147 protein-coding genes, 1 tRNA gene and 3 pseudogenes (2 of these 151 running past the window's edge) are annotated in these 230,686 nt (G+C 61.0%); 90 read left to right on the forward strand and 61 right to left on the reverse strand.

What is annotated here, in order from left to right:
* Positions 1–517, forward strand: partial view of a selenocysteine-specific translation elongation factor gene (gene selB, locus BLS41_RS17585; protein WP_074767073.1) — the end only. The gene continues 1,397 nt to the left of window position 1, outside the view; only the last 517 of its 1,914 coding nucleotides appear in the window; its start codon lies beyond the left edge, outside the window; its stop codon occupies positions 515–517.
* Between the two features lie 29 nt (positions 518–546).
* Positions 547–642, forward strand: a tRNA-Sec gene (locus BLS41_RS17590).
* A 556-nt stretch (positions 643–1,198) separates the two neighbouring features.
* Here BLS41_RS17590 and BLS41_RS17595 read toward each other — a convergent pair.
* The 3 genes from BLS41_RS17595 to BLS41_RS17605 form a co-directional block, all read right to left on the reverse strand.
* Positions 1,199–2,677, reverse strand: coding sequence for a YncE family protein (locus BLS41_RS17595; RefSeq protein WP_074767075.1), 1,479 nt, complete (start codon positions 2,675–2,677; stop codon positions 1,199–1,201).
* Positions 2,678–2,705: 28 nt separating this feature from the next.
* Entirely contained in the window at positions 2,706–3,191 is a 486-nt protein-coding gene (locus BLS41_RS17600) for a DUF305 domain-containing protein (protein WP_074767077.1), read from the reverse strand.
* Between the two features lie 261 nt (positions 3,192–3,452).
* On the reverse strand, positions 3,453–3,794 hold the full coding sequence (locus BLS41_RS17605) for a DUF4148 domain-containing protein (RefSeq protein ID WP_074767079.1): 342 nt from the start codon (positions 3,792–3,794) through the stop codon (positions 3,453–3,455).
* A gap of 913 nt (positions 3,795–4,707) precedes the next feature.
* Here BLS41_RS17605 and BLS41_RS17610 point away from each other — a divergent pair.
* Both BLS41_RS17610 and BLS41_RS17615 read left to right on the forward strand, forming a co-directional pair.
* Positions 4,708–6,297: a serine hydrolase gene (locus BLS41_RS17610; RefSeq protein WP_074767081.1), complete on the forward strand. Its 1,590-nt coding sequence runs from the start codon at positions 4,708–4,710 to the stop codon at positions 6,295–6,297.
* Positions 6,260–7,192 carry a thiosulfate dehydrogenase gene (locus tag BLS41_RS17615; protein ID WP_143026305.1) on the forward strand — a complete coding sequence of 311 codons (933 nt, stop codon included), beginning with the start codon at positions 6,260–6,262 and terminating at the stop codon, positions 7,190–7,192. The genes BLS41_RS17610 and BLS41_RS17615 overlap by 38 nt, the downstream gene beginning before the upstream one ends.
* A 132-nt stretch (positions 7,193–7,324) precedes the next feature.
* Here BLS41_RS17615 and BLS41_RS17620 read toward each other — a convergent pair whose 3' ends face one another.
* Positions 7,325–7,972 (reverse strand): response regulator transcription factor, encoded by a 648-nt coding sequence (locus BLS41_RS17620; protein ID WP_253189696.1) that lies wholly within the window; start codon positions 7,970–7,972, stop codon positions 7,325–7,327.
* A 504-nt stretch (positions 7,973–8,476) separates the two neighbouring features.
* On the opposite strand from BLS41_RS17620, the gene BLS41_RS17625 reads away from it, so the two are divergent.
* Together BLS41_RS17625 and BLS41_RS17635 are read left to right on the forward strand one after the other, a co-directional pair.
* Entirely contained in the window at positions 8,477–8,854 is a 378-nt protein-coding gene (locus BLS41_RS17625) for a response regulator transcription factor (protein ID WP_074767087.1), read from the forward strand.
* Between the two features lie 414 nt (positions 8,855–9,268).
* A complete protein-coding gene (locus BLS41_RS17635) occupies positions 9,269–10,255 on the forward strand; it encodes a zinc-dependent alcohol dehydrogenase family protein (protein ID WP_074767091.1) in 987 nt (328 codons plus the stop codon).
* 189 nt (positions 10,256–10,444) lie between these two features.
* Here BLS41_RS17635 and BLS41_RS17640 read toward each other — a convergent pair whose 3' ends face one another.
* The gene (locus BLS41_RS17640; RefSeq protein WP_074767092.1) at positions 10,445–15,571 is read right to left on the reverse strand and encodes an AAA family ATPase; all 5,127 of its coding nucleotides are present in this window, start codon (positions 15,569–15,571) and stop codon (positions 10,445–10,447) included.
* Between the two features lie 66 nt (positions 15,572–15,637).
* On the reverse strand, positions 15,638–16,543 hold the full coding sequence (locus tag BLS41_RS17645) for a LysR family transcriptional regulator (protein WP_074767094.1): 906 nt from the start codon (positions 16,541–16,543) through the stop codon (positions 15,638–15,640).
* 115 nt (positions 16,544–16,658) lie between these two features.
* Between BLS41_RS17645 and BLS41_RS17650 the strand changes: the two genes are divergently transcribed.
* The 5 genes and pseudogenes from BLS41_RS17650 to BLS41_RS40295 form a co-directional block, all read left to right on the forward strand.
* Entirely contained in the window at positions 16,659–17,171 is a 513-nt protein-coding gene (locus tag BLS41_RS17650; RefSeq protein WP_171910261.1) for a cupin domain-containing protein, read from the forward strand.
* A 279-nt stretch (positions 17,172–17,450) separates the two neighbouring features.
* Positions 17,451–18,260 carry an alpha/beta fold hydrolase gene (locus tag BLS41_RS17655; RefSeq protein WP_083380004.1) on the forward strand — a complete coding sequence of 270 codons (810 nt, stop codon included), beginning with the start codon at positions 17,451–17,453 and terminating at the stop codon, positions 18,258–18,260.
* Between the two features lie 394 nt (positions 18,261–18,654).
* Positions 18,655–19,392 carry an SDR family NAD(P)-dependent oxidoreductase gene (locus BLS41_RS17660; RefSeq protein ID WP_074767098.1) on the forward strand — a complete coding sequence of 246 codons (738 nt, stop codon included), beginning with the start codon at positions 18,655–18,657 and terminating at the stop codon, positions 19,390–19,392.
* A 4-nt stretch (positions 19,393–19,396) separates the two neighbouring features.
* On the forward strand, positions 19,397–20,503 hold the full coding sequence (locus tag BLS41_RS17665) for an NAD(P)H-dependent flavin oxidoreductase (protein WP_074767100.1): 1,107 nt from the start codon (positions 19,397–19,399) through the stop codon (positions 20,501–20,503).
* Between the two features lie 75 nt (positions 20,504–20,578).
* Positions 20,579–20,647, forward strand: a pseudogene (locus tag BLS41_RS40295) (IS6 family transposase); the annotation flags it as partial.
* A gap of 87 nt (positions 20,648–20,734) precedes the next feature.
* Here BLS41_RS40295 and BLS41_RS39625 read toward each other — a convergent pair.
* The 4 genes from BLS41_RS39625 to BLS41_RS38435 all read right to left on the reverse strand — a co-directional run bounded on the left by BLS41_RS39625 (position 20,735) and on the right by BLS41_RS38435 (position 28,182).
* Positions 20,735–20,932 carry a hypothetical protein gene (locus BLS41_RS39625; RefSeq protein WP_074767102.1) on the reverse strand — a complete coding sequence of 66 codons (198 nt, stop codon included), beginning with the start codon at positions 20,930–20,932 and terminating at the stop codon, positions 20,735–20,737.
* Between the two features lie 100 nt (positions 20,933–21,032).
* On the reverse strand, positions 21,033–21,206 hold the full coding sequence (locus BLS41_RS39630) for a hypothetical protein (protein ID WP_253189697.1): 174 nt from the start codon (positions 21,204–21,206) through the stop codon (positions 21,033–21,035).
* A gap of 437 nt (positions 21,207–21,643) precedes the next feature.
* Positions 21,644–22,321, reverse strand: a complete 678-nt coding sequence (locus BLS41_RS17675; RefSeq protein ID WP_074771014.1) for a response regulator — start codon at positions 22,319–22,321, stop codon at positions 21,644–21,646.
* A 1,694-nt stretch (positions 22,322–24,015) separates the two neighbouring features.
* On the reverse strand, positions 24,016–28,182 hold the full coding sequence (locus BLS41_RS38435; RefSeq protein ID WP_143026306.1) for a YadA-like family protein: 4,167 nt from the start codon (positions 28,180–28,182) through the stop codon (positions 24,016–24,018).
* 1,313 nt (positions 28,183–29,495) lie between these two features.
* Here BLS41_RS38435 and BLS41_RS40095 point away from each other — a divergent pair.
* The 6 genes and pseudogenes from BLS41_RS40095 to BLS41_RS17785 all read left to right on the forward strand — a co-directional run.
* A pseudogene (locus BLS41_RS40095) lies at positions 29,496–29,786 on the forward strand (ESPR domain-containing protein); the annotation flags it as partial.
* Positions 29,787–29,870: 84 nt separating this feature from the next.
* Positions 29,871–35,714 carry a YadA-like family protein gene (locus tag BLS41_RS38440; RefSeq protein ID WP_253189698.1) on the forward strand — a complete coding sequence of 1,948 codons (5,844 nt, stop codon included), beginning with the start codon at positions 29,871–29,873 and terminating at the stop codon, positions 35,712–35,714.
* 110 nt (positions 35,715–35,824) lie between these two features.
* Positions 35,825–36,985 (forward strand): DUF2827 domain-containing protein, encoded by a 1,161-nt coding sequence (locus BLS41_RS17770; RefSeq protein WP_074767106.1) that lies wholly within the window; start codon positions 35,825–35,827, stop codon positions 36,983–36,985.
* Positions 36,982–38,136 carry a DUF2827 domain-containing protein gene (locus tag BLS41_RS17775; protein WP_074767107.1) on the forward strand — a complete coding sequence of 385 codons (1,155 nt, stop codon included), beginning with the start codon at positions 36,982–36,984 and terminating at the stop codon, positions 38,134–38,136. The genes BLS41_RS17770 and BLS41_RS17775 overlap by 4 nt, the downstream gene beginning before the upstream one ends.
* A 133-nt stretch (positions 38,137–38,269) precedes the next feature.
* Positions 38,270–38,800 (forward strand): hypothetical protein, encoded by a 531-nt coding sequence (locus BLS41_RS17780; RefSeq protein ID WP_253189699.1) that lies wholly within the window; start codon positions 38,270–38,272, stop codon positions 38,798–38,800.
* 152 nt (positions 38,801–38,952) lie between these two features.
* Positions 38,953–40,080 (forward strand): DUF2827 domain-containing protein, encoded by a 1,128-nt coding sequence (locus tag BLS41_RS17785; protein WP_074767111.1) that lies wholly within the window; start codon positions 38,953–38,955, stop codon positions 40,078–40,080.
* A gap of 396 nt (positions 40,081–40,476) precedes the next feature.
* Here the strand turns inward: BLS41_RS17785 and BLS41_RS17790 are convergent, their stop codons facing one another.
* Positions 40,477–41,160: a response regulator gene (locus BLS41_RS17790; RefSeq protein WP_083380005.1), complete on the reverse strand. Its 684-nt coding sequence runs from the start codon at positions 41,158–41,160 to the stop codon at positions 40,477–40,479.
* 296 nt (positions 41,161–41,456) lie between these two features.
* Here BLS41_RS17790 and BLS41_RS17795 point away from each other — a divergent pair, with 296 nt between their 5' ends.
* Both BLS41_RS17795 and BLS41_RS17800 read left to right on the forward strand, forming a co-directional pair.
* The gene (locus tag BLS41_RS17795) at positions 41,457–44,801 is read left to right on the forward strand and encodes an ATP-binding protein (RefSeq protein ID WP_074767113.1); all 3,345 of its coding nucleotides are present in this window, start codon (positions 41,457–41,459) and stop codon (positions 44,799–44,801) included.
* Positions 44,802–45,045: 244 nt separating this feature from the next.
* Positions 45,046–48,447, forward strand: coding sequence for a hybrid sensor histidine kinase/response regulator (locus BLS41_RS17800; protein WP_171910262.1), 3,402 nt, complete (start codon positions 45,046–45,048; stop codon positions 48,445–48,447).
* Positions 48,448–48,650: 203 nt separating this feature from the next.
* Here BLS41_RS17800 and BLS41_RS17805 read toward each other — a convergent pair whose 3' ends face one another.
* Positions 48,651–49,370, reverse strand: a complete 720-nt coding sequence (locus BLS41_RS17805) for a FadR/GntR family transcriptional regulator (RefSeq protein WP_074771017.1) — start codon at positions 49,368–49,370, stop codon at positions 48,651–48,653.
* A 286-nt stretch (positions 49,371–49,656) separates the two neighbouring features.
* Here BLS41_RS17805 and BLS41_RS17810 point away from each other — a divergent pair, with 286 nt between their 5' ends.
* The 5 genes from BLS41_RS17810 to BLS41_RS17830 all read left to right on the forward strand — a co-directional run bounded on the left by BLS41_RS17810 (position 49,657) and on the right by BLS41_RS17830 (position 56,061).
* Complete coding sequence (locus BLS41_RS17810) at positions 49,657–50,679, forward strand: zinc-binding alcohol dehydrogenase family protein (protein WP_074767117.1); 1,023 nt, start codon at positions 49,657–49,659, stop codon at positions 50,677–50,679.
* A gap of 17 nt (positions 50,680–50,696) precedes the next feature.
* Complete coding sequence (locus tag BLS41_RS17815; RefSeq protein ID WP_074767120.1) at positions 50,697–51,818, forward strand: mannitol dehydrogenase family protein; 1,122 nt, start codon at positions 50,697–50,699, stop codon at positions 51,816–51,818.
* Positions 51,819–51,908: 90 nt separating this feature from the next.
* Positions 51,909–53,195 (forward strand): MFS transporter, encoded by a 1,287-nt coding sequence (locus tag BLS41_RS17820; RefSeq protein WP_074767123.1) that lies wholly within the window; start codon positions 51,909–51,911, stop codon positions 53,193–53,195.
* Positions 53,196–53,232: 37 nt separating this feature from the next.
* Complete coding sequence (locus tag BLS41_RS17825; protein WP_074767125.1) at positions 53,233–54,780, forward strand: UxaA family hydrolase; 1,548 nt, start codon at positions 53,233–53,235, stop codon at positions 54,778–54,780.
* A 45-nt stretch (positions 54,781–54,825) separates the two neighbouring features.
* Positions 54,826–56,061 (forward strand): alpha-hydroxy acid oxidase, encoded by a 1,236-nt coding sequence (locus BLS41_RS17830; RefSeq protein ID WP_074767127.1) that lies wholly within the window; start codon positions 54,826–54,828, stop codon positions 56,059–56,061.
* 123 nt (positions 56,062–56,184) lie between these two features.
* Here the strand turns inward: BLS41_RS17830 and BLS41_RS17835 are convergent, their stop codons facing one another.
* Positions 56,185–57,312: an aminotransferase class V-fold PLP-dependent enzyme gene (locus BLS41_RS17835; protein WP_074767129.1), complete on the reverse strand. Its 1,128-nt coding sequence runs from the start codon at positions 57,310–57,312 to the stop codon at positions 56,185–56,187.
* A gap of 350 nt (positions 57,313–57,662) precedes the next feature.
* On the opposite strand from BLS41_RS17835, the gene BLS41_RS17840 reads away from it, so the two are divergent.
* Entirely contained in the window at positions 57,663–58,385 is a 723-nt protein-coding gene (locus BLS41_RS17840; protein ID WP_074767131.1) for a helix-turn-helix transcriptional regulator, read from the forward strand.
* A gap of 32 nt (positions 58,386–58,417) precedes the next feature.
* Positions 58,418–58,792 carry a VOC family protein gene (locus BLS41_RS17845; protein ID WP_074767133.1) on the forward strand — a complete coding sequence of 125 codons (375 nt, stop codon included), beginning with the start codon at positions 58,418–58,420 and terminating at the stop codon, positions 58,790–58,792.
* Between the two features lie 21 nt (positions 58,793–58,813).
* Here the strand turns inward: BLS41_RS17845 and BLS41_RS17850 are convergent, their stop codons facing one another.
* The gene (locus BLS41_RS17850; protein WP_074767135.1) at positions 58,814–59,710 is read right to left on the reverse strand and encodes a LysR family transcriptional regulator; all 897 of its coding nucleotides are present in this window, start codon (positions 59,708–59,710) and stop codon (positions 58,814–58,816) included.
* A gap of 167 nt (positions 59,711–59,877) precedes the next feature.
* Here BLS41_RS17850 and BLS41_RS17855 point away from each other — a divergent pair, with 167 nt between their 5' ends.
* The 3 genes from BLS41_RS17855 to BLS41_RS17865 all read left to right on the forward strand — a co-directional run bounded on the left by BLS41_RS17855 (position 59,878) and on the right by BLS41_RS17865 (position 62,439).
* On the forward strand, positions 59,878–60,693 hold the full coding sequence (locus tag BLS41_RS17855; RefSeq protein WP_074771018.1) for an enoyl-CoA hydratase/isomerase family protein: 816 nt from the start codon (positions 59,878–59,880) through the stop codon (positions 60,691–60,693).
* Between the two features lie 16 nt (positions 60,694–60,709).
* On the forward strand, positions 60,710–61,606 hold the full coding sequence (locus BLS41_RS17860; protein WP_074767137.1) for an alpha/beta hydrolase: 897 nt from the start codon (positions 60,710–60,712) through the stop codon (positions 61,604–61,606).
* Between the two features lie 65 nt (positions 61,607–61,671).
* Complete coding sequence (locus BLS41_RS17865) at positions 61,672–62,439, forward strand: alpha/beta hydrolase (protein WP_074767139.1); 768 nt, start codon at positions 61,672–61,674, stop codon at positions 62,437–62,439.
* Between the two features lie 151 nt (positions 62,440–62,590).
* Here BLS41_RS17865 and BLS41_RS17870 read toward each other — a convergent pair whose 3' ends face one another.
* A complete protein-coding gene (locus BLS41_RS17870; RefSeq protein WP_074767141.1) occupies positions 62,591–63,412 on the reverse strand; it encodes a LytR/AlgR family response regulator transcription factor in 822 nt (273 codons plus the stop codon).
* Positions 63,409–64,500 carry a sensor histidine kinase gene (locus BLS41_RS17875; RefSeq protein ID WP_143026308.1) on the reverse strand — a complete coding sequence of 364 codons (1,092 nt, stop codon included), beginning with the start codon at positions 64,498–64,500 and terminating at the stop codon, positions 63,409–63,411. Before BLS41_RS17875 ends, BLS41_RS17870 begins: the two co-directional genes overlap by 4 nt.
* A 267-nt stretch (positions 64,501–64,767) precedes the next feature.
* Here BLS41_RS17875 and BLS41_RS38445 point away from each other — a divergent pair, with 267 nt between their 5' ends.
* The 4 genes from BLS41_RS38445 to BLS41_RS17890 all read left to right on the forward strand — a co-directional run bounded on the left by BLS41_RS38445 (position 64,768) and on the right by BLS41_RS17890 (position 67,534).
* Positions 64,768–64,959 (forward strand): hypothetical protein, encoded by a 192-nt coding sequence (locus BLS41_RS38445; RefSeq protein ID WP_143026309.1) that lies wholly within the window; start codon positions 64,768–64,770, stop codon positions 64,957–64,959.
* 415 nt (positions 64,960–65,374) lie between these two features.
* The gene (locus tag BLS41_RS17880) at positions 65,375–65,725 is read left to right on the forward strand and encodes a DUF4148 domain-containing protein (RefSeq protein ID WP_074767144.1); all 351 of its coding nucleotides are present in this window, start codon (positions 65,375–65,377) and stop codon (positions 65,723–65,725) included.
* 149 nt (positions 65,726–65,874) lie between these two features.
* On the forward strand, positions 65,875–66,669 hold the full coding sequence (locus BLS41_RS17885) for an alpha/beta hydrolase (protein WP_074771019.1): 795 nt from the start codon (positions 65,875–65,877) through the stop codon (positions 66,667–66,669).
* A gap of 112 nt (positions 66,670–66,781) precedes the next feature.
* Positions 66,782–67,534: an alpha/beta fold hydrolase gene (locus BLS41_RS17890; RefSeq protein ID WP_366486451.1), complete on the forward strand. Its 753-nt coding sequence runs from the start codon at positions 66,782–66,784 to the stop codon at positions 67,532–67,534.
* Positions 67,535–67,600: 66 nt separating this feature from the next.
* Here the strand turns inward: BLS41_RS17890 and BLS41_RS17895 are convergent, their stop codons facing one another.
* On the reverse strand, positions 67,601–69,403 hold the full coding sequence (locus tag BLS41_RS17895; RefSeq protein ID WP_074767148.1) for an ABC transporter ATP-binding protein: 1,803 nt from the start codon (positions 69,401–69,403) through the stop codon (positions 67,601–67,603).
* 524 nt (positions 69,404–69,927) lie between these two features.
* Here BLS41_RS17895 and BLS41_RS17900 point away from each other — a divergent pair.
* Complete coding sequence (locus BLS41_RS17900) at positions 69,928–72,339, forward strand: sensor domain-containing protein (protein WP_074767150.1); 2,412 nt, start codon at positions 69,928–69,930, stop codon at positions 72,337–72,339.
* Between the two features lie 85 nt (positions 72,340–72,424).
* Here BLS41_RS17900 and BLS41_RS38450 read toward each other — a convergent pair whose 3' ends face one another.
* The 10 genes and pseudogenes from BLS41_RS38450 to BLS41_RS17945 all read right to left on the reverse strand — a co-directional run bounded on the left by BLS41_RS38450 (position 72,425) and on the right by BLS41_RS17945 (position 81,644).
* Positions 72,425–72,703, reverse strand: coding sequence for a hypothetical protein (locus tag BLS41_RS38450; protein ID WP_143026310.1), 279 nt, complete (start codon positions 72,701–72,703; stop codon positions 72,425–72,427).
* Between the two features lie 205 nt (positions 72,704–72,908).
* Positions 72,909–74,312 carry an NAD-dependent succinate-semialdehyde dehydrogenase gene (locus tag BLS41_RS17905; RefSeq protein ID WP_074767152.1) on the reverse strand — a complete coding sequence of 468 codons (1,404 nt, stop codon included), beginning with the start codon at positions 74,310–74,312 and terminating at the stop codon, positions 72,909–72,911.
* A 93-nt stretch (positions 74,313–74,405) separates the two neighbouring features.
* Positions 74,406–75,284, reverse strand: coding sequence for a helix-turn-helix transcriptional regulator (locus BLS41_RS17910; RefSeq protein ID WP_253189700.1), 879 nt, complete (start codon positions 75,282–75,284; stop codon positions 74,406–74,408).
* A 304-nt stretch (positions 75,285–75,588) separates the two neighbouring features.
* Positions 75,589–76,329 (reverse strand): SDR family oxidoreductase, encoded by a 741-nt coding sequence (locus BLS41_RS17915; RefSeq protein ID WP_074767158.1) that lies wholly within the window; start codon positions 76,327–76,329, stop codon positions 75,589–75,591.
* Positions 76,326–77,489 carry an alkene reductase gene (locus BLS41_RS17920; protein WP_074767159.1) on the reverse strand — a complete coding sequence of 388 codons (1,164 nt, stop codon included), beginning with the start codon at positions 77,487–77,489 and terminating at the stop codon, positions 76,326–76,328. Before BLS41_RS17920 ends, BLS41_RS17915 begins: the two co-directional genes overlap by 4 nt.
* Before the next feature lie 174 nt (positions 77,490–77,663).
* Positions 77,664–78,352 (reverse strand): annotated as a pseudogene (locus tag BLS41_RS17925) (type 1 glutamine amidotransferase domain-containing protein).
* 118 nt (positions 78,353–78,470) lie between these two features.
* Complete coding sequence (locus tag BLS41_RS17930; RefSeq protein ID WP_074767164.1) at positions 78,471–79,076, reverse strand: TetR/AcrR family transcriptional regulator; 606 nt, start codon at positions 79,074–79,076, stop codon at positions 78,471–78,473.
* A 238-nt stretch (positions 79,077–79,314) separates the two neighbouring features.
* Positions 79,315–80,031: an SDR family oxidoreductase gene (locus tag BLS41_RS17935; protein ID WP_074767171.1), complete on the reverse strand. Its 717-nt coding sequence runs from the start codon at positions 80,029–80,031 to the stop codon at positions 79,315–79,317.
* 41 nt (positions 80,032–80,072) lie between these two features.
* Positions 80,073–80,954 carry an NAD(P)H-binding protein gene (locus tag BLS41_RS17940; RefSeq protein ID WP_074767174.1) on the reverse strand — a complete coding sequence of 294 codons (882 nt, stop codon included), beginning with the start codon at positions 80,952–80,954 and terminating at the stop codon, positions 80,073–80,075.
* 117 nt (positions 80,955–81,071) lie between these two features.
* A complete protein-coding gene (locus BLS41_RS17945; protein ID WP_074767177.1) occupies positions 81,072–81,644 on the reverse strand; it encodes a TetR/AcrR family transcriptional regulator in 573 nt (190 codons plus the stop codon).
* 285 nt (positions 81,645–81,929) lie between these two features.
* Between BLS41_RS17945 and BLS41_RS17950 the strand changes: the two genes are divergently transcribed.
* Positions 81,930–84,458, forward strand: a complete 2,529-nt coding sequence (locus BLS41_RS17950) for an ATP-binding protein (protein ID WP_074767179.1) — start codon at positions 81,930–81,932, stop codon at positions 84,456–84,458.
* 412 nt (positions 84,459–84,870) lie between these two features.
* Here the strand turns inward: BLS41_RS17950 and BLS41_RS17955 are convergent, their stop codons facing one another.
* From BLS41_RS17955 to BLS41_RS17965, 3 genes are all read right to left on the reverse strand, one after another.
* Positions 84,871–85,473 carry a helix-turn-helix transcriptional regulator gene (locus BLS41_RS17955; protein WP_074767182.1) on the reverse strand — a complete coding sequence of 201 codons (603 nt, stop codon included), beginning with the start codon at positions 85,471–85,473 and terminating at the stop codon, positions 84,871–84,873.
* Positions 85,474–85,690: 217 nt separating this feature from the next.
* Positions 85,691–86,260, reverse strand: a complete 570-nt coding sequence (locus BLS41_RS17960) for a response regulator (RefSeq protein ID WP_171910263.1) — start codon at positions 86,258–86,260, stop codon at positions 85,691–85,693.
* Between the two features lie 180 nt (positions 86,261–86,440).
* Positions 86,441–87,703, reverse strand: a complete 1,263-nt coding sequence (locus tag BLS41_RS17965) for an MFS transporter (protein WP_083380009.1) — start codon at positions 87,701–87,703, stop codon at positions 86,441–86,443.
* A gap of 316 nt (positions 87,704–88,019) precedes the next feature.
* Between BLS41_RS17965 and BLS41_RS17970 the strand changes: the two genes are divergently transcribed.
* Entirely contained in the window at positions 88,020–88,580 is a 561-nt protein-coding gene (locus BLS41_RS17970; protein ID WP_074767185.1) for a flavin reductase family protein, read from the forward strand.
* Between the two features lie 159 nt (positions 88,581–88,739).
* Here BLS41_RS17970 and BLS41_RS39965 read toward each other — a convergent pair whose 3' ends face one another.
* Both BLS41_RS39965 and BLS41_RS39375 read right to left on the reverse strand, forming a co-directional pair.
* Positions 88,740–88,874, reverse strand: a complete 135-nt coding sequence (locus tag BLS41_RS39965; RefSeq protein WP_290439523.1) for a hypothetical protein — start codon at positions 88,872–88,874, stop codon at positions 88,740–88,742.
* Between the two features lie 177 nt (positions 88,875–89,051).
* Positions 89,052–89,816 carry a hypothetical protein gene (locus tag BLS41_RS39375; protein ID WP_074767188.1) on the reverse strand — a complete coding sequence of 255 codons (765 nt, stop codon included), beginning with the start codon at positions 89,814–89,816 and terminating at the stop codon, positions 89,052–89,054.
* Positions 89,817–90,363: 547 nt separating this feature from the next.
* Between BLS41_RS39375 and BLS41_RS17980 the strand changes: the two genes are divergently transcribed.
* From BLS41_RS17980 to BLS41_RS18015, 8 genes are all read left to right on the forward strand, one after another.
* The gene (locus BLS41_RS17980; RefSeq protein WP_083380010.1) at positions 90,364–90,918 is read left to right on the forward strand and encodes a GNAT family N-acetyltransferase; all 555 of its coding nucleotides are present in this window, start codon (positions 90,364–90,366) and stop codon (positions 90,916–90,918) included.
* A gap of 199 nt (positions 90,919–91,117) precedes the next feature.
* Entirely contained in the window at positions 91,118–91,465 is a 348-nt protein-coding gene (locus tag BLS41_RS17985) for a DUF6916 family protein (protein WP_074767191.1), read from the forward strand.
* Between the two features lie 64 nt (positions 91,466–91,529).
* A complete protein-coding gene (locus tag BLS41_RS17990; protein ID WP_074767194.1) occupies positions 91,530–92,138 on the forward strand; it encodes a phage tail protein in 609 nt (202 codons plus the stop codon).
* Between the two features lie 171 nt (positions 92,139–92,309).
* Positions 92,310–99,737 carry a DUF4347 domain-containing protein gene (locus BLS41_RS17995; protein WP_074767196.1) on the forward strand — a complete coding sequence of 2,476 codons (7,428 nt, stop codon included), beginning with the start codon at positions 92,310–92,312 and terminating at the stop codon, positions 99,735–99,737.
* Positions 99,734–101,407, forward strand: coding sequence for a TolC family protein (locus tag BLS41_RS18000; protein ID WP_083380011.1), 1,674 nt, complete (start codon positions 99,734–99,736; stop codon positions 101,405–101,407). Before BLS41_RS17995 ends, BLS41_RS18000 begins: the two co-directional genes overlap by 4 nt.
* Positions 101,404–102,255, forward strand: a complete 852-nt coding sequence (locus BLS41_RS18005; RefSeq protein ID WP_429252569.1) for an efflux RND transporter periplasmic adaptor subunit — start codon at positions 101,404–101,406, stop codon at positions 102,253–102,255. The genes BLS41_RS18000 and BLS41_RS18005 overlap by 4 nt, the downstream gene beginning before the upstream one ends.
* 5 nt (positions 102,256–102,260) lie before the next feature.
* Positions 102,261–103,685 (forward strand): efflux RND transporter periplasmic adaptor subunit, encoded by a 1,425-nt coding sequence (locus BLS41_RS18010; RefSeq protein ID WP_083380012.1) that lies wholly within the window; start codon positions 102,261–102,263, stop codon positions 103,683–103,685.
* Between the two features lie 16 nt (positions 103,686–103,701).
* Positions 103,702–105,816 carry a site-2 protease family protein gene (locus BLS41_RS18015; protein WP_074767199.1) on the forward strand — a complete coding sequence of 705 codons (2,115 nt, stop codon included), beginning with the start codon at positions 103,702–103,704 and terminating at the stop codon, positions 105,814–105,816.
* Between the two features lie 48 nt (positions 105,817–105,864).
* Here the strand turns inward: BLS41_RS18015 and BLS41_RS18020 are convergent, their stop codons facing one another.
* Positions 105,865–107,331, reverse strand: a complete 1,467-nt coding sequence (locus BLS41_RS18020) for a metal-dependent hydrolase family protein (protein WP_253189702.1) — start codon at positions 107,329–107,331, stop codon at positions 105,865–105,867.
* A gap of 203 nt (positions 107,332–107,534) precedes the next feature.
* Entirely contained in the window at positions 107,535–108,245 is a 711-nt protein-coding gene (locus BLS41_RS18025; protein ID WP_074767201.1) for an autoinducer binding domain-containing protein, read from the reverse strand.
* 81 nt (positions 108,246–108,326) lie between these two features.
* On the opposite strand from BLS41_RS18025, the gene BLS41_RS18030 reads away from it, so the two are divergent.
* Both BLS41_RS18030 and BLS41_RS18035 read left to right on the forward strand, forming a co-directional pair.
* Complete coding sequence (locus BLS41_RS18030) at positions 108,327–108,791, forward strand: DUF4902 domain-containing protein (RefSeq protein ID WP_074767203.1); 465 nt, start codon at positions 108,327–108,329, stop codon at positions 108,789–108,791.
* A gap of 200 nt (positions 108,792–108,991) precedes the next feature.
* Positions 108,992–109,600, forward strand: a complete 609-nt coding sequence (locus tag BLS41_RS18035; protein WP_074767205.1) for an acyl-homoserine-lactone synthase — start codon at positions 108,992–108,994, stop codon at positions 109,598–109,600.
* A 64-nt stretch (positions 109,601–109,664) separates the two neighbouring features.
* Here the strand turns inward: BLS41_RS18035 and BLS41_RS18040 are convergent, their stop codons facing one another.
* Positions 109,665–110,225, reverse strand: coding sequence for an inclusion body family protein (locus BLS41_RS18040; RefSeq protein ID WP_074767208.1), 561 nt, complete (start codon positions 110,223–110,225; stop codon positions 109,665–109,667).
* Positions 110,226–110,342: 117 nt separating this feature from the next.
* Positions 110,343–110,900, reverse strand: coding sequence for an AidA/PixA family protein (locus tag BLS41_RS18045; RefSeq protein ID WP_074767211.1), 558 nt, complete (start codon positions 110,898–110,900; stop codon positions 110,343–110,345).
* Positions 110,901–111,320: 420 nt separating this feature from the next.
* On the opposite strand from BLS41_RS18045, the gene BLS41_RS18050 reads away from it, so the two are divergent.
* The 6 genes from BLS41_RS18050 to BLS41_RS18070 all read left to right on the forward strand — a co-directional run bounded on the left by BLS41_RS18050 (position 111,321) and on the right by BLS41_RS18070 (position 115,676).
* The gene (locus BLS41_RS18050; protein WP_074767214.1) at positions 111,321–112,358 is read left to right on the forward strand and encodes an alpha/beta fold hydrolase; all 1,038 of its coding nucleotides are present in this window, start codon (positions 111,321–111,323) and stop codon (positions 112,356–112,358) included.
* A gap of 74 nt (positions 112,359–112,432) precedes the next feature.
* Positions 112,433–112,915 carry a cytochrome P460 family protein gene (locus tag BLS41_RS18055; RefSeq protein ID WP_429252624.1) on the forward strand — a complete coding sequence of 161 codons (483 nt, stop codon included), beginning with the start codon at positions 112,433–112,435 and terminating at the stop codon, positions 112,913–112,915.
* Positions 112,916–113,121: 206 nt separating this feature from the next.
* Positions 113,122–113,493 (forward strand): GFA family protein, encoded by a 372-nt coding sequence (locus BLS41_RS18060; RefSeq protein ID WP_074767220.1) that lies wholly within the window; start codon positions 113,122–113,124, stop codon positions 113,491–113,493.
* Positions 113,490–113,612 (forward strand): hypothetical protein, encoded by a 123-nt coding sequence (locus tag BLS41_RS39970; RefSeq protein ID WP_290439524.1) that lies wholly within the window; start codon positions 113,490–113,492, stop codon positions 113,610–113,612. The genes BLS41_RS18060 and BLS41_RS39970 overlap by 4 nt, the downstream gene beginning before the upstream one ends.
* 7 nt (positions 113,613–113,619) lie before the next feature.
* Positions 113,620–114,360 carry a response regulator gene (locus BLS41_RS18065; RefSeq protein WP_074767222.1) on the forward strand — a complete coding sequence of 247 codons (741 nt, stop codon included), beginning with the start codon at positions 113,620–113,622 and terminating at the stop codon, positions 114,358–114,360.
* On the forward strand, positions 114,357–115,676 hold the full coding sequence (locus BLS41_RS18070; protein ID WP_074767225.1) for an ATP-binding protein: 1,320 nt from the start codon (positions 114,357–114,359) through the stop codon (positions 115,674–115,676). The genes BLS41_RS18065 and BLS41_RS18070 overlap by 4 nt, the downstream gene beginning before the upstream one ends.
* 157 nt (positions 115,677–115,833) lie before the next feature.
* Here the strand turns inward: BLS41_RS18070 and BLS41_RS18075 are convergent, their stop codons facing one another.
* From BLS41_RS18075 to BLS41_RS18105, 7 genes are all read right to left on the reverse strand, one after another.
* Entirely contained in the window at positions 115,834–116,658 is an 825-nt protein-coding gene (locus tag BLS41_RS18075; RefSeq protein ID WP_074767227.1) for a 4'-phosphopantetheinyl transferase family protein, read from the reverse strand.
* A gap of 29 nt (positions 116,659–116,687) precedes the next feature.
* The gene (locus BLS41_RS18080) at positions 116,688–119,195 is read right to left on the reverse strand and encodes a penicillin acylase family protein (protein ID WP_083380013.1); all 2,508 of its coding nucleotides are present in this window, start codon (positions 119,193–119,195) and stop codon (positions 116,688–116,690) included.
* 65 nt (positions 119,196–119,260) lie between these two features.
* A complete protein-coding gene (locus tag BLS41_RS18085; RefSeq protein WP_074767230.1) occupies positions 119,261–120,973 on the reverse strand; it encodes a cyclic peptide export ABC transporter in 1,713 nt (570 codons plus the stop codon).
* A 54-nt stretch (positions 120,974–121,027) separates the two neighbouring features.
* A complete protein-coding gene (gene fhuB, locus BLS41_RS18090) occupies positions 121,028–123,073 on the reverse strand; it encodes a Fe(3+)-hydroxamate ABC transporter permease FhuB (RefSeq protein WP_083380014.1) in 2,046 nt (681 codons plus the stop codon).
* A complete protein-coding gene (locus BLS41_RS18095; RefSeq protein WP_083380015.1) occupies positions 123,070–124,104 on the reverse strand; it encodes an ABC transporter substrate-binding protein in 1,035 nt (344 codons plus the stop codon). The genes fhuB and BLS41_RS18095 overlap by 4 nt, the downstream gene beginning before the upstream one ends.
* A gap of 2 nt (positions 124,105–124,106) precedes the next feature.
* Entirely contained in the window at positions 124,107–124,961 is an 855-nt protein-coding gene (locus BLS41_RS18100; protein ID WP_253189793.1) for an ATP-binding cassette domain-containing protein, read from the reverse strand.
* A 36-nt stretch (positions 124,962–124,997) separates the two neighbouring features.
* Positions 124,998–127,196 carry a TonB-dependent siderophore receptor gene (locus BLS41_RS18105; RefSeq protein ID WP_074767233.1) on the reverse strand — a complete coding sequence of 733 codons (2,199 nt, stop codon included), beginning with the start codon at positions 127,194–127,196 and terminating at the stop codon, positions 124,998–125,000.
* A gap of 258 nt (positions 127,197–127,454) precedes the next feature.
* On the opposite strand from BLS41_RS18105, the gene BLS41_RS18110 reads away from it, so the two are divergent.
* Positions 127,455–128,255 (forward strand): AraC family transcriptional regulator, encoded by an 801-nt coding sequence (locus BLS41_RS18110; RefSeq protein WP_074767236.1) that lies wholly within the window; start codon positions 127,455–127,457, stop codon positions 128,253–128,255.
* Between the two features lie 76 nt (positions 128,256–128,331).
* On the opposite strand, the gene BLS41_RS18115 is transcribed toward BLS41_RS18110, so the two are convergent.
* The 6 genes from BLS41_RS18115 to BLS41_RS18140 all read right to left on the reverse strand — a co-directional run bounded on the left by BLS41_RS18115 (position 128,332) and on the right by BLS41_RS18140 (position 165,172).
* Positions 128,332–133,926 carry a non-ribosomal peptide synthetase gene (locus BLS41_RS18115; protein ID WP_074767240.1) on the reverse strand — a complete coding sequence of 1,865 codons (5,595 nt, stop codon included), beginning with the start codon at positions 133,924–133,926 and terminating at the stop codon, positions 128,332–128,334.
* Between the two features lie 8 nt (positions 133,927–133,934).
* Positions 133,935–145,190 (reverse strand): non-ribosomal peptide synthetase, encoded by an 11,256-nt coding sequence (locus BLS41_RS18120; protein WP_171910264.1) that lies wholly within the window; start codon positions 145,188–145,190, stop codon positions 133,935–133,937.
* 37 nt (positions 145,191–145,227) lie between these two features.
* Positions 145,228–162,459 (reverse strand): non-ribosomal peptide synthetase, encoded by a 17,232-nt coding sequence (locus tag BLS41_RS18125; RefSeq protein ID WP_074767245.1) that lies wholly within the window; start codon positions 162,457–162,459, stop codon positions 145,228–145,230.
* Positions 162,460–162,615: 156 nt separating this feature from the next.
* Positions 162,616–164,073: a cupin domain-containing protein gene (locus tag BLS41_RS18130; protein ID WP_074767248.1), complete on the reverse strand. Its 1,458-nt coding sequence runs from the start codon at positions 164,071–164,073 to the stop codon at positions 162,616–162,618.
* Between the two features lie 75 nt (positions 164,074–164,148).
* A complete protein-coding gene (locus BLS41_RS18135; RefSeq protein ID WP_074767251.1) occupies positions 164,149–164,913 on the reverse strand; it encodes a thioesterase II family protein in 765 nt (254 codons plus the stop codon).
* A gap of 10 nt (positions 164,914–164,923) precedes the next feature.
* On the reverse strand, positions 164,924–165,172 hold the full coding sequence (locus tag BLS41_RS18140; protein WP_074767254.1) for an MbtH family protein: 249 nt from the start codon (positions 165,170–165,172) through the stop codon (positions 164,924–164,926).
* 594 nt (positions 165,173–165,766) lie between these two features.
* Between BLS41_RS18140 and BLS41_RS18145 the strand changes: the two genes are divergently transcribed.
* Positions 165,767–167,500: an IlvD/Edd family dehydratase gene (locus BLS41_RS18145; protein ID WP_074767257.1), complete on the forward strand. Its 1,734-nt coding sequence runs from the start codon at positions 165,767–165,769 to the stop codon at positions 167,498–167,500.
* A gap of 194 nt (positions 167,501–167,694) precedes the next feature.
* Here BLS41_RS18145 and BLS41_RS18150 read toward each other — a convergent pair whose 3' ends face one another.
* The gene (locus BLS41_RS18150) at positions 167,695–168,495 is read right to left on the reverse strand and encodes an AraC family transcriptional regulator (protein WP_253189703.1); all 801 of its coding nucleotides are present in this window, start codon (positions 168,493–168,495) and stop codon (positions 167,695–167,697) included.
* 260 nt (positions 168,496–168,755) lie between these two features.
* Here BLS41_RS18150 and BLS41_RS18155 point away from each other — a divergent pair, with 260 nt between their 5' ends.
* From BLS41_RS18155 to BLS41_RS18205, 11 genes are all read left to right on the forward strand, one after another.
* Positions 168,756–170,174: an MFS transporter gene (locus BLS41_RS18155; RefSeq protein ID WP_074767259.1), complete on the forward strand. Its 1,419-nt coding sequence runs from the start codon at positions 168,756–168,758 to the stop codon at positions 170,172–170,174.
* 43 nt (positions 170,175–170,217) lie between these two features.
* Complete coding sequence (locus BLS41_RS18160) at positions 170,218–172,218, forward strand: glycoside hydrolase family 127 protein (RefSeq protein ID WP_074767262.1); 2,001 nt, start codon at positions 170,218–170,220, stop codon at positions 172,216–172,218.
* Between the two features lie 323 nt (positions 172,219–172,541).
* Positions 172,542–173,624, forward strand: a complete 1,083-nt coding sequence (locus BLS41_RS18165) for an ABC transporter ATP-binding protein (RefSeq protein ID WP_074767265.1) — start codon at positions 172,542–172,544, stop codon at positions 173,622–173,624.
* Positions 173,614–174,540 (forward strand): carbohydrate ABC transporter permease, encoded by a 927-nt coding sequence (locus tag BLS41_RS18170; protein WP_074767269.1) that lies wholly within the window; start codon positions 173,614–173,616, stop codon positions 174,538–174,540. The genes BLS41_RS18165 and BLS41_RS18170 overlap by 11 nt, the downstream gene beginning before the upstream one ends.
* On the forward strand, positions 174,537–175,424 hold the full coding sequence (locus BLS41_RS18175) for a carbohydrate ABC transporter permease (protein WP_074767271.1): 888 nt from the start codon (positions 174,537–174,539) through the stop codon (positions 175,422–175,424). The genes BLS41_RS18170 and BLS41_RS18175 overlap by 4 nt, the downstream gene beginning before the upstream one ends.
* A 223-nt stretch (positions 175,425–175,647) precedes the next feature.
* Positions 175,648–176,982, forward strand: a complete 1,335-nt coding sequence (locus BLS41_RS18180) for an extracellular solute-binding protein (RefSeq protein ID WP_074767274.1) — start codon at positions 175,648–175,650, stop codon at positions 176,980–176,982.
* Positions 176,983–177,100: 118 nt separating this feature from the next.
* Complete coding sequence (locus BLS41_RS18185) at positions 177,101–178,621, forward strand: arabinosylfuranosidase ArfA (protein ID WP_074767276.1); 1,521 nt, start codon at positions 177,101–177,103, stop codon at positions 178,619–178,621.
* A 40-nt stretch (positions 178,622–178,661) separates the two neighbouring features.
* Positions 178,662–179,432 (forward strand): FadR/GntR family transcriptional regulator, encoded by a 771-nt coding sequence (locus tag BLS41_RS18190; protein ID WP_074767280.1) that lies wholly within the window; start codon positions 178,662–178,664, stop codon positions 179,430–179,432.
* 259 nt (positions 179,433–179,691) lie between these two features.
* Entirely contained in the window at positions 179,692–180,978 is a 1,287-nt protein-coding gene (locus BLS41_RS18195; RefSeq protein WP_074767282.1) for an MFS transporter, read from the forward strand.
* Positions 180,979–181,085: 107 nt separating this feature from the next.
* Complete coding sequence (locus tag BLS41_RS18200; RefSeq protein WP_074767285.1) at positions 181,086–181,946, forward strand: class I SAM-dependent methyltransferase; 861 nt, start codon at positions 181,086–181,088, stop codon at positions 181,944–181,946.
* A gap of 227 nt (positions 181,947–182,173) precedes the next feature.
* Complete coding sequence (locus BLS41_RS18205) at positions 182,174–183,403, forward strand: SGNH/GDSL hydrolase family protein (RefSeq protein WP_074767287.1); 1,230 nt, start codon at positions 182,174–182,176, stop codon at positions 183,401–183,403.
* A 67-nt stretch (positions 183,404–183,470) separates the two neighbouring features.
* On the opposite strand, the gene BLS41_RS18210 is transcribed toward BLS41_RS18205, so the two are convergent.
* Positions 183,471–183,971, reverse strand: a complete 501-nt coding sequence (locus BLS41_RS18210; RefSeq protein WP_074771031.1) for a MarR family winged helix-turn-helix transcriptional regulator — start codon at positions 183,969–183,971, stop codon at positions 183,471–183,473.
* A gap of 278 nt (positions 183,972–184,249) precedes the next feature.
* Between BLS41_RS18210 and BLS41_RS18215 the strand changes: the two genes are divergently transcribed.
* The 4 genes from BLS41_RS18215 (at position 184,250) to cqsA (ending at position 189,012) form a co-directional block, all read left to right on the forward strand.
* Positions 184,250–185,347, forward strand: coding sequence for an aromatic ring-hydroxylating oxygenase subunit alpha (locus BLS41_RS18215; RefSeq protein ID WP_074767290.1), 1,098 nt, complete (start codon positions 184,250–184,252; stop codon positions 185,345–185,347).
* The gene (locus tag BLS41_RS18220) at positions 185,344–186,303 is read left to right on the forward strand and encodes a PDR/VanB family oxidoreductase (RefSeq protein WP_074767293.1); all 960 of its coding nucleotides are present in this window, start codon (positions 185,344–185,346) and stop codon (positions 186,301–186,303) included. Before BLS41_RS18215 ends, BLS41_RS18220 begins: the two co-directional genes overlap by 4 nt.
* Positions 186,304–186,377: 74 nt before the next feature.
* Complete coding sequence (locus tag BLS41_RS18225; RefSeq protein ID WP_074767295.1) at positions 186,378–187,436, forward strand: aromatic ring-hydroxylating oxygenase subunit alpha; 1,059 nt, start codon at positions 186,378–186,380, stop codon at positions 187,434–187,436.
* Between the two features lie 286 nt (positions 187,437–187,722).
* Entirely contained in the window at positions 187,723–189,012 is a 1,290-nt protein-coding gene (gene cqsA, locus BLS41_RS18230) for an alpha-hydroxyketone-type quorum-sensing autoinducer synthase (protein ID WP_074767298.1), read from the forward strand.
* Between the two features lie 67 nt (positions 189,013–189,079).
* Here cqsA and BLS41_RS18235 read toward each other — a convergent pair whose 3' ends face one another.
* Both BLS41_RS18235 and BLS41_RS18240 read right to left on the reverse strand, forming a co-directional pair.
* A complete protein-coding gene (locus BLS41_RS18235; RefSeq protein WP_074767301.1) occupies positions 189,080–190,087 on the reverse strand; it encodes a response regulator in 1,008 nt (335 codons plus the stop codon).
* A complete protein-coding gene (locus tag BLS41_RS18240) occupies positions 190,084–191,325 on the reverse strand; it encodes a sensor histidine kinase (protein ID WP_253189704.1) in 1,242 nt (413 codons plus the stop codon). The genes BLS41_RS18235 and BLS41_RS18240 overlap by 4 nt, the downstream gene beginning before the upstream one ends.
* Before the next feature lie 818 nt (positions 191,326–192,143).
* On the opposite strand from BLS41_RS18240, the gene BLS41_RS18245 reads away from it, so the two are divergent.
* Positions 192,144–192,791, forward strand: coding sequence for a DsbA family oxidoreductase (locus BLS41_RS18245; protein ID WP_074767307.1), 648 nt, complete (start codon positions 192,144–192,146; stop codon positions 192,789–192,791).
* A 341-nt stretch (positions 192,792–193,132) separates the two neighbouring features.
* Positions 193,133–193,951 (forward strand): hypothetical protein, encoded by an 819-nt coding sequence (locus BLS41_RS18250; RefSeq protein ID WP_074767310.1) that lies wholly within the window; start codon positions 193,133–193,135, stop codon positions 193,949–193,951.
* A 251-nt stretch (positions 193,952–194,202) separates the two neighbouring features.
* Here BLS41_RS18250 and BLS41_RS18255 read toward each other — a convergent pair whose 3' ends face one another.
* Both BLS41_RS18255 and BLS41_RS18260 read right to left on the reverse strand, forming a co-directional pair.
* Positions 194,203–194,517: a DUF4148 domain-containing protein gene (locus tag BLS41_RS18255; RefSeq protein ID WP_253189705.1), complete on the reverse strand. Its 315-nt coding sequence runs from the start codon at positions 194,515–194,517 to the stop codon at positions 194,203–194,205.
* 132 nt (positions 194,518–194,649) lie between these two features.
* Positions 194,650–195,744 (reverse strand): porin, encoded by a 1,095-nt coding sequence (locus tag BLS41_RS18260; protein ID WP_074767312.1) that lies wholly within the window; start codon positions 195,742–195,744, stop codon positions 194,650–194,652.
* 911 nt (positions 195,745–196,655) lie between these two features.
* Between BLS41_RS18260 and BLS41_RS18265 the strand changes: the two genes are divergently transcribed.
* Positions 196,656–197,957, forward strand: coding sequence for a gallate dioxygenase (locus BLS41_RS18265; RefSeq protein ID WP_074767315.1), 1,302 nt, complete (start codon positions 196,656–196,658; stop codon positions 197,955–197,957).
* Positions 197,958–198,072: 115 nt separating this feature from the next.
* On the opposite strand, the gene BLS41_RS18270 is transcribed toward BLS41_RS18265, so the two are convergent.
* Positions 198,073–199,851, reverse strand: a complete 1,779-nt coding sequence (locus BLS41_RS18270; RefSeq protein WP_074767317.1) for a tannase/feruloyl esterase family alpha/beta hydrolase — start codon at positions 199,849–199,851, stop codon at positions 198,073–198,075.
* Between the two features lie 1,271 nt (positions 199,852–201,122).
* On the opposite strand from BLS41_RS18270, the gene BLS41_RS18275 reads away from it, so the two are divergent.
* From BLS41_RS18275 to BLS41_RS18300, 6 genes are all read left to right on the forward strand, one after another.
* Positions 201,123–202,484, forward strand: coding sequence for an MFS transporter (locus BLS41_RS18275; RefSeq protein WP_074767320.1), 1,362 nt, complete (start codon positions 201,123–201,125; stop codon positions 202,482–202,484).
* A 69-nt stretch (positions 202,485–202,553) separates the two neighbouring features.
* Positions 202,554–203,579 carry an amidohydrolase family protein gene (locus BLS41_RS18280; protein WP_074767322.1) on the forward strand — a complete coding sequence of 342 codons (1,026 nt, stop codon included), beginning with the start codon at positions 202,554–202,556 and terminating at the stop codon, positions 203,577–203,579.
* Positions 203,580–203,581: 2 nt separating this feature from the next.
* Positions 203,582–204,265, forward strand: coding sequence for a 4-carboxy-4-hydroxy-2-oxoadipate aldolase/oxaloacetate decarboxylase (gene ligK, locus BLS41_RS18285; protein ID WP_074767325.1), 684 nt, complete (start codon positions 203,582–203,584; stop codon positions 204,263–204,265).
* Between the two features lie 14 nt (positions 204,266–204,279).
* Positions 204,280–204,987, forward strand: coding sequence for a substrate-binding domain-containing protein (locus tag BLS41_RS18290; RefSeq protein ID WP_171910328.1), 708 nt, complete (start codon positions 204,280–204,282; stop codon positions 204,985–204,987).
* A gap of 434 nt (positions 204,988–205,421) precedes the next feature.
* Positions 205,422–206,987 carry an FUSC family protein gene (locus BLS41_RS18295; protein WP_171910265.1) on the forward strand — a complete coding sequence of 522 codons (1,566 nt, stop codon included), beginning with the start codon at positions 205,422–205,424 and terminating at the stop codon, positions 206,985–206,987.
* A 1,198-nt stretch (positions 206,988–208,185) separates the two neighbouring features.
* The gene (locus BLS41_RS18300) at positions 208,186–209,745 is read left to right on the forward strand and encodes a hypothetical protein (RefSeq protein ID WP_074767333.1); all 1,560 of its coding nucleotides are present in this window, start codon (positions 208,186–208,188) and stop codon (positions 209,743–209,745) included.
* 181 nt (positions 209,746–209,926) lie between these two features.
* On the opposite strand, the gene BLS41_RS18305 is transcribed toward BLS41_RS18300, so the two are convergent.
* Both BLS41_RS18305 and BLS41_RS18310 read right to left on the reverse strand, forming a co-directional pair.
* On the reverse strand, positions 209,927–210,934 hold the full coding sequence (locus BLS41_RS18305) for an ATP-grasp fold amidoligase family protein (protein WP_083380018.1): 1,008 nt from the start codon (positions 210,932–210,934) through the stop codon (positions 209,927–209,929).
* 50 nt (positions 210,935–210,984) lie between these two features.
* Positions 210,985–211,908, reverse strand: coding sequence for a helix-turn-helix domain-containing protein (locus tag BLS41_RS18310; RefSeq protein ID WP_171910329.1), 924 nt, complete (start codon positions 211,906–211,908; stop codon positions 210,985–210,987).
* A gap of 1,431 nt (positions 211,909–213,339) precedes the next feature.
* Between BLS41_RS18310 and BLS41_RS18315 the strand changes: the two genes are divergently transcribed.
* The 6 genes from BLS41_RS18315 to BLS41_RS18340 all read left to right on the forward strand — a co-directional run bounded on the left by BLS41_RS18315 (position 213,340) and on the right by BLS41_RS18340 (position 222,058).
* Complete coding sequence (locus tag BLS41_RS18315; RefSeq protein ID WP_171910266.1) at positions 213,340–215,700, forward strand: polysaccharide biosynthesis tyrosine autokinase; 2,361 nt, start codon at positions 213,340–213,342, stop codon at positions 215,698–215,700.
* A 60-nt stretch (positions 215,701–215,760) separates the two neighbouring features.
* Positions 215,761–216,876, forward strand: coding sequence for a glycosyltransferase family 4 protein (locus tag BLS41_RS18320; protein WP_074767335.1), 1,116 nt, complete (start codon positions 215,761–215,763; stop codon positions 216,874–216,876).
* Between the two features lie 3 nt (positions 216,877–216,879).
* Positions 216,880–218,340 carry a hypothetical protein gene (locus tag BLS41_RS18325; RefSeq protein WP_436972005.1) on the forward strand — a complete coding sequence of 487 codons (1,461 nt, stop codon included), beginning with the start codon at positions 216,880–216,882 and terminating at the stop codon, positions 218,338–218,340.
* Positions 218,341–218,459: 119 nt separating this feature from the next.
* Entirely contained in the window at positions 218,460–219,470 is a 1,011-nt protein-coding gene (locus BLS41_RS18330) for a glycosyltransferase family A protein (protein WP_074767341.1), read from the forward strand.
* 28 nt (positions 219,471–219,498) lie between these two features.
* The gene (locus BLS41_RS18335; protein ID WP_083380019.1) at positions 219,499–220,815 is read left to right on the forward strand and encodes a lipopolysaccharide biosynthesis protein; all 1,317 of its coding nucleotides are present in this window, start codon (positions 219,499–219,501) and stop codon (positions 220,813–220,815) included.
* A gap of 52 nt (positions 220,816–220,867) precedes the next feature.
* A complete protein-coding gene (locus BLS41_RS18340; RefSeq protein ID WP_074767347.1) occupies positions 220,868–222,058 on the forward strand; it encodes a glycosyltransferase family 4 protein in 1,191 nt (396 codons plus the stop codon).
* Here the strand turns inward: BLS41_RS18340 and BLS41_RS18345 are convergent.
* Positions 222,034–222,669: a phosphatase PAP2 family protein gene (locus tag BLS41_RS18345; RefSeq protein ID WP_074767350.1), complete on the reverse strand. Its 636-nt coding sequence runs from the start codon at positions 222,667–222,669 to the stop codon at positions 222,034–222,036. The two genes, BLS41_RS18340 and BLS41_RS18345, sit on opposite strands and share 25 nt — an antisense overlap.
* A 96-nt stretch (positions 222,670–222,765) precedes the next feature.
* The gene (locus BLS41_RS18350) at positions 222,766–224,013 is read right to left on the reverse strand and encodes an O-antigen ligase family protein (RefSeq protein ID WP_074767353.1); all 1,248 of its coding nucleotides are present in this window, start codon (positions 224,011–224,013) and stop codon (positions 222,766–222,768) included.
* A gap of 665 nt (positions 224,014–224,678) precedes the next feature.
* On the opposite strand from BLS41_RS18350, the gene BLS41_RS18355 reads away from it, so the two are divergent.
* From BLS41_RS18355 to BLS41_RS18375, 5 genes are all read left to right on the forward strand, one after another.
* Positions 224,679–226,193 carry a mannose-1-phosphate guanylyltransferase/mannose-6-phosphate isomerase gene (locus BLS41_RS18355; protein ID WP_074767356.1) on the forward strand — a complete coding sequence of 505 codons (1,515 nt, stop codon included), beginning with the start codon at positions 224,679–224,681 and terminating at the stop codon, positions 226,191–226,193.
* Between the two features lie 40 nt (positions 226,194–226,233).
* A complete protein-coding gene (locus tag BLS41_RS18360) occupies positions 226,234–227,616 on the forward strand; it encodes an undecaprenyl-phosphate glucose phosphotransferase (RefSeq protein ID WP_074767358.1) in 1,383 nt (460 codons plus the stop codon).
* A 117-nt stretch (positions 227,617–227,733) separates the two neighbouring features.
* Positions 227,734–228,756: a sugar-transfer associated ATP-grasp domain-containing protein gene (locus tag BLS41_RS18365; RefSeq protein WP_074771036.1), complete on the forward strand. Its 1,023-nt coding sequence runs from the start codon at positions 227,734–227,736 to the stop codon at positions 228,754–228,756.
* 117 nt (positions 228,757–228,873) lie between these two features.
* Positions 228,874–229,197, forward strand: a complete 324-nt coding sequence (locus BLS41_RS18370) for a hypothetical protein (RefSeq protein WP_074767361.1) — start codon at positions 228,874–228,876, stop codon at positions 229,195–229,197.
* A 140-nt stretch (positions 229,198–229,337) separates the two neighbouring features.
* On the forward strand, positions 229,338–229,547 hold the full coding sequence (locus BLS41_RS18375) for a hypothetical protein (protein WP_074767364.1): 210 nt from the start codon (positions 229,338–229,340) through the stop codon (positions 229,545–229,547).
* Positions 229,548–229,571: 24 nt separating this feature from the next.
* On the opposite strand, the gene BLS41_RS18380 is transcribed toward BLS41_RS18375, so the two are convergent.
* Complete coding sequence (locus BLS41_RS18380) at positions 229,572–230,153, reverse strand: TetR/AcrR family transcriptional regulator (RefSeq protein WP_074767367.1); 582 nt, start codon at positions 230,151–230,153, stop codon at positions 229,572–229,574.
* 197 nt (positions 230,154–230,350) lie between these two features.
* Between BLS41_RS18380 and BLS41_RS18385 the strand changes: the two genes are divergently transcribed.
* Positions 230,351–230,686, forward strand: the beginning of a protein-coding gene (locus BLS41_RS18385; protein ID WP_074767370.1) for an SDR family NAD(P)-dependent oxidoreductase. It continues 441 nt past the right edge of the window; the window shows 336 of its 777 coding nt (coding positions 1–336); it begins with the start codon at positions 230,351–230,353; the stop codon falls past the right edge of the window.

Raw genomic sequence — 230,686 nt, forward strand, 5'->3', positions numbered from 1 at the left:
TGCTGCGCCTCTGGCCGACGACGCACTCTGGCGCGCGCTGATCGATGATGCGGCTGCGCGCGGTGAGCTGGTCAGGCGTGGACCGTGGCTGCATTTGCCCGGTCATGCCGTGACGCTCGACGCCGCCGATCAGGCGCTCGCGGCGGCGCTTCTGCCGGCGGTGAAGGCGGGGCGTTTCGATCCGCCGTGGGTGCGCGATCTGGCGAGTGCGCAGGGCGTGTCCGAAGATCGCATGCGCCAGTTGATGCGCAAACTCGCGCGTCAGGGCGAGCTTTTTCAGGTCGTCCACGATCTTTTTTATCATCAGGACGTGATCCGCGAACTCGCTTCGATCGCGGCGGCCGAAGCGGCCAAGAACGCGGGGACGGTAGCTGCCGCACCGTTTCGCGATGTCACCGGATTGGGACGAAAACGCGCGATCCAGCTTTTGGAGTTCTTCGACCGCGTTGGGTATACTCGCTTCCACCGTGGCCTGCATCTGATGCGCACGGATAGTCGCTGGCTCGATCTGCTTTGATCTTTAGTTCACGTAGTTCAATCACCGTAGGAAGGCATTCGTATCCGGTGGTACGGCTGGGCTTCAAACCCAGTTGAGGGCGTCAGACGTTCTCAGGTCGGTTCGACTCCGGCTGCCTTCCGCCAGAAAGGTATCGGCGGTTGTGGGAGTGGAGGAGGAATTGTGGAGTTCATCAATTAATGTCGTTTACGACACGAATTGATTGGTTCCGCGTCGACCCTTATCTATTCTTTCGCTATTCGCGATAGCAACGCCAATATGGGTCACATTGAAATTACAATGTCCGCCATGTTCGAGCTGGCGAATTTGGTTGCATAAATCTACGAGCTTCGTGCAACCCAAGTTTATTTTTTTGATGAGGTAGATGGGCTCCGTTGCCCTATACATAGGGGAACAGCCCCTTGGATTTGCGTCCAGGCGCAAGGAACATCGTATCGCCATCGCGCGATATTTCCATGATCGTATTGCAGTCAGATTTCGTCTTGGCATTGACGATTGCGACCTCCAGCCCGTCTCGCAGATAGGGAGGAGGCGCTTGAAAATCTTCCAATGATCGACGCCCCATCATTGCAGCGTACAACACGCCAAACCAGCCATTGACGACTTTACTTCGTTCTTGGTGACAACTTCACTTCACTCTACGTCAGCGCGGCCACCTTGATGCGGCGTATCGGTCGTCCATCACAGCGACTGGACCTGCACGGCATTTCCCGTTTTGCCTTCGACCGTCGGGGCAATGACGAGGTAGCGTCGCGTGACTCCTTCCGGAGAGATTTCCGTGGGTCCCGGCGCGACCACTTGCCGGATCTGCCCTATCGCGTCGACGATTGCCGAGCCAGCCGGGTTGGTCATGAAACGCGCAAGCGGCTCTACCGGTCCGCTTCCATCCGCAGAACCACTGAGTCCCAGCACGTAGGGTTGCTTCGGTTGCAGGCCCGTGACGGATGCCTGCAGGACCTGCACCACGCCCTGCTCGTATAGCACGACACTGGTTGGCGCGGCCGCCGCATCAGCATGGTCGACGCCCACCATCGATAGATGTGCAGCCTGGCCGGCTACACCGAGTGGTTGCATGTTCTGGGTGCCATCGCCTTCCGGAACGGCATTCGACACATACGCGATGGCCTGCGGCGCCTGACCGATCGGGACAACCGCGATGACCTTGTTGGTGCGCGTGTCGATTGCCGTCATCGTGTCGGAGTTTTCGAGTCCGACGTAGATGCGCGAGCCATCGCCGGATGGCCAGACGCCGTGTGGCATGTTGCCGACCGGAATCGTTGCGACCTGCGCGAAGGTGTCCGTGCGGAACACCTTGACCGCATTGAGTCCGCCCACCGTGATGTAGGCGAACGATCCCTTTGAATTGACGGCGAAGTTGACGTGGTTGGTGATCGGCCCCGTGTCGAGAGTCTTGATCAGCGAGAACGGTGGATGAGCATCGAACACCTGCGTTTTACCGATGTCCTTCAGCGTAAACCACACCTGTTTGCCGTCCGGGGTCGCCGCGATATTCGGGCAGAATGGACTGTCCTGCGTGACTTTCGCGACGATCTGATGGTCGGCCACCGTGATCACATCGACTTCCGGATTGAACGACGAACATACATAGCCATATTTTCCGTCGGTAGAAAAAATCGTCATGCCGGGTCCCGCTGGCGTGACGATACGGGTTTTTTCGGCATAGGTCCCGGCGTCGAGCACGTCGATGTAATTTTCGCCGCGCACGGTCACCCAGACTTCGCGGCCGTCCGGCGTGTAAAACGCTTCGTGCGGTGAGCGGCCCACGTAGGTCGTGTGTTTGATCGCGTTCGTTGTTGTGTCGATGAACGTCACCGAATTGGAGCCGATCGCCACGATGGCTAGCGTGCGGTGATCGGGTGAGTAACCCATGCCGTGCACGAGCACCTGGCCTTTATAAAGCGGGCTGAAGTTGCCGGGCGACGGATCGCCGAGACGGATCACCCCGATCAGATGGTTGTCCACCGGATCGATGATCGACACCGTGTTCGAGAATTGCTCGGACGCATAGACACGGTCGTGATGACTGATCGGCACGTTGGGATCGCTCGACGCGCCCGGAGCCTGGCCTGCGCAGGCTGCGGGCAAGTGTGCGAAAGCGGTGGCCACCAGTGTGACTAGCAGAATGCAGATTTGCTTCATTTGGTATCTCCGGGGAATGTGAGGGCACTCATCGCAGGACTTGGCGAGCGTTAGCGGGCATCGGCATCTGCATGCCCGTTTGATGAGGCGCGGTCTGGGGCGAAAGAACCGGTTGCATCTGCGTCGGGACGGGCGCGGGCGGCGGTGGCGCGCGGTTTAGCGCGATGTTCATCGCAACAATCTCCTGCTGCTGATCGACGATGATTTCCTGCGCGATGCGTCGCAACTGTTCGTTGTGGCCGTAGCGCAGTTCGACTTCCGCCATGTCGATCGCGCCCTGATGATGCGGCTGCATCATGGCAACGAAGTCGTCGTCGATATCACCGCTTGGCGCGGCCGCCATACCGGTCATCATCCGGTTCATCGCCTCATTGTTTTCAGCGAGAAACGGCTTTTCCATGGGGTCGGGGGCAGCCCGATGCTGGGCAAGTGTCGATAGCGGGAAAGTCGTTAGCAGACCGGTCAGTACGATCAACGGCAGCCAGGCTGGTCGCCAGTTTTTCAGGTTTTCCATGGGGCCTCCATTCCATAGTCAGATGTCTTTGACATCGCCGCGTGACAACATGACGCCGATTTCATATCGGATAACTTAATATGCACAGACTGATGGCACGCCACCATTCTGAAATGAGCTGTGCGACCCATACCAACGTATATCTGGTAAGTCTTGTCGACATGGCGTCATGGCATGCCTACGGCAAAAATGAGGCGGTTCGCCGTGTTCCGGCCGAACAACGGGCCGATTGGGCGAACCGCGCGAGTTGTTTGCCGTTTGTCAGCTTCCGAAATAAGGCGTGCAGTAACTCGCCGGACCCACGCAGTTGTCGTTCATTGCATGGTTGTGACGCCGCCCGGACTCAGTGCGATTCGTCGAACCGCCTACGCTGCTTGTCGCGGCAGCCGTGCCCTCGGTGCTTAATTTAGCTTCGGCAGCCTCGATATCGGCGGGATACGTCTGGTGATCACCGGTTGCCGGCGAATATCCCGCCTTTTCTATCTGAACCAGCTCTGCGCGCACTTCGGCGCGGGTGAGCGAGGCGTTGGTTTGCTGGGCGAATCCGCACAGGGGGACAATGAAAAAGCTCGTGGCAACGATGAGGGAAGCGAAGGATTTCATGGCAACTCCTTTGAACGCCGGGTGGCGAGTGATTGCGGAAAAGATCGACGAGGTCGGGGTGTGCCGACTGGGTTGTCGGCCAAACAACGCACGAATGTCGAGCCGGGTGAATACAAACGCTGCGTACGGGGGTCGCTCCAGCGATCCGTTTTGTCCGTGTTCGTATTCGACCGTGCTGTAAGAAGATTAGAGGGGGCGACGTGTCCACACCATTCTGCGAACGTGTAGCTGCGCATGGTCCTTCGACGGGGTTACCCATACCAACGTGGAGGTCGTCCCTTGTCGGCCCTTCAGCATGGGCGAACAGTGTGATGATCGTCGTGTGAGCTAGCGACAGGACAAGATCACGCGGTCTCAGCCTGTAGCACAGGTACTAGTACATGCACAGAATGAACAAGTCGCGCTTGGAGTGACGGCCGAAAAACCGTTCGCCCATACTTTTAAGCTTGCTCATTGTCGGATGATGAGTGGCGGCGCAATACTCCAATCGACTCTCCGCCTATTTGCACGATCCCTTCGTAGCAGACACGGACCGCAACTCTGCGTCGCGTCGCCGACGACGACGGCGCCCAATTTGCACGGGATAACTGAATAGATGTGCATCGAGATCTGCGCCGATTGTCAGAAGTGTCGACGCTCTCGCCGGCCAGCTTGCCGACTGCGGAAAGCCCGAACCAATTCGCGCGTGCCGCCCAAAAAACGGGCGAATCCAATACTAATGGATACCCTGAAGTACTGATAAGACTACCCTTCGGACGCCGAAGGTACGATGGTCGTCAACCTCCGCCAAATCTAAGCTGGTCACATCCGGATACAGATGAATCCGGCTTCCGGTTGGGACCGAGCGCATTAGCGACAACGTTGAAAAGCGCATCCCACGAATAAACAACGTTCTATTTGCGGAGCACATCAAATGAAAACATCTAGCCTCAGCCTGGCCGCCGCAGTCTTGTCCGTCGGCATGGCATTGTCGTTCGCATCGCCCTCAACCTATGCAGAGCGAGGCGACGCGCGCCTGGAATATTACGGACAAAGCATCGACACGATGATTGCCGATTTCATGCAGGAAAAGCACATTTCCGGCTTGACCATGGCCATTGTCGAAGCTCCCTATATTCCGCGCGTCGCAGGATATGGTGAAAGCGACACCACGAAGAAACTGCTGGCATCTCAGGGAACGCTCTGGAATATCGGACCGATCACGCAGGGCTATACGGCAGTCGCGGTGATGCAGCTGGTCGAAGCCGGCAAGATGGATCTGCACGCACCGGTCGCGACATATGTTCAAGGCTTGCCGTCGGCCTGGTCGAAGCTGACTGTGATGCAATTGCTGCAACACGCAACGGGTCTCGCCGACTATCGACAGGCGCCCGGCTATGACGCGACCCGCGAGTATCAGCCGCAGCAGCTTGTCGATCTGGTGAAAGACAGCAAACTGGCATTCAAGCCAGGGACCGCCGTGGCGCAAAGTGCGACGAATTTTCTGCTGCTCGGCATGGCGATCGAATCGGCTAGCGGCATGAGCTACCACGACTTCATCTGGAACGGTCAGATCAAGCCGTTGAATCTGACTCACACCATGTTCATCGAAGACTTTCCGGAGCATGCCGCTATCGACCCGGTCGAGAAGACCGGCATGCGCCACCACCTGTTCACCGGCGACGGCCACTATATCAATCCCGTTGAACCTTCCGCCGGCTACCGGCTGGTCAATGGACAACTGACCGATGCGCGGCCCGCGACTTCGTCGAGCGCGTTTGCCTTCGGCTCGCTATGGGCTTCGGCCGAAGATGTCAGCACCTGGGATATTGCACTGGCCGGCAACGAGGTGATCAAAGAGGCGGCGCACCGTGATCTGGTCTATAAGCCGACCCGGCTCGACAACGGCATGGTCGTGCCGGCCATGGCCGGATGGCAGTTCACGAAGCATAAGGGCTTCATGGATATCAAAGGCAACGCGCCGGGCTATAGCGCTTACTTGAGCCGCTTCACCAATCCCGACGAACTGGTTTGCGTGACACTGCTCGCCAATACCGAAGGCGTCGATCTGACGGATCTCGCGCGACGCATCGCCTCGGCCTACGATGCCCGTTTGGGCTCGGGTAACGATCCCGCGCAAACGTCCACCTATGAAAGTGTATTCGGCGTGAAGGAAACGGTGGCACGCCTTGAAAAGAACATCAAAGCGGCGAATGGCCAGATCTTTGCGCACTTCGATCATCAGATGAACGCCGAGCAGGCGGGACTCAGCATGCGGCCGACCGAAGTACTCGTGTTCGGCAATCCGGCAGCCGGCACCATGCTGATGCAGGAACAACCGGGCATCGCGAGCGAATTGCCGTTGCGTGTCGCGGTCTGGGAAGACGAGCGTGGCAGAACGTGGGTGAGCTACACCAACTTCGACCGGATCGCAGAGCGCTACGGCATTCACGACGCCAAGACGATCGCGGCCATGAAGGCCGGCGTTGCTGAACTCGTACGCAAGTCGAGCAGTGCTTATTGAATCGAGCTGTGGGGCTGGCGTGCGCACGGCGCGTCCAGACCCACATCGCCTGAGAGACACCCATATACCAATCATGAGGTTTGATATGTCGACTACTCTGCAAGGTTCAAAACGCCGGGACGTTCTTCGAACGATGGGTTTCGCCGCGCTGTCCGTCGCCGCGCTTCTGCCGCAACGGCGTGCAGAAGCGAAGGAAGCACATGACGTCGCGATGTTAGCGGGGCTGGATGGTGCAACGACGCTCACGCAACTCGGCAAACGGCTCGCTGCGGCGCCCCGTCGTCGTAATTTCGAGTCTGTGCCGTTCATGCTGACGGATCGCCAGTATTGGGATTTCGATGCCGCCGAGCAGCTGTTGCAGTATCAGTCCAAAGCCCGTCAGGTCTGGGAAAACACGGATCTCGCGGGACCATGGCCCGGACTGATGCGCGAAGCAATGAACGGGCAGGTCTTTGCCAACAGGAATGCGGATTTTCTGGCCGTTTCCGCGACCCACGGTCTTGCTCACCTGGCGTTGTTCGCGCAACCGATGTGGGACACGTATAACCTCGCCGCGCTCGCGGGACCGAAGTTCGCAACGAACACGCTGATCGTCGAAAAAGCAGGTGTGTCGCGATCGGACAGCATTGAAAACGTGGCCGGTTTTTACGGCCCGGCGAATAACAACGTGACTTCGCTACAGCGCCGCGGAGCGGTCTTTATCGCCTGTCACGATTCCATTCACGCTATCTCGCGTGCGCTTCAGAGTTCGGCCGGGCGGCCTGCGGCATCGGCCGACAGGATTGCGGCTGATCTGACTAATAACCTGATTCCGGATGTCGTGCTGGTCCCGAGCGTGGTGTCGTTTATGGTCGACCTCCAGAGCAGGGGGTTCACCTATTCGAAAGGAGGTTGAGCGTTCTGGCAGGCGCTGGATCGAAACGATGGAGCGCCGCACGCTCCATCGCATGTTTCGTCATACAGAGCGGTTCGCACGCGGCAGGTCAGCCGCAAGGGGCCCGGGTCCGCGTGCTGGACGCGGCCTTTATCAAGCCGGGCTACGGCGAAGCGTGTCGCTTTTGACTCCAGGTTCGACGCCCAACGTTTGCACTTTGCGGACCAGGTCGGCCACCGAGCGGGCCGCCATCTTCCGCATCGCCTGTCCGCGGTGCATCTTCACCGTGACTTCACTGACATTCATTTCCGAAGCGATCTGTTTATTGAGCAGCCCGGCAAGCACGAAACTCACCACTTCGCGCTCGCGCGGCGTGAGCGAGTCATAAGACGCGCGCAACGACAGCACCGATTGCTCGGCCAGCATTCTTTCGCGGTCTTTTGCCAACGCGTTCGATACGGCGTCGAGCATGTCCTGGTCACGAAATGGTTTCGCGAGGAAATCCTGCGCGCCGGCTTTCATTGCTTTGACCGTCATGGCAATGTCGCCGTAGCCGGTCACGAAGACGACCGGCATGCGCAGATTGCGGCTTGCCATTGCGTCCTGAAACTGCAGTCCGTTCTCGCCACGTAAGCGGACGTCGAGAATCAGGCAACTGGGTGCGTCCTGTTTCGAATGGTCGAGAAATTCCTGTGACGACGCAAACGTCTCGACCGAAAGCCCCACTGACCGCAGCAGGCCAACCAGCGCGCGCCGCACGGATTCGTCGTCGTCGACGACATAGACCATCGATGTTTCCATATTTGGGCTCGATTTGTTTGCGGCGGGTTGTCGCTGTGGAATCATCTGGGGTGCTCCTTGGTCCATCGGTGCAACGCACCTGCTTGACCGGACAGAGGGTCGGCGCGCGCCTCGCTGATTTGTTATTAGTCCTGGCTGACTCGGCCGATTCTCAGGGTGCGTGGCGGGCCGAATCAGTGGGGTATTGCGCTGAGCCGATTCATTTTAGGCCAGCTTGACCATGCCGCGCCAGCGTCTCGCAATGCTTTCGGAACGTAAGTATTGCGAGGCTGCCGACAGTCGCAGCGTTCGCCGCACAAACAGCGCGTGCCACTATCCCTTGGTCTGGGAGCATTTCTAACGCGGTCTCAGTGTCGAGCGGCGTTGCTCGCAGCCGTGGGCAGAAAACTGTTCGGGTCCCATACTTTAGTATGCTTTTCGTCGGACGACGCAGTCGATAGGCTGAGCTTAAAGTCCCGTTTAATGCCGTCCCGGCCTCTGCAGGCATTCACTATCGAGCACCGATTGCGTACCGAACCTATCAAGATTGTCGCCGTCGTGGATGATGACGAGGCCATCAGGAACGCCACGGCCGGTCTCGTGCGCTCGCTCGGATGGAGCGTGCGCCTGTTCGACTCGGCCGGCGCATTTCTGCAATCGCCCGGTATCGCGGAAACGGATTGTCTGGTTTCGGACGTGCGGATGCCGAATATGTCCGGCATCGAAATGCACACCCGGCTCGTGCAGGCCGGCTACACGCTGACCACCATTTTCATCACGGCGTTCTCTACTCCGGCGCTCAACGCAAAGCTTCAGGAGCCGGGTGTGGTCGCCATTCTGGAAAAGCCTATCGATGCCGCCGCGCTGGCCGATTGCCTCACGCGTGCGTTAGGGTTGCCTTGACTGTCGGGGCGCGCGCCGCGCCAGTCGTTTGAGACGAATGAGCGGGTTTTCGAATCGTTCGCGCCTTCGCGATGGAACCGCCCGTCTAAACTATTTTCCCGATCTGCAAATCGTCGAACCCGATCGTCTGCAACGGCACCAGCGCAATAACCTGCGCGACGTGCATTCGCTCACAACACGCACCCATGCATGTACCGCTGCCGTTCGTGGCGCCTGGCGATCCGAGCTCGCGTGATATCGACCAAGGTATGGGACTGCACTACCTATGAGCACTTGTCCGCTCAATAGGGAGCCCGTAATGTGGAATCGTTGGCGCGTCGCCGATTGCTCATGAAACGACGCGCCGCTACGTTAGGCCGCCATCGCGCCTTCTCTCACCTTTCATGACCAACTGGTCGCTCAAAGGCCCCCATCATGTCCATGCAAGCTGTTGTACTCAGCCGCTATAACGGTCCCCTCGAACTCACCAGTCTTGTGCGCCCCGAACCTGCTCGAGGCGAAGTGCTGGTTCGCGTCGCGGCGAGCGGACTGAACCCGCTCGACACGAAAATCCGTGCGGGTAGCGCTGGCCACGCGAAGCATCCACTGCCGCTGGTGCTCGGCATCGACATGGCGGGCGTGGTGGAATCGGTGGGTCCTGGCGTGAGCGCTTTCAAGCCAGGTGACGAGGTCTATGGCATGACCGGCGGCGTAGGCGGCATTCAAGGGTCGCTCGCCCAGTACGCCGCGGTCGACGCCGATCTGCTGGCGCGCAAGCCATCCAGTCTGTCGATGCGCGAGGCCGCCGCGCTGCCCCTGGCTTTCATTACGTCTTACTCGGGCATTGTCGATCGTGCCAATCTGCAAGTCGGCCAAACGGTGCTGGTACAAGGGGGGGCGGGCGGCGTGGGTCATGTCTCGGTCCAGCTTGCGCGGGCGCTCGGCGCGAAGGTGTTCGCCACGGCAAGCGGCGGCAACCAGGACGTGCTCGTCCAGTTCGGCGCGACGCCCATCGATTACGCGACCCAGACCGTCGAACAATACGTCGGGTCGTGTACGGATGGGGAGGGGTTCGATCTCGTGGTCGACACCGTCGGCGGCACGACGCTCGATGCGTCGTTTGCGGCTGTTAAACACTTTGGCCATGTGGTAAGCGCGCTCGGTTGGGGCACCCATGCGCTCGCACCGCTATCGTTTCGCGAAGCGACGTACTCAGGCGTTTTCACACTGCATGCGCTACTGAGCGGCAAGGGCCGCGCACATCACGGCGAGATGATGCGCAAAGCCACTCTGCTTGCACAGGCCGGCAAACTGGCGCCGCGGGTCGATCCTCGCCGCTTCGATCTGGCTTCCGTCGAACAGGCTTACGAGGCACTGAGCGACGGTACAGCGCAAGGCAAGATCGTGGTGGATATCGCCTGATACTCCGCGCACCAGGTCCAGTGCCCGGCGCAGTCCCGCTATCCCTGGGATTACTACAGCATTAAAGCGGTGATACCCGCAGACCAGGCATTCCGGCCTCTGGCCGAAAGCACCTGTCCACTCGTCAGGAAGCCGTAACGAAAGTAGGCGGGCGGCCGATGAGCTTGTTGGCCGCACGCAGGCAAAAACTCATTGCTGCGCCGTGTCGTCCTGCTCCACCGCCGCACCGGCAGGCAGGTTCAGGCTGAACACCGCCCCATGGGGTTCGCCCGGCGCGACGGTCAGTTCGCCTCCATGGGCTTCCGCGATGGACCGGCATATCGACAGTCCCATGCCCATACCGGATTGCTTGGTGGTGACGAACGGCTCGAAAAGCCGCCCGGCCACCTCGGGGGCGAGCCCCGGACCCGTGTCCTCGACCCGCACGAGTGCGCGTTGTCCATGCAGCGCTTCGCATGCCACGGTCAGCACGCGAGGGCGTTCGTCCAAGGTACTCATGGCTTCGGTCGCGTTCATGATCAGGTTCAGCACGACTTGCTGTACCTGAATACGATCGCCATTCACCAGTACCGGATCGGGCGGCCGATGGATCACTTCGACATGATGGTCCTGTATCTGGCCACGCAACATCGTCAGCACTTCGAAGACCGCTTCGCCGAGATCGAACAGGCTGAAGGTTGGCTCCGACTGCTTCGCCATTGCCCGCAGGCTTTTGATAACCTGGGATGCCCGCAAACTGTCTTCGGCGACATTGGTGAGCATGATCCTCGCCTCGGCGACCTCGGGTATCGGCCGGTCGAGCCAGCGCAAGGCGGCGCCGATCGACGTCTGAATAGCCATCAGCGGCTGGCTGACCTCGTGGACGATCGACACCACCAGTTCGCCCATGGTCGTCACCCGCGTCATTCGCGCAAGGTTGGCCAGCGCGCTGCTCAGCGCCTGCTCGGCTTTCGAGCGCGCCCGATTCTGTTCGATCAGGTCTTCGTAGAGTCGCGCGTTGTCGACGGCAATCGCAGCCTGGCTGCCCAGTACGGACAGCAGGGCAGTCTTGTCACCCGTGAAGGTGCCGACGGCCAGCTCGTTTTCCACGTAAAGCACGCCGATCAGCTTCGCCTGTTTGAGGAGCGGCGTGCAGACAATCGAACGGGAGCGGCTGCGCTGCACGTACTCGTCGCGAACGAATGCGCCGCTCTCGCAGGCATTGTCCAGCACCACGTGCTTGCCGGTGCGAACGACCGCGTGCACTACCGAGGTCGCCACATCGGCAGATGAGATAGGCAAGCTGGCGACGCTAACGTCGATGCGTTCGTGCCATACCCGCGCCTGCGCCTCGATCCGCATCTCCGTGCTATGCGCCAGTGCCAGCACGCAGCGCCTGCCACCCGCGTGTTGTAGCGCGGTCGTGACCAGTGTTTCGATCAGGCGGGGGAGTACGATTTCGCTGGCGAGCGCGTTAGACACCTTGATGACGGCGGCGATATCCAGTTGCTGAAAAGCCGGATCTTCCGGGCGTGGTGCCACGAGTGCGGAATCCGTGTCGCGCAACCACCCGTAGCGACGATCCAGTTCAGCGGCTTTGGCGTTAGCACCCCATTGCGCGTAAGCACGACGCGCGTCACGCAGATAGGTGCGTGCTTTCTCCTCGAGTCCGCGCGCCAGGTAAAACGAAGCCGCGAGTTCATTGGCCACTGCCTCGATTTGCAGGAACCGGTTCGCTTTTGAATGACGGATCGCTTCGTCGTAGAGGTGTTCCGCGCGAGCCGACGAGTGTTCCAGTCCGTCCAGTTGGGCAATTCGCGCGGCGACGAGCGTACTGCGGCCAGCAAAGTTGACCGGACAGGTTTGCGCCCAGGCAGCTAGCGGCGCGGAATGCATCGCGAGCGCGGCCCATTGAATGCGTCGGGCGTTCTCGTCGACGGCCGACGCGTAAGCGTCGGCCCGTGTGAGCGCGCCGTAGAAGTGATAGTCGATCACTTCGAGAATGGTTGTCGAGGCGCTGAGCGACGGCTGGGCCATCTGTTCGGCCTCCAGCGCGGCGTCGATCTGTCCGAACATGAAGCGGGCCTGCAAGCGGTATGTCCACTCGGAAAACGCCACGCTCGTCGTCATGTCTTGCGCAGCTTCGTCGCTGTGGGTGTGGCGCTCGATGCCCGATTCACGCAGCGCTTTCACGAGTTCGATCTGGCCGCCCAATACCCCGAGGTACAAAGCAAATCGTGAAGCGCTCGCGATCGAGAAGCCTCTTTCTGCCTCGCGCAAGACTTCGTCGAGAGGGGCGCCGGCGAGAAGCAGAAGACTCGCCACGTTTCTTGCGCTGGAGACATCGAACACCAGATTGCCGATTTCAGACGAGATCCGGTAAGCCTGTTCGACGAACGGCATGCACTCGTCGAGCGGCCGGGTCCAGGGAATCACGAGACTGCCGAAGCGCATGTAGACCCGCGACTTGTAACGTGACTGGCCGCAACGGTCGATCACCTGAATGGCCAATTTTCCAAATTCATAGCCACTTGAATAGTCGCCATAGCGCGCGCCGTACACAAAGTTCAGGAAGACGAATCCAAAGCTGGACGCATCGCATAAGCCGTGCTCGACGCTCAGGTTGGCGACATGCAACAGGATGATGTCGAGGAGGTTGACATCGATGAACAGCGCCGGTGGGATCATGTCCGCCAACGCCTCGATGGCGCTGTGCCAGAGTGGATCGCTGATCGTGGGCAAGTGCGCGAGGTCTGCCACTGTGCGGTTGCCGATACGACGCTGCAGATCGGCAAATGCCTCATCGACCTGTACGTCCGTCGGCCTTGCTTCGATATGAAGGCCAAGGCGACGCAGATAGTCGAGGCCTGCTTCCATGCCCAGATCGGCGCGACTCTGTGCGGTGTACAGACCCGTTATCAGCCGCGTCAATTCGGCTCGCAACGCCATGCTGATTTCGCGCGCGCCCAGCCGCAACAACCGTTCCTCTGCCGACCCGAGCATGCCGAGCAGACATTCGCAATCGGCGAGGTAGAACTCCACCCAATGCGTGCTCTCGTCTTCGGGTTCCGTGCTCAACAGCGCCGCCGCCGCGACGAAATAGGTCAATGCCGACGCGTACGCCGTCGCCGCTTTGGCACGCCTGCCGGCCATGACGTTCAGTTGGGCGAAGCGCCGCCGCTCGTCGCCCGGTGCAACGTCGCCGATGCCGAAATTGATCTGGCTGACGATGTCGAACACGTCCTCCACGGACTGCTCGTCGGCGATGCGCGCGATCATGCGCCGACCGATCTCGAGGTGCAGGGCGATACGCGCGTGTTCCGTCATCGAAGCATAAGCGGCTTCGCGAAAGCGGTCGTGTCGGAAGTGATAGCCGTCTGCAGCTCGATACACCAGATCGCTGCGCAAGGCGTCGGCCATCGCCTCTTGCAGCGCGGCCTCAGAACAGTCCATGGCGCTCGCGATCGTTGCGACCGGTGCAAAGCTGCCAAGACAGGAAAGGTGTCGCAGCGCCGCTTGGGTCGCGGCGCCCAGCCGGTCCAGACGTCGCAGCATCAGATCGACGACGTTATCCGTATAGGCCTTGGCGCGAATGCGGTCGAGGTCGCGAACATGCAAGCTGGACTGATGTTCGAATTCGATCAGGCCTTCCTGAGCCAGTTCGATTGCAAACTGGGTGGCAAAAAATGGATTGCCGCCGGTCTTTTCGTCGACGAGGTCAACTACCGGGTTGACCTGTTCGAGCGAACATTGCAGGGTGCTCGCGATTAACCTTGCAGTGTCGTCACGATCGAGCGGCGCCAGTTCGAGATGTTGCAGATTGGCGCTCGCCGACGCCATGAGTTGCCGGAGCGGATGATCCGGTCCAACCTCGTTGCAGCGATAAGCGCCGATCAGAAGAAGATAGGGGCCGCACGACTTTTCGCTCAGATGCCCGAGCGCGCTCATCGTGCCTTCGTCGGACCACTGAAGATCGTCGAAGAAAAGAATCAGCGGACGTTCAGGTTTGCAGAACACCTTGATCAGATCGGCAGCGGCCGTCAGAAACCGTTCCCGATCGACGGGCACATTCGCGCCATCATCTTCGAACTTGTCACCCAGGATCAGTTTCAGGTCGGGGATGACGGTCCACAACATGCGCGCCTTGGCCCCGAGCGCGTCGAGCAGACGGCGTTGCGACACCAGAAACGTCTGCTGGTCTTCGCCGAGAATGGGCCGGACCAGTTGCTCGATGATCTGAATCAGCGCCACGTAAGGCGTTGAGCTATTGACCTGCTCGCAGGTACCGGCCGCGAACAGATGCGACGACCCACCCATCTGCTTGATCCACTGGCTCACGAGGGAGGTTTTGCCGGCGCCCGAATAGCCGTTCACCAGAATGAGTTGCGACGGTTCGCCGGCGGCAGTTCGCTCGTACGCGTTTCGCAGCACGCTGGTTTCGCCTTCGCGTCCGAACAGTTGTTGCGAGAGGTGCTGGCGTCCGGACAAGGCGGGTATGTCCAGTGGAAAGAGAGAGATCCACTCGCCGGCTTGCCACATCGTCTCGCAGCGTTCAAGGTCGGCGGTCAGACTCGCAGCCGACTGATACCGCTCCTCGGGATCTTTTGCGAGGAGTTTCATGATGATCATCTCGATCTGTCGGGGTAGCCCCGCGACCAGTTCCGATGGCAGCGCGGGACGCCGCGCAAGGTGCGCATGAACGAGCGCCAGCCGGTCGTCGCCAGCTACCGGTAAGGTGCCCGTCAACATTTCGTAGAACGTGCAGCCAAGCGAGTACAAATCAGCACGTGCATCGATACGACGATTCATCTGCGCGCACACTTCCGGCGCCATGTATTCCACGATGCCCTGATTCGCATACCGCAAGTCGCTTTCCCGATGGTTCTGGTCGTCGCGAAACGCGCAGCCGAATCCTGTCAGACACGCGCCGGCGTCCTGAGTTACGAGAATGTTATCGGGGCTCAGGTCGCAGTGAACGAGGCCTTGCCCATGCGCGCCGCTCAACGCGGAACTGATGGCGCTTGCCAGTCGCAGGAAAACATCGACAGGCAACGGCGCTTTGCACCTTTCACGGAGCAGGTCGCCGCCGGGATCGTCCAGCATCAGTACGAGCTTGTTGTCCTGATGCAGCAATCCGGTTGGCCGGGCGGCCCATGGTGAGCGTAGCTCTGCGCGCAAATCGTATTCGTGATGCAGTCGGTGCGAAGTGTCGCGTTCAGAGTGTGGGTTTTCGATGGACACGAACAGGGCGCGTGCCGCCGTTGAACTGATCCCTCGTTGCAGCACCAAAGGGGTAGCGCGAAGCAACGTGAGCGAGTACTCGGTCAAATCCGTCATGGGCGCCGTTGTAAAAAAGAAATCGTCACGATCTGCTTAGCCGCAAGAAGACCACGTATATCCGCGCTAACCTCGCCCCGGCCTGGCTCGATGTGCATCCGTCAGCGCGTCCACCAGCGCACGGACACGCGCGGCGCGCACTCGCGATCCTGGCAACACCAGATTGACCGCCAGCGGCGTCGGCCGACATCGCGGCAGCAGTTCAACAAGGGCGCCTTCGGCAAGGTGCTGTTGTGCAAGGAACTGGGGCATCTGCGCAATTCCGATGCCGAGCACTGCCGCTTCCGCGAGCGCCTCGCCGTGGCTGATGCGAAACGACGTGTTGGGTGTGAGCGTCACCGGTCTGCCTTTCTCGATAAATTCGAGCGGCCTGTCGCGGCCGTGGGTCGGCAGACGGAACACGATGACGGTGTGATGGGCCAGATCGTGAATTGAACGTATGGGATGGTGCATAGAGAGGTACGCCGGACTGGCGCACAACACCAGTTGCTGTTCGTCGATCTTGTGCGCGATCAGCGTTGAATCTTCGAGTTGACCGATGCGGACAACCGCGTCGAACCCTTCGTCAAGCACAGCGACACGCCCATCGGACAGCCGAAGATCGAATTCGAGCGCCGGATGAAGCTCGCGTAGCCGTGCCAGCAGAGGCAGCACGATGCGCACGCCGTAACCGATCGGCGCACCAATCCGCAGCATGCCTGAGGGCTCGTCCGATTCGCCGAGCGACATCAGATCGAGCGCGTCGATTTGCGCGGCGAGTGACTCGCACTTCGCGAAAAGGGTGCGGCCTTCTTCGGTGAGCGTTAGCGCGCGCGTGGTGCGATGAAAGAGCCGAGCGCCCAGGTCCTTCTCGAGACGCGCCACACTTTTGGCCACAGACGATGGCGCAAGCCCCAGTTCTCTCGCAGCTTGCGCGAAGCTCCGATGTCGCGCGACGGCCGAGAAATTGAGGAACTGGCTGAGATTTTTCATTGATGGATTCGCGACATCGTGTCGTCAGAGTCGCGGCATGGCGGCGACCCCGCGTGAGTCGAAGCGTCGTTATAGTCTTATCACGTCGACGCAAACGCAAGTTGGAGCCGGCGTCATGCAATCCTATCCTTTGGAGAAAACAATGACTGCACGTGACACAGACATCTTAACCGAAACCATCGGGTACGACTTCGGTGGCTCCCATACACGCATTCTTGTGTCCGGCGCCCAGACGGCGGACGCATATTGTGTGCTCGAAATGGCTTCGCCTGCTGGTCGCGCAACCCCGATGCATCATCACGACAACGAAGACGAGACGCTGATCATGCTCGAAGGCGAGTTACAGACCATCGGCGATGAAAAAACCCAAACATTGCGCGCTGGGGCTTCTTTCACTTTCGGGCGTGGCGAGCGGCATCGGCTGATCAACACGGGCACTCAAACCGCGCGATACCTGGTGATCTGCGCACCGGCTGGCTTTGACCGCTTCGTGCAAGCCTGCGCGGAACCGCTGGCAGCGCTGGAAGAAACGCGGGAACCCGATGACGCCTTCAAGACGCGCATGCGAGAAGCCGCGGTGCGCTTCGGCATTACGCTGCATGCGCCAACTGCGGTTCTTCCGCAGTAACGGGATCAACTGGAATCGGACGAACCGCAACGCACGATGACGATGATGGAAAAGACGACGACGCGACGCAAGACGCTGTCCATTGGCATTGGCAATGTGCTGAAGCGACTGCACTAGTCGCAGGAGGGTGGCAATGTCACAACTTCCGCGGCGTGCAATCGCTCACGGTCGCGACCGGCTCACTCCGATGAAGCTTTATCCCGACGCGCACTTTCTCAGGAAATTAAGCAATCCGGACGGCGAGTCACTCGACCATCCGCATACTGAACTGGACTCGAGATGGTATTGGAAAGCGGAAATCACGAATCAGCCGAAATGGCGCCTGCAACCTTCGTACTTTTGCACGGGGCCTGGCATGGCGGCTGGTGTTATCGCGACACCGCACGCGTGTTACGCGAGGCCGGTCACACTGTCTACACACCTACCCTGACCGGCCTTGGTGAGAGGGCGCATCTGAATAGCCACGCCATCACGCTGGAAACCCACATCCGTGATGTATGCGGCGTTCTGGAGGCTGAAGAACTCCACAACGTTATTCTCGTGGGCCACTCTTATGGCGGCATGGTTATTACGGGCGTGGCCGATCGCATGAGTGATCGCATCCAGTCGTTGGTCTATCTGGACGCCTTCGTACCCGAGCATGGGCAATCGTTCAACGACTGCATTCGCCTGGCGTTTTCCGAAGAGAACGCTGCTGCTTACCTATCCGCTTTTCGAGCCGACGCGATGACCGGCAACGGTGGCCTGACGCTGCCAGTCCCTGCGGCCGCCTTCAACGTCGAGCCAAAAAACCGCGCATGGATCGACCGCCGTTGCTCGCCTCAGGCATTTGCCACATTCGAGACTCAGGTTCTTCTCACGGGCCGCGGAGCGGCAATCAAGGACAGACTTTATATCCTTGCGGAAGGGTGGGGACCGAGTCCCTTTCCATACTACGCGAAGCAAGTCACCGGAAAAGCGGGGTGGCGTGTCTCCAGACTGCCGTGCAGTCACGATGTGATGATTGACATGCCGGTCGAACTCGCCAATCTACTGATGACGTTGACACCGATCACGCGTGACACGACGGCCGCTGAGAGTCTCCGTTGAATCGAAAAGCAGCATGGCAGAGTCATGGCCGAACGCCGACTGAGGCCGATTACCGGACTCGTCATATCGGCAGCGGGGTGGCCGCGTGCAAAGCCGAAGCCGTTGCATCGACGCTGATGTAATGACTCTGCTTCGCCGATCGGCGAAGCAGAGTTGTCAATGCTCGAATAAACCGCGTAACACGCCGGACGTATGTTGATGGACTCCCAAACAACGTGCCATGTGAAGAAAACTCGCTCCCAGTCGAGGAGGGTCCGTTGTTGTCCGCAAAGTTGAGACGTGCAAGCTATTTCTTGAGTTTGTTGAGAATTCCCGGAGGCCGGCGAGTTAACTAAGCTTGTACCTCGCTACCGTCGTTCTTTCCACAAGACTTCTTACGGACTTTAACCCGCTAATGAATACTGACACTCAAACTGCCATTGTCACTGGCGCCTCCAGCGGCATTGGGTTTGCCATTACCAAGGCCTTTCTCGCTCTCGGTTTTAACGTCGTCGGAAATGCGCGAACGGATCAACGGCTGAAGGCAGCCGCAGCACAACTGGGTGACACTTCGCGGTTTCTGCATGTGGCGGGTGACATCGCCGACCCGGCAGTTGCCGGCGCGTTGTTTGATACGGCGATTACGCATTTTGGTTTCGTCGACATCCTGGTGAATTGCGCGGGCGCGTTTATCGCCAAGCCTGTGGGTGACTACACAGAAGAAGATCTCGACCTGCTGATCAGTACCAACCTGAAAGGATTCTTCTACCCGGCGCAACTCGCGGCACGGCATATGGCGGCCAACGGGGCGGGGCACATCATCAATATCACAGCCAGCATTGCAATGCAGCCGAATGTCCGCGTGCCTTCCGTCATTCCCGCGTTGGTCAAAGGCGGCATCAACGCTGCAACGCGCGCGCTGGCGCTTGAACTCGCGGCACACAATGTCAAAGTGAATGCGATCGCACCGGGCGTCATTGACACACCGTTACATGAGCCAGGCGCTATTGAGCACTATCGCGCACTTGCGCCGTCGGGCACGGTGGGAACCACGAGCGACGTGGTCGACGCGGTGCTTTATCTGGTTCGCTCCAGTTTTGTTACGGGCGTTGTCGTGCCCGTCGATGGCGGTTCGACCGCAGGCGTCTGGTGATGTGATGAAGACATGGCCTGATGAACGGATTCTCTCGCTGTTCGGCATTGACCTGCCGATCATTCAGGCGCCCATGGCGGGCGTCGGTAATCTGCAACTGGCTGTCGCGGTTGCGCGTGCTGGAGGGCTGGGCTCGTTGCCGTGTGCGTTGCTCAGCGCCGAGCAGGTACGCAGCGCTGTGACGTCGATACGGACGCAGACGTCGGCCGCGTTGAATCTGAACTTCTTTTGCCATGCGCCCCCGGTGTTCGAACCGCATCGGCTATCCGGCTGGCAACAGCGGGTCGAGCCTTATGCGCACGCATGTGGCTTGCCGCGCGCAGTGCCGCCAATCTCCCTGCCCACCGGTGCCGGTGTCCATGCGTTCGACGAATCGTTCTGTGAAGTCGTCGAGCTACTCAGGCCGCAAGTGGTCAGTTTTCATTTTGGGCTGCCCGAGGCATCGCTTGTCGCGAGGGTCCGCGAAACGGGTGCCAGAATCATTTCGTCGGCCACAACCGTGAACGAAGCGCGGTGGTTGGCCGAGCATGGCTGTGACGCAATCATCGCAATGGGTACCGAGGCGGGCGGCCACCGCGGCACATTTCTACCCGGCGACCTTTACAGGCAGGCGGGTACGCTGGCGCTGGTTCCACAGATCGTCGACGCCGTCAACGTACCGGTGATCGCGGCGGGCGGTATTGCCGACGGTCGCGGCCTGGCGGCAGCATTCATGCTGGGCGCGTCCGCCGTGCAGATGGGCACGGCGTATCTGCTAGCCGAAGAACTCGCGCTGCCGCCTGTTTATCGGAGGGCAATCGAACAGTCCGGCGACGACTCCACTGCGCTCACCAACATATTCACGGGACGACCGGCGCGAGCCATCGTCAATCGCGCGGTGCGGGAGCTCGGTCCGCTTTCCCCCGACACTCCACCGTTTCCACTTGCGGGCCTTGCGCTTGGGCCCCTGCGCGCCCATTTTGAGCAAGATGGCGCCGATGACTTCTCGCCACTGTGGAGCGGTCAGGCGGCAAGTCTGGCCAAGGCGCTGCCTGCTGCCGAAATCACGCGCGGCATCGCCGCAGAAGCACTGCGTTTACTAGGTGTTCAATCGGTCGTTGAGCGCAGTTGAATTGAGACGTCGGGAGAATCTGTTGCAGTAGGGGACACTGTCAGGTTGCTGGAGAGGCGCCGGTACAAAGAAGCGATGAAGAAGACGCAATCGCTTTATCACGGCCACCGCTATGCAGCTGTCGTCATCAGCTGCGCCGTTCGCTCGCAACCGGGTCTCTTGCCAAGACCTTCCGCCCGCTTTCCGTTGTCTGGATCCAAGGAGTCGTATTTAACTCAACGGAAACTCGCGCTACGCGGGTGCCGCCACCATCGTGTTGCTGATATAGCCGCGATCGAGCAGCCGCAGATCGGTGCGCGGTTGCAGCACATCCAGCGCCTCGAACAGCATCTGGCGCTCCGCGCCATCGGCGGGATGAAGCGCGGCGCGCAGCGTCAGTTCGGGACCGGGCAGAACAGCGCAAACGCGTATGATTGGCGCGCAATTCATGGCACGCGATGCGTGCCCATGCGCAGTCGGCTGCCGTCAGCGGCGACTAATCTCAGGCCGTGCCACCGCATCGAATCGATATGGGGTTGGGCCAGTGCGATCAGATGAGCGCGGGCCAGTTCGAACAGTTCGGCCGACAGCCCGCGACGGGCTTTGCGGACGACCTGCGCACGGACGGCGCGGCGACGCCGCCGCGCCCTTCAAGCGCACCGAACAGCGCGTCGAGTTCGGCCTGCAAGCTGGCGCACATGCCCGACATCATTAGCGCGGCCATGCGCGGCAAGGTCAGTGGGCGACTGCGGGTGAGGGCGCCAGGAGAGCGACGCGCGCGATCGGCGAGCGCCGGATCGAACAGGAAATCGGAGAACTCAGCCAGAAGTCGTGAGGACGCTGGTATTCGAGTTCATATCGTTGATTTGTCAGTGAGTTATGCGATGAAGTTTGCAGGGGCAATGCCTCGTCTACACGTGCGATGAGGGCTTAAGTTGAGAGCATTGATGTGCGCCCCTGATCGCGCGAGGTCGCTGATTTTGCTGGCGAGGTCAACCGATAGTTAAGTTTTTCTGGATTGAAGCAGTCAAATATTTTTTGAACCAACTAATGCTTTTTATTCGTTACGATTTCTCGGGGCATTGATAGGTTGCCACTCCGAGGTTCAATTTAAATAATAGTTCGATGGCATGTGTGCATAACAGCGCAATTGCGAAGATATTAATGATCGATCTCCAGGTCTGGCCGGGTTGTCGGCATAGCCATACCGCTTTCGAACGCAAATTTGAATAAATCTGCGTCTCGTTCTACTCCCAGCTTACGCATCGCAGTTCTTTTCTGTGCGCTAACTGTCTGTTTCGTCCGATTCAGCTGGGCGGCTATTTCGCTTACCGTGACACCAGATAGATAAAGACGCACGACTTCCGCTTCTCGTATTGAGAGATGGGGTATGCGTGTGCTGAGCACCTGCGCTGGGCCACCAGACCCGGTTGGCTCTTCCAGAGTAGGTGAGTAATAAGTTGCACCCGCATGGACAGCGTGAATAGCGGTAATCAGATGGCCAATATCCTTTGATTTGTTCAGTACTGAATGGATGCCGATTTTCCTCATCTCAATAGCAATCGCGAAATTGTCGATCGTGGTGAACACGACAATTTTCACGTCAGGATAACGGCGCCTCAAAAATGACAGCATGGCCATACCATCGCTGTATTCTCCGCCCGGCATCGCAAAATCCGTGATGAGAACGTCGCACGATACCCTGGATAATAAATCGACTATTTCCGTCGAATTAAACGCCGTCCCTGATACTTTAAGAGTGTGGATTTTCGAAAGCTCGTGTTGGATGCCATGGATTATTACCGGGTGGTCATCTGCAAGTATCAGGTTAATCTTCATCGCGCTCTCGATCGTCATGAAAAGATTGGGACAGTAGTAATGTAGCGGCAATAAACTGGCATGAATTTCGTACTGGGCAGCTTTGGAGCGAGATGTCATCTGATTTGTCAGAAATGCTAGGCAAAACTTCTCTGAAGTACGCTGATGCTCTCTCTCTGATTCGGGGGGCGGGGCGCCCATGTTCAGGAGTTTGTTTAGCTCGCAATGGGCGGCACGATTATTCTTTCGGACCGTATTTCCCAATTTATAGTGGAAACTTTCGGTCGTTACACTGCCGTTTTGATCGCATGCAGAATCGTGAAATGAATTCCATCCGGCGCACAGTGGATAGACTCGAACGCGAATGGTTACTCTGGAAAACTTGAATGATTGCTGGGTGGCCGGATTTTGGCGGTGCCTCTCCGGGCCCGGCGCACAGGTTCGGCTTCGAGCGTATTCGCCACTCAATGCGTCAGCAATGGCAACTTGCGAGGTCCAGCGCCGCAGTCAAATAAAGCGAAGCCGTGCGGCACGGAGTAGCGTCGGGTCGAGCGCCCAAACTACGCGGCGGTTGATCTTTCGATTTTGCAGCGGATACCGCGCAGATCTTGTGCGCTAAGGAAAGCGACTCATGACTGGCGGTGCGATACAACACCTCAACGCTCGTATGCTTCATCAGCGTGCCGCCATTTGGCACGCGTCACTAGATCACGTAGCTAATGTCCAGATTGGTGCGAAATACGCGCCTTACGCCCGTCCCTGAAAACGTCCTTTTTGATTTGCTCAACGATTTCCCGTCGTCTTCTTGGAGAGGCGAGAAGCAGGAGGTTCATTGTCGTGATGAACTCGCGTTCCTCGCTCTTGCAAAGTTCGACGAACGCGAGCAGTGCCCGAGCCGTTGCGGATTGTTGGTTATTTGACATTCTCCATCTCCCTTGAGTTGCAAATTACATTTCCAAAATCAATGATTACAGATAGGCAATTATCTTCTAGAAAGCAGAGTTTAAATTTCGCGCTTTAAGTTATTTGTAAATAATTTAGCAAGAAAGATCTTTCTTTTGAGCTAGTTTTTGCATGATGGGGATTTGTACGACGCAGCCACGTAGCGAAAAATTCAAGATGTGTTTGCTGTTCCGTCCGGACGCGGGCTAATGCATTGAATTGGATGGGACTCTGCGAGCACACTGGGCGCTGCCAACGCAGGCTTGCCAGTATCAGCGTGTTTCGAAGCATACGAATTCGCATCATTTTTTGTCAAAAGTCCTTTCGGACCTGGAGAAGACTGCATTTAGATTCGGGAAGCATTTCTCCCCAACTTAAGTTGGGGAGCGAGATTGGCAGGTGCTTGAGTATCGGGTTGAAAAACACTGAGTGACAATTCGCCGACTTGCACCTGGCCCGAATAAAGGCCTTGATGAAAATAACAAAACTGATTTGTCTGGCGCCGCTCCATGAAATTACTCTTCTGAAAATTCGAATCCGATTCCGTCGCTTGTGGGTATTCTTCATTCTGCATCTTAACTAAATTGTTACTTTTCTAAAGATTAATTAAAATGCGACTTGTTGCAAATCGATTTTCTTATTTATAAGACCGGTCTGAGTGCGCCGGCCTTATCTGGACGCATGTGAGTTCCCATGCTGCGGAAGAGAAAACCAGAAGATAGGGGAAATGTGCGGGCACGCGGGCGGGGCGCGAACCCCGTTACCTACTACTCTTACCACTGATACGAAGCACCCACTCCGACCGCCGTGCCGCCGCTGGACATGCCGACACCCGCTTTCATTTTGATGTTTTGCGTGATGCGAGCCGTCCCGCCCATGGCAATAGCCTGGTAGCCCTTATAGGTCGAAGCCGCAACCCCGAATGACAGCCTCCTGCCCAGGTCGACTTCGGGAATCATCGTCAACGCCGTAGCGGCCGCAATACCCGAGTAGGCGTTCTTCGCCACATCGTTGATCTCACTCTGTACCTGGGTGACCCGCTGGTCCGTGTAGTCCTTCGCAGTCGTGTTGGGCGGCAGATTTCCCACCGCAGCAGAAATCTGGCTGTTCAACTGACCGACGTTGACCGCGTCAGTGTCGGCCGTTCCGGCCGCGACGTTAGTCATCTGACGCTCGGAACCTGACGCGCCAACCGATACCGTGTCGGCACGATCAGCCACCGAACCTTGGCCCAGCGCAACCGAGTTGGACGCAATTGCCTGCGTGCCCCGGCCGAACGCAGCCGAGCCGGATGTCGCCGCGGCGCCGGTTCCCATGGCGACCGCGTTGTCCGCCGCGCTGGAGTTCGACCCAACGGCAGTTCCGTTGTTGCCCACGGTCGTCGGACCGTAATCCGATGAAGTGGTGACATCGCCCGCGCCGGGTATTGCAGCGTTGGTCACTGCGCCGGTTGCCGAAGACGTGCCAGTGACATTCACTTCGGCACTGCTTCCCGAACCACCGGTCGGCTCGACTTTCGTTACCCGCGTGTCGAGGTTGGTCACCTGGTTTTGCAACGCATACAACTGGCTGCCGTTCACAGCGTCCGCGCTCGATGCGGACAATGCTCCATCGGCCACACCCGTCACTACGCGGTTGCCCGCCATGCCTGCCATGTTCACCAGCTTGCCTCCCGTGCTCGCGGCGACGGTGATGATACCCGTCGAATCCTGCTGGACCAGACCGATCGTCCCGTTGTTGATCTGGCTCTGCATGCTCGAGATATCAGCCGTAATTCGCGCGATATTCGTGGTGTTCGCCATGACACGGCCGTCGAGGTTTGCGACTGCATCGCCCACGTTGTGAACGGTCGCGCCGCCCACGCTATAGCTCGGTTCGCTGATCGTGCCGTCGGCGTTGACGGTCGCGCCGCCACCGAGACCTGCCGCTGCGCTGGAGGCCGTTGCGTAGAGCTGGCCGCCGTTGACAGCGTCCACGCTCGCCGGGTTGATTGCACCCGCAGCCACGCCTGTTACGGTGCGGTTGCCTGCCGTGCCTGCCATGTTCACCGACGTGCCGTCCGTGTCCTTACCCATCGTGATCACCCGAGTTGAGGGGTCCTGCTGCACCAGACCGGCCGTCCCGTTCGCAATCTGGTTACCAAGGTCTGCCACCCGGCCGTCCAGTTTCGTCACGTTCTGGTTCGTCGTGTTCAGTTGCGAACCATTCACCGCATCGGTACTCGTCGGCGACAGGTCACCAGCGGTCACATTCGTGATCTTCGTACCGTTGGGTCCGCCCATGGTGAGTACGCCCTTCGACGCATCGTCGTACGTCACCACACTTGCCACCCGGCCGTTACCGCCGATCAAACCCGCGTCCTTCAGCTGCGATACGTTCACCGCGTCCGTGCCGTCAACGCCTGCTGCCACGTTTTTCAGCGTCACGGGGGCTGCTGCGTTGGGTCCGCCGAGCGTCATGCTAGTGTGCTCGGCGTTGTCGTACTGAACCGAATTGTCGAAACCATTCGACAGCGAACTGATGCTCGTCGACAAGCTACCCATCGTAGCGTTGGTCGTGTTCAGACTGTTTGACAGCGAACCGACTTCCGTTGACAGCGAGCTCAGACCCGCCGAGGTCGAGGTCGACAGCGACGCCACATTGCTGTTGGTCGTATTCAGATCCGTGGACAACGAACCCACTCCTGTGGACAGCGAACTCAGGCCTGTTGCGGTTGAGATCGACAGCGAAGCCACGTTGCTGTTGGCCGTGCTCAGACCCGTGGACAGCGACCCCACTCCTGTGGACAGCGAGCTCAGGCCTGTTGCGGTTGAGGTCGACAGCGAAGCCACGTTGTTGTTGGCCGTGCTCAGCCCCGTGGACAGGGAACCCACTCCTGTGGACAGCGAGCTCAGGCCCGTTGCGGTTGAGGTCGACAGCGACGTCAGATTGCTGCTGGTCGTGCTCAACCCCGTCGAGAGGGAGCTGATTCCCGCTACCCGTGAAACCGCTTCCGACTGCAACTGGCTTACGTTCACCGCATCGGTCGCGGCCGAACCCGCCGCCACGTTCGTCACGCGGCGCTCCGCATTGGTCGAACCCACCGACACTTCACCATTGGCCGCCGACGCAGTACCCGAAAGCGCCGTCGAACCCGGGTTGTAACCCGCTGCTGCCAGGCTGGCCGTCGTCGTCGAACCAGCGCCCAGCGCGACCGAGTTCGCTGCGCTTGCAGTCGCGCCTGTGCCAAGCGCGATCGCACCCAATGCGCCCGTCGAAGCGGAGTTACCGAATGCGATCTGGCCATTTGCACCGTTGATGTTCGCCGTCGAAGCGTTCCGGCCGATGGCAACACTGTCACCACCACCCGCGAATGCGCTTTCGCCCAACGCGAGGTTGCCAGCATAGGTCGCCGTTGCATTCTTGCCGATGGCAACGCTCGTCACCCCCCAGTTGTTTACTGCAGACGCGCCCGCGCCGATTGCGATCGCCTGGCCCTGCGCCTTTGCGTCGTCGGTGCCATCGTTCAGACCACCTGCCTGGAAGTAACGTGTTCCAGCATTATTCAGCGACTGCAGCTGGCTCACGTTCACCGCATCGGTCGCGGCCGAACCCGCCGCCACGTTCGTCAGACGACGCTGCTGGCTCGACGAGCCTACCGACACTTCGCCAGCCGCCGTGGTACCGCCGAGCGTCATCGAACCCGGGTTGTATGCACTGGCGCCAAGGTTGGTGGTCGTGACAGAGCCTGCGCCCAGCGCGACCGAGTTGGCCGCCGTCGCGCTCGCACCCGCACCGATCGCGCTGGCGTTGAGCGCGCTCGCCTGGGCGGCGCGGCCGAGCGCAACAGACTTACCCGCCGTCGCCGTCGCCGAGTCACCCAGCACGATCGCGCCGTCGCCGGTCGACCATGAATTCGTGCCAATTGCAATCGCGCTATAAGCGCCCGATGCAGTAGTCGAATCAGCGGTCGCATAGCGGCCCAATGCAATGCTATTGCCGTTGACGGTCTGCGAGAGCTGGCCGATCGCCACCGAGCCGGCTGAAGCCGACGTCGCGGAACTACCCAGCGCTACAGCATTCGCCCCCGTCGCGGATGCCGCAGTGCCAATTGCGATCGTGCTCGAGGCCGACGAAAGACCGCCCGTGCCGATGGCAACGGAGTCCGTACCCGAAGCCCGGGTATTGTTCGTCGTGTTCTGCATGGCGTCCGTAGTGCTGTTCGGGTCGAAAGTGACCGTCGCAGCCGAGCCCAGCGCGATGGAGCGAGCACCACTCGCGGCCGCGGAAGTACCAATCGCATTGGCGTCAGCGCCGGTGGCGGCCGAAAGCGTCCCGATCGCACTCGCGCGGTCATTGTTAGCGACGGAGAATGCGCCAATGGCTTGAGATTGGACACCGCTGGAATAGGCGGCGGCACCCATAGCAAGGCTCATCCGTCCCAACGCCTGGCCGAAGACACCGAATACAACCGAGCCAATGCCCGAGGCTGTCGAATAGCTGCCCACCGCAGTTCCCCCATAAGCGGTGGCGTACGAATTGTTGCCCAACGCAGTCCCGCTACCGTTCTGCGTAATACTGGTCACATTGGTGCCTAAACCATCGGTACGGCGATTACCCCCGAGATTAATGGACCATAGAACGTCGTTGGATACGGAAGCGCCAGAGCCCACAGCTGTAGCTCCCGTCACAGGAGCTACAGCGCCCGCCCCCACTGCGACCGCATCGGTCCCGGACGCGACTGGGGCAGCCGTCTGCGTGCCTGTCGACGCGACAGCCGGCGTCGATAGCGCTGCTGCGGAAACCCCTGCCGGCGAACTCATGGCGATCACGAACAGCGCGCCCGTTGCGCCAACGACCACCCGTGCCTTGCTACGCTTGCCCCGCGCCGACGTATTCTCGGATGCGGCCACCCACGTCCCAAGAGCTTCACTCCAGATACTGATATAAGACTTGTTCATGATTTCACTTCCGATAAGTTAAATAATTAATCAGTTATACGAATAATGTGGGCGTCATGTTCCTGTACACGCTCTGATGAGTCTTCGCTGCAAATGGGACGGTTGGTTCATTGACGCGCTGCCTGGTGCACGCCAGCATCGAGTTAGCTCAATTTCCTGCCACTCTTCCTGGCAATCAGTGCTTTCCTTGCCCTTGACCAAATTCTAGATTTTTGAGATTTCGAGGCGAGTTGACTGGTTATGAATCGCCAAAAATTGCATCTGACTAGTCCGAATGGTGGCTGAAAGGGTGGGTTCGTCGGACGAAAGAAGCCGACGTCCATACCAGGCGTTTTAATCGGGCATCGAATGACCGTGCTTTGCCTTTGCCGGCATGTTCGACATTCGTCGAACTGGCGCTATCGCAACACCGGCGGCGATTCCACGTGAGCCAGGATGAAGTTTTCGGATGCCTTCGACGATCGCGGTTCGTTGCCGCAGCGAATGGCCAACGAGCCATGGTTGAATCGAGGGGCGAGGGTGTGCGGATGTTCCACACCGAAACGACGTGGACGGCTATTTAGGATTTACACGGTGAGCCGTTTTGAAACGCACCATCGCCGTTGCGAGAGCGTGAGAATTTGTCATCGCGCTGCGGAGTGAGTCAGTGAAATGGCTCTCACGATCGACGCCGATTCGTTCGGTTTTCTGGAATACGACTGCTCCGGAAACATGCTTGACTGCTTGCATCGGGAACTCGGTCCCGCCGTGATTGTTACTTCATTAGATGCGCCAGGTCGGCCGAGGCAGCAATCGCAAATGTGGCTCGTTGGAAAGCTAACCTTGTGGCTGGTAGTAAAGGGCCACTTTCGCGATTGGTTTGCGTTTTCAGGCCGCGATTGCTCGTAGCACGGTGGGGATGAGATGGCAGGTGCCTCTCGGCAAAAATGTCGGGCTGCGTGATCTGTCTTCGCCGTGGCATGTCGACATGCCGGTGTCAACCTGTTAGCCAACGTGCGGTATCGCTTGCACTATCTTCCGTATTTTCTGCATTCCTACAAGACAACATCTAATTTCAGACGTGTCTGAACATATTTTTAAGAATTCAAAATTTGTCTTATTTTTCGCAATGCCTGGAACATTGAAAATGTAGTCAAGGCGTGGAGTGAAAGTGGGTCTTCAGACGAATGGCGGTGAATCGAATTTCCCCGCTGCCGGCGCGCTCTGCCAAGCACTCACCGTACCGATTCTAGCGAAGATTCGACCAGTCATTCATATAGAGCTGGCGTCTATATCATTCGTATACCGAAGTATTAATTGTTTTGAGCATTGGAATGAATAAGTCTTATATCAGTATCTGGAGTGAAGCTCTTGGGACGTGGGTGGCTGCATCCGAGAATACGTCGGCGCGGGGCAAGCGTAGCAAGGCACGAGTGGTCGTTGGCGCAACGGGCGCGCTGTTCGTGATCGCCATGAGTTCGCCGGCAGGGGTTTCCGCAGCAGCGCTATCGACGCCGGCTGTCGCGTCGACAGGCACGCAGACGGCTGCCCCAGTCGCGTCCGGGACCGATGCGGTCGCAGTGGGGGCGGGCGCTGTAGCTCCTGTGACGGGAGCTACAGCTGTGGGCTCTGGCGCTTCCGTATCCAACGACGTTCTATGGTCCATTAATCTCGGGGGTAATCGCCGTACCGATGGTTTAGGCACCAATGTGACCAGTATTACGCAGAACGGTAGCGGGACTGCGTTGGGCAACAATTCGTACGCCACCGCTTATGGGGGAACTGCGGTGGGCAGCTATTCGACAGCCTCGGGCATTGGCTCGGTTGTATTCGGTGTCTTCGGCCAGGCGTTGGGACGGATGAGCCTTGCTATGGGTGCCGCCGCCTATTCCAGCGGTGTCCAATCTCAAGCCATTGGCGCATTCTCCGTCGCTAACAATGACCGCGCGAGTGCGATCGGGACGCTTTCGGCCGCCACCGGCGCTGACGCCAATGCGATTGGTACTTCCGCGGCCGCGAGTGGTGCTCGCTCCATCGCGCTGGGCTCGGCTGCGACGGTCACTTTCGACCCGAACAGCACTACGGACGCCATGCAGAACACGACGAACAATACCCGGGCTTCGGGTACGGACTCCGTTGCCATCGGCACGGGCGGTCTTTCGTCGGCCTCGAGCACGATCGCAATTGGCACTGCGGCATCCGCGACGGGGGCGAATGCTGTAGCGCTGGGTAGTTCCGCGACGTCGGCTTCAGCCGGCTCGGTGGCGATCGGCCAGCTCTCGCAGACCGTCAACGGCAATAGCATTGCATTGGGCCGCTATGCGACCGCTGATTCGACTACTGCATCGGGCGCTTATAGCGCGATTGCAATTGGCACGAATTCATGGTCGACCGGCGACGGCGCGATCGTGCTGGGTGACTCGGCGACGGCGACGGCGGGTAAGTCTGTTGCGCTCGGCCGCGCCGCCCAGGCGAGCGCGCTCAACGCCAGCGCGATCGGTGCGGGTGCGAGCGCGACGGCGGCCAACTCGGTCGCGCTGGGCGCAGGCTCTGTCACGACCACCAACCTTGGCGCCAGTGCATACAACCCGGGTTCGATGACGCTCGGCGGTACCACGGCGGCTGGCGAAGTGTCGGTAGGCTCGTCGAGCCAGCAGCGTCGTCTGACGAACGTGGCGGCGGGTTCGGCCGCGACCGATGCGGTGAACGTGAGCCAGCTGCAGTCGCTGAATAATGCTGGAACACGTTACTTCCAGGCAGGTGGTCTGGCTGACGGCACCGACGACGCAAAGGCGCAGGGCCAGGCGATCGCGATCGGCGCGGGCGCGTCTGCGGCACAGACTGTGACCACAACGAGCATTGCCATCGGCAAGGGCGCGACGAGTGCCTATGGCGGCAACCTCGCGTTGGGCGAAAGCGCATACGCGGGCGGTGGTGACAGTGCTGCCATTGGCCGGAACGCGTCGACGGCGAACATCAACGGCGCAAATGGCCAGATCGCATTCGGTAACTCCGCTTCGACGGGCGCATTGGGTGCGATTGCGCTTGGCACAGGCGCCAATGCGTCAGTCAAGAATGCGCTGGCGCTTGGCGCAGGTTCGTCTGCCGGCGCAGCGAACTCGGTCGCGCTGGGCGCTGGTTCGACGACGACGGCCAGCCTGGCAGCAGCGGGTTACAACCCGGGTTCGACGACGCTTTCGGGTACTGCGTCGGCGGCCAATGGTGAAGTGTCGGTGGGTTCGACCAATGCGGAGCGCCGTGTGACGAATGTGGCGGCGGGTGCGGCACCGACGGATGCGGTGAACGTGAGCCAGTTGCAGTCGGAAGCGGCTTCACGGGTAGCGGGAGTCAGCTCCCTCTCGACGGGTCTGAGCACGGCCAACAGCAATGTGGCTTCGCTGTCGACGTCGGCATCGACGGGCGTCAGTTCGCTGTCCACGGGAGTGGGTTCACTGTCGACGGGTCTGAGCACGGCCAACAGCAAGGTGACCAGCTTGTCGACGTCGACGTCGACCGGCCTGAGTTCGCTGTCCACGGGCGTCAGTTCCCTCTCGACGGGGCTGAGCACGAGCAACAGTAGCGTGACTAGCCTGTCGACTTCGGCGTCGACGGGCGTCAGCTCGCTGTCGACGGGTCTCAACACGACCAACAGCAGTATTGCGTTGCTGTCGACCACGACCTCGACGGGTCTCGCTTCGCTGTCGACGCGCGTCGACACGACCGATAACAACGTTGCGTCGCTGTCGACCACTCTCAACACGACGAGCAGCGCTTTAGCGTCACTGTCGACAGGGGTTGGCAACGGCGTGATGTACGACAATGCAGGCCGCACGAGCATAACGCTTGGAGGTGCTACGTCACAGCCCGTTACACTGACCAACGTCGCCAACGGCGTAAGCCAATACGATGCGGTGAACTTCGGTCAGTTAAGCTCGCTGTCGACCACAACCTCGACCGGCTTGGGCTCGCTGTCCACGGGCCTTGACACGACCAACAGCAACGTTGCATCGCTGTCGACCGGTCTGGACGACACCAACAACAATATCACGTCGCTGTCGACTTCGACCGCCACGAGCCTGAGTTCGCTGTCTACGGGAGTAGGTTCGCTGTCCACAGGAGTGGGTTCGCTGTCGACTGGTCTGAGCACGGCCAGCAGCAATGTGGCATCGCTGTCGACGGGTCTGGATGACACGAACAACAACGTCACGTCGCTGTCCACGGGTCTGGATGACACCAACAACAATGTCACGTCGCTGTCGACCTCGACCGCCGCGGGCCTGAGCTCGCTGTCTACGGGAGTAGGTTCGCTGTCCACAGGAGTGGGTTCCCTGTCGACCGGTCTGAGCACGGCCAGCAGCAATGTGGCGTCGCTGTCGACGGGTCTGGATGACACCAACAACAATGTCACCTCGCTGTCGACCTCGACCGCAACAGGCCTGAGCTCGCTGTCGACCGGTCTGAGCACGGCCAGCAGCAATGTGGCGTCGCTGTCCACGGGTCTCGATGACACGAACAACAACGTCACGTCGCTGTCGACCTCGACCGCCACGGGCCTGAGCTCGCTGTCTACGGGAGTAGGTTCACTGTCAACCGGTCTGAGCACGGCCAGCAGCAATGTGGCGTCGCTGTCGACGGGTCTGGATGACACGAACAACAACGTCACGTCGCTGTCGACTTCGACCGCCACGAGCCTGAGTTCGCTGTCTACGGGAGTAGGTTCGCTGTCCACAGGAGTGGGTTCGCTGTCGACTGGTCTGAGCACGGCTAACAGCAATGTGGCATCGCTGTCCACGGGTCTGGATGACACGAACAACAATGTCACGTCGCTGTCGACTTCGACCGCCACGGGCCTGAGCTCGCTGTCCACGGGAGTAGGTTCCCTGTCGACGGGCCTGAGCACGACCAGCAGCAATGTGGCGTCGCTGTCCACGGGTCTGGATGACACGAACAACAATGTCACGTCGCTGTCGACTTCGACCGCCACGGGCCTGAGCTCGCTGTCCACGGGAGTAGGTTCCCTGTCGACGGGCCTGAGCACGGCCAGCAGCAATGTGGCGTCGCTGTCCACGGGTCTCGATGACACCAACAACAATGTCACGTCGCTGTCGACCTCGACCGCCACGGGCCTGAGCTCGCTGTCCACGGGAGTAGGTTCGCTGTCGACCGGTCTGAGCACGGCTAATAGCAATGTGGCGTCGCTGTCCACGGGTCTCGATGACACGAACAACAACGTCACGTCGCTGTCGACCTCGACCGCCACGGGCCTGAGCTCGCTGTCTACGGGAGTAGGTTCACTGTCAACCGGTCTGAGCACGGCCAGCAGCAATGTGGCGTCGCTGTCGACGGGTCTGGACGACACGAACAACAATGTCACGTCGCTGTCGACCTCGACCGCAACGGGCCTGAGCTCGCTGTCCACAGGAGTGGGTTCCCTGTCGACCGGTCTGAGCACGGCTAGCAGCAATGTGGCATCGTTGTCGACGGGTCTGGACGACACGAACAACAATGTCACGTCGCTGTCGACCTCGACCGCAACGGGCCTGAGCTCGCTGTCCACAGGAGTGGGTTCCCTGTCGACCGGTCTGAGCACGGCTAGCAGCAATGTGGCATCGTTGTCGACGGGTCTGGACGACACCAACAACAATGTCACGTCGCTGTCGACCTCGACCGAAACGGGTCTGAGCTCGCTGTCCACAGGAGTGGGTTCACTGTCGACCGGTCTGAGCACGGCCAGCAGCAATGTGGCGTCGCTGTCCACGGGTCTGGACGACACGAACAACAATGTCACGTCGCTGTCGACCTCGACCGCAACAGGCCTGAGCTCGCTGTCTACAGGAGTGGGTTCCCTGTCGACGGGCCTGAGCACGACCAGCGGCAATGTGGCGTCCCTGTCGACGGGTCTGGACGACACGAACAACAATGTCACGTCGCTGTCGACCTCGACCGCAACAGGCCTGAGCTCGCTGTCCACAGGAGTGGGTTCCCTGTCGACCGGTCTGAGCACGACCAGCAGCAATGTGGCATCGCTGTCGACCTCGACCGCAACGGGCCTGGTCTCGCTGTCAACAGGTCTCAACACGACCGCCAGCAACATCGCATCGCTGTCCACCATAACGTCAACGAGCCTGAACTCGCTGTCGACCACGCTCAGCACAACCAGTAGCACTATGGCGTCACTGTCGACAGGCGCGAGCAACGGCTTGATGTACGACGATGCAGACCGCACCAGCATTACGCTTGGAGGTACCGGGTCGAACCCAGTCACGCTGACCAACGTCGCGAATGGCGTAAACCAGTACGACGCGGTGAACTTTGGTCAGTTGAGCTCGTTGTCGACCACGACCATGGCGGGCATCTCGTCGCTGCAGTCGGGTCTGAGCACGACCAACAACAATGTCGCGTCGCTGTCGACTGGCCTTAACACGACGGACAGCAACGTCGCCTCGTTGTCGACTAGCCTGACCAACGCCAGCGGCAACGTGACGGCACTGGCGAGCGGAATCGCCAACGGCTCGATCGGCCTTGTGCAACAGGTCGGCGGAGTACCGGGCAACGGCACGATCACGGTCGGTGCCAATACCGGCGGCACGACGGTCGACTTCACTGGCACGTCGGGCGCACGCCTGCTCACCGGCATCGCCGCAGGCGTCGCGGCGACTGATGCGGTGAACGTCAGCCAGTTGCAGTCGGTCGCTTCGCTGGCGAGCAACGCGGTGCAGTACGACAACGCCGCGCGTACGAGCGTCACGTTCGGTGGCACGGGCGCTGCCGCGGTGACGCTCACCAACGTCGCCTCAGGGGCGGTGACGGCAAGCAGCACCGATGCGGTCAACGGCAGCCAACTGTTCGCGATCGAGTCCAGGGTGGGTTCGATCGACCAGCAGTTCCAGCAATTCTTGCAGACACCTGTGAACAACGTGATGTCGCCGTCGTTCGATTCGACAAATTCGACCGGCAGCGGAGCTAAAGCGTCCGGCAGCGAATCGGTTGCAATGGGCGGCAATTCGCAGGCAAGCGGCGCCAATACAATCGCGATCGGCTCTGCCGCGCAGGCATCGGGGACGAACTCGACGGCGATCGGTGTCAACGCAGTCGTGTCCGCCGCGGACTCAACGGCGTTGGGCGCTAATACGGTGGTGTCGGGTGCGAACTCGGTGGCGCTGGGAGCAGGTTCTGTTGCGAGCGATCCGAACACGGTTTCGGTCGGCTCGCCAGGCAACGAGAGAACTATCTCCAACGTTGCGCCGGGCGTGAATCCGACCGATGCGGTGAACGTTTCACAATTGCAGGGTCTGCAGCAAAACGTGAACAACGTTGCACGCTACGCCTACTCGGGTGTCGCGATGGCCGGTGCACTGGCCGCGCTGCCGCAGGTCGAGCCGGGCAAGACGGTCCAGCTCAGCGCCGGCGTCGGTAACTACGCAGGGTATTCCGCACTTGCGATTGGCGGCAGTGCCAGAGTCGCCCAGAACACGATCGTCAAGTTGGGCGTCAGCGCCACAAGCGGTGCCAATCGTGTGCTGGTCAACGCTGGTGTGGGCTATTCTTGGTAATACGCCGTCACGCGTCATAGCAGGAGTGTGCTAGGGCCGCCCGTCAGGGGCGGCTCACAAACGAACCCTCGTGATAAGCGAGGGTTCGTTTGCTTATCTGGTGGACAAACATGCGTATCGGAATTTCCGTTGTGACCCACGAGGGCCAGAGCATCTGGCAGAACGGCTTGGGACAGAACGTCATTTTTCTTGCCGAGCTATTTCAGCGGTTGCCGTTCGTGCAGTCTGTCTCGTTGATTGACGTCGGCGACCAGCTCGCCATGCCGTCACAGGTCGACATGAGCTCGCGGAATCTGCACATTATGAGGATTCCCGACGCAACCGACGAAGTCGACGTGATCGTCGAAATGGGCGGTGCGCTCGACATCCAGTGGCTCGACCTGATGCGTGCGCGCGGCAGGAAGGTGGTGTACTACTGCTGCGGCCAGCCGTTCGCCGGGCTTGCCGAGCCGGCCCTGTTCAACAGGTCCAACGTTTGCGCACGCCCTGACAGTTTCGATGAAATCTGGGTGCTGCCGGAGTATCAGGACTTCGTTAGTTTTCAGCGAGTGATGTATCGCTGTCCGGTGCATGTGATTCCGTATTTATGGCATCCGCAATTTATCGAGCAGCGTGTGCAGGAAGTAGCCGGCGTGCTGGGGGTTCGATACGGTTACATACCCCGCGCCGCAGTTGATGCCGGCGAGCGGGCCGGCCTGCGTATTGCGATTTTCGAGCCGAACATTTCCGTTGCGAAGACCTCGATCATCCCGATGCTGGTCTGCGATGAGGCTTACCGGGCCGATCCCGCCACGGTAGCGGCCATGCACGTGCTCAACACGTTACACGTGAAAGATCATCCAACCATGCTCCATTTCGCCAACTCGCTCGATCTGGTGCGTGAGCACAAGGCGACCTTTCATGGACGGCACGATATTGTCGGCTTCATGACACAGTATGCGGACGCAGTGGTGTCGCATCAGTGGCAGAACAATCAGAACTACAGTTATATGGACGCGCTTTATGGCGACTACCCGTTGATCCACAATTCTCCGTGGCTTGGGGAGGCGGGCTACTACTATCCCGAGTTCGACGCGCAGCAGGGTGCGGCGCAACTACGCCGCGCGGCGGCCGAACACGACAGCAATCTCGACGATTACCGCGCCCGCGCGCGCCGCGTGTTCGATGCCGTCAATCCATTCGGCCAGCACAATCTCGACTCGTACGCCGCCAGGTTGTTGCACTTGTGCCGCGACGCGAAATTTACCGATCATGCTGTGAGCCGCCCATGAGCATCGAAAAAAACGTGGCGTCCCGCCCCCGCAAACTGCGCGTCGGCGTGTCGATTTATGTTCGCAAGGGCGAGCAGTCGGTGTGGGAAAACGGCATCTACCAGAACTGTATTTTTCTCGTGATGCTGCTTATGCGCTCGCCGCTTGTCGAGGCGACTTTCCTGGTGGCAGGCGGTGGTGACGGCGACCCCGCGGATGCGAAGAATTTTCTCGCCGATTCCCCTGTGCCGCTCATCGACATGAACGAAGCCGCCGCGACGCTCGACGTGATGATCGAGATGAGCGCGCAACTCGGACGCGAGTGGGTGGTGGCGTTTCGCGAACGTGGCGGCAAGATCGTGTCGATGCGGGTCGGCAATGACTATGTGATCGATATTGAGCGCATGGTGTTCGACAAGTCGCACGGACTGCTGATTACGAGTGCGCCCTATCACGAGGTATGGACGCTGGCGGAGTATGAGAACACCTGCGTGCCCTATTTCCGGAGCACATTCCGCTGTCCGGTGCGGATGATGCCTCATTTGTGGAGTCCGCTCGTGTTGTTGCGCGAAGCGGCGCGTCTGCCGGATGGCGTCAGCTTCGGCTATCGCCCCGGACGCAGGCGCTGGCGCGCGGGCATCTTCGAGCCGAACATCTGTATGGTGAAGACGAGTTTCATCCCGCTGCTTGCCTGCGAGGCCGCACATCGCGCCAATCCCGACATGCTCGAACATGTATGGGCTTACAACACCTTCCATATGAAGGAGCACGTGGGCTTCAACGACTTCGCCCGCAAGCTGGATATCGTGAAGCATGGCCTGGCTTCGTTCGAGGGGCGCTTTCCGTTCTGCCGGGTCGTGGCCGCCGACGTCGACGTGGTGGTCAGCCATCATTGGGAAAACGCGCAGAACTATGTCTACTATGAAGCGCTGTACGGCGGCTATCCGCTTGTCCACAACTCGCACCTGATCGATAACTGCGGATATCGTTACCACGGATTCGATTGCGAAGAAGGGGGGCGCGCGTTGCAACAGGCGTATGCTGCGCACGACGCAAACTTCGACGCTTACAGGAAGAACGCGCAGACGTTCCTTGCGAAGCTTGATCCCGAGAGCGACGCCAATGTGCGGATTTACACCGATGCGATTGCAGCGCTGTATGAAAACGCCTGAACGCATGCGGGTTTTACTGGCCGACTTCGAAGCTGCCGGTAGCGCGCACCTTATCGATGACGTATCACCATTGGGCGCGAGTGCCGCGATGAACCCCTTTCGTACATCAATACGCATGGCGTGCCAACTCGTTATGACGGGCCTGGTTGTGCTGACATCCAGTGCTTATGCGCAAGGCGTGCTGGCTCCGCAGGCGCAGACTGGCTCAAGCAATTCGCTGGCGCTCGCTGCGACGGCAGCCGGGGTCAGGCAGTGTCTGCCGGCGCTGACCGCGCTCTCCGCGCTCGGCGTGCAGGGGGCGAGCCAAAACGATGTCCTGTTCGACTGGGACCGCACTCGAACGGGTAACAGCGTGGTTTTCTCGTTGATCGGTCTGGGGTTGCCGACCGGTAATGCCGCGCTGTCGATAACCGGCGTGCCGGAGGCGGACGGTTCCTGTTCGGTATCGGCGGAACGTATTTCGGTTGCGCCGATGGGCTGTCCGGCGGTCGCGAAAAAGGAACTGGCCGGCTATCAGTCGACCCGACTGCTGCCCCATATGACGGTCTACACCGACGCGAAACAGCCGGGCTCGTCGGTATCGCTTATCGATTCGCCGGCAAGCTGCCTGGTGATTCGCCGCTACGTGAAGTTTTCGGCGGGCAGTTCGGCGCCGGTGAGATAACTGGTTAGCCATGCCTGCCTGCGCAGGCTCCTCCGGTCCCGATGGACCTGACGGAATTCTCTGGAGACGATCACCCAAATGCCCCAAATGATTCCCCAACTGGCGACGCACTGCCCGCTTGCGGCCACCTCCATGATCCAGATCGGCTAACCATGAACGGACTACGCATCGGCATCACGATAGGGCTCCATCAGGAAGCCGAAACGTTGTGGAACAACGGGATCAAACAGAATGCCGCATTTCTCGCCGAGGCCTTGCGGCATTGTCCGCAAGTGGCTGGAGTCGTGCTGGTCAACACGACGCAGGTGCCGATTACGGCGGCGTTGCCGTGGGATCAGGCGCGCTTTCCGACGTTGTCCTTCGATGCAGCCAAAGACGCCATCGACGTACTGATCGAACTCGGCGGCCAGATTGACCCGATGCAGACTGCGTACCTCAAACTGCGTGGCGTGCGGCTCGTGTCGTATTGCTGTGGCGTCGAGTATGTTAATGCGATGGAGTCGGTGCTGTTCCGCAAGCCGATGTGGGGCGAGCATCTGTTCGTCAACCAGCGCTATGACGATATCTGGATCATTCCGCAGGTCGCGAATATCAGCCGCTCGTACTTCGAGGTCTTGCGACGGATAACGGGGCGGGTTGTGCCATTTGTCTGGAGTCCGATGTTTCTCGAAGAGCGCGTCAAGGACATGCCCGATGACGGCGAGTACCGGCCGCGAGAAGGCGCAAAGCGCCTGAGCGTGATGGAGCCGAACATCAACGTCGTGAAGTTTTGCCTGTACCCGGCGCTCATCGCGGAGCTGGCATATCGTCAGCGGCCGGACAGCATCGCCATTCTGCAGGTGACCAACGCCGATCAGATCGCGCGTGACAGCCTCGACTTCGTCGCGCTGATGAACCAGCTAGATATCGTGCGCGCGCATAAAGCGGTTTTTTTGAGCCGTCATGAAACACCGCTTTTTTTGGCGCAAAACACGGATATTGTTATCTCGCATCAACTGGAAAACCCGCTCAACTATTTCTATCTCGAGGTGTGCTGGCAGGGTTACGCTCTCGTGCACAACGCGCATCTTTGCGCGGATCTCGGCTACTACTACGCGGACAACGACGCGCAAGATGGCGCGCGCCGCGTGATTGAAGTGATCGACACGCACGACGCGCAGGCGTCGTGGTATCGCGAGCGGCAACGCATGGAGATTGCGCGGTATCTTCCGGACAACCGGCAACTGGTGGCCGCTTACGCCGCGCTGCTCGACGATTTGATGGCGAGGTCTGTTCGCTAGAAGAGGCGCGCTGGTGCAATGCCTCTGTTCTGGCCGTCAACCCGTTGCGCGCCTTTCGGGCGACCGGGCTTTTTTCGAACAAAATCCGTGTTTGCGGGGTGGGCTTCGATTATTTGCGGCGCCGGATTTTGGCCATTTTCATGACCTTCCTGACTGTGACAAGCGGCTTGCGTTACTAGTGGAACTGAAACGCGAAGCATTTTCATTCGACGATACTACCAGGTGTACCAGCTCGTCCCCTGATGCTGGGCAAGCTTGCTGCGCATGCGGGAAAACTCCATGACGACCTGCCCGGTTCGGAAAGCTTCGTCGCGCGGCATCGAGATCCGGATGCGAATCAAATTGCCACGCGAGCGCGACCGAGCCGCGCAGGCACAAACGTGACGACTAGTCCAATCAGCCTTCCGGCTGCGACCCATCGGTTGTTACCCCGAGTCCCACTTCGAATGCAAAACGAAATAGATCGGCGTCCCGATCGATGCCGAGTTTTCGCATGGCGCGAGTCTTTTGGGCACTGATTGTCTGTTTGGTGCGATGCAGTCGCTCGGCTATTTCATTTATTGACAACCCTGACACAAAAAGTCGAATGACTTCTGTCTCACGTGTGCTAAGGGTTTGTACGCGAACGTTTCTTGAAAGCGGGGCTGCGGGAACAGCGTCTTCGGCTCCGCGCGATGCCGCACGAAAGTACGTGGCGCCCGCGTAGACCGCATGAATCGCGGAGATCAAGTGGCTTGTGTCATGCGCTTTGCTCAACACCGAATGCACCCCAAGTTTCGACATTTCGCGGGCGATAGCGGGGTTCTCGATGGTCGTGAAGACCACGATTTTGAGTGCCGGATAGGTTCGCCTGAGATAGGAAAGAAGCGTCAAGCCATCTCCAAACTCGCCACCGGGCATCGCGTAATCGGTAATGAGGACATCACAAGGAACGCTCCTGAGCAGCTTGACAAGTTCACCGGAGTCCCCTGCTGTGCCCATGACTTCCAGCGTAGGCACTATGGAAAGATCATGCTTGATGCCTGAAATCAATGCGGGGTGGTCGTCGGCGAGCACGAGGCGAATTTTCAATTTGCTCATGCAAACCTCCGCGAAAATTAGATGACTCGGGGCGCGACGGCGAGCTGGATGTGTCCTGAATTTACCTGAAACTGGCTCAACTGAAAATACGGTCGCCAACCAGGACACAACTTCGAAGAAATGGTTGAATTTTTGACTGGTCCGATAGCCGCTGAATTTTTGTCGTATGCGTCCGATTCGTAGCGCTTATTTGCGTGAGGCCGCGTTCTCGCCGTGATAATGAGCTTTATCCAGTGCGCCGTGCCCGCGGCATATCTAGCGCGCTGCCAATTCACGGAAATGAACCTGGTGTCTCCATGTTGTCCAGCTCGCAACAAGATGTCTTGAGTCAGTTGCACCGCTACAAGAGACTCCTTGTGTTCGGCGGCGGAGTGGCCTCCACGCTCATGATGCTTTTGGCGTTTGCACTTGCATCGTTGTCGACGGTGCGCGAGTACCTTGCTCTGGAGCGGCAGACTTTCATCGTCGGCCGAACCCAGGTCATGGACGAAATCAACGCTAGCGAAGAATTGTTCCGCTCCGCGCTGGTCGGCGCGGAACAGACGTGGCTGGAGGGAGAGCGGGCTGCACCCGGACTCGTAGAGCGCTATCGCAAGCAGGGATATGAACTGACGTATCCGCTGACACTTTCCCATACGCCGCAGCATCGCTTGCTGTTCGGCATGCCTAACAATTCACCGTCGACCGACGAGTTGCGTCAATATTTCGGGCTTGCCGCACAACTCGGGCGTGTCAGCGCAGTAAATTCGCTGGTGCGCGGACGGCAGGCCACCCGCTATTTCTATGGCGCGCAGCGCAATATCGCCGGAATTCTGACTTTGCCCTCGTCTCACCAGGCGTTGACTCCCGGGACGCCCGCCGAGCGTGAGCTTCTGCTCGCGGCCTTGGGCGACGGGCTCGATATTTTGAGTGCGATTCATGCGGGCAGGCAACTCGATCAACCGCGATTGGTGTCCTGGATGCCGCCTGCCGTCAGTCCGCTGACAGGGGCGATGGCGATCCGTATCGCCGCGCCAGCGTTTCACGCCGGGGCGCCGTTTGCGATGCTGGTGACGGAGTATGGCCCGGAGATCCTGACTTCGCCTCTGGGCGAAGGTGGCTTTGACGGTACCTATATGGTCGTGTCGGACGCGGGCGAAGTCGTAGCGAGCACAGCCGGGCCTAAGGTGAATCCCGCACTGATTGAACGCATGCGGACGTTGGGCATTGAGCAGACGGGCGAGAAGGCGCGGCGCGAAATCTGGCGCGACGGCGTATTCACGATCTCCGATCGTTTGGGCGATACGGGCTGGGTGCTGGTCTACGCAGTCACATGGCGCGACGTCTTCGCGGGAATTGGCGCGCAGATTGGTATCAGTGCGCTGATCATCATGACGATAGTCGTGGTGATATGGACACTTTTAATCTATTTCAATCGCCACATATTCCGGCCGGTTCTTGAGCGCTCGCGTCGGGTCTTCGAGAGCGAGCACCTGAGTCGTACGCTGGTGGAGACCGCGCCGGTCGGGCTGGGTTTGATCGCGGTGCAGAACGGCGAACCGCTGCTGCGCAGTTCGGCGATGATCAAGGCGACCGAACAGATAGCCGTGCCGGCCCGAACCCTGTCGGAGGAGCTGGTCCGGCGTTACGGACCGCGCAGCGGGGCATCCGCGGAGCAAGGCGTGACCCGGGAGGAAGTGACTCTGCCCACGCGCGAAGGCGGGACGGTGGACCTCTCGGTAAGCGTGGTGCCGGCGCGCTATCAGGGCCACGACGTGCTGGTGACCGCATTCACGGATGTGACCGCGGAACGGCGTCTGGAGCGGCAGTGGCGGGAGGCGAAATGGGCGGCCGACAAGGCTAACGCGGCGAAATCGGCGTTCCTGGCGGCGATGAGCCATGAGATCCGCACGCCAATGAACGCGTTGATGGGAAATCTGGAGTTGCTGTCGCACACGCCGCTTGATGCGTTGCAGCAGGACCGGCTCAAGACCATCCGGAGTTCGTCGGACGGTCTGCTTGCGATCGTCAGCGACGTACTGGATTTTTCGAAGATCGAGGCCGGAGAGATGACGCTGGAGCGGCTCGTGTTCGACGCGCAGGCGGTGGCCGCGCGGGTGCTGAGGATGTTCGAGCCGGTGGCGCGGGCGAAGGGGTTGAGGCTGTGGGGGGAGTTCGGCACGTCGACGACGCAGCCGATGCATGGTGACCCGACCCGGCTTGGCCAGGTAATGAACAACCTGCTGTCGAATGCGATCAAGTTTACGGAGCGCGGCGAGGTGACGCTGCGGCTGTCGGTGCCGGCAGGTCAGGGCGCTCAGGGCAGCGAGCTGGTGATCGAGGTGGAAGACAGCGGGATCGGGATGTCTGCCGGGCAGCAGGCCTTGCTGTTCCAGGCGTTCAGCCAGGCCGACGCAACGATCAGCCGGCGCTTTGGGGGGACCGGTCTGGGGCTGGCGTTGTGCGCGCGGCTGACGGAGGCGATGGGCGGCACGATCGCGGTGCGCAGTGAGCCAGGCGAGGGCAGTGTCTTCACGGTGCGGGTGCCGCAGGGGGAGTGCGCAGGCGAGCCGGGCGTGCCCGGGGCGCGATTCGCGGGGGAGCGGGTGCTGTTCGTGGCGGCATCACCGGCATGGCACGCGTATGCGGTGGCGGCGCTGGACGGCTGGGGGCTGCAGGTGCAGGCGTACCGGCATCCGGCGCAACTCGATCAGGCGATGCTGGAGGAGGCGGACACGCTGATCCTGTGTGGCGAGCGCAATACCTGGCATGCTGATGATGAGGCGCGTCTGGTGGAAGAGTCGTCGTGGGTGATCGACTGCAGTCCGGAGGGCCCGGCGACTCCTGTGGCGACGGGCCGGGTGGTGAGGGTCTCTGGCTACGGGCTGAAGGGGCTGGAGGCGGCGCTGCGCTACACATTGCAGGCCGAGCCGCTGGAGGTGGGCCATGAGGCGCAGGGGGTGTTGTCGCGCCGGTTGAAAGTGCTGGTGGCGGAAGACAACGAGGTGAACCGGCAGCTGTTCGAGGAGCAGTTGAAGCTGCTGGATTGCGAGGTGCGGTCGGCGCAGGACGGGCAGGAAGCGCTGGCGTGTCTGTCGCAGGAGCGCTTCGACGTGCTGGTGACGGATCTGGCGATGCCGGTGCTGGATGGTTACGGGCTGGCGCGCGAGGCGCGGGCGCGCTGGCCGGAGATGCCGATCGTGGCGGCGACGGCGAGCGCGACGCTGGAGGAGCGCTCGCGGTGCGAGGCGGCGGGGATCACGCGGGTGGTGACCAAGCCGCTGCAACTGGATGATCTGCTGACGACGCTGTCGGAGGTGAGCGGGGTGCCGCGCATGGCGGTGGAAGCGGCGGGTCCCGAAGGTCCGCGTGATGGCGTCCTTGGCGGGCGCGAGGTGCCGGAGCATGTGCGAGCGGCGTTTCTGCACTCGTGCGAGAGGTCGCTGGGGGTGCTCCATGCGGCGTCACGCGATGCCGATGGAGCGGCACGGGTACTGGCGGAACTGCATTCGCTACGGGGGGCGCTGGCTGTGTTCGGCTATCAAGCGCTCGCGGATCGGTATGCTGATCTGGAAGCGCGAATCAGACAACACGGTCCGGCCTCGATAGGACAACTGGATTTTGAGTTGAATATTCAGGACTTCGAGCCTACCGGAACGTGAGGAAGCAACGCTCGCGCAGTCGTTCGCTGGCCGACTGGCGCGGGCAGAATCCTTTCGTTGTTCTCCAATGCAGCGGATAATCAGCTGGTTATCTGCCGTGTGAGCCGCCCCGATGATTGGGCGTCCAGCGAAAGCGTCAACGCTTCCGAAAGCTATGCCACGATCCGCGCAAGACAATGTGCTAGAACGTTTTCGTCGCTATCAACGCTTGTTGATGTTCGGGGGTGGGGCAGTGATAACGGCAGTGCTGCTTGCCGCGCTCGTCATTAACGTAGTGTCCGTTGTGCGAACCTATTTCGCGCTTCAGCATCAGGAAGTATCGCTTAACGCAAATCGACTCACAGAGTTGGACACGCGCAATATCGCGAATCTGTACAGCAACATAAGAATCATCGAAGTCGCCTGGAGAACCGGCGAGCGGGCCAGGCCAGCGCTTGTTGAACAGTATTACGACCACGGTCAGATGCTTGTTCTCCAGGATTCACCGGATCGGTTGCCTGTGTTGGTAGTCAGTTCAATTTCCAGGATTCCGTCCGATCGGACTGTTAGCCGCTATCTCCGGCTTGCTGAACAGATGAGTTATGCGTTGACGGCTGCCGCAGAGCGAAACCGGGGCGTATTGACGTCATGGTTGTTCAGTTCCGATTTTTCGCTACTTGCCATGGTCGCATCGCCGTGGCCCAGCGGTCTAACGCAGACGGTGCTTGCTGATCGTGCTGCAATATTCGCCGCGCTGACCGGCCCCAACAGCAATCTTGTTATTCCAGAGCACGTGGCGTTGCGCGACCCCCGAACCGGGGAGCGTGCTTTTTTCTGGCTACCCTTCTACGACAGTCCGTTGAGCGGCAGACGTTCGCTTCGAATTGTCGCGCCTGTGTTCGATGAACAGCAGAAGCCGTTCGGCTTCGTTGTCTACGAAATACCAGTCGACGCTGTCACCGCCGCTATGGGAGCGATCGGTTTTGACGGCTCGCTGTTGCTGCTGGCACCGGATGGAAGGGTGATCACGTCATACTCCAGACGTTCGGTGGACCCTAAGGCGTTGAGTGTGGCGAGCTCTTTGACAACCGCACGCATTGCCGAGCCAACGGGCGTCATCGTGCATAACGGCTACACGGTGTCTGGCTGGCCGATCGGACGGGGCGGCACAACGCTCGTGTTTGTGCAGTCGTGGCGCGCGATCGTCAACGCGCTGAGTGGTCCGATTGGAATGTCGGCAGCGACGACGGCGGTGGTCATATTGTTGGTGTGGACGCTAATACTGCTGTTCGATCGACGCATATTCCGGCCGGTTCTTGAGCGCTCGCGGCGGGTGTTCGAGAGCGAGCACCTGAGTCGTACGCTGGTGGAAACCGCGCCGGTGGGACTGGGTTTGATCGCGGTGCAGAACGGTGAACCGCTGCTGCGCAGTTCGGCGATGATCAAGGCGACCGAACAGATAGCCGTGCCGGCCCGAACCCTGTCGGAGGAACTGGTCCGGCGTTACGGACCGCGCAGCGGGGCATCCGCGGAGCAAGGCGTGACCCGGGAGGAAGTGACTCTGCCCACGCGCGAAGGCGGGACGGTGGACCTTTCGGTGAGCGTGGTGCCGGCGCGCTATCAGGGCCACGACGTGCTGGTGACGGCATTCACGGATGTGACCGCGGAAAGGCGTCTGGAGCGGCAGTGGCGGGAGGCGAAATGGGCGGCCGACAAGGCTAACGCGGCGAAATCGGCGTTCCTGGCGGCGATGAGCCATGAGATCCGCACGCCGATGAACGCGCTGATGGGAAATCTGGAGTTGCTGTCGCACACGCCGCTTGATGCGTTGCAGCAGGACCGGCTCAAGACCATCCGGAGTTCGTCGGACGGTCTGCTTGCGATCGTCAGCGACGTACTGGATTTTTCGAAGATCGAGGCCGGGGAGATGACGCTGGAGCGGCTCGTGTTCGACGCGCAGGCGGTGGCCGCGCGGGTGCTGAGGATGTTCGAGCCGGTGGCGCGGGCGAAGGGGTTGAGGCTGTGGGGGGAGTTCGGCACGTCGACGACGCAGCCGATGCAGGGCGACCCGACCCGGCTCGGCCAGGTGATGAACAACCTGCTGTCGAATGCGATCAAGTTTACGGAGCGCGGCGAGGTGACGCTGCGGCTGTCGGTGCGGGCGGGGCAGGGCGCTCAGGGCAGCGAGCTGGTGATCGAGGTGGAAGACAGCGGGATCGGGATGTCTGCCGGGCAGCAGGCGTTGCTGTTCCAGGCGTTCAGCCAGGCCGACGCAACGATCAGCCGGCGCTTTGGCGGGACCGGTCTGGGGCTGGCGTTGTGCGCGCGGCTGACGGAGGCGATGGGCGGCACGATCGCGGTGCGCAGTGAGCCAGGCGAGGGCAGTGTCTTCACGGTGCGGGTGCCGCAGGGGGAGTGCGCAGGCGAGCCGGGCGCGCCCGGGGCGCAATTCGCGGGGGAACGGGTGCTGTTCGTGGCGGCATCACCGGCATGGCACGCGTATGCGGTGGCGGCGCTGGAGGGCTGGGGGCTGCAGGTGCAGGCGTACCGGCATCCGGCGCAACTCGATCAGGCGATGCTGGAGGAGGCGGACACGCTGATCCTGTGTGGCGAGCGCAATACCTGGCATGCTGATGATGAGGCGCGTCTGGTGGAAGAGTCGTCGTGGGTGATCGACTGCAGTCCGGAAGGCCCGGCGACACCTGTGGCGACGGGCCGGGTGGTGAGGGTCTCCGGCTACGGGCTGAAGGGGCTGGAGGCAGCGCTGCGCTACACGTTGCAGGCCGAGCCGCTGGAGGTGGGCCATGAGGCACAGGGGGTGTTGTCGCGCCGGTTGAAAGTGCTGGTGGCGGAAGACAACGAGGTGAACCGGCAGCTGTTCGAGGAGCAGTTGAAGCTGCTGGATTGCGAGGTGCGGTCGGCGCAGGACGGGCAGGACGCGCTGGCATGTCTGTCGCAGGAGCGTTTCGACGTGCTGGTGACGGATCTGGCGATGCCGGTGCTGGATGGCTACGGACTGGCGCGCGAGGCGCGGGCGCGCTGGCCGGAGATGCCGATCGTGGCGGCGACGGCGAGCGCGACGCTGGAGGAGCGCACGCGGTGCGAGGCGGCGGGGATCACGCGGGTGGTGACCAAGCCGCTGCAACTGGATGATCTGCTGACGACGCTGTCGGAGGTGAGCGGGGTGCCGCGCATGGCGGTGGAGGCGGCGGGTCCCGAAGGCCCGCGTGATGGCGTCCTTGGCGGGCGGGACGTGCCGGAGCATGTGCGAGCGGCGTTTCTGCACTCGTGCGAGAGGTCGCTGGGGGTGCTCCATGCGGCGTCACGCGATGCCGATGGAGCGGCACAGGTACTGGCGGAACTGCATTCGCTACGGGGGGCGCTGGCTGTGTTCGGCTATCAAGCGCTCGCGGATAGGTGCGCTCAAATGCAGGTCGCGATATCGACGAATGGTGTCCAGAGAGCACAGCACATGATTGATGCGTTCGACATCCATCTGCGCGCAGAAGTCTTGGCCGACACGACTAGTTTGCGTGAAATCCTCGCGCGAATTGTCGAGCTTGCGGAGCGCGCAGACGTACTCCCGGAAATCGTCCGTCTCGTGCGCATGAGGTTGCCGCTGGCCGATCTACGCGACGCGGAAGACGCGGCGAGTACCGGTGCGTGAGTGCGACGGCAACATGTCAAGCATAGGACAACCGATTGACTGTTCAGCGCGGGGCTGCGTGATTCGCTTGAACTCAAGACAATTGATGAACATCGACAAGCAGATGTGCACAGAAGATAAATCGTGCGTAGCTTTCACGCGTCTGAAAGACGAAGGCATCATGACGCGCTGGCATCCGGCACAGGCGTGCATTCGCCGTATCGTCAGCGCGGCTGTGCGCCGCGCAGGCCGCCCGCGATGACCCGTTCCAGCGACATCTTCAGATGGCGCTGCATGCTCGCCTGAGCCTGGATAGGGTCATGCGCCTCGAGCGCTTCGAGGATCACCAGATGCTCATCCGGGACCGCGCCCCATGTGCTCTCGTTCTCGAAATGTCCGCGCAGCTTTTCCGACAGCGGACTGTGCCGCGCGTCGAAAAGCGTACTGACGGTACGCACCAGCACCTCGTTGCCGCTCATCTGCGCGATCGCGAGATGGAAGGCGCGGTCGGCAGCGACCGGGATTTTCCCCGCGGCGACTTCGCGCTGCATCTCGTTGAACAACTCACGCAGTAGCTTCAGGTCCTTCGCTTTGCAAAAAGGCGCGACGCTCGCGGCGATCGAACCTTCGATCACGCAGCGCGCGCCCATGATGTCGAGCAGGCTGTCGCCGAGTTCGGCGTGCGACAGCGATGCCTCGCCGTGAGTCTGCGGCGTTGCGCACACGTAGACGCCCGAGCCCATGCGAATTTCAACCAGCCCCTCCAGTTCGAGCGCGACCAGCGCCTCGCGGACCGACGGCCGCGACACCGCGAGCGTCGCCGCGAGCGCGCGCTCCGAAGGCAAGCGGCCGTTCGGTGCGAAATCCGGTTGCGCGATCAGACCGCGCAGCTTTTCCGCGATCTGCAGATACAGGCGGCGAGGGTCCGCGGGTTTGTCGTTCACAAGCGTTCCTGGCGAGATGGCGCGGTCAGGCGCAATGGTTGCGAGCGCCGATTGTAGATCGAAGCAGGCCGCCCGCAAACAGCACGGCTCGGCGCAATAGCGCGCCTTCGATGCCTTCCGCGCGTCCCGGGGATTTCCCGAATATACCTAAAATTGGCTTGACCAATATCGACTGGCATTTTAATTTGGCGAACTGGTAAGGCCAGATGGTAAGGCCAGACAAATGCGGCGCACGGCTGTGTCCGTCGCGTCGACCGCTTCCACCCCACGTCCCCAACCACAATCGATGAAGACCGTCATTTGCGAACAACCCGGCCGGCTGGCCGTTGCCGAGCGCGCGATGCCGAGCGCCGGTCCCGACGACGTGCTGATCCGCATCAAGCGGGTCGGCGTTTGCGGCACCGATCTGCACATCTTCACAGGCAATCAGCCGTACCTCGCTTATCCGCGCGTGATGGGCCATGAACTGGCCGGCATCGTCGAAGCCGCGCCGGAGGGCGCGCGCGTGAAGGCGGGCGACCAGGTGTATGTGATGCCGTATCTGTCGTGCGGGCACTGCATTGCCTGCCGCAAGGGCAAGAGCAACTGCTGCATGAACATTCGCGTGCTGGGCGTCCATACCGACGGCGGGATGGCCGAATATCTGGCGGTGCCGCAAGACTTCGTCTTCAGCGCCGCAGGCGTCACGCTCGACGAGGCCGCGATGATCGAGTTCCTCGCGATCGGCGCGCACGCGGTTCGCCGCGCGGACGTGCAGTCCGGTGAGCGCGTGCTGGTCGTCGGCGCCGGGCCGATCGGGATGGCCGCGATCATCTTCGCGAAGCTGCGCGGCGCGGAGGTCAGCGTGCTCGATGGCCGGTCCGACCGGCTCGCGGTATGCGCGAACGCGTTGCACGCGGATCACACGGTGCTGCTCGACACCACCGCCGCAGGAACCGATGCGGCGCAACTCGCAAGCCTGACCAACAACGAGTTTTTCGACGCGGTGTTCGACGCAACGGGCAACGTCAAGGCGATGGAGCGCGGTCTGCAGTTCGTCGCGCACGGCGGCAAGTACATCCTGATCTCGATCGTCAGTGACCGCATTTCATTCGCCGACCCCGAATTTCACAAGCGCGAAACGACCTTGCTGGCGAGTCGCAATGCGACGGTCGCCGATTTCGAAACCGTGCTGGATGCGATGCGCGCGGGCAAGATCCCGACCGCCGCGCTGAACACGCACGTACTCGAACTCGGCAATCTGCCGGCCGAATTCCCACGTCTTCTCGATCCGGAAGCGGGCGTCATCAAGGCGCTCGTCGCGTGCTGAGCGAGGAGAAAAGAGCGATGACGACGGGCAACCCGATTCTCCAGTTCGGCACGAGCCGCTTTCTGCAGGCGCACGCCGACCTGTTCGTCTCCGAAGCGCTCGCGGCCGGCCGCGCACTCGGACACGTGACGGTCGTGCAGACCACGGCCAACCCGGAAAGCGTCGCGCGTATCGCGGCTCTGCGCGAGTCGAGCCATTACGACGTGCGGATTCGCGGCGTGCGCCGCAAAGAGGTGATCGACACGACGACGCAATGTCATGCGATCAGCGAGGCGCTGAACGCCGACAGCGACTGGCCGATGGTCGTCGAACGCTTTGCACGCCACGCGCGCACGGTGATCTCGAACACTGGCGACCGCGGCTACGAGTGTTTCGCCGACGACACCGCCGAGTTGCTGCAAGACGCAGCGCGGGTGCCGCGCGGCTTCGCGGCGAAGCTCGTGGTGCTACTGCACGCACGCTTCGACGCCGGAGCCGCGCCGCTGACACTCATGCCATGCGAACTCGTATCGCGTAACGGCGATACGTTGCGCGCGCTCGTGGCTCAACTTGCGCGTGACTGGCGAACCAGTCCCGCGTTTGTCGGCTATATCGAGCACACGTGCGTCTGGGTGAATTCGCTGGTGGATCGCATCGTGTCCGAGCCGATTCAACCGATTGGCGCTCACGCCGAGCCTTACGCGTTGTGGGCGATCGAGCGGCGCGCGGGCATGGTGTTGCCGTGCGAGCACGAAGCGATGATCGTCACCGACGACCTGCCGCGCTACGAGCGCCTGAAGCTGCTTCTGCTGAATCTCGGCCACACCTGGCTCGCCGAGCGCTGGCAGGCCGATGCCCGCGCGGCGGACGAAAACGTAGTGCATGCGATGCGCGATCCGGTGCTGCGCGACGGTCTCGAAACGCTTTGGCGCGACGAGGTACTGCCGGTCTTCGATGCGCTCGGCCACGGCAACGAAGCACGCGCATATCTCGACGACGTACGCGAGCGCTTCGAAAACCCGTTCCTCGATCATCGACTCGCCGATATCGCCCGCAATCATGAGCAGAAGAAAGAGCGGCGCTTCAGGCCGGTGATCGAGCTGGCGCGAGAACTGGGGCTGGCCATCGCGCAGCCGCGGCTCAAGGCGGCGCTCGGCTGACACGAAGCGGTGCCACGGAGTCCGCCTGCCAGGCATCGGGCTGGACCGATACATCAATACGACAGATGCCGGAAACGGAGGAGACGAGTGATGCGCAAGATGCGTTGGGTGGTGATCTTTCTGTGCTTTCTGGCTATCGCGGTGAATTACATCGATCGTGCGAATCTCGCGGTCGCCGCGCCGCAGATCGAAAAAGCGCTGGGCATCGGGCCAGCCGAAATGGGCTTCATCCTGAGCGGCTTTTTCTGGACCTACGCGTTGATGCAGATGCCGTTCGGCTGGTTCGTCGATCGCGTCGGCGCGCGTATCGCGTTGCCGCTAGCGGTCGGCTGGTGGTCCGTGTTCACCGCGATGACCGCGGTGACCAGCAGCGTCGCCGGGATGTTCGGCTGCCGGCTGCTGCTGGGCGTCGGCGAGGCGGGCGCGTATCCGTCTTGCACGAAGCTTGTGAGTCAGTGGTTCCCTGTCAAGGAGCGCGCGATTGCGACCAGCATTTTCGATAGCGGTTCGCGCGTCGGCTCCGCCCTGTCGATTCCAGTCGTCGCGCTGATCATCAGCTCGGTCGGGTGGAAAGCGGCGTTCGTCGTGACCGGCCTGCTTGGCCTCGTGTGGATTCTCGGCTGGTTCGTGATTTACCGGAACCCGCAGCCCGTCGAGCCGAATAGCGCGACAGCCGCCGCAGCCGCGTCACGCGCGAAAGAAGAACGCAATCGCGTGACATGGGGCTCGCTGTTTCGTCACCGCACACTGTGGGGCATGATGCTCGGCTTCTTTTGCCTGAACTTCGTGATCTATTTCTTCATCACGTGGTTCCCGAGCTATCTCGTGCAGACGCGCGGCTTCTCGCTGAAATCGCTCGGCACGCTCGGGATGATCCCGGCACTGATTTCGATACCGGGCGGCTGGCTCGGCGGCTATGTATCGGACGCACTGTTCCGGCGCGGCTGGAGTCTGACGGCTGCCCGCAAGACCTGCATGGTCGGCGGCATGCTGTTGTCGTCGGTGATTACATTGTCGGCATTCACGTCGGACATCTACCTGATGCTCGCTTTCTTCGGCATCGCCTACGGCAGTCTCGCGTTCGCTGCGGCCAGCATCTGGTCGCTGCCGGCCGATGTCGCGCCGACGCCGGACCATGTCGCGTCGATCGGCGGCATTCAGAACTTTGCGTCGAACCTCGCCGGCATCGTCATCACGACTTTCACCGGTGTGATGGTCGCGATGAGCAAAGGCTCGTTCACGATTCCGCTCGTCGTCGCCGGCGGCTTCTGCTTTCTCGGCGCGTTCAGCTATCTCGTGATCGTGGGCCGCATCGAGCCGCTGCCGATCGCACCCGATACGGGCAAAGTGCCGGCGCGCGCCGGCTCGGCGATCTGATGCATCGCCACTCATTCCGACCTTCGAGGCATTTTTCATGTTGACTCAAACTGGCAGCGCGCCCACGGTGATTCGCCTGCATCCGAACGACGATGTGATCATCGCGACCCGGCAGTTGATGCCGGGCACGCGTATCGACGCGGAACAACTGGTGGTGACCGGCCTCGTTCCGCCCGGCCACAAGGTCGCGACCCGCGACATCGCGAAGGGCGAGGCGGTCAAACGTTATAACCAGATCATCGGCGTCGCGCGCGAAGCGATCACGCGTGGGCAGCATGTGCACGTTCACAATCTCGGCATGTCCGAGTTCGCGCGGGAACATGCGTTTGGCGTCGATACCCATCCGACCGACTACGTAGACGAGCCCGCGCATTTCATGGGCATTCGCCGCGATGACGGGCGTGTAGCCACGCGTAATTACATCGGCATCCTGACCAGTGTGAACTGCTCCGCGACAGTCGCGCGTGCAATCGCCGATCACTTCAGACGCGACGTGCGTCCCGAAGCGCTGGCCGACTTTCCGAACGTGGACGGCGTCGTCGCACTGACTCACGGGCTCGGCTGCGGGATCGACACGCTGGGTGAGGGCATCGCCGTGTTGCGTCGCACGCTGGCGGGCTACGCGGTGCATCCGAACTTTGCATCGGTGTTGTTCGTCGGTCTCGGTTGCGAGACGAACCAGATCGACGGCGTGCTAGACGCTGCCGGCCCGGCCGGCAGCAAGTTGAAACTGCGCAGTTTTACGATTCAGGACAGCGGCGGCACCCGCAAGACGATCGAGCGCGGCATCGAGATGGTGAAAGAGATGCTCGCCGATGCAAACGGCGTCCAACGCGAGCCGGTGCCCGCGTCGCATCTGTGCGTCGGCTTGCAGTGCGGCGGCTCTGACGGCTATTCGGGGATTTCCGCGAATCCCGCGCTCGGCGCTGCGGTGGACCGGCTGGTGCGGCACGGAGGCACCGCGATTCTTTCGGAAACGCCCGAAATCTACGGTGCCGAGCACTTGCTGACGCGCCGTGCGGCGAGCCAGGCCGTCGGCGACAAGCTGCTCGCACGAATCCAGTGGTGGCAGGACTATTGCACGCGCAACGGCGGCGCGCTCGACAACAACCCGTCGGCCGGCAACAAGGCGGGCGGCTTGACGACGATCCTCGAAAAATCGCTCGGCGCGGTGGCGAAGGGCGGCACGACGAACCTCGTCGAAGTGTATGAATACGCGCAGCCGATCAATGCCAAAGGCTTCGTGTTCATGGATTCGCCGGGCTACGACCCGGTGTCCGCGACCGGTCAGGTCGCTTCGGGCGCCAATCTGATCTGCTTCACGACAGGACGAGGCTCCGCCTACGGTTGCGCGCCGTCGCCGTCGCTGAAGCTCGCGACCAACACCGCGCTGTGGGAACGTCAGGAGGACGATATCGACCTCAACTGCGGCGGCGTTGTCGACGGGACCGCGAGCATCGACGAGCTAGGCGAAGCGATCTTCCGGATGATGCTCGACTGCGCGTCCGGCACGCGCTCGAAGAGCGAACTGCATGGCTATGGACAAAGCGAATTCGTGCCCTGGCAGGTCGGCGTCGTGACCTGAGAACGGCATGTGCAATAAACGGACAGATAGAACAGGAGAATTGCATTGAAACGCCGCCTTTATTCCGGCCGTGACGTGAACCGCGCGCACAGCATCGACGATCTACGCGCGATGGCGCGCAGGCGGCTGCCCAATTTCTGTTTCGAGTACGTCGAAGGCGGCGCGGAGGACGAGGCGACGCTGGGCCGCAATCGCAACGTATTCAATGAAATCGCGTTCCTGCCGCGCACGCTCGTCAATGTCGAACATCGCAACCAGAGCCGGATGCTGTTCGGTCAGCGCATTGCGTCGCCGTTCATGATCGGCCCGACCGGCTACAGCGGACTGATGTTTCGCGAGGGCGATGTGAAGCTCGCGAGCGCGGCGGCCGCGGCCGGTGTTCCGTTCGTGCTGAGCAACGTGTCGACGGTTGCGCTGGAGGATGTCGTGCGCCGCGCGGGCGGTCGCGTGTGGATGCAGGTCTACATGTATCGCACGCGTGAGTTCCTCGCGAAACTCGCGCAACGCTCGCAGGCGGCGGGTATCGAGGCGCTGGTCGTCACGACGGACAGCGCGGTGTTCGGCAAGCGCGAATGGGATCTGCGCAACTACATCAAGCCGCTGATGCTCGACTGGCGCAATAAATTCGACGTGCTGCGCCATCCGCGCTGGATGAGCAACGTGCTGTGGCCCAGCGGAATGCCGCGCTTCGCGAATCTCGGCGACCTGTTGCCGCCGGGGCAGAACAGCGTGAAGGGCGCGTCGATCACGTTGGGCCAGCAGCTGGACCCCTCGCTGTCGTGGGACGACATCCGCTGGTTGCGCGATTTGTGGCCGAACCGGTTGATCGTCAAGGGCGTGCTCGGCGCGCAGGATGCTGTGCGGGCGGTCGAGGCGGGCGTCGACGGGATCGTGCTGTCGAACCACGGCGGGCGGCAACTGGACGGCGCGGTGTCCGCGATGGACGTGCTGCCGGACGTCGTCGACCAGGTGCGCGGCAGGCTCAGTGTGATGCTCGATGGCGGATTTCGACGCGGCACGGACATCCTGAAGGCCGTGGCGTTAGGTGCCGATGCGGTGCTGCTCGGCCGGGCGACGACTTACGGTTTAAGTGCTGGTGGCCAGCCCGGCGCGGCGCGTGCGCTGCAGATTTTGCAAACCGAGGTCGATCGCGCGTTGGGCCTGCTCGGTTGCAGCGACATTGCCGCGCTCGACCGCAGTTATCTGCGCTGGCCGACGCTGAGTCCGGCGTTTGCGCGCTCGCACGCAGAAGGCGAGCACGACGCCGTATCGCTCGTTTAGTCACGACGAGTCCTTCGATGCAGCAAGGCGCTGCGGGAAGGACGCGCCGCGCACAGCGTGTCCGTCAGATGCCGGGTTGCGCGATGACGAGCGGCACGCGCTTCCGCAAACAGAAATAACGCTTCAGACGATACTGTCCAGTGCTTTCGCGAGCCTGGCCACCGCACCTTCAACGTCATGCAGTTTGTCCAGGCCGAATAACCCGATGCGGAAGGTCCTGAAATCGTCAGGCTCGTCGCACTGAAGCGGAACGCCAGCCGCGATCTGCAAACCGGCGTCAGCGAACTTCTTGCCGGATCGAATTCCGTCATCGTCCGTGTAGCTGACGACGACACCCGGCGCCTCGAAACCTTCGGCCGCCACGCTTCTGATGCCGTGTTCCACGAGAAGTGAGCGAACCCGCTTGCCGAGTTCAAGCTGCTCCGCTCTCACTTTATCGAAGCCATATGCTTCGGTTTCCTTGATGACGTCGCGCAACGTCGCTAGACCGTCCGTTGGCATCGTTGCATGGTAGGCGAAGCCGCCGTTCTCGTAGGCTTCCATGATCTGCAGCCACTTGCGAAGATCGCAGGCAAAACTGGTGCTGGTGGTATCGTCGATTTTTTTGCGGGCAAGCGGGCTGAGCATGACCAACCCACAGCACGGTGACGCGCTCCATCCTTTTTGCGGCGCGCTGATCAGGACGTCAACGCCGCTCGCTTGCATGTCGACCCAGACCGTGCCCGAGGCTACGCAATCCAGTACAAACATGCCGCCGACGGCGTGCACGGCGTCGGCCACTGCGCGCAAATAGGCGTCGGGGAGCATGATTCCCGATGCGGTTTCGACATGCGGAGCGAAGACCAAATCCGGTTTGCTTTCCGTGATCGCGGCGACCACCTCTTCGATCGGCGGCGGTGCATAGGCGGCCTGTCTCCCTGGTTCGACGGGGCGGGCTTTCAGCACGATCGATTCGGACGGAATGCCGCCCATGTCGAAAATCTGCGACCAGCGAAAGCTGAACCATCCATTGCGGATCACAAGACACTTCCTGTTCGTTGCGAACTGCCGGGCGACGGCTTCCATGCCGAACGTCCCGCTGCCGGGGACGACAATGGCCGAGTTCGCGTTGTAGACCTTTTTCAGCGAAGCGGAAATATCGCGCATGACGCCCTGGAAGCGCTGCGACATGTGATTGATTGATCGGTCGGTGTAGACGACTGAATATTCGAGAAGTCCATCGGGGTCGACATCGGGAAGTAAGCCTGGCATGTTTGTCTCCGGTTATGGATCCATTTAAGGATTGGAGACATTCTAACGAAACCACCTGGGGCCGATGCAGGACATCAAGGGCTACTGCTGCGAGCCGCAGCATTCCGGTAACGCGGCTTGAACGAAACACCGATGTAAATTGTTCGATCACATGCCGTCACGGCGCTAGCGTGAGCCTCACACATCTTCGCCTCAGGCACCTCGCTCGTCACCGTGTGCGCGAGAGGCTGCTGCCGTCAGCAGCGAGCGAATCATCAATACAATGTCCGACTAACCACCATCCCCTCACCCGGATCGGAATAACCGACAGCCTCGTCGATTCAATCCGGTGTCGATATCAGGATTCACGTATGTCCCGCTCCGAACGTCTCCTTCATCTGCTGCAAGTGCTACGCCGTTATCGCCGTCCCGTAAGCGGTCAAGCTTTGGCCGACGAACTCGGTGTGAGTATCCGCACGCTGTATCGGGACATTGCCAGTTTGCAGGCGCAAGGGGCAATGATCGAGGGGGAGCCGGGCATTGGCTACGTGATGAAACCGGGTTTCATGCTGCCGCCAATGATGTTCCGCTCAGAAGAACTCGACGCTCTGGTTCTCGGTATGCGCTGGGTGGCTGATCGCTGCGACAGGACGCTATCGGCCGGTGCGCTGAGCACGCTTGCGAAGATCGCCGCCGTCCTGCCCGCTGAACTGCGTCGCGAGCTGGAGGAGTCGTCGCTGCTGGTTGGCGCGCCGTTGAAGAGACCTGTCCACACAGTCTCGCCGGACCTTCTACGTGCTGCAGTCCGGGCAGAGCAAAAGCTGAATATTAGTTACGTGGACGGCAGCGGTATCCACACGCAACGTGTAGTTTGGCCCTTTGCGTTGGTGTATTTCGACCAGGCCAGGGTGCTGATGTGCTGGTGCGAGCATCGGGCGGCGTTTCGAAATTTCCGTTCGGACCGGATCTCGGATGTCGAGCAGCTGGATCAGCGTTACCCCAAAAGACGCTCGACCCTGCTTCGTGAATGGCGTGCCCTCAATGGTGTAGCCAGTCGCACCATACTGCCAGAAACTGACAGTATCGATCATTAGACTGAGCTTCTTTTTACTGGCGAGGAGCTCAAATGAAGTTTGCATCGGTTCGTATTGTTACGCGGGATCTCGACAGGCTCATCGAGTTCTATCAGAGGCTTTCCGGCATCGAGGCTGCACGTCCGGCCGACGGCTTTGCCGAATTGCGATTCGAAGGCGCAACGCTGGCGATCTCGTCCGAGCGTCTTGTCGAGCTTTTCAATGCCGGTGCTGCCACCGCAGCCGCAAATCACTCTGCGATTCTGGAGCTGGAGGTGGAGGACGTCGACGCAATTTTCGAACGGATGAATGCGTTCGGGACGAACATCGCAATGGCCCCGACATTGATGCCGTGGGGTAATCGTTCGCTGTTGCTGCGCGATCCCGATGGGAATCTGGTCAACCTGTTTTCGCGACCCAGGCGCTGAGGAAAACCGCCGTCACGCCGGCTATCCCGCGAGTCGCGCCTTCAACCTCGGGGCCGCAAAGTCCAGAAAGACCCGCAACTTGAGCGGCACCTGACGTTGCCCCGGATAGATCAAGGTCACCGGCGAGGTGCCCAGTTCATATTCATCGAGCAGCGTCACCAGCGAGCCCGTCTTCACCTGCTGATCGATCTGGTACGACAGCACCCGCGCGATACCGGCGCCTTGTTCGGCAGCCACGACGGCGCCCTCGATGGAATTGACCATCATCCGCCAGGCCACCGCAATGCTGTGCAACGCGCCGTCACGACGGAAGTCCCACTTCGTGCCGATAGCCACTCCCTCATATCCCACGCAGTGATGGGACGCGAGGTCAGCAGGCGTGGCGGGGGTGCCCCGGGCAGCCAGATAGTCGGGGCTCGCGCAGAGCACCTGGCGCACCTGTCCGACTCGCACCGCAATCATGCTGCTGTCCGGCAACTCGCCGGTGCGCAGCGTCACGTCGACATGCTCGTCGAGCAGGCTCACGTTCCTGTCGGTCAGTTGAACCCGCGCGCGGATGTCCGGGTACGCGCGCAAAAACTCCGCAATCACCGGCAGCCCGTGAATCCGTCCCATCACCAGCGGCAGGCCAATCACCAGTTCGCCCTGAGGCGCGTGATATTCGCCCGTGGCCGTGCGCTCGACATCGGCGAGGTCTTCGATGATGCGACGGCATGAATCTGCATAGGCGCGGCCCGCGTCGGTCAGCGCGAGCCCGCGGCTACTGCGTAGCAGCAGCCGGATTTTCAGATGCGCCTCCAGCTCGGCCACGCGCCGGCTGACGGTAGCCAGCGGAATCCCCAGTTGGCGGCTCGCCGCGGAAAGGCTGCCGTGGTCCACGGCGGCCAGCAGGATGGTCATTGCTTCGAGTCGGTCCAAGCCTCTCTCCTATGGAAGGACGCCTCTCGAATTTAACGTCTATTCGTCGAATTCGGAAGGGAATAAATTCTGTCCCAAGCCGGGCTGATGTTGTTCGAACGGCCCGGAGCGCGGCGATCGACGCCGCGCCTAATCCTTTCACTTTCCTGCAGAGGCGTTCCATGGATATGAAAACCCTCACGGTTCAGCGCGAAGGCGCCGTGCTGTTCGCAACCATCATGGCCCCGCCCATGAACCTTCTCGGACCGGAACTCGTTCGCGATCTGGTGTCGTTTGTCTCCGAAGCAGAGGCCGACGAGGCGATCCGCGTGATCGTCTTCAAGAGTGCCGACCCCGACTTTTTCATCCCTCACGTCGACGTTGGGCAGATCAAGGCGTATCGGGACGAAGCCGCGAAATTGACCGGCGAGGCGTCCATCGCGGTGCTGTTTCGCTACCTCAGCGAAAGCCGCCTGGTGAGCATTGCGCAGGTCGAAGGCCGCGTGCGCGGCGCCGGCAGCGAATTCGTCATGGGATGCGACATGTGTTTCGCGGCCACAGAGACGGCGATCTTCGCGCAGATGGAGGCCGCCTTCGGCGTCGTTCCCGGCGGCGGCGGTGCGCAGCACCTGGTGCGACTGATGGGCCGCTCGCGCGCTCTCGAAGTCATGTTGAGCGCCGACGACTACAGCGCCGAGCTGGCCGAACGCTACGGCTGGATCAACCGCGCGTTGCCGGCGGCCGCGCTGGATGACTTCGTCCGGTCGCTGGCCCATCGGATCGCGCAGTTTCCGGGCAGCGGCCACGTCGCCGTGAAGCGCCGTGTCAATGCAATCGCGCTCGCCCCGATCGAGGACTTTCGCCGCGACTCGGATCTCTTCGGCGAAGGCGTTCGTGAACCGGGCGTGCAGAAGCGGATTCAGGACGCTATCAAGCGCGGCTTTCAGACCCGCGACGCCGAAATGGATCTCGCCCGCCTGCTGGGCCAACTGACTAACGACTGAATCGAACGAGGACATCATGACATTTAGCAAACAGGACATTCGCTTCCCCGTCGAGGGTGGTATCGAACTGGCTGCATGGCTGTTCGTACCGGAGCAGCGTAGTGCACCGCTGCCCGCCATCACCATGGCTCACGGCTACGGCGGCACGCGCTATCACGGCATCGAAAAGATGGCCACGTTCTTCGCCGAAGCAGGATTCGTGGTGCTGTTGCACGATCACCGCGGATTCGGCGATAGCGGCGGCCAACCGCGGCAGGACATCAACCCGTGGCAGCAGATCACCGACTGGCGTCGCGCGATTTCGTACTTGCAGACCCGGCCCGAAGTGGACGAAGCACGCATCGGACTGTGGGGAACCAGTTACGCCGGTGGCCACGCGATCGTGCTCGGCGCCACCGACAGGCGGCTCAAGGCGATCGTGTCGCAGGTGCCGACGATCGACGGCCATGCGGCGAGTTTGCGGCGCATCACGCCCGATGCCGTTGCGGCCCTGGAGGCCCGCTTTGATGCGGACGAACGTGCGCAACTTCGCGGCGAAGCACCGGCGACCCAGCAGATCGTGAGCGAAGACGCGAGCCGTCCTTCGACCTATCAGGCAGCGGATGTCGTGAGCTTTTACCTGCAACCCGTACCCGAAGGCGTGTGGGAAAACCGCGTCACGCTGCGTTCGACCCGATGGGCCCGGATGTACTCGCCGGGGGAATTCATCCGGCGCGTATCGCCGACGCCGCTGCTGATGGTGGTCGCTGAACACGATCACACGGCAGCGACCGATCTCGCGCTCCAGGCCTACGAAAACGCGTTGCAGCCGAAGCAGTTGCTCATGATCAAGGGAGGGCATTTCGACCCCTACCTGAGCGAGTTCGACAACGCATCACGCTCCGCAGCCGACTGGTTCAAAGCGCATCTTTGATTGACACGCAAACGACAGCGGTCACGCCGTGGCCGCACTCAAACTGGAATAACGGGAGATTAATTATGAAAACCGCTTCGAAACTCGGCCGCGTGGCCGCCGCACTTGCCCTCTCCGCTGCCGTGTTCGGCTCTGCTGCAGCAGTAGCAGCGCCTGTGAAGAACGTCGTTCTCGTGCACGGCTATTTCGCCGATGGCTCGGGATGGCAGAAAGTCGCGAAAATCCTGACGCACGACGGCTACAACGTGTCAGTTGTGCAGGAACCCGAAACCTCTTTCGCCGACGATGTTAAGGCGACCACCCGCGTCGTCGATTCCCAGAACGGGCCATCGATTCTCGTGGGTCATAGTTACGGTGGCGCTGTGATCACGGAGGCGGGCAACGATGCCAAGGTCGCAGGACTGGTTTATGTTGCTGCGTTCCAGCCGGATTCAGGCGAAAGCCCGATGGATCTGGCCAAAAAGATCCCGTCGGCGTCCACGGCGATCAAGGCGACCGCCGACGGCTTCCTTTATCTCGACGCGGCACACTTCCATGCCGATTTCGCGGCCGATTTGCCGGCTGCCGAGGCCGCGTTCATGTCCACGGCCCAGGTCATGCCCGCTGCGGCATCCTTCGGCACCCCGGTTTCTACAGCCGCATGGAGAACCAAACCGAGCTGGGCCGTCGTTGCGACCGCCGATCGTGCAATCAATCCCGATCTCGAACGGTACATGACGAAACGCGCCGGCAGCACCACCATCGAACTCGATTCGAGCCACGTCGCGTACATGTCGCATCCTCGCGAAGTTGCAAAACTGATCGAGCAGGCGGCGGAGAAGTCGGCCCAATAAAGGTGCGGCTGCCTGGGCTGGGAGTCGCGAGGCGTGGTTGCTTATGCCCCTTCCCAGGCGTGAACGGAAATTGTCAATATGGATTGTTCGGCACGCGCAGTCGATCGTGCTGAACCGACCGGTCGATTGAGCAAAGCCAACCGTCACTGCGTCACATTCCCCTGAACAGTTCAGCGTACACCCGGCTCACGACCAGTCGCGCGGGATTGCCGCGCAGGGTCAGCGTGAGCTTTCCGGCTTCGTCGCGCTCGGCGGTATCGATGGCGTCGCATCGCACGATCGTGCCGCGATGAATCTGCCAGAAGCGTTGCGAATCGAGTTGTTGTAGCAGGTCGCGCAACGACATCCGTATCAGGTGCTCACGGTTCGCCGTGACGACCCGAACATATTTGTCGGCAGCTTCGAAGTAGCAGACCTCGTCGACCGGGACCATCGTGATGGTGTTGCCGGCGCTAGCCTGAATCACGCGTAACGGCGTGCTGATAACCGGCGGGGGCGTCGTGTCGGGGCGTCCGGCAGCCAGTAGTTCGCGCATCTGATCGACCACCTTGCCGAGCGACGCCTCGTCCGGTGGCGGCGCGTTGTCGTCCGCGAGACGCGCCTTGAGTCGCGCGCACGTCTTTGCAAGCCGCTCGGGTTGCACCGGTTTCAGAACATAGTCGAACGCGGCCCGTTCGAAGGCCTGAAGGGCGTACTCGTCGTAAGCGGTCACGAACACGATCAACGGAAAGTGCCGGCCGTGCGCGGGCCAGTCTTCCGCAAGTGCCTGAGCGCACTCCAGACCCGTCATGCCGGGCATCCGGATGTCGAGGAACATCACGTCGGGCTGTACGCCCAACGCGGATTCGACCGCGGTTTCGCCATCGCCGACGCTCGCGACAATGTGCAATTCAGGCCACAACTTCAATAACTCGGCTTGCAGGTTAGCCGCGAGTAGCGGTTCGTCTTCGGCAATCAATGCGGTGATTTTCATGGCGTGGAAGATCGGGAATAGGGCAGGGTGACGGTGGCTAGCGTGCCGCCTTCGTCGTCGGCGGCGGGCGAAAGGTCGAGGTGGCCGGCCGCGCCGTACAGCGTCGCGAGCCGCTCGCGAACCTGCTGCAAGCCGAAGCGCGCGCCATGTTCGGGCCGTGCGTCGAGGCCGACGCCGGTGTCGCGCACGCTTAGCGTCAGCGTGCCGGGACCGCGTGTCGCGGCGACATGCACGCGGCCGCCGCGCACTTTCGGTTCGAGCCCGTGCTTGATCGCGTTTTCGACCAGCGGCTGCAGCAGTAGCGGTGGCAGGGGGGCATCGGCGAGACTCGCGGGTAGGTCCAGTTGAATATGCAGACGGCTGCCCATGCGGATCTGCATCAACTGGAGATAGTCGGAAATGCGTTCGAATTCCGACGCCAGCGGGTGCGAGCCCGAGCGCGACGCCGCGAGCGTGGCGCGCAGATAAGCGATCAGATGATCGAGCATGCCTTGCGCGCGCAACGGGTCGCTGCCGATCAGCACGCGCAGATTCGCGAGCGTATTGAACAGCATGTGCGGCTCGAGTTGCGCCTCCAGCAGCTTGAGCTGATTCTCGGCGGCACTGCGCAACGCCGCCTGCGTGCGCGTTTCCATCGACGCCATCCTGCTGCGCGCATAGAAAAAGTAGGTGATGCAGATTGCGGGCACAACGGCGACCGTCACGCTCAGAAGCAGCATGCGCAGATTCGGTTCGATGACGATCGGCGTGTGCGGTGTCTGGGTCAGCAGGTCAACGAGCGTCACGCCCGCAAGGTAGCCGATGACCACCGAGACGATCACCCACGGCGCCATCAGGCCCCAGCCTGGCCAGTTGCGCCGGGCATCGAGATTGTCGGGATAACGCCTGCGCAACCAGAACGCCAGGCCGTGACGACCGGCGGCGATCAGCGTCTGCGTCAGGCAGACGACGACCAGCGCATAGACGAGATCTTTGGCGAACGACTCACGGTAGATCGTGCTGTAGAGCCACGCACAACCGATGGTCGTCAATACGGTGACTCTGAGAGGGCGCCAGAGCCGTCGGGCGAGTATCTGAATGGAAGGCATGGGCGGCATCGTCGGTCGGAATCCAGGGTGAGGGCGAAGTGAACTGCCATGCCGCTATCTTCAGCGCGGGCGCGACCGGTCGCCAGTGCGTTGCGACGAAATGGCGGCGATCTTCGCGAATTGACGCTGGGAAGGCGCGAACCGTATGTGTCCCCAGGTTCCTCGCGCGCCATCACAGAAAGCTTCCAATTCAATTACGAAATGGCTCTCCCTGCGGGTTCTCCGTAAACATCGCCGGCTGCGTGCATCGTACCTCGGAGTGTCGCCATGACCGATTTGATTCTTTTTCCCTATTTTCCCTTTTGGGAGCGGCTCGCATCAAAGGGTGCTAGAGCATTTTCGACGCTCCAGGCCTCTACGGAACACAGTTTCGCCATTCTGAATGGCGCACAGCCGGATTCTGCAGGATGTGCCGCATGGAGCGGCGACGCAGCCCGGCGCATTTCGCGACCGGTCTGATGCGTTTCACGCCGCGTGGAGTCGATTGGTCGCAAACCGCTGGAGACGCAGACCCAACCGCGCGAATATTTGCCTGTCGCAAGAAATTGATGCCGGTCCCGCTCAGTCAGGCATGACCGGGATGCGAACAAAACTTTTCGGGCAATTTGAATGGAGCCTGGAATAAACACCGAAGTCCGGTGTTCGCCTTCATGTAGACAGAAGAAGAGATATTGAGCCGCTGCCGGATACGAGAGTAACGAGATTGATCTCACATCCAGTCGCGACAATGAAATGTTGTTAAGTTAGGAATCCAATTAAATTAAAGCAGTGTTCGGCGATAACGAATCGTCGTGATCTGCTGATTGGTTTTCATCCCGCACCGCTAGCCGCTCGTGTGGCCTGGCACCCTGAATGTACTTATGGAGTTTTAATCATGTCGAAGATTCTTGCTGGTCTCGCTCTCGCCGTTGTCACCCTTGGTGCTCCGGTTCTCAGTTTCGCCCAGTCGAATGCTCCGTTGACGCGCGCAGAAGTGCGGGCCGATCTGGTTCGTGTCGAACACGCAGGGTACAACCCGGCACGCGGCGGCGACGTCGACTATCCGGCTGATATCCAGGCGGCCGAAGCAAAGGTCGCGGCACAGAACGATCAGCCGCTGGCCACGCAAGCTTTTGGTGGTGTCGCACAGAACGGTACTTCTGCATCGGGTGCGCCAGCGCATATGGCGATGTCCTCGAACTGCGTTGGGCCGGTTAGCTTCTGCAACCTTTACTTCGGTAGCTAGATGACGCATGGCGGATTCCGCGCGCGTTACGCCGATGTGCGGAATCCCATTCAATTCGATTCGCAGAAGTAGGCGGCTTGATCGACGAGTGCATCGCACATCAAGCCAGCTATCTCTCATACCCCTATTCTTATCAAGTGAGTTTCATCATGAAAGTTTTGCCCTTCGCTGCATCGGTTCTCGCCTTGTCGGCTTCAGTGTTCGTCTCCACGAACGTCATGGCGCAAGATGCCCAACCTGCCACGACGCCGATCAAAAATATTGTTCTGGTTCATGGCGCATGGGTTGACGGATCGGGCTGGAAGCCGGTCTACGACATCCTCACTAAAGACGGCTATCACGTCACGATGGTGCAGGAGCCGCTGACCTCGCTCGACGATGACGTCGCCGCGGCAAAGCGCACAATCGATCTGCAGGACGGCCCCGCCATTCTCGTGGCGCACAGCTACGGTGGCTCCGTAATTACGGAAGCAGGCGTCGATCCGAAGGTGGCAGGTCTCGTGTACGTCGCGGCACATGCACCGGCTGTCGGCGAAGACGAGAGCGATCTGGGCAAGAAAATGCCCAGCTATACGTCGCAGCAGGCGGGTGCCATCAAGAAAACGGATGACGGCTATACCTACCTGAATCCTGCGGATTTTCCGAAAGATTTTGCGGCCGACCTGCCGCTGAAGCAGGCGCAATTCGAAGCCCGCTCACAGATCCTCACGGCGGCGAAAGTCTTTTCCGCACCGATGACGGTCGCGGCCTGGACCACCAAGCCGAGTTGGGGCATCGTGGCAGCGGACGACAAGATCATCAACCCGGATCTCGAGCGCTTCTATTACCAACGTGCGCATAGCCATACCACGGTATTGGCGGGCGCGAGCCATTCGGTTTATGAGTCGCGTCCGAAAGAAGTTGCGGCGGTGATCGAAGATGCGGCGAAGCACGCACAGCAATAACGCGTGTGGGAGCGGCAGCGCTGGCGCGTTTTGTCACGTTCGCCGTGCAGCAATGCCGGCGGCGACTTAGAATTGGCTACCGTTCTCCGTCTCAACTCTCACCAATTTCAGAATGCGCGTTGTCCCCTTAACTACAGGTCGATCGGATTCACCGACACTGGTGTGTCTACCCGGCGCAATGTGCAGCCCGCTCGTCTACGCGAGAACTGCCTCGGAAGCTGGCCTCAATGCATTTGCTTTGGCGTGGATGGAAGACGAGGGTCCGTTCGACCTGCATTCGATTGCAAACCGTATCGTCGACGCCATCGCCGGCGAAGGCAACGTTATCCTCGTCGGACACTCTCTCGGCACTCCGCTGTCGGTCATCGCGACTCTTGCGGCGAACCGCCAACCGGATCTGCGCATCAGCGGCCTTGTTCTGGCTAATAGTGGAGCAAACACGAAAGGCCATGGCGATGCTTCGGCCATCGTCAGGCGCATCGAGGAGGATTGGGGAGATTCGATGTGGCGTGCGTTTGCCGCACGTTGCTTTTACACGCAGCCGTCGGGCGCGCTGCTTGACGAGGTACTCGGATATCCCGGTGGCATTCGAAGCAGCGCTGTCGCGGCGGCAATCCGCAGTCAGATGGAAACCGACCTGCTCCCGCTGCTGGGACAATTGCCGGCCATCCCCGTCGCCGTCGTGCACGGGAAGCACGACGTGGCCCGAACCCTGGCGCATGCGGAAGAACTGGCCGGCGCCATATCGGGAGCGACATTGCATGTTCTTGATACGGGCCACACGAGTTGTGCCGAAGACCCCGTCGCATTCGCCGCGATACTGCGCGCCGTCGCTGAGCGCAAAACTGGTGAACAGGAGCGGTGAAGGGGTTACACGTACGATTGCGGAGTATCTGCGCCGCTCCAGCAGCATCGCGTCGCAGACTCCGACTTACTTATAGCCTTGTGCCTGCAAATCAAAAAGATGCGCGTAGCGCCCATTTTGTTGCAGCAATTGCTCATGACTGCCGCGCTCGAGAATCCGCCCCTGGTCCAGCACGATGATGTGGTTTGCGCCGCGCACACTGGAAAACCGATGCGATATCAGGATCGACATGCGCGAGCCTGCATGGGCCTGGAACTGCTCGAATACACCTGCTTCAGCCTCGGGGTCCAATGCGGCCGTGGGCTCATCGAGAATGAGAATGTCGGCGTTCTGCCGCATATAGGCTCTCGATAACGCAATCTTCTGCCACTGCCCGCCCGATAGATCCTGGCCACCCGCGAACCATCGTCCAAGCTGGGTTTCATAGCCGTTTTCCATCCGCTCGATGAAAGCAGCCGCCATCCCTTTTGTCGCTGCTTCAGTCCAGCGGTTCCTGTCCGAAAACGCTTCGATGTCGCCCACGCCGAGGTTCTCGCCGGCCTTGAACTGATACCGGATAAAGTCCTGGAAGATGACGCCAATGCGGCGTCGTAGAGCGTACTCGTCCCATTCCTGAAGGTCCGAGCCATCAAGCAGGATGCGGCCCGATGACGGGGTATATAGACGCGTCAGAAGTTTGATAAGCGTAGTCTTGCCCGAGCCGTTCTCGCCTACCAGCGCCAACGTTTGCCCGTGCATCAGATGGAAGCTGACATCGGATAAAGCAGGCCGTCTCGCGCCGGGATAAGAAAATGAAACGAGTTCGAAACGGAGTCCGTCCCCGGGCTGCGTACCGGTTGTCAGGTGTCCCGTACTCGTTGTTTCAGGCTGCGCCAGATAGTCGAAAAGATCGCTCAGATACAGGCCATCTTCGTAAAGTCCGCCTATCGACGACAGGCTGCTGCTCACCGCGCTTTGTCCCTGCTTGAAAAGTACAAGGTACATGGTCATCTGGCCGAGAGAGATAGTGCCGCTGACGGTCTCCAGCACGATCCACGCATAGGCCGCATAGAACGCAACTGTGCCAACCACGCCCAGCAGAAAGCCCCAACCGTCACGTCGCAATGTCAGTGCGCGATCTTCTGCATAGAGCTTTTCAAACGTGTCGCGATAGCGTTGCAGAAGAAGCGGCGCAAAGCCGAACAGCTTGACTTCCTTGATGTGCGCTTCATGCGAAAGGAGCGATTCGATGTAGTTCTGCTGGCGACTTTCCGGCGTCCTTTTTCCGAATAGACGGAATGCACTGCCGGAAAAACGCGCTTCTGAAATAAAACTTGGAATAGCTCCCACGACGAGAATCACAAGCGCCCACGGCGAAAACCGCACGAGCAGTACGGCAAAGGTTGTCACGGAAATGAGGTTCTGAATAAGCCCGAGTGACTTCATCACCAGCGACAGCGGTCGCGATGATGCGTCACGCCTTACTCGTACGAGGCGGTCATAAAACTCCGAGTCCTCGAACTGCAACAGACTCAGCTTCTGGGCCTTCTCCAGAATCAGCAGATTGACCTTCTGTCCAAGACGCGCGCGCAGCAAAGTTTGCAGCAACAACAGCGCCCGCTGGCAGGCGGCCAGCGCAATGAGAACCAGGGCCTCGAGCAGAAGATATCGTGCAACTGACCAATGCAAACCGTCTGCGGGGTGACGAGCCGCAACCACGACGGTATCGACGATGCGTTGACCGATGAACGCGGCGACCGCCGGAAGGACGCCGGCAATAACGGTTGCCGCCAGAAGGCCGATAAGAAACAGGGGAGACGTGCCCCAGACGAGCCCGAGAGCGCGGGCAGCTCGTCCGAAGAATTCGCGGCACTGACGCAGTATTTCCATGACGATGGCGTTTGGGGGAGTGAGGTGTTTCGTTGTCGATACTTGTCGTGCATACAGCAGACAAATAAAGTGAAGAGCGCAAAGTATACATGCGCGACATCGTGCACAACTTGTGCTGAAACCGGCCGGTAAGGTGGAACGCGTTGCTTCATCGACTCGACTCTACAACGGAGACTTAACGGTCACGGGCTCCGCGCAACGCGACACATCAAACAACAGAACGGTATTCACTTTATTCGTTGCGCCTCGACTCGCAATCGTTAGCGTCCCGGTAAGAATCGGGAATGCTGGAGAGCATTGGACGCCTGTAGGGTTTCTGGACCCGAAATGGATTTGTATTGGGCACATAAAACCGAACCGTTTCTCGCCGCTACGTCACTCGTTACTCTTTCCTCATATCAGCTCGCCGTCCGGCCATGGTCGGGTTTTCGCGCATTAAAGATTCGTGAATCCAGACCGTAATAACAAAGATGTAGTGACAGACAGCGGTCGAGAGGTCACTCAACAGGGAGTCGGAGAGCAGCGTGAGATTCAAGGCCATATGGCACCCTAAAAAATTCAATCCGAATCGATCTGAGAGCGATCCGGACACCGACGGCGGCGTACGACCAGCCAGGAACCAGCGGTTCCTTTCCTATTTCCTTTCCAGATATGGTCAGCGAAAGGCCTTGCCTATTGCCGCCCTGTCGATTGCCATGGCGGCCGGGCTCGGCGTAGCTGCTCTGGTGCATTACGCGACCAGCGAAGCGGTGATGACCTTACGGCTCGCACTGTCCATTGCGGCAGGCGCGGCCGGTTTCGCAGCGGTTCGTCAAAAGCTTCGCTCTGATCACGCCCGGCAATGCGCCGCCATCGCGCTGGCAAGTGGGCTTCTGAATTCGAATCGCGACTGTCTCAAGGTGCTCTCTGCCGATGGAAAAATACTCCGGGTGTCGGAGTACGGCGCTGAGTTGATGGAAGCGAGATCTCCGGAGCAACTCGCCGGCGCGGACTGGCTGAGTTTCTGGACCGGAGACGCCGGTGCCGCAGCCGAAAACGCATTGACGGGCGCTCTTGAAGGCGCGAGCACATCGTTCACCGGAAGCTGCGCCACGACGAAGGGGCACAACAAATGGTGGAATTCCACGCTCACTCCGGTGACAGGAGAAAGCGGCGCAGTGGTCGCGCTTCTTTGCGCTTCCGAGGACGTCACCCAGCAATGTGAGTTATTGAAGACCCTACGCGATCGCGACGAGCTGATGCACGAGATGGAATCACACGTACATCTCGTGTTCTATTCATATAGCTCGGATTTCGAGCGTATTCATCACGTAAGCGCAGGGGTCGAGCGCGTGTTCGGCATTACGCCGCAGGTGCTTGCGAGAGAGCCTTCAGCATGGCTCGAACTGGTGGTCCCTGAAGACGCGGAGCCTTTGCGCGCCGAGATGCGTCGCATCGTGTCGGAATCGGCCGAGGGTCGCTTCGAATATCGCATCCGGCGCGCCGATGGTTCGCTGCGCTGGATTCGCAGCACCGCCTACCCGGTGCGCGACGAGTCCGGAAACGTGGTACGTATCGTTGGCGTCAGCGAGGACATTACGCTGGAACAGGAGCGCCTCGCAGCGCTCGACCGTTTAGCTCACACAGATGGACTGACGGGTCTGGCCAACCGCAGCGCGGTCGTTCGGCGCATGAAGTCGCTTTGCAGCCATAACGTCCCGTTCGGTCTGATGTTTATCGACCTGGACCGGTTCAAGGTACTCAACGATACGCTGGGCCATACGGCTGCCGACCGGCTGTTGAAGGGCATCGCGGAAGCGATCCGGGAAGCCCTTCCTTCCGATGCCTGCGTGGCCCGCCTTGGTGGAGACGAGTTCGCGGTAATCATCAGCGATGAGACCGACAAGCACGTGTTGGCGACGTTGGCGCAATCTCTGCTCGACGTGTTTTCGAGCGACGTCAGGAGAGATCACAGCGAGCCATTCGTCACGGCGTCTATCGGCATATCCATGTGTCCCGAGCACGGGCGGGACCACGAGACGCTACTCACGAGCGCCGACATCGCGATGTATGAGGCCAAACGGGGAGGCCGCAACGGTTTCCGTTTCGCCGACAAGGCATCCAGCGATGTACTCGGCGATTTCGAACTCGAACGCAGTCTGCCCATGGCGCTGGCGTCGGGGCAATTCGTGCTTCATTTCCAGGGGATTCACGAGCCGGCTTCGCTCGCGATGAAAGGCGTTGAAGCGCTCATGCGGTGGAATCATCCGACGCGAGGCATGGTGGGACCCGGCAGTTTCATCCCGATCCTGGAAGAAAGCGGGTTCATCGTCGAAGTCGGCGCGTGGGTGGTGGATGCGGCCCTCGCGCAACTGGCGAGCTGGCGGACAGCGGGAAAAACGGGGCTTTGCGTGTCGGTGAACGTGTCGGCGCGTCAGCTCAGGGACGACACCATCGTCGCCGTCGTCGACCAGGCATTGCGCAAGCATAAGCTGCCGCCACGCTGCCTTGAAATCGAACTCACTGAAAGCGCGCTGATGGATAACCCGTCGCTTGCGCAGGAAACGCTGATGGCGCTCAAGCGGCTAGGCGTACGCATTGCCATCGACGATTTCGGAACCGGCTATTCGAGTCTGCGCTATCTGGCCGATTTTTCGCCGGACATCGTAAAGATAGACCGTTCGTTCACGGCGAAACTCGGTCGCGATGCGGCAACGGCGTCGATAGTGCGGGGCATCATTCAGATGTCGCACGAACTCGGGATGAAGGTGACCGCCGAAGGTGTCGAGACCGAGCAGCAATTACATACCTTGCGCGATGCAAGCTGCGATTATGTTCAAGGGTATTTTCTGACAAAGCCCACTGAAGCAGGGAAGCTCATGGACGCGAGCCGCTCTGTTCTGATGCAGCACGACCAGGGTTCTCTGTCACTGCTGGCGACGGATGCTCCCGATTAATTGGTGCAACCGGTTCGGGTGTGAGAGACAACATTAGCGTGGGTCAACCGGCGAGGACGCGAGGTCCGCTGAAGCGGCGGACTCGCTAGCCTCCACGGAACTGCGGAGAAATACTGTCGCGTTCACGCCCGTGATCGATTTGCGGCTGTGATTTTGACGGGTGTCCTGGTACGGGATTGTTCAGTTTCACAATCCCGCTTCCGCGCTGCGAAGATGACGGCGATTTGCCGATTGCGGGCTTTGTCGCCGCCGTTTTTTGCGCGCAGAACGTGCCCGCTTTTTTGCAGGACGCCGCCTCGCCAGATGAACTTAACATGGCCGCGCCGACGACCAGCAGGCCAATAGCCACATTCCTCGCGCTCATGATGACCTCCGCGTTCCCGTTGGGTTGACGTCGCGAGCGGGAGGCGTGTCGTGTTTGCTGTCCCGGTCGTGCTGACGTGATGACGAACATCAGAAAGACGGGGCAGGCTGTTCATTTTGAATTCGATTCAGACGCGACGTGATGCGCGGCGTTAGCTGCTATGAAAGCCAGCTAACGTTCGTTGCGTGAAAGGTAAACCGGCAGATCAATCGACCGTCTTCGCCCATACGGCCTGTGCATTGGTGAACTCGCGCAGACCGAAATGCGACAGCTCACGTCCGTAGCCGCTCTTCTTCACGCCGCCGACCGGAATACGCGGGTTCGAAGCCGGGAATCCGTTGATGAACACACCGCCCGTTTCGAGACGGCGTGCGACTCGCTGGGCACGCGCAACGTCGCTGGTCCAGAGGCTGCCGCCGAGGCCGTAGTCGCTGGTATTGGCGAGTTCGATCGCGTGTTCGGCGTTATCGGCAACGGTGATTGCCGCGACCGGACCGAAGGTTTCTTCGTCGAACGCGGCCATGCCGGGGGCGACATCGGCGAGTACGGTCGGCTCGTAATAGTTGCCGACACCCTCGACCTTGTTGCCGCCGAGCAGCAGCGTCGCGCCGGCCTCTATCGTGCGTTGCACCTGGTTGTGCAGTTCGTCGCGCAAGTCGGGACGCGCCATCGGTCCGATCGTGCTGACCGGATCGAGCGGATCGCCTGCCTTGATCTGCGCGGCAGCGGCGACGAACTTGCGCGTGAACTCTTCCGCAATGGGGCGTTCGAGGATGAAGCGCTTCGCCGCCAGGCAAACCTGACCCGCGTTCTGGAAACGCGCCTCGATGGCCGCCTTGACGGCGAGGTCGACATTCGCGTCGGCCAGCACGATGAACGCGTCGGCGCCGCCGAGTTCCAGCAGGGTCTTCTTCAGCGCCTTGCCCGCCGTCGCCGCCACAGCCGACCCTGCACGCATGCTGCCCGTCAGCGTGACCGCCGCGACCCGGGGATCTTCGATCACGTGCGCCACGGTTTCGTTGTCCGCGTTCAGATTCGTGAACAGGCCGGCCGGAAAGCCTGCGGTTTCGTACACGTCCTGCAACGCATACGCCGATCCCATCACGTTGGTCGCGTGCTTGAGGATGAATCCGTTGCCCGACAGCATGATCGGGCCCGACGCGCGAATCACCTGCCACAGCGGGAAATTCCACGGCATCACCGCGAGGATCGAGCCGATCGGCAGGTAGGAAACGTGAACTTCGTCATCGCCATCGACGGGGGCGGCTTCATCGGCGAGGAACGCGGGGCCGTGCTCGGCGATCCATTCGACCGTGGCCGCGCACTTTTCGACTTCGGCACGCGCGGCGGCGAGCGTCTTGCCCATCTCGGCGGTGATTAGCGAGGCCAGTTCTTCGGAGCGTTCGCGCAACACGGCGGCGAGGCGGCGGTAGGTCGCGACGCGCTCCGTCATCGGCGTGGCGCGCCACAGGCGGAAGGCTGCGGCGTTGTTCTCGAGCATGCGTTCCACTTCGTCGGCGGTCTGGAACGGATAGTGGGCGATCAGCTCGCCGGTGGCAGGATTACGCGACGTTGCGCCGACGGTGAAGGGAGTGTTCAGGTTCGACATGATTGCCTCGGTGACGTGAAAGACAGTGGGAAAGTTGCTGCACTGGGGTCACTTTAGGCAAATCGAACCAGGTGAAGAAGGCGTGTTGTGATCCTATGAGTGGGAGTCACTGGCAGACATTCGCGGAATATATGTCACGAGCGACAGGTCCGGCCGGCCCGTGGGCGTCAGCGCCACGTAGGTGAACTCGATGTGGCCGCCCTCGGGGTGGCGCAGCCGCTTGTCGCCCTCGTCGAAGCCTTTGACGTCGGTGTCCTGCCACCACGCCCGGAACTCGGGGCTCAGCTCAGTGAGTTCGTCGACGAGGCTGTCGAACGGCGCTTTGTCCTGCGCCTGCGCACGTGCGGCGCGAAACGCGGAAATCATGCCCCGTGTCATCTGTTCCCAATCGAGAATTCGCGTGCGGTAGGGCTTGTAGAGAAACAGCAGGCGCAGCGTGTTGCGCTCGTGCGGCTCCAGCGATCCGTAATCGACGAACAGGTCGGCAATCGCGTCGTTCCACGCGAGGATGTCGAGCCGCGTGTTGCGCACGTAAGCGGGCACGTTGATCGACCGGACGAGCAGTTCGAGCCCTTCGCTGACACCGCTGCCGGTCGCGACCTGCGAAAGCTCGCGCGACGACAGCGCGAACAGGTGTGCCGACTCCACGGTGTCGAGCTTGAGCACGCCTGCGATTCTGCGCAGCGCATCGGCGGACGGTTGAATGTCGCGTCCCTGTTCGAGCCACGTATACCAGCTGACGCTGACGCCCGCGAGCACGGCGACTTCTTCCCGCCGCAAGCCAGGGGTTCGGCGTGCGCCTTCTGGCAGGCCGAAATCGGCGGGCTGCAAACGGGCGCGGCGGCTGGAAAGAAACTTGCCCAGCTCGCGTCTTTGTTCAGGAGAGGGTCTTCTCGACATAGGGTCTTGGGTAACGAAAAAATCGACGGGCTGGCCGACAAAATGGGCATCGCCGGAAGTCGTGAAGATCACGACCGATGCAAAGGAAGATAGCGCCGAGTTGGCTCAACCGTGAATCCGAACGCTATCACGGCGAGAATTTCGATGCTGGGTGGGGCGAGTATCGCCTGATGGAAACGAAGGCGTTATTGCGATGCGGGCGGTCGATACAGCCGCCACGCCGCACCGGGTGCAATGCCTGGGTTGGCGCTAGCGGATCGCAGCATGGCGACCGCGAGCATGTCGGGTCGCTGAAAGAATCGTGAGGCAAAGCAGGACGAGATAGGGCGACGCGGGGCGACTGGATCCGGTCACACGATTCCAGCCGCCCGATCTTTCAGAATTCCTGACTGGTCGGACGCAGCACGATCTCGTTGATGTCCACATCGTCGGGTTGCTCGATCGCAAACGCGATGGCTCGCGCCACCGAGGCCGCCGGAATGGCTTGCCGGTAGAAGTCGAGCACGGTCTCTTTCGCGGTGCCGGACGTGCTGAACTTGAGGTCGCTGTCCACGGCGCCCGGCTCAATGGACGTCACGCGAATCTTCTCGCCGACCTCCTGCCGCAGCCCTTCCGAAATCGCCCTGACCGCGAACTTGGTGCCCGAATAAACCGTGCCGCCCGGCGCGAACACCTTCACGCCGGCAACCGAGCTGAGATTGATGATGTGGCCGCTCCCTTGCGCAATGAAGCGTGGCAGCGCGGCGGCGATGCCGTACAGCGTGCCCTTCAGGTTGACGTCGATCATCGCGTCCCACTCATCGGTATTGACCTCGGACATCGGCCGGATCGGCATCAGCCCCGCGTTGTTGATCAGCACGTCGATCCTGCCGAAATCGGCGACCACCGCCGCGGCCACCGACTCCATCTGTTTCTTGTCCGTGACGTCCAGCGTGTATGCGCTAGCGATGCCGCCCGCAGCCTCGATACCGGCGACGACCTCGGCAAGCTTGTCCTTGCGACGCGCGGCGACCGCCACTTTTGCGCCACGGGCCGCGAGGTGGCGCGCCACTTCTGCGCCGATGCCCGTGCTGGCTCCCGTGATCAAAACGACCTTGTTCTCGATACCTTTGCTCATGACAACACCTCGCTGGATGGATTGGAAACCGTTTCTGCTCCTGCGTACATGGGATAGTCCGTCAGTCCTTCTGCTCCGCCGCCGTACACGGTGGCGGGATTCACTGCATTGAGCGGCCAGCCGTTGGCAATGCGCTCCGGCAAGTCCGGATTGGCAATGTAGGGGCGGCCGAACGCGATCAGGTCCGCGAGATCAGCTTCGATCAGTCGTGCGCCGCGTTCCGCCGTATAACGTCCCGCATAGATGATGCGTCCGCTAAACGTGCGCCGCACTTCGCGGCGAAACGACTCGGGCAGATCGGGAGCGTTGTCCCAGTCTGCTTCCGCGATCGATACATAGGCGGCACCCGCTTCCTCGAGTACCTTGATCGCCTCGATATAGGTTTCATGCGGATCGTCTTCGACCAGGCCGATATACACGCGGTCCTGATCGGTGCCGGTGAACAACGGAGTGAAACGGACCCCGAGCCGGTCCGGGCCGACCGCTTCGCTGACCGCGTCGACGATTTCACGCAGGAAACGCAGGCGGTTCTGCAGCGAGCCGCCGTATTCATCAGAGCGCGTGTTCGCATGCGCCGAGATGAACTGGTTCACCAGGTATCCATTGGCCGCGTGAATCTCGACGCCGTCGAAGCCCGCACGCAGCGCATTTTTCGCTGCCTGTGCATAGAGGTCGACGAGTTCTGCGATCTCGGCAACGCTCAGTTCGCGCGGCACGGAAGGGTCGACCAGGGTGCCGGTGCCCGGCCCGGTCTGAATGAACGCCTTGACCTTCTGCGCCTGAATCGCCGATGGCGCGACCGGTGCTGAGCCACCCGGCTGCAACGCGGTATGCGACACGCGGCCAACATGCCACAGCTGCGCGAAGATCACGCCACCTTCGGCATGCACCGCATCGGTCACGTGGCGCCAGCCATCGATCTGCTCGTCGCTGTAGATGCCGGGTGTCCACGCGTAGCCTTGCCCACGCGGTTCGATCTGCGTGCCCTCGGTGACCATGAAGCCTGCGCCGGCGCGCTGCTGGTAGTAGAGCGCGCTGAGTGCGGTGGAGACATCGCCGGGCTGCGCGCTTCTCTGGCGCGTCAGTGGCGGCAGCACGATACGGTTTCGCAGCGTGTGCCGGCCGAGTTGGAGCGGGGTGAAGAGATAAGGGTGGTGCATGTTCAGTCTGCTCCCTGGAGCCAGCCGGTTTGTTCGATGCAGCTGCCGGCGAGAAAAAATGGTGGACGGTTTTCGCGTGTGTGCGTGCGCTGAGCTACTTCTCTGGGATTGGCTACCCGATGCGTGTGCGGTCCGGCTGCCGCGCGGCTTTCCGCGCCGGCAGCCCGGGGTACGTTATTGCCCGGCGAGTGCGGGGTGCTTCATCAAAATGGCCGCTGCCGAGGACGACGAAGCCGGGTTCTGGCCGGTAATCAGCAGGCCGTCGGTGACGACGTACGGTGCCCAGTCTTCGGTCTTCGAGTAGATGCCGCCCTTGGCCTTGAGTTCGTCTTCGACGAGGAAGGGCACGATGTCGGTCAGACCCACCGCGGCTTCCTCGGAATTCGTGAAGCCCGTGACCTTCTTGCCTTCCACCAGCGGCTTGCCGTCCGGCGTGGTGACGTGACGCAGCACGCCCGGTGCATGGCACACCAGCGCCATCGCTTGCCGGCGCCGATGAACGATTGAATCAGCGCGATGGAATGCGGGTCTTCCGCGAGATCCCACAGGGGGCCGTGGCCGCCGGGATAGAACACCGTGTCGAACTCGGCCTGCGAGACGCTGTCCAGCCGTACCGTGGCCGCGAGTTGCGCGGTCGCGGCCGCATCGTTCTCGAAGCGGCGCGTCTGGTCGGTCTGATTGGCCGGCTCGTTGCTCTTCGGATCGAGCGGCGGCTGGCCGCCTTGCGGGGAGGCCAGCACGATATCCGCACCGGCATCCTTGAACGTGTAGTAGGGAGCAGCGAGTTCTTCGAGCCAGAATCCGGTCTTGCGGCCCGTGTTGCCCAATTGATCGTGCGAAGTCAGAACCATCAGAACTTTCATGCTGTTTCTCCTTGAGTGGACGTCTAAGCTAAAAGTAGACCAGTCGTCTAGTAAAGCTGCCAAAAAAAGCACTTCGTCAGAAGTGCTGCTTGCTGCCTGCTCGCGTACTGCTTGCGTGTCAGGGTACGAGATGAAGCATTTGCCGCGTTGTCGTCATGGCGGTCTCGAACGGTTGTGGATTGCGCACGATCTTGACCATGATGCTCGCGCCTAGCCAGAGCTGATACAGGCTCTGTGCGACCACGGAGGCGTCTTCGCTGACCGAAAGCGAACCGTCTTCCACGCCGGCCCCGATAGCGCGCGCCAGTCGCTCGATGATGCCGGACGTACCGCGCTTCAGCGCTGCACGCATGGCTTCCGAAATGTCCGCGACTTCCGCGCCCAGCTTGACGGCGAGGCACTTGCCCTGGCAGTCGAAGAACGACTGGGTGTCCTGCCAGATCTGCCAGTATTTCATGAGGCGTTGCGCGGCGGTCAGATCAGGCTGGGCCAATGTGCTGTCCATATCGCCCAGGTATTCGGCGAAGTAGCTTTCGAGCAATTCCACACCGAACGCGTCTTTCGAACCGAAGTAATGGTAGAACGACCCCTTCGGCACGCCTGCGGCCGACAGAATCTCGTTCAACCCTACGGCTGAGAAGCCCTTGGCGCCGATGATTCGTTGCCCGACAGCAATGATGCTTTCTCGAATATCGACCGGTTCGGATGTATTTGCGGTAACCATGGCGAGACTTTAATCGAAAAGTAGACCAGTCGTCTAGTGCTAATCTGGATTTTTTTGAAGTGCGGCCAAAACCTGCCGCAGTTCAGTGTTTTGCCGGAGCCTGTTGGATCGATGAATGCGACCGCATATCGTGAGAAAACTGACGCTGGCCAACGCGGTAGCGCAACCGGACAAAATGCAGCGGGCCGGGCCGGTTCCATCCGCGATGGCAAACCGGCCAGCCAACCGCGCGCTATTTCTACGCTTCAAGCACTTCGGGGGCTATATAACCCGAGCGGGCAGACGAGAGCGTCTGCTTCAACTCGCGACTGCCGGCGTCTGCCAGAACTTCGCTTTCACCTGCCTCGAGCGCGTCGTAAGTCTGGCGGACGACGTCGAGCGGATCGGCTTTCGGAACATCGAAGCCTTGGGTGAGGTCGGTATCGACGAAGCCCACGTGCACACCGACCACGCCGATATTCCGATTCCTGAGATGAGCGCGGACGTTGTTGGTATAACTCCATGCCGCCGCCTTCGACGCCGAATAGGGCGTCAGGATCGGAACGACTCGCCAGGTGACGTCGGAGAGAACGTTGATCACTCCGCCGTTTCCATCGCTGGGAAGCAAGGGCTGGAAAGCGCTGGTTGTCCGCATCACGCCGTAATAGTTGGTTTCGAAAATGCGGCGGGCCTGTTCTTCGACGTTGTCCGCAAACGGCGACTCGCTGACTTCAGCAATGCCTGCGTTGTTGACGAGCAAAGTCACATCGGACGCGATTTTCGCCGCCGCCTTGACCGATTCGGAATCCGTAACATCGAGCTTAACCGGAATGATGCCGGGCTCGTTAAAGTTCTCCGGGCGACGCACGCCTGCGTAGACTTTCGCGGCTCCGCGAGCGAGCGCCTCACGTGCAAAGGCCAGTCCGAGGCCACGGCTTGCTCCCGTCACGAAAACGATGGAATTCCTGATCTTCATTTTGCAACTCCTCAATGGATACAACACAGTGAATGATCGAATCAGGCCTGAAAAAGCCTGCGATTTGCGCGTACGAATTCCCCGACGGTTTGCGGTGCCTTTCCGGTGATCTTCTCGATCACGCTGTCGGTGCCTGCAAATACGCCGTTTTGATAATCGATGGCGACTTCAATGAAATGCTGGATCATGAATTCCGGCAGCCCGTACTTCTTCAGATGTTCGCGGTATTCGTCGAGCGTCGCCGGGCTGTAGACGATCTTGCGATCGATAACCTCGCTGATTTCGTCCGCGATACCGTGATGATCGAGTTCGCGCGGACCACAAAGCTCATAAGTCTTGCCGATGTGCCCGGACGGCTGCATGAGAACACTGGCGATAAAACGCGCCTGGTCTTCCGCGGCAATCGGCGCGTGGCGTCCCGCGCCGTAGGGCAGCGTGATCTTGCTTTCCTTGACGATGGTGTCGAGCACCCACGGAAAAATCAGCCATTCGGAGAAGAACGTGGGGCGGATGTGAACAGTCGGCACACCTGACCAGTCGAGAACGCGTTCGGCGATCCAATGATCCCGTGCCGCGTGGCTTTTCGAATCTTCGCGCGCTGAAATCTGCGACATCTCGACGACGACATCAAGGCCCGCGCGGCGCGCGGCATCCGCGAAATAAGCGGTTCCCTGGATGAACCCCGGCCGCACCGGATAGCACAGATACGCGCCCGACATTCCCGCCGCGGCACGAATCAGGTCGTCGTGATCGAGCAGATCGCCAACCACGACTTCCGCCCCGGCGGCGCGCAGCGCTGCGCTGCGTTCGTCCTCCTTGTGAACCATCGCGCGCACGGCGTGACCGGCTTCAAGAAGATAGTTCACCGTATAAACACCGGTCTTGCCCGTGGCACCGGTGATCAGGAATTTACGCTGTTGCATGATGAATCCTCCAACTCGTGAATGGGCGCACTCGTACCGAATGCTGCAAACCGCTCATTGTGTGTATATGCACAATTCAGGGTGAAAAAGACGGCGAGATCTGATCGCCGATACCGCTTACATCGCTTCGATGTGTTGCCTGACGTCGTCCAGCAGAGAGGCGGACGTGACGGGGTCTGCAATGACGCGCGACAGGGTGAGCGCGCCGACCATTGCCGCCAACGCAAAGGTAGCGCGTGAGCGATCCGCTGCGCCGTCCTCGTCGGTGATGCGACTCGCCAGCATGTCGACCAGCGCGTCGAATCCTCGAGACGCTACCGCTCGAGTATTGTCGTCGGCGCGTGCCAACTCGCTGCCCATGCCGGCAAACGGGCAGCCGCGCTCCGGCGCATCGCGATGGCCGGTGGACAGGTAGGCGTCGACGATGGCCGTGAAGCCGTCCTCGTCGTTGCATCCGTTGGCGGAGGCTTCCAGCGCTTCGATGATTCCAGTCAGACCCGCGTCGCAGGCTTCGGCAACGAGCTGGTCTTTCGACTCGAAATGGCGATAAAAGCCGCCGTGCGACAGTCCGGCGGCGGCCATCAAATCGGCGAGGCCGGTCGCATGAATGCCGTTGGCCCGAAATTCCCCGGCGGCGACTTCGACGATACGCCGGCGTGTCTCGGTAGTTTCGACCCTTGATTTCCGCATGATCTGTGCTGCTCCGCGATTCGATGATTTAGATGTTAGTCATCATCTAAATGGAAATCAAGCGGTGTCTGGATTATTTTTGCTTCCAGCGATTGTCGCGGGTCGAGGCTTTCAATCTTTTTGCAGAAGGCAATCATCAGGAAAAAGCCTGCCCATTTCATCAACCGTTTTCGTCCGCACAATCAGCGGGCGCACCCTGTGTTATGTTTTATCCGCGCCCTCAGCGCAGCACTGACAACCGCCGCCGCGCGGCGGCAGATCGAACAATGAACAAGAATCAGCCGGATGAACAAGCCCCTGGATTTCGAAAGCCGCCGCCTGTCCGCTCTCGCCGGATTTGACGTGCTGGACACCCCCCGAGAACGAGCCTTCGACGAAATCGCGAGCCTGGCGGCGGCGCTGTGCCGCGCGCCCATCGCGGTGGTGAATTTCATCGGCGATCAACGGCAATTTTTCAAGGCGGAGGTCGGACTCGGCGTCCGCGAAACGCCGTTTGAAAGCTCGTTTTGTGCGAAGGCGTTGCTGGAGGAAGAATTTCTCCATGTGCCCGACGCGACCACCGACCCGCGTTTCAACGGCAATCCGCTCGTCACCGGTGAGCCGCATCTGCGCTTTTACGCCGGTGCGTTGCTGAAAACGGATGAAGGCTTGCCGATCGGCACACTCTGCGTGCTCGACTACGAGACGCGCAGTCTCGACGCCGTGCAGGAGCAGGCGCTGCGCGTTCTCGCGCGGCAAACCATGGCCGCGCTCGAATTGCGCCGCGTGGCGAAGTCGGCGGAGGCCGAGCGGGCACGTTATCGCGCGCTCTTCAATGCGATCGACGACGGCTTTTGCATCATCGAATTTTTCGACGGCCCGCATGGTCCGCTCAGCGACTACGTTCATGTCGAAGCGAATCCCGGATATGAGCGGCATACCGGCATTTCGAACATCGTGGGCAAGACCTTGCGGGAGCTCGATCCGACCGAGGCGGACCGCTGGATCGAGCTTTACGGCGGCGTGCTGCGCACCGGAGAGCCCGCGCGTTTCGAGCGATATTTTCTGACTGCCGGCCGTCACATCGAAGTGTCGGCGGCGCGTGTCGAACCGCCGGACCTGCGACGGGTATCGGTGCTGTTCCGCGATATTTCGGCGCGAAAAAAAGCCGACGAAGCACTGCGGGCGAGCGAAGCGCTCGCCCGCGAAAACAGCCAGCGCGTGCAGCTTGCGCTCGCGGCCGGGGCGATTATCGGCACCTGGTTCTGGGACTTGCCGAACGACCGTTTCACCGTCGACGAAGCCTTCGCGCACGTGTTCGGCCTCGATCCCGCGCAAGGCCGCGACGGCCTGAGCCTCGCGCAGGTGATCGCGAACGTCCACCCCGACGACCGCGACGGCCTCACGGCGGCGATCAGCGAGGTGATCGAACGTGGCGGGAACTACGCGCATCAATACCGCGTGCGTCGCGCGGACGGGCGCTATTACTGGATCGAAGCGAACGGCCGCGTCGATCATGCGCCGGACGGCACTCCGCTGAGTTTTCCGGGCGTGCTGCTCGATGTCGAAAAACGCCGGGTCGTCGAAGAAGAGCGGGATCGCGCCGCCGCGTCGCTGCGCGCGCTCAACGACACGCTGGAGCAGCGCGTGATCGAACGCACCGGCGAATTGATGCGCGCCGAAGAGCAATTGCGCCAGGCGCAGAAGATGGAAGCCGTCGGCCAGTTGACCGGCGGCCTCGCGCACGACTTCAATAATCTTCTCGCGGGCGTGTCGGGCTCGCTGCAATTGCTGAGTATCCGGCTGAGCCAGGGTCGCGTTGCGGAGGTCGACAAATACGTCGTGGCCGCGCAAGGCGCGGTGCGTCGTGCGGCGGCGTTGACTCACCGGCTGCTCGCGTTTTCCCGCCGACAAACCCTCGACCCGCGGCCGACCGATGTCAACGCGCTGGTCAACGGTATGACCGATCTCATTCAACGTACTGTCGGGCCTGGAATCAGGCTCGAGGCGGTCGGCGTGGCCGGGCTGTGGCCCGCTCTGGTCGACTCGGGACAGCTTGAAAACGCGTTGCTGAACCTGTGCATCAACGCCCGCGACGCGATGCCCAACGGCGGCCGCATCACGATCGAAACGGCCAACAAGTGGATCGACGGCAGCGCGGCCCGCAGCCACGACATGCCCGAAGGCCAGTATCTGTCGTTGTGCGTCACGGATACAGGAACCGGCATGACGGCAGACGTGATCGGCAAGGCGTTCGATCCGTTCTTCACCACCAAGCCGATCGGCATGGGCACGGGCCTGGGGCTGTCGATGATCTACGGTTTCGCCAAACAGTCCGGCGGCCAGGTGCGGATCTATTCGGAAGTCGGGCAGGGCACGACGGTGTGCATCTACCTGCCGCGTTTTTATGGCGATGTCGGCGGCGAGGGCGTGGATCATTTTGCGTCGCCGGTCCCGGGCACCGAAGCGGGCGAGACAGTGGTCGTCGTCGACGATGAGCCGAGCGTGCGCATGCTGATCACCGACGTGCTGGAAGAACTCGGCTACACGGTGATCGAAGCAGCCGACAGCGTGGCCGGCCTGAAGCTGCTGCAGTCGAATATCCGGGTCGATCTGCTGGTCAGCGACGTGGGCCTGCCGGGCGGAATGAACGGACGTCAGATGGCGGACGCCGCGCGGCAGACGCGGCCTGATCTGAAAGTGCTTTTCATCACCGGCTATGCGGAGAATTCGGTGATCAGTAACGGACATCTCGAACCCGGCATGCAGGTCATGACCAAGCCGTTCGCTCTCGAAACGTTTGCGGCAAGAGTCCGGCAAATGGTCGACGGGTGATGCAGGCGAGGGCGGAGCAACGCGTGACATTTGCTGCAGGAGCCACGCGTTTCCCGTTGAATCCGCCGACCACCCCTCTGATTAGCAGGGTATGGCCGATATGTCATTTCGCGTAACATCCGCCGCTGCATGCGGACTTGACTGTGCCCAAAACGATTGAAGCTAGCGCCTGAGAGACCTAAAAACGAGCCGGACAATCGCATGCGAAAACAGTGGACTTCACTTCGGTGAGGCCTTCCACAATGCCCGCTCCATGAGAAGCGGGTGCAGTCGTGTTTGAGAGGCGCGTGGGCGAGTTTGTTGACTCACGTAAGGAGGTCTGAATGCGTCTGCCCGTCTGGAACATTCAGCCTCCTGCCCGTCTATCGCTCACTGACGCCATTTTGCGACGCACGCGTGACAGCTAACGTGTCTATTTATTGCCTGTCTGCGCAATCCCGTTAGAGAAATGCTTGAGCCACAGGCTCATCAAACCGGCACGCCCCCGCACGCCATATTTGCGAAAAATTCCGGTGATATAGGAATGCGTGGTGGAGGCGGCCAACCCGAGTCTTTCCGCGATCTGCTTTTCAGTCGCTTCGGTCAGCAGCAGTTCGAGAACCTTGCGCTCGTACGGCGCAAGCATGGACAGCAGCGCCGCAGGCACGGGGTCCCGCCGGCGCAGTTCCGTCACGTCGCGCGCGACACCCACACGCAATTGCTCGTTCTCCAGCCAGCGGGCCGCCCATGTGATGTAGACGTCGCTGCCATTCTTGTGCCGGTAACGGTTCTCGAAACCAACCCGCTTGCGACCGGCCAGCACCTCTTTCGCTTCCTTGCGCGTGGCGTCCTGATCGGCCGGCACGACAAAATCGATGATGAACTGATCGACGAAATCGCCCGGCAGATAACCGAAAATGTCTTCGCACGCAGCGCTGACGTGGCGGATCCGCCCCTGCTCATTCACGAGGAAGATGGCGTCCGGCGAGAGGTCCGTGGAAACGGTGACGAGGTCTTCGATGAGTTCGCTTTTCATTGCTGTGCACTAAGTTTCGCGCGTCCAGAACGCGCTGGCGATGCCGCGTTGCGTTGGGTCCTTGGAGACCGGAAGCAACTGGAGTTTGGGGCCGGAGAGCGTAACGCGGTCCCATTGACGGTCAATTTCGCCGGCAGCCGATGAGCCGGTCTGTCGGTAAGGTGCGAGCAACCAGGCGTTCGCTCATTAACCCGCACCGCGCAGTTCAGCACTTCAGCTAACGACTGGATAAATGACTGTATTCCAGGAACGTGACAAGAACGTCGATCACCCGCCACGTTTCGCACGGGCGTCTGAAGTGACCGTCGAAACCCGCGCGCCGGAGATCTTCGATCGGCTCGCTAGGAGCGAAATTGCTCATGGCAACGAGCAGCAGATCGTCGCAGGACGTTTCGGCGCGCAACCGCCGCGTCAATTCATAGCCGGGGCCTTCGTCCAGCCGTGTGTCCAGCAGGATCACCGCCGGGACCTCGGACTGGATCAGCTGATCGATGCGCTCGCGGTCGTTGGCAAACGTGGCCTTTAGTCCTTTCAGGCGAAGCAGCATCGAAATCGATTCGCCCACTGCCCTGTCCTTGTGTGCCACGAGCACGCGCCGATTGGCGCGCGGGCCGTGACCACGGTTAAACGTCCAGAGCGCAAACTGTGTCTCATCCTCACTCGGCAATCGGCGGGTCATGATGCTCCTGATTGATAGCGCTTTTGTTGTTGTAGTTTTGTCGTCGAAGCGAAAACGCTTGTGCTGCAAGCGCATGAAAAATGCTTCCGCCGGATGACCGGGGTTCACGCGCATATCCTGCGTTCTGCGGACTGTCGACTTCCGCTGAAAGCTTTCAATATGCCGACCCTTGGCTCAGCTAGTACAACGGCCTTTCGCGCGGAAAGTTAAGATCGATTTACGCATAACCGTACTTTTGGCGTAAGCCGGACGGCGTGTCGTCGAGCGAAAAACAGATCAGCGATGCGATCAGTCGGGATGCCGCAGCGCGACTTCGCGCGTCGCCGACGGCACTCCCGTTTGCGTTTCGGCGCGGCACGCGTGCCTCACCGAGCGGCTGAAAATCAGCCACAGTGCGAGCGATCCCAGCGAAACCGCGCCGAGTGCGACGAAGGCGGTCGCGTAGCCGAATCGCTGCGCCAGCACGCCGCCCAACGCGGGGCTGAGCGCCGCGCCGATCCCCGTGACCGTCATCACGGCACCCAGGCCGACGTTCACCCGGCCGGTGCCCTGCAACAGCCGCACGACCAGCGCCGGCACGGCGACGCTTTGCAGTCCCGCCGCGATGCCGTCGAGAATCTGCACCGGCCACACGCCCCACGCGCTCATCAGTGCAGCCGCGACCATCCCGCGAATCGGCATCGCCAGATAGGTGATGAAGATCGTCGTCCAGTAACCGCGCCATTGAATCAGGCGGGGCGCCAGCCACGCCGCGCCGATCATCACCAGTTGCGCAATCACGATCGTTTCGGCGGTGAACGCGCTCGGGTCGCCCTGATGAGCGGTGACGACAGCCATGCCGTAGAGCGGCAGCATCGCCGCGTTGCCGAGATGGAACAGCGCCAGCGACGCGGCCAGCAGCAACAACGGCCGGTTCCCGAGCACGATGCGCAGGCCACCGGGTCGTTGAGCGTCTGCAGCATTGTCAGCGGATGGCGGCGCGAGTCCGCGAGCGCTGTCGTGGTCGATCGCGCGGGCCGGGATCATCAGGACCGTGAGCACGGTCAGCGCGCCGAAAAGCGCGGCGAGCGCGAACACCGCGCCGAATCCGAAGCGCCAGCCGAGCCAGCCGGAAAGCGCCGCGCCCGTGACGTTGCCGGCGTGATTGGCCATCTGATTGCGGCCGAACTGCCGGTCGAAACCTCGCTGACGCACTATCCCCAGCGTGATCCCGGCCACCGCAGGACCGAGCGCCGCGCCGGTGACCGCGCCCGCAACCTGCGACGCGGCGATCATCCAGTAGCCGTGCGAGACCCACAGCGCGAGCGACGCGAACGTGGTCATCAACCCGGCTGCGACGACGACGGCCCGCTTATGCCTGGTGGCATCGACCAGCGCGCCGGACGGGGCCGTCGCGATCATGCCCGCGATTCCGCCGAGCATCATGACGGAGCCGATGGCGTCGGCGGCCCATCCGCGAGATAGAAGGAATACGCCAATGAACGGTCCGAGACCCGCCTGGACGTCGGCCATGAAGAAGTTGAGCGCCTCGAGCGCGCGAGTGGATTTCACGGCGGGGAGCCTGTCGCGGGGTCAGGGAAATTGTCCACGCGGATCGGGCGCCGGGCGGTTGCGCGAATCATGCAATCTGGTTTCTGGATGCGACGCTATACCGATTTCGAGCCGGTGCATGGTGCAAATCCTCCCGTCAACGCAACGTGCAAAACGACGTTGCGGCCGCGCTGAGTGCCGTAGCAGTTCTCAGCAAGCGGTGTGCCTTGCGTGGACGTGGTTCAGCATCAGGTTGCGGGTCCGGGAGTTGCATGGAAAGGTGCCGATGCGAAGCGGGTTCCATCGTTCTTATTGCCCATCACGTGAGCTTTCAACCATGCCCCAGACCTCGACCAAACAGAACCTTCCCGTCGAACGCGTACGCCGCTATCTCGAACCTGGCCCGATCGTGCTTGTGTCGTCCCGCTGGCGCGACAGCACCAACATCATGACGATGGGCTGGCATCTGGTGATGGAGTTTTCGCCGTCGCTCGTAGGCTGTGTGATCGCCGCAGGCAACCATAGCTTCGAGATGATTCGTCAAAGCCGCGAATGCGTCATCAATCTGCCGACCACGCATCTGACCGATACCGTCGTGAAGATCGGCAATACATCGGGGGCGGAGATCGACAAATTCGCGGAATTCGGGCTGACGGCGCTCGACGCCGACGGTGTGAGTGCGCCGCTGATCGCCGAGTGTCACGGCAATTTCGCGTGCCGCCTTTACGACGATGCGTTGATCGACAAATACAATTTCTTCGTTTTCGAAGTCGTGAGCGCGCAGGTCGCCATGCGGCCGGATCTCCCGGAAACGATCCACTACACCGGGGACGGCGTCTTTACGGTGTCCGGCAAAACCATCAGCCGCCGACACCTGTTTCGCCCCGGCATGCTGTGAAAGCGCGGCGATTCGACGATGGGGCAACGAGCGAGGGGGGATTGTCGGCGCGAGTCGAAACCGTGAAGGGCAGAGCCTTCAGGTGATTCACGCGTTGGTGCAGGGTAAAACAAATACGGCGGCTGCATTGCGCAACCGCCGATCAGCCAGCGACGATACTCAGAACAGATCGCGGCGCGACTCGGCGACCATTTCGCAGGTACGCAGGTGCAATTGCCACGCGTGAGCGCATTGAGCGCGGAAACGTGCAAACCAGTTCGATTGGGTCAGAAGTGCGGCGACGGCGCTGCTCATGGTGGTATCTCTCGGGTAATTGCCTAGGTATTAACCCGGATTATACATTCGCCATGCTGCGACGCAACGAAAACAAAAATACCGGATCGATCAGGAGCGGTCGCAGCGTGACGCAAAAACAACGGGCGGCAGGCGTGCGCGATGGCACCGGGCGACAACAGCCACGGCGAAGGTGCGTCAGACTTGGGACACGTCGTTGTCGTCCGGATGATGCGAGGAACCGTGCGCCAGCGAACCTGCGCCTCCCATGCCACCGCCACCGCCACCGCCACCTCCCATGCCTCCACCCCCGCCGCCCGTTTTTCCACCTTCGCCGCCTCCACCCCCGCCGTCTTTCCCTTTCGCGCCGCCGGAAGGTCGCGCGGGACCCTGAGCCGGAATCGGCATGCCACGCGGAACCGGATCGAGATCGAGCACTTTGCGGATGAAATTTCGCAACGACACCACCAGCTCCGCCGTATGAATCGTTCGCCCCTGCGTCATCTCGACGGCGGCTTGCGTGGCGAGTCGCACCTGCTCCTCGGTGCCGAGGAGAATGACATCCGCGAGGGCCGCTTCGACGGCGTCGCGGATGCGCCGCGACCGGTCCGAGCCTCCCGGATCGCTTGCCTCCGACGACGGCTCGCTATGCAGCGCCGCGGTGTCGGCGGCGGCATCGAGGGCGGCTTGCGCGGGTGCGGGCACCGCCATCGACGCTCGCCGCAGGTCGCGCAGATGAGTGGGATCGACGGCAAGGTTGCCGGTGAACGAACCGCCGAGCGTTTTATAGGCGGCGATCAGCGTGCGCAGCCGTTCGTTGATCTGCCGGTTTTCGCGCTCGCGCCGTTGTTGCACGGTTTGCATCAACAGCAGGCGGACGCCGACGCCGATCAGCGTGATCACAGCGAGGCCGAGGAGCGTGGAGAGCAGGGCTTGCCAGGAACTGAAATCGAGATTGCGCATGGACGTTGTTCTTGAGTGGCGATTTGTCGGAAGACTGTAGCAATCAACGCACACCGGTTATCCGACCGTGCGCGACAGACGCGGCCATGTCATTCGCAAACGCCAGACCCGCCCGGAACGAAGCATCTGGCTAAACGGGGAATTGTCGAGTTAGCCATTACCGATGGACTCTTATTCGATTTGCATTTATAGGTGCGGAGTTTTTGGTTCAGTCACTCGGCATATTAAACCGGTCGTGCTTCTTTAATTGCGTCGTATTGGACGGTGTATTAATCGTGCATGACGCGGCAAATATGCGTTTTTACATAAAAGAAACGGCTTTTTAAAAAATTTGTGGTGCGCGCAACCTGCCCAATCAAGATAAATCTTTCTATATGCTTTCGGTCATTATTTCGTCATTCGAGTATTTTTCTCTGCGCGACTTCAATAATTATCGATTCGCCAGGGTAATCCCTCGCGCAAAAGCTTTAATTAGTGATTGCGTCGATAAAGCCAACCCGTTACGATCGGCTCGACATTTATCTAATCAATAACCTGTAAGATTTTCATGAACATTGCATATGCTGACTCGCTCAACCGCGACTCGGCGATGGAGTGCGAATTGTTGCGTCTGCGTCCCGCCACGCCAGAAGACCGTGAGTTTCTGCGGGAAGTATTCATTAGCACGCGGACCGAGGAGTTTTCCCGCTCTGGCTGGGGCGAAGCGGAGATTCTGGCATTGCTCTCCAGTCAGTTTGACATGCAGGACAGCTATTACAGGCGTCACTATCCCGGTGCGCGTTTCGACATTGTGACAAAGGCGGATGTTGCGGTTGGGCGGCTTTATCACTATACGGGCGCCGATGAATTACGCATTATTGATATTGCATTGTTACCGGCTTTTCGTGGCACGGGAATCGGCTCACACATAATGCGGGCCATGGTGACGCAGGCGGCGCAAAACGGATTGACGGCAACGCTTTACGTCGAGACGGTCAATCCGGTGAAAACGCTTTACCAGCGACTGGGTTTCATCGAAACCGGTAAAAACGGCATATACGAGAGAATGTGCCGCAAGGCCGCACCATTCGACGGCGAACCGGCGAACATTGCCGGTTTATAAGTGCCGGAAGAGCGGGCGGCCATAGAAAACGCAATTTGGCAGGGTGAATCAAGCCCGCCAAAATGTGCTCAAAAAAGCATCAAGTTTTAACGGCATGCGCCGTATATGCGTATTGAAGGCCAAAAACACTCAGTCGACGGGGCACGGCGATTAATGCGCCGGCATTACGAGCGATCTGGACTAACTGCCGGGGGGCGGGTTGTCAGTCATACCAAGTCACGCCGAATTGACCGAGGCGGTCGGTCGCACGTTTACGTTCGCCAGCGCGAGCGTGGGCACCGTTGAATCCCGGTTGATCTCGGCGCCCGCCGGGACGCCGATGGACGACGATTTCCTCTGCTATTCCGCCCACTTCGAATTACCGGCCGGTGTCCGGCTCCCTCAAGACACGTACCGCGTCAGCGCGCCGAACGGCGCCGCCTGGGATCTGCTCGCGACGCCCACGCGTCCCGCCGCCAGTGGCGTCGGCACGATGTGCATCGTGATTCATTGCGCGAAGCCGCGCGAAACCGCGTCTCCCGAGACCATCGATCCAGGCCGCGCATGAGACCGATGGCGGGCAGTCACAACCTCGTTCCCCTCTCTCACGGCTGTTTCTTCAGGAGTTGTACATGAGCGATCCGTATATGGGCGAAATCCGCATGGTGGCGTTCAGTTTTGCGCCCTATGGCTGGGCATTGTGCCAGGGCCAACTGTTGCCGCTGGCGCAAAACCAGGCGCTGTTCTCGCTGCTCGGCACGGTCTACGGCGGTAACGGCGTGGCGACGTTCGGCCTGCCGAACCTCGCCGGCCGCTCGCCGGTCGGCACGGGCACGGGTGCGGGACTGTCGTCGATCGAGCTGGGTCAGTTCGCCGGTGCTGAAAGCTTCACGATGACGGGCGCGCAGTTGCCGATGCATACCCACCCGGCCGTGATTCCGCCGATGTCACTGACAACGTCGGTGTCCGTTCCGGCCTCGACGGCGGCGACGGGCGGCGTGGTGGCGCCGGGGCCCACGACTGTGCTGGGCGAAGTCAGCACGGGCGGCCGCACTTCCGATCTTTACAACACGACCACGCCGAATACGACGCTCGCGCCGTTCAACGCCACCGTGCCGTTTCCGCAGACGACGGTGCCGGTCGGGATGGCCGGCTCCGGCCTCCCGATGCCGCTGCGTAATCCGTACGTCGGTCTGAACTTCTGCATCGCGCTACAGGGCGTTTTCCCGACGCGCGGGTAATCCGGGCGGTAAGCGGCGAAGCAATGCCGCAGGCAGCAGCACGAAAGCGTAGTCGTGGTCCCGGCCGCCGCATCGCCCCCCAACCGGCGACGATCTGGCGGCCGCAGTAGAAACCGGTTAGGACAACCGGTCAACAGTAGGGCGCAACGGCGGCCCGGTGGAGCGTGTGTCATGAAGATCATCCAGCAGCTTTTCAAACGTTTTGATGACGCGCGTAACACGTGCAATACGCGCGACACTCGCGTCGGCATGCGTGGCAAATCCTCCGGTGTCACCGTGAAACCGGCGCCGTTGCTGATGGCGCTCGAACCGCGCGTGGTCTACGACGCGTCGGTTGCCGCGGTCGCTCCGCATCACCATGGCGCCGAGGCGCAAACGCATGCGGGCGCCGCCGCATCGACCGATGCGACCGTGCACGCCGCGCCGAAGACGATCGCCGAACATGACGTGCAGCATGCCAAACCAGGCGGCGACGGCGCGGCCCGCAACAGCAAGCCGTCGACCTCGTCCGACGCTGCGGGCACGCAGTCGACCACCCAGACCGGCACCGACGTCGCCGTGCAGAAAACGGTTCAGACCGACGCCGCCACTGCTGCGGTGACCGATCCGAGCGCCGCAGCCGCCGCGCATGCCGTCGTGTTCATCGACCCGAGCGTCACCGACTACCAGGCGCTGATCGCGGGCTTGCCGGCCGGCACCCAGTATGTCGTGCTGAATGCCGACACGGACGGCTTCGCGCAGATCGCGCAGTATCTGCAAACGCATCAGGGCATTCAGTCGATTCATCTGATTTCTCACGGCTCCGACGGCGAGATTCAGGCCGGTGCCGCGTGGCTCAATAGCAGCAACATTGCGGAATATAGCGGCGACCTCGCGGCCATCGGCGCGGCCATGGCGCCCGGCGGCGACTTCCTGATTTATGGCTGCGACGTCGCCGAACAGGCCGACGGTCAGGCGCTCGTGCAGCAGGTCGCCGCGCTGACTCATCTGAACGTCGCGGCGTCGACCGATCTGACCGGCTCGACAGCGGTGGGCGGCGACTGGACGCTCGAGTACCAGGTGGGCGACGTGCATACGCCGGTGCTGCTGTCGGCGGCGAGCGAGCAGGCTTACGACCACGTGCTGGGCACCACGATCGAGAACTACACCGGTGTGAACGCGGTGGGCTTCTCCACGGGCGACGTCAACGGGGGCGTCTCGTCGTTTACGCTCGACGGCCTGATCTACACGTTCAAGGATGCGAGCGGCAACCCGATCAACATCAATACGATCGTTACGCAGGATTTTTACCTGCAGCAGCTCGCGGATGAAGGCGGCGCCGGCAACGCGTTGCAGATCAACCAGGACGGGATACTCGGGCTAGCCTCGGTCACCATCACCCGCGTGGGTAATACGCCGTTCAATTTCCAGAGCATCGATCTGGACATCGAATCCGATACCGGCGCGCAAGGTATCGTCACGATCGTCGCGGACAACAATACGGCTAACGCCGTGACGCTCGAGACGGACAATATCATGACGGCGGTCACGATGACGCTGTCGGCCACGAATGCGTCGTTCGCGGACGCCCACAGCATCACGATTTCCGGCGGAGATCTGCTCGCCGACTTCGGTCACCTGGTCTATGCCGACGTGGGTCCGTCGCTGACGACGACCTCCACCAACGCCACCTTCACCGCCGGCGACAACACGGCTTCGACGCCGGTCGCGGTGGATGCCGGTATTACGCTGACGGACTCGACCTCCGCCACGGCGCAGTCCGCCACGATTACGATCAGCAACTTCAAAACCGGCGACGAACTCCTGTACACGGCCATGAACGGCATCTCGGGGGCGTACAGCAACGGCGTGCTGACACTGACCGGCTCTGCGACGATCGCGCAATGGCAGAGCGCGCTCGAATCGGTCACGTTCACCAATACCCAGATCACGCCGGACGCCACCATCCGCACGATCAACTTCTCGATCACCGACGTCGCGGGCGTGACCACCACCGCCACGCGCAACATCACGGTAGTCGATACCGATCAGACGCCGATCGTCAGCACCACTGGCGGCTCGACCAGCTATGTGGCGGGCGCAGCCTCCGTCACGATCGACAGCGGCTTGAGCATCTCCGACAGCGACTCGACCCATCAGGCCATCGCCACGGTGACGATCGGCAACGCCAGCACCAGCGACATACTGAATTTCACCGCCAACGCGACCCTGTACGGCAACATCAGCGGGACATACCTCAGCAGTACCCATACGCTGACGCTGACCGGCTCGGCCACCGACGCGCAATGGCAGGCGGCGCTCGACTCAATCGGGTTCTCGTCCAGCGTCAGCAGCCCTGGCGGTGCGCGCACCATCAGTTTTTCGATCAACGACGGCACCAAAACCAGCGCAATTGCGACCAAAACCGTCGCCGTGATCGGAGTGCCGGTCGTGACCACGGACACTGGCTCGGCTGCGTTTGTCGCGGGCAACAATGTTGCGTCGACGCCGGTCGCGATCGATAGCGGACTGACCGTAGCGGACGGCAGCAGCGGAACGCTGGCGTCGGCGACGGTGCAGATCACCGGCAACTTTCATGCCGGCGAGGACCTGCTGCTGTTCGTCAACAACCCGGCGACGATGGCCGACATCACCGGCTCGTATAACAGCGGCACCGGCCTGCTGACATTGACCTCGGCGTCGCACGCGACGCTCGCGCAATGGCAGGCCGCGCTGCGCTCGATTACCTTCGAAGACACAGCGGTCACGCCGAACAGCGCGACCCGTACGATCTCGTTCGCCGTCAACGACGGCAGCAACAGCAGTGCGGTCGCGACCCGCACGGTGAGCGTGACGGATACCGATCAGACGCCGATCCTGACCACCTCGGGCGGGTCGAGCGCTTTCGCGGCAGGCGACAACGCTTTGTCGACGCCGGTGGTGGTCGATTCCGGCATCACCGTCTCGGATCTGGACAACACGACGCTGGCTTCGGCGACGGTATCGATCACCGGCAACTTCCATGCTGGTGAAGACGTGCTGTCGTTCATAAACGTTAGCGCCTCGACATTCGGCAACATTAATGCGGCGTACAACGCGTCGACGGGCATGCTGACGCTGAGTTCGGCTGGCACGACGGCGACGCTCGCTCAATGGCAAGCCGCATTGCGTGCGGTCACTTACACGGACACGGCCGTGACGCCGAACAGCGCGACACGCACAGTGAGCTTCTCGGTCAACGACGGCACGGCAACGAGCCTGACCGTGACGCGTACAGTCACCATCGCGGATACGGATCAGACGCCGGTGCTGAGCACGTCGGGCGGCTCGGCTTCGTTCGTCGCGGGCGACAATGCGCCGGCGACGCCGGTGGCGATCGACTCCGGCGTCACGTTGTCGGATCTGGATAACACGACGCTCGCGTCGGCGACGGCGTCGATCACCGGCAATTTCCATGCGGGCGAAGACGTGTTGATGTTCGTCAACAATGGAGTGACAGAGGGCAACATCACCGGCAGCTATAACGCCACCACGGGGGTATTGACGCTGACTTCGGCTGGCGCGACGGCGACGCTCGCGCAATGGCAGGCGGCGCTGCAGGCGGTCACTTACACGGACACGGCCGTGACGCCGAACAGCGCGACACGCACGGTGAGCTTCACCGTCAACGACGGCACAAAAACGAGCGCGACCGTGACTCGCACGGTCACCGTCGCGGATACGGATCAGACGCCGGTGCTGGGCACGTCGGGTGGCTCGACCTCGTTCGTCGCGGGCGACAACACCACCTCGACGCCGGTGGCAGTCGATTCCGGCATCACGGTGTCGGATCTGGATAACACGACGCTCGCATCGGCGACGGTGTCGATCACCGGCAATTTCCATGCGGGCGAAGACGTGTTGATGTTCTTCAACAATGGAGTCACGGAAGGCAACATCACCGGCAGCTATAACGCCGTGACGGGGGTGTTGACGCTGAGTTCGGCTGGCGCGACGGCGACGCTCGCGCAATGGCAGGCGGCATTGCGTGCGGTGACTTACACGGACACGGCCATCACGCCGAACAGCGCAACGCGCACCGTCAGCTTCTCGGTCGACGACGGCATCAAGGATAGCGCCGCCGGTACGAAAACCGTCACGGTAACCACCACCGACCAGACGCCGATCGTCAGCGCATCGACCAGCGGCGCGAACTATATTTCGGGCGCATCGGCGCAGAACATCGACAGCGGTCTCACGCTGAGCGATGCCGACAATACGACCCTGACCACGGCGACCATCCAGTTCACGTCCGGCTTCCATAACGGCGATCTGCTGGCCTTGAACTACGTCGCGGCGACGATGGGCTCGGGTTTCTCGGTTTCGTTCAACGGCGCGACGGGCACGCTGATTGTCAGCGGTGGGCCGAGGACGGTGGCGCAGATGCAGGCGATTCTCGACGGCGTGCAGTTCTCGACCTCGGCCGGCGCGGCCCTCGGCACGCGCACGCTGTCGGTCACGGTGTCGGACGGCACCAGCACCAGCGCAGCGGTTTCGTACGACATCGACGTGGTCAGTTCGGCGCCGATCGTCTCCGTGTCGGGCAGCAGCGCGGCGTTCGTCGCCGGGGACAACACGGTTTCCACGCCCGTTGCGGTGGATAGCGGCCTCACCGTCAGCGATCCTTTGACGGCGATGCTCGCGTCGGCGACGGTGTCGATCACCGGCAACTTTCATGCTGGCGAAGACGTGCTGATGTTCGTCAACGACGGATTGACAGACGGCAACATCACCAGCAGCTATGACGCGGCGACGGGGGTATTGACGCTGACTTCGTCGGGTGGGACGGCGACGCTCGCGCAGTGGCAGGCGGCGCTGCGTTCGGTGACCTACACGGACACGGCCATCACGCCCGACACTGCGACCCGCACGATAAGCTTCACTGCCGACGACGGTACGCAATCGAGCGCGACGGTGACGAGTACGGTCACCATCGCGGACACGGATCAGACGCCGATACTGACCACATCGGGCGGCGACACGTCGTTCGTCGCGGGCGACAACAGCGCGTCCACGCCGGTTGCGATCGATACGGGCATCACCGTGTCGGATCTCGACAACACGACAATGGCTTCGGCGACGGTGGCGATCACCGGCGGCTTCCACGCGGGCGAGGATGTGCTGTCGTTCACGAACTATAACGCAGCGAATTTCGGCAACATCGTCGCGTCGTACGATGCAGCGACCGGCGTGATGACGCTCACGTCGACGGGCGCCACGGCAACGCTTGCGCAATGGCAAAACGCATTGGGTTCGGTGACGTACACCGACACGGCCGTCACACCTGATACCACGCAACGCACGATCAGCTTCACGATCAACGATGGCGTCAAATCCAGCGCAGTCAGCACACAGGCGCTCGATGTGACCGCCACTGACCAGACTCCGATCGTCTCGACCACGACCGGCGACGCGAGCTTTGCATCGGGCGACAACACTGCCAGCACACCGGTTGCCATCGATACGGCCATCACGGTATCCGACCTCGACAACACGACCTTGGCCTCGGCGACGGTGGCGATCACCGGCGGCTTCCACGCGGGCGAGGATGTGCTGTCGTTCACCAACGACAACTCGACGAGCTTCGGCAACATCACCTCGTCGTACGACGCGACAACCGGTGTGATGACGCTGACCTCAGCGGGCGACACGGCCACGCTCGCGCAATGGCAAGCCGCCTTGCGCTCGATCACCTACACCGACACAGCCGTCACGCCCGACACGACGCAACGCACGATCAGCTTCACGATCGACGACGGCGTCAAGTCGAGCGCGATCAGCACGAAAGCGCTCGACATGACGGCGACCGATCAGACGCCGATTATCACTACCACGACCGGCGATGCGAGCTTTGCGTCGGGCGATAACACCGCCAGCACGCCGGTGGCGATCGACACGGGTATCACCGTATCGGACCTCGACAACACGACGCTGGCTTCGGCGACGGTGGCGATCACGAGCGGCTTCCACGCGGGCGAAGATCAACTCGCGTTCACCAACAACAACGCGACCAGCTTCGGCAACATCACCTCGTCGTACGACGCGACAACCGGCGTCATGACGCTGACCTCCGCAGGCGACACAGCAACAATCGCACAATGGCAAGCCGCACTGCGCTCGGTCACCTACACCGACACAGCGGTCACACCCGATACCACGCAACGCACGATCAGCTTCACGGTCAACGACGGCGTCAAATCGAGCGCGGTCAGCACGAAAGCGATCGACCTCAGCGCGACCACGCAAACGCCGACGATCGTCGGCGGCACCGGCGACACGCCGACCTTCGTGGCGAGCGGCGCGGGTGCTATACCGGTCGCGATCGACGGCGGCATCTCGATCAGCGATGCCGATGCGAGCGCGCATCCGTCGTCGGCGCTCGTGTCGGTGAGCGGCAATTTCCAGCCGGGCCACGACGTGCTCGCGTTCACCAGCAGCGCGGCGACCGGCAACATCAGCGGCAGCTACGACGCCACCACGGGCGTGCTGACGCTGACCTCGGCGGGCAACACGGCGACCCTCGCGCAATGGCAGGCCGCGCTCGCAGCAGTGACCTACGCGGACACCGCCGCCGAGGTCACCAGCAGCAGCCGGACGATCAGCTTCGCGGTCGCCGTCGACGGCAAAGAGAGCGGTGTGGTCACGCGTACGGTGAACGTCGCCGCCGCGCCGACAACGGTGCGTCCGCCGAATCCGGCCACGCCGACCACGTTGCCGCCGCGTTCGCCGTTTATCGGCAACGGCAGCGACAACGGCAACGGCAGCGCCACGCCGGTAAACGCGCCGTCGCCGTTCGCGAATGCGCCCGATTCGATCGTCGCGTTCCCGATGAATCTCGGCGACTCGATCTCGAATCCGCTGATCGTGCTCGACATCTTCGTCGAGACGCCGGACATCGGCTCGATCCCGGCGATCCACACGTCGACCTTCACCGCCGACAACTTCGGCGACCTCGGCGCGAGCAGCGGCGCAGGGGGCGGCGCGCATCGCTATGGCTCGCTGTCGCAAACCTCGGTGGAGAGTTTGCAGGCCGTTTCTGCGCCGCAGGCCGCGCCGCTCGCGCTCGATCTGCCGAACCTCGCGCTGCACCTCGACATCGCGCCGAACCAGCCGTTCTCGGTGTCGCTGCCGGTCATGCTCGGCGGAGCTGAAGGCTTGCCGGTCGGCACGGACGCGCATGTCGAACTGCGTCTCGCGGACGGCCGGCCGCTGCCTGGCTGGCTGCACTACGACCCGGTGCGCGGCACGTTGAGCGGCAAGGTCCCGGCCAATCAGGGCACGCTGGCCATCGCGATCATCGCGAGCGATGCGGCGGGTCATCAGACGCGCCGTGAAGTCGCCATCAATTTCGGCACGACGCGCGATTCCACGTCGCACGGTGCGGTTCATGGCGCCACGCGCGCGCCGGTGAAGGCCACGCCCGCCACCCACGCGCCGCATGCCGCCGTCACGCCCGCGAAGCCTTCGCTTGCCGAGCAGTTCGCCCGCGCGCACGCGTCGCTGCATGTCACGCGTCCTCCGGTTGCTCACGCGGCCACGCTGCCTTCCGCCGCAGAGACGGCCGGCCGGGGCGTCGCATGAACTCACGATTTTTTCCCGCTCCCATAACCTTGAAGAAGAGAGCCTCCGAAGTGAACATCTCGATCGCTGCGGTGCGTACACCGCGTCCTGCGCTGCTGGCCCTGTCGCTTGCCGTGATCTGGTTGTCGGGCTGCGCCGTCAAGCCGGTCCCTTTCACCGACGCCGAACGCACGCAGACGGCGCAAACCGATCGCACATCGATGTTCGCGCAGCAGCAGGCGGTGTCGGGTCCGATCACGCTCGACGAAGCGATGGCGCGCGCGATTCGCTACAACCTCGACCACCGGCTGAAGATGATGGAAGAGGCGCTGGCGCAGAAGCAACTCGATCTGTCGAATTTCGACCTGCTGCCGAAGCTCACCGCGCAGGCCGGTTATACGACGCGCAATCATCCGCTCGCGTCGTCGTCGACCAACGTGTTCACCAACGAGCAATCGCTCGCGCCGTCGTATTCGACGGACAAGAACGAGCGCACCGCCGATCTCTCGTTCTCGTGGAATCTGCTCGACTTCGGCGTCAGCTACTACGAGGCGAAAGAGCAGGCGGACCATGTGCTGGTGCTCGAACAGCGCCGCCGCAAGGTCGTGCAACTGATGATGCAGCAAGTGCGCGAAGCGTACTGGCAAGCTACCGGCGCGCAGCGTCTGCATGACCGGATCGGGCCGTTGCTCGACCAGGCGCGCCAGGCGCTGAACGATTCGCGTCAGGCGCAAAGGGAGAACCTGCGTGCGCCGATGGAGACGTTGAACTATCAGCACGCGCTGCTCGATCTGATGCGCCAGCTCGAAGAAATCCGCGATCAGCTCGATGAAGCCAAACCGCGTCTCGCGGCGCTGATGAACCTGGAGCCGGGCAAGGATTACACGCTCGCGCCGCCGCAGGACTTCGCCGCGCCGAGCTTCGACATGCCGATGGAGAAGATGGAAGAAACCGCGTTGGAGCGCCGCCCGGAACTGGTCGAAGCGAGCTACAACGAGCGGATCAGCGTCAACGAGACGCATAAGGCAATGGCGAAGATGCTGCCGGGGATCGAGTTCAGCCTCGGCACGCATTACGACAGCAACAGCTTCCTGGTCTACAACGCGTGGCGCGCGGCCGGTATCAGCGTGAGCTGGAATCTGCTGAATCTGCTGAACGTGAAGAACATTCGCGGCATGGCGAGCGCGCAGCTCGAAGTGGCGAAGACGCAGCGGCTCGCGCTGAGCATGGCGGTGCTGACGCAGGTTCACGTCGCGCGGACGGAACTGGGCGCGAAGCAGCGCCAGTTCGATCTGCTCAAGCAGATGAACGACGTGGATCAGCAGATTCTCGAACATACGCACAACGCGACGCAGGCAAACGCGCAGGGCAAGCTCGACGAAATCCGCGCGGCAACCGGCGCGATGATGTCCGAGTTGCGCCTGTACCAGAGCTACGGCGAGCTTGAAAACGCGTACGGCCAGTTGCTTGCCACGCTCGGTCTGGACCCGGTGCCCGACACGGTGCAGGGACACGACCTCGCGTCGCTGCAAAAGTCGATCGACGAAGAACAGCAGCGCTGGGACGCGTTGGGCCGTCCCAACAGCACGCCTGCCGCCGCCGACGCGGCCGGTGCGGTCGCAGTCACCGCCGCAACGGCCACCACTGCCACGGCCACCACGAACTCAGCAACCGGAGTGAAGACGCAATGAAGTTGTCGCAGTTCGCAGATCAGGTCGTCAGGCAGTTGGCAGGCGTAGTTGGAATGGCAGCGATGTTGTTCTCCATGCAGACGGCGCTCGCCGTGCCGCCTGCTGCTCCTCCCACCGCACCGGCTGCCTCCCCCGCGCCGGGCATGATGCCGGTCGCAGCCGCCACGCAGCCGGATCTTTCCGGCGACGCGGGCCGTATCCGCATTCAACTCGTGTCGCGCGATCAGGTCGATCTGTCGAGCGAAATCGCCGCGAAAATCGCCACGCTGCCGTTCCGCGACGGCGATTCGTTTCGCGCGGGTCAAACGCTCGTGTCGCTCGATTGCTCGCTGTACGCGGCGCAGTTGCACAAGTCGCAAGCCGAAGCGGGCGCGGCCAGCGATCTGCTGCAGGTCGACCAGCGCCTCGCGCAACTGCATTCGGTCGGCGAACTCGAAGTGCAGCAGGCGGCCGCGAAACTCAAGGCAAGCAACGCCGAAGTCGCCTACATGCAGGCGACCGTACACAAATGCGTGATCGCCGCGCCGTTCGACGGCCGCGTGTCGAAGCGCTCGGCCGCGCCGCAGCAATTTGCGGAAGCGGGCAAGCCGCTGCTGACGATCGTCGACACGAGCCATCTCGAACTGAAGATGATCGTGCCGTCGAAGTGGCTAGTCTGGCTGAAGCCCGGTCACGCGCTGAGCGTGCAGGTGGACGAAGTGGGCAGGACCTATCCGGCGAAAGTGGCGCGCATCGGCGCGCGTGTCGATCCGGTCACGCAGACCGTCGACGTGACGGCGGCCCTCACCGGCAGCGTGCCGGAACTGCTGCCCGGCATGAGCGGCTGGGCCACTTTCGCGACGCGGTAAGCGCCATGACGCCCACTTCCGATATCCCGGCCGCCGAAAAAGCCGCCGCGCAAAGCAACGTGCGCATCGACGCGCAGCAACTCGCGTTGCTGTGGCAGCTCGCGTCGCGTGCCCGCAGCGCGGCTAGCGAGGCGATCCTCGGCTTTACGGTGGTCAACGAGACGCTCTCGCTGATTCCGTACCGGCAGGCGGCCTGGTGGCGCGGCACCGCGCCCGGCACGGTGGCGGCGGTGTCCGGGCTGCCGCAAAGCGATCCGAACGCGCCTTACGTGCAGTGGCTCGGCGGACTGTGCCGCGCGTTGTCGCGCGGCACCGCAGCGGGCATCGACGTGCCGCCGGTCTCGCAGCCGCATGCGTTCACGGCGGCGGATCTGCGTGAGGACGCGCCGCACATCGCCGACGAATGGGACGCATGGTGGCCCGCGCACGGTTTGTGGTTGCCGCTGACCGATCGCCACGGCCATCCGCTCGGCGGCCTCGTGTTCGCGCGCGATGCCGCGTGGACGCCCACCGACTACGCGTTGCTCGCGGAACTCGCGCAGGTCTGGGCGCATGCGTTCGAGGCGTTCGGTCCGCGCCCGTCGTGGCTCGAACGGGCGCGGGCGGTGCTGCGCCCCGGCAAGCTGCAGCGCCGCCTGCTGATCGGGCTGGCCGTGCTGTGCGTGATTCCCATGCGCCTGACTGTGCTCGCGCCCGCCGAAGTCACGCCGAAAGATCCGTTCGTGGTGCGCGCACCGCTCGATGGCGTGATCGACCGTTTGTACGTGCAGCCGAATCAGCCTGTAAAAAGCGGCACGCCGCTGCTCGGTCTGGACGCGACCACGCTGCAATCGCGCTACGCGGTCGCGCGTAAAGACTTCGATACCGCGCAGGAAGAGTATCGGCAGACGGCGCAGCTGGCCGTCACCGACGACCACACCCGCCTCGACATGGCCGAGCGCAAAGGCAAGCTCGATCAGAGCGCCGTGCAGCTCGACTACACCGCCGCGCAACTCGCGCGCGTGAGCGTCAGCGCGACGCGCGCGGGCGTCGCCGTATTCGCCGATCCGAACGAGTTGACCGGCAAGTCGGTCGCGGTCGGCGAACGGATGCTGCTGCTGGCCGACCCCGCGCATGTCGAACTGACCGCGTATGTGCCGGTCGCCGATAACGTCGACGTGAAGCCCGGCCAGATCATCACGCTGTATCCGAAAAGCTCGCCGCTCGCGACTTACGACGCGCGGATCGATTCGGTCGCCTATCGCGCCGAGCCGACGCCCGACGGCGTGCTCGCCTATCGCGTGCGGGCCACTTTCAGCGATGCGCAGGCGAACGCGCGGCCGCCGCTCGGCGCGATGGGCACCGCGCGGATTCACGGCAACTGGGTGCCGCTGTGCTACTACGTGCTGCGCCGTCCATTGACGCTTGCGCGGCAGTGGCTGGGCTGGTAATCCGCGGACGTATTTCATGGCCCGACTTCCCCAACTCCGTCAGGAACTGACGCTGACCGTCGGCGCGCCGTCCACCGAAGGCGCGCCGACGTGGATGCTGCACGACCCCGCCGCGAACCGTTTCTTCCAGCTCGGCTGGCCCGCGTTCGAACTGCTGTCGCGCTGGGCGCTCGACGACGCCGCAGCGATCGTCGAGAGCGTGAATCGAGACACCACGCTGACCGTCTCGCTCGACGATATCGAAGCGCTGCTGCGCATGCTGCGTCAGCAGAATCTGCTGGTCTCGCAAAGCGCGGCCGACACCGCGCATCTGAACGCGCATGCCGAGGCTGGGCGTCTGGGTCAGGCGATGTGGCTCCTCAAGCACTATCTGATGATCCGCATTCCGCTGTGGCATCCGATGGCTTTTCTGCGGCGCGCGGCGCGCTTTGCGTCGTTCGCATACCGGCCCGCATTCTGGGGGGTGGTCGCCAGTTGCGCGGTGGCGGGCCTGTTTCTCGTGTCGCGCCGCTGGGACGAATTCCTGCACACGTTCCACGGCTACGCGGACTGGCAGGGCGTTGTCGCGGTGGGCATCGCGCTCGGTTGCGCGAAGGTGCTGCACGAATTCGGACACGCGTTCACCGCGCAGCGCTACGGCTGCCGCGTGCCAACCATGGGCGTCGCGTTTCTCGTGATGCTGCCGGTGCTCTACACCGACACCACCGAAGCGTGGAAAGTCCCCGGCCGCGCGCAGCGTTTGCGGATCGGCGCGGCGGGCATGCTGAGCGAGATCGCGCTGGCCGCGTTCGCGACGCTCGCATGGAGCCTGCTACCCGACGGTCCGCTGAAGGCCGGCGCGTTCCTGCTCGCGACCACCAGCTGGGTCGGCACGCTCGCGATCAACGCCAGTCCGTTCATGCGCTTCGACGGCTACTTTCTGCTGTCCGACTGGCTCGACATGCCGAACCTGCACGACCGCGCGTTCGCACTCGGACTATGGTGGCTGCGCGAATGGCTGTTCGGCTTCGGCGATCCTCAACCCGAACCGTTCGCGCCGACGCGGCGGCGCTTTCTGATCGGCTTTTCGTTTGCGACGTGGCTGTACCGGCTGGTGGTGTTTTTCTCGATCGCGCTGGTCGTGTATCACGCATTTTTCAAGGTATTGGGGATCGCGTTGTTCTTCGTCGAATTCGGCTGGTTTATCGCGCGGCCGGTGGTGCGCGAGGCATCGGAATGCTGGAAGCGCCGGGTCGAACTGCATTGGCGCAAGCAGACCCGGCGCACCGCCTGGCTCGCCGCGCTGCTGATCGGCATCGTCGTGCTGCCGTGGCATGCGGGCGTTCGCGCGCCTGCGGTGCTGGGACCGCAACAGGCGCAGGGGCTTTACGCGGTATCGGCGGGATACCTCGCGTCGGCGCCTGCGCCCGCTCGCGACGGCCAGCAGGTTCACGCGGGCGACGTGCTCGCCGTGATGGTGTCGCCCGATCTGGCATCCCGGCTAAAAGGCGCGCAGGCCGACGAGGCGATGTTGCGCTGGCAGGTCGAACAGCAATCGTTCGACGACCGGCTGAAGGAGCAGGGCGTGGCGTTGACGAAGCGCTGGGACGCGGCCCGTCAGACCGTCGCCGGTTTGCAGGCCGAAATCGCGCAACTGACGATCCGCGCGCCGTTCGCGGGCACGTTGCAGGTTCCCGGCGACGCGCTCGCGCCAGGCACCTGGCTGCCGCGCGGCGAGCATCTGTTCGACGTAGTGGGGCCGGTGGGCGTGAAGGGCGATGCATACGTCGACGAAAACGACGTGACGCGCATCGCGACCGGCGATCGCGCGGTGTTTATCGCGTCGCTCACCGAACTGCGGCCGATCACCTGCAAGGTGCAGGCGGTCGACAAGGTCAACGTGAGCACGCTCGACGAACCGTCGGTGGCAAGCGTGTATGGCGGACCCATTCCCGCCGAGCAGGACCCGCGGACGCATCAGATCGTGCCATTGCAGGCGACGTGGCAGGTGCGGATCGGCGACTGCGAAAACGGCCGCACGCTGGACCGAGAACTCGAAGGAACGGTCACGTTGGGCGCAGGCAGGGAAAGTTACGCGGGACGCGCGATTCGCGCGCTGATCGCAGTCGTGCAGCGGGAGGCGGGTTTCTAGAACCCGGCGTCGGGCGGGGCAGTGCCTCGCCGCCGGGTCTGTTTCCAGCTATACCTGTAGCGTGTTTTTATAAATCTTGCCGTCTTTCATGATGACGCGCAGGTTCTGATCCGGGTTCGCAATCAGTTCGAGATTGTCAAGCGGATTGCCGTTGACCAGCAACACATCCGCGTAAGCGCCTTCTTCGAGCACCCCCAGTTTTCGCGGATACGGATTACGCAAACCGGACAGCGCGAGCAATTGTGCATTCGCGCTGGTGGCCATCCGTAACGCTTCGCCGGTGCTGTACCAGCGCGTGAGATGGTTCAGCATGACGCCCTGGCGCGTGGCCAGCGCGGCGGAGAAAATCAGGTCCGTGCCGAACGCCGTCTTGATGCCGTGCTTGCGGGCGAGCCGGTACATGTTGTCGGTGCCGGCGAACACCTGCTCCATTCTGGCGCGGCCCGGTCCGGTGATCGGCGCGACATCTTCTTCGCTGACAAACGGCTGGGTGCTCAGCCACGTGCCGTTTTTCGCCATCATCTCGGCGGTTTTGTCGTCCATCAGATGAGCGTGCTCGATGCACTGCACGCCCGCCGCCAGCGAACGCTGAATCGCCTCGGGCGTGTACGCGTGCACGAGCACGTAGGTGCCCCAGTCGCGGGCGGTCTCGACCCCGGCGCGCAACTGTTGTTCGGTGAACGTCAGCATGTCCAGCGGACTGCGCGGCGTGGAGACGCCGCCGCTTCCCACCATCTTGATCTGCGATGCGCGCTGCACGAACTGCTCGCGCACGCGCATCCGTACCTCGTCTTCCGAATCGGCGATGGCGGTCGCGCCCTCCCTTTCCGTGACGCTGATCTGGCCGCCCGAGCGGGGGAATTCCGACAGCGCGCGAAAGTCGCCGTGACCGCCGGTGGTGGTGATCATCGCGCCGGACGGATAGATGCGCGGCCCCGAAATCAGGCCGGCGTCGATCGCCTGTTGCAGCGCGAAAACCGGGCCGCCCGCGTCGCGCACGGTGGTGAAGCCGCGCAGCAGCGTGCGTTCGGCCTCGGCGCTCGCCGCGAGGTGAACAAAGGCCATGTCGGCCTGGAGAATCGTGGCGATGGGCAGCGCGGCGAGCAGCGAATGCCAGTGCATGTCGATCAGGCCGGGCATCATCACCATGCCGCGGCAGTCGATCACCGTGCTGTTGTCGGTCGACGGCGGTTGCCCCTGCCTCAGTTGGCCGATGCTGTCGCCGTCGATCACCATGTACAGACCGTCGCGCAACGCGGCGGATTTGCCGTCGAACAGCCGGAAGTTGGTGAAGATCACCGGTTTGGCCGGCGCGGCCGGCGGCGTGACGCTTTGAGCTTCGCTGAGACCGGGTATCACGAGACTCAGCATCGACGCCGCCATCCCGGCGACGAAACCCCGCCGCGACAGATCGGCGCTGATGCGGCGGTTCGCGTACTGAGCCTTCGCCTTGTCACAAAAACAGGAGTACGACGGACCGATCGTTCTGTTGCCACTGGACTTTCTTGAAGGCATAGATCACCCGCGAGCTTAGATCACCGTTGCCGAAGCCGCCGGGTAAAGAGAATGACCGGTGGCGAAGAATAGTGAAGCGCTTGCAGATTATCTTTTATGAATCGGGATGGCAAATAGGGGATTAATCCACTATTTTTAGTCAGGGGCGATCGACTGGAAGAAAATTGAAAGGACGATACCCCCGCTGTACCGCTTTAACGCAATCAGATAATGCCAGTGGCGATGGCTTTGACCACCGCCTGGACCTTGTTGGTCGCGGCCAGCTTTGCCAATACGTTATTCACGTGAAAATTAACGGTGCGCTCGGAGATGTTGAGGATCTTGCCGACCTCGTACGATGTTTTGCCTTCGCCGGTCCAGCGTAGAACCTCGCGCTCGCGGGCCGTCAGTCTGGCGCCCGATTCCGGTGCGAGTTTGTTCTGAAGGAACTGGCCCATGCGCATATGACAAAGTTGCGACAGCCAGTTGGCCGAAAATTGCAGATGCGTAAGTTCGGTATTCGTCAGCGCGTCGGCGTGACGCGACATGCTCAGAAGTCCGAACGCGCCGCGCGCGGTCCAGCTCGAATGAGCCACGCCGAACTTGATGCCGTAATCGTTTGCGTCGGACCAGAGTCGCGGCGCGTCGTCGTGAGCGGGGCCGGGCCAGATGATCAGATTGGCGCTGTGCTCACCGGCTCGTACGATCGGATCGATGTTGAGAAAATCGTTTGCGCGGTAATGCGCCATCCATCCCGGCGGATACGTATCGAAGATTCTGACGACCGGATTGGACACCGGCAAAGGCATCCGAATCCCGTAACAGCAGTATTCGAAACCGAGATCTTTGGCGAAAGAAGCGGTCTTCGCGAAAAGATCGTTTTCGTCGCTGGCAGCGGCAAATGTCTGGTAAGCATCCTGAAATCGTGATTCCATTCCATCCCCCGAACTCACCGTTTTTTATGGAAGTTATTTAGCGAAGCAAACTATTGATACTCAAAAAAAGGCACTCGCGTGATGATACCTACCTCGATATCGCCGTTGTACTTCTATTCGTTCGACGGCTACGTTCGCGTTCCCGGCTTCATGCTGTCCCGGCTGACGCTGACCCATCTCTCATCGGGCCTCGATCAGGCCGTACTCACCAGTCTGCGCGCCGAAGCAATTGAAACGCTGGGCGCGGGCTATACGGAATGGCAAGGCGTCATCGATATGTCACGCGATACGCCGGGCCCAACGATAACGTTGAGCTGGGACTGGTATATCGATGAAAAGTCGCTTGCATTCCAGATCGCCTGGGGTGACGTAAGAAGCAATCTCATGGCCGTGGATTGCCGGGGTGCCGATCTTGGAATGGTGAGCACGGTGCAGGCGCTCAGACACAGACTGACTGCTCTTGACTGGCCGCACACCGTAGCGGCCACTGTTCCTTTGAAGCGCGGGAATCAGCGGCTCGACTTCTCTGCCGTTCACCGGCACTAACCGTCGCAGTGCGAGCGAATGTACTCCGAAAGCCTGCTCTATTTATATGCAAATGTTCGTCGCTTTGCAATCGCAATTGGTGAGCCCGAGCGGTTCTCCCGACGAGTGGGATGGCATTCGGCAACCTGTCAACTCTGACAGTTACCGGGCGGCTATTGCCGCGCTGTAATGCGCTCGATAAAAACTGACGGGGGGGCGGAATGCAGACTTTCGTTCACGACGAGGGACGATTACCCGAGAGCGTGGGTAACGCGTTGGCGCAGTATCGTCATCAGATATTCGTCGAGCAGTTAGGCTGGAGTCTGCCTTTGGCAAACGACGGTTTCGAGCGGGATCAGTACGACCGTGACGATACCGTGTATGTCGTGGCGCGCGACGGGAGCGGTTCGATCTGCGGATGTGCGCGCCTGTTGCCGACTACGCTGCCTTATCTGCTCAAGGACATATTCCCGTTTCTGATCGCCGAATGTGCTTCGGCTCCGCAATCGCCCGATGTCTGGGAGCTTTCACGATTCGCGGTGAGTCAACGCGTGGCGGAAGATTCCGGCGAGAGCGGCAATGCGTGGGACTTCCGGCCCATGCTCGCTTCGGTTGTGCGATGCGCCGCGCAGTTGGGCGCGCGGCAATTGATCGGCGTGACGTATCTCAGCATGGAACGGTTGTTCCGGCGGATTGGCGTACACGCGCATCGTGCCGGACCGGCGCAGTCTATCGACGGAAAAATGGTCGTGGCGTGCTGGATCGATATCGACAGCCAGACATTGTCGGCGCTCGGTATCGATTTGCCGATGGCTCACGCTTTGAGTTGATGGCCTGCCGGACCCGGCAGACCGGTTGCGATGCGTGCGACTGATACGAAGCATTGCAACCGCGTCAGCCGGTGATCGTAATGGTCGGGTCCCACCAGAAGTAGCCGTACAGTTCCTGGTTCTGTCCGTTGGCGGCCAGCGTGTAAAGCCCGAATGCGAGGCCGAGTCCCTCGCGGCCGTTCGTGCGGATTTTCGAATCGAAGACGGCGAAGTTGGTCGGTTTTTTCACTGGCGGCAAACCGTTCCTGTTGGGCGAATCGGCGTTGGGTTGAACCGCGCCGGTGCGCACGACCATATCGGCGTAGAACGGAGTGAATACCTGCTGGCCGCAAAAGTGCTTCAGGTCGTACACGATCACGGCGTCGTCGGAATTGTTGTAGATCGACACCCCGGTGAAAGTGATGTTGTCGCCGGGGTTGGCCTTGAATTCCAGATCTCCTGAGCCCTGGCCGGACACGATGCCGCGCGAGCCCGTGCACAACATGTATTGACGCGCGTGATCGATTGCGGTCGGGTTATTGTGGTCCTTGCTCGGGTTGGGATACGTGCTTTTCAGATACTCGGTGTCGATCACGACAAGTACATTGATCTCATGCACTCTCGGGCCGAGAACATTATCGGTCATGCTGAAACTCCCATTTATTGATCGCCGTGCGATTGATCCATGACAGCCGGTTCATGAATTACCGGCAATGTCGCCCCATTCATCACGTCGCGCACCTCGCAGAGTAAACAGGCACGCCTAGATGACGGTGACGACGAAATGACACCGGTAATAGCCGAAAATCATCTGCTTTCCGCCATCGTCTTCGAGCCTGTACAGCGCGAAAGAAAACGCTAGCGACTCCACGCCGCGCTCCTGTGCCGTCGATGAAAACCTCGAGAAATTCGCCCGTCTTCTGAGCGGCGGCAGTCCGTGGCATTGAGGCGAGTCCGGGTCGGGTTCGACCGCGTGCTTCAGGACATTGAGCACCGGTTGCGCGGGAGCGAAAACGTGACCGTCGACCGGCGGCAGCAAGCTGTAGAGCAGCACCGCATGGTGCGCATTGCCGCAACTCGATACGCCCGAAACCGAAACCACATCTCCCACATGCGCGAGGAATTTGAGCTGGCTGGTTCCCTGCCCATAGACCTTGCTCTGCGCATCCGTGCATATCGCGACCGGACGGTCGTAGCGCAATGCAATCGGCGAGCACGGGTCGCAATTCGGCCCATATGTATCGATGATCTGATCTGTATCGACAACGATGAGCACATTGATATGACGCGAAGCCGGTCGGATCGAATCGACAGGTTCCATAATTCCTCGGTGGATTTTTTATTGGCCCGGCAGCCGCAATAGATGCAGAACGGGTAGCCGGATTTTGCGGGTGAGACGGCTTTTTGCGTACCTGTCAGAGTCGTCAGGGCGGGGCCGAAAACGGGCTGGCCACCGGGTCGCCGCGACCGTTAGGTGGATAGCCAGACCGGCCCGCCGCCGCGCTTTGTATCGCAATGTATCTGGACTGTACGTAGTTACATTACGTTGCGCTGGCCTGTCTCGCCGACATACGCCAGATACGTCGCGCGACTCTAATATCTCCAGGCCGTTTAGCGAACTTCAATTTATTTTCCCGCCTGCACGGATTTGCTCTCTGGCTCGTCTCGCCGCCTTGAACGGGCGTCGATTTCTCAAGTGCACGCGGCTTCTCAGAGCTTTCGAACCTAAAGGTAATCAGCCATGTCGGATCTGGATCAAGTCAATACACGGCGGCGTCGTCTGCTGGGCACTGCGGTTGCGAGTCTCAGCCTGATGGACCTCGGCCTGAGCGGAATCGCTCATGCGCAATCGGGCGGTGCGTCGACGGGTTCGGCTGCCGCATCGTTCGCGAATCTGAAGCAGGTCAATGCGGGCACACTGAGCATGGGCTACGCGGAAGCGGGTCCGCAGAACGGGCCGGTGGTGATCCTGCTGCACGGCTGGCCGTACGACATCCATGCGTTTGCGGACGTCACGCCGCTGCTGGTGGCGGCCGGCTATCGCGTGATCGTGCCGTATCTGCGCGGCTACGGCACGACGCGTTTCCTGTCGGCGGATACGCCGCGTAACGGTCAGCAGGCGGTGGTCGCGGTCGACATCATCGCGCTGATGGACGCGCTGAAGATCGACAAGGCGGTGCTCGGCGGCTTCGACTGGGGCGCGCGCACGGTGAACATCATCGCCGCGCTGTGGCCGGAGCGTTGCAAGGCGATGGTGTCGGTGAGCGGTTATCTGATCGGCAGCCAGGAAGCGAATAAGGCGCCGTTGCCGCCGAAAGCGGAGCTGACCTGGTGGTATCAGTTCTACTTCGCCACGGAGCGCGGCTACGCCGGTTATGACGCGAACCGCCACGACTTCAACAAGCTGATCTGGCACACCGCATCGCCGAAATGGAATTTCGACGACGCAACCTACGAGCGTTCGGCCACCGCGTTCAACAACCCCGATCACGTGGCGGTGGTGATTCACAACTACCGCTGGCGCCTGGGGCTGGTGCAGGGCGAATCGAAGTACGACGAACTGGAAGCGCGTCTCGCGAAAGGGCCGACCATCGCCGTGCCGACCATCACGATGGAAGGCGACGCCAACGGCGCTGCGCACCCGGACCCGGCTGCCTACGCGAAGAAGTTCACCGGTCCGTACGCGCACCGGAATCTGACCGGCGGGATTGGCCACAATCTGCCGCAGGAAGCGCCGAAAGCATTTGCCGACGCGATTATCGATGTCGCGCGCCTGTAATGCGGCTTGTTAATCGAGCCACAAAGAGGAACGAGCAGATGCAGAAAACCCGGACCGCGCGCGCTGTGCTGAACATGGCGAAGCTTGCGCTGTTGCTGTGCGTGGCGGCGGATCACGTATCGGCGGAACCCGCGAAATCTCCGCCGTCGCCGATCTATGGCGTGACGATTCCCGACGGCTACCGGAAGTGGCAAATGATCGCCCCGGCCGAAGAAGCGGCGCCGCTCGACGAGTTGCGCGTCGTGCTCGGAAACCCCGCTGCGATCAAGGCCATCGAGAACTCGACGTTGCCGTACCCGGACGGGACCATTCTGGTCAAGCTCGCGTACAAGCGGAAGCAGTCGCCGGAATTCGAAACGGCGACGGTGCCAGGGCAGGCCACCACCGTGCAGATCATGGTGAAAGACTCGCGCCGTTATGCATCGACGGGAGGGTGGGGCTTCGGGCGCTTCGTCAACGGGCAGCCTGCGGACCTCGCGCAGCATCAAACGTGCTTTGCGTGCCATGCCGCGCGTGTGAAAGATCGCGACTACGTGTTCACGCGGTTTGCGCCGTAACGTTTTGACGGCAAGCGGATAGTCGATAAAAAACGGGCTGCAGCGATAGAGACAATCGCTGCGGCCCGTTTTAACTTTGGCGTGCCGGTGCAATGTTTTGTGTACCACGACAGAGCAGATACATTGGGACACATACGCCTCGCCATACCGCGCTATAAAGCAGTCATCGATTCATCACATACGTCGCTGCGGTTATTGGAGATCTCATGAACACCACTCTGCTGAAAGGGTCCTGCCATTGCGGCGCGGTCAGATTCGAAGTCGATACGCCGGTGGTGCCCGCCGGCCGCTGCAATTGCAGCCTGTGCCGCCGCAAGGGCGCGCTGATGACGCCGCTGTTTCCCGCGAATCAGTTGAAGATCCTGCAAGGCGAGGACGACCTGACGCTGTACCAGTTCAACACGCGCGTGGCGAAGCACTATTTCTGCAGGCACTGCGGCATTTACCCGTTTCATCAGACGCGCAAGGACCCGCTGCAGTGGCGCGTCAATATCGGTTGCCTCGAAGGGATCGATCCGTATACGCTGGATGCTTCCGTTGCCGATGGCGCCAGCCTGTCCGTTCTGGAGGACGCATGAAGCGGCTACTGGCAATCATCGCGTTCGTCGCGGGCGGGGTGGCGGCGGAAATGGCGCATCCGGTGAATTGTTCGCTGCTCAACGCGAGCCGGGTGCAGGTGAAACGTCACAAGAGATGATGCATTGATGGACACGACCGACCACGTACTGATCGTCGACGACGATCGCGGCATTCGCGAGCTGATCGCCGGCTACCTCGAGAAAAACGGCATGCGCGTGTCGCTCGCCGCCAACGGGCGGCAGATGCACGCCGTGCTGGAGCACGGCGCGCCCGACCTGATCGTGCTCGATCTGATGATGCCGGGTGAAGACGGTCTGGTGCTGTGCCGTGAACTGCGGGCGAGCAAGTTCCGCACGGTGCCGGTGCTGATGCTGACCGCGCGCAACGAGGAAGCCGACCGCATTCTCGGTCTGGAAATGGGCGCCGACGACTATCTGCCCAAGCCGTTCGCGGTGCGCGAGCTGCTCGCGCGCATTCGTGCGGTGCTGCGTCGCGCGCGCATGCTGCCGCCCGGCATGCAGGTGCAGGAATCGGCGCAGATCCTCGAATTCGGCGACTGGAAACTCGACACCACCGCGCGCCATCTGCTCGATTCGGACGGCACGATGGTCGCGCTGAGCGGCGCCGAATACCGGCTGCTGCGCGTGTTTCTCGATCATCCGCAGCGGGTGCTGACGCGCGACCAGTTGCTCAATCTGACGCAGGGCCGTCAGGCCGATCAGTTCGACCGTTCGATCGATCTGATGGTGAGCCGCCTGCGTCAGCGCCTGCGCGACGTCGCGCGTGAACCGCGTTACATCAAGACGCTGCGCAGCGAAGGCTATGTGTTTTCCGCCGCCGTTAACGCGATCGGAGACGCTCAATGAGTTTGCGCGCATGGTTGCATTGGCCGCGCACGCTGTTCGCCAGGTTGACGGTGATTCTGTTCATTGGTCTTGCGTCGGCGCAGGCTCTGTCGTTCTGGCTCACGATGACCGAGCGCGACCAGACCATGACCAATGTGATGATGGGTTACATCGAGCGCGAGGTGGCCAGTTCGGTCGCGCTGCTCGACCACCTGCCGCCCGACCAGCGCGCGCAATGGTTGCCGCGTCTCGCGCGGCGCAGCTACGAATTCATTCTCGGACCGGGCATCACCGGCGGTCCGATCGACGCGCATCTGTCCGAGCGGGTCGCCCAATCCATCTCCGAGGGTATCGGCACGAACTATCCGCTGACCGTGAATGCGGTGCCCGGCGACAACGAACGGCTCCAGGTGCATCTGAAATTGTCCGACGGCACGCCGTTGACGATCGATCTGCGGCCCATGTCGAGCGCGCCGCTGTCGCGCTGGCTGCTGCTGGTGATGTTCCTGCAACTGGTGCTGCTGGTCGCGTGCTGCTGGGTGGCGGTGCGGGTCGCCACGCGTCCGCTGAACGACCTGGCGGTGGCCGCGGATACGCTCGGCCCCGATCTGAAAGCGGTTCGCCTGTCCGAAGACGGGCCGTCGGAAGTGGCCCGCGCGGCCAGGGCGTTCAACGCAATGCAGGATCGCATCGCGACGTACATGACCGAGCGCATGCAGATTCTCGCGGCGATTTCGCACGATCTGCAAACGCCGATCACGCGCATGCGCCTGCGCGTCGACGTGATGGACGGCGAATCGGAAGGCGCGAAACTGCGCCAGGATTTGCAGGAAATGGAAGCACTGGTCAAGGAAGGCGTGACGTACGCGCGCACGCTGCACGGCGCGACGGAGTTGCCGCGCCGCATCGATCCCGACGCGCTGTTCGACAGCCTGGTGTGCGATTACGTCGACGCGGATCAGGCCGTATCGCTGCAAGGGCGCTTCGGTATGCCGCTGATGACGCGTCCGCAGGCGTTGCGCCGCATCGTCGGCAATCTGGTGGATAACGCGCTGAAATTCAGCGGCGCGGCGGAGATCAACGTCGCGGCCGTGCATGACGGGCAAGCAACAATCTCGGTGTTCGATCGCGGTCCAGGCATACCGGACGAATCGCTGGAAACGGTATTTCAGCCTTTTTTCAGGCTCGAAGGATCGCGTAATCGCAATACGGGCGGCACCGGCCTCGGCCTCGCCATCGCACGGCAACTCGCGCTGGCGATGGACGCGACGCTGTCGCTGCATAACCGCGTGGGCGGCGGGCTGGAGGCGAGACTGACGCTAAGGAATCTTGGCTAGCGGGGGAGCCTGCATGCGATCCCGCAGCGAAGCGGCGTGCCCGCATCACGAATGCGCGTAGAAACCGGAAGCGCCAAAAAGAAAAGCAATCCGGCTCGCGCCAGGATTGCTTTTCGTCACACCGGTTGTTTAACGCGTACGGCTTTCGCGCAGGCGTTCAATTCTTCGGCCAGCCGAACGCCTGGATCCGCGTGACCGGCTGCGCGACCGAAACGGCTGCGCGAATCTTGCCCGGCATCGGCACGTCGACGATATGCCAGCGTCCCGTGCTCGGCAGATCGACGAAGGTCGCCACCGCGTTATCGCGTAGCGCCTGAGGCGAAACCTCGATAGACGGCCTTTTCAGCGCGTTCGACAGACTGTTGAAGCGCGCGGCCTGCACCGATTCCTCGGCGTAGCGGAAGCGGTCCTCGTGACAATCCGGTTCGGCCGACGGCCAGATGCTGGTGCGCCGGACTTCCGGGATCACGTTTTCACCGCCGGGCGCTGGCATCGTCACGCCGAGACCGAGCGCCGACGACGCAATCGCGATCACGATCCAGATGCCGCCGTACGCGATGTCGATCGTCACCGGATGACCATCTGCCGTGAGTTGCACGCTGGTCCCATCGGCGGGGCCGTCGATGAATTGCACCTCGTGCGGCGTCGTATTGAACAGGTTCGCGACGATCCACCGCAGCACCACCCGGCCGCCGACAAAACGCTTGCGCAGCGCGGAATTCGGATTCAGCCGCGCACGTTCGCGCTCGGCCTCCGACAACCACTGGTCGCCTTCCTGAATCGACACCGGCAGCCAGCCGCTTCGAAAGCGCCACAAATGCAACTCGCCGGGGCGCGGCGCCTCGACCCACGACGGGTACTGGCGCGTCATCCGGTGCGGAGAAAAGCGGATTTCGCACGGATCGAACACGACTTCGCGCGGCCGGTCGTAATAGGCGCTGCGCGCCGGAACATCGAACTGTTGGGCTAGTTGAATGGACATGCGATCAGGTCCTCCATGCCAGTTTGGTGTTATCGCGCTTGCGCGTCCGACGAACTCAAGGTGCGCACGCTCAACGCGGGGTCGCGTGCAATCGACGCTTCGGAAAACGGAATCTTCAGCCAGCGCTTCACGGCGAACTCGCGGGTGGCGTCGGCGTAATGAGGCGATGCGGGATCGTCCGATTCGGACGACGCGAGCAAGGTCTTGGCGATCACCTCGTCGCCCGCGAACGACACGATCTGCAGGTAGGTGTCGCCGCTCGGGTTCACGTTCATCGAGTAGCCGCGCGTGTCGAACGGATGCGCCGCGCAAGCCGCGGTGAAGTAGCCGCCCGCGTCGCAGCCGCCGTACAGCGGAATGCGTTCGCCGTTGCGCTGCACGTAAAGCGCGGCGCTGCGCGGTGCGTCGATGGCGATGCCGGCCTTCTGCAACGCGCCGATCGCATCATGTAACGTCGCGGCGAGCTTCGCGGGATCGGCGGCGATGCCTGCGGGCGTCGTCAGCGGTTTCGCGGGGTCGAACGGCACGGCATAAAGCTGCGCTGCCGGAATCGTCTGCAGACGACGCCACCATTCGTCCCACAGCGTCGCGCCCACGGCGTCGGCGTTCGCGGTGTCGTCCCACGCGGCCAGCACGGTGCACGCGTGACGCAGTTCGTCGGCGCTAGCCCCGGTTTGATCGCCGACACCGCAGACACGATCCAGCGCCGGCTGCTTGAACAGCAGCGCCGACATCGACCGGCTGTCGAGGGTCGCGCGACCCAGCGAGTCGGCGGTGACGCCAGCCGGATCGCTCTGCAATTGCGTGGCGATGCTGTGACCGAGACGCGTGCGCAGCGATTGCGGCGTGTTCGTCGCGCCGATCACCAGCGCGAAGCCGGTCAACGGCGCGGCCGGATTGGCGAGCCAGGAGCTGCCGTTGAAATTGCCGACGTAATCGCGCCGCAACAGGCTGGGCATCTGCGCGACCGGCAACGCGCGGTGCTGCACCGTGCCGGGCTGATCGCGCCAGTCGCAGTCGCTGCGCGAGCCGTCGAGAACCGGCACGCCGGGCATCGACGGTGCGAGCGCCTTGCCGACCGGCGGCGTGCAGCGCTGCGCCAGTTCGTCGGGCACGTCCGGCACCGCGCCGATATCCGCGTACCACACGCGCGGATCGTGGCGGCCGATCGCCAGCGTATTCACCCACGGCACGGCGGCATTTTTCTTTTGAATGCGGATGAAATCGTCCAGCGAACTCGCCTTGTTCCATTCGAGGAAATTCTCGAACACGCGGAAGTTATCCGCGTTGATATCGCGCAGCGCGAACGCCTGCTGCGCATTCCACGCGAGCGCGGGCGACATCGCGCCGAGGTTGGCGAGCGGGCCGAAACGCGAGCGATACAGCGTGCGCGACACGGTATGCAGCGAACCGTCGGCGGCGCGCACGTCGACGTCGACCCGGGTCGGCGTCATCGCTTCCGTTTTGCCGTCGACCTGATAGCTGGTCGGCACACCCGGCGTCAGCGTGAGTTTGAACAGACCGAAGCGCTTGGCTGTCGAGACCGTGTGCGTCCACGCGACGTTGTCGTTGAAGCCCATCACGATCAGCGGGACGCCGAGGAACGACACGCCGCTGACGTTGAGCTTGCCGGGAATCGTCAGTTGCGCCTGATAGAAGCGGTCCGGGCCGCTCCAGAACCAGTGCGGATTGCCGAGCAGCAGCGTGCTGCCGTCGCGGGTCGCGTCCGCGCCGAACGCAAGTCCGTTACTGCCGATGCCCGAATGGCCGCCGATATGCGCGAGCGGCGCGTTCGACGCGAGTTGCGCCGTGCCGGTGTCGCCGTTGCGCGACGCATGGGGCGCTTGGGGTGTCTGCGGCGCCTGAGGCGCTTGAGGCGCTTGAGCCCCGGCAACCGGCGGCTGCGCCGTCGCGATTGCGGCGGCAAAACGCGCTTCGCCGCCGGCCAGGTTGGCCGCGTAAAGACGCCGGTACACGTCGGCGCTGGTGATCTTGCCGGCCCACGGCGCAGCGCGGCATTCCGCGTGCGCAGCCGGGAATTCGCCGTGCGCGAGATCGCCGACATAGCGGTTGTAGCCCGCCACGAAACCGTCGATCAGCGTGCGCATCTCGTCGGTCTGACTCGCGCGATAGCGCGCGACCGCAGCATCGTCGTCGACGAAACGGAAGAAGAAATCGGCGTCGAGATTGTCGGGCTGTCCGAAGGTCGATTCGGACGTCGGTCGCGCCTGCGGGCCGAAATAGCGCGAACGTTCGCCGCGATAGGTGACGAAGCCGTCGGCCATCGTGCACAGATTGTCCTGCGCCTGCACGTAGCCATAGCCGTAACCGAGGCTGCCCCAGTCGTCGGCCTTCACATGCGGAATGCCGAGCGACGTGCGGCGGATATCGACGTGATACGGTCCCGCGAGCGCGTCGGTGCCGGTGCCCGGCGCCGCGGCGCAACTCAGCAAGGCGAGGGCGGCGGGCGCGGTGGCGAGCACGCGCGCAAGACGTTTGAAAGAGCCGCAGCGGCGCAGGGAGACATTCAAAGGCATAAGTTCTTCACTGACTGACGGTTAGCGGTATCAAGTGTATGACTGGTACGGGGGTTAGCCGCGCATCACGACGCGCTTGCTGCAAGCGGCGAAGCAGGAGCGGCAACCGGCACGCGCACCGGCCGGACTTCTTCGACGATGAGCCCTTCTTCGAGCCGGATATAGCGGTCTGCCGCGCTGAAATAGCGGTCGTCGTGCGAAATCACGATCAGCGTCTTGCCCTGGCGTTTCAGGTCGGGAAGGATTTCCGTATAGAAGATACGACGGAAAGTCGGATCCTGATCGGCGGCCCATTCGTCGAGCACCATCACCGGACGGCGCTCCAGATATGCATGCACGAGCGCGAGCCGTTTGCGCTGGCCGGTGGACAGATCGGTGGTCGTGAACGCGCCGTCGCGAATCGACACCTTGTGCGCGATTTCCAGACGTTCGAGGTACTTCTGCGCCTCGGCGGTCAGCTCGGCCTCGCCGGGAATCAGCGTGTCGAACAGGTAGTAGTCGGAGAACACGGCGGAGAACAACTGGCGGTAATCGTCGAGATGGTCGTCGCGCACGGGTTCGCCGTTCAGCAGCAGTTGCCCCGCATCCGGCTGATACAGACCGAGCAGCAGTTTGATCAGCGTGGTCTTGCCGCAGCCGTTTTCGCCGACGATAAACAGCGTCTCGCCACGTTCGATTTTGAGGCTTACCGGACCGAGTTCGAAGCCGCCCGCGCCCTGAACCGGCGTATCGCGTTCGTCCTGCGGCTTCGCGAAACGATAGTGCGCGTCGGCCAGTGCAATCGTGTCGAACACGTCGGCGAGTGGCGTTGCCCCGCGGTGTTCGCGTGTGTCGATCAGCGACGGTTCGCGAGTCGAAAACCGCGCGGACAATTCGGCGATACGTTGAAACGCGACCTGAGCGCGGCCAATCGCCGGCAATGAACCGACGATCTCCTGGATCGGGCCTTTCATGTACAGCAGCACCAGCACGAAGCCGGTGATCACGGTCCGGTCCGTCTCCGGCGACCACGTCTGGAACGTGAGCATCAAACCGACCAGCACGAAGAACAGCAGCGAGCCAAACGCATTCGCGCTGACGAAAATATTCGCGGCCCGCACGCGCAGCGTGAAAATCGCTTCGATGGTGCCCGACAGTTCGTGCTCGTAGACGAAGTTGCGACGTTGACCGTTCAGGCGCAGTTCCTTCGCGCCGTCGGTAATCGAGCGGTAGTGCTTCTGCAAGCGATCTTCCGCTTCACGCGCAGCGCCGAAGCGGCGCAGGCCGACGCGCCGGGCCAATGTTTGCACCGCGGAACCAAGCGCGATCGCCACGAGCGCGGCGACCAGCATCAGCGGCGACAGGAAGAACAGGTAACCGAGACAGCCGACGATCGTCGCCGTCGCAATCGCGAGACTCGAGAAGATGAAAGAAAACGTGCTGATGGTGTCGATATCCTGATTCAGCGCGGTAATCAGCTTGTGCGTGCGGAATGCTTCGATCTGACCGATCGGCGCAGTCATGATCTTTTCGCAGAGGCTCTTGCGCAGCATCGCGATCACGCGCTGGCCGACGAGGTTGTTGCCGATGTCCGAGATGACTTCGCCCGCGAGCGCCAGCACGCAGAGTCCGGCGAAGCTCCAGAGCAGGGTCGGCAGCGCGGCGGCGCCGTCATGCAAGGCGCGATTCGTGACCGCCAGCAGCGCAGCGGTGGCAATACCGCTCGCGGCACCCATCGTGGTGGCGAGTACGGTGATCGGCCAGAGTCGCTTGAGCAATCTGAGCAGTTCCGCAAACATCGTGTTCTCCTGGAGTGTCGAAAGTTCTAAAAGCAGATAAGACGCTGAGGCGGCTTAGCGGCGTCGGCCGAGCAGCCACATCAGATAAGGCGCGCCGATCAGCGTCGCGACGAGGCCGGCGGGCAGTTCGCGCGGCATCAGCAGCGCACGCCCGAGCCAGTCGGCGACGACGATCGTCAACGCGCCGATCGGCGCGGCCAGCAGCACCTGCTGCAAAGGCCGGCGCGCGCCGAGAAGCCGCGCGAAATGCGGCGCGGTCAGACCGACAAACGACAACGGACCGACCACTAGCGTGGCAGCCGCCGTCAGCAACGCAATCAGCAGAAGCAGCGCAAAGCGCGCGCCGCGCGTGGACACGCCGAGCGCGCGCGCCGACGCTTCGCCGAGCGGGAGGATTTGCAGCCAGCGGTTGAACAGCGGCGTCGCCGCGCACAACCCGACGCACAGAACGAGCGCGAGCGCCGCGTCGGTTGGCGTGATCGTGTAGGTCGATCCGGCGAGCCATTGCAGCAACGTGGTCGCGCGTTCGCCGCCGCTCGCGATAGCAACCGCGACCACGGCCTGAAACAGCGCGCCGATGGCGACGCCTGCGAGCAGCACGCGATCCGGCGCGAAACGCGAACGCTGCGAGAACCAGAGGATCGCGAGCAACGCGGCCAGTGCGCCGGCCGCGCTCGCCGCGATGCGCGCGGTATGTCCCGCATCGCCGAAACCGACCACCATCGCGATCAGACCGAGCGCCGCGCCCGCGCTGACGCCGAGCACTTCAGGACTCGCCAGCGGATTGCCGGTGACGCGCTGCATCAGCGTGCCGGCAACCGCGAGCATCGCTCCGGCGGCCAGCGCGGCGAGGGCGCGCGGCGCGCGCCAGATCGCCACGCGCGAGAACTCGTCGAGGCTGCTGAAGTGCCAGCCAGCCGGGCCGTGACCGAAGTCCAGCGCGAGCACGAGCGCGACGAGCGTGATCACCACCACGCTGATCAAGCGCCGCCGCAACGAAGCCGCAGCGACCGGATGCTGACGCGCGGCGTTGTCGTTGCCGTCCGGCAAACGTGTCGCGCGATGCATGCGCGCGAGCAGCATCAGCATCAGCGGAGCGCCGAACAGTGCGGTGGCGGCGCCGGTCGGAATCAGGTCGCCCATCACGCCGGATAGCTGCTGCACGGCCTGATCGGTGAGCCACAGAATCAACGCGCCGCACAACGGTGCGATCACCAGACGCTGCGACAGGCGCCGCGCGCCCGCCATCTGCGCGAGCGCGGGCGCGGCCAGGCCGACAAAGCCAATCACGCCGACCGCGCTGACCACCGCCGCGCTCAGCACGACCGCGAGCGCGAGGGCGGCGAGCCGCATGCGTCGCAACGACATGCCGAGGCTGCGCGCGTTGACGTCGTCGAGACCGAACAGCGTCATCGGACGCAGGAGCAGGAACGCGAGCACGCCGCCGATCGCGAGGCGCGACGCGAGCATCGTCACGTTGCTCCAGTCCTGCTGGACCAGCGAGCCGCCGCCCCAGATGAACAGCCCGCGCAGATACGGCGCGTAGAACAGTTGCAGCGCGACGCCGATCGAGCCGCAATACAGCGTGACGACGAGTCCCGCGACCGCGACGGTGACCGGCGCGAGTCCGCTGCGCCACGACAGGCCGAACACGATGGCCGCCGTGATCAACGCACCGCCGAGCGCGATCCATTGATCGGCGCCGAGCAACGCGGGCGCCCACAGCGTGGCGACCGTCAACGCGAGTTGCGCGCCGGCCGATACGCCGAGCGTCATCGGTTCGGCGAGCGGATTGCGCAGCACCTGCTGGAAGATCGTGCCGGCGAGCCCGAGCGTCGCGCCGCACAGCCAGCTGATGACCAGACGCGGCAGCCAGCTATCGTGCGCGATGATCTGCTGGATGTCTTTCGTATCCGGCGACCACAGCGCATGCCACCACTGCGACGCCGGCAGGATCGCCGACAGACTGTCGACGCTCAGCGCGAGTGCTGCGCCGAGCGCGAGCAGGCCGATCGCCGCGGGCAGCCACGCGCGCAGCGTGAAGCGCCGCGCATCGGGGCGGAGAGGACGAATGGGACGGATAGGGCGGGCGAAATTCATTGGCTTGTCGGCAGGTTCGCTGCGGTGTTCGACGCAGTTTTCTGCGAGGGCGCTTGCGTCAGCGCGGCGCTCAATGCATCGGCGAAACGCACGGCCGAGGGCAGCATGCCGAAGCCCCAGAACGGCGGCAGCGTGCGGACGCGGCCTTCGGCGACCGCGGGCAACGCATGCCACAGGCGGTTCGACGCGAGCGTGCGCGCGACGCCGGTGGGCAGCGGGTCGAAATAGAACAGATCGGCGGACGGCGATGCCGCGAGCTTTTCGAGTCCGGCGACGCCGATGCCCCAATAATCGGTGGGACCGTGCCAGGCGTTGGTCACGTCGAGCGCGTCCATCACATCCTGGAACAGACTGCGCGCACCGTAGACACCGATATGCCGGCCGTCGAAAAAACGGATCAGGTAGAGCGGACGCGGCGCGACCGGCGGTTGGCGGCGCGCGCGATGCGCCGCGATTTGCGCGCGGCTGGCGGCGAGCGCGCGGTCGGTCGCGTCGATCAGCGCGTGGCCGGCAGCGGGACGGCCGCACAGGTCGGCGAGTTGCAACGTGACTTGCTGCGAGTGACGCAGCGGCGCGCCTGCATCGGTATAGACGGCGAACGCGCGCACCGGCGCAATGCGTTCGAGCATCTCGCGCTGCGATTCCTGACTCGAATTGATGAGGATCAGATCGGGCGCGAGCTGTTGCAAAAGTTCGAGGCTGGGCGCGAGACGCAACCCGACATCGGGCACGTGCGCGGGCACCAGCGGGCTGACCACGCTGTCGTTATAAGCATCGATTTCGCTGACGCCAACCGGCGTGACGCCGATCGCCAGCAGGGTTTCGACCAGACCCCAGTCGAGCACGACGAGACGCGGCGCGGCGCCTGGCGACTTCGTCGCGGACGAAGCAGCCGGACCGGCCGTAATGGCAACGGCGGCGCGCGCGCTTTGCAGCGGCGTGCCGAGTAGTGACGCGCCAGCCAATGGCGCCAGCAGCGGCGCCAGCAGCGGCGCCATTGCAGCAGAACGGAGAAACTCGCGACGGCGCATGGTCAGCGCGCCACGCCGAGCCGGCTACCGCTATGCGGATGCATGACGATGTCCATCGGAATGCCGTAAATCGATTCGAGCACGTCGCTCTGCATGACGTCGGCGGGCGTGCCGCGCGTCAACAGACGGCCGGTGTGCAATGCAATCAGTTCGTCGCAGAAACGCGTGGCGAGGTTGATGTCGTGCAGCACGATCACCACGGTCAACGCGTGGCTATCGGTGAGTTGGCGCAGCAGTCGCAGCACGTCGATCTGATGCGCGATATCGAGTGCGGAAGTCGGCTCGTCGAGTAGCAGGCACGACGCGCCTTGTGCGACCAGCATCGCGAGCCATACCCGTTGCCGCTCGCCGCCCGACAGATGATCGACCAGTTGCGATTCGAAACGCGCGGTGTCGGTGAGTTGCAGCGCCTCGTCGATTTTCGCGTGATCGGTCGCGCGCAAACGGCCGAGCGCACCGTGCCACGGATAACGCCCCAGCGCGACGAGTTCGCGCACGGTCATACCCGTGCCGGTCGGCGGATTTTGCGGCAGATAGGCCACCTGGCGCGCGAAATCGCGAGCCGGCCAGTCGGCGAGATCGGTGCCGTTCAGGCGGATCGTGCCGCGCGACGGCTTCTGCTGATTCGCGATCAGCTTCAGCAAGGTGCTCTTGCCCGAACCGTTGTGGCCGATCAGCGCGATCATCCGGCCCGCGTGCAAGGTGAGGGTGAGCGGTTGCAACAGAACCCGGCCATCGGCCTCGAACGACGCACCGTCGAGTTGGTACAACGCGGCGGGCGTCGCGCGAGCGTCCTCGTCATGCAGATCCTGCTTCGCCGCCGGCTGTTCGAGTTGCTGCTGGGTCATGTCGATCAACGCGCTCATCCTTGATTGCTTACTGCTCTGTCAGTCTTACCAGCGGTAGCGGGCGGTCGCCAGAACCTCGACGCCATCGCCAAAGTGGCAATTGCCATAAGTCTGGCAGGACGCCGTGTAGGTGCGATTGAACAGGTTCGTACCGTTCACCGAGAACAGCCAGTGCTTGCCGGTGTCGTAACGGATAGCCGCATCGAGCAGCGTGCGCGAGCCGACGTGGATCGTGTTCGTCTGGTCATAGCTCGCACCGACGTAACGCACGCCGCCGCCAAAGCTCAGGCCGCGCAGGATGCCCGCATGCAGCGTGTAGTCGAGCCACGCCGACGCGACGTTGCGCGGAATACCCCACGTTTGCAGACCTTGCAGCGACACCGTCGAGCCGTCGATGGTGGTGCCGGTCAGGTTGCTTTCCGTCGAGACGCTGCTCAGATAGGTGTACGACGCGATCAGCGCGAGGTTGTCGGTCAGTTCCGCATGAGCTTCGAGTTCGACGCCGCGTGCGCGCACCTGGCCGACCTGCACGGAGTAGCCGAAGTTTTCCGGGTCCGAGCTGGCCACGTTGCGTTCTCTCAGGTCGAACAAGGCTGCGGTGACGAAGCTGTTGAAGCCCGGCGGCTGATACTTCAAGCCGATTTCATACTGATCGGCGGTAGTCGGACGCAGCGGCGCGCCGCTGAAAGTCGCGCCGATCTGCGGTGTGAACGACTTCGAGTAGCTCGCGTAAGGCGCAATGCCGTTGTCGAACAGATAGACGAGACCGGCCCTCCATGTGAACGCGCGATCCGACTGATTGATGTCGTAGCCCCCGATCGGATTGTTGTCTTCCGAACGCGCCCAGTCTTCACGCATGCCGACCAGGAAGCGCCATTTGCCGTAAGCGATCTGGTCCTGCGCGTAGGCGCCGAATTGCGACATCCGGTCCATGTCGTCGGAGGTGACGGTCGTGCCCGAGATCGGCAGATAGACCGGCGCGAACAGATTCAGGCTCGGCTGGACGAAGTTCGAACCGACCGTTTCGTTGTACAGCACGCGCTGGAAGTCGAAGCCGAACAGCACCGTATGCGACAGCGGGCCGGTGTTGAATTTCGCCTGGGCCTGGTTGTCGATGGTGAAGAACTTGGCGGTTTCCTCGTTCGTGAACGAGTACCGGTTGACCGTGGTCGTCGAACCCGAGATGAAACCGTTCGGGTACGGGAACACGTTCGCGAGGTCGTCGCTGACCACCGTGTAGCGCACGTTCTGACGGACCGTCCACGTCGGATCGAAGCGGTGTTCGAACTCGTAGCCAACCGAATATTGCGTGCGGGAGTGGTGATCGTAATCCGGGTCGCCGACGTTCGTGTGGCTCGAAATCTGGCCGTTCGGATTGAACAGCGCGCTGCCGCTCGCGGGCACGTAGTTGAAGTAGCCGACGTTCGGGTCGCGCTGATATTTCGCGAGCACGGTCAGCGTGGTGTTTTCGTCCGGCTTCCACGTGACGGCCGGCGCAATGTAGAGAGTCGACTCCTTCACGCCGTTCACCTGGGTTTTGGCGTCGGACGCCATGCCGGTCAGGCGGTACGTCAGCTTGCCGTCCGAGGTCAGCGGGCCGCCCATGTCGAAGCCGAATTCGGCGTGGTCATGGCTGCCGGTGGTCGCATAGATTTCGTGGATCGGCTCGTCGGTCGGGCGCTTGCTGACCAGATTCGCAATACCGCCGGGGTTCGCCTGGCCATACAGCACCGACGACGGTCCCTTCATCACGTCCACGCGTTCGAGGCCGTACGTGTCGAAGTTCGGCACGCCGTAACCGAAGGCCGAGCTGCTCGGCATCCGCGAGCCGTCCAGATACTGCTCGAGAACGAAGCCACGGCTGTAGAGATAGGGGGCGGCGGCCGTCGAGTTGCCCAACTGCTCGGAGACCACGCCGGCGGTGTAGCGCAACGCTTCCGCGACGGTGTTCGCGCCTTGCATCGTCATCTGGTCGCGCGTGACCACCGAAACCGACTGCGGCGTTTCGATCAGCGGCGTATCCGTCTTGGTCGCCGTGGCGGCGCTCACCGGCACGATGCCGTCGGCGGAACCGACTCGCGGATTGTCGCGCGAGCTGGACACCTTGACGGTCGGCAGGCTGGGCGAATCGGCTGTCCCGCCAGCCGGTGCATCCGACGATGTTTGTGCATACACCGCCGAGCTTCCGCTCAGCAGACAGAACAGCAAGCTAAGCGCGGTCGATCCGCGCACCCCGGTACTCATGTTGACTTCCCAAAAAAGACTGTTAATGAGAGTGATAATGATTCGCAATAAACTATAAACTGCTGGTTTGGCTAGCTCTTGGCGGCTATGGGACTACATGAAAATCGGGTGGGGTACGACAGATGGGATGACCAACAGATGCGGCCATGCGTCACTATAATCTGATAGCCTGTCGTTAGTCAGGACAAGATGATCGTGAAAATGGACAAAATTGGCTGGTTAGATGTATCGGTTGGGTTTTAGGGTGCTAATTCGGACATGATTCAACCCAAGCTGCAAACTTTCGGCGACCGTTTCGCCACCCGCCCGGTCATTGCGCAAGCTATCGATTACGCCGACGGAACCCACGAAATCGCGCACGTTCACCACCGTGCGCAGCTCGTTTATGCAACCAGCGGCATCGTGCGAGCCGTCACGCCGCTCGGTCTCTGGATGCTCACGCCCGGCAACGCCTTGCTCATCGGATCGCAGATCGAGCATGAATTACATATGATCGGTCAAGTTTCGATGCGCACACTGTACATCGAGCCGGACGCGCTCGCGCCGCAGAAACCGGAGTGCCGGGTGATCGCGGTGGGCGATCTGCTGCGGGCCAGCATCGTCGGCCTGTTCGATGCGGGTTCGGACGAAGCGGGTGAAAGCCGTGCCGCGCTGATCGTCCCGCTGGTGCTGCGACTGCTTCAGGACGCCGAGGACGGCGCGCTGGTGTCGCGGCTGCCGCTGCCGTCCAATTCGCGACTGCGCAATATCTGCGAAAGCCTGATCGCGCAGCCGGACAGCAACGACACGCTGGAGTTGTGGGCCGAGCGCGTCGGCGCCAGCTCGCGCACAGTCGCGCGGTTGTTTCGCCAGGAGACTGGCATGAGCTTCGGGCAGTGGCGCGAGCAACTGCGGCTCGCCGAGGCGATGTCGAAACTGTCGACAGGCCATTCGGCAAGCGACGTCGCGCAAGACCTCGGTTATGCCGATGTGCGCACCTTCACGGTGATGTTCAGGCGCGCGTTCGGCAGCACGCCGCAACAGTTCCGTCAGCAGTTTGGCGAGCCGGCGGTGGGTTAATGCGGGATTGGGGCGCGCGGTTCATCCCGGTATCCCGCCACGCGGGCAGAACCCCGACCCTTCACCGCAATCCACCTCAGCCAAACAGTCCCCGCACACTGTCGAGCAGCATCGGGTGATGCATGATGCTCGTGTGTCCCGCCGGCACGACCGCCAGCACGCTCTCGCTCGCGCCCGTGCGCGCCGACCAGTCGCGCGGCTTGCCGCTCTCCACCGATTCCGTCGACCACCACAACGTTAGCGGCGTGCGCAGTCTGGGCATGCGGAACGTGTCGACGATCCGGCCGTGTTCGAGAATCACGTCGCATGCATCGTCGAACAGCGCGCGCTCGGTCGCGTTCACGCCTTGCGCCGCGTGCTGCGCGATCCAGATGCGCAGCGCGCGGACTTCGGCCTGAACATCGTCGTCGAGTTCGCGATCGGGCATCGCGTCGATCAGACCGGCCAGCGCGACGTCTTCGCCGCAGCGTTCCAGTTGCTCGAGCATCGCCATCACCACGCGTCCGCCGAACGACCAGCCGAGCAGCCGATACGGCCCATGCGGTTGCACGGCGCGAATGCGCGCGACGTAGTCGGCCGCCATTGCATCGAAATCGTCGGCGTACCAGTTGCGGTCGCTCAGCGACGGCGCCTGCAAGCCGAACAGCGTGGTGCGACCGTTCAGCGCCTTGGCGAGCGAGCGGTATTCAGCGACGAGGCCGTGTCCCGCGTGAATGCAGAAGACCGCGTGCGGCGCGTGGAGATCGTTCATCGGCACGACCCCGGCGGGCAGCGGCGCGAAGCGCGCGGCGTGGTCGTTTTCTGCCGCTTGCGTGGATGCCGAAGGTGCGAGACGTGAGCGCGCGAGAGCGCCGAGCGTGACTTCGAAGCGGACGCGTTGCATCCACAGCGCGAAGACTGCGCGGTCTTTCTCGTCGGCGGTGTCGGCTGAGTTCGCTGCAACCGAATCCTGCGCACTGGACACAGGCACACCATCACTGACCGCCGCCTCGCGCAACCCCGCACCTGCCGCCTCGCCATCGATCAATCCCAGCAACAGCTCCTCGAACCGGTAAGCCAGCCGCTCCACGCCCGCTTCGCTCAACACCCCTGGGCTGTAGCGCCAATGCACGCTCAACCGCTCGCCGGAAATCAATGCGCCGATATCGAGCGCGTGATCCATCGTGTCGCGCTCGTCGGCCTGCGGGCCGGATCGCTCGTTTGCAAAACCGAAGCGGCCGCCCGACGGCAACGCCTGGTCGAATCGGCCGAGGTAGTTGAAGCGCAACGACGCGACCGGCAACGCGGCCAGCGCCGCGCGGCTCGCGTCGTCGCCCGCGTATTTCAGCGCGCCCCATGAGAAGCCGCGATCGGGCACCGCGCGCAACGTGTCGCGCACCATGCCGAGCGTGCGCGCCGGGTCGGCATGATGAGCCAGAGCGAGCGGATATTGCGTCGTGAACCAGCCGACTGTGCGGCTCAGATCGACGCCGTCGATCAGGTCTTCACGCCCGTGTCCTTCGAGATCGATCAGCAGACGCGAACTGCCCGCCCAGGGCCCGAGCGTCTGGGCGAGCGCGGCCAGCAGCAGTTCCTCGGTACGCGCGTCGTCCGCGCGCGCGCCGCGTTGCACCAGGCGCCGGGTCGCATCGGCGGACAGTTTCACCGTGACCACGCGGCTCGCCGACAGACGTCGATCGCCGTCGCCTTCGAGCGGCAACGCGGCGCTCGCGCCGTGCAGCATCCGCTGCCACCACGCCAGTTCCCACAGACGCTCGGCCTGCTGCGCGTAGTCATGCTGACGCGACCCCCAGACGCTCCACGGCGTGGTGACCGCGGGCAATGCGGCATCGGGACGCTCGTACAGCGCCTGAAGCTCTTCGAGCAGCACGCGCCACGACACCCCGTCCACGACCAGGTGATGAATCACGATCAGCAGACGCCGTTGCGCGCCCGCTTCGACATACGCGGCGCGCAGCAGCGGACCTTGCTGCAGATCGAGACTGCGATGCAGCGCCGTGCCCGCGGCGGCGAGTTCGCTTTCCCACGTCTGCGGATCGAGTTCGATGTGTTGCAGCAGGCTGGCTGTTTCCACCGGTGCGACGCGTTGCCGCCAGCGTGACGAACCTTTCGCCATCGCGTCGTCGGCGTTCCGTTCGAACCGCAGCCGCAGCGCATCGTGCCGCGCGACCCACTGCTGCAACGCGCGCTCGAGCGCGGCGGGATCGAGCGTCTCGCGCACCTCCAGCAACACCGCCTGATTCCAGTGCGCGAGTCCTTCGGGATGCTTGTCGAAGAACGCCGCCTGGATCGGCGTCAACGGTTGCGCGTCGTGCAATTCGGCGGCCTGGGCCGGCTCGGTTCCGTCGATGTCGCGCGCCACCTTCGCCATCTGCTCGACGCTCGGATGTTCGAACACCTGCTTCGGCGTCAGCAGAAGCCCCGCGTCACGCGCGCGCGCCAGCAGTTGCAGGCTCAGAATCGAGTCGCCGCCCGCCGCGAAGAAGTTGACGGTTACGCCGCCGACTTCGCAGCCGAGCACCTGCTGCCAGATATCGAGCAACACCTGTTCGCGCCGGTTGCGCGGCGCGATGCGTTCGGCCGGTGCGGCATCGGCGAGGGCGGGCGCGGGCAACGCGCGGCGATCGAGCTTGCCGTTGGGCATGGTCGGCAGACGTTCGAGCGTGACGAAGGCGTTCGGCACCATGAAGGCCGGCAAACGTTGCGCGAGCGCTTCACGTAGTTCGTCGATCTGCGCGGCGCCGACCACGTAGGCCACCAGTTGCTGCTGTTCTCGCTGCGTGTGCAGCATGACAGCCGCTTCGTCGATATCCGCGCAATCGCGCAGCGCCGCTTCGATTTCGCCGAGTTCGATGCGCTGTCCGCGCAGCTTGACCTGCTGATCGAGTCGTCCGAGAAACTGGATCGCGCCGTCTTCGCGGACCCGGCACAGGTCGCCGCTGCGATAAAGGCGCGCGCCGGGCGTGCCGTCTTCGTCCGGCACGAAACGCTCGGCGGTCAGCGCCGCGCGGCCCAGGTAGCCGCGCGCGACGCACGCGCCGGTGATGCAAAGCTCGCCTGCGCCGCCGTGCGGCATCCGGTTGCCGTACGCGTCGAAGACGGCCGCGCCGCGACCCGGATACGGGCGGCCGATCGGCACGACGGTCTGGGTTGCATCGTCGGCGCTGGTGGTGTGACGCAGCGCGGCGATTGCGGTCTCGGTCGGGCCGTAGAGGTTATCGAGCGCGATGTGCTTCAGCGGTCCGCGTTGCCAGCGGTCGAGCGCATCGCCCGGCAGCGCTTCACCGCCGACCGTGATCTGGCGCAGCGCGCGCAACGCATCGGCGGACGGCGCGCTGCGTTGCCACTGCTGCCACAGCGCGGTCGGAATGCGCGCAAACGTGACCTTGCCGCCGGTCAGCGTCGCGTTCAGCGTGTCGAGCGTCCAGGCCTGCGGCCCGCGCATGCGCACCGCGCCGCCTGCGAGCAGCGCGGGCAGAAGCTCGTGCAGCGCGACATCGAAATTGATCGTCGACGATTGCAGCATGATGTCGTTCGCGCCGATCCGGTAGGCGTCGCCGAAATCGCGCAAGTGCAGGCTCAGCGCTTCGTGATCGAGCGCGACGCCTTTCGGCCGTCCGGTCGATCCGGATGTGTAGAGCACATACGCAAGCTGACGCGGATGCACGGGCTCGTCCCAGCCGCTTGAATCTTCATCGGCGTGTTGGTCGATAGCGTCGATATCGATCTGCGGGCAGGCTCCGAACAGATCGCCAAGCCGCTCGCTGCACGCCCGGTCGACCACCACGGCCACCACGCCCGCGTCGTCGAGCATGTCGCGCAGACGCTCGTCCGGATAATCCGGGTCGAGCGGCACGTACGCACCCCCGGCCTTCCACACGGCGAGCAGCGCAACCGGCAGTCCGACCGAACGTGTCATGCACACGCCCACGCGCGTATCGCGGCCTACACCTGCATGCTTGAGGCGGCGCGCAATCTGATTGCTGCGCCGGTCGAGCGCGGCGTAGCTCAGCATCGTGTCGCCGCAATAAAGCGCGGGCGCGTCGGGCTGCGCCGCCGCCCGCGCGACGATGCGTGGCACCACCGGCTCGAACGCGTACAGCCGCTCCGCCTGCGACGCGAGCGTCGCGCCGGATAGCACGATGTCGCCCGGTTTCAGCGATGGCGAGTCGGCGAATTGCACAAGCACCGCACGATAATCGCGCGCGAATCGTTCGATCGTTGCCGCGTCGAACATATCGCACGCGTAGCTGAAAATGGCGCGCAGACTATCGGGCGCTTCGATCACGTTTAGCGTGAGGTCGAAGCGTGCGGTGCCCGCGTCGCTGTCCACCGGCGTCGCGGTCAGGCCGGGCAGATCGATACGCGCGTTCGGGTCCGCGTAGTCGAGGTTGAACATCACCTGAAACAGCGGCGAGTGCGACAGATCGCGGCCGGTTTGCAGACTGTCCAGCAGATGCGCGAACGGCAGGTCTTCGTGAGCCTGCGCGTCGAGCACGGTATCGCGCAACATGCGCAATTGCTGTTGCAGCGTAGCGGACGGAGAAATCTGGCTGCGGATCACCAGCGTGTTGACGAAAAAGCCCATCACCGGATGCGTTTCGACACGCTGACGCCCGGCCACCGGCACGCCGACCCATAGATCGGTTTCGCCGCTATAGCGATGCAGCAGCAGATTGAACGCATGCAGCAATGTCATGAATAGCGTGGCATCGTTGCTGCGCGAAAGCGCCTTGAGACGGCTCGCGAGAACGGCATCGAGATCGAGCGCGAAACGTGCGCCGACACCGTCGCGCACGGCGGGCCTGGCGCGATCCGCGGGCAGTGGCAGAACCGGCGCCGTGCCCGCGAGTTGCGTCGACCAGTACGACAGTTGTCGCGCGAGCGTGTCGCTGTCGATCCATTCGCGCTGCCACATCGCGACATCGCTAAATTGCAACGCCGAATCGGGCGCACGGGTGACGTGGCCGCGCAACGCGTCGCCGTAGAAAGACACGAAATCGCGGATCAGCATGCCCATCGACCACGCATCCGAGATGATGTGGTGAATCACGATCTGCACGACGTAGGTGTCGTCGCTGAGCCGCAGTACGTCGAATCGCAATAGCGGATCGCGTTCGAGATCGAACGGCTGCGAGGCGGTTTGCCGCAGTTGCGCGCGCAACTGCGCGTCGGCGTCTTCCGCGCTCAAGCCGTCTACGGCATGACGCAGATCGCGATACACCGCGCGCGGCCCCGCGTCTGCCCGAACCTGCTGGAACGGCACGCCGTGGTCTTCGCCGAAGCCGGTGCGCAGCACCTCGTGACGCGCGACCAGCGCGGCGAGCGCCGTGTCGAGCGCGGCCGTATCGAGCGCGCCGTCGATCCGCAACGCACGCGCAATGTTGTACGCGTGACTCGCGGGATCGAGTCGCCACAAGAACCACAAGCGCTCCTGCGCATGCGACAACGGCGCGCGAGACGGACGGATCGCGAGCGGCACGATCGGCAGGATCGAACCGTCGATGCCATGCTCGCGCAAGCGCGCTTTGAAGCGCGCGCGCTTGTCGGCGGGCAACGCCGCGTAACGTTGCGCGATTTCCAGATTTTCCTGATTCGCGTCGGGCGGCGCGCTGGAGTTCAAGCCTGCATTTGTAGCCAGATTCGCGGCTGTTTTCACGTCGGTAAGCATGAGGTTTCTCAATCCAGTTCGGCCAGCAGTTGTTTCATCGTGTCGCGTTGCGCGGCTTGCGTGGCCTGCGTCTGCGCGCCCCCCTCGGCGCTCTCGCGCAGATAGTCGGCGAGCTTCGCAACGGTGGCCTGCGCCAGCACAGTGGCCAGCGGCACCGGCCGCTGCAACGCGCGGGTCAGCCGCGCGGCGATCTGCACCGCCAGCAGCGAGTGGCCGCCGAGCGCATAGAAGTTGTCGTGGACGAACACTTGCGGCACGCCGAGCGCGTCCTGCCAGATATCGGCGATGGTCTGCTCGACCGGGTCGCGCGGTGCAACGGCGGGCGCATCCGTGAGCGGTTCGGGTGGCGGCAATGCGCGACGGTCGAGCTTGCCGTTGGGCATCAGCGGCAAACGGTCGAGCCTGACGAACGCGCCGGGCATCCACGCATCGGGCAGACGCGTGCTCAGGGTCTGCTGAAGCGTTGCGGTGTCGAACTCGCCGACCAGATACGCAATCAGCCGCTGATGTTCGCCTTCGCCATGCAGCGCGACCAACGCTTGTGTGACGCCCGCGCAACTGCGCAGCGCCGCCTCGATTTCGCCGGGTTCGATCCGCTGACCGCGCAGTTTGATCTGCTGATCGATCCGGCCGAGGAATTGCACCGTGCCGTCCGCGCCGATCCGGCACAGGTCGCCGGTACGGTACAGACGAGCACCCGGCGTGCCGTCCGGATCGGGGACGAACTGCGCGGCAGTGAGGCCGGGACGGCCGAGATAGCCGCGCGCCAGGCAGTCGCCGCTGATGCACAGTTCGCCGAGACCACCTTGCGGCACGCGCAAGCCGTCTTCGTCGAGCAACGCGACGCCGCGCCCCGGATACGGACGGCCGATCGGCACGATCACGTGCGAGGTGTCGCTCGCACTCGTGCGGTGATAGAGCGCGGCGACGGCGGTCTCCGTCGGACCATACAGATTGTCGACGCGGATCGCCGCCAGCGGACCGGCCAGCCAGCGGGCAAGCGTATCGCCGGCCAGCGCTTCGCCGCCGACGGTGATCTGCCGCAACGCGCGCAGTTGCGCGGCGGGCGGCGCGGCGCGTTGCCACTGCTGCCACAGCGACGTGGGAATCCGCGCGAAGGTGACGCCCGCGTCGACCAGCGTCGCGTTCAACGAGTCGAGATCCCAGGCATCGGGGCCGCGCATTTCGACGCGGCCGCCTTGCAGCAACGCGGGCAGCAACTCGTGCAACGCGACGTCGAAATTGATCGTCGACGATTGCAGCACCACGTCGCCTGCATCGATCGCGTAGACCGACTGGAAGTCGGCGAGATGCAGACTCAGCGCGCGATGGCTGAGTGCGACGCCCTTCGGCTTGCCGGTCGAGCCCGACGTGTAGATCACGTACGCGAGTTGATCGGGCGCGACGGGTCGGTGCCAGCCTGGCGCGGGCAGCGGATTGCCGGCGTCGTCGCCCAGACACGCGGCCGAGTCGATGCAGATCACCTCGCGGCCATCGAACAGCGAGCCCAGTTGCTCGATGCACGCTGCGTCGGCGACTACATGGCGTACGCCCGCATCGTCGAGCATGCCGCTCAAACGCTCGCGCGGATAAGCCGGATCGAGCGGCACATAAGCACCGCCCGCTTTCCAGATGCCGAACAACGCAGCGGGCAAACCGACGCCACGCGTCACGCAAACGCCGACGCGCTGATCGCCGTGCAATCCCGCGCGGTCGAGTTGCCGGCCGATGCGTGCGCTCCAGTCGTCGAGTTCGCGATAGCTCAACGTGAGGCCGCGGCAAGCGAGCGCGATGGCGTCGGGCTGAGTCGCGGCACGCGCGTTGAAACGCGGCATCACCGGATCGAAGTCGTAGACGCGTTGCGGTTGCGTGTCGAACGTGTCGCTCGATAGCGCGATATCGCCGATTCGCGCGACACGTGCAGCATCATTCGTATCACGACCAACGTCGAGCACCGCCGATGCCAGTTGCGTCAGCACCCGCTCGTAATCCGCCGCCAGCCGCTCGACACTCGCGCGCCCGACGCGCTCGCCGTCCCACGCCCATTGCAGATCGAGCCGTTCGCGCGGCAGCACGGCGAGCGTCAGCGGGTAATGCGTGCGGTCGGCGCTGCGCAGCGCGCGAATCGTCAGGTCGTTATCACTCGCGTCGAGCGCGCGGTCGAGCGGGTAGTTTTCGAACACGAACAGCGTGTCGAACAGGTTGTCGCCGCTGCGGCCGGTCCATTGCTGGATCCGCGTGATCGGCGTGTGTTCGTGCTCGCGCATCGCGTGATTCAGCGTGTGCAGTTCGCGCAGCCACGCAGCGGTGGGCGCGTCGGCGCGCGTGTCGACCCACAACGGCACGCTGTTGATGAACAGCCCCATCATCCGTTCGACGCCCGGCAGATCGGCCGGACGTCCCGACACGGTGACGCCGAACGCTGCGCGGCGGCGTCCGCCATAACGCGCGATCAGGATCGCCCACGCGCCTTGCATCAGCGTGTTCAGCGTGACCTGCGCGCGTTGCGCCGCTTGTTGCAGATTCGCGTGCAGCGCGTCGGGCAGACGTGTCGCCCAGTCGTGCGAACCGGGTTCGGATTGCAGCGGACGGCCGAGACTCGGCGTGAGCAACGCGGCTTCGTCGGCCTCGGCCGACAACTCGCGCCACCAGTCAGCGTGATTGCGCGTGGCGTCGTCGTGAGCGAGCCAGCGGACGTAGTCGCGATAGGCGACAGTCGGCGTACTCGTCGCCGGTGAAGCATCGTCCCGCACACGCGACCGATACGATCCGGTCAGCGCATTCAGCAATTGCGCGCTGCTCCAGCCGTCGAGCAACGCGTGATGGCTGGTCCAGACCAGATCGTGCGCGCCGTCGGGACGTGCGAACAGCGCGACGCGCATCAACGGCGCGCGACTCGGGTCGAAGTCGGTGCGCAGATCGTTCGCGAGCCATTGAGCGAGGCGGGTTTCGTAGTTGTCGTTTGCGTCCTGATTGGCGTCCGGTTTAGCGTCGACGTTGCGCCAGTCGTGCACCGCAAACGGCAACACCGCCTGCCGATGCACCACTTGCAGCGGCCCGCTTTCCTGACCGAGTTCGAAGTGCGTGCGCAACACCGGATGCAGGTCGAGCATGTCCTGCCATGCCGCCTGCAGGGCGCGCGGATCGAGCGTGCCGTCGAGCGTCAGACGTAGCTGGTTCAGATACATGCCCGCGCCGGCCGTCAGCAGACTGTGGAACAGCAGCCCCTGCTGCAACGGCGTGGCGGGATAGATATCGTCGATATCGTGAAGCGGCAGACGCATGGCGTCCAGCGTGTTCTGGTCGATGCGCGCGAGCGGGAAATCGGCGGCGGTCGCGCCGGACGAAGCATCGACGCAATGCGCGATCAGTTCGCGCAGCGCCTGCACCGTTTGCGCGGCGAGGTGTTGCACGGCGGTGTGATTTAGCACGTCAGGGCTGAAGCGCCAGTGCAAGTCGAGCACACCGTCGACCACCAGCGCGGTGATATCGAGCAGATGCTCCATCGTGTCGCCGCCCGCGAGCGGCGCACCGGCAAATTCGTGTGAAAACCGCAGACGGGGTGCGTTATCGGCTGGATTCGCGGTGTGCGTGTCGGCGAGCGCCTGGTCGAATTGTCCGAGATAGTTGAAGCGTAGTTGCGCGCCCGGCCAGGCGGCGAGTTGCGGGTGTTTTGCTTCGTTGTTGCCGTTCGCGACGCTCGTGCGTTCGTCACGCAGACGGCCGAAATTGAAGCCTTGTTCCGGCACGCGACGCAGCGCTTCCTTGACTGCGATCAACGTGGTGGCGAAGGTCGCTGTTGATGCCGGCGCGCGCGGCAGTGCGAACGGATATTGAACCGTGAACCAGCCCACTGTTTGGCTCGGGTCGATGGTGTCGATCGGCGTGCTGCGGCCGTGTCCTTCGATATCGATCAACATCGGCGCAGTGTCGCCCGGCGACGCTGCGCCGAGCGTGTGCGCAAGTGCGGCAAGCAGTAGATCGTCGGCGCGGGTGCGATAGGCGTGCGACGTGTTCTGCAACAGATCGCGTGTGGCGGCTGCATCGAGTTCGACGCTGATCGTGCGGCTTGCGGCGAGGCTGCGGTCCGCGGTGCTGTCTACGTAGCCGCGGTGGCCGTGCATCAGTTCAGCGGGCAACGCCGGTTGTCCGACGCTCAGTGTGCGATGCCAGTAATCGAGTTCGGCGATGTCGGGTGACGCGGCGCTCGCCTGCGCGGCGACCCATGCGCTCCACGGAGCCGTGGGCGCGGACAGCGGCTGACCGGCGTAGAGCGAACGCAGATCGTCGAGCAGGACGCGCCATGACACGCCATCGACCGCGAGGTGATGAATCGCGATCAGAAGGCGGCGGCGCGGGCCCGCTTCGAAATAACCGGCGCGCACCAGCGGACCATGTTCGATATCGAGACTTTGTTGGATCGCCGCGCCTTCTCGCGCCAGCGCGTTGTCCCAATCGACGGAATCAAGGGCGATGTGGCGCAACAACGTTGCGTTCTCGCGCGGCGCGACCTGCTGTTGCCAGCCGTTTTCGCCGCGTGTGAAACGCAGACGCAATGCGTCGTGTCGCCGGACCAAACCGTTGAGCGCGTCGGCGAGGCGGGCGAGATCGAGCGGCTCGGCGGCGTCGAGCAGCACGGACTGGTTCCAGTGCGATTCGCCATCCGGGCGTCGCGCAAAAAAAGCTGCCTGGATTGGCGTGAGCGGCAACGCGTCATGACGCTCTACAGCGCGGTTCGATTCGTCGCTGCGTGCCGTCATGAGTTGCGCCTGCTGCGCGATGGTCGGATGCTCGAAAACCTGCTTCGGCGTCAGATGCCAACCGGCGCTGCGCACGCGCGAAATCAGTTGCAGACTGAGGATGGAATCGCCACCGGCTTCGAAGAAGTTGACGTCGACGCTGTGGACAGGGTGGCCGAGGACGGTTTGCCAGATGTCCAGCAACGCGGCTTCGCGTGGCGAGCGCGGGGCGATTGCCTGCGAGTTGTCGTCGTTTTCCCATGCCGGTTCAGGAAGCGCGCGGCGGTCGAGCTTGCCGCTGGGTGTCAGCGGTAATGCGTCGAGCGTGACGATGGTCGACGGCAGCATGTGAGCGGGCAGCGTGCGCGACAGTTGAGTGCGCAGCGTAGCGCCCTGTGCTGTACCGGTCACGTAGCCGATCAGACGCTGACGTGAGCCTTCGCCCTTGATGGCGACGGCGGCGTTCTTCACGCCTTCGCACGCGCATAGGGCGGCTTCGATTTCGCCCGGCTCGATGCGGAAGCCGCGCAGTTTGATCTGCTGGTCGAGCCGGCCGAGAGGTTGCGGACGGCCTTCGTTGTTCAGTCGGCAAAGGTCACCCGTGCGGTACAGACGCGCCCCTGGCGCACCATCGGGATCGGGCACGAAGCGCTCAGCCGTCAAGCCGGGCCGACGCAGATACCCACGCGCCAGATTGCTGCCGCCGATACACAGTTCACCGAGCCCGCCATCGGGCACGGCAATGCCGTGCTGATCGATCACGCGCAACACGGTTTCAGGAAGCGGATCGCCGTGCGTAATCGGCTGATCGGCAAACACCTGCGCACCCGACGAATAGATCGTGGTTTCGGTCGGGCCATACAGGTTCCACAACGACACGCCCCGCGCGATCAGCGCGGCGGCGAGGTCAGGATGCAACGGCTCACCCCCACTCAACCCCAGCAACGGACGATGCGCCACCGACAGGTCATCGCGCCAGCCCGCTTCGAGCAGCATGCGCCAGCCGCTGGGCGTGGCCTGGAACACGGTGGCCTGGCTGGCTTCGAGCCGCGCGGCCAGTGCGAAGCCGTCGCGCGCGGTCTGCGAGGAGACCATTTCAAGCGGCACGCCGCGCACGAGCGGCAGACAGAATTCGAGCAGCGAGATATCGAAGACAGGCGCGGATTCGCTGAGCCAGAGGTCGTCGTCGCGCAGGCCGGGGCTTAGCTCGATGCTGGCAACGAGGCGGTCGAGTGCGCCATGCGTAACGCCGACGCCTTTGGGCTTGCCCGTCGAGCCGGATGTGTAGATGACGTAGGCAAGCTGATCCGGGTGAATGGTGGCAAGCGCGGGCGGCGCGTGGAATTCCGTCCGACCGTTGCTCTCATACGTCCCTGCCGCCAGTCCGGCGTGCAACGCGCGAACATCGACCACATTGCGCGCAGCGAATGCATGTTCTGAAGAGTGTGTATCGGCAAGCACATGCAGCACTTCGGCATCGTCGAGCATGGCGGCGATACGGTCAGCCGGATAAGCGGGATCGACGGGCAGATAAGCGGCACCGGCCATCCACACGCCGAGCATCGCCGCGAGCAGCGAAGGCCCGCGCGCGACGCACACGGCGACGCAGCTATCGGGTTCAACGCCATCGTGCGCGAGACGCTCAGCAATAGCCGACGCCCACGCCATCAGTTCGCGATAAGTCAGCGAGATACCCTCGCCACGAACAGCAATTGCATCCGGCCTCGAAGAAGCCGTCTCCGCAATCCGCTGCACCACCGGCACAAACGCATACCCGCCAAGCGGCACTGCTTCACGCTTCGGCGCACTCAACGTCAAACTTCGCAGCGCCAAATCCGGCCCCGCCACCAGCCAGTCGAGAATCTCGACGAAGTGATCCGCCATCCGTTCGATCGTCGATGCCGCGAAGATGTCGTCCGCGAAATCGAAATGCAGGCGCGCGTGATCCGCCGCGCCCGCAATATCGAGCTTCAGATCGAACTGCACTGCATCCGCCTGCTGGGCGAGCGGCTCGATCAGCAGGCCAGGCAGCGTGTGAGTCGAAGCTTCAGCCGCCTGCTGATAGTTGATCATCACCTGGAACAACGGCGTTGTATTCCGCTCGCGATTCGGCTGCAACGCTTCCACCAGCCGCGCGAACGGCAGGTCCGCGTGCGCATGCGCGTCGAGCGCGCGCTGGCGGACGTGATCGATCAACGCGGCGAACGTGTCCGCCGCGCCGAGATCCGCGCTCATCACGAGCGTATTCACGAAGCAGCCGATCATCGCGCCGGTCTCGATCTGCGTACGACCCGTAACCGGCACGCCGACGCGAATCTCGTTCTGTCCGCTATAGCGCTGCAACAGCACATCGAAAGCGGCCAGCATCACGATAAAAAGGCTGGCTTGCTGACCATCCGCAACCTGGCGGAGCGCGCGTATCCGTGCGGCGTCGAGCGTGCGCACCGTGCGTCCCAACTTGCGCCGGCGCTGTGCCGCGCGCGGCTGCTTGAGCGGCAATTCGAGAACCGGATCGGTTTCGCCGAGCAATCCGCGCCAATACGCGAGCTGCTTGTCAAGCACTGCATCGTCCGCATGCAGACGCTGCCAGCGCGCGTAATCGCCGTATTGCACGCGCAATTCGGGCAGCACACACGTGATATCGCCGTGTGCATGCGCCGTTCGATACAACGCGACCAGTTCGCCGATCAGCAGATCGACCGATTCGCCATCGCCGATGATGTGATGCAGCGTGAGATGCAGCACATACTGGTCGTCGTCAGATTGAATCAGCGTGACGCGCAACAGCGGGTCGCGAGTGAGATCGAATGGCAAAGAAGCGGCAGCGCGCAGCAGCGACATGACTTCGTTTTCGCGCGTTTCAGGCGTACAGGTACGCAGATCGCGTGCGCTCCACACACAACGCGGCTCTGCATGAATCTGCTGATAGCCGACGCCATCCTCTTCGCCAAACGACGTACGCAACGCTTCATGCCGCAACGACAAAGCATCGAACGCACTGCGCAGTGCGGCGACATCGAGCGCTCCGTGCAGATTGACCGCGCACGTGATGTTATAAGCCGTGTCTTGCGGATCGTATTGCCACAGGAACCAGAGCCGCTCCTGGGCATGCGAAAGCGGCACGCGATTTTGCTCAGCGGGACGGCGTTCGAGCGGCGCGCGCGGTGTCTGTGCCGGGGTCTGCTCCTGCGCAATCGTACCGGCCGTTTCCAACTGCGCGGCCAGCGCACCGAGTCGCGGATGATCGAAGAACACGCGCAGCGGCAATTGCACGCCGAAGCTCTGTTCGATTCGCGCGGCCAGACGCACCGCGAGCAAAGAATGGCCGCCACGCGCGAAGAAATCGTCGTTTGAATCGACATGCGCGACGCCAAGCACTTCACGCCAAAGCTCACCCAGCTTGTGGCCGACCGCCGACAACGGCGCGGCATTCTCGTTGCGTTCAGTGGCGAACGCTTCGTCGTCAGGGGCGGGCAGCGCGTGACGATCGAGCTTGCCGTTGATCGTCAACGGCAGGGCGTCGAGCACGACGAACGCGGAGGGCACCAGGTGCGCGGGCAGATGCGCGGCGGCATAATCGCGCGCACTTTGCGCCAGCGTTGCCGGGTCGTGACGCGCGACCAGATAGGCGATCAACTGTGTGCCACGCTGTGGATGTTCGCGCGCAATCACCTCAGCCGATGCAATCTCAGGATGCTTCAACAGCGCCGCGCGCACCTCACCGGGTTCGATGCGAAAGCCGCGCAGTTTCACTTGCGCGTCGTTGCGGCCCTGGTAGGCGAGATCGCCACCCGCGAGACGCCGCGCGATGTCGCCCGATCGATAAAGACGCGCGCCGGGTTGGCCGAACGGATCGGGAATGAAACGCTCCGCCGTCAGCGACGGACGATTCAGATAACCACGCGCCAGCCCTGCGCCGCCGACATACAGTTCGCCCTTTGCACCTCGCGGCACGGGGTTCAGATCGGCGTCGAGCAGATGCAGTTGCAGGTCGTCGAGCGCGCTGCCGATCGGGCTCGACAACGCGTTCGCCGCGCCGTGAATGTCGTCGTCGTGCAGCACGCGGCGCGTGACGTGCACGGTCGTTTCGGTAATGCCGTACATATTGACGAGCGCGGGCGCGTCGTCGCCGCGCGTGCGGTGCCATGCGGCCAGCGCTGCCGGTTCGAGGCGCTCGCCGCCGAACACCACGACGCGCACGTCGCCGAACGGCTCGTGCGCGTGCAGGTCGGCCTGCATCAATGCATTGAATGCGGACGGCGTCTGATTGAGCACGGTGACGCGTTGCTCGCGCAGCAGACGTTGCAGCGCTGCGGGTTCACGCGCCGTCCAGTACGGCACGACGACCAGACGGCCGCCATGCACCAGCGCGCCGAACAGTTCCCATACGGAGAAATCGAATGCGTGCGAGTGGAACAGGGTCCACACATCGTTGCAACCGAAGTTGAATTGCGACGCGGTGCTGTCGAATAGACGCGCGAGATTTGCATGCGTGACGCCGACGCCTTTCGGCTTGCCGGTCGAGCCGGAGGTGTAGATCACGTACGCGAGTTGCTCGGGGTGCAACTGCGTTTGCAATGGCGATGTGTCCCGCGAATCGTCGCTGCCGGGCGTTTGCAGATTGGACGCATCGATTAACGTGACGTTGTGCGCGGCCGCCCACTCGCCGAGCGTCGCGACGCCATCGGCATCGGCGACGATGCAGCGCACGCTCGAATCGAGCAGTGTGTCTTGCAGACGTTCCAGCGGATATCGCGGATCGAGCGGCACATACGCAGCACCCGCTTTCAGAATGCCGAGCGCGCCCGCGACGAGCGCGAGCGAGCGTCCCGTGCACAGACCGATGCGCGTATCAGTCATTGCCGATGCGCCGGATTGCGCGGCGAGTCGGCGCGCGATGCGGTTCGACCAGTCGTCGAGTTCGCGATAACTCAGCGCGCCTGTTTCGCCGGTGACCGCTTGCGCGTCGGGACGCGCGCGAACGTGATCGGTGATTCGGCTCAATACGTCGCGCGGGGCTTCCGGTTTTTGCTGCGCGACTGGAGCCGGTGCATCATCGCTCAGCGAGAGATCGGCAATGCAGCGTGACGTATCGCGTGAAAGCTGTTCGAGCAATTGCAGATAGTGTGCGGTGAGCCGCCCGATGGTCGATGCGTCGAATCGGCCGGACGCGTAGACGACGTTCAATCGCGCGCCACGATCGTGTTCGACCAGATTGAACGACAGATCGAATTGCGCCGCGCCGGAATCGATTTCGCGCGTCGTGACGCTCAGGCCGGGCAGCGACAACAACGCTGCGCGATCGCTGCGCTGCATGCTGAACATCGCGTGAAACAGCGGGGTGTCGTCGTTGCGCGAAGCTTGCAGCGCCTGTACCAGACGCGCGAATGGCACCGCGCGATGTGCCTGCGCGTCGAGCAGGGTCTGACGGGTCTGCGCGAGCAGCGTGTCGAACGGGAGATTGCCGCTCAATTGCTGGCGTACGACCAGCGTGTTGACGAAATAGCCGATCAGGTTCTCGGTTTCGACGCCGTCACGTCCGCTCGACGGCACACCGATCCGCAAATCCGTTTCGCTGCTATAGCGATACAGCAGCGCGCCGAATGCCGCGAGTAGCGTCATGAAAAGCGTTGCACCTTGCGCGCGCGCCTGCGTCTGCAGATTGGTCAGTAAAGACGTGTCGATTTCACGCGTGATGCGGCCACCCGCAGCATCCGGGCGATGCGCGCGGGGGCGGTCGAACGGCAGCGGCGACGGCGGCGTGTGCGTGCCGAGTTGCGCGCGCCAATAGTCGATGTGTGTTTGCAGCGCGGTGTCGTCGAGCCATTCGCGCTGCCATGTCGCGCAATCGCGGAATTGCAGCGCGTCGGGCGCGGGGTCGTGCGTGAGGGTGCCGTTCGACGCGTTCTGATAAGCCTGCGCGAGCGCACGGATCAGCACCGTCATCGACTGACCGTCGGTGATGATGTGATGCAGCGTCAGCTGCAACACATGCCGCGACGCGCCGATGCGGAACAGGTCGGTACGCATCGGCGGACCTGCTTCAAGATCGAACGGCTCGGCGACGGCACGGCGAAGCGCGGCATCGAGCGCACTGCTTTCCACTTGACCTTGCGCGTCACGCAAATCGTGCACGCGACACTGCGGCCACGGTGTGCCGTCGATGGTCTGCCTCGGCTCGCCGTCCGCGCGCTGGACAAAACGCGTCATGAGACTTTGATGCTGCCGCGCGACGTGACGCAACGCGAGATCGAGCGCGGCGATGTCGAGTTCGCCGTCGAGTTCGATTGCGCCCGGCATGTGATACGCCGGGTTGTCCGGTTGCAGCTTCCACAGGAACCACAGCTGTTCCTGTTCGAACGACAGCGGCGCGGTGTTTTCCGCTGCTGCAATCGGCACGACCGGCAACGTCGCCGGATCGATCGATTGGGCGGCCACACGTTGCCGGAATTCCGCGCGCCGCTCGGGCGGCAGCGCTGCGTAACGGCGCGAGAGGGCGAGCATCTGCGGATTCGGTTGAGTCATAACGTCAGGGTCGGAATCGGGTCGGTTGGCCATGGCTTTATTCAAGGTCCGCCAGCAACTGGCTTAGGGTGGCGGCGTCGGCCTGCATCGCGTCGACGCGTGCGGTTTCGGCGTCGAGGTAATCGGCGAGCGTGCGGATCGTCGGATGCTGGAACAGCGCGGCGAGCGGCACGTTGCGCGGGACCATCTGGTTGATGCGCGCGGCCACGCGCACGCCGCTGATCGAATCGCCGCCCGCTTCGAAGAAATTAACGTCGACGCTGTGGACAGGGTGGCCGAGGACGGTTTGCCAGATGTCCAGCAACGCGGCTTCGCGTGGCGAGCGCGGGGCGACTGCCTGCGAGTTGTCGTCGTTTTCCCATGCCGGTTCGGGAAGCGCGCGGCGGTCGAGCTTGCCGCTGGGTGTCAGCGGTAATGCATCGAGCGTGACGATGGTCGACGGCAGCATGTGAGCGGGCAGCGTGCGCGACAGTTGCGCGCGCAGCGTAGCGCCTTGTGCCGTGCCGGTCACGTAGCCGATCAGACGCTGACGTGAACCTTCGCCCTTGATGGCGACGGCGGCGTTCTTCACGCCTTCGCACGCGCAAAGGGCGGCTTCGATCTCGCCCGGCTCGATGCGGAAGCCGCGCAGTTTGATCTGCTGGTCGAGTCGGCCGAGCGGTTGCGGACGGCCGTTTTCATCGAGCCTGCAAAGGTCGCCCGTGCGGTACAGACGCGCCCCCGGCGCGCCATCGGGATCGGGCACGAAGCGCTCAGCGGTCAAACCCGGCCGACGCAGATACCCACGCGCCAGATTGCTGCCGCCGATACACAGTTCACCGAGGCCGCCATCAGGCACAGCAAGGCCGTGCTGGTCGATCACGCGCAACACGGTTTCGGGAAGCGGATCGCCGTGCGTAATCGGCTGATCGGCAAACACCTGTGCGCCCGACGAATAGATCGTGGTTTCGGTCGGGCCATACAGGTTCCACAACGACACGCCCCGCGCGATCAGCGCGGCGGCGAGGTCGGGATGCAACGGCTCACCCCCACTCAACCCCAGCAACGGACGATGCACCGCAGACCGATCATCGCGCCAGCCCGCCTCGAGCAGCATGCGCCAGCCGCTGGGCGTGGCCTGGAACACGGTGGCCTGACTGGCTTCGAGCCGCGCGGCCAGTGCGAAACCGTCGCGCGCGGTCTGCGAGGAGACCATTTCAAGCGGCACGCCGCGCACTAGCGGCAGACAGAATTCGAGCAGCGAGATATCGAAGACAGGCGCGGATTCGCTGAGCCAGAGGTCGTCGTCGCGCAGGCCGGGGCTTAGCTCGATGCTGGCAACGAGGCGGTCGAGTGCGCCATGCGTAACGCCGACGCCTTTGGGCTTGCCCGTCGAGCCGGATGTGTAGATGACGTAGGCAAGCTGATCCGGGTGAATGGTGGCAAGCGCGGGCGGCGCGTGGAATTCCGTCCGACCGTTGCTCTCATACGTCCCTGCCGCCAGTCCGGCGTGCAACGCGCGAACATCGACCACATTGCGCGCAGCGAATGCATGTTCTGAAGAGTGTGTATCGGCAAGCACATGCAGCACTTCGGCATCGTCGAGCATGGCGGCGATACGGTCAGCCGGATAAGCGGGATCGACGGGCAGATAAGCGGCACCGGCCATCCACACGCCGAGCATCGCCGCGAGGAGCGAAGGTCCGCGCGCGATGCACACGGCGACGCAGCTATCGGGTTCAACGCCATCGCGCGCGAGACGTTCGGCGATTGCCGACGCCCACGTCATCAGTTCGCGATAAGTCAGCGAGATACCCTCGCCACGAACCGCAATCACATCCGGCCTCGAAGAGGCCATCTCCGCAACGCGCTGCACCACCGGCACAAACGCATGCCCGTCAAGCGGCACCGCATCACGCTTCGGCGCACTCAACGTCAAACTCCGCAACTCACGCGACTCACCGTCAGCGCATTGCACCAACTGCTCAAGCAACTCGACATACCCGCGCGACAGCAACTCGACCTCCGGGCGATCGAGCCGCAACCCGTCCCATTCCCATTCGAGCGTGAGCGTCGGTTGCGGCACCACCATCAACGTCAGTGGATAGTGCGTGCGGCCCACCGACTGCACCGCGCTGACCCGCAAGCCGCCGCTTCCGTCACGCTCACCGGAGACAGAAAGCGCATCCAGCGCGGCATCGAGCGGGTAGTTCTCGAACACGAACAGGCTGTCGAACAGCGCGTCGCCGCTGCGTCCCACCCAGCGTTGCAAGTGCGCAAGCGGCGTGTGTTCATGACGACGCATCTCCGCCGACTGCGCCTGCATCCGCCGCAGCCAGCCGCCCACATCTTCGGCGCCTGGCAGCGTCGCCCAGACCGGCAAGCTGTTGATGAACAGCCCGAGCATCTCGTCCGCACCATCGAGCGATTCGGGACGGCCGGACACGGTCGTGCCGAACGCCACCTGTTCGCGATTGCCGAGCCGCGCGAGCAGCAACGCCCACGCGCTCTGCATCAGCGTATTGAGCGTGACGCCGAAGCTGCCGGCAGCCGCATGCAGACGCGCGTCGAGCGCGGCGTCCAGCGCGAATTCCGTGCGATAAGCGCCATCGACAGCCACGCGCGGTGCGGCAACCGAGGTGGTCAGCAACGCCGGATCGTCACACGCCGCCGCCGCTGCGCACCACCACTCGCGTGCATCGGTTTGTGCCGCGAGCCATTCGATGTAGGCGCGATACGGCGTGGCGGAGTGGCGCGCCGTGCGGTCCGAATCGACAGCCCGATACGCGTCGCCCGTTTCCGCCAGCAGGCGCGCGGCGCTCCATCCATCGAGCAGCGCGTGATGGGTCGTCCAGACCAGGTCGTGCGCGCCATCGGGCCGCGCGAACAGATCGAGTCGCGTCAGCGGCGCGCGAGCCGGATCGAAGCCGCGCGCGAGGTCGTCGCGCATCCACGTGACAAACCGCGTTTCGTACGCGGCGAGCGTTTCATCGCGTGATTCGTGCACGCCGAAAGGCAACTCGACGTGTCGTTCGACGACCTGCCACGCTGCATCGTCGCGCCATTCGAAACGCGTACGCAAAATGTCGTGCCGTTCGACAGCGTGTTGCCACACCGCGCGCAAACGTTCGATATCGAGTGTGCCGGTCAACGTCAGTCTGCGCTGCGTAATGTACATGCCGCCATCGCCGCTCTGCTGCGCGATGCTGTGAAACAGCAGCCCCTGCTGCATCGGCGTTGCCGGATACGCATCGTAAACACGCTGCGGATCGAAACCGAGCGCGGCGAGCGCCTGCGCATCGAGCGGCTGCACGGCGGCGGTCGCAGATTCGTTGCCATTGCTTTGATTTGCAGCGCCGGTCTGCACGACGGCGCAAAGCGCCCGCACACTAGGCCGCGCAAACAGATCGCGCGACGAAAACACCAGCCCCGCGCGACGTGCCTGCGCGACGACCTGGAACGCGTTGATCGAATCGCCGCCGGCCGCGAAGAAGTTGTCGTCGATACCGAGCGCCGGTTGACGCAACACATCGCGCCATACGGCTAGCAGCGCATGTTGCAGCGGGGTTTCTGGCGCGACGCCGCTATCGGCGCACGCAAATTCCCGAGGCTCGGGCAGCGCGGCGCGGTCGATCTTGCCATTGCGCGTCAGCGGCAATACATCGAGTATTTCAATCGATGCGGGCACGAGCGCAGCGGGCAGGCGTGCGGCGAGCGCATCGCGCAATTGCGTTGCATCGAGATCTTGCCCTACGACATAACCGAGCAGACGCACCCGCTGATGCTTGTCCGCACGGCCAATCACCACCGCATCCCGCACGCCGGGCAGCGCGCGCAATTGCGTTGCCACTTCGGCGGGCTCGACGCGATAGCCGCGGATTTTTAACTGATCGTCGACGCGTCCGAGGAATTCGAGTTGACCGTCGTCGCGCCTCCGCGCCTGGTCGCCGGTGCGATAAACGCGCGCGCCCGCGACAAACGGATCGGGCGCGAAGCGATCGGCGGTGAGCATCGCTCGCCCCCGATAGCCGCGCGCCAGCGCGACGCCGCCGACGTGAAGCTCTCCGCGCGCGCCATCCAGCGCCGGATGACCGTCCGGGTCGAGCAGATAAACGCGCGCGTGATCGAGCGCATGGCCGAGCGGCAGACGCCCTGAGGCATCGCGCTCCGAGGTCATCACGCCGACCGTCGATTCGGTCGGTCCGTAGTGGCCGATGATTGCGCAACCGGCATGCAACTGGCCGACGCGTTCGAGCAGCGCAACAGCGCTTGTTTCGCCGCCGAGTAGCAACGCCTTGCGTGGAATCACCGAAGCGGGGTCTGCGGCGTTGAGCAAACCTTCGAGGTGGCTCGGCGCGATTTTCAGCAGATCGGCGGGATTCGCGCGGCACCAGTCGGCGTAGCGGTCGGCGTCGAACGCGCGTTGTTCGTCGATTAGCTGCAGGGTCCAGCCCGAATACAGCGCGGCCATCAGCGTCGAGTGGCCGAGATCGGCGGCCGGTGTCGACAGATAGACGGCGCTGCGGATGCCGCCGGGCAAACGCGCGAGCAACGCCTCGGTGTAAGCGGCGAGCGAGCGATGCGAGACGAGCACGCCTTTGGGCGTGCCGGTCGAACCGGACGTGTAGATCAGGTACGCGGCGAGGTCGGCGTGCGCGGTGGCCGACACGTCGTGTCCGGCGGATGCAGACGCGGTTTCCCACATGTCCGACGGCTCGACCAGTGCAATATCGTCGGGACGCCATGCGTGATCGGCTTTGTTATCTGCGATTACACACTGTGCCTGGGCATCGCGAATCTGCCAGTGCAGGCGTTCGGCGGGTGCCAACGGATCGAGCGGCAAATAGACACCGCCCGCGCGCCAGATCGCGAGCATTGCCACGATCAGGTCCGCGCGACGTGGCAGCACGACAGCCACCACGGTTTCGATCCGCACGCCCGACGCGACCAAACGAGCGGCCAATGAGCCGGATCGCTGCCACAGCGTCGCCCAATCGAGTGTGCCGCTTTCGTCGTGCAACGCAATTGCCGTTGGCTGGCTGCGTGCGTGTTGCGCAATGCGAGCTAGCATGCCGCCGTTCCATGCCGACGGCGCGAACCCGTCGTTGTCGAATGACATGGCAGGATGCGCTTCGCCGCGCACATGAAGCACACCCAGCGCGCGTTCTGGATCGACAATGAACTCGCCGAGCGTCTGCTGCAATTGCGCGAGCAGACGCTGCACGGTTGTGCTGTCGAAGCGAGCCGATTGCGCGGCGAGCGTCAGGATCAACTCGTCGCCCGGCACCGCGATCAGGCTCAACGGGAAGTGATTGCGGCCGTCATGCGAGTGTCCTTCGATACCGGTCGCAAGTCGCTCGATCGCGAGACCCTGCACCAATGGTGCACGCAACGCGGCATCGAGCGGATAGTTTTCGAACACGAAAATGCTGTCGAATAGCGGCTCGTTCGCGGCACCCGTGATCTCGCGTTGCAATTGCGCAAGCGGCGTCTGCGCGAGTTCCTGTAACGCGAGATTGCGCGTTTGCAGCGCATTGAGCCATGTGCGAACGCTTGCCGAAGGCGGCAACTGGACCGTCAAAGGCAGCGTGTTGATGAACAGGCCCACGGTCTCGCCGGCATTCGGCCAGCCGTCGCCGCGTCCCGATACGGTGACGCCGAACGATACGTCACGCCGGTTCGCGTGACGCGACAGCAGCCACGCCCACGCGCCCTGAAGCAGCGTGTTCAACGTGACGCCGCAAGCGCGGGCGAAGCGGTCGGCTTGCGCGGTCAGCGCGCGGGGCAGACGTACCGTGTGTTCAATCTGTTCGCTGGTTTGTGCGTGTTCTGGCAAGGCCGAAGTTGCATGTTCAGCAGCCGCCAGCGGCAACGGTGTACGCGACCAGTCGGTGAGTAAGTCGCGCCATTTCTGCGCCGTGTCGTCGTTGTTTGCGGCACCGCTTTTCTGTTCGAGCCAACGTACGTAGTGGGCAAATGCCGGTGCGGGGGGCGCCGTAACGTCGATCTCCGCCGTGGTCCCAGATAAAGCCCGGTCATACGCCTGCAACACGTCGCGCAACACCAGTCCAATACTCCACCCATCGAGTTGCGCATGATGAAAGCGCCACACGAACCAGCGGCAGCCCGCATGACGCTCGATCAGCAACAACTGCGCATGTGCGGCATCCGCGAAATCGAAACCTTGCGACTGCGCGTCGCGCCATTGCGACGCGAGCGCATCGCGAGCCTCGCCGTCAGTCAGATGACTCCAGTCGAGCGACCGTATTTCTATCTCGACGTGCTGGCGCACCAGTTGCAACGGCGTGTCGAGTCCGTCCCAACGGAAATCGGTGCGCAGCGCCGGATGTCGCGCGACCACCGCTCGCCATGCCGCAGCGAACGCATCCGGCGAGAATGGTCCCTTCAATTCGAACACGCGTTGCAGATAGTACGGATCGCGAGTCGAGCGCTGAGCCAGCGACAGCAGCCCTTGCTGAAGCGGCGTCGCGACGCACAGGTCTTGCAATCCGGCGCGTTCGGCGGCGCTCAGTTGCAGCGAGTCTGCCAATGTGACGTCGATTGCGATGTCGGCTGCTGCCGCTGTGCGCGAATTCGTTTCCGGTGCTGCAAGTTGCGCCACCCGCGCCAATTGCTCGACGGTCGGGTTCTGAAAAACCTGTCTCGGCGTGAGGTCGAAACCCGCTTCGAGCGCCGCACCCACCATCCTGAGACTAACGATCGAATCGCCACCCGCCGCAAAGAAATCGGTCGTGACGCCTAGCGTTGCCGAGGGCAGCAGCGTGCGCCAGATAGCGAGCAATTGCGCTTCGAGTTCATTACGCGGTGCGACGATCGCAGTCGCAGCGGTATCCACGGCGGGCGCGGGCAGGTTGCGTCGATCGATCTTGCCGCTCGGCGTCAGCGGCAACGCATCCAGCACCACCCACGCGGACGGAATCAGCGCGGCCGGCAAACGCTCGGCCAATGCGCTGCGCCATGGCGTGTGACCATCGTCCAGTGCAGTGTCGCTGACCAGATAGGCGACGAGTCTCGCCGCGCCATCGTCGTGTCGCAGAACCACGGCCGCATCGCGCACGCCGTCCAATGCACGCAACGCCGTTTCAATTTCCGCCGGTTCGATCCGGTGACCGCGCAGCTTCAGTTGCTGATCGAGACGGCCGAGATAGTCGAGGCCACCGTCGGCTCGTTTGCGGCTCAGGTCGCCCGTGCGGTACAGCCGCGAACCCGGTGCGCCGAACGGATCGGGCACGAAGCTCGCCGCGGTCAGCGACGCGCGTCCGTGATAGCCGCGCGCCAGATTGTCCCCGCCGATGCACAACTCGCCGACCGCTCCCGCCGCTGTCGGCAGGCCGTCCTGATCGAGTACGCGCAACGTGGTGTCATGCAACGCAACGCCGAGCGTGACGGGTTGATCGGCGGCGACGGTGGCCATGCTCGACCAGATCGTCGTCTCGGTCGGGCCGTACATATTGGACAGCGTCACACCGCGTTCGAGCAGCGCCGAGGCCAGATCGGCCGGCAATGCTTCGCCGCCGCACAACGCCTGCAACGGACCGCTCAACGCGACGCCCGCGCGCGTTTCGCTGTCGAGCAGCATGCGCCAACCGGCGGGCGTTGCCTGCATGACGGTGGCGCCGCTCTGTCCGATGAGCCGCAGCAGACGCGCGCCGTCGAGTACCGTTTCGCGCGATGCCAGTTCGACTCGCGCGCCGCGCGTGAGCGGCAGGTGCAACTCCAGTCCGGCGATGTCGAACGACAACGTCGTCACGCTGAGCCACACGTCCGTATCGCTGAAATCGATGCGCGCGGCGACGCTCGCGAGCAGGCGGTCGAGGCTCGCGTGTGTGACGCATACGCCCTTCGGCTCGCCGGTCGAGCCGGACGTGTAGATCACGTAAGCGGCCTGTTGCGGGTCGATCGGCTGACTCCAGCCGTGCGCCGCTTCGCCGTGCACATCGTTCACGCGCACCAGCGTGCGGCCCGCGAAGCAGGCTGCAAGCCGGGCGGCGCTGGCGTCGTCGGTGACGATCAGATCGACACCGGCGTCGTCGAGAATGCGTTGCAGCCGTTGCGGCGGATGATGCGGGTCGAGCGGCACATACGCCGCGCCGGTTTTGGCGATGCCGTACAGCCCCGCGACCATCTCGACGGAACGCTCGACGCACAGGCCGATGCGTTGTTCCGCGCGCGCGCCGAGCGCCTTGAGGCGGCGTCCGATCCGGTTCGACCATGCATCGAGCGCGGCGTAGCTGAGCGTCTTGCCTTCGCAGCCGAGCGCATGCGCCGCCGGTTTGCGCGCGGCCTGCGCAGCGAGGCGCGCGCCGATCGGCACGAAGCGATGACCGGCGACGCGCCGCAAGACTTCGTGCGACGCCTCGGCAGCCGCAGCGTCGCGATTGGGCATCAGGTTGCCGACTGCCTGGTCATCGGCGTCGGCGGCGGACAACGCGGCGAGCACGTCGCGCCAGGCGGCGGCGAGTTGCAGCAGCAGCGGCTGCGCGACGCGCGCGCCGTCCGCGAGCCAGACGACACGGCCTTGCGCATCGTTCGACACCAGCAGGGTCAGCGGATAGTGCGTGCGCTCGACCGACTCGACGTGGCTCACGCCGACGCGGCCGAAACGGCCGCGCAACGCGGCATCGACGGGATAGTTTTCGAACACGAGCAGGCTGTCGAACAGCGCGTCGCCGCTCTTGCCGGTCCACTGTTGCAGATCGGCCAGCGACGTGTGTTCGGCCTGATGGCGCTCGCCCTGCGCGGCGTGTACCGACGACAGCCACGCCGACACGCGTTGCGCGGCCGGCACTTCGATCCACGCGGGCAGGCTGTTGATGAAGAGGCCGACCATCCGTTGCGCGCCGTCGAGTTGCGCAGGGCGACCCGCGACGGTCGTGCCGAACGCGACGTGACGGCGATTGCCGCGCCGCGCCAATACGAGCGCCCACGCCGCCTGCACGAGCGTATTCACCGTCACGCGATGACGTTGCGCGGCGTCGCGCAGCCGGTTCACGAGCGGTTCGCCGAGATGCTGGGTGTGGGTCAGCGCGGCGCCATGTTCCTGCGCGGCGCGCGCCTCGTGTTGCAACAAGGTCGCCGGTTCCGGGTGGCGCTCCAGTTGCGTGAGCCACCAGTCGCGCGGCGGCGTTTGCGCCGACAGCCACTCGACATAGCGGCGATACTGAATCGCCTCCGGTTGCGGCGGCGTTTCTCCGGCGACTCGCGCGACGTAATCGTCGGCGATTTCACCGAGCAGTTGCGCGCTGCTCCAGCCGTCCAGCAACGCGTGATGGAGGGTGCGGACCAGATCGTGCTGCCCGTCGGCCCGCGTGAACAGCGCAAAGCGCAACAGCGGTGCGCGCGCGGGGTCGAAGCCCTGGCGACGGTCGGCATCGCACCAGGCCTGCAGGTCACGCTCGTAATCAGCGGGCTCGAGCGCGGACCAGTCGTATTCGACGAACGGCAACTCGACGCGCCGTTGCACGAGTTGCAACGGATCGGCTGCCGGCGGCACGACGAACGACGTGCGCAGGATGTCGTGACGCGCGACGGCGTTGCGCCATGCCGCGGCCAGCGCAGCATGGTCTAGCGGACCCTCCAGCGTGAGCCGAAGCTGGTTGACGTAAAGGCCGTGGCCGCCGTCCATCAATGCATGGAACAGCAGGCCTTTTTGCAACGGCGTTGCTGGGTACAAATCCTGAACATTGGCGCGCTCCAGGTTCAGCGCATCGAGCGCAGGCTGGTCGAGTTGCGCGAGCGGAAAATCGCTGGCGTCGAGCGGCATATCGCCTGAAATACATCGGTCGATGAGCGCGGCGAGTTGCGTTTCGAAACCGCTTGCAAGCGACTCCGCGACACCGGACGAGATGTGCGCCGGGTCGTAGCGCAACGTGGCCGTTAACCGGCCGTTGGAAATCCACGCGTTGATGTCGAGCGCGTAATCGAGCGGCGTGTGAGCGGCGACGGCCGCGCCCAGATTGTCGTCGAGCGCGAACGAAAGACGTCCGGCGAGCGAACCGGTTTGCGGCAGGCTCTGATCGAATCGGCCGAGATAGTTGAAGCTGATTTGCGGGGCCGGCAGCGAGTTCGCGAACCGCTCGCGCACGCGATGCCAGTGAGCGCCGCGCAACGGGATGGCGCGCAACGTGCGGGTGGCCGCGACCAGTGGATCGCCGCCGCGCAGATCGAACCATGCCGGATAGCGGGTAGTGAACCAGCCGACTGTCCGGCTCGTGTCGAGCGCGGCCTGTGCGCCATTGGCGGTGCCGTTGAGGTCGCGTTCCGCGTCGCGCCCGTGGCCTTCGAGCGACAGCAATGCGCCGCGAGCTCCGCTCCATCGGTTCAGCGATGAAGTGAGCGCGGCGAGCAACAGTGTTTCGGTGGTGGCGCGTGCGGCGGCGGGCGCGTCGCGCAGCAGCTTGCCGGTCAGGTCGGCTGAGAGCTTCAACGTCTGAGTCTGGCTGGTGCCGACGGTCGGCCTTTCTTCGCGCGCCGATGCTTTTGCCGTGCTCGAACCTTGCACGATCTGGGCGGCTTCAAGGTCGGCGTGCGCGGCGTTTTCGTGCGAGTACGATCCGGCGAGCAACGCGTGCCACGCATCGAATTCTGCTTCGAGCGATGTCTCATCCGCTGCGTCCTGCTGATGTTGCACCCATGCGCTCCACGGCAAGCCGCCGGGCAACTCAACCGCCTGCTGTTGCGCAAGTTGCTCATACGCAAGCTGGAACGATTCGAGCAGAACGCGCCACGACATGCCATCGACCGCGAGGTGATGGATGGTCAGCAGCAACCGCCCTTCGTTTTGCAAGCGGACATAAGTCGCGTTCAGCAGCTTGCCCGTTTCGATATCAAGGCTCTGCTGCAACGACGTGCCGATCGCCAACAGACGCTCGGGCCACTGCGGCGAATCGGCTGTTCCGTCGAAGTCGACGACCTCGAGAAACGTGGTCGCGGAGGGCATCGACTCACGCGGCTGCACCTGTTGCCACCAGCCGCCAGGCGAGCGGACGAACTTCAGACGCAACGCGTCGTGCGCGGCAACGACCGCATGCAGCGCCTGCTTGAGCAAAGCGGGATCGAATTCGCCTTGCACACGCAACGCGACGGTCTGGTTCCAATGCGATTCGCCCTCGGGAAAGCGCTCGAAGAACCATGTCTGAATCGGCGTGAGCGGCAACGGTTCGTGCCGTTCGGATGGCATTGCCTGATCGGCGTCGCCAGCCGTAATCGTGAACGGTAACTGCGCAAGCCGCGAAATCACCGGCTGCGCGTAAAACTGCTTCAGCGTGAAATGCATGCCGCGCTGTGCGGCTCGTGACACCACTTGCAGACTTAGAATCGAATCGCCGCCCACAGCAAAAAAGTTATCGTCGACGCCGATTGCCTGCGTCCCCAAAACCGCGCGCCAGATGTCGAGCAGGTCCGCTTCGTGACGATTACGCGGTTCGCGCACAGACGCTTCAGCGTGTTTCGCCGATTCCACCGGCTCCGGCAATGCGGCGCGGTCGATCTTGCCGTTCAGCATCAGCGGCAACGTGTCGAGTTGCATCAGCACGGCGGGCACCATATGGGAGGGCAGACGCGCTTCGAGCGTGTCGCGCAGCGCCCGCAGATCGAGCGACGCCGCACCGGCCACATAGCCGACCAGACGCAGATGCCCGTCCTTGCTGCGCGCTTCGACGGCGGCGTCGCGCACGCCGTCGCATTGCCGCAGCATCGCTTCGATCTCGCCCGGTTCGATCCGGAAGCCGCGCAGTTTGATCTGCCGGTCTATCCGTCCCAGAAAGTCGAAGCCGCCGTCAGCGCGGCGGCGGCACAGATCGCCACTGCGATAGCAGCGCGCGCCGGGCGAGCCGTCCGGGTCGGGGACGAATCGCTCGGCGGTCAGCGCCGCCTGTCCGACATAGCCGCGCGCCAGCGTATCTCCGCCAATGCACAGTTCGCCGATGCCGCCCACGGGCACCGCGTTGCCGTCGACGTCCACCACTTGCGCGGTCCGCGAAGGGAACGGCGTGCCGATCTGCACGATGGGCTGTTGCGCATCGTCGGCGCTGGTCCGGCGATGCAGGCAGGCGACTGTGGTTTCGGTCGGGCCATACAGATTGTCGACGTGGATCGCGCGTAACGGGCCGCTGTTCCAGCGGGCGAGCGCGTCGCCGGGCAGCGCCTCGCCGCCGACCGTGATCTGGCGCAGCGCGGCGAGGCTTGCGCGCGCGGGCGGCGATTGCAGCCATTGCTGCCAGTAGGCGGTCGGCATCCGCGCGAAGGTGACGCGCGAATTGATCAGCCGCTGGCTGAGTGTCGCGAGGTCCCACGCCTGCGGGCCGCGCATGACGACGCGGCCGCCCATCAGCAACGCGGGCAGCATTTCGTGCAACGCCACGTCGAAATTGATCGTGGACGACTGCAACTGGCAATCGTGTTCGGTGATCGCGTAGTTGTCGATGAAGTCGGCGAGATGCAACGCGAGCGCGCGGTGGCTGACCGCCACACCCTTCGGAAGACCGGTCGAGCCAGACGTGTAGATCGTGTACGCGAGTTGGTCGGGATGCGGCGTTGTGACGTGGCGTTGCGTGCTTTGTGGGCTTTGTGTGATGGTGGCCGTCGCTTGATGGATGTCGAGCTGGATGTCGAGCGACGTGCGCGCGTCGAACACGTCGGCAAGCGTTTCGAGGTTGACCGTGTCGCTGACCACGACACGCACACACGCATCGTCGAGCATGTAGCGCAGACGTTCGGCCGGATAGACCGGATCGAGCGGCACGAACGCGGCACCCGCCTTCCAGATGCCAAGCAGCGCGGCGATCATGCCCGGCGAGCGTTCGACGCATAGTCCGACGCATTCGTCGCCGCGTACGCCCGCGTCCAATAAACGCTGCGCGATGCGGTCGGACCAGCGGTCAAGCTCGCCGTAGCTCAGTTGTTGCGCGTCGCATTCGAGTGCGATCCGGTCGGGATGGATGTTCGCCGTGCGCGTGAACTGTGCGGTGAGAGAAGTTTGCGCTGCCTGTTGCGTCGCGCGCTTCGGCTGCATCTGCAACACGGCCGCCGCGCTGGTCGAAGGCTGCAACACAAAATCCCGCACATTCGACGACGCGTCTTCAGCCGCCTGCGCAACGATGGCGAGATATGCATCGGCGAATTGCTCGACGGTGTCGCCATCGAATAACTCGACCGGGTACTCGAACGCGAGTTGAACGCCGTCGTCATCGCGAGAGAGATTCAGCGCGAGATCGAACGGCGTCGCTTCGGCGCCATGTTCGACGCGCTGCAGTTGCAGCGTGCTGGAGCGCAGTACCTGCTTCCAGTCCACCTGATCGAAGTTGAATGCAACCTGAAACAGGGGCGTGCGCCCGTTGTCGCGCTGCGGCTGCAACGCCGCAACCACGCGATGAAATGGCACGTCCTGATGGGCCTGCGCGTCGAGCAGCGCGTCGCGCGTAGTGCGCAACAGCGACGCGAACGGCAGCGCGCCCGCGAGCGCGACCCGCACCACGACCGTGTTGACGAAGTAGCCGATCGCGCGTTCCGCCGACGCATCGCGCCGGTTGTTCAACGGCACGCCGATGCGGATATCGGTTTGTCCGCCGTAGCGGTAAAGGAGGGCGGCGAACGCGGCCATCAGCGTCATCGGCAGCGTGAGGCCGTGGCTGCGCGCCAGCGTGCCGATGCGCGCGACGAGGTCGGCGGGCAGGCGTCGCGTGACGCGTGCGCCAGCGCTGTCGCGCGGCGCATCGCGCCTTGCGCCCGACAGCATGATGTCCGTGTGCTGGCTGCCGAGTTGTGCGCGCCAGTATGTGAGTTGTTCGTCGATCCGTGCGGCACTCAGCGCGCGGCGTTCGTGTTCGACGGACGTGAAATAAGCGCAGGGTTGTGCATCGCCGGACACGACGCGGTTTTCATAGCGCTGGAACAGCGATTCGATGATGAGCGCGAACGACCACGCATCCGCGACGATGTGATGCATCGTCAGTTGCAAAACGTGTTCGTCCGCTGCTACGCGCACCAGTGTTGCGCGTAGCAGCGCGCCGTGGTGGAGATCGAACGGCGCGTGCGCAATCGCGATCAGTTGGTCCTGCAGATGCGCTTCACGGCTCGCGGCATCGAACGATGAAACGTCGGTGACGTGCCAGTCGAAGCGCGGTGCGTCAATGGCCTGCTGATAGGGCACGCCGTCGCGTTCGTCGAAACGCACGCGCAGCGCGTCATGGCTTGCGCAGACCTCGGCGAGTGCCTGGTGAAGCCGCGCGACATCGAGCGGGCCGCGGGCCCGCAACGCCCCCGACACGTGATACGCGGTGCTGGCGGGGTCGAGCTTCCACTCGAAATACAACGCTTCCTGCGCGGGCGAGAGCGGGTGAGGCGTGCCGTCTCGTTGCGCCGATGCGAGTGTGGATGAAGTTGCAGCAGGCTCGGCAACGAGCGGCGCAATCACAGCCCTTCCGGCGTGCTGCATGGCGGTCACCCATTCAGCTTGCAACGCTACGGTGCGCGCTTCGAATACGATGCGCGGCGGCATGGTCACGCTGAACGTTTCGCCGACTCTCGCCGCCAGTCGCGCGGCTTTTAGCGAGTCGCCGCCCAGGTCGAAAAAGTCGTCGTCGATGCCTAACGGTGCGTGGTCGAAAACGGCCTCCCATTGTTCGACCAGCGCCTGTTCGACCGCCGATTGCGGCGCGCGATACGGCGCTCTTGCCAATGCGTTGCCGCTGGTATCCGAGGCCCGCCGATAAACCGCGACAGTCGGCAGCGCACCGTCGCGCCACGCGGTTGCGCACGCGCTGCGGCGCAATTTGCCGCTCGACGTACGCGGCAGATCGCCGGGAGCGAGCAGCACAATCACGCTGACCGGTTCGCCATGCGCTTGCGCGACCGCGCGGTTGATCTGCGCGAACAGCTCGGCCGGATCGGCTTTCGCCACCGCGCGCGACACCTCCGCGGCAATCCCGATTCCTTCGACGCCTTGCTCGTTCGCGGCGAACGCGATGATCCGGCCTTTGCGAACCTTGTCGACCTTCTGCGTCAGCGTCGCCTCGATATCCTGCGGATAGTAGTTTTGTCCGCGAACGATGATCAGGTCCTTCACGCGCCCGGTGACGAATAATTCGCCATCGACGACGCAACCCAGATCGCCAGTGCGCAGCCAGTGTTGTGCGCCTGCGTTGTCTGTATCGCTCGTGACGAAGGTCTCGGCGCTGGCTTCCTCGTTGCGCCAGTAGCCGTTGGCAACGCTCGGCCCGTTGACCCAGATCTCACCGATCTGTTCATCGGCCAGTTGAGCCTGCGTAGCAGGGTCTACGATCAGCACGCTGTGCGCGTCCGGCACGCGGCCGCAACTGACCAGCGCCACACCGTCACCGGATGCCTTCAGCGCGCCCTCGCTGAGCGCTTGCGGCGCGACATGGCGCACCTTCATGCCGTGGCCGGGCTCCGCGCCGCTGACCAGCAGCGTCGCTTCCGCGAGACCGTAGCAGGGGAACAGCGCGTTCGCATTGAAGTCGTGCATGCCGAACTGGGCCGCGAATTGCATCAGCGTTTCCGCGCGAATCGGCTCCGCGCCGCAGAACGCGACGCGCCAGCTATCGAGCTTGATGCCGTCGAGTTGCCCGCTGCGCACGCGATCCGCACACAGTTGGTACGCGAAATTCGGGCCGCCGCTGACGGTGCCGCGATAGTTGGCAATCGCTTTCAGCCAGCGAGCGGGCGCTTCGAGAAAGTGCTGCGGCGACAGCAGCACGAGCGGGAACCCACCGAACAATGGCGCCAGCAGGCCGCCGATCAGGCCCATGTCGTGGAACAGCGGCAGCCAGCTCACCATCGTGTCGGCGGACGTGAAGGCCATCGCCGAGCTGATCGCGCGTTCGTTCGCGACGAGGTTCGCGTGACTGACCATCACGCCCTTCGCGGTGCTGGTCGAGCCGGACGTGTATTGCAGGAACGCGATGGTCGAGCCGTCGATTGAAACGGGCGCATTCAGGGCGATGGCCAGTGCGTCGTCGGTCGTCGTTGCGTCGACCGGTAACGTGATCGGCACGGCCGTTTCGTGGACGCCCTCGCTGTGCTCGGTAGCGAGCGCATTCACGGCGCCAGCGTGGGCGAGATCGGTCAGCAGCAAACGTGGCTGCGCGTCGCCGAGAATCGCCAGCAGGCGCTCGAATTGTTGCGGCTGGGTCGGCTCCGGCGGATACACCGGCACGGCGGCGATGCCCGCATGCAGACAGCCGAGGAACGCGACCGCATAGTCGAGGCCCGACGGCAGCAACAGCATCGCGCGATCGCCGGGCGATGCCTGCGTGAGCAGTGTGGCGGCGAGTTGCCGCGCGCGTGCGTCGAGTTCGCGATAGGTGAGCGTGCGTTCGTCGCGTTCGCCATCGGCGAGGAAGCGAATCGCGATCTGGTCGGGTTGATGCGCGAGATGAACGGCAAGCGCATCGAGCAGCGTGACCGGTGTTCTGGGAACTGATGCGGCTTGCGCTGCTTCCACCGCTTCCTTCATCGCGCCCGGATTGCGCCGCAGGAACGGACACGCGCCGAAATTCGGTGTCTCGTCGTCGGGCAGGAAGTACTGCTTCCACTCGCGGTTTTCCGCGTCGCCGAAATAACCGAGGTCCGCGTGCGGCGGCACTTCATCCCAGATGTTCAGCCGGCGCCGCACTTCGGAGCGCGCCTGCGTGCTGATCGCGCGGTTCGTCACCTTGTCGACGAACACGGCGCGCGGCTGGAACAGCAGCACCATGCCGGGCCCGAGGTTGCGGCTGTGACGCGTACCGAACGACGGGCACGCGCACACCACGAACGTTTCCAGTCCCGCGAAAGAAAACTCCCAGTCCGGGTGCGAAGGATCGAGTTGCTGTCCCACCTTCGGATCGGGATCGCGGTCGTGCAGATACTGCAGCGTTTGCCAGAACGCATCGTGATACGCGGCGTGCGCCAACGGCTCCTCGTCCGGCTCGAAGAAAATCGCGATGTTGTTCTTCTCGTATTGCGGCAACTGCGCGAGTTCCGCGAAGCTGGCCATCGTGTCCGGCAGCGAAGAAATGTCCTTGCCGTCGATCCACGAATAGAACATCTCGCCGCGCTTCTCCGCCTGGGTGCCGAAGAAACATGGATAGCCCGGGTCCATCACGTCGGCGCGCAGGCGCTCGTACGATGCGGGCAGCCAGTCGGGCAACGGGCGATTGAACGTGTTCGCGCCGACCTGGCGGCCGAGAATGATGCGGGATTGCCAGTCGGATACGTCGATCGCGTCGCCGTCCAGATTCGGGCTAACAGATTCCTTTTCAGGCTGCATCAGATGCTCCAGATGTGCGTGTGCTAACGCCGGCTCGTCGTGTGCGAGCCGGACGGTTGATCCGGTAGGGCAGAAGCCCGAGGACCGCGCCTCGGGCAAGGGAGTGAATGGGTGCGTCGCGACGCGGCGGCACCCGTGACGCGCGGGCGGCGCGCGTCAGGTCGTGACGGCGCTCGCCCGAGAGGCGTCGGCAGCGGCCGTGGCCGGCGGCGCGGTGAGTTCCGCGATCCAGTCATCGGGGATGATCGGCTGGTGATACGTGCACGAATCGGATTCGACGGTGGAGCCGTGCAGGCGGCCGTCCGGGATCAGCACCATGTCGCCGGGATGCATCTGCAGCTTCATGCCGAGGTTGCCCCAGAACAGCATGTCGCCGCTTTCGATCACGACCAGCCGGTGCTCGTTATGCACGTGCGTGGTCGAGCAGAGTTCATGCGGCTCGATAAACGTATCGCGGTCGATATCCGGGAAATCGATTTCGATCTTGTCGTAGATGCGCCGCGCGTACTCGCAGTACGTTTCGATCGACGACAGCCAGTCCAGTTGTTCGCCGAGATCCCAGCGTGCGCGCTGCGCCAGCAATTGCGCCGCCGCCACGCCTTGCGCGAATTGATGCAGCGCGGCTTCGCCGTGTTGGGTGGCGAGGGTGTCGATGGTGCGGTCGAAACGCGCTTGCAGATTCGCGCGCAAGTCGTTCATGTTCGCACCGGCGGCCGCGCCCGGTGCGATGTGCGCGCAGGCCTTGAGCAGCGCACCGCCGAACGCGAGATGCTCCGCCTCGGCGACGAACGCCGCGCCCGCGAGGGCGAACGCACGATCGGGCCGCGAGCCGAGCGCGTAGAGCAGATTGCAGCGCGCGAGCGTGGTCGGCAGATAGAACTGCCAGTACGAATGCGTTTGACGCGTGACGCCGCACATCGCCGCGATGCGCGCGAAGGTGGCGTCGTCCGGCAGCCTGCTCGACAGGCTCGGGCGAAGCTCTGGATCGAGCCAGTCGAAATAGCAGGAACCGGCGGCGCGCGCGAGTGCAGTGCGGCGCGACGGCAGCGTCGCCCAACGCTGAATCACGATGAAGCGCAAACCTTCTTCGAGAAAATCGCGCTCCAGCAATCTGTCGAAACGCAGGTTCCAGAATTGCATTTCGTCGTCGATCGTCGTGCTCAGGCGCGTGCTGAGCGTTTCGCGCGATTCGCCGGGCTGCGCCTCGTCGCCGAGATAATCGAATGCGTAGGCTTCGAGGTAAGGGCGAATCTGCGCGCCGATGATCCGCTGTTTATCGACATAAAACGCGCTGAACCGCTGTTGCTGGTCGGCCGCGAGACCTGGCGCGCGGCAGATGTCGAGTTCGTTGATCGTCAGCAGTGTGCGGTTGGTCGCGAGCGACGGCAGGCGGCTCACGTTGTCAGCGCGCACCGGCTTCTGATATTGCAGAAAAGTGAAATCTTCGGGCCGCAGCGGGCGGCGATAGAAATCGTCGTCCAGCACCAGTTCGTCGACGGATGCGCTGCGAAACGGCTCGCACGCGGCGAATTCGCGCAGCAGCGAGCGGAAGGTTTCGCGCTGCGGTAACTGCGCGGCGAAATCGAACAACGGAGGTAAGGCGGTCGGGTTCATGGGAAGCGACTCCAGTGAATAGGGCAGGTTATGCAGTAATGGATGCCCGGCGCGGTGCGCGCGAGCCCGGCCGCATCAGCCGATGGGTTGTATCTCGGCGGGTGTCTGCTGCGACAACGTTTGGCGCAATGAAGCAGCAAGACTGTCGATCACTTCGCCGCGATGGCTGTCGATAAAGAAATGGCCGCCGTCGAAAGTCGAGCGTGAGAAGCGGCCGCGACTTTCGCTTCGCCACGCATCGAGCGTGGCAGGGTCTTGCGTGACGTCGTCGCGACTGCCGCCGAACGCATGCAGCGCGCAATCGAGCGGACGCCGCGTGCCGGCGCGCGGCGCACGCCACGTGCCATACAGATGAAAGTCGTTGCGCACGATCGGCACGATCAGTTCGACGAATTCGCGGTTTGCCAGCAATTCCGGCGCGGTCTGGCCGAACGCCGTCAACTCGTCGAGCACGTCCTGTTCGGGACATGTCAGCCAATCCATTTCAGCCTCGTGATGCGACGGCGCAGGGCAGCCGGACACGCCTAGCCAGCGTGGTTCGATACCGAGTCGTTCACGCAACGCATGCGTCAGTTCGAGCGCCAGCAACGCGCCGAGGCTATGCCCGAACAGCGCGAACGGACGGCCAGAGTGCTGACGCAGTGCAACTTCTGCGTCGTCGGCGAGACGGTCGATTAGCGGTGCCCACTCCGGCAGCAATGCCTGATCGTGACGCACGCCACGCCCCGGCAGATGCAACGGCGCGATGTGCAGCCAGTCCGGCGATGCCTGCGGCCAGTTTCGATAGACGGCCGCCGCCCCGCCTGCATACGGCAGGCAAAACAATGTGATCGGCTGCATGGAACGGGTGTTATTGCGCGGTGATGTCGGCAGGGGAAACGGCGGTGCGTGGCGCCTGGGCGTCCATCGCCTGACGCAGGCTGAGCGGACGCATGTCCACCCACACTTCGTCGATATGCGCGAGGCATTCGGCTTTGCTGCCCTGCTTGCCGACGGTGTGCCAGCCCGCGGGCAGACTCTTGTAGGTCGGCCAGATCGAGTACTGCTCTTCGTGATTCATCACCACGTCATACACGGTATTTTCGTCGCCCCAGCTCATAGTTTCCTCGTTAGTGATCCAAACTATCTATGTGCAAAACATAGAAATTCAGGACGGTTGAGTTGTACACACGGAATGAGTTGCGAGTCGCGCAACGAGTCGCGCAATATTACGGACTGCTTTCGATGCGTTGGGTGTTGGCTTGCGTTGCTACGCTGGCTGGAAGATTGATACGCAGAATAGGGCAAGCGTCGGTAAGCGTCAAGGAATGAGAATGATTCTTATCTACATTTATGTTTTTTTCTGTAACTGATGAATTGTTAGGCAATGGGTTGGGAATGGCTCTTGCGAGCCCGCCGGGACGGCCTTGCAGGTGCGCAAGCCCCGCCCGGCCTGAAACGGAGCTAAATACCAGAATTGGTATCGATATCGCCAAAAATCTGATTGGAAAGATATCAACCCGCTCCGTACACTTCAGCATTCCCAGAAAATAAGAGACAGCCCCGTGATTCGCGTTTCAGAGCCTTGTACAGCCTGCCGCCGCACGGAACGCGCTGTCGCTATCCGCTTACTCGTCGTACCGCCGGTCGCGCCGCGCCGGTTCGGTCAAACTGGCCGGTGTTTTGACCCGGCGCGTGCATCAAGGAAATAGGCATGTCGGAAAAAAAGCGGAAATTGCGATCGACGGAATGGTTCGGTACCGCCGACAAGAACGGCTTCATGTATCGAAGCTGGATGAAGAACCAGGGCATTCCCGATCACGAATTCGATGGCCGCCCGGTCATCGGGATCTGCAATACCTGGTCGGAACTCACGCCGTGTAACGCGCACTTTCGCAAGCTCGCCGAGCACGTGAAGCGCGGCATTTATGAAGCAGGCGGATTCCCCGTCGAGTTTCCGGTGTTCTCCAACGGCGAATCGAATCTGCGTCCTACCGCGATGCTCACGCGCAATCTCGCGGCGATGGACGTGGAAGAAGCGATTCGCGGCAATCCGATCGACGCGGTCGTGCTGCTGACCGGCTGCGACAAGACCACCCCTGCATTGCTGATGGGCGCGGCGAGTTGCGATGTGCCCGCGATTGTCGTCACCGGCGGCCCGATGCTGAACGGCAAGCTCGACGGCAAGAACATCGGCTCCGGTACAGCGGTGTGGCAACTGCACGAATCGCTGAAGGCGGGCGAGATCAATCTGCATCAGTTCCTGTCGGCGGAAGCGGGCATGTCGCGCTCGGCGGGCACCTGCAACACGATGGGCACCGCGTCGACGATGGCGTGCATGGCCGAAGCGCTCGGCACGTCGCTGCCGCATAACGCGGCGATTCCCGCGGTCGATTCGCGCCGCTACGTGCTCGCGCATATGTCGGGCATTCGCATCGTCGAGATGGCGCATGAAGGGCTCACGCTGTCGAAGATCCTGACGCGCGAAGCATTCATGAACGCGATCCGCACGAATGCCGCGATTGGCGGCTCGACCAATGCGGTGATTCATCTGAAGGCGATTGCCGGGCGAATGGGCGTCGACCTCGAACTGGAAGACTGGGTGCGCATCGGCCGCGACACGCCGACTATCGTCGACCTGATGCCGTCGGGCCGCTTCCTGATGGAAGAGTTCTATTACGCGGGCGGTTTGCCGGCGGTTCTGCGCCGTCTCGGCGAAGCGGATTTGCTGCCGTTCCCGGGCGCGCTGACCGTCAACGGCAAGTCGTTGTGGGAGAACGTGAAGGAAGCGCCGAACACGAACGACGAAGTGATTCGTCAACTCGACAATCCGCTCGTCGCCGATGGCGGCATTCGCGTGCTGCGCGGCAATCTCGCGCCGCGTGGGGCGGTGCTGAAGCCGTCGGCGGCCACGCCTGAATTGCTGAAGCATCGCGGGCGCGCGGTGGTGTTCGAGAACCTCGAGCACTACAAGGCAAAGATCGTCGACGAAGAACTCGATGTCGATGCGAACTCCGTGCTCGTGTTGAAGAACTGCGGACCGAAGGGTTATCCCGGCATGGCCGAAGTCGGCAACATGGGTTTGCCGCCGAAGCTGCTGCGTGAGGGCGTGAAGGACATGGTGCGCATTTCCGACGCGCGCATGAGCGGCACCGCATACGGCACGGTCGTGTTGCACGTCACGCCGGAAGCGGCTGCGGGCGGTCCGCTCGCAGCGGTGCAGGACGGCGACTGGATCGAACTCGATTGCGACGCGGGCACGCTGCATCTGGATATCAGCGACGCAGAACTCGAACGGCGGATGGTGAATCACGTGCCGCCGCAACCGCCTGAGGGTGGTGGCTATCAACGCCTTTATGTGGACCACGTTTTGCAGGCCGACGAAGGTTGCGACCTCGACTTTCTGGTGGGTTGTCGTGGTGCTGCTGTGCCGCGCCATTCGCACTGACGCAACGATGTTTCGCAGCATCGCAGCACAGCGTTGATTCACGCTGCCAACCCGAGTCAGTCGTGGAACCGTCGCCCGACAGTGACATGGCTGACTCGACCGGGCTCTTTACTTCACGCGAACAACGCAGGCCGGTTAGCGGCCGGCATTGCATTCGTCTTGAGTTCAGCGCTGGGCGAACCAGACACGCGCCGCTAACTATGGTTGATATGCGTGCGCGTATGGAGCGCACGCCATGCGCCCGGCGTCATTCCTTGCAAGCGTTTGAAGATTCGCCGGAAATAAGCGGTATCGGCGAATCCCGACAAACGCGCAATTTCATCGACACCCGTACCTGACTCGGCGAGTAAAGCGGCGGCGTGTCGTGTGCGGCGCTCATGCAGCGCCTCCGTCATTGTCTTGTTGAACACGCTGCGAAACACGCGCCCTAAATAATCGGGATTGCACCGCAGTTCCGCAGCAATACTCGACGCGGTGATGGACGACGAGAACTTCGTCTGAATGACGATCTGCGCGCCTGCAGCAAGCGAGGAGGTGGTGCGGGCTTCGTCTCCCGCAGCGACGCCCGAGCGGGCGGCCTCACAGAGAATCAGCATCACAATCGGCCCCAATGTCGCGGACTTTGCGCCGAACAGTTCCTGATCGTTGAGCAATTGACGGAACAGTGAGGTCATCTGATCCGGCCGCGCGATATTCACATGCTGACGTATCTGCAATGTATCGCCATTCGCAGAAAACAGCTGCGTATTCAGCGTGAAATGTACCCAGTAGAATTTCAGATTTCGCGGCGACGGCATGATGCCGCCATGACGTCGATGCGGCCAGAGAATCAGCGCTTCTCCTGGTTGCACTTCGAACTGCTCGTCTTCTTCATGCAAACGCAATACACCCTGCTTGACGAAGATCAGTTCGAACGATTCCAGCGTGCGTGCCGGGTGAATCCAGTTCTCGCTTTTCGCGACGAACAGGCCGCCATTCTGGGCTCTGATAGCCAAACCTGTTTCCACTTCCAGTTTGATTTGCACGCCCGCTCCCCCAATGCGAAATGATTGTTGCCGCATGAATACGACCTGCATGCGGCTTCCGATAATAGTCGGAATTGTCTCCCTGTGTATTGTTTTGTCGCTTGTCGCCGATAGCGGCGCCGGTAGCATGAACACATAAATTTCCGGCCGGAAAACCTGTCCGTCAACCCGTCTTGCAGTCGTCGGGTTCGACAGGATTTACCGGTCATACAACAGGTACGGAGACGACAATGGCGGATACCACGGCGTTAGGCGGTACGGATAGAAGCATCGACCGGACAGGCTGGTCCGGTACGACACTCTCGGCGATAGAAAAGACCGGTTACGGTCTCGGCGATGCAGGCGGCACGATCATCACCGCGTTGATCGGCAACTTCCTGACGTTCTTCTATACGGACATCTTCGGGCTTGCGCCAGGCATCGTCGGAACGATTTTTATCGTATTGCGCGTATTCGACGCAGTGGCCGATCCATTCATGGGCGCACTCGCCGATCGTACTCATAGTCGATGGGGACGTTTCCGACCATGGCAACTGTGGGGCGCGATTCCAATCGGCGTCGTCACGGTGCTGACTTTCACAACACCAGCTCTCTCATACGAATACAAGGTGGTGTACGCGTTCGTCACTTACCTTCTGCTTTCAGCGTGCTATACGGCAGTGAACGTGCCGTACTGCGCGCTGATCAACACGATGACGACGGACCACAAAGAAGTGATGTCGTCGCAGACCTATCGCTTCGCACTGTGCGGCGTGACCGGCTTTCTGGTATCGACCGGCGTACCGTATCTGGTCAAGCGTCTTGGCGGCGCGGATCAGGCACTCGGCTACCGGCTCGCCGTCATGGTCGCGGCAGGCGTGGCGGTCGCGATGTTGCTGTGCTGTTTCGCGACGGTGCGTGAGCGCGTGCCGCTGCGCGGCACTGGCGGTCTCACCATTCGCGACCAGTTGCAAAGCATGAAACGCAACGACCAGTTGATCGTCATGCTGGCGATGTCGTTTCTGCTGATTACGATCTTCAACACGAAGGGCGGCGGGTACATGTACTTCATTACGTATGTGCTGCATGGCGATGCCGCCTATACGTCGCTGTTCTTCGGCGTCGCGACGTTTTCCGCGATTCTCGGTACGTTGATCGTCAACCGGCTGAGCAAGTACTACGACACGCCGCGCATTTATGTGCTGACCAATGTGTTCCTCGGTTTGCTGTCGATTGCGCTGTACTGGGTGCCGGGAACTTATCAGACGTTGTGGCTCGGTTTGATCCTGATCTATTGCACGGTACTCGGCTTCACGTTGCCATTGCACTTCGCGATGATGGCCTACGCCGACGACTACGGTGACTGGAAAACGGGCGTGCGTTCGTCGGGAATGAACTTCGCGTTCAACCTGCTGTTCATCAAACTTGCGTGGGCGGCCAGCGCGGGCATTATCAGCGCGGTGCTTGTAGTTGTGGCTTACAAGGCCGGTATTGCAAATCAGACGCCCGCATCGATTGGCGGCATTACGGTTATTGCGACGGTCATTCCGGGCATTCTTCATCTCGTGCTCGCCGCGGTTGCGCTTCGTTACCGGATCGACAAACCGTTGCTGGAAAAAATTCACGCCGACCTGAAACAGCGCCGCGTTGCTGTCGACGGCGTTCGCTAAGCGAGTACATTCTCGTCCAACTCTATTCAGCTTTCGACAGACCATGGATCAAAAAGCTCATACCATTCAGCCCATTTCGCTTCACGACATCACGATCGACGACTCTTTCTGGAACGGCTATCGCCGCCTCGTGCGCGAAGTCGTGGTTCCATACCAATGGGATGCATTGAACGATCGCATTGAAAATGCGGAGCCGAGTGGCGCGGTTCATAACTACAAGGTAGCCGCAGGCGAAGTAGACGGGTCCTTTCACGGCATGGTGTTTCAGGACAGCGACGTGACGAAGTGGCTTGAAGCGGTCGCCTATCTGCTCGTCTCCGGTCGCGACGCAGACCTTGAGCGTACTGCGGACGAATTGATCGATATCGTCGCGCGGGCGCAGCAGGAAGATGGCTACCTCAACACGTATTTCACATTGAAGGCGCCCGGTCAGCGCTGGACGAATCTTGCCGAGTGCCACGAGTTGTATTGCGCCGGGCATCTGATCGAAGCGGCCGTCGCTTATTTTCAGGCGACTGGAAAGCGCAGGCTCCTCGACGTGGCTATCCGCTTTGTCGACCATATCGACACGGTTCTCGGACCGGAGGAGGGCAAGCTAAAGGGCTACCCGGGCCATCCCGAGATTGAACTCGCGCTGATGCGTCTCTATGAAATAACGAACGACCCGAAGCATATAGAACTGGCGCGCTATTTCGTCGAACAGCGCGGCGTGAGTCCGCACTATTACGACGAAGAATACGAGAAGCGCGGGCGCACATCGCACTGGGACGTGCATGGTCGCGCCTGGATTACGTGGCATAAGGCATACAGTCAGGCACATCGTCCGATTGCAGATCAGGATGTCGCGGTCGGGCACGCAGTGCGTCTCGTCTATTTATATGCGGGGGTGGCGCATCTCGCGAGACTGAGTGGCGATGTAGGCAAACTCGACGCGTGCCGCCGTATCTGGCGAAATATGGTCGAGCGCCAGATGTACGTGACAGGGGCTGTCGGCGCGCAGGTGTGGGGCGAGTCGTTCACGAGCGACTACGATCTGCCGAACGATACGGCCTACACCGAGACGTGCGCATCAGTCGGCATGGTGTTTTTCGCGCAAAAAATGCTGGAGGCGGATCACGACGCGCGCTATGCGGACGTGCTCGAACGTGCGCTATATAACACCGTACTGTCCGGTATGGCGCTCGACGGCAGATCGTTTTTCTACGTCAATCCGCTTGAAGTACATCCCACGAGCATTTGTCACGATCATAAGTACGAACATGTGAAACCGGTGCGGCAGAGATGGTTCGGCTGTGCATGTTGTCCGCCGAATGTCGCGCGATTGCTTTCGTCGCTCGGACAATACGTTTATCTCGTCGATGGCGATTCCATTTATGTGAACCTGTATGTGGGCGGCGACGCGAAGCTGAGAGCCGCCGCCACGGAAGTGCGCTTGCGTCAGACGGGTGCGTATCCATGGGACGGCGAAGTACGACTCACGCTTGAAGACGCCGGTGGATTTACAGGCGCGATTGCACTTCGTTTGCCGGATTGGTGCGCGAATCCTGAAGTGCGGGTCAACGGAAATACGGTGGGCCTCGCTGCCGTGACCGTGGATGGCTATGCACGTATCGAGCGCGACTGGGCTACCGGCGACGTGATCGAACTCACGCTGCCCATGCAGGTTCGACGCGTGAGCGGTCACCCCAGATTGCGGCATTCGGCGGGGAAGATCGCGCTGCAACGCGGGCCGATTGTCTACTGTGTCGAGCAGGCAGATAACAATGGCGATCTGCATCTGATACAGGTGCCTGCCGATGCGCAATTCGAAGTGCTCGACGGCGCGGCGGTCGATGAACGGTTCGCGGGGCGACGCGTTATCGAAGTCGATGGCTATCGTGCCGACGCAGAAGCATCCGCCGGCCCATCGCTCTATCGCTATGACGAGCCAGTCGCCGCAAGCAGCAAACAGCGGCTGACTTTTATTCCGTACTTCTGCTGGGGAAATCGGGGAGAAGGCGAAATGCGGGTTTGGGTCGATGCCGATAGAAAAAAGATTGTGTAATTAACTAGCCTAATCGATCCGGCATTATCGAAAATCCTTAATGGATTTTACGGATTGCCCGAGGAATTAACCTGATTGGCATCGCTAAATGCGATGCCATTTGCATTTAATAGTTCAGAAAATCACCTGACCAGTCAATTTGCGCCAAGAAAAATTCAATCGTGACAGGTGGTTAAGCGCGTTAACCCTACTCATACCCAAATCTGAATACCTTGATATCGAAACAGGGATTGGACGATTCGCGCTAACCGACATTATTATATTTTCATAATACCAAAGCAGTGAATAACGGCAGTTCCGAGACATAATTCCCAGGAGGCACGGTGACGGGCATTCAGCTCAACGGCGTGACAAAAAGGTATGGCGAGACTGAAGTCATTACGGGTCTCGACCTGAATATCCACGAAGGCGAATTCCTCGTCTTTTTAGGCCCGTCGGGTTGCGGCAAGTCCACGCTGCTGCGGATGATCGCCGGCCTCGAAGGCGTGAGCGAAGGCCAGATCAGCATCGGCGGCCGCGAGGTCACTAACCTGCCGCCCGCAAGGCGCGATGTCGCGATGGTGTTCCAGCACTACGCGCTCTATCCGCACATGACGGTCTACGACAACATGGCGTTCGGCTTGCGCAATTCGGGCGTCGACGCGAGCGAGATCGAGCGGCGCATTACCGAAGCCGCCCGCATGCTCGAACTCGATCCGTTGCTCAGGCGCCGGCCTGCGCAACTGTCGGGCGGTCAGCGGCAGCGCGTCGCGATTGGCCGCGCTGTCGTCAAGGAACCCGAAGCATTTCTGTTCGACGAGCCGCTTTCGAATCTCGATGCATCGCTGCGAACCCGTACGCGGGTCGAGCTGGCGCGCATTCATCGCCGCCTGAATTCGACGATGGTGTTCGTCACGCACGACCAGATCGAAGCGATGACGCTCGCCACGCGAATCGTCGTGATGAACCGTGGACGCATCGAACAGATCGGCGCTCCGCTCGATATTTACCGGCGTCCGGCCACGCGCTTCGTCGCGGGCTTTATCGGTGCACCGGCGATGAACTTCATCGACGTGGAGCCCGCTGGTGAGAACGGTGGCCGCCTGCTGGTTCGCCTGCCTGTCGATAACGTCGTGATACCGACGACCATCGCCACCGGCAGCTTGCCGTCAAGGCAACTCACGCTCGGTGTGCGTGCTGAACACGTGGTGATCGACGCCAACGGTCCGCTGACGGGCCGCGCTGAATTTGTCGAGCGTCTCGGCGATCGTTCGCTGGCACACGTGAGTGTGCCCGGCTGCTCGCTGATCGTCGTCGAGATTCCGCGCGACTATGAATTGCAGGCTGGCGATCCGATCCGTTTGAATATCGACGCAGCGCATCTGCACATTTTCGACGAAAGCGGGACGGCGCATCATGGCGGCTGACCGCTCGCTGACGGCCGGATTGCCGAAAGCGCGGCAACGCCGTTTCAACTATCCCCTCGCGTCGTGGTCGAACGGACTGTTTGTTTTGCCGTTCGTGATTGTCTATGTGCTGCTGCTGGTGGTGCCGCTGGTGTACGGTTGGTGGCTAAGCTTGCAGAACGTCGATCTGCTCGGTGGCACAACCGAGTTTATCGGCATCAAGAATTACGTCGACCTCGCATTCGATCCGATCTTCCGCGGCGCTGTACGCAATACGTTCTACTTCGTTTTCCTGACTGTGCCGATGTTCGTCGCATTGGGTCTCGCGCTCGCGCTGGTGCTCAACCGGCCGGGCCGTTTCAGCGCGGCGCTGCGGGCGATTTTCTTCGGCTCGTCGGTGTTGTCGGTGACGATCGTCACGCTCGTCTGGAAACTCGTGCTAATGCCTGGTCACGGTCTGCTGGCCGATGTCAGCCACGCGCTGAGTATTCCTGAGTTCGTGCCGCTGGTTCACGAATCCACTGCGTTGCCGATGATTGCCGTCGTCACCGTATGGTGGATCGTCGGCCTGCCGATGATGCTGTTCCTTGCTGCACTTCAGCAAATCCCGCAAGAACTCTACGAAGCCGCTGCGCTCGATAACGCGTCACGCTGGCGCACTTTCGCGTCGATCACGTTGCCGTCGATCCGCCGCACGCTCGCACTCGTGGCGGTAATCGAAGCGGTGTTCCAGTTCCAGTTGTTCGGGCAGGCCCAATTGCTGACCGATGGTGGACCGAACAACGCGTCGCGACCGCTCGTCCAGTTCATTTATGAATCCGGCTTCCGCCAATGGTTGTTCGGCTATTCGGCTGCCGCCGCCCAGGTGCTGTTTCTGCTGATGCTGATCGGCATTGCGGTGCAGGCATGGATCGTACGCAGGAAGGATTCCGTATGAGTACTGCTGCTCTCAAATCCGCTCCCGGGCCTTCGCGTCAGGAGGGTACGCGTGGCTCGCTCGCAGGCCGCTTCGGCGAGCGCCTGATGCTTGGCGCCGTCGTGCTGCTCGCGCTGGTCTGGATTGCACCGCTCGTGTGGGTGTTCGCGCTGTCGTTCAAGCCGAATGCTTTCCTGCAGCAACACACCGACGTGCTGTTTTCGCCGCCTTTTACGCTGGAGAACTACACCAGCATCATCGGGACGTCCGCAGTGGGCGGCTGGTTGATCAACAGCGCGATAGTCGCGTTGGGGCAAACGTTCCTCACGCTGATTATCGCGTCGCTCGCGGGTTACGGTTTCGCGCGCACCACGTTTCCCGGCAAGAACGTGCTCTACGTGATCTGCCTCGCGGGGCTCGCGGTTCCCGAGCAGGCGCTGGTGATTCCGCTGCATAGCATCTTCGCGGCACTCGACTTGCACAATACGTATGGCGCACTGATCATGCCGCGGCTCGCCTCGCCATTCGGTGTGTATCTGATGACGCAGTACTTCAAGGCCGTGCCCGTCGATATCGAAGAGGCCGCGTTGCTCGACAATGCATCGCGTTTCAAGGTGTTCTGGCGCATCGTGTTGCCGCTGTCGATTCCGGCGCAAGCCACGCTCGCGATCTTTACTTTCCTGAGCGCGTGGAACGACTACCTGTGGCCGCTCGTGTCGGCGTCGAAGCCGGAAATGTACACGCTGACCATCGGACTCGCATCGACGCAGGGCAACTTCGCGCAGTCCGAAGGCATTGGTTATCTGATGGCGCAGGCGGTATTCGCCGGACTACCAATCTTCGTGTTGTATCTGTTTTTCCAGAAGTACATTGTGGCCGCCGTGGCTGGCACCACAGTGCGCTGAGTTGTTGGCTTGCCGATGTCGCAATTCGCTTTAATACGTTATCACGTTGATAAAAAGAACCGGTCACGCCTTTGACCGACCTGCGGCCGCGCGATATTCACGAAAAGCGTGCGGCTGGTAACCATCGTAAATGGAATCGGATTAACCGCGATGAGACCGGGGTGAGCGCTGAAGCGCCTGCTCTCGCCGACACGCCAACTCCGATCGACATAGGAGACAACCCATGAAGAAATCGCTCGTGCGCGGTGCGCTTTCGCTCGCCTTGCTGGGACTGGCCGCCGGCGTTGCCGCTCCGGTTCAGGCTAAAACCGAGATTACGCTGTCGCGTTTCTTCGGCGCCTGCGACGCTGAATACGGCAAAGTGAACGATGTCAGCAAGGCGGCGGGCGAATGCGGGATTATCACGACGCTGGTCAACCAGTTCAACGCGACGAATAAGGAAGATATCGTCGTCAAGCCGCAGATCATCGAATGGAATCCGTACTACACGCAGATCGACGCGCGCATTCTGAGCCATGATGTACCCACTATTTCAGTCATGCACGAAGCGGTTCTCGGCGACTATGTAAAGCGCAAGCTGGTCGAGCCGCTCGACGACGGCTTCAAATCGGTCGGCGTCGATACCAAAGATTTTACGGGCAACGCGCATCGCGGCGTGACGTTCGGCGACAAGACCTACGCGCTGCCTTTCGACACGCATTCGTGGCTCTGGCATATCAACATCAATCTGTTCAAAAAGGCGGGTCTGGTCGACGCGAGCGGCAAGCCGATTTTGCCGACCACGCCCGACGAACTGCTGAAGCAGGCGAAGCAGTTCAAGGAGAAGACCGGTCTGCCGTATATCACCATGCCGATCGCGAACGAAAGCGCAGCGCAAACGCGTTCGCTGTACTCGATGGTGTATCAGCAGAACGGCACGCTGTTTCCGAATGGTCCGACCAAAATCGATCTTCATAACAAGCCGGTCACGAACTCGCTGCAATTGCTCGACAGTCTGATGAAGGCAGGCGACATTACGCCGAATCTGGACTACGGCGCCGCGAATCAGGCATTCATGAACGGCAAGGCAGGCGTGCTGATCTGCGGAACGTGGATGATCGAGGACCTGACCAATCTGTCTAACAAGCCTGGCTCCGCGCTTGCGAATAACGGCTATGAAGTGGTGCCGTTCCCGAATCTGTTCCAGAAGAAAGCGGTGTGGGCCGACGGCCATTCGTGGGTGATGCTCAAAGGTGGCGCAAAGGATGAAAAGACTCGCCACGCTGCGCTGGTGTTCCTCAAGTTCCTCTACGACCACGATGCGGACTGGGCCCGCACAGGTCATTTGCCTGCGCGTCAGTCGGTGATCGACAGCGCTGCGTTCAATGCGTTGCCGCATCGTTCGTCCATCAAGGAAATCTCGTCGACGGGCTATGCATTGCCGAACACCGTGCCGCGTCAGTTTGCGATTCAGGAAATTGTTGGCGACGAAGTGAGCAACATGCTCACCTCTGGAAAGTCGATTGCGGATGTCCAGCAACAGGCGGAAGACCGCGTGAACAAATTGCTGTCCAGGTAAGCAGGCAATCAGGTAAGCACGCAATCGCGTTACTCACGACCCTTTCGGAAACCGATGTCCCACGCGTGTCGCCAATAGACCACACGCGTGGGCGGATCTCACAACAGGACTTATCACGATGATTAATTCACGCCTTGTCGTCGACCGGGATTTTGTTGTCGCGGACCTTGACCGGCGCGTCTTCGGCACCTTTGTCGAACATATGGGCCGCTGCGTTTATACCGGTATTTACGAGCCGGATCATCCGAATGCCGACGAGCGCGGCTTTCGCAAGGACGTGATGGAACTTACGCGCGAACTCGGTCCGACGATCGTCCGTTATCCTGGCGGCAATTTCCTGTCCGGCTACAACTGGGAAGATGGTGTAGGCCCGAAAGAAAAGCGGCCGAAGCGTCTCGACCTCGCGTGGTATTCGGTGGAGAGCAACCAGTTCGGCACCAACGAATTCATCGACTGGTGCCGCGAACTCGATATTGAGCCGATGTACGGCGTCAATCTCGGCACTCGCGGCCCCGATGAAGCCCGCCATTTTGTCGAGTACTGCAATCATCCGGGCGGCACGGCGCTATCGGATTTGCGTCACGAGCATGGCTATGAGAAACCGCACGACATCAAGTTCTGGTGTCTCGGCAATGAGATGGACGGCCCGTGGCAAATCGGCCGCAAGACCGCCGACGAATACGGCCGCACCGCGCTCGAAACCGCCAAGCTGATGCGTGCAGTGGACCCGACGATTCAACTCGCCGCGTGCGGTTCGTCGACGCATGAAATGGCGACGTACGGCATGTGGGAAGACCGCGTGCTCGACCACTGCTTCGATCAGGTCGATTTCATTTCGCTCCATACGTACTTCGAAAATCGTCACGATTCGACGGCGGAGTTCTTCGGCAACATCGACGTGATGGACCTGTTCATCAAGGAGATTGTGGCAGTTGCCGATAGCGTGGCGGCGCGCAAGCATTCGACCAAACGCATCATGCTGTCGTTCGATGAATGGAACGTCTGGTACAAGGCACGTTCGATCAACGATCTGCGCAAGCCGGGTTGGCCGAGTGCGCCGCGTCTGATCGAGGAGGTCTACAACGCGGAAGATGCGTTGGTAGTGGGCGGTGCACTGATCACGATGATGAACAACGCCGACCGCGTGAAAACCGCGTGTCTCGCGCAACTCGTCAATGTGATCGGCCCGATCATGACCGAGCCAGGCGGCGCTGCGTGGCGGCAAACGATTTTCTATCCGTTCTCGCAAGCCTCGAAATTTGGTCATGGCCGCGTGCTGAAACCGGTGATCGATTCGCCGACTTATGAAGCCGAGACCTTCCCCGAAATCGCGTACCTGTGTGCATCCGTTGTCGATGATCGTGCGACCGGCACTACGACGATCTTCGCGCTGAACCGCCATCTGACCGACGAGATGGAACTCAATATCGAGTTGCGCGGACTCGGCGCGGACCGCACACTCGATCACGCGCTAGAGTTGCATCACGCGAACCTGAAGGCGGTGAACACTGCCGATGCGCCGATGACGGTGGCACCCGCTACCAACAAGCAGGTCGTCGTGGATGGCGAGAAGATCACCGCGCGCCTCAAGCCGGGTTCGTGGAACGTGATCGTCACGACGTCGGCCAAGCGCAGCTAGACGCCAGACGTATCGCACGGATGTCGACGAAGGAGGGGTGATGTTTGAGCGTGAGCCGGTCGTTGGCACCATGACTGCGCAGGTTGCGCGGATCGTCGGAATGAGGATCGTCTCGGGCGAGTTCGGACCGGGCGATCTGCTTCCGGTAGAAAGCGAGCTGTGCAGCGAGTACCGGGTGAGCCGCACGACGGTTCGTGAGGCGATCAAGCAACTCACCGGCAAGCGCCTGATTGAAGTGTCACCCAAGATCGGCACGCGTGTGCTGCCGTTCTCCGACTGGAACCTGCTGGATCGCGATGTACTCGCGTGGCGGCTCAATGCACAATTCGATTCGAAGATCGTCGAAGACATCTTTGAAATGCGCATCTGTTTCGAGCCGCGCGCGAGTTTTCTCGCGGCACGTCACGGCAGCGATGAAGATCTTCAGTTAATCGATCGTCGTTATCGTGAGCTGGCGAGTGCTTATGCGTCTCCTTCCGCGCAATCGGATGTGCGGGCTTCGGTCGAGGCGGTGCTGGAGTTTCATATGGCGATCATCACGATGTCGCAGAACGGCATGTTCATTACCATCGGGAGCGCGATCAAGGCGGCGTTGCGGGTGTCGTCGGAGATGCTTTACCGGCAGGCGGCGAAGCCCAGCGAAGATATCGCCTTGCACGACGACGTACGCAGCCGGATCGTTTCGCGACAGCCGGAGGAGGCGTCGGCCGCGATGACGCGGTTGCTCGCGGCGTCGCGCGAACGGATGTTGCGGTACACGATTACGCCGAAGGAAGCCGGTGGCGGAGTGAAAAATTTACCGCCATCGTGATATGTCATCGTATGTCTATCTGTTCGTTGATCCACTTTTTATTAGGGAAGACCCGGGTAAATGCTAGTTTTCTCACGCCCACGCTGATCCTTATACTGGCGAGGAAGTACGACGACATATGATGTCCAGCTCGTGAGAGCCAGATTTCACCGTCGACGCCGGATCATCGGAACCGGGCCATGCTCCGTCCACTTGCGCCGCTTCATCGAACCGCGCATTCGGGTGACACGCATTGTTCGGGGCACGTGAGGAGAGAAGAGTGAAATCGAAATACCGCTGGGTAATCGCCGCGCTGCTGTTCTTCGCCGGCATGCTGAATTACCTGGATCGCGCCGCATTGTCGGTGGTCGCGCCAATCATCAAGGCTGATCTGCATATCAACGACGCGCAGATGGGTTTGCTCTTCAGCAGCTTCTTTATCGGCTATTGCGTGTTCTGTTTCGTCGGCGGCTGGGCCGCGGACAAATTCGGCCCGCGCAAAGTTTTCATGCTCGCGGCGGGTTTCTGGTCGATGTTCTGCGGTGCGACTGCATTCGCCGGCAGCTTCGGCACGCTGATGGTCGCGCGCGTCGCCTTCGGCGTTGCCGAAGGGCCGATGGGCACCACTACCAACAAGTCTATTTCCAACTGGTTTCCCCGCCGCGAAGCAGGCCGCGCAGTCGGTCTGACGAATGCCGGGCAACCGCTCGGTGCAGCGGTCGCTGCGCCGATCGTCGGACTGGTCGCGCTGCAATTCGGCTGGCGCATTTCGTTCGTGGTGATAGCGGTACTCGGCTTTGTGTGGATGGCGTTCTGGTGGCGCTGTTTCCGCGATCAGCCAGACGAGCATCCGGCTGTATCGAAGGAAGAAGCCGAGTGGATCGTGGCCGACCGTCATTTGACGGCGACGGTCAATGCCGATTCTTCGAATACCGGACACAGCGTCTTTCACTACCTGTTCTCGTTGCCTGTGCTTGGCGTCGCGATGGCGTTCTTCGCATTCAACTACGTGCTCTACTTCTTTCTTTCGTGGCTGCCGAGTTATTTCACCGATTACCAGCATCTGGATATCAAGCACATGAGTGTGGTCGGTATCCTGCCCTGGCTGGGTGCAACGCTTGGTTTTGTATTCGGCGGCATGATTTCGGACGGACTGTATAAGCGCACCGGCAATGTTCTGTTTGCACGCAAGACGGTCATCATCATGGGCCTTGGCGTGGCAGCTATTTGCGTGATGCTTGTGTCGCGAGTGAGTTCTCTCGTACCTGCCGTCACATTGATCGCGGTGGCGAGTCTCTTTGCGTTCATGACACCGCAAGCGTGCTGGTCGCTGTTGCAAGACATCGTGCCGCGTGAGCGGATCGGCGCAACGGGCGGCTTCGTGCATCTGCTCGCGAATCTAGCGGGTATTCTTTCGCCGAGCATTACCGGCTTCATGATTCAGTACGGCGCGGGTTATTCGTCGGCGTTCGTGGTGGCGAGCGCGCTGGCAGCGGTGGGTCTGATCGTGTTGTGGTTCTCGGTGCGCGAGCATAACGTTGCACGCTTGCGCAGTGCGCCGGTTTGATTGAGTGCACGTTGATCGTGCCGCATGTTTTTCTATATAAGGCGATGCGGCACTCGCAGTACTATTAGGTCCCATTCGGTCGATACGACCCGACAGGACTGACTATCATGAGCGATCAACAGCAAGTGGCACCGGACAGCACGGCGGCGCGAGTCGCGCTGTGGCGTGCGCTGCATGTCGAAGCCGATGCCCCGCCACACGTGCTGGACGACGAGATCGGCCTCAAGCTGCTCGCGCCCGGCGACGACTGGCGTCAGCGCGGCGACATGGACCCGCAATTCACACGGCCGTTTCGAGCGTCGATCGTCGCGCGGGCCCGCTTCATCGAAGATCTGGTCGTGGAGCAGGCCGCCCGTGGAGTGGAGCAGTACGTGATTCTCGGTGCCGGGCTCGACAGCTTCGCGCAACGGCGGCCCGAGATCGCATCCCGCATCAAGGTATTCGAGGTCGATCAACCCGGTCCTCAGGCATGGAAGCGTCAGCGTCTGATTGAACTCGGCTACGGCGTGCCGGAGTGGCTGCATTTCGTGCCGGTCGATTTCGAACGAAATGAAGCGTGGCGGCAGGCGCTTTCGAACGCCGGCTTCGACGACAGCAAACCGGCTATCGTGGTCTCCACCGGCGTGAGCATGTATCTGACGAAAGACGCAAACGCGGCGACGCTGCTTCAAGTGGCGTCTTTCGCAACCGGTTCCACTTTAGCGATGACGTTTCTGCTTCCGCTCGAACTGGCGGATCCCGAGGTTCGTCCCGGTCTCCTGATGGCGGAGAAGGGCGCGCGAGCCAGCGGTACGCCCTTTATCAGTTTCTACACGCCGTCCGACATCGTCGCGCAAGCCCGCGACGCCGGCTTTAAGGACGCACGGCATGTGTCAGCGAACGATCTTGCCGCGCTTTATTTCGCAGACAGATCCGATGGTCTGCGTCCGCCGAACAATGCGGAAGAACTGTTGGTGGCGAGTACCTAGCTCGCGTATTTACCTTACTCCGCAAAACCAGAACTCGCGTCGGTCGATTTCATAAATCGATAGTCCGCTTTTTCCGTCGATACTTTTCCGCTCCAGAACAAAAAGGAAAAGAGATGAGACGACGCGAGACAAATGCAGAACGGGAAGCCCGTTTTGATCGCCATCACGGTAACGTAATTCGACATAAGCACGGCACGAGCGCACTCGCAAAGTGGAGTGCCGCGTTGATGACGCCCGCGCTAATCGGGCTCGCAGGAGCCCACGCGGCCGAAAGTCCGCAACGGGGCAACTGGGTCAATAGCTGGCAGGGAAGTCCGACTAAAGGCGCGACTTTCGACACCAAAGCCTGTCCTTCCGACGTCGGCGTGCAGGATCAGACAGTCCGCAATATCGTGTACCTCAGCACGGGCGGCGACCGACTCCGCGTGCGGATTTCAAACGCGGGCGGAGCGGTGCCGTTGCGGGTCGGCGCGGCCTCCGTCGCCCCTTCTTCAGGCGATGGCCCCGGCCTCGAAGGCGATTCGCATGTGCTGCATTTCAGCGGCGCACAGGAAGTGGTGGTTCCCGCAGGTGGCGAAGCGCTCAGCGACGTGGTCGATCTACCGGTGAAATCGTTCGACGCGCTTGCGGTCAGCGTTTATCTTCCGGCGAACACGGGGCCTGCCACGCAGCACTTCCTCGCGACGCAAACGAGCTATCTGTCCGCAGGCAACCAGACCGGAAGTGGCAACACGGTTGCGTTCACGCGCCCGGTGAGTTGCTGGATGTTCGTCTCTGGCGTCGATGTCGACGCAGCGCCCACAGTCAAAGGAACGCTCGTCACGTTTGGCGATTCGATCACCGACGGCTATCTGTCGACGACCGGCAAAAACCGTCGCTTCCCCGACGCACTGGCACGCCGGATGTCGCTGCGCAAAGGTGCGACGCTGTCGGTTTCCAATGCGGGCATCAGCGGTAACGAGTTGCTGACGAACCGCGATCAGGCGATGTTCGGCGTCCCGGCCAGCGAGCGTCTGGCGCGCGACGTGCTGACTCAACCGGGCCTGCGCGCCGTGGTGTTCCTCGAAGGCATCAACGATATCGGCGACAAGTCGGCCAAGGCGGAAGACATCATCCAGGCCATGCAGCAGGTCATCGCGCAGGTTCACGCGGCCGGAGTGCGTATTTACGGCGGCACGCTCTTGCCGTTCATGGGATCGAATAGCACCTACCACACCGACTACGGCACGCCGGCGGGCGAACAGGAGCGGCTCAAGGTGAATGAGTGGATCAGAACGAGCCATGCATTCGACGGAGTGATCGACTTCGACAAGGTGACACGCGATCCGACCAACCCGGACCATATGCGCGCGGTATTCGATAGCGGCGACCACCTGCATCCGAGCGATGCGGGTTACGAAGCGATGGCGCGCGCAGTAGACCTCGATATGATCTTGTCCAATCTCGGCCGCCACTAAAAGGCGAATGGCGATCGTGGCGAAGCCTCGCCACGATTCGCTTCGCGCCAGATGTTCAACGACGTTGCTAATCTGAAGCTGCGTCGTCGGTAGAGCTGCGCAGCGGCGCGCGACTCTGATCGTTATTCAAATGCACGAATTTCCGCAATAGGCGCAATAGCTGTTGCGCGTCTTCTTCTCCCATTCCGTCGAGCAGGCCGTGACTCAATGCATTGACGGCGGGAATAAACTGAATGAGTAGCTTCTCGCCTTCCGGCGTCAGCAGCAGACGACGTTGGCGACGCGGCAGAACCTCGCGAACAATCCAGCCCTTTGCTTCGAGCCGTACGGCGATGTCGGCGGTGGTCGACGTATCGAGGCCGACCCGTTGCGCGAGAGTGACCTGATCCAGTCCGGGCAACTCGTGAAGCATTCGCAGTATCGAGTACTGGACGGGCGTCACTTCGCGACCCAGCAATTCATGAAACATGGACACTGAAATTTGATGTGCCCGTCTGATCAGATGCCCAGGCTGATCGTAGAGGTCGAGGCTGATCGCCGAAGCGGTGTTGTCTGGTGATGTGGCCATGGAAATAGAGAAAAGCTGTTGACTGGCACGCATCGGAGGTCGCCGATGTTTGCGACAGTGCCGGACTTTGCAAGCGTGAGCATTGTCCACGATCGCCGCGTTTGCTGATTGAAAGTCGGTGTTAGGGAAAACCTTCATTTAATCATCAAAGTTATATTGAGTACACTGAATCTCAATAAGTGTACGGAATGAAGGGTTATCGCGACTCGTCAGTGGACTTATCGACGCCAACCAGATTGAAGCCGTTGCGCGCACTAAAAATAAGGAGTGAGACTCAAATGTTCCCCAAGAACGCGTGGTACGTCGCGTGTATGCCCGACGAAATCACGGACAAGCCGTTAGGTCGCCAGATCTGCGGAGAAGCAATGGTGTTCTATCGAAATGCGGATGGCGCTGCCATCGCATTGGAGGACTTTTGCCCGCATCGGGGCGCACCGCTGTCGCTGGGTTTCGTGCGTGACGGCACGCTCGTTTGCGGTTATCACGGACTCGAAATGGGATGCCAGGGCAAGGTGACCGGTATGCCCGGCCAGCGCGTCAATGGTTTTCCTTCTATTCGCCACTATCCGGTTATCGAACGTTACGGTTTTATCTGGGTGTGGCCCGGCGATGCGACTCAGGCCGACGCGGCGAAATTGCATCATCTGGAGTGGGCGGAAAGCGCGGAATGGGCATACGGGGGCGGCCTTTATCACATTCGTTGCGACTATCGGCTGATGATCGACAACCTGATGGATCTCACGCACGAGACCTATGTGCACGCGGACAGCATCGGGCAAAAGGAAATCGACGAAGCCGCGCCGAAAACCACGAGCGAAGGCGATACTGTCACGACGAGCCGCTTTATGGAAAATGTTGCCGCGCCGTCGTTCTGGAAAATGGCGTTGCGAGGCAATGGCCTTGCGGACGATGTTCCCGTCGACCGTTGGCAGATCTGCCACTTCTCGCCGCCGAGTCACGTGCTGATCGAAGTCGGTGTCGCGCACGCGGGTCATGGCGGCTATCACGCACCGGCTAACAGGAAAGCTTCTTCAATCGTGGTGGATTTCATTACGCCGGAGACCGAAACCTCGATCTGGTACTTCTGGGGCATGGCGCGTAACTTCCGTCCCGATGATGCGGCGCTGACGGCCAGCATCCGCGAAGGACAGGGCAAGATTTTCAGCGAAGACCTGGAGATGCTGGAACGCCAGCAGCAGAACCTGTTGAAGTGGCCGGACCGCAAATTGCTCAAATTGAATATCGATGCCGGTGGCGTGATGTCGCGGCGCGTGATCGATCGCTTGCTCGAACTCGAGCAAGTTAATAAAGAAGAAAGCGAAAGTGCGCCGCAGTCCCCCGTTTCACGCGTTATTCCAGTGCGGGCGGCAACGTGAAGGATTCTATTTTGAATGTAGTCGTCACTCGCAAATGCAGTGAAGCTCTCGATATTGCGAGTTTCGAATTGGCCGGAGAAGACGGCCGCTCATTGCCGTATTTCGCTGCCGGCTCGCACGTCGACGTGCATCTTCCTGGCGGATTGGTGCGCCAGTACTCGTTGTGCAATGACCCGACGGAAACGCACCGTTACGTTATCGCGGTACTTCGCGACGAACGGGGCCGGGGAGGATCGAAAGCGGCGCACGATCTACTTCACGAAGGTGACCGGCTCCAGATCAGCACACCACGCAATCACTTCGCTCTGGCGCATGAGGCGGCTCATCATCTGCTGCTGGCCGGCGGAATTGGCGTGACGCCGATTCTTTGTATGGCGGAACGTCTCGCGGCATCGGGTGAGTCTTTCGACATGCACTACTGCACGCGATCCAGAGAGCGAACCGCCTTCGCGGAGCACATCGCGCAGAGCAAATTTTCGGCATCGGTCCAGTTTCATTACGACGATAGTGGATCGATGTTGGACATCGATCAGGTGCTGAAGACTGCACAGGCCGATACGCATCTTTATGTCTGCGGTCCTCGCGGATTCATGAACGCTGTACTCGATACTGCCCGCGCACTCGGTTGGCCGGAAAACCGCCTGCATTATGAGTTCTTTGGCGCATCTGTCGACCAGAGCGCAGCGAGCGGTAGTTTTCATGTGCGCATTGCCAGTAGCGGCGCCACGATCGAAGTGCCGTCGGAATGCACGGTTATTCAGGCTCTGGCGGCGAATGGGATCGAGATAATGACGTCGTGCGAGCAGGGTGTGTGCGGTACGTGTCTTACTCGGGTTCTATCAGGGGAACCCGATCACCTCGACTCCTATTTGACGCCCGAAGAACAGGCGGCCAACGATCAGTTCCTGCCGTGCTGCTCACGCGCCAGATCTCCGTTACTCGTACTCGATCTGTAACGACGCGAGGCCGGCTTTGAAAGCAGGTCGAGGCACTCGTTTATCCGACGAGCGAATACTTTTCTGATGGCGATATGAATATGCAAAGCACTGACGCTATTCCCGCTTCCCCAGCGCACTCCTTTCCCATGAACCAATGGTGGGTAGCGGGTTTTACGTGGGACCTGAAAGACGCACCGCTTTCACGAAAAATTCTGAACCGCCCAATTGTGTTCTTCCGGTTGCCGTCAGGAGAAGTCGGTGCGCTGGAAGACAGATGCTGTCATAAGGAGTTGCCGCTGTCTTGCGGAAAAGTCGAAGAAGGCGGCCTGCGATGCGGTTACCACGGCCTGCTGTTCAATTGCGCGGGTACATGCATTGAAATACCCGGACAGGAGCGCATTCCGTCGAAAGCGAAGGTGATCTCTTATCCGGTCAAGGAGCAGGACAAGATCATCTGGGTGTGGATCGGCGCGACGCCGGACGATTTGCCGACTAAAGCGCCGCCGTCCTATCCCATTCACGGCCACCCGGACTTTGCAGTTGGCGGGGGCGGCTATCACTACGACGCGCCTTACCAGTTGATCCACGACAACCTGATGGATCTGAGCCATCTCGGGTATGTGCATCTGAAGACTATTGGTGGTAATGCGCGCGTTCATATGAATGCTGAGACGAAAGTGAGTGGCGAAGGCGACGTGGTGCGTCTCGTCCGGTTGATGCCGGATTCCGAACCGCCGCCCACTTACACCGCTGCGTGGCCTTTCGAGGGCCGTGTCGACCGATGGCAGGAGATCGAATTTCACGTGACTCACGTACGCATCTGGACAGGGGCAATGGACGTAGGTTCAGGGCATTTCGATAACCCTGATCGTGCCGGCTTTCATATGCGCGGGTTCCATGGAATCACGCCCGAAACCGACACTACCACTCACTACTTCTGGAGCGTCGCGACCAATCCGCATCCAGACCGCGAGAACGCCGCGCAAACAGTTGTGGAGCAAACGGCGGCCACATTCGATGAAGACAAAGCCATCATCGAAGCGCAGTACCGGAATCAACTCAATTTTCCGACCCGCTCGCGGCTCGATATTCATGTAGACGTGGGTCCTAATCGCGCGCGTCGAGTCATCGAGCGACTCATCAACGCATAACAGTCAGTACTTTTTACTTGAAAGTTACTGGTACTTCGGAACGGTTTTCAAACGCGTGGAGAAAACCGTTCAATTAGCGATGTTATCCATTTCGCATTCGGCAATGCGTCGAATCTTTGTGTAAGGAACTCGTCGTCAATCGCCACAACGTAGCTATTAGAGTCTTTTTTCAAACAGATCGTGCTTTATAAAGCATAACCTCGAAGACTTTGCTTACGCGTCATAAATGACAGGCTCACTATGGACCCGCTGTCCGCTACGGGTAGCTAACCATAAGGAGCTGAAAATGAAGAATGCTTTCAACCGGTCGACTCCGGACCACTCCCGGCCAGCGTTGCCGGGTTTCGTCACTTCGCGTGTCGAAAAGTATTACCGCGAACGCGTGCAGGAGACCTGGAATGGCGGGCATATCATGCATGGCCTCGTTCCGGGAGCTGATGCGTTGCATTTGTCGAGCAACGACTACCTCGCCATTGCCCGGCACCCGGACATTATTGCCAGCGTCGCCAGAACGCTGCTCCAGAGCGGTAACGGGTTATTGATGTCAGCGGTATTCCTCCACGGCGACTGTCCTCAACTGCAATTCGAGAACCGGTTGGCGACTTTCATGCACGCGGAATCGGGCGTGTTGTGTCAGTCGGGCTATGCGGCCAATACCGGTTTGATCCAGTCCATTGCATCGGAGCAAACGCCGGTCTATGTCGACATGATGGCGCACGCTTCGTTGTGGGAAGGTGTCCGCAGCGCAGGCGCGGTGCCCGTCGCTTTCCGGCATAACGATGCACTCCACCTCGAACAGCAAATCCTGCGATATGGACAGGGCGTGGTACTGGTCGATTCGGTGTATAGCACGACTGGCAGTGTTTGCCCGCTTGCCGAACTGGCGGATGTGTGTGATTTGCACGATTGCGTGTTCGTTGTCGACGAATCGCATTCCCTCGGCACTCATGGTCCGCATGGAGCGGGACTGGTGGTCGAACTCGGGCTCGAGTCGCGCGTCGCATTCCGTACCGCGAGTCTTGCGAAGGCATTCGCCGGGCGGGCTGGTTTCGTCACATGCCCTGTCGAATTCCAGGAGTACTTCAAATGCGAATCGAACCCCGCCATTTTTAGTTCGACTTTGCTGCCGCACGAAATCAGCGGACTCGACGCGACGCTTTCGGTAATCGAGCGCTCAGAGCGGCGGCGCGTGAGGCTTGCGTCGAGTGCCGCATGGTTGAGGCAGCGGCTGACGGAGTTGGGGTACAACCTGAATGGGAGTCAGAGCCAGATCATCGCGCTTGAAGCAGGCACGGAGCAGCGCACCATCGTGTTACGCGATGCGTTGCAGTCGCGCGGCATTTTCGGCTCGGTGTTCTGCGCACCGGCGACACCACGGAATCGCTCGCTGATCCGGTTGTCTATCCATGCAGGTTTGAGCGATGCCGAACTCGAAAGAGTGGCAAGTGTGTGCCGCGACATTCGCAGTGAGGTCGAACTCGACAAGTGGCCGTCTACACGCCGTCTCGGCGACGAGTTGTCGTCACGCAGACGCAAGCGCGAGTTTGTCAGCGAGAGAAGTGCGGTAACGGCCTGATGGCTTTATAAACCGATAGTGCGGTAGCAACTGGACGAGGAGTGCGGATTCGCGGACTCCTCGTCTTTTACATATCGCGGTCAAGTCTTTCGAGGTAGTTGTCGTAGCTGATTACACGATCCAGATCCAGTCCTGGTGGATTCGGAATGACTGCATAAACATAACTCTGCTTGCCGTTCAATTGCGTTGCCGTGTGCATATAGTCCTGCCATGCGATGCAGCCGGCCGGATAGTGTCCATCGGATTGCCAGAAGTACGGCAGACTGTGCCGACTGTCCAGCGCGTCCAGAAAGCCCGCCGGTGCACCCTGTTCGACGGCGATCTCGCGTAGACCCCGCAACGTTTCTTCCGTATGCACGATCAGCAGATAAGAGTTGCCTGCGCTGTCGAGCATCAGCAGTCCGCTGGGGCAGTACGACAGATAGTGTTCGACAATACCCAGAGAAGAAGAGAGTGCACTCACCCGCGCGGAGAGCGTTTCATCGCGCAGAAACGCGTATTCCGACACAGCGAGAGTATCGAGTATCGACTGGCACACGTCGTCGAAATAGGCCTTCTGCAAATCTTGCACAGCGCGGTTCAGCGCCGGCACCGCCGACGCATCCTGCTTGCGAATGAAGCGATGAATAATGCCTTCATTGAAGCTCTGCACGGCGATATGCTCGTCGGCTTTGCCGGTCAACATGATCTTGCGCACTGCCGGGTCCGTCATGCGGCGGCAGAACTCGAGGCCGTTCATGCCAGGCATGTCGTAATCGATGACCACCACCGACATTGCGCGGAACCGGTGAGCGTTGAGAACCTGCTGGCGCACCGTTTTGACGCTCAGCGCAATAACCTGCTGGGCGACGTCTTCGTCGGTGCGGTCGCGAAACGGCGCGAAAATCGGTTCGTCGGAGAGACCGGCATGAGGACGGTTATTCACGAACTCGAGCGCGTCGGCAGGCGAACTGAAAAGACGGAACGCGAGCCCTGGGTCAAGCTGAAGACACAGGTTCGACAGAAAGGTCGAACTGTCGTCGACGAAGGTCACTGTCGTCGGAAAATAGAAAGGCTTGATTGCGTGCTTCGTCATGGCCGGGGAAACGTCAAAGTGAACTCGGTAAACATTCCTTCGACCGATTTGCATTCGATCGAGCCACCCATCGCGCGCATTACGTCGCGACAGAAGGCAAGGCCGATGCCCGTCCCGATCGACGCGTCATCGACACCGGTCGGCGAGGTATAAAAGCGCGTGAAAATGTGCGGAAGAACATTCGGCGCGATTCCCGCTCCGGTATCGCGAAACAGCAGCTGATTGTTTCGCGGGCCGCTTACGAGCCGGATCGAGATCAGCGCGCTTTCCACGCTCGCCATGCCGCGCAATGCGTTTTTCAGAAGATTGAACAGAACGTGGACCATCAGCATCTCGGAGCCATGGAAGCTGAAGTCAGTGGCGAGATCGGTGAGTACTTTCTGGCGCTCGCCTTCGCGGAATGGATAGCGCTCGAGTGAGTTTCTGACCGACTGCGCAATCGAGCAACTGACGGCGCCGTGTGAAAAGCCGCTCGTAAAGCGTGCATTTGCGAGCAACATGTCGATAATCGCATTCGAGTGAATCGCTTCCTGTTCGATGCGCGATAGCACGCCGTCCATTGACTGGAGATGTACCAGGCGAACGCGCGGAACTTCCAGTTGGCTCTGCTGGGCGATCGAATAGGCTTCGAGCAGCGAAGGAAGATGGCGGCCAAGCCCGGAAGCACCGGCACGGATCGCGAGAAGCGGAGTACGCAATTCGTGGGCAATGCTGCTTGCCGTGGCGAGCATGGCGCGTTCCTGTTCGATCCTGACGCGATCCATATCGTAGTTCGCCACGACACCGATGGCGACCGCGAACGAGAAAATCGCAAGGTGGATCGGATAGGTCGCGCCGAAAACGATCGGGTCAGTGGTGAGGCAATACACGAGAAGTGCCACGCCGACGCCAATGATGAAATTGAGCATCAGCATCAGCCAGTCGAGCAGCACCGCCAGCACGAAGGCAGCGATCAATGCACTTTCGATCCATACCGTGGAGCCATTGTTCTTCAACAGCATGAACGTGAAGAAGAACGGCAGCGAATAGAAGATCGTTGCGTACCAGTAATAGGGCAAGAATCGCTTTGCGCGTTCCGGCCAGCGCCCGGAGAACAGAATGGGGACGAACAGCGCGGAGCCGATCAACCGCAGCGGCAGGTTCTCGTAAGTCTGCGGAAAGAGATCGTGCCAGACATAGTAATAAAGCGGGAAGCCGATGATCGCAATGATCGCGAGCGGACGCATTCTGCGACTCATGTATTGCAGATTGCGCGCGGCAGGAACAAATGCCCTCGCGAGTAGCGGACGGATCGCTCCCAGCTTACGAATGCCCCACGGCGGTATTCTGGTTGTGCTCATCTAGATGAAATCAGGAAACTACCAGGAATTTCCGGAGCGCTTTTGCTGCCAAATTCGCTCCCCGTTTACGCGATCGACTTGAAAAACGCAGGTAATGCGTTTGGACCGCGTTTTGCGAAGTCCGACTCAGCCGTTACGTTACGCCTTCAGGCCTGCTTGGATATTGATCCTGATCGGCTGCGCTATTTATGTCGTGGCAAATGCTGAATATGCACAATGGATTGGTAATGCGAGCGATAAATTCAGCAGGCATTTCGTAATCGTCTATTGCATGTCAATCAAAGGATAGGCGTCACCATGCTTTTTTAATCCCTTTAAATTCAATGGTTTGTATATGTATGCGCCAAAAGCATAGGAGGTGAATCAGCTCAATTGTAAAACCCGTTCATCAATGACCGCGATGCTGCGCAGCAATTCCGTGCATTAGCGTGAATGACACTTAGTGTAGCGTTCACTAAATGTATTATCTAGCGTTCAGCGTAAATGAATGAGCGGAAGTGGATGGCATACATAAAATAGTTATGATATGTCTCGGAATTTTTCGGTAACGGTTTCATGATGAAACGGTTTTTGCCTTGTGGATTTGTCTATCTGCGAGCCGTAAGCGCCTGCGTCCGCTGTGCGCTGCAAGACCCGGCAATCCAGGCTACGCTGGCAGGCAGCCGTCTCTCCTGCCACGCTCGTGGCGCAACAGGTTAAACCAGGTCTGAAAAGCCATGAAACAGTCGCTCACCATCGATTTTGTCTCCGATATCGCGTGCCCCTGGTGCGCTATTGGACTCTCGTCACTTCAACTCGCCCTGTCCCGCCTGAGCGACACGGTGGATGCAAAAGTCGTCGTGCATCCTTTCGAATTGAATCCGGACATGGAATCGGGCGGCGAGGATATCGTCGATTATCTCGGCAAGAAATATGGACGCACTCCGGAACAGATCGCCGAAACTCAGGCGATGATCCGTGAGCGAGGTGCAAGCGTCGGTTTTGAATTCGGCCCACGTACACGCGTGTATAACACTTTCGATGCGCACCGCCTGATTCATTGGGCCGGTCTCGAAGGTGCGCAGTTGCCACTCAAAATGGCTCTGCTTCGCGCATATCATGCCGAGGGCCGCGATCCGAGCGACCATGAAGTGCTGATCGAGGCGGCGCAATCAGTCGGACTCGATGCTGTGCGGGCGCGCGAGGTCCTGCAAAGTGGGGAGTACGCCGCCGAAGTTCGCGCGGAAGAGCGGAACAACCATGCGATGGGTATTCAGTCAGTGCCGTCCATCATATTCAATCGCCGCCATCTGATGACCGGCGGTCAGCCGGTTGAAGCCTTCGTACAGGGCATCCAGCAGATTCTTTCCGGGGCGGCAGATTGAACCGCGGGCCACATGTGTCATGTGGCCGAACAGAACACCGATTTTCTTTGCTAAAGCACGGCCGGGTGTCGATGTTCCTGACCCCGGTGCGCCGACGAATATTGATTCGCGGGTAGGGGAACATGTGGTTCCGAAGTGGCGGATGGCGAGAACATATTAGTTTAGCCAAATACCTTACCAATTATTTTCCCTCAGATCGAATCCGCGAAAAGAATCGGTAAGCCAGTCTCACTGAATGTGCTCTTAGATTTGAGCTAATTCGGCCGTAATAGCGACTAACGTTTCCACAAACTGGATCGACCTCTCTGCGGGAGGTCTCGCTAATCTTACGGGGTACATTGATGTCCATTTCCGCTTTATCGGGAAGCACTGGCAGCACGCCGGCATGGTGGTCGAGCAATGCGAAGACCTATTCACCGGCAGACGACTCCGACTCGTCGTCGACTGACAGTGCGTCGGCCACCAATCCGCTGGCCGCTGCAATCGCGGCCGCACTCGCGCAGATTGGCGTGTCTTCCGGCAGCACATCGTCGACGGCCTCGACTCCTGACTCCTCGTCAATTGACTCGACGTCGGCCACTTCTTCGACTTCCGCTAGTGGGATCAACGCGGCGCTTCAGCAGTTCCTTGGCGGCTTGTTTCAGGCAGCGGGTCCGGGATCGGCGTCGTCCGCTACCGACGGCACGGTTTCGATCAGTATCTCCGAGACGATAGACGGCGTGGACGCAAGCCCTGATACAGACTCCACCGACGACGTGGACGATACGGATGACGCGGATAGCACTGATGGCACAGATGATGCCGACGTGGCCTCCGATGACACCATGCTTGAGCCGCCCCCTCCGCCGCTAATTGCGCAAGGCTACGGTGGTGATCTGGCGTCGGCGCTCCAGAGTCTCGCGCAGTCGCTGACGTCGTCCTCTGCGTCGAGTGCGGATTCGGACAATACGTCGGCGGATGCAAATACAACAGATACGTCGTCGGATGACGGGTCGCTGTCGGATAATTTTCAGAATCTCCTGACGGCGCTGGGATCGCCGGGTGATCCGTCGTCCGCCAGTTCGACCGCGAATCTGCAAACGTTTCTAACCACGCTTGCGAGTAGTTTGCAAAACGGTACGTCTAACGTGAGCGGGATTTTTATCAGCACAACGGCCTGAAATCAGGCGGTAGATGCAAGTAGGGCATTCAGATCGAAGAGAGCTGATGCCCGTGCGGAAAAATGCTTGCGGTGCCCTGGCGGAAGAGGGTGCGCGCCGATAGAGAATTAGATTCTGACATCCGGCGCGCAACACAAGCTGTAACTATCGTTTTTTTTTCAGGCAGATTCGAAAGCCCGTTCTACCCTTGCGCCCAGAAAGAAAGATTGAGCGGCGCGTGTCAGGTGAGACAATGCCTCGCCGCCAAATTCTCACTGACTTGCGCCGTGAGCGGCACCTGTCTTTTTCTCTGCATTCTGAAGATCTTTCGAGTAGTTTTCGTCGTCTCGTGTGGCCGGATTGACGCCAGCATCCTCGAGTTTCTTGAGTTCTGCATTCTTCCTGGCGCGGGCTTCTTTGCGCGCGGCTTTGCGTTGTGCTTTAGCCGCGCTTTTCGACGTCGGCGTAGATGCTGCCGCGCCCGTCGCCGGCACAGAAGATTCCTGTGCGAATACCGACGATGTTCCGACCGACAACGACGCAGCAATAGTCAGCGCCGCAAACAGGTGCATCCTGATTCGCTTCATATTCTTCTCCTGTCAGGTCGGGATCGCGGGTTCTGAGTAGCAGTGGACCCGTTCCCAACCATTGTTTTCTGAATATCGAATGCGACGAACGAGGCCGGTGAGTGAGCCCCATTCGTCGCCTGCATCTGCGGATTAGAAACGCGTATGCAGGCCCACGCGCGCAATGGCCTGGGTGGTGCCACTGGACGCGCCGTCCGAGCTGTTCATGCCGTTGATCTGCGCGAGGCCGCCTGAGCTTGCACGCTGATACAGGCCGAGTACATAGACGCTTGTACGCTTCGACAACGCGTAATCGACAATACCCGCGACCTGATGAGCATGGTTGTTGTCGACGACCGAGTTGCCTTTCATGTACATATACGATGCACCCGCGCTGAGTGCCGGCGTGAAGTTATAGTGCGCGCCTGCCGAACCCTGATACACCGAGCCGCCGTTCGCCGAGTTATGGACAGTGGTAAACAATGCGTTGGTGTACCACGCGCCAAACTTGTAGTGCGCGCCGACGCCCCAATTGCGCACGCTGACCTGTGGCGATCCGGCGGTGTAGTACTTGATATTCGTGTAGGCAGCGTTGGCGCCGAAAGAGGCCGCCGCGTAGTTGAGGGCGAAGCTTGTCGAGTTGCCCGCCCCAATCGAGCCTGCTACGCCGCCGAAGCCGTACATCGCGCCCGCGCTGAATCCATCGAAAATCGGCGTGACGTATTTAACCGAGCTGGCGATACGCTCACCGGCCATGCGGTCCCAGTCGAATGCACCGGTTGCATTCGACGGCAGATCGAGCTTCTGGAACGGACCTGCGCGGAAATCGTAAAAGTGGCCTGAAATTTCAGCCGGGTCATTCCCGCCGAAATACAACGAGTCTGTCATGAAGTCATACTGATTGCCCATGGTGAACTTGCCAAGGCGGTCATTGACCAGGCCCACCAGCGACGTGCGGCTGAACAGACTCGAGTTGGGCATGAATTGCCCGTTGTTGACCTGAAACTGATTCACGAGTTCGAAGATCGCTTTGGTGCCTCCGCCAAGATCTTCCGAACCTCTCATGCCCCACAGATTCGGGCCGTTCACGCCGTCGTCCATCTTGACGTTGCTCTTGCCGGACTGATTGCTCACATACGTGATGCCTGTGTCGATCATGCCAAAGAGAGTGACGCTGCCTTGAGCATGCGCCGCCGTAGCGATAAAAGTACCTGCGAGAACTGCGAGTGCAATTTGCGTCTTTTTCATCGAAATGATCTCCTTCTTTTATTTAGTAATTCCAAATGATTCAGTTTGTAAATAATGAATTTTTTTCGGGCGGTCGTTGCGCGCACTGACGTCGCTTAACCGGATCACGGCCTCCCTCCAGAGGCACACGGCCCACACCGGCGGAAATCTGCTGCTGCGGTGAGTTACGTGGTCAACGCGATGAGTGCGTCGATACCACCGTAATTTGCGCTTTACCGAACGTGTGTATCGATCGTCTCCGGGTATTTTGTTTCTCGTGCGGTGCAGCAGCGACGCTGAACGGGGTTCAATATAGTCGGCGCGATGACCGTAAGGAAGTGGCTAAAACCGTCGGAAAATCGGTCGATGTCATTCGCAGTATCACCAGAAATTCCGGGGTTTACGCGAACTACTGCGATCGCTTCAGTTGTCGGATTTTTTGGGGGTGACGCGATAGTGCGTTGAAAAATAAGCTATTTTTGTTGTGAGTACTTTGGTGACGAACCCGATTGACCCATGCGACGCGACGAAGATTTGTAAGAATGAGGACTCGACAACCGAAAGCCCGATAAATAAAAGAGAAAGCTCTTCGGGCTACTTCGCAACGTGGTTTGAAAGAGCGTTGGGTTCGCGCCACAGCGTTGTCGTCGAACGAATAAACAATACTGTCGACTCGCGACGATAGGCATCACGCGGATGCTTTATCGCATACGCCGGATGCCGAAAAAACGTAGGAGAATTCATCGCATTGGCCTGCTGGCGCGAACATGGCGCTGGATCAATTCCAGTGTCGTTCGCTTATGGCAAGATTCGCCAATCCTCACCGACTGCGGAGCCGTTGCGCTTTAACGTCATGGTGTCGACGCTCGCCTCGATCAACCGGTGCCACGCGATAACAGCACCGGTTCAACGCGTTTTCAAGGGAGTACGGTATGGCACGCATCATCGGCGGCATTGCCGCCTCGCATACACCCACCATCGGGTTCGCTTTCGACAAGAACAAGCGCGACGATCCTGTCTGGGCCCCCATCTTCGAAAACTTCGCGCCACTCGCCGAATGGCTTGACGAAAAACGTCCTGACGTCATCGTCGCTATCTATAACGATCACGTCACGTCGTTTTTTTTCGATCACTACTCGGCCTTTGCGCTGGGTGTCGGACCGGAGTGGCCGGTTGCCGACGAGGGCGGCGGCGCGCGTGATCTTCCGCCAATCAAGGGGCATCCGGCACTGGCCGCCCACATTGGCAACTCGCTGATGACCGACGAGTTCGACATGTCGTTCTTTCAGAACAAGGCGCTCGATCACGGCTGTTTTTCCCCGCTGTCCATGTTGTGCCCGCATGAGCCTGAATGGCCGGTGAAGCTGGTGCCGCTGCAAATGGGGGTGCTTCAATTGCCCATGCCCAGCGCGCGTCGCTTTTATAAGTTAGGTCAGGCACTCAGGCGCGCTATTGAAAGTTATCCGGAAGATCTGAAGGTGGCGATCCTCGCCACAGGCGGCCTTTCGCATCAGGTGCACGGAGAGCGCGCGGGCTTTAACAATACGGAATGGGATCAGCGCTTTCTGGATCTCTTTGAAAGCGATCCAGAGCAACTCGCCGACATGACGCTCGCCGAATACGCGGAACTCGGCGGCTATGAAGGTGCGGAAGTCGTCATGTGGCTGACCATGCGCGGTGCGCTGTCGGCCAACGTGATTTGCAAACATCGCAGCTATTACCTGCCGTCCATGGCGGGCATTGCGACCGCGATCTACGAAGGCGAGGCGGGTGAAGCGAAGCCTTCGATCATTGAACGCCATCGGCAGCGTATGGCGGTTCAATTGACCGACGCGGAGAAACTGGCGGGTACTTATCCCTTTTCGATTGAAGTTGCGGTCAGGGCATTCCGCATCAACAACTACCTGCACAGTATGGTGGAGCCGGCTCATCGGGAGGCATTCGTTCGCGACCCGGAAGCCAGTTTCGAGGCAGCGGGATTATCCGCCGAAGAGCGCGATCTGATTCGCCGGCGCGACTGGCGCGCGTTGTTGCACTATGGCGTCATCTTCTTCATGCTCGAAAAATTGGGTGCAGTGGTCGGCGCATCGAATCTTCATATCTATGCAGCGATGCGCGGGGAAACGCTCGAAGAGTTCCAGCGCACGAGAAATGCGCCAGGTGCGTTGTACTCGGTGGCGGGAAAGTCGGCAGGGAAACTCGATTGGGATGGCGCAGGGAAGGAGGAGAACTGATAACGGCGCATTTACCTCTGCAAATGGAAAAGCGAAATTGCCGCGATCAAGGCAATTTCGCTCGGAGAAAGCCGGCTCCCGAGAGCCGGCTTTTTAATCAGCTACGACAACTGGCTTACGGCGCTGCGACACCTTGCGTCTTTGCCGTATATGCCGTGTAGAAGCTTGAGCCCGCCCACGCCGGTGCCGATGCGTTGTACAGCGGGTCGCCCTGAACATAGTTGGCGCCGTTGTGCCAGTCGCCAGTGCCGGTGAACTTCGCCACTGCCGGATACGGATACACCGGGCGCGACGCCGTCACTGCATTCGACGAATCGGTCTGATACGTCATCACCGCGTTCGGTGCCGTGCCTTGCTCGACCCAGCCCGTCACCTGTGTCACCAGGTCGATGTTTGGGAAGCCTTCGCCGCCGCCACAGTGGCCGACGCCGGGCACGAGGTACATCCGCGCGAACTGGCTCACGTTCGACTCGCCCATCGTGTTCTGCATCGCCTCGAAATAGTTGATCGTGAACAGCGGCGAGATGTGCTGGTCAGCCCAGCCGTGCCACAGGATCAGCTTGCCGCCTGCCTTCTGGAAGGCGGAAAGATCGGGGTTGGTTGCGTCGTTGAGCGGGTGATTTGCAGCCAGGAACGTCGGGTAGAAGCTTGCATCCTGATAGCCGAACGTGTCGACATTCGGCATGCTCGGTGAACCTGTGAAGATCAGGTTATAGGCGCCCGTTACGATCGAATAGCTGAACAGACCCGTGACCGGCACCGGTGCATCCGTCGAATTCGTCGTCGGCACTTCGACGCCAACCCAGTTCGCTTCCGAGCCCAGTTGCGGCGAACCTGCGAGCATGCGTTCACCCGTCGTGGCATCGACCGGTCCGCCGTAAATCTTGCTGGCGGTTGCGACTTCCGCTGCGGTCAGGCAATTGCTTGTGCTGGTCGCGCCGTTCGCGCACTGGATCGATGCCGGGTTGAAGTTACACGTGCGCGGATCGGTCAGCAGGCCGTCAGGCACGCCGGTTTGGCCACCGCACGCAGCGACGACTGCCTTGTGCAACACGAGTGCCTTGTCTGCGTAGAGCACGGCATTGCCGGTGCTGTTGCCGGTGGTGCTGTTCGATTCCACGCTCCAGCCGTGATACAGCGAGTTCTGGATCTGGAAGTGAGCAGCCGGAGCGCCCGCGACGATACCGTTGTAGTCTGCCGGATAGCGCTGTGCGGCCATCAACGCTTCGCGGCCACCGTCAGAGCAGCCGATGAAGTACGAGTACTTCTGAACCTGGCCGTAATAGGCCTTGATCAGTTTCTTCGCCGCAAGCGTCGTGATGTGCTGGCCGCGATAAGCGAAGTCAGCCTGCTTTTGCGGGTCGGTGGTCCAGCTTGAACTCTGTCCCGAGTGGCCCATATCGGTCGCTGCCGTCACGAAACCGCCGTGTTGTACCAGCGGGCAGGTGTAGCTGAAACTGAACGAGCTTTGCTGGGTCGGGTCACTCAGATTTCCGCACAGGCCGCCGCAACCCAACGCTGCAAAGCGTTGCGTGTAGGTACTGACGGGTAACGCGACTTCGAACGTGTTCGACGGAGCAAGCGTGCCTTTCACCGTACAGAAGTTGACGGTCGCGCCGTTGACGGTGGCAGCGGTGACGGTCGCGGAAGTGATGGAGCTGCCTGCGCCACCGATGTCGGTGATGTCGATCGCGGCCAGCTTCGAACAGTCGACAACCGGAGTGACAACCGATAACGCCGCAGTAGTAGTGGTACTGGCACCACTGCTGCTGCTGACGCTACCGCCGCACGCCGCAACAATCGTGGCGCCGACGCAGACGGTGACCAGGGTCAATATCGACGCTGTGCGCGCACGGGCATGGGCGAATAACTGGCGAGGATGCAAAGCTCTCATGCTTGTCTCCCTGACGTGTCTTTTGTATCGAGCATCAGAACCGCGCGTGTACATTCAGAACACATGACGTACTCGCAATGCATTGCGTATCTGGTGTTTGTTTTCATCGATTCACATCTCCTTTTTTAATACTTGGGCACTAAATAGAACAGCACTCTTGCGCAAAGCGGGCTGTGTTATGTGTTGTACGCCCGCAATGTTATTCAACATAGCTAATTGTTTTATTTGTGACTTTCTGGAAGAGGTAAGGCCAGTTAGTTCTTACCGTATGTTGGGTACAGGTATTGGGAGTGCGTCAGTGCGAGACCGATCGTCGTCTTCATGCGTGAAGTAAGTGCTTTTGTCTCCGCTCATTCTTGTGCTCTCTCAGTAGATACAGCGAACAACGCGCAGCCTCCACGTATCCATAGAAGGCCGGGGTGGCAAGGCCACCCGAATCATGTGGCGAGTGAGCGCGCTGGCTGAGTTTTGACGCGACGTTAGCCGCGCCATGACGGCGACGAAATCCGGGGTTAACCAGAGTCGTGCGGCTTGAGAAGCGGTCGTAACTTGCTTGCAGAAACATTACGTTTCAATCGGTGTTGCTCGAAGTCCCGCAGTGCAGGGGCTTTCGCTTTATCGACCGAGGCGGATTGCGCATTTCCGCAATGGTCCTCGCTACAACACGCAATAATTTTTTTAGATGGAGAAAGAGATTGAAAGAGATTCAAATTCGTTGGGCTCGACGACCCACGCGTTGCGTGCTGTCGCGCGCCAGAAGTCATCGCTATTAGCCAACGCAGTGCCGCGTTTCGTTCCTCCCGCACGTGCCTGTCTTTGCGAGTCCGGATAAAAACTCGGGCTCGCTTACCCGTTCTATGCGACTTCGTTCGTGCGTCATCTGATTTGTTTATCGAGGTGCAATTCATCGGGCAGTCGCCGAGGCTGCTTTGGAGGGCCGACGAGGCGGCCTTCAACCTTATTTGACAGCCTTTCGGAAGGGGTTTCGCTGGTTTCGGCGGTGCTATGCGGAACAGTGAAAAGGCGGATACTTCGTCCACGCATCTGGTTAACCCGCACTTTTGGAAGCAGTGGTCGAACGGATACCTTCGGCGTCAGTTACATGAGGAAGGTAGGCGACGCACCATCGACACGACCGGCAACGGGGGCGATGAAAGTATCCAGCCTGAGGCTCCGGCCGAGGGGGACGGCACCTGCTCTTGCACTGATCGTAAGGCAAATGCCGGCTTTGGCCGCGCTACAAAACCAATGAAGGGGACAGGAGAAATCTGATGACGAGTGGAACAACGAGCGGTAAGAGAATCGATATCAAGGCGTTCATCGACGAGCGGCCTATCTCGGCATATCAGTGGCTACTGGTAGCGCTGTGTTTTCTGGTTGTGACCGCCGACGGCATGGACGTCGCGATCATGGGCTTTGTCGCGCCGTCCATCATTCACGACTGGGCGATTTCGCGTCCCGCATTCGGTCTGGTGATGAGTGCCGCGCCGATCGGTCTCGTGATCGGCGCGCTGACTGCGGGCCCTGCGTCGGATCGCATCGGCCGCAAATGGGTGCTGATTACTTCGGTGTTTCTGTTTGGCGTTTTCACGATTGCGACAGCGTTCACGCAAACACCGGCCGCTATGGCGCTGCTGCGTCTGCTGACCGGAATCGGACTCGGCGCTGCCATGCCGAACTCGACGACGCTGCTGTCGGAGTACGCACCACAGCGCAAGCGCGCATTGCTGATCACCATCATGTTCACGGGTTTCAACCTGGGTTCGGCATTGATCGGCTTTGCTGCAGGCTGGCTGATTCCGGTACACGGCTGGCGCTCGGTGCTGATTTTCGGCGGCACGCTGCCACTGGTTCTGATTCCGCTGCAAATCTGGTTGCTGCCTGAGTCGGCCCGTTTGCTCGCAGTGCGTGGCGCAACGTCAAAGCGTATTGGCGCTGTTCTGGGCCGCGTGTGCGGCGCGCGTTTTGCCGGCGACGAAGTGTTCGTTTCGAATGAACCGCCGCTGCCCACGCGCAAGCCGATTGGCGTGCTCTTCTCGCAGGGCTATAGCACGATGACTATCGCGCTGTGGGTCACGTATTTCATGGGCCTGCTGGTGATCTATCTGTTGACCGGCTGGTTGCCGACGCTGATGAAGGATGCGGGTCTGACGGTTACCGCAGCCGCCAACGTGACGGCAATGTTCCAGATTGGCGGCACGGTCGGTGCAGTCCTGGTGGGCTGGATCATGGACAAGGCTCGCCCGGCTCCGGTGATCAGTGCGGCGTATCTGGGCGGTGCATTGTGTGTGCTCGGGCTCGGCTACATCGGCGCGATGTCATCGTCGCTCGCGATGCTGGTGTTTGCCGCAGGCTTCTGCATGAGCGGTGCGCAAACCGGTTTGAACGCTTATGCGCCTGGCCGTTATCCGACCGTGGCGCGTGCCACGGGCGTGAGCTGGATGCTTGGCATGGGGCGTTTCGGCAGCATCTTTGGCTCGGCGATCGGTGGCGCGTTGCTGGGTTTGGGTTGGCAGTTCGGCGGTATTCTCGCCATGCTGGCTATTCCCGCCACGCTCGCTGCCATTGCTATTCTGGTGAGCCAGCGCGTAAGCGCCGGCGAAGCAGCGCCTCGTACGAACGCGGCACACTGAATCAAGGCGGCGCGTGTGCGGCTTTGCCGCAGCGCGCCGCTGGTTAGATCAATTTTCTGAGGAGAGACGGTGATCATCGACATTCATGGCCATTACACCACTGCGCCAAAAGCGCTGGAGATGTGGCGCAACCGCCAGATTGCGGGTATCAAGAATCCGTCCGAGATGCCGAAGGCGTCCGAGTTGCAGATTAGCGATGACGAATTGCGCGAATCGATCGAAGGCAATCAGTTGAAGCTCATGCGTGAGCGTGGCCTCGATCTGACGATCTTCAGCCCGCGTGCAAGTTTCATGGCGCATCACATTGGCGACGCGCAGATTTCCGCTACGTGGGCCGCAATCTGTAATGAGCTTTGCTTCCGGGTCAGCCAACTCTTCCCCGATAACTTCGTTCCAGCAGCGATGCTGCCGCAAAGTCCCGGTGTCGATACCGCCACGTGTATCCCCGAACTTGTCAAGTGCGTCGAGCAGTACGGCAATGTCGCGATCAATCTGAACCCCGATCCGTCGGGTGGTCACTGGACCAGCCCGCCGCTGTCCGATCGCTACTGGTATCCGATCTACGAGAAGATGGTCGAGTACGACATTCCGGCTATGGTTCACGTGAGCACGAGTTGCAATGCGTGTTTCCACACCACGGGCGCGCACTATCTGAATGCTGACACCACCGCGTTCATGCAATGCCTGACATCGGATCTGTTCCGCGATTTCCCGACGTTGCGTTTCGTGATCCCGCACGGCGGCGGCGCGGTTCCTTATCACTGGGGACGTTTCCGCGGACTCGCACAGGAACTGAAAAAGCCTTTGCTGAAGGATCATCTGCTGAACAACATTTTCTTCGATACCTGTGTTTACCATCAGCCTGGTATCGATTTGCTGACGCGCGTGATCCCCGTCGACAACATTCTGTTTGCGAGCGAAATGATCGGTGCAGTGCGCGGCATCGATCCGGAAACGGGTCACTATTTCGACGATACGAAGCGCTATATCGAAGCGGCGCATGTCGACGTGGAAGAGCGGAACAAGATTTATGAAGGAAACGCGCGGCGTGTTTATCCTCGCCTCGATGCGCTGCTTAAATCGAAGGGACATTGATCATGTATGAACTTGGAGTGGTATATCGCAACATCCCGCGCGCGGATAAAGACGTTGCCGCGAAGCTCGGTGCGCTCGGGTCGGCGACTGTCCACGAAGCCATGGGGCGAGTGGGTCTGCTGAAGCCGTATATGCGTCCAATCTATGTCGGCGCGCGCGCCAGCGGCACGGCGGTCACGGTGCTGCTGCAACCCGGCGACAACTGGATGATGCATGTCGCAGCTGAGCAGATTCAACCGGGCGACATCGTGATTGCAGGCGTGACAGCGGACTGCACCGACGGATATTTCGGTGACTTGCTGGCAACCAGTTTCAAGGCGCGGGGCGCACATGCGCTGGTTATCGATGCAGGCGTTCGCGACGTGAGCGTGCTGACCGAAATGAATTTCCCGGTCTGGAGCAAGGCGATTTCCTCGAAGGGTACGGTCAAGGCGACACTCGGCTCGGTGAACATCCCGGTGGTTTGCGCAGGCGCGCTGGTCACGCCGGGCGATGTGGTGGTCGCGGACGACGATGGCGTTGTGATCGTGCCGTCGACAATCGCCGCTGCCGTCCTTGAGAAAGCGGCCGCGCGCGAAGCGTTCGAAGGCGAGAAGCGTGCAAAGCTGGCGAGCGGCATACTGGGTCTGGATATGTACAACATGCGCGGACCGTTGGAAAAGGCCGGCTTGCGCTACAAGGATTGAACAGGGTGATCGATATGGTCAGCGGTCAAGCTGGGCGCAAACCGATCACCGGCATTTCGTCGATGGCCACGCGCCAGGTACTGGCCGAACTTGCGGCAGCTTATGAGCGCAAGTCGGGGCAGCGGGTGATCATCGAGTCGGTCGGCGGTGTCGATGCTGCGCGACGAGTTCAGGATGGCGAATCATTCGATATTGTCGTGCTGGCTTCGGATGCACTCGACCGTCTGGCTGCGACCGGCCATGTCGATCCCTCCAGCAAGGTCAGTCTCGCGCGCTCGGGCGTTGCCATTGCGGTGGCGGCGGGCGCGCGGCATCCGGACATCAGTACAGAGGCCGCGCTCCGCGAGGCTGTTCTGAATGTGCGCAGCATCGGCTATTCGACGGGGCCGAGCGGTACGCATCTGACGCGTCTGTTCGAGCGTTGGGGTATCGCGGAAAGTATCGCGTCGCGTATCGTGCAAGCGCCGGCCGGCGTTCCTGTCGGTGCGCTGGTCGCGCGCGGCGATGTCGCGCTCGGCTTTCAGCAATTCAGCGAACTAATCCACTTGCCCGGTATCGAGGTGGTCGGTGCAATGCCGCCTACGACTCAGGTCACCACTATTTTTGCAGCCTCGATCTGCACGGCGACAAAGCAACGTGGGGTTGTGCAAGAGTTTCTATCGTTTCTGACTTCACGCGAAGCCGACGACGCCAAATTGGCAAATGGTATGGAGCCGGTATGATGGCACTACATGGCTTGCTGCATTAGTGCTTTCCAGATGATCTGCGTCGCAACAGTCACGGCGCGGTAGTGGCGGCGCGTATAAAGCAGCGAGCTATGTAAAGCGCGGTCCGCATTTCACGGCAAGCTGCCTGGTTCATTAAAGAGGCTCGGACCGATACCGTTCTGATTCGCCGCTCCAATAAGGTTGAGTGAGTGATCGCCGAGTTCTTTCATCTCCGAAAATCCGGACCGCGTTGGCCAGTCGCGAGCCGCGCTGCAATCAGCATTGGAGTGCTGGTGGCGACCGGGTGGCTGTCCGGGCACTTATCGGCAGGATTAATGGCGACGCTCGGCGCGTTCACGTCGCTTTATGCGTCCGATCGACCTTATCGCAATCGCGCGTGGGTACTCGCCGGCATTTCGCTCTCGTTTGCCCTTGTCGTGAGCCTTGGCGTGGGCGTACAGCATCTGCCGGGGCTGGCTATTCCTCTGCTCGTCGTGATTGCAATGCTCGCGACGTTTATCTGCCATGCGATCAGAATCGGCCAGCCAGGCGCTTATATGTTCGCGTTGGCCTGTGCCGCGGGCACGAGTGTCCCCGTCGCTCATATGGCGTTCTACGAGGTCGGCGCGCTGGTTCTGGCGGGGGGCGCAGTATCGTGGATCGTGCACATGGCGGCCGGAATTTCTTGGCCTCGCGGTCCCGAGCGGCAGGCGGTCGTGGCGGCATCGCGCGCGGTTGAACATTTCGCAGAAATGGTTGGCACAGGAGAAGAGGATCAGGCTCGCCACGACGCCGCTCTATCACTTCATGATGCATGGGCCGCGCTCGTGACTTATCAGCCGCTTCATGTTCATCCCGATACGGCGCTGTTGCACTTGCTGGCTCTCAATCGCGAACTGCATCTGCTTTTTGCCGCGTGCGTCAATGCTGGCAAGTCGTCTGAAATAGACAGGCGCGTTCTGGCGACGCGGGCTTCTGACGTTGGGCAACTGGCGAATTCGTCCGCAGATAGTCGCAGTCCCTCGCGGCAATCTGATTTTCCTTTGGGACGTCTCAGCTCGTCCGAATTAATAGTCGAATCGCTTGAATGGAATTCCGCTGCGTCGGCGGTCACGCTGCGTGTAGGCGTTGCGGTGGCGGTGGCCGGCACAATTGGCGCGGCGTTTGGTCTGGAGCGCGCCTATTGGGCAATGGCCGCCGCCGTGCTCGTTTTGCATCAGGGATTGGCGTGGCAACGCACCTTGCGACGGGGCGTCGAGCGGACCATCGGCACGCTGGTCGGGCTAGGGGTGGCAGGTGCCATACTCGCGATTCATCCAGCCGGTGCATGGCTCGTGCTAACCATGATGAGCCTCCAGTTTTGCGTCGAGATGCTGGTCACGCGCAATTACGCATTTGCCGTCGTGTTCGTCACGTCAATCGCATTACTGATTGCGTCGGGCGGTCACAGCGTGGCCGAGCCCGGCACACTTCTCCTGGCGCGTGGACTCGATACTGCCATTGGTTGCGGCATCGGGCTGCTTGTTTATGTACTCTTCCGGCCGCGTGATTCGTTTTTGTCGATACGTCAACAGATTGTTCTCACGTTGATTGCCGTTCAGGCGGTGGTCCGGCACATTGCAACGAGCAGCGTGACGACCGACGCTGCGCAGCAGGATCGTCGCGATCTTCAGCACCGCATTCTGGGGCTGGTGGAGTGGTACGAAGAGGAGGCGGGTGGCCTGATGAGTCACCGGGCTATCGCGAATCGGATGAAGCCGGCAGTCGATGCCGTACAACGGCTAGGCTATAAAGTTCTCGCCGCGTGCTGGTCGCTCGAGGCGACGCAAGAGGAGCGCACTATCCTGGCGATGCATGAAGCTGTTTCATCAGACGAATTCATAAAGACCTCCGTTGCGTTGGAAGACGTCATCGGTAGATTGCAGAATGGAAAAAGCCCGGTTACGTCGCAAGACGTGCCGGAGTTTGTACGCGAAGAAATACGTGCGCTGTGTGAGTCGCTGACGTTCGATTGAGTAGCTGAGCGGCAATCGTGCGTCGACCTGGTGAAAGTCGTGTTGGTGTGCGTCGAGTCGAGTCGATTCGACCCATCGCCTGTCCTGCTCGAATGACCCGTCGACCACATGCAAAATCTTTCGACGTTGTGAAATGACGTTTTGTCATTCAACGAAAGTACCTGAAAGCGGCTTTTGCGACACCGACGTTTGTAAAAGCGCGCGCTCCATCCTCACTGTCAAAGTCATCGTCGAGTTCGCGTAGTAGTTGCCGGACTCGTCCAGATCGGCTTATCCAATCCCTTTCGGTCGATTTAAATACGCTGGAATTTGTATCCCCGATCAATACTTCGTGATTATTCTAATTTAATTCCAGCGATAGCGATGGGGTAAATCCATTTCCGCGGGATAAGGTCATTCACCCACAGCCTCGAAGGCTATATGAAATACCGAAACCGGAAACCCATCACTGGAGCAAACGAAATTTCGGGCCGATTTGCATCGGCATCTCACGTCATCTTCGTGAAAGCCACGCATATTCTTTATATTATTTATGTAACGAGTTGTTAATGGCTATGCTCTCTTGCGGTGCATGATGCACCTCACGAAGGCGACTGCTTTAAACACGGCTTTCAAGCACGTTTTACATATAGGGTCGAAGTCGCAAAGATCGCGTACATCCAATCCTCTGATCAACACGAGAAAACCAGAATTTTTGCGATGCAGGAAATTATTAGAAATATTTATACTATTTGGCCGAAAAGTGCTATTTCTTCTGTGATTAAGCGGTCACTCCGGGTACGATTTACCCCGGTCGCTGCGGTTGAAGGAATATTTTGCTGAGAGGGTCAGAAGGTCCGTCCCTTTGGGCAAACGTTTGCTTAACAGGCGACTTCGCTTTGTAAACATATGCTTTAAACAGCAACGGGTGTCGCAGTCAGGTCGTCTCCCATCGTACGTTCAAGTAACGTGACGCGCATCGGCTCGCCCCTGGCGATCGCTGATATCCGTTTGCTGGATTATCACGTTTAAAGGGCTTCGCGCCCGGAAGTTTCAATAGAACATCTAAAACGATGTCTGTAATGCGCTAAAAGATTTTAATTTTCTCTGGGCTACGAATTCAAATCGGTTTGTCCTTGCGCATTGAATCACTTGAACCTCCAAAAATAATCTTTGGACTTTTTATCGAGAATTTTCTCGACAGTGGAAACTATTTGCCATGGTAAAACGACGTCAATTTATTGGTGCCCTCACGGCACTGGGTGGAAGTTATCTTTTGAGCGCTTGCGGTGGCGGAGGCTCGGGAGACAATAGCGGCAGTAGTGGATCGGCTGACAGTAAGGCAACTGCCAAATCGAGCACCGCATCGGCGAGCGGAACGACGGTCCCGCCGGCAGCTTCGGTTACCGACAGTTCGGGCAACGTGTGGACGCTGTCGGGCGGCTCGGTCTATCAAAACGGCTCGAAAGCTGGAGACACCTACAACGTTTCGCTCATTCTGTACTACGGCACCACCATTTATCACGAAGGCACTGGCGGCCAGTTCTATGCATGGGGCGGCTCTGGCTGGTCGTCGTGCAACGATCCGCGCCTCGGTGGTACTTCGGCAGACGGCACGACGCTGCCGGCTTCCCCGTACATCATCGACAAGTCCAATGCGATCTGGACTCTCGTCAATGGCGTGATCTACCGGAACGGCGCGACCGTTGGCAATACCTATAACGTGACGCTGGTGCTCTGGTACGGCGGCAAGATCTGGCATTGCGGTACGGGCGGCCAGTTTTACGTCAATGCGGGTGTCGCTGCGCAGTGGCTGGCGTGTAACGATCCGCGCATTACCCCCACGCAAACCGCAGGCATGTTCTACGGTATCAACGGCCACTACGACTACACCTATACGCCGACGCAACTTGTTTCCATTCTGAAGTCGATGGGTTGCACGAGCTATCGCGTTGGATGTACTGACGACTCGACGTCGTTGAATGCGGTCGTCAAACTGGCGGAGGCATTCCAGTCGGCCGGACTCACGCTGGTGGTTCTCGTCAATCAAGGCGTGTACTCGTCCGGCAGCACGCTGTTTGCCAACGAGTCGGCTGCGTACAGCCGTGGTTATACGGCCGGTTCAACGGTTGCTAACGCGCTGAAGCCGTATGGCGTGACGATCTACGAATGCGGTAACGAGTTGACGCGTCAGAACGGCATCATTATCGATTCGACCAACGCAGGGACGAACGCCGCTGACTTCAACAATTCGAACTGGCCTGTCATGCGTGGCGTGATGCGCGGCATGATCGACGGTGTGAAGTCGGCGCAGTCCAACGCGAAGTGCGGTATCAACTTCTGCGTCGCAGATATCGGTGCGGCCGATGCACTGTGGGACGGTATGCAACCTGACGGCAGTGGCGGTTATCCCACGGTGCGTTGGGACATCACGACGTGGCACAACTACGAAGTGTACGGTGACATCTTCAATATCGGGACCGACGGTGCAGGCCCCGGTTTCGATCTGCCGACGTACTGTAAGGCCCGCTACAACGTGCCGTTCATCATTACGGAGTGGAACACGGGTCCGGAGCAAACCGAGGCGTATCGCGCAAATTACATCACCACGCAACTGGGCGAGTTCTATCAGAACAGAAAGTCGCACAACATTCAGTCAGTGATGTACTACGTGCTCGATAGCGGTGACGACACCTACGGCATTATGGTCAACGGGTCCGCGATCAATCCGTCGTACAGTGCGTTCACGAGCTTCACGTCAGGTCACGCGGATAACTAACACGCGGTTGTCGGTGCCTGTTCTTATGCGAAGGATGTGAAGGAACAGGCACCGCGTGTTGAGCCGCTACAATGGCTTATCTCGCGGCAAGTCCGAGCGGGTGATGGAGGTACTTTCGTATCTCCATCACCCGCTTTTCGCTTTTCGCTTTTCGAGCCGGTGGCTTTCCACCCTTCATCTTTCAGGCAAGCAGCTTTCCCCAATCGTAGTCGGTCTTGTCGGGAGTGAATGGCAATACGCCGGCGCCGGGTGTGAATGTTAGCTCGCCGAAGTAGACCCGGTTATCAGGCGCGTATAGGTCCACGCGAACGTAGTCGAAGTCTTCACATAGCTTGACGGCGGTGTCGAGAACAGTCTGAAGATGCGGAGGACGAGGTGCCGGTTTTGCACTGCGCTTGTAATAACCAATAGCGATGTCGAGATGATTCCAGTCGACGTCGTACACGTCGCCATGAGTGTCGTTCCCGAATCTGTCCGATATCACCAGAATGTAGATGATGGGTCGTCCCGGCCGACCGCCAAAGCAATGCAGCTTGAAATCCGCAGGTATCTTGCCGCTTTCGTCCAGAAGCAATTGTTCGAAGAAGATGCGTGGTTTGATCTGGCGGTAGTGCCTTTCCCTTGCAATGCTGTAAAACGCGGTCGACAGCCACTTGTCGGCAAGAAGCTGAAGCTTTTCGAAAGATGTGGCAGATTTATTTTTAACCACCTCGACGAAGCTGCTGCCATGATTGGCCTTCATCACAAAGGCGTCCGGCAGCGCGTCGAAGACCTCGCGGGTAAATGCGTCGGGCGCCGCGACTAGCGGAATGAGATGTTCCTCGCCAATCTTGCTCGCGATGTATTCCCGAACCGTTAGCTTGTCAGTCAGGCCGATATAGCGCGGATCGGGTCTGAGGCTACGCTGCAGAATCTTTTCGTTAAAGGTAACAGGGCGCACGAGGTTGGGGTACCGCCCGATACACTTATGATGAAGCAGGCTCAGAAACAGCGAGTCCGGCAGCATTGACTTGGCCGCCTCCTTGATCCTTCTGATCACGGAGCCAGACTGCGCCGGAGACTGATATAGCGCTGCTAGTGACTGGCCGGTTTCGGCGAGTACTTTGTCCTCATGCAACTCGAGTTCCTTGCGCAGCAAAACAGATGCGGCGGCTTCTTCTTCGAGCTGGACGGAAGGGGGAGGCGTCATCTCTCAATCCATTAATTGAAGGCGCTACGCGGCTGTTCGGAAGAGCGGACTCAAGGGGTTTCCTTCAACATCTCAGTCGCCGAATGCCAGCCGTCTTCAGGCGTTAGCCACCGTTCCTCGGATTCGAAGTGCTGTTGCGCGCGAAATTGCGTAGGCGACATGCCATACCGCTCCTTGAACAGTCGGCCCAAACGGTTGCCGTCACCCATTCCACACCGCCGGGCAATCTTGTCGACAGGTAGATCAGTATTCTTCAACATCGTGCAGACGACCTCGAAGCGAGTGCGCAACAGATACTCGAGCGGGGTCATGCCGAATTCGCATTTAAAGCGACGCTGAAAATTGCGCTTGCTCATTGCCGCCGATTCAGCCGCTTTGGCAACTGAAATGGCCTTGCTGTAGTTGTCCTTGATCCACCGCGCCGACTCGCGAATCTTCTCCGTTGTCGTCGTAATGTTCGCGTCGTCGTGTTCGTTCTTGCTCTGCTCGTTGTAAGTGGGGTGCAGAAGACGGGCAATCTTCCTGACCGTGTCTGAACTGAGATCCCGCTCGATCTGGGAAAGAGCCAGATCGGTTGGCGTTACGCTCGGAGTGATGCGCATGGCGTCGCTACCGTCATCGAACAGGAAGATCGGTACTGTCGATTGCAATGGATTCCTGCATACAACCGCGAGATTTGCACCTTGCTGAATTCCGAACGATGCAATCGACCCCTGGCGTGAAATCCACGAGAGAAATCGGTCATTGGATTCCATCGTTTCGGCGGCATCGCGGCACGCGACAAAGAATGCGTGAAAATCTGCCAGGTTGTAGCGTTCAAGTGTCTGCGTCCAGATGGAAATGCTAGAGGAACTCGTGACCAATCCGCCTCCATCCGAGAGCACCGAGAAGCGATAAGGAGGTTCTTCGCCTTCGGCTTTTTCGAACTCGTTGGCCAGCCGAAATGCATCTCCAATAGCTCCCGTAGTCACCATGGAACAGTCCTGAAAAACCAGAAGACCAATGTGTTTCATAGCGCTTAGCCCATTCAGATGCTCTTTGCCGAACGACGTAAAAAAATCGGTCGAGATCATCGTTCTCGTTATCAAACAAACGAGTCACTCACGTAGCGAGATTAGCGCATCGAAATTTTCAAGACGAACTTGGCCGGTATTCATGGGTGTTTGGCGTAATAGTCATGATCGGGGAAATACTTACCTCGCAATTTGCTAAAAGTCGTCCTAATATCTATTTCCACCAGAAACTTTTTCCGTAGCTAATGTGCAAGCCGGCAACTAGAAAGGCTATGAGCCATATGGCTGGCTGCTCCGCGTGGTAAGGGCTGTAGCGGAAAAGCGCGTTCTAAACACGCGTTTTTTCTTTTGAACTGTCACTAACGTTCTGTTACAGCGCCAGACCCGCCTTGTATAACTCTGTTACATTAATTGCAGATAGCAACAATGCTTTCTGTTGCCGCTGCATTTGTAACGAAATCAACCTAATCGGCCAATAACACCCGAATTTATGCCCGCTATGATTCGGCCGTTTTTTTGCGGGCTATGCTTCACCGCAACATGGAAAGAAAAATCGTTAGTCCGCATTGAGCGATTTTTAAATGTTTGAGATGAGTAATTTGCTTTAACGCGCCGTCACCTTGCTGTGGCAAGGTCATGCCAATTACCTTTCTACGGGGCCGCTGGATACCGTGTCCGGACTCGTGCGTGACATTTGGAGTTGTACCTGTCACTCAGAGTGTTGATCGTCTGGTTCTATCGGTCTTGCGTTCGTCGTGTTTCGCCAGCTTCTTATGGGACGAGGCGCGACCGTCTAGTGTTCGCATATAACAAATGACTTTGCAGGGCGTGTGTCTGGGAGGGCACGATGGCGGCTTGCCAACTGGGCGTTAGCAATTCCCGCTCGAGAACTTGTGCCGTGGCAATCAGGCAAATGGTCGACCAGGTTGATCCCGGTGGAGGAATGCGCCTTTACCTTCTCCCGCTATGACCATAAGTTTTTTCGTAGAAACATCAAGTATTGAAAGTTCTGGAAACTAATTCGCAATCATATTTCGTAGTACCAATATGAAAGGCTGATGAATCTATTGGATAGGCGGTTCTTCAGGTTCCATTGGCATTGGAGCACGAGAATGGGCGCCCGTTCAGCGCGGCAATGCCGCTAGCTTCAAGCGGTCTGCAGTAACGATCGGCTTTGCCAGCAAGACCAGTAACAAGCGCCGTACTGTCATCCGTTGTTCATGAAGTTCTGAACACGGTTCTCCGACCTTACTGACCCAGCACGTAACTCCGAGGTGCTGCCGGCCAATCAAGCCAACGCCGGCCGGCGGCGGTTCCAGATCGCGAACTGGTGGTGCAGCAGAGCAGTATCGATTCATTACTCTGCCCATCGAACATGGAAGGATCAAACCGGTGGATTACTACCCTCTGAATTCGCTCTCTCCCGCCGACAACACTGAGCGCGGCCAACTCAGCGCGCGCGGGATGCTCTCCCTGATGCGCGATCACATCTGGGAGATCGTGGTCACTACGGTGATCGTTCTGACGCTGGCGGTGGCCTACCTGCTTATTGCAACGCCAATTTATTCGGCTGACGTACTTGTGCGTGTGGATCCCCCGGAGCCCAACGCGCTAGGTCTGGCATTGCAGAGCCAGGAAGCGATGCCGCCTCCCGCACCGGCGCCCGTGACCGAAATGGCTGTGATGAAAAGTCGTTCGGTGCTTGACCCGGTAATTGATAAATACCGCTTCGACGTGTCGGTGACACCGCACAAGATTCCAATTCTGGGTGATATCGCCGAGAAATTCTCGACGCCCGGAGAACCGGCGGCTCCGTGGCTCGGTCTGAGTTCCTTTGCATGGGGCGGTGAGCGCGTGCAGATTGGCTCGCTGGATGTCCCGATCGATCTCGAAGAAGAGAAGCTCACTTTGATTGCGCTTGCCGGCAATGCATTTGAATTGCTCGGCCCTTCGAATCAGGTTCTGGTTAAGGGCGTGGTGGGTACTCCAGTCACTGACAACGGCGTCTCCCTGCTCGTGAAGCAGCTCGACGCACGGCCGGGTACGAAATTCGAAGTGATTCGCTGGAATGAACTCGACGCGGTTAAACGCTTTGCCGATCTGGTCAAGGTGAGCGACAAGGTCAAGGATTCGGGGCTGCTTCAGATCGAATACGCGGACAGGAGCCCCGACAAGGCTGCTGAAGTTGCCAATGCGTTGGGGCAGCAATACCTTGCATCCGCCGTGGCCAGCCGTCAGGCCAACGACACCACCACGCTCGCATTCATCAATGGAGAGCTCCCCCGTTTGCTTGCGGATCTGCGGAAAGCAGAAGACGCGCTCAAGCATTTCCGTTCGAACTCGCAATCGATGCAGCCGACGAGTGAAGCGCAAGCGTATCTTCAGGGCGGAATGGATCTCGACAAGCAGATAGCGACCTTGCAATTGCAACGTACGCAACTCCTCGAGCGCTATCAGCCGGATAGCCGCTGGGTGCAGAGCGTCGATACTCAACTTTCGCAATTGAAAAACGCCAAGGCGCAATTCAATGGCCGTTTTAGCGGAATGCCGTCGTCCGAACGTGAAAGCGTCGACCTTATCCGCGCTCAGAAAGTTGCGGAGACCATTTACCTCGGGATGGTTCAGAAAGCGGAACAGTTACAGGTTCGGCGCGCCAGTACCACGGGAGGTGCGCACATTGTCGACGAGGCGATCCGTCCCCACCGTCCGGTCAAACCTCAGCCTGCAATTGTGCTGGGCGGCGGGCTACTACTGGGTCTTGTCTCCGGCGTCGTGCTGGTCTTCATGCGCCGCCATGTGATGACCGGCGTGACGGATCCGAGATATGTAGAGCGCCGGATGAGCGTGCCCGTCTTTGGCGAGATCCTGTTCAGTCAGCAGCAGTTGTCGCTTGATCGTAGTTTTGCTAACTCATCGCGAAAGTCGCTGCCCGGGCTCGGAGGACGAAGCTCTCTTCCGTTCCAGCGCACTGCGCCTGATGTCGAGATGCGCAGTAGCGCCAGTGCAACCGGCGCAACCCGCGCAACCGGCGCGGCGGCGTCGCTGAACGGCGACAGCAGCAGAGTGCTTGCCGCACGCTTTCCACACGATACGTCCGTGGAAGGATTGCGAGGCGTGCGCACGGCCGTGACTCGCGATCTCGCCCATGCCCGCAATAACATTCTGATGGTTATCGGCCCGACACCCTCAGCAGGAAAGAGCTTTGTTGCAGCCAATCTCGCGATTCTGCACGCGGAGATCGGTTCCAAGGTCGTGCTGATCGACGCCGATATGCGCCGCGGTCATCTTGCATCGCTATTCGGCGATAGCAATCGCGGCGGCCTTTCCGAAGTACTGTCGGAGCGCATGGCTTTGCGGAGTGCACTGCGAGCCACGAGTGTTGAGGGCTTGACCTTCCTCTCGTGTGGGGTGCGTCCGGAGAATCCCGCCGCACTGTTGATGAAGCCTCGTTTTAAAGAGGTTCTCGAGCGGCTCGGCAGCCAGTTCGATATGGTGATTATCGATACGCCTCCATTTCTCGCAGTCACCGACGCGTCGATCATCGCGAGCGAAGCCGGTGCATCGCTGCTTGTGCTGCGCTCGGGAATGCAAAGCGAGCAGGAAATCGCCGACACGGTCAAGAAAATGGAGCGTGCCGAGGGACGCATTGCGGGCGCGGTCTTCAACGGTATTCCCCTGCGACGCAGTACACGCAATTACGGCTATGCGACCAACTACGACAGCGACTATGGAGATGTAGAAACAACGCATTGATTTCGTTGGTCGACCAAGTTGCATTTCAACGTTTTGCGGTGTCGTTAAACGGAGAACCAGATGTCTTTTGCTATTAATGGAAAGTTCACTTCGCAACCTGTTACTGGCGTGCAGAGGGTGGCGTATGAACTGACCCGGGCCATGCAGATGCGAGCATTGCCGGGAGACGACCTGGAAGTTTTAGTGCCGGAGAATGTTCGCGAACCCGGGTCATCTCTCAAGCGGCAGCGACGCTTTCCGTGGCTTCGAGGAACGCTTTGGGAGCAGATCACTCTCCCGATCGCAGCGAGAGGAAAGACGCTGCTCAATCTGTGCAATACCAATCCGCTTTTTAAGCGCGGACAGATCGTGATGGTGCATGACATGGCGGTCTACGATGTCCCATTCGGGTTCTCAAGGAAATTCCGACTGTGGTATCGAATCTGTTTCTGGGTATTGCCGAGAATGCAACCGGTCATCCTGACGGTATCGGGCTATTCGAAGATGCGTATCTGTCATCACCTGAAAGTCGACGAATCGCGCGTGACGGTAGTGAATCCCGGCGCCGATCATCTGGACCGGGTGGTGTCGGACTCCGCAGTCATCGGTCGACTGGGACTTGTGAAAGACGCTTACTGCGTAATTGTCGGTAGCCTCGATCCGCGCAAGAACTTGCAGCGCGTTCTTGAAGCTATCGACAAACTGGAGCATCTTTCAGAAGTCAAATTTGTCATTGTGGGCGGTAAGAACTCACGCATCTTCAATAGTGAAGAAACGAAACAGTCCGCACGTGCCGGGCAGGTGCTGTGGGCCGGTTTCGTATCAGATGGAGAGCTGAAGTCACTTTACGAAAACGCGGCTTGCCTCGTGTTTCCGTCCCTATATGAAGGGTTCGGCTTGCCGCCTCTCGAAGCGATGTATTGCGGGTGCCCGGTGATCGCGTCATCGCGGACCTCGATACCCGAAGCGTGCGGAGATGCCGCGATGTATTGCGACGCATCCTCGGCAGACGACATCGCCGAAAAGCTGTCGCTAATGATGAGCGACGCTGAAATGCGGCAGCATTACCGGACGAAAGGCGTAGCGCACGCGCGTGAGTTTCGCTGGGATCACTCGGCGCAAAAAGTGCTGGAAGTTCTGTACGGCCGTGCAGGAGACCGGCTGCCGGAGCTGGCACCCAGAGCGTCGGTGAGCTAGCGCATGCCGGTACGCAACCGAATGGTCAAGGGCACGAATAGCGTCGGCAGGCGTCGGGCATTGCGGGTACTGGCGGCGCTAACGGGAGCCGCGATTCCTTTAGTAAAGGGAAATGGCGCATTTGCATTGACGCCTAAAGCGAACTCGCTGGATGCGGGTGCTCGCAGAATTACCGATCTGATCGGTACGAATGGATGGGCGGGCTCGGCCAGCGATTTTCAGATGTGGCGCGCGATGGGCATTAGCTGGGGACGTGGTTCGGTCGGTCCAGGGCAACCGGAGGGGCCGGACGAAGCAATGCGTATCGACAGAACGGGGTCGGCTTTCGACGGAGATCTGCCGACTGTTTTGATTCAGAACGACCGGAATGGAATCGGCTCGCTACTGATTCTCGGATATACGCCGAAATGGAATGCGACCGTGCCAGGCGATTCCAATTCTGCGCCGTTGGATGTCGAGGCCTGGCAGAACTATGTCGAAGCGGTAGTCCGCAAATATTCCGCTGCGCCTTTTAACCTGCGCTATTTCCAGATCTGGAACGAGGCGGCGGGCAAGTTGTCCGGCGGATTGCCGCAAGCCACTTTCTGGCACGGTCCGGACTTCAATAAGGACCAGATGCGGTCTAAGCCTTATGAACGTGCAATGCAGGACTATGTGGAGAAGGTTCACATTCCGGCGGCGAAGATTATCCGCAAGTATCACGCTTACGTGGTGTATGGCGGGTGGCCGGACCAGGGTGGGCTCTCCACATTCCAGCAATGGCTGGAATACAGAAGTCCGGCGTCGAAAGAGCGAATGCTGGATTGGGTCGATTACATCGATACGCACTACCTCCATGTTTCCGACCTGGATTCGCTGTATCAGCAATACGTAAGGAACGGTCCGGCGCGTGGAATCTGGCAGACGGAAATCGGCGATGAGTACATGAAGGATCCGCACTACCTGCCCCGCTATTTTTTCGATTTTGCTGTGTGGGCGCTCGACAGGAATTGGGATGATCCCGACAAGTACCTTTCGATGATTTATCACTGGGACGGCTATGAGCCTTTCCGCCTCACACATCGCGGACCGCCCACGCGAACTTACAACGTGTCGGGGAAAAGCCTGATCGTGCTTCGTCAGACGGCCGGTGGATCGCTGGCAAGCTTGTCGAAGCCATTGCAATTTGATTCCGGCGCAGCGGGAAGCGCGCTGTTTTCCGGCAATGACGTGGTGATGCAGGTAAGTGCGAGTTCAGGCTGGCAGAGCGTCACGGTATCTGGGCTCAAGCCGCCGCGTTCACGCACCGCGCAGATTCAGTTCGTCGACGCGTTGACGGGCGTAGTCAGCCCGCACGATGACGTCGCGCTTACATGGGACGACGCAATGCTGAAGGTCCGATTCAAGGTGCCAGACGAGGTGAACGGTGCAGGCAACAATCCGCCGAAACATCTCGCCTATATCGTCATCCGGCCTCGCGCGTAGCGGGGTGTGTTCGCGAAGGGAAGTTCACTTCGCGCGAAGTGTCATGCCGGCCGAAGGTGTTGTCAGTTTCACGGCTGCCGGATTCCGGGTGGCCTAACTTTAGATAGTGTCGAGATACCATGAACCACGCGACCGTTGTGATCTGCAATTACAACTACGAGCACTATCTTGCCGCCGCCATCGATTCGGCGCTTGCACAGGACTATCCGGCAACGCATGTGTTGATCGTCGACGATGGGTCCACCGATGGTTCGCGGGCGATCATCGAACAATACGGAACACGCGTCTCTGCTATCTACAAGGAAAACGGCGGACAGGTCTCCGCTTACAACCAGGCGATCGAAATACTCGACACGGAATTCGCGATTTTTCTCGACTCTGACGATATCCTTTATCCGAGCGTCGTCTCCGAAGTCATGAGCCGCTTCTCTACCGGTCCGTGGGCAAAGGTGCAATTCCGCCTCGACGTAATGGACGGTGCGGGCGCACCAACCGGCGCCTATGTGCCTAATACCGAGCCGCCTGCCGATTGCGGAAAGCTGCTGAAAGGTGGCTGGCTTTATCCGTCACCGCCTGCGTCGGGCAACGCATATCGCGTGAGTGCTCTCAGGGCGATTTTTCCTGTTCCGGAAGAAGGAATCAATCGATACGGCGCTGATTTTTACGCGATTTACGGTGCGGCGCTATCAGGCCCGGTCGCGACTATTTCAAAATCGCTGGGAAGCTATCGGGTGCACAACGCTGGCGGCGCGACCGTGTCGTTCGCCAATTCGGAGCAGCTCACGAAGGCGCCAAAGGCTTTCGGCATGCGTTGGGCGATATTGCGGAATCTCGCCAGAGCGCGTCTTCAGATAGAGCTTCCGCCAAAGTTCTACGACTTTTCGCATGAGAAGGCGACATTCTGTTCGCATGTCTATCAGGCACCGTTTGCTTCGCGATGGCGCTGGATGTGGCGGGATTCCGGCAGTTATCTTCATACGATCGTCGCCAATCCTTTCTGGAGCCTCAAGAAGAAAATGGGCACGCTGGTGCTCTCCGGTTTATGTCTCGTCCCTTACTCGCCACTTTCCGACTTTGTGGTGCGTTATATCTCTAACCCGCTTGCCCGCCGTCGCGTGGCTGGGCGCTGAAGTCCAGAACGCGCGTCAGGAGGACTGTATGGATAGACGAGCGAACGCTAACGTAATTGCGTTTGTCTACGGCGGTTATTTGATGAGGTACGTCTATCTCATCATCGTGGTGCCGTTTTACGGAAGAATTCTGGGGGTGGCGGAATACGGTCGGGTGCTGGCGTCAATGTCGCTGATGAACGTGATATGGATGCTGGTTAGTTACGGATTTACTTTTGTTGGAATGCGCGAGGTGTCGAAAGCGCAATCGGCGGCAGAGTGCAACTCGATCTACTCGTTGCATGTCAGTGCCCGCCTTTTGCTGGGCGTGATGGGTGCGTGCATTGGTGTCGCGGCCACGATGTTGTCGCCAACGTTGTCGGAGCGGCCCGTGATCGGTTTGCTGGCGACCCTGCTGGGGATCGTTTCCGCGATGAATCTCGGCTGGCTGTTTCAGGGGCGTCAACACTTTCGAACCCCCATCATGATCGAGGTGTTCGGATTCGCGTTGAGCCTGGTGCTTGTGCTTAATCTGGTACGAGGACCCAACGACGCAGTATGGGTTCTCGCGAGTCTGCTGGTGGCAGGTATTGCGTCGTCGATCATTTCGTACGGTTTGACGACATGGCAGCTAGGGATGCCGCGCCTGAAGTTCGACGGTGTTGTTCCTCTGGTAAGAAACTCGACGATGCTGTTCTGCTACTCGTCCGGCTCCGTTGTACTTACTGCGTCGTCGACTTATTTACTTACGTTGTTATCGACGCCTGCTCAGGTGGGCTACTTCGGTGCCGCGGAACGATTTGCGACGATAGGACTCGCGTTGATGGGCCCCGCTTCGCAGGTGTTCATTCCCACCATATCGAGGCAGCTTGCACAGGGAGACAAGGAGGGCGCACACGCAACGACGCGTCGGGGCGCCACGTTGTTGATGGGGTACGGACTTCTGGTTCTGTGCGGCGCGCTGACATTGTCGCCGTTTGTACTGCCTCTGATTCTGGGCCCGGCATTTGAGCCGAGTGCCCGCGTATTGCAGATCTTTGCGTGGATGTTTCCACTCGCGGCGTTTAACGAGTTCGTTGCGTTCTATGTTTTTGTACCGAGGAGGAAGGATCGCCTGCTCGCTATAGCAGGTGTCACCTCGGGACTGGTGAATCTGGCTGCGGCGCTATTTCTCGCGCCTAGATATGGCGCCACGGGCATGGCGTCTGCTCGGGTAGTGGGCGAGGCGACATTGGCCGTCATTCTGATGGGCACGATGATCCGTCTCCAACTCGTGGGACTCGTGCCAGGAGCCGAGCGGGCATTAGGAATGTTTCGGGTTGCATGCGGCGTGCGGCCTCAGGCGGGTGCTGCAAAAGACGAATGAATCAGAGTGCTGGACGTGCAGGATCCCGGTTGTAATCTCACAGGAGGTCGAAGTGAAAGTCGCTATTGTTCACGATTGGCTGGTGGTCTCGGGTGGTGCAGAGAAAGTGTTGAAAAATATCATCGAGTGCTTCCCGAAAGCGGACATCTTCTCGATTGTCGATTTTCTGGAGGACCGCGACTGTGTCAAAGGAAAGACTGTCAACACATCGTTCATTCAGCGGATGCCATTTGCCCGCCGACGCTATCGTGCCTACCTGCCACTGATGCCGATTGCTATCGAGCAGGTCGACCTGTCCGGCTATGACCTGGTTATCTCCAGCTCGCATGCAGTGGCGAAAGGCGTGTTGACCGGGCCGAACCAGGTCCATGTCAGCTATGTTCATTCGCCGATCCGGTACGCGTGGGACCTGCAGCATCAATATCTGCGGGAATCGAATCTGAGTCGCGGAATAAAGTCGGTGATGGCGCGCGTGCTGCTTCATTACATTCGAGGATGGGATTCGCGTTCTGCTAACGGCGTCGATCATCTACTCGCAAATTCGCAGTTCATCGCGCGGCGTATCAAGAAGGCTTATCAGCGTGAAGCAACGGTTATTTATCCGCCTGTCGATCTGGCGAACATGACGATGCGCGCGCAGAAAGAAGACTTCTACGTGACGGCGTCGCGCATGGTGCCTTACAAGCGTATCGATCTGATCGTTCGTGCCTTTTCGCAGACGCCTGAGCGTCGCCTTGTCGTGATCGGCGACGGTCCCGAGATGAAGAAGATCAAAGCAGTGGCCGGCGACAACGTGACAATCTTGGGACACCAGCCGTCCGATGTTCTGGTCGACTATCTGCAGCGCGCCCGTGCCTTTATATTTGCGGCTGAAGAGGACTTTGGGATCTCAGTGGTCGAAGCTCAAGCGTGTGGAACACCGGTGATTGCGTTCGGCAGAGGCGGCGCACTTGAGTCGGTGATTGGCTTACCGCTCGATCGGCCTACTGGCGTCTTCTTTGGCGAACAGACTCCCGAGTCTTTGCTGGATGCGGTGAGCCGGTTCGAACACAGTTCGCATCTGTTCGACGCGCGGCAATGCCGAAAAAACGCGGAGCGTTTTTCATCCGAAAACTTCAAGACTGCCTTGGTCAATTTTATCGATTCACGAGTGCCCTACGCGTGCGTCGAACAGTTTCTTCCTTATCCGGCCAGGGAGGCTTTGCCAGTCGACGAACATCATTTCGCCGACGTCGCGTCATGAGACAACACGCGATAGCGAATCCGGCTCAGGAGGGCAACGACGGACGGAGCGTGATTGCGGATTTCCGGCGAACGCGTTTCGATCAGATACTGAAATGGCGCCTGATGACCATAGGCAAGCGTTGAGACCAATAGCAAACTGAGAGTGGACCAGAGCGGCTTGAAACGTTCAAAGTCGACATTGACAGCGGCCCGTAAAAAGTACGCCGCAACGAGGACGCCAAGAAGCCAGCCGGCAATGACTTCGGGCAGCGAATGCGAGTGATTCAGAAGACGGGAAATTCCGGTAAAGGCTCCAATAACCATACCGGCAATAACGCCTGGAACTGGCGGCAGACGCCACCATTTCAACTGGAGGGTAATGGCCACCATCCAGACGGAAGTCGACAGCATGGCGTGTCCGCTAATGACGCGAAAATCAAATGCCGGGAGGGAGACACCCCAGCCCGCGTAGACAATTTTGGTCGCGCCCACGATGGCAACGCCAACAGCAAGTACTCCGGTTAGCCTGAGCGCCAAGCGAACATCGACGAATGCAATCCAGCCAACGCATAGAGCGGCCACGGGTAAAGTCACGGCGCCGTCGCCGATGTTGGTAAATACGGTCCACATGGAATTTCCCCGTTTTTTTCATTGACCGCCGCCATCGCGCGCGCGAATGCAGAAGCTATTCTGCGATGAACCGGCGCGATCGCGCCGATTTCCAAATCAGGACATTACTCGATCGACGGCTTTGGATTGTGGCCGCTCGAACACAACGGGAACGACCGCGCGCGATGCGAGCAAAAGGGAAATGACAAGCGAAAGAATCAGTACATTAGACGGCGAGACCAGACGGTGTTCGGTTGCGGCCATCACCAGCAGGCACACGGAAGAGATCTCGACAAACCTGAAAGCGGCGAAGTTCTGTCCGCCGCCCATTAGCGCGGATGCTGCTGCGCCGTGCCTGCTCCAGTCGATCAATTTCCAGAAGAAGCTCAACATCAAGGCGAGCCCGACCACGCCGAGTTCTGCAAGGATGTTCAGGTAGGAGTTATGGGCGTGGGAGTCGCTGTGTTCGATGACCACGTCGGACGGCACGCCAAATAGATGGAAATACGACGTTACGTTGCCGATGTGATCGTCGAATGAGCCGAATCCAAGGCCTACGATCGGACTCTGCTCGAAATATGCGAGCGCCCTCGGCCACAACCATTCGTAGCGAATGTTCAGATTGGCGACTTTTTCGTCCTGATTGTGGATCGAGAAGGTATAGCCCATGTAGTCGACGGTTGAATTGGTATGGTAAATCGCCATCGCAATCGAGCCCGCGATGATGGCTGCTATCAGCGTCGCCAGCATCCAGCTCTTACGCCCGAAATAAAGGTAAGGCAGGGTCACCAGCGCGCCGAGTAGCGAGCCTCTGCTGTAGGTGGAAAAAAGCATCAGCCCGCAAGCCACGATCATGCCGAGAATCAGCTTGCTGCGTTTTTGCAGGTAGCACGCGATACCCAGGCAGAACAACATCGCGAAGAAGCCGCCGGCAGCATTGCGCGCGATGAAGTAGCTGCCGAAGCTGTCTCCGGGGTGCGTAAAAATGCTCAGTAAGCCATTTTCAACGATGTAGTAAGCGTAGAGCGGCAGGTTGACGATGACCGCGAACAGGAAAAACGTGCGTAGAACTTTATTCAGGTCCCAGCGGTGTACGTACAGACATCCGGCAAAAATAGGCGCATAGGAAATAAAAAAATTGCCATCGCGCCGGTAGAAATCGAATTCGGCAAAAGAACGCGGATCGTAAAGCAGCGTGGAAACAATGACCACCAACGTGAACGCGGTAAGAGGCGTGATAAATGCGGGGTAACTTCTTCCGAAAAAGCGCCACGAACACAGCACGATCGGAACAAATCCCACCGCGCTTACGGGGACCAGATTGGTAACCGTCAGGAATAATGCAAGTAGCGATATGTAAGCCATTGCAACTCCGAAAATACGAATGGCGAACAGTTTTTTAAGACCTGTTCATGACATCGTATCGACATGGAGCCGGGAACAAAAGGCCGGCATGAACCGACAGTGGACCATGTCGGCGTTTGATTGAACGACTTCGAAACTAAGTGTGTAAAGCCGGGATCAGCGAGTGTACGCATGAAGCGTTCATGAACGGTACCACGGGACGTATTTGATTTCCAACCTCACGCGCTTTTCAACGTGGAGAAACGTGAGCTTGATGTTGGCTGATCGAAGTGCTTAAAAAAACACCTTCCACGAGCAGAGCCAAAACCTCAACTGTTCGCGCCATCCATGCTGTGGTGCAACGTAATCTGACTAAGATGATTTCACCGGGTACTGCTCCCGTGGCACCAGTTGTACGGCAACGCGGCGACAGGTTTATCGCTGAATGCCATGCTACTGCGATCGGGCCACAACGGTATCCATGCTTTCCGGCACAGCCGGTTTAGCGGCCAAACGTTAGCTCGCAGTGCCGCCGCTAACCACACGGCTTGCCTTGTCCGCCTGTCGAAGGCGTCCTTTTTAAAAAATCACATGAGACAAGCTGGACGCGAGTCGCGTCGCAACGCTTAATGCGTTGACGTCGCGATGGTCGTCTAAGAATGATCTCGAACGTAAAGGAGCTTTAAATGCGCAAGGTGAACGCAGTTGCAGGCGAAACAGATATCGACGCTATCGAACAGGCCTTTGCCGATTATCCACCGCTCGTGCAGGTGATTCTCGCCGGCGGCTCTGGAACCCGCCTGTGGCCCGTATCGCGCGAGCAGTTTCCAAAGCAGCTGATCGATGTGGTAGGCGATAAGACCTTATTGCAAGCCACCATGGGACGCATGGCGGGTTTCAGCAGTTCGTGGGACATCGCGGCGGACCCGGTCATCGTGTGCGGCGCAGAGCATTACTTCGCGACTTACGAACAGGCGCGAGAAATTGGCGTGAATGCGCGGATCGTGGTCGAACCGGCCCGCCGTGATACCGCACCGGCGCTCACACTCGCTGCACTAGCCGCATGCGCTGACGGACAGGATGCCATTCTGGTCACGATGCCTGCGGACCATGCCATTGCCAATCTCGATGCGCTTCATCAGGCCATCGAGATCGCCGCGCGCCACGCGCAAGCGGGATCGATTGCGACGCTCGGTGTTCCGCCCGATCGCGCGGATACGGGATTCGGGTACATCCGTCTAGGCAGCGAATTGCAGGACGGCGCACGTCGTATTGAACGGTTCGTCGAGAAGCCGGCAGCGGAACTCGCCGCACAGTATGTCGAATCCGGTAATTACTGGTGGAATAGCGGGATGTTCGTGGTTCGGTCGTCGGTGTGGCTGGCTGTTATCGAGCGTTTCCAGCCCGATATACACGCCGCTTGCGTCGCAGCCTATCGAGGTGCAAAAAAAGCAGACGAATGCATTATTCCCGATGCCAATGAATTTCTGCGCTCGCCATCGGACTCGATCGACTACGCGGTCATGGAGCACCTCGGCAAAGCAGATTCGCCATTCAGCGGGATTGTCGTGCCGCTCGAAGCGGGCTGGTCGGACCTCGGCTCGTGGGACGCAGTGTGGCAAGCCATGGAGAAGGACGAATTCGGTAATGCGTCGAATGGACGTGTGTTGTTCGAAGGTGCCACGGCGACTTATGCGCGCTCGCAGGGCGGCCGGTTGCTCGCCTGTGTAGGCACGGACAACCTGATCGTGATCGAGACCGACGACGCCGTGCTGGTCGCGGACCGCTCACACGTGCAGGACATCAAGGGACTGGTGACGCGCATCAAGCGGGAGAAGTCTCCCGAGGCCGATGCGCACAGGAAGGTCCGTCGCCCGTGGGGTTTTTACGATTCGATCGATCACGGAGACCGGTTTCAGGTCAAGCGGATCGTCGTGATGCCAGGCGCGCGCCTGTCACTGCAAATGCACCATCACCGCGCGGAGCACTGGGTCGTCGTGAGCGGAACGGCGCTCGTCACGCGGGGAGAGGAGCAGTTTCTACTAGGCGAGAACGAGTCGACTTATATTCCGCTCGGCATACGTCATCGTCTGGAAAACCCGGGACGTGTACCACTTCAGATTATCGAGGTGCAGTCGGGGACCTATCTTGGCGAGGACGATATCGTGAGATTCGACGACAAGTACGGCCGGTGCGGCTAAGTCAGTTGTGTTGAACGGGGCGTGCTCTTAGGGGGCTGCAATGCGATTGATCACGGGTCTGATGGCGAGATTGTTCGACGTGGCGATGATACTGACGGGTGCATTCATTGCCTCGCAGATCCGCTTCGACGGCGGCTCGCAGCGAAGTTTCTATCTTGCGTTCGTGGCGTTTTCAGCGGCGCTCTCGCTGGCGGTTTTTCCAGCATTGGGTGTGTACGAGTCATGGCGCGGCCGCTCGAAACGTGCTCTTTGCGGACATGTCGCACTTGGCTGGCTGGTGGTGCAGGCCTGTGCAATGGCGTTGATGTTCTCATTGCACCGGATCGATTTCGTTTCACGCTTATGGTTCGCGTATTGGACCGGCATGTCGGGCGCTGCGATGATGGCGGGGCGGCTGGTTACGCACATTCTGCTAGGCCGGGTGCGCAATGCCGGTTTGAACCTGCAACAGGTTGCGGTTGCGGCATGCGGAGATCATTGCGATGAAATCATTAGAAAAATGGAGATGTCGCCGGCCGCCGGCTTTCGCGCCAATGCACTCTATAACGTTCGTCCCAGCATTCCCGCTGCAACTACAGCGCCGGTGCGGATGTTCGACGAGCACGCCGCGTTTGTGAAGTACGTCAGGGAACAGGGCATAGGAGAAGTGTGGCTCGCATTACCGCTTACTGAAGAACGAACCATACTCAGGTTAGTCGATGAATTTCGTAATGATCTGATCAATATCCGTTTCATGCCCGACGTTCGCACGCTGGCGCTTTTCGAGGGCAGTATTACGGATCTGCTGGGTGTGCCGGCAATCAATCTGGCGGCTTCGCCATTGCCGCCTAATGCAATGGTTCAGAAAGAAATGTTCGACCGCCTGTTTGCAGCGGTTGCGATCGTCGCCATATCGCCGATATTGCTGGCCTGTGCGATCGCCGTGAAACTCAGCTCGCCTGGCCCGGTGTTCTTCAGGCAGCGCCGTAAAGGTGCCGATGGGCGCGTGTTCAAAATCTACAAGTTCCGCACCATGCGGCTGCACCAGCAAAAGCAGGGCGTACTCGAACAGGCTACCCGTGGCGATCCTCGCATTACGCGAGTGGGGGGATTCCTGCGCCGTACGAGTCTTGATGAATTGCCGCAGTTCTTCAATGTGCTACGCGGCGATATGTCGGTAGTAGGACCGCGCCCTCATGCGCTCGAACACGACGACCTTTATCAGAACATTGTGTCCGGCTATATTCATCGTTATCGCATCAAGCCCGGCATTACCGGATGGGCGCAGATCAACGGCTTTCGCGGCGAGACCGATCGCATCGAAAAGATGGAAGGCCGGGTGGCGCACGATTTGTACTATTTACGGAACTGGTCGTTCAGACTGGACGTAAAGATCATTTTCGCGACTGTATTCAAGGGGCTTCATCATCCTAACGCGTACTGATGCTTAGATCGAGGTCCCAGTAATACGGTACAGGAAGTCGACCAGAGCAAAGATAGCCATAGTCCGGCTAAGCGAGACACGATGTTATTAGACGTTGACAGTGCAGTGCGGCAGTCGTTGAAGAAGGTGGCGCAGTACAGGTTCCACCAGGATCATGGGGCACAGGCCAGGAGGGCCTTGCAACTGATCGAGAAACAGTACGGCAGGGCGGACCCGGCCAACCTCAAACTGGCCGATGAGTACGCGCGCGAAGTATTCGGCGACGGCGTCTACGCGCCCTGGCTCCGGGTGTATGCCGCGTTCAGCGGCACCTTCAAGGAAGGCTGGATTCCGGATAACTTTTACGGGAGCGTCGTCGTGCCGCAACTGCAAGGAGGGTACGGCAAGATTTCCCATTTAAAGCCTATCGCGCGGCTAATATTCGACGGCGGCGAGTTTCCCGACGTAGCCTATTTCGCCAATGGCCTGTTTTTCACGGGGCAAAGCGTGGTGATTCCCGAGCAGGAAGTGAAAAGTGTGGTGTTCCGGGAAGTAGACAGAGTGGTGTTCAAGCTGGACGGATCAAGGCGCGGCAGTGGCGTGTTCTTCTTCGACAGAAATAATTTCGATCACGAGATTGTCAAATCGCTGGGTAATGGCGTCATTCAGAAATTCATTATTCAGCACAGTCTGTTTAATACCTTTGCTTCAAAGTCCGTGGCCACGTTGCGCTTCACGACCGTGGTGGACGATCTCGGCGGTATTTCCATTCGAGCCTGTTTTCTTCGTCTTGGTAGGGCGCAGGATACGCACGTCCAGACCGATCACGAGATTTGTGTACCGGTCAATCTCGCGAATGGTGAGCTTTGCCGGGAAGGTTATATGAGCGACTGGGGTCCGACGGAAGTACATCCGGATTCCGGCGTCAGCTTTTCCGGCGTGCGAATTCCGGTCTTCGAACAATGTGTTGCGACCGTGCTCGGTCTGCACAGGAAGATCCCTTTTGTGCGTTGTGTTGGTTGGGATATAGCAGTTGATGCCGACGAGAAGGTTCAGGTGATGGAGTGGAACGGCGAACACAACGATGTGAAGTTCAGCGAAGCCACGCAGGGTCCGTGTTTTTCCGGCCTGAATTGGGAGCGGCTGAAAGTTGTCTCCTGAGCGTCTGCGAGAAAGAAAGGCGTTACCGGTTGTCGCCCATTTGAAAGGCGGCGTGCCGATCAGGCGCGCAGGAAACGCGGGTCTGGCATTTATTCAGAACCCTTACGGAGACAGGACGTGAATGAGCGACTATGGTGCGTCCATATTGAAGGAGTGAACGACTTCATTGCTACCGATTCCCGTGAATCGGCCGAGCAGGAGGCGTTGGCGATCAATGCGTATATCGACCGGGCCGAGAAGGGTCCTCGCGCGCCTCTTTTGCGGGCGGTAGTGGTCGAGTGGCCGTTCACAGCATCAGGTCACGCACGCGCGCTCGACGAAGACTGGAAAGACCTCCAGCAGATGCCGCACCGGCAGTCGGCTGCGGCTTCGTCAGGGGGCGTGCTGGTGAATATCGCGCGACGTGTGAGAGGGCTGGTGTCGGTTGCGCGCGGCAAGTAATGATTGCGTGCCGCTACACATGGCCGGTCATTTTGCCGCGGTTGTAACGCGGTAATTTTGCGCAACAGAACCGTAGCCTGAATGTCGGACTATCCCTCTACGATATTGGCATTGTCCTCTATCGATTAACGAGGTGGCCGATGTTGACTCATCACGAACTTGCAACACTTCTACGTCTGCGCGACGCTGAACGTTGTCTCGAAGAACTCGACCCTGAAGTGCTCGCATTGAGCCGCTACGACCTGGTCGAGATTTCCCTGCGTGACGACGGCGATATATCGACACTTAAGCTAACAGGCCGTGGCCGCGAACTGGCGCGGCGCTTGAGCGGTGACAGTGGCGACGTTTAAGTAACGTTGCTGCATTTCCTTGGCTTATGGCGCGGTGCCGCCCTGGGCCACGATCAGATCCAGTGACGCAGAAAGAATCGACCTGGCGAGTTCCTTGTCGTCCACGGCGCGCGCCAGCGTTACCGCACCGACGATTGTCGCGACAATGCCCAACGCTGCACTTTCGCTATGGCCTGCCAGGAGTTGCGCTATTTGCGACGCCAGTGAATGCACATAGGCGGTCAGCCGCTCCCGCACTTCCGGCGACGCATGCCGTGCTTCTCCGGCCAGTGCGCACAAAGCGCAGCCTGTGCCGGGATTCTTGATATGGCGATCGCTGAGAAACGATTCGGCGATGGCCCGCAGTGGTTCCTTTGCCTTAAGGCCGCCCGTGCGACCGAGCGCTGCGATACGTTTCCTGCTTTGCGCGACTGCATATTCGAGCGCCTCGACAATCAGCGCGTCACGCGAATCGAAGTGCCCGTAGAACGCGCCATGCGTGAGCCCCGCGCTGCGCATGCAGTCTGCTACACCCAACGCTTCGATCCCATTCTCGCGAATTTGCCGGGCCGCCGTTTCCAGAACGCGCTGCCTGCTTTCCGCTTTTTGTGCCTGTGAATAGCCCATTTCCCGTTCACCGTCTCTTGACATTCTGCATGATGATCATAATACTAAAAATGTGCATGACGATCAACATGCAGAATGACGATGTGGATGGCATTTTTTACCCATCTCTAGCGGCGCGGTGCCGCTTAACCGTTTCATGCATTCCGCTCGCGGCACCATTAGCGACTGCGCGGGCGCTGCAACGAAGGAGAAAGATGATGCGTTTCACAGGAAAGACAGCGTTGGTTACGGGCGGGAATAGCGGAATCGGTTTCGTCACGGCGAAGCTGTTGATTGCCGAAGGCGCGCGAGTGGTGGTCACCGGCCGTGACGGCGCCAAGCTGGACCAGGCGGTGGCTGAGCTAGGCGAAAACGCGCTAGGCGTGCAGGCCAATCTCGATGACGAGGCGCAAATCAACTTGCTGTTCGAGCGAATCAGGAGCGAGTTCGGTTCGCTCGACATCGTGTTCGCCAACGCCGGCATTTCTGGGCCAACGCCGCTCGGCGGCACGTCGGCGGCGGCATTCGAGGCAATTCTCCGCACCAATCTGACG

The organism is Paraburkholderia fungorum (genome assembly GCF_900099835.1).
In the GTDB taxonomy this organism is placed as follows: domain Bacteria; phylum Pseudomonadota; class Gammaproteobacteria; order Burkholderiales; family Burkholderiaceae; genus Paraburkholderia; species Paraburkholderia fungorum_A.

Coding starts and splice junctions, on each gene's coding strand:
- BLS41_RS18115 (WP_074767240.1), bottom strand. CDS start 133,926: ATGCTTACCGACGTGAAAACAGCCGCGAATCTGGCTACAAATGCAGGC.
- BLS41_RS18200 (WP_074767285.1), top strand. CDS start 181,086: ATGAGCGATCAACAGCAAGTGGCACCGGACAGCACGGCGGCGCGAGTC.
- BLS41_RS18060 (WP_074767220.1), top strand. CDS start 113,122: ATGAACACCACTCTGCTGAAAGGGTCCTGCCATTGCGGCGCGGTCAGA.
- BLS41_RS18120 (WP_171910264.1), bottom strand. CDS start 145,190: ATGACTCAACCGAATCCGCAGATGCTCGCCCTCTCGCGCCGTTACGCA.
- BLS41_RS18260 (WP_074767312.1), bottom strand. CDS start 195,744: ATGAAAAAGACGCAAATTGCACTCGCAGTTCTCGCAGGTACTTTTATC.
- BLS41_RS18215 (WP_074767290.1), top strand. CDS start 184,250: ATGTTCCCCAAGAACGCGTGGTACGTCGCGTGTATGCCCGACGAAATC.
- BLS41_RS18265 (WP_074767315.1), top strand. CDS start 196,656: ATGGCACGCATCATCGGCGGCATTGCCGCCTCGCATACACCCACCATC.
- BLS41_RS17790 (WP_083380005.1), bottom strand. CDS start 41,160: ATGAGCAAATTGAAAATTCGCCTCGTGCTCGCCGACGACCACCCCGCA.
- BLS41_RS17895 (WP_074767148.1), bottom strand. CDS start 69,403: ATGGAAATACTGCGTCAGTGCCGCGAATTCTTCGGACGAGCTGCCCGC.
- BLS41_RS17885 (WP_074771019.1), top strand. CDS start 65,875: ATGAAAGTTTTGCCCTTCGCTGCATCGGTTCTCGCCTTGTCGGCTTCA.
- BLS41_RS18305 (WP_083380018.1), bottom strand. CDS start 210,934: ATGACGCCTCCCCCTTCCGTCCAGCTCGAAGAAGAAGCCGCCGCATCT.
- BLS41_RS18065 (WP_074767222.1), top strand. CDS start 113,620: ATGGACACGACCGACCACGTACTGATCGTCGACGACGATCGCGGCATT.
- BLS41_RS17905 (WP_074767152.1), bottom strand. CDS start 74,312: ATGTCGAACCTGAACACTCCCTTCACCGTCGGCGCAACGTCGCGTAAT.
- BLS41_RS18245 (WP_074767307.1), top strand. CDS start 192,144: ATGAAACAGTCGCTCACCATCGATTTTGTCTCCGATATCGCGTGCCCC.
- BLS41_RS17920 (WP_074767159.1), bottom strand. CDS start 77,489: ATGCACCACCCTTATCTCTTCACCCCGCTCCAACTCGGCCGGCACACG.
- BLS41_RS17995 (WP_074767196.1), top strand. CDS start 92,310: ATGAAGATCATCCAGCAGCTTTTCAAACGTTTTGATGACGCGCGTAAC.
- fhuB (WP_083380014.1), bottom strand. CDS start 123,073: ATGAATTTCGCCCGCCCTATCCGTCCCATTCGTCCTCTCCGCCCCGAT.
- BLS41_RS18010 (WP_083380012.1), top strand. CDS start 102,261: ATGACGCCCACTTCCGATATCCCGGCCGCCGAAAAAGCCGCCGCGCAA.
- BLS41_RS18000 (WP_083380011.1), top strand. CDS start 99,734: ATGAACTCACGATTTTTTCCCGCTCCCATAACCTTGAAGAAGAGAGCC.
- BLS41_RS18175 (WP_074767271.1), top strand. CDS start 174,537: ATGAGTACTGCTGCTCTCAAATCCGCTCCCGGGCCTTCGCGTCAGGAG.
- BLS41_RS17600 (WP_074767077.1), bottom strand. CDS start 3,191: ATGGAAAACCTGAAAAACTGGCGACCAGCCTGGCTGCCGTTGATCGTA.
- BLS41_RS18095 (WP_083380015.1), bottom strand. CDS start 124,104: ATGCGCCGTCGCGAGTTTCTCCGTTCTGCTGCAATGGCGCCGCTGCTG.
- BLS41_RS38435 (WP_143026306.1), bottom strand. CDS start 28,182: ATGAACAAGTCTTATATCAGTATCTGGAGTGAAGCTCTTGGGACGTGG.
- BLS41_RS17980 (WP_083380010.1), top strand. CDS start 90,364: ATGAACATTGCATATGCTGACTCGCTCAACCGCGACTCGGCGATGGAG.
- BLS41_RS39965 (WP_290439523.1), bottom strand. CDS start 88,874: ATGAGCAGCGCCGTCGCCGCACTTCTGACCCAATCGAACTGGTTTGCA.
- BLS41_RS18170 (WP_074767269.1), top strand. CDS start 173,614: ATGGCGGCTGACCGCTCGCTGACGGCCGGATTGCCGAAAGCGCGGCAA.
- BLS41_RS18225 (WP_074767295.1), top strand. CDS start 186,378: ATGAATATGCAAAGCACTGACGCTATTCCCGCTTCCCCAGCGCACTCC.
- BLS41_RS18325 (WP_436972005.1), top strand. CDS start 216,880: ATGCCGGTACGCAACCGAATGGTCAAGGGCACGAATAGCGTCGGCAGG.
- BLS41_RS17780 (WP_253189699.1), top strand. CDS start 38,270: ATGACGGGCCTGGTTGTGCTGACATCCAGTGCTTATGCGCAAGGCGTG.
- BLS41_RS18255 (WP_253189705.1), bottom strand. CDS start 194,517: ATGAAGCGAATCAGGATGCACCTGTTTGCGGCGCTGACTATTGCTGCG.
- BLS41_RS17825 (WP_074767125.1), top strand. CDS start 53,233: ATGTTGACTCAAACTGGCAGCGCGCCCACGGTGATTCGCCTGCATCCG.
- BLS41_RS17785 (WP_074767111.1), top strand. CDS start 38,953: ATGAACGGACTACGCATCGGCATCACGATAGGGCTCCATCAGGAAGCC.
- BLS41_RS17950 (WP_074767179.1), top strand. CDS start 81,930: ATGAACAAGCCCCTGGATTTCGAAAGCCGCCGCCTGTCCGCTCTCGCC.
- BLS41_RS17650 (WP_171910261.1), top strand. CDS start 16,659: ATGCAATCCTATCCTTTGGAGAAAACAATGACTGCACGTGACACAGAC.
- BLS41_RS17605 (WP_074767079.1), bottom strand. CDS start 3,794: ATGAAATCCTTCGCTTCCCTCATCGTTGCCACGAGCTTTTTCATTGTC.
- BLS41_RS18210 (WP_074771031.1), bottom strand. CDS start 183,971: ATGGCCACATCACCAGACAACACCGCTTCGGCGATCAGCCTCGACCTC.
- BLS41_RS18050 (WP_074767214.1), top strand. CDS start 111,321: ATGTCGGATCTGGATCAAGTCAATACACGGCGGCGTCGTCTGCTGGGC.
- BLS41_RS18110 (WP_074767236.1), top strand. CDS start 127,455: ATGATTCAACCCAAGCTGCAAACTTTCGGCGACCGTTTCGCCACCCGC.
- BLS41_RS18270 (WP_074767317.1), bottom strand. CDS start 199,851: ATGAGAGCTTTGCATCCTCGCCAGTTATTCGCCCATGCCCGTGCGCGC.
- BLS41_RS17935 (WP_074767171.1), bottom strand. CDS start 80,031: ATGAAGATCAGGAATTCCATCGTTTTCGTGACGGGAGCAAGCCGTGGC.
- BLS41_RS18360 (WP_074767358.1), top strand. CDS start 226,234: ATGCGATTGATCACGGGTCTGATGGCGAGATTGTTCGACGTGGCGATG.
- BLS41_RS18350 (WP_074767353.1), bottom strand. CDS start 224,013: ATGGCTTACATATCGCTACTTGCATTATTCCTGACGGTTACCAATCTG.
- BLS41_RS17815 (WP_074767120.1), top strand. CDS start 50,697: ATGACGACGGGCAACCCGATTCTCCAGTTCGGCACGAGCCGCTTTCTG.
- BLS41_RS18330 (WP_074767341.1), top strand. CDS start 218,460: ATGAACCACGCGACCGTTGTGATCTGCAATTACAACTACGAGCACTAT.
- BLS41_RS18205 (WP_074767287.1), top strand. CDS start 182,174: ATGACGCCCGCGCTAATCGGGCTCGCAGGAGCCCACGCGGCCGAAAGT.
- BLS41_RS39375 (WP_074767188.1), bottom strand. CDS start 89,816: ATGCGCAATCTCGATTTCAGTTCCTGGCAAGCCCTGCTCTCCACGCTC.
- BLS41_RS18290 (WP_171910328.1), top strand. CDS start 204,280: ATGGTCAGCGGTCAAGCTGGGCGCAAACCGATCACCGGCATTTCGTCG.
- BLS41_RS18335 (WP_083380019.1), top strand. CDS start 219,499: ATGGATAGACGAGCGAACGCTAACGTAATTGCGTTTGTCTACGGCGGT.
- BLS41_RS18135 (WP_074767251.1), bottom strand. CDS start 164,913: ATGCAGCCGATCACATTGTTTTGCCTGCCGTATGCAGGCGGGGCGGCG.
- BLS41_RS18235 (WP_074767301.1), bottom strand. CDS start 190,087: ATGACGAAGCACGCAATCAAGCCTTTCTATTTTCCGACGACAGTGACC.
- BLS41_RS18140 (WP_074767254.1), bottom strand. CDS start 165,172: ATGAGCTGGGGCGACGAAAATACCGTGTATGACGTGGTGATGAATCAC.
- BLS41_RS17665 (WP_074767100.1), top strand. CDS start 19,397: ATGAAGACATGGCCTGATGAACGGATTCTCTCGCTGTTCGGCATTGAC.
- BLS41_RS39970 (WP_290439524.1), top strand. CDS start 113,490: ATGAAGCGGCTACTGGCAATCATCGCGTTCGTCGCGGGCGGGGTGGCG.
- BLS41_RS18030 (WP_074767203.1), top strand. CDS start 108,327: ATGATACCTACCTCGATATCGCCGTTGTACTTCTATTCGTTCGACGGC.
- BLS41_RS17595 (WP_074767075.1), bottom strand. CDS start 2,677: ATGAAGCAAATCTGCATTCTGCTAGTCACACTGGTGGCCACCGCTTTC.
- BLS41_RS17915 (WP_074767158.1), bottom strand. CDS start 76,329: ATGAGCAAAGGTATCGAGAACAAGGTCGTTTTGATCACGGGAGCCAGC.
- BLS41_RS18130 (WP_074767248.1), bottom strand. CDS start 164,073: ATGAACCCGACCGCCTTACCTCCGTTGTTCGATTTCGCCGCGCAGTTA.
- BLS41_RS18080 (WP_083380013.1), bottom strand. CDS start 119,195: ATGCCTTTGAATGTCTCCCTGCGCCGCTGCGGCTCTTTCAAACGTCTT.
- BLS41_RS18300 (WP_074767333.1), top strand. CDS start 208,186: ATGGTAAAACGACGTCAATTTATTGGTGCCCTCACGGCACTGGGTGGA.
- BLS41_RS17835 (WP_074767129.1), bottom strand. CDS start 57,312: ATGCCAGGCTTACTTCCCGATGTCGACCCCGATGGACTTCTCGAATAT.
- BLS41_RS17940 (WP_074767174.1), bottom strand. CDS start 80,954: ATGCAACAGCGTAAATTCCTGATCACCGGTGCCACGGGCAAGACCGGT.
- BLS41_RS17635 (WP_074767091.1), top strand. CDS start 9,269: ATGTCCATGCAAGCTGTTGTACTCAGCCGCTATAACGGTCCCCTCGAA.
- BLS41_RS17795 (WP_074767113.1), top strand. CDS start 41,457: ATGTTGTCCAGCTCGCAACAAGATGTCTTGAGTCAGTTGCACCGCTAC.
- BLS41_RS18355 (WP_074767356.1), top strand. CDS start 224,679: ATGCGCAAGGTGAACGCAGTTGCAGGCGAAACAGATATCGACGCTATC.
- BLS41_RS17810 (WP_074767117.1), top strand. CDS start 49,657: ATGAAGACCGTCATTTGCGAACAACCCGGCCGGCTGGCCGTTGCCGAG.
- BLS41_RS39625 (WP_074767102.1), bottom strand. CDS start 20,932: ATGAATTGCGCGCCAATCATACGCGTTTGCGCTGTTCTGCCCGGTCCC.
- BLS41_RS18275 (WP_074767320.1), top strand. CDS start 201,123: ATGACGAGTGGAACAACGAGCGGTAAGAGAATCGATATCAAGGCGTTC.
- BLS41_RS18015 (WP_074767199.1), top strand. CDS start 103,702: ATGGCCCGACTTCCCCAACTCCGTCAGGAACTGACGCTGACCGTCGGC.
- BLS41_RS18005 (WP_429252569.1), top strand. CDS start 101,404: ATGAAGTTGTCGCAGTTCGCAGATCAGGTCGTCAGGCAGTTGGCAGGC.
- BLS41_RS18190 (WP_074767280.1), top strand. CDS start 178,662: ATGTTTGAGCGTGAGCCGGTCGTTGGCACCATGACTGCGCAGGTTGCG.
- BLS41_RS17970 (WP_074767185.1), top strand. CDS start 88,020: ATGCCCCAGACCTCGACCAAACAGAACCTTCCCGTCGAACGCGTACGC.
- BLS41_RS18155 (WP_074767259.1), top strand. CDS start 168,756: ATGGCGGATACCACGGCGTTAGGCGGTACGGATAGAAGCATCGACCGG.
- BLS41_RS18380 (WP_074767367.1), bottom strand. CDS start 230,153: ATGGGCTATTCACAGGCACAAAAAGCGGAAAGCAGGCAGCGCGTTCTG.
- BLS41_RS17620 (WP_253189696.1), bottom strand. CDS start 7,972: ATGGAAACATCGATGGTCTATGTCGTCGACGACGACGAATCCGTGCGG.
- BLS41_RS17945 (WP_074767177.1), bottom strand. CDS start 81,644: ATGCGGAAATCAAGGGTCGAAACTACCGAGACACGCCGGCGTATCGTC.
- BLS41_RS18040 (WP_074767208.1), bottom strand. CDS start 110,225: ATGACCGATAATGTTCTCGGCCCGAGAGTGCATGAGATCAATGTACTT.
- BLS41_RS38445 (WP_143026309.1), top strand. CDS start 64,768: ATGACCGATTTGATTCTTTTTCCCTATTTTCCCTTTTGGGAGCGGCTC.
- BLS41_RS17775 (WP_074767107.1), top strand. CDS start 36,982: ATGAGCATCGAAAAAAACGTGGCGTCCCGCCCCCGCAAACTGCGCGTC.
- BLS41_RS17860 (WP_074767137.1), top strand. CDS start 60,710: ATGACATTTAGCAAACAGGACATTCGCTTCCCCGTCGAGGGTGGTATC.
- BLS41_RS18125 (WP_074767245.1), bottom strand. CDS start 162,459: ATGCAGCCTGAAAAGGAATCTGTTAGCCCGAATCTGGACGGCGACGCG.
- BLS41_RS18160 (WP_074767262.1), top strand. CDS start 170,218: ATGGATCAAAAAGCTCATACCATTCAGCCCATTTCGCTTCACGACATC.
- BLS41_RS18105 (WP_074767233.1), bottom strand. CDS start 127,196: ATGAGTACCGGGGTGCGCGGATCGACCGCGCTTAGCTTGCTGTTCTGT.
- BLS41_RS17675 (WP_074771014.1), bottom strand. CDS start 22,321: ATGAAGATTAACCTGATACTTGCAGATGACCACCCGGTAATAATCCAT.
- BLS41_RS18070 (WP_074767225.1), top strand. CDS start 114,357: ATGAGTTTGCGCGCATGGTTGCATTGGCCGCGCACGCTGTTCGCCAGG.
- BLS41_RS18025 (WP_074767201.1), bottom strand. CDS start 108,245: ATGGAATCACGATTTCAGGATGCTTACCAGACATTTGCCGCTGCCAGC.
- BLS41_RS17955 (WP_074767182.1), bottom strand. CDS start 85,473: ATGAAAAGCGAACTCATCGAAGACCTCGTCACCGTTTCCACGGACCTC.
- BLS41_RS17865 (WP_074767139.1), top strand. CDS start 61,672: ATGAAAACCGCTTCGAAACTCGGCCGCGTGGCCGCCGCACTTGCCCTC.
- BLS41_RS18020 (WP_253189702.1), bottom strand. CDS start 107,331: ATGCCTTCAAGAAAGTCCAGTGGCAACAGAACGATCGGTCCGTCGTAC.
- BLS41_RS17890 (WP_366486451.1), top strand. CDS start 66,782: ATGCGCGTTGTCCCCTTAACTACAGGTCGATCGGATTCACCGACACTG.
- BLS41_RS17820 (WP_074767123.1), top strand. CDS start 51,909: ATGCGCAAGATGCGTTGGGTGGTGATCTTTCTGTGCTTTCTGGCTATC.
- ligK (WP_074767325.1), top strand. CDS start 203,582: ATGTATGAACTTGGAGTGGTATATCGCAACATCCCGCGCGCGGATAAA.
- BLS41_RS18075 (WP_074767227.1), bottom strand. CDS start 116,658: ATGTCCATTCAACTAGCCCAACAGTTCGATGTTCCGGCGCGCAGCGCC.
- BLS41_RS17660 (WP_074767098.1), top strand. CDS start 18,655: ATGAATACTGACACTCAAACTGCCATTGTCACTGGCGCCTCCAGCGGC.
- BLS41_RS38450 (WP_143026310.1), bottom strand. CDS start 72,703: ATGAGCGCGAGGAATGTGGCTATTGGCCTGCTGGTCGTCGGCGCGGCC.
- BLS41_RS17990 (WP_074767194.1), top strand. CDS start 91,530: ATGAGCGATCCGTATATGGGCGAAATCCGCATGGTGGCGTTCAGTTTT.
- BLS41_RS18345 (WP_074767350.1), bottom strand. CDS start 222,669: ATGTGGACCGTATTTACCAACATCGGCGACGGCGCCGTGACTTTACCC.
- BLS41_RS17855 (WP_074771018.1), top strand. CDS start 59,878: ATGAAAACCCTCACGGTTCAGCGCGAAGGCGCCGTGCTGTTCGCAACC.
- BLS41_RS17930 (WP_074767164.1), bottom strand. CDS start 79,076: ATGGTTACCGCAAATACATCCGAACCGGTCGATATTCGAGAAAGCATC.
- BLS41_RS17770 (WP_074767106.1), top strand. CDS start 35,825: ATGCGTATCGGAATTTCCGTTGTGACCCACGAGGGCCAGAGCATCTGG.
- BLS41_RS17640 (WP_074767092.1), bottom strand. CDS start 15,571: ATGACGGATTTGACCGAGTACTCGCTCACGTTGCTTCGCGCTACCCCT.
- BLS41_RS17845 (WP_074767133.1), top strand. CDS start 58,418: ATGAAGTTTGCATCGGTTCGTATTGTTACGCGGGATCTCGACAGGCTC.
- BLS41_RS17655 (WP_083380004.1), top strand. CDS start 17,451: ATGGTATTGGAAAGCGGAAATCACGAATCAGCCGAAATGGCGCCTGCA.
- BLS41_RS17840 (WP_074767131.1), top strand. CDS start 57,663: ATGTCCCGCTCCGAACGTCTCCTTCATCTGCTGCAAGTGCTACGCCGT.
- BLS41_RS18180 (WP_074767274.1), top strand. CDS start 175,648: ATGAAGAAATCGCTCGTGCGCGGTGCGCTTTCGCTCGCCTTGCTGGGA.
- BLS41_RS18145 (WP_074767257.1), top strand. CDS start 165,767: ATGTCGGAAAAAAAGCGGAAATTGCGATCGACGGAATGGTTCGGTACC.
- BLS41_RS18320 (WP_074767335.1), top strand. CDS start 215,761: ATGTCTTTTGCTATTAATGGAAAGTTCACTTCGCAACCTGTTACTGGC.
- BLS41_RS17870 (WP_074767141.1), bottom strand. CDS start 63,412: ATGAAAATCACCGCATTGATTGCCGAAGACGAACCGCTACTCGCGGCT.
- BLS41_RS18185 (WP_074767276.1), top strand. CDS start 177,101: ATGATTAATTCACGCCTTGTCGTCGACCGGGATTTTGTTGTCGCGGAC.
- cqsA (WP_074767298.1), top strand. CDS start 187,723: ATGAAGAATGCTTTCAACCGGTCGACTCCGGACCACTCCCGGCCAGCG.
- BLS41_RS18240 (WP_253189704.1), bottom strand. CDS start 191,325: ATGAGTCGCAGAATGCGTCCGCTCGCGATCATTGCGATCATCGGCTTC.
- BLS41_RS18250 (WP_074767310.1), top strand. CDS start 193,133: ATGTCCATTTCCGCTTTATCGGGAAGCACTGGCAGCACGCCGGCATGG.
- BLS41_RS18055 (WP_429252624.1), top strand. CDS start 112,433: ATGGCGAAGCTTGCGCTGTTGCTGTGCGTGGCGGCGGATCACGTATCG.
- BLS41_RS17880 (WP_074767144.1), top strand. CDS start 65,375: ATGTCGAAGATTCTTGCTGGTCTCGCTCTCGCCGTTGTCACCCTTGGT.
- BLS41_RS18035 (WP_074767205.1), top strand. CDS start 108,992: ATGCAGACTTTCGTTCACGACGAGGGACGATTACCCGAGAGCGTGGGT.
- BLS41_RS18375 (WP_074767364.1), top strand. CDS start 229,338: ATGTTGACTCATCACGAACTTGCAACACTTCTACGTCTGCGCGACGCT.
- BLS41_RS18085 (WP_074767230.1), bottom strand. CDS start 120,973: ATGTTTGCGGAACTGCTCAGATTGCTCAAGCGACTCTGGCCGATCACC.
- BLS41_RS17875 (WP_143026308.1), bottom strand. CDS start 64,500: ATGCCTTCCATTCAGATACTCGCCCGACGGCTCTGGCGCCCTCTCAGA.
- BLS41_RS18045 (WP_074767211.1), bottom strand. CDS start 110,900: ATGGAACCTGTCGATTCGATCCGACCGGCTTCGCGTCATATCAATGTG.
- BLS41_RS17645 (WP_074767094.1), bottom strand. CDS start 16,543: ATGAAAAATCTCAGCCAGTTCCTCAATTTCTCGGCCGTCGCGCGACAT.
- BLS41_RS39630 (WP_253189697.1), bottom strand. CDS start 21,206: ATGGCCGCGCTAATGATGTCGGGCATGTGCGCCAGCTTGCAGGCCGAA.
- BLS41_RS18310 (WP_171910329.1), bottom strand. CDS start 211,908: ATGGTGACTACGGGAGCTATTGGAGATGCATTTCGGCTGGCCAACGAG.
- BLS41_RS17610 (WP_074767081.1), top strand. CDS start 4,708: ATGAAAACATCTAGCCTCAGCCTGGCCGCCGCAGTCTTGTCCGTCGGC.